Source organism: Pseudomonas benzopyrenica (assembly GCF_036884265.1).
Taxonomy (GTDB): Bacteria; Pseudomonadota; Gammaproteobacteria; order Pseudomonadales; family Pseudomonadaceae; genus Chryseomonas; species Chryseomonas benzopyrenica.
Map to the genome: position 1 here is coordinate 3,674,615 of NZ_CP145723.1, position 215,386 is coordinate 3,890,000.

General features: G+C 65.3%; 195 protein-coding genes, 2 tRNA genes, 2 rRNA genes and 1 pseudogene (1 of these 200 only partly in view). 72 read left to right on the forward strand and 128 right to left on the reverse strand.

Annotated features, from left to right (window positions below; all coding sequences use genetic code 11):
• Both V6W80_RS17525 and V6W80_RS17530 read left to right on the forward strand, forming a co-directional pair.
• Window positions 1–203, forward strand: partial view of a hypothetical protein gene (locus V6W80_RS17525; RefSeq protein WP_338544954.1) — the 3' portion only. 1,048 nt of this gene lie to the left of the window's left edge; the window shows 203 of its 1,251 coding nt (coding positions 1,049–1,251); its start codon lies beyond the left edge, outside the window; it ends in the stop codon at window positions 201–203.
• A gap of 146 nt (window positions 204–349) precedes the next feature.
• Window positions 350–1,027: a type 1 glutamine amidotransferase domain-containing protein gene (locus tag V6W80_RS17530; RefSeq protein WP_338544955.1), complete on the forward strand. Its 678-nt coding sequence runs from the start codon at window positions 350–352 to the stop codon at window positions 1,025–1,027.
• Window positions 1,028–1,406: 379 nt separating this feature from the next.
• Here the strand turns inward: V6W80_RS17530 and V6W80_RS17535 are convergent, their stop codons facing one another.
• Window positions 1,407–2,324 (reverse strand): NmrA/HSCARG family protein, encoded by a 918-nt coding sequence (locus V6W80_RS17535; RefSeq protein ID WP_338544956.1) that lies wholly within the window; start codon window positions 2,322–2,324, stop codon window positions 1,407–1,409.
• Between the two features lie 73 nt (window positions 2,325–2,397).
• On the opposite strand from V6W80_RS17535, the gene V6W80_RS17540 reads away from it, so the two are divergent.
• Both V6W80_RS17540 and V6W80_RS17545 read left to right on the forward strand, forming a co-directional pair.
• Window positions 2,398–3,432, forward strand: a complete 1,035-nt coding sequence (locus V6W80_RS17540; RefSeq protein WP_338544957.1) for a LysR family transcriptional regulator — start codon at window positions 2,398–2,400, stop codon at window positions 3,430–3,432.
• 243 nt (window positions 3,433–3,675) lie between these two features.
• Window positions 3,676–5,622, forward strand: a complete 1,947-nt coding sequence (locus tag V6W80_RS17545; RefSeq protein WP_338544958.1) for a putative bifunctional diguanylate cyclase/phosphodiesterase — start codon at window positions 3,676–3,678, stop codon at window positions 5,620–5,622.
• 557 nt (window positions 5,623–6,179) lie between these two features.
• On the opposite strand, the gene V6W80_RS17550 is transcribed toward V6W80_RS17545, so the two are convergent.
• The 7 genes from V6W80_RS17550 to V6W80_RS17580 form a co-directional block, all read right to left on the reverse strand.
• Entirely contained in the window at window positions 6,180–8,282 is a 2,103-nt protein-coding gene (locus tag V6W80_RS17550; protein ID WP_338544959.1) for a TonB-dependent siderophore receptor, read from the reverse strand.
• A gap of 176 nt (window positions 8,283–8,458) precedes the next feature.
• Window positions 8,459–9,238: an AraC family transcriptional regulator gene (locus V6W80_RS17555; protein WP_338544960.1), complete on the reverse strand. Its 780-nt coding sequence runs from the start codon at window positions 9,236–9,238 to the stop codon at window positions 8,459–8,461.
• Window positions 9,239–9,277: 39 nt separating this feature from the next.
• The gene (locus V6W80_RS17560) at window positions 9,278–10,483 is read right to left on the reverse strand and encodes an MFS transporter (protein WP_338544961.1); all 1,206 of its coding nucleotides are present in this window, start codon (window positions 10,481–10,483) and stop codon (window positions 9,278–9,280) included.
• 208 nt (window positions 10,484–10,691) lie between these two features.
• Window positions 10,692–11,843, reverse strand: coding sequence for a flavin monoamine oxidase family protein (locus V6W80_RS17565; RefSeq protein ID WP_338544962.1), 1,152 nt, complete (start codon window positions 11,841–11,843; stop codon window positions 10,692–10,694).
• Window positions 11,840–12,508 (reverse strand): cupin domain-containing protein, encoded by a 669-nt coding sequence (locus V6W80_RS17570; RefSeq protein ID WP_338544963.1) that lies wholly within the window; start codon window positions 12,506–12,508, stop codon window positions 11,840–11,842. The genes V6W80_RS17565 and V6W80_RS17570 overlap by 4 nt, the downstream gene beginning before the upstream one ends.
• 60 nt (window positions 12,509–12,568) lie before the next feature.
• Window positions 12,569–12,916, reverse strand: coding sequence for a carboxymuconolactone decarboxylase family protein (locus tag V6W80_RS17575; RefSeq protein ID WP_229779227.1), 348 nt, complete (start codon window positions 12,914–12,916; stop codon window positions 12,569–12,571).
• A 96-nt stretch (window positions 12,917–13,012) separates the two neighbouring features.
• On the reverse strand, window positions 13,013–13,786 hold the full coding sequence (locus V6W80_RS17580) for an SDR family NAD(P)-dependent oxidoreductase (RefSeq protein WP_338544964.1): 774 nt from the start codon (window positions 13,784–13,786) through the stop codon (window positions 13,013–13,015).
• Window positions 13,787–13,956: 170 nt separating this feature from the next.
• Here V6W80_RS17580 and gcvA point away from each other — a divergent pair, with 170 nt between their 5' ends.
• Window positions 13,957–14,868 carry a transcriptional regulator GcvA gene (gene gcvA / locus V6W80_RS17585; RefSeq protein ID WP_338544965.1) on the forward strand — a complete coding sequence of 304 codons (912 nt, stop codon included), beginning with the start codon at window positions 13,957–13,959 and terminating at the stop codon, window positions 14,866–14,868.
• 420 nt (window positions 14,869–15,288) lie between these two features.
• Window positions 15,289–16,359 (forward strand): MFS transporter, encoded by a 1,071-nt coding sequence (locus V6W80_RS17590; RefSeq protein ID WP_338547466.1) that lies wholly within the window; start codon window positions 15,289–15,291, stop codon window positions 16,357–16,359.
• A 109-nt stretch (window positions 16,360–16,468) separates the two neighbouring features.
• On the opposite strand, the gene V6W80_RS17595 is transcribed toward V6W80_RS17590, so the two are convergent.
• Entirely contained in the window at window positions 16,469–17,089 is a 621-nt protein-coding gene (locus V6W80_RS17595) for a tyrosine-type recombinase/integrase (protein WP_338544966.1), read from the reverse strand.
• A 455-nt stretch (window positions 17,090–17,544) separates the two neighbouring features.
• Window positions 17,545–18,558, reverse strand: a complete 1,014-nt coding sequence (locus V6W80_RS17600; RefSeq protein ID WP_338544967.1) for a zinc-dependent alcohol dehydrogenase family protein — start codon at window positions 18,556–18,558, stop codon at window positions 17,545–17,547.
• 171 nt (window positions 18,559–18,729) lie between these two features.
• Between V6W80_RS17600 and V6W80_RS17605 the strand changes: the two genes are divergently transcribed.
• Window positions 18,730–19,104 (forward strand): winged helix-turn-helix transcriptional regulator, encoded by a 375-nt coding sequence (locus V6W80_RS17605; protein WP_338544968.1) that lies wholly within the window; start codon window positions 18,730–18,732, stop codon window positions 19,102–19,104.
• A gap of 365 nt (window positions 19,105–19,469) precedes the next feature.
• Here the strand turns inward: V6W80_RS17605 and V6W80_RS17610 are convergent, their stop codons facing one another.
• Window positions 19,470–19,727: a glutathione S-transferase family protein gene (locus tag V6W80_RS17610; protein ID WP_338544969.1), complete on the reverse strand. Its 258-nt coding sequence runs from the start codon at window positions 19,725–19,727 to the stop codon at window positions 19,470–19,472.
• 81 nt (window positions 19,728–19,808) lie between these two features.
• Window positions 19,809–20,555 (reverse strand): SDR family oxidoreductase, encoded by a 747-nt coding sequence (locus tag V6W80_RS17615; RefSeq protein WP_338544970.1) that lies wholly within the window; start codon window positions 20,553–20,555, stop codon window positions 19,809–19,811.
• Window positions 20,556–20,691: 136 nt separating this feature from the next.
• Here V6W80_RS17615 and V6W80_RS17620 point away from each other — a divergent pair, with 136 nt between their 5' ends.
• Window positions 20,692–21,588, forward strand: a complete 897-nt coding sequence (locus V6W80_RS17620; protein WP_338544971.1) for a LysR family transcriptional regulator — start codon at window positions 20,692–20,694, stop codon at window positions 21,586–21,588.
• A gap of 498 nt (window positions 21,589–22,086) precedes the next feature.
• Here the strand turns inward: V6W80_RS17620 and V6W80_RS17625 are convergent, their stop codons facing one another.
• The 4 genes from V6W80_RS17625 to V6W80_RS17640 all read right to left on the reverse strand — a co-directional run bounded on the left by V6W80_RS17625 (window position 22,087) and on the right by V6W80_RS17640 (window position 26,455).
• Entirely contained in the window at window positions 22,087–22,263 is a 177-nt protein-coding gene (locus tag V6W80_RS17625; RefSeq protein ID WP_338544972.1) for a hypothetical protein, read from the reverse strand.
• Between the two features lie 125 nt (window positions 22,264–22,388).
• Window positions 22,389–23,732 carry an MFS transporter gene (locus V6W80_RS17630; protein ID WP_338544973.1) on the reverse strand — a complete coding sequence of 448 codons (1,344 nt, stop codon included), beginning with the start codon at window positions 23,730–23,732 and terminating at the stop codon, window positions 22,389–22,391.
• 57 nt (window positions 23,733–23,789) lie between these two features.
• Window positions 23,790–25,175 (reverse strand): four-carbon acid sugar kinase family protein, encoded by a 1,386-nt coding sequence (locus V6W80_RS17635; RefSeq protein ID WP_338544974.1) that lies wholly within the window; start codon window positions 25,173–25,175, stop codon window positions 23,790–23,792.
• Window positions 25,176–25,177: 2 nt separating this feature from the next.
• Entirely contained in the window at window positions 25,178–26,455 is a 1,278-nt protein-coding gene (locus tag V6W80_RS17640) for a ribulose-bisphosphate carboxylase large subunit family protein (protein ID WP_338544975.1), read from the reverse strand.
• 236 nt (window positions 26,456–26,691) lie between these two features.
• Here V6W80_RS17640 and V6W80_RS17645 point away from each other — a divergent pair, with 236 nt between their 5' ends.
• Window positions 26,692–27,522, forward strand: a complete 831-nt coding sequence (locus V6W80_RS17645) for a LysR substrate-binding domain-containing protein (RefSeq protein WP_017638605.1) — start codon at window positions 26,692–26,694, stop codon at window positions 27,520–27,522.
• A 39-nt stretch (window positions 27,523–27,561) separates the two neighbouring features.
• On the opposite strand, the gene V6W80_RS17650 is transcribed toward V6W80_RS17645, so the two are convergent.
• The 4 genes from V6W80_RS17650 to guaB form a co-directional block, all read right to left on the reverse strand.
• Window positions 27,562–28,329 (reverse strand): SDR family NAD(P)-dependent oxidoreductase, encoded by a 768-nt coding sequence (locus V6W80_RS17650; RefSeq protein WP_338544976.1) that lies wholly within the window; start codon window positions 28,327–28,329, stop codon window positions 27,562–27,564.
• A gap of 279 nt (window positions 28,330–28,608) precedes the next feature.
• On the reverse strand, window positions 28,609–28,944 hold the full coding sequence (locus tag V6W80_RS17655) for an OB-fold nucleic acid binding domain-containing protein (protein ID WP_338544977.1): 336 nt from the start codon (window positions 28,942–28,944) through the stop codon (window positions 28,609–28,611).
• A gap of 458 nt (window positions 28,945–29,402) precedes the next feature.
• Window positions 29,403–30,980 (reverse strand): glutamine-hydrolyzing GMP synthase, encoded by a 1,578-nt coding sequence (gene guaA / locus V6W80_RS17660; RefSeq protein WP_208692242.1) that lies wholly within the window; start codon window positions 30,978–30,980, stop codon window positions 29,403–29,405.
• A gap of 87 nt (window positions 30,981–31,067) precedes the next feature.
• Complete coding sequence (gene guaB / locus V6W80_RS17665; protein ID WP_017638609.1) at window positions 31,068–32,537, reverse strand: IMP dehydrogenase; 1,470 nt, start codon at window positions 32,535–32,537, stop codon at window positions 31,068–31,070.
• A gap of 276 nt (window positions 32,538–32,813) precedes the next feature.
• Here guaB and V6W80_RS17670 point away from each other — a divergent pair, with 276 nt between their 5' ends.
• From V6W80_RS17670 to V6W80_RS17695, 6 genes are all read left to right on the forward strand, one after another.
• Complete coding sequence (locus tag V6W80_RS17670) at window positions 32,814–34,829, forward strand: TonB-dependent siderophore receptor (RefSeq protein ID WP_430707818.1); 2,016 nt, start codon at window positions 32,814–32,816, stop codon at window positions 34,827–34,829.
• A 148-nt stretch (window positions 34,830–34,977) separates the two neighbouring features.
• Window positions 34,978–35,922 carry an iron-siderophore ABC transporter substrate-binding protein gene (locus V6W80_RS17675; protein ID WP_338544979.1) on the forward strand — a complete coding sequence of 315 codons (945 nt, stop codon included), beginning with the start codon at window positions 34,978–34,980 and terminating at the stop codon, window positions 35,920–35,922.
• A 59-nt stretch (window positions 35,923–35,981) separates the two neighbouring features.
• Entirely contained in the window at window positions 35,982–36,959 is a 978-nt protein-coding gene (locus tag V6W80_RS17680; RefSeq protein ID WP_430707819.1) for a FecCD family ABC transporter permease, read from the forward strand.
• A complete protein-coding gene (locus tag V6W80_RS17685; protein WP_338544981.1) occupies window positions 36,956–37,969 on the forward strand; it encodes a FecCD family ABC transporter permease in 1,014 nt (337 codons plus the stop codon). Before V6W80_RS17680 ends, V6W80_RS17685 begins: the two co-directional genes overlap by 4 nt.
• Entirely contained in the window at window positions 37,951–38,757 is an 807-nt protein-coding gene (locus tag V6W80_RS17690) for an ABC transporter ATP-binding protein (RefSeq protein ID WP_257705511.1), read from the forward strand. Before V6W80_RS17685 ends, V6W80_RS17690 begins: the two co-directional genes overlap by 19 nt.
• 122 nt (window positions 38,758–38,879) lie before the next feature.
• Window positions 38,880–39,851: a D-2-hydroxyacid dehydrogenase family protein gene (locus V6W80_RS17695; RefSeq protein WP_257705510.1), complete on the forward strand. Its 972-nt coding sequence runs from the start codon at window positions 38,880–38,882 to the stop codon at window positions 39,849–39,851.
• Window positions 39,852–39,943: 92 nt separating this feature from the next.
• Here V6W80_RS17695 and V6W80_RS17700 read toward each other — a convergent pair whose 3' ends face one another.
• From V6W80_RS17700 to V6W80_RS17710, 3 genes are all read right to left on the reverse strand, one after another.
• Window positions 39,944–40,831: an alpha/beta fold hydrolase gene (locus V6W80_RS17700; protein ID WP_160923318.1), complete on the reverse strand. Its 888-nt coding sequence runs from the start codon at window positions 40,829–40,831 to the stop codon at window positions 39,944–39,946.
• Window positions 40,832–41,203: 372 nt separating this feature from the next.
• Complete coding sequence (locus V6W80_RS17705) at window positions 41,204–41,974, reverse strand: sulfite exporter TauE/SafE family protein (protein WP_338544982.1); 771 nt, start codon at window positions 41,972–41,974, stop codon at window positions 41,204–41,206.
• 102 nt (window positions 41,975–42,076) lie between these two features.
• On the reverse strand, window positions 42,077–43,141 hold the full coding sequence (locus tag V6W80_RS17710) for an SDR family oxidoreductase (protein ID WP_160923316.1): 1,065 nt from the start codon (window positions 43,139–43,141) through the stop codon (window positions 42,077–42,079).
• 165 nt (window positions 43,142–43,306) lie between these two features.
• Here V6W80_RS17710 and V6W80_RS17715 point away from each other — a divergent pair, with 165 nt between their 5' ends.
• From V6W80_RS17715 to V6W80_RS17730, 4 genes are all read left to right on the forward strand, one after another.
• Window positions 43,307–44,239 carry a LysR substrate-binding domain-containing protein gene (locus V6W80_RS17715; RefSeq protein WP_184286034.1) on the forward strand — a complete coding sequence of 311 codons (933 nt, stop codon included), beginning with the start codon at window positions 43,307–43,309 and terminating at the stop codon, window positions 44,237–44,239.
• Between the two features lie 239 nt (window positions 44,240–44,478).
• Window positions 44,479–45,546 carry an NAD(P)-dependent alcohol dehydrogenase gene (locus V6W80_RS17720; RefSeq protein ID WP_338544983.1) on the forward strand — a complete coding sequence of 356 codons (1,068 nt, stop codon included), beginning with the start codon at window positions 44,479–44,481 and terminating at the stop codon, window positions 45,544–45,546.
• Window positions 45,547–45,664: 118 nt separating this feature from the next.
• The gene (gene ypfJ / locus V6W80_RS17725; protein WP_017638621.1) at window positions 45,665–46,525 is read left to right on the forward strand and encodes a KPN_02809 family neutral zinc metallopeptidase; all 861 of its coding nucleotides are present in this window, start codon (window positions 45,665–45,667) and stop codon (window positions 46,523–46,525) included.
• Window positions 46,526–46,543: 18 nt separating this feature from the next.
• Window positions 46,544–47,545 carry an alpha/beta hydrolase gene (locus V6W80_RS17730; RefSeq protein ID WP_184286027.1) on the forward strand — a complete coding sequence of 334 codons (1,002 nt, stop codon included), beginning with the start codon at window positions 46,544–46,546 and terminating at the stop codon, window positions 47,543–47,545.
• A 3-nt stretch (window positions 47,546–47,548) separates the two neighbouring features.
• Here V6W80_RS17730 and V6W80_RS17735 read toward each other — a convergent pair whose 3' ends face one another.
• Window positions 47,549–49,738 (reverse strand): hybrid sensor histidine kinase/response regulator, encoded by a 2,190-nt coding sequence (locus V6W80_RS17735; RefSeq protein ID WP_338544984.1) that lies wholly within the window; start codon window positions 49,736–49,738, stop codon window positions 47,549–47,551.
• Between the two features lie 92 nt (window positions 49,739–49,830).
• Window positions 49,831–50,418, reverse strand: coding sequence for an HAD family hydrolase (locus tag V6W80_RS17740; protein ID WP_160923312.1), 588 nt, complete (start codon window positions 50,416–50,418; stop codon window positions 49,831–49,833).
• A gap of 99 nt (window positions 50,419–50,517) precedes the next feature.
• Here V6W80_RS17740 and V6W80_RS17745 point away from each other — a divergent pair, with 99 nt between their 5' ends.
• From V6W80_RS17745 to V6W80_RS17770, 6 genes are all read left to right on the forward strand, one after another.
• Window positions 50,518–51,267: a haloacid dehalogenase type II gene (locus V6W80_RS17745; RefSeq protein WP_338544985.1), complete on the forward strand. Its 750-nt coding sequence runs from the start codon at window positions 50,518–50,520 to the stop codon at window positions 51,265–51,267.
• 54 nt (window positions 51,268–51,321) lie between these two features.
• Window positions 51,322–51,948, forward strand: coding sequence for a CatB-related O-acetyltransferase (locus tag V6W80_RS17750; protein ID WP_064309382.1), 627 nt, complete (start codon window positions 51,322–51,324; stop codon window positions 51,946–51,948).
• A gap of 69 nt (window positions 51,949–52,017) precedes the next feature.
• The gene (locus V6W80_RS17755; protein ID WP_231354604.1) at window positions 52,018–52,290 is read left to right on the forward strand and encodes a hypothetical protein; all 273 of its coding nucleotides are present in this window, start codon (window positions 52,018–52,020) and stop codon (window positions 52,288–52,290) included.
• Between the two features lie 31 nt (window positions 52,291–52,321).
• Window positions 52,322–53,017, forward strand: a complete 696-nt coding sequence (gene tsaA / locus V6W80_RS17760) for a tRNA (N6-threonylcarbamoyladenosine(37)-N6)-methyltransferase TrmO (RefSeq protein WP_173149510.1) — start codon at window positions 52,322–52,324, stop codon at window positions 53,015–53,017.
• A 119-nt stretch (window positions 53,018–53,136) separates the two neighbouring features.
• Window positions 53,137–54,513, forward strand: a complete 1,377-nt coding sequence (gene ppnN, locus V6W80_RS17765; protein ID WP_093254462.1) for a nucleotide 5'-monophosphate nucleosidase PpnN — start codon at window positions 53,137–53,139, stop codon at window positions 54,511–54,513.
• 349 nt (window positions 54,514–54,862) lie between these two features.
• A complete protein-coding gene (locus V6W80_RS17770) occupies window positions 54,863–57,088 on the forward strand; it encodes a putative bifunctional diguanylate cyclase/phosphodiesterase (protein ID WP_338544986.1) in 2,226 nt (741 codons plus the stop codon).
• Here V6W80_RS17770 and V6W80_RS17775 read toward each other — a convergent pair.
• Both V6W80_RS17775 and fpr read right to left on the reverse strand, forming a co-directional pair.
• Window positions 57,085–57,771, reverse strand: coding sequence for a dihydrofolate reductase family protein (locus tag V6W80_RS17775; protein ID WP_184286012.1), 687 nt, complete (start codon window positions 57,769–57,771; stop codon window positions 57,085–57,087). The two genes, V6W80_RS17770 and V6W80_RS17775, sit on opposite strands and share 4 nt — an antisense overlap.
• 137 nt (window positions 57,772–57,908) lie before the next feature.
• Complete coding sequence (gene fpr / locus V6W80_RS17780; protein WP_007160677.1) at window positions 57,909–58,688, reverse strand: ferredoxin-NADP reductase; 780 nt, start codon at window positions 58,686–58,688, stop codon at window positions 57,909–57,911.
• A 120-nt stretch (window positions 58,689–58,808) separates the two neighbouring features.
• On the opposite strand from fpr, the gene V6W80_RS17785 reads away from it, so the two are divergent.
• Window positions 58,809–59,738 (forward strand): LysR family transcriptional regulator, encoded by a 930-nt coding sequence (locus V6W80_RS17785; protein WP_160923308.1) that lies wholly within the window; start codon window positions 58,809–58,811, stop codon window positions 59,736–59,738.
• Here V6W80_RS17785 and V6W80_RS17790 read toward each other — a convergent pair whose 3' ends face one another.
• Window positions 59,739–60,176 (reverse strand): DUF4345 family protein, encoded by a 438-nt coding sequence (locus tag V6W80_RS17790; protein WP_160923307.1) that lies wholly within the window; start codon window positions 60,174–60,176, stop codon window positions 59,739–59,741.
• A gap of 198 nt (window positions 60,177–60,374) precedes the next feature.
• On the opposite strand from V6W80_RS17790, the gene pdxY reads away from it, so the two are divergent.
• Window positions 60,375–61,268, forward strand: coding sequence for a pyridoxal kinase PdxY (pdxY, locus tag V6W80_RS17795; RefSeq protein ID WP_338544987.1), 894 nt, complete (start codon window positions 60,375–60,377; stop codon window positions 61,266–61,268).
• A gap of 413 nt (window positions 61,269–61,681) precedes the next feature.
• On the opposite strand, the gene dksA is transcribed toward pdxY, so the two are convergent.
• Window positions 61,682–62,086 carry an RNA polymerase-binding protein DksA gene (dksA, locus tag V6W80_RS17800; protein WP_338544988.1) on the reverse strand — a complete coding sequence of 135 codons (405 nt, stop codon included), beginning with the start codon at window positions 62,084–62,086 and terminating at the stop codon, window positions 61,682–61,684.
• Between the two features lie 193 nt (window positions 62,087–62,279).
• Here dksA and V6W80_RS17805 point away from each other — a divergent pair, with 193 nt between their 5' ends.
• From V6W80_RS17805 to otnI, 6 genes are all read left to right on the forward strand, one after another.
• A complete protein-coding gene (locus tag V6W80_RS17805; protein WP_017638637.1) occupies window positions 62,280–62,984 on the forward strand; it encodes a FadR/GntR family transcriptional regulator in 705 nt (234 codons plus the stop codon).
• Between the two features lie 23 nt (window positions 62,985–63,007).
• Complete coding sequence (ltnD, locus tag V6W80_RS17810; RefSeq protein WP_093254444.1) at window positions 63,008–63,901, forward strand: L-threonate dehydrogenase; 894 nt, start codon at window positions 63,008–63,010, stop codon at window positions 63,899–63,901.
• 5 nt (window positions 63,902–63,906) lie between these two features.
• Complete coding sequence (gene otnK / locus V6W80_RS17815) at window positions 63,907–65,199, forward strand: 3-oxo-tetronate kinase (RefSeq protein WP_338544989.1); 1,293 nt, start codon at window positions 63,907–63,909, stop codon at window positions 65,197–65,199.
• Window positions 65,196–65,834 carry an aldolase gene (locus V6W80_RS17820; RefSeq protein ID WP_338544990.1) on the forward strand — a complete coding sequence of 213 codons (639 nt, stop codon included), beginning with the start codon at window positions 65,196–65,198 and terminating at the stop codon, window positions 65,832–65,834. The genes otnK and V6W80_RS17820 overlap by 4 nt, the downstream gene beginning before the upstream one ends.
• A 139-nt stretch (window positions 65,835–65,973) precedes the next feature.
• Window positions 65,974–67,434, forward strand: a complete 1,461-nt coding sequence (locus V6W80_RS17825; RefSeq protein ID WP_027601498.1) for an SLC13 family permease — start codon at window positions 65,974–65,976, stop codon at window positions 67,432–67,434.
• A gap of 15 nt (window positions 67,435–67,449) precedes the next feature.
• Window positions 67,450–68,229, forward strand: a complete 780-nt coding sequence (gene otnI / locus V6W80_RS17830; protein ID WP_338544991.1) for a 2-oxo-tetronate isomerase — start codon at window positions 67,450–67,452, stop codon at window positions 68,227–68,229.
• Between the two features lie 701 nt (window positions 68,230–68,930).
• Here otnI and V6W80_RS17835 read toward each other — a convergent pair.
• The gene (locus V6W80_RS17835) at window positions 68,931–69,482 is read right to left on the reverse strand and encodes a sugar ABC transporter ATPase (protein ID WP_093254435.1); all 552 of its coding nucleotides are present in this window, start codon (window positions 69,480–69,482) and stop codon (window positions 68,931–68,933) included.
• A 102-nt stretch (window positions 69,483–69,584) separates the two neighbouring features.
• On the opposite strand from V6W80_RS17835, the gene xseA reads away from it, so the two are divergent.
• On the forward strand, window positions 69,585–70,964 hold the full coding sequence (gene xseA / locus V6W80_RS17840) for an exodeoxyribonuclease VII large subunit (protein WP_338544992.1): 1,380 nt from the start codon (window positions 69,585–69,587) through the stop codon (window positions 70,962–70,964).
• 10 nt (window positions 70,965–70,974) lie between these two features.
• Here xseA and V6W80_RS17845 read toward each other — a convergent pair whose 3' ends face one another.
• Window positions 70,975–71,169, reverse strand: a complete 195-nt coding sequence (locus tag V6W80_RS17845) for a hypothetical protein (RefSeq protein WP_017640645.1) — start codon at window positions 71,167–71,169, stop codon at window positions 70,975–70,977.
• Between the two features lie 161 nt (window positions 71,170–71,330).
• On the opposite strand from V6W80_RS17845, the gene V6W80_RS17850 reads away from it, so the two are divergent.
• The 3 genes from V6W80_RS17850 (at window position 71,331) to V6W80_RS17860 (ending at window position 73,637) form a co-directional block, all read left to right on the forward strand.
• A complete protein-coding gene (locus tag V6W80_RS17850; RefSeq protein WP_338544993.1) occupies window positions 71,331–72,437 on the forward strand; it encodes an L-dopachrome tautomerase-related protein in 1,107 nt (368 codons plus the stop codon).
• Between the two features lie 76 nt (window positions 72,438–72,513).
• Window positions 72,514–73,335, forward strand: coding sequence for a M23 family metallopeptidase (locus V6W80_RS17855; protein ID WP_160923297.1), 822 nt, complete (start codon window positions 72,514–72,516; stop codon window positions 73,333–73,335).
• Between the two features lie 95 nt (window positions 73,336–73,430).
• A complete protein-coding gene (locus tag V6W80_RS17860) occupies window positions 73,431–73,637 on the forward strand; it encodes a hypothetical protein (protein WP_184285910.1) in 207 nt (68 codons plus the stop codon).
• Between the two features lie 5 nt (window positions 73,638–73,642).
• Here the strand turns inward: V6W80_RS17860 and V6W80_RS17865 are convergent, their stop codons facing one another.
• Together V6W80_RS17865 and V6W80_RS17870 are read right to left on the reverse strand one after the other, a co-directional pair.
• On the reverse strand, window positions 73,643–74,197 hold the full coding sequence (locus V6W80_RS17865) for a DUF488 family protein (protein WP_338544994.1): 555 nt from the start codon (window positions 74,195–74,197) through the stop codon (window positions 73,643–73,645).
• 6 nt (window positions 74,198–74,203) lie between these two features.
• Window positions 74,204–74,593 (reverse strand): DUF6491 family protein, encoded by a 390-nt coding sequence (locus V6W80_RS17870; protein WP_160923294.1) that lies wholly within the window; start codon window positions 74,591–74,593, stop codon window positions 74,204–74,206.
• 112 nt (window positions 74,594–74,705) lie between these two features.
• Between V6W80_RS17870 and V6W80_RS17875 the strand changes: the two genes are divergently transcribed.
• Together V6W80_RS17875 and V6W80_RS17880 are read left to right on the forward strand one after the other, a co-directional pair.
• Window positions 74,706–75,986: a mechanosensitive ion channel family protein gene (locus tag V6W80_RS17875; RefSeq protein WP_338544995.1), complete on the forward strand. Its 1,281-nt coding sequence runs from the start codon at window positions 74,706–74,708 to the stop codon at window positions 75,984–75,986.
• A 28-nt stretch (window positions 75,987–76,014) separates the two neighbouring features.
• A complete protein-coding gene (locus V6W80_RS17880; protein ID WP_338544996.1) occupies window positions 76,015–76,683 on the forward strand; it encodes a glutathione S-transferase family protein in 669 nt (222 codons plus the stop codon).
• A 186-nt stretch (window positions 76,684–76,869) separates the two neighbouring features.
• Here the strand turns inward: V6W80_RS17880 and V6W80_RS17885 are convergent, their stop codons facing one another.
• Window positions 76,870–77,301 (reverse strand): DUF4174 domain-containing protein, encoded by a 432-nt coding sequence (locus V6W80_RS17885; RefSeq protein WP_017642318.1) that lies wholly within the window; start codon window positions 77,299–77,301, stop codon window positions 76,870–76,872.
• A gap of 363 nt (window positions 77,302–77,664) precedes the next feature.
• Between V6W80_RS17885 and leuA the strand changes: the two genes are divergently transcribed.
• The 3 genes from leuA to V6W80_RS17900 all read left to right on the forward strand — a co-directional run bounded on the left by leuA (window position 77,665) and on the right by V6W80_RS17900 (window position 83,791).
• Window positions 77,665–79,335, forward strand: coding sequence for a 2-isopropylmalate synthase (leuA, locus tag V6W80_RS17890; protein ID WP_231354570.1), 1,671 nt, complete (start codon window positions 77,665–77,667; stop codon window positions 79,333–79,335).
• 140 nt (window positions 79,336–79,475) lie between these two features.
• On the forward strand, window positions 79,476–82,787 hold the full coding sequence (locus V6W80_RS17895; protein WP_338544997.1) for an EAL domain-containing protein: 3,312 nt from the start codon (window positions 79,476–79,478) through the stop codon (window positions 82,785–82,787).
• Between the two features lie 53 nt (window positions 82,788–82,840).
• The gene (locus tag V6W80_RS17900) at window positions 82,841–83,791 is read left to right on the forward strand and encodes an aldo/keto reductase (protein WP_064309405.1); all 951 of its coding nucleotides are present in this window, start codon (window positions 82,841–82,843) and stop codon (window positions 83,789–83,791) included.
• Between the two features lie 203 nt (window positions 83,792–83,994).
• On the opposite strand, the gene V6W80_RS17905 is transcribed toward V6W80_RS17900, so the two are convergent.
• Window positions 83,995–84,456: an Lrp/AsnC ligand binding domain-containing protein gene (locus V6W80_RS17905; protein WP_184285880.1), complete on the reverse strand. Its 462-nt coding sequence runs from the start codon at window positions 84,454–84,456 to the stop codon at window positions 83,995–83,997.
• 131 nt (window positions 84,457–84,587) lie between these two features.
• On the opposite strand from V6W80_RS17905, the gene V6W80_RS17910 reads away from it, so the two are divergent.
• A complete protein-coding gene (locus V6W80_RS17910) occupies window positions 84,588–85,736 on the forward strand; it encodes an aminotransferase class V-fold PLP-dependent enzyme (protein WP_338544998.1) in 1,149 nt (382 codons plus the stop codon).
• Here V6W80_RS17910 and V6W80_RS17915 read toward each other — a convergent pair whose 3' ends face one another.
• From V6W80_RS17915 to trmJ, 20 genes are all read right to left on the reverse strand, one after another.
• Complete coding sequence (locus V6W80_RS17915; RefSeq protein WP_338544999.1) at window positions 85,737–86,528, reverse strand: amidohydrolase; 792 nt, start codon at window positions 86,526–86,528, stop codon at window positions 85,737–85,739.
• Entirely contained in the window at window positions 86,516–87,664 is a 1,149-nt protein-coding gene (locus V6W80_RS17920) for a pyridoxal phosphate-dependent aminotransferase (RefSeq protein WP_338545000.1), read from the reverse strand. The genes V6W80_RS17915 and V6W80_RS17920 overlap by 13 nt, the downstream gene beginning before the upstream one ends.
• 233 nt (window positions 87,665–87,897) lie before the next feature.
• Entirely contained in the window at window positions 87,898–89,385 is a 1,488-nt protein-coding gene (gene der, locus V6W80_RS17925; RefSeq protein ID WP_093256019.1) for a ribosome biogenesis GTPase Der, read from the reverse strand.
• 78 nt (window positions 89,386–89,463) lie between these two features.
• Entirely contained in the window at window positions 89,464–90,606 is a 1,143-nt protein-coding gene (gene bamB, locus V6W80_RS17930) for an outer membrane protein assembly factor BamB (protein WP_338545001.1), read from the reverse strand.
• Complete coding sequence (locus V6W80_RS17935) at window positions 90,606–91,247, reverse strand: tetratricopeptide repeat protein (protein WP_064309412.1); 642 nt, start codon at window positions 91,245–91,247, stop codon at window positions 90,606–90,608. Before V6W80_RS17935 ends, bamB begins: the two co-directional genes overlap by 1 nt.
• An 11-nt stretch (window positions 91,248–91,258) precedes the next feature.
• On the reverse strand, window positions 91,259–92,566 hold the full coding sequence (gene hisS, locus V6W80_RS17940) for a histidine--tRNA ligase (RefSeq protein ID WP_338545002.1): 1,308 nt from the start codon (window positions 92,564–92,566) through the stop codon (window positions 91,259–91,261).
• Between the two features lie 24 nt (window positions 92,567–92,590).
• Window positions 92,591–93,703: a flavodoxin-dependent (E)-4-hydroxy-3-methylbut-2-enyl-diphosphate synthase gene (ispG, locus tag V6W80_RS17945; protein WP_017639746.1), complete on the reverse strand. Its 1,113-nt coding sequence runs from the start codon at window positions 93,701–93,703 to the stop codon at window positions 92,591–92,593.
• A gap of 27 nt (window positions 93,704–93,730) precedes the next feature.
• Entirely contained in the window at window positions 93,731–94,708 is a 978-nt protein-coding gene (locus V6W80_RS17950) for a RodZ domain-containing protein (protein WP_017639747.1), read from the reverse strand.
• Window positions 94,705–95,475, reverse strand: a complete 771-nt coding sequence (pilW, locus tag V6W80_RS17955) for a type IV pilus biogenesis/stability protein PilW (RefSeq protein ID WP_017639748.1) — start codon at window positions 95,473–95,475, stop codon at window positions 94,705–94,707. Before pilW ends, V6W80_RS17950 begins: the two co-directional genes overlap by 4 nt.
• Before the next feature lie 10 nt (window positions 95,476–95,485).
• Window positions 95,486–96,625, reverse strand: coding sequence for a 23S rRNA (adenine(2503)-C(2))-methyltransferase RlmN (gene rlmN, locus V6W80_RS17960; RefSeq protein WP_017639749.1), 1,140 nt, complete (start codon window positions 96,623–96,625; stop codon window positions 95,486–95,488).
• 93 nt (window positions 96,626–96,718) lie between these two features.
• Entirely contained in the window at window positions 96,719–97,150 is a 432-nt protein-coding gene (gene ndk, locus V6W80_RS17965; RefSeq protein ID WP_007162425.1) for a nucleoside-diphosphate kinase, read from the reverse strand.
• 91 nt (window positions 97,151–97,241) lie between these two features.
• Window positions 97,242–97,442, reverse strand: a complete 201-nt coding sequence (iscX, locus tag V6W80_RS17970; RefSeq protein WP_017639750.1) for a Fe-S cluster assembly protein IscX — start codon at window positions 97,440–97,442, stop codon at window positions 97,242–97,244.
• Between the two features lie 11 nt (window positions 97,443–97,453).
• On the reverse strand, window positions 97,454–97,792 hold the full coding sequence (fdx, locus tag V6W80_RS17975) for an ISC system 2Fe-2S type ferredoxin (protein ID WP_017639751.1): 339 nt from the start codon (window positions 97,790–97,792) through the stop codon (window positions 97,454–97,456).
• Between the two features lie 7 nt (window positions 97,793–97,799).
• Entirely contained in the window at window positions 97,800–99,659 is a 1,860-nt protein-coding gene (gene hscA, locus V6W80_RS17980; protein ID WP_064309414.1) for a Fe-S protein assembly chaperone HscA, read from the reverse strand.
• Between the two features lie 45 nt (window positions 99,660–99,704).
• Window positions 99,705–100,226: a co-chaperone HscB gene (gene hscB / locus V6W80_RS17985; protein WP_017639753.1), complete on the reverse strand. Its 522-nt coding sequence runs from the start codon at window positions 100,224–100,226 to the stop codon at window positions 99,705–99,707.
• Between the two features lie 8 nt (window positions 100,227–100,234).
• Window positions 100,235–100,558 carry an iron-sulfur cluster assembly protein IscA gene (gene iscA / locus V6W80_RS17990; protein ID WP_007162420.1) on the reverse strand — a complete coding sequence of 108 codons (324 nt, stop codon included), beginning with the start codon at window positions 100,556–100,558 and terminating at the stop codon, window positions 100,235–100,237.
• Window positions 100,559–100,567: 9 nt separating this feature from the next.
• Window positions 100,568–100,954, reverse strand: a complete 387-nt coding sequence (gene iscU, locus V6W80_RS17995; protein WP_007162419.1) for a Fe-S cluster assembly scaffold IscU — start codon at window positions 100,952–100,954, stop codon at window positions 100,568–100,570.
• 27 nt (window positions 100,955–100,981) lie between these two features.
• Window positions 100,982–102,196, reverse strand: coding sequence for an IscS subfamily cysteine desulfurase (locus tag V6W80_RS18000; protein WP_017639754.1), 1,215 nt, complete (start codon window positions 102,194–102,196; stop codon window positions 100,982–100,984).
• 31 nt (window positions 102,197–102,227) lie between these two features.
• On the reverse strand, window positions 102,228–102,725 hold the full coding sequence (gene iscR / locus V6W80_RS18005; protein WP_017639755.1) for a Fe-S cluster assembly transcriptional regulator IscR: 498 nt from the start codon (window positions 102,723–102,725) through the stop codon (window positions 102,228–102,230).
• A gap of 84 nt (window positions 102,726–102,809) precedes the next feature.
• Window positions 102,810–103,598 carry a tRNA (cytosine(32)/uridine(32)-2'-O)-methyltransferase TrmJ gene (trmJ, locus tag V6W80_RS18010; protein WP_017639756.1) on the reverse strand — a complete coding sequence of 263 codons (789 nt, stop codon included), beginning with the start codon at window positions 103,596–103,598 and terminating at the stop codon, window positions 102,810–102,812.
• A gap of 140 nt (window positions 103,599–103,738) precedes the next feature.
• Between trmJ and suhB the strand changes: the two genes are divergently transcribed.
• Window positions 103,739–104,554 carry a type III secretion system regulator SuhB gene (suhB, locus tag V6W80_RS18015; RefSeq protein ID WP_007162415.1) on the forward strand — a complete coding sequence of 272 codons (816 nt, stop codon included), beginning with the start codon at window positions 103,739–103,741 and terminating at the stop codon, window positions 104,552–104,554.
• A gap of 95 nt (window positions 104,555–104,649) precedes the next feature.
• Here the strand turns inward: suhB and V6W80_RS18020 are convergent, their stop codons facing one another.
• From V6W80_RS18020 to V6W80_RS18095, 16 genes are all read right to left on the reverse strand, one after another.
• Window positions 104,650–105,054, reverse strand: a complete 405-nt coding sequence (locus V6W80_RS18020) for a ClpXP protease specificity-enhancing factor (RefSeq protein ID WP_160923278.1) — start codon at window positions 105,052–105,054, stop codon at window positions 104,650–104,652.
• Window positions 105,055–105,065: 11 nt separating this feature from the next.
• Window positions 105,066–105,680 carry a glutathione S-transferase N-terminal domain-containing protein gene (locus tag V6W80_RS18025; protein WP_184285859.1) on the reverse strand — a complete coding sequence of 205 codons (615 nt, stop codon included), beginning with the start codon at window positions 105,678–105,680 and terminating at the stop codon, window positions 105,066–105,068.
• Window positions 105,681–105,751: 71 nt separating this feature from the next.
• On the reverse strand, window positions 105,752–106,417 hold the full coding sequence (locus V6W80_RS18030) for a cytochrome c1 (protein ID WP_338545003.1): 666 nt from the start codon (window positions 106,415–106,417) through the stop codon (window positions 105,752–105,754).
• Complete coding sequence (locus V6W80_RS18035; protein ID WP_338545004.1) at window positions 106,414–107,607, reverse strand: cytochrome b; 1,194 nt, start codon at window positions 107,605–107,607, stop codon at window positions 106,414–106,416. The genes V6W80_RS18030 and V6W80_RS18035 overlap by 4 nt, the downstream gene beginning before the upstream one ends.
• Window positions 107,604–108,182, reverse strand: a complete 579-nt coding sequence (gene petA, locus V6W80_RS18040) for a ubiquinol-cytochrome c reductase iron-sulfur subunit (RefSeq protein WP_184285854.1) — start codon at window positions 108,180–108,182, stop codon at window positions 107,604–107,606. Before petA ends, V6W80_RS18035 begins: the two co-directional genes overlap by 4 nt.
• Window positions 108,179–109,201, reverse strand: coding sequence for a UDP-N-acetylmuramate dehydrogenase (murB, locus tag V6W80_RS18045; RefSeq protein WP_338545005.1), 1,023 nt, complete (start codon window positions 109,199–109,201; stop codon window positions 108,179–108,181). Before murB ends, petA begins: the two co-directional genes overlap by 4 nt.
• Window positions 109,191–109,658, reverse strand: coding sequence for a low molecular weight protein-tyrosine-phosphatase (locus V6W80_RS18050; RefSeq protein ID WP_338547467.1), 468 nt, complete (start codon window positions 109,656–109,658; stop codon window positions 109,191–109,193). Before V6W80_RS18050 ends, murB begins: the two co-directional genes overlap by 11 nt.
• Window positions 109,659–109,664: 6 nt before the next feature.
• Window positions 109,665–110,429, reverse strand: coding sequence for a 3-deoxy-manno-octulosonate cytidylyltransferase (gene kdsB / locus V6W80_RS18055; protein ID WP_338545006.1), 765 nt, complete (start codon window positions 110,427–110,429; stop codon window positions 109,665–109,667).
• Entirely contained in the window at window positions 110,426–110,611 is a 186-nt protein-coding gene (locus V6W80_RS18060; RefSeq protein ID WP_007162406.1) for a Trm112 family protein, read from the reverse strand. Before V6W80_RS18060 ends, kdsB begins: the two co-directional genes overlap by 4 nt.
• Before the next feature lie 14 nt (window positions 110,612–110,625).
• Window positions 110,626–111,633: a tetraacyldisaccharide 4'-kinase gene (gene lpxK / locus V6W80_RS18065; protein WP_338545007.1), complete on the reverse strand. Its 1,008-nt coding sequence runs from the start codon at window positions 111,631–111,633 to the stop codon at window positions 110,626–110,628.
• Window positions 111,630–112,070, reverse strand: coding sequence for an ExbD/TolR family protein (locus tag V6W80_RS18070; RefSeq protein WP_017639766.1), 441 nt, complete (start codon window positions 112,068–112,070; stop codon window positions 111,630–111,632). Before V6W80_RS18070 ends, lpxK begins: the two co-directional genes overlap by 4 nt.
• Complete coding sequence (locus V6W80_RS18075) at window positions 112,067–112,702, reverse strand: MotA/TolQ/ExbB proton channel family protein (RefSeq protein ID WP_017639767.1); 636 nt, start codon at window positions 112,700–112,702, stop codon at window positions 112,067–112,069. The genes V6W80_RS18070 and V6W80_RS18075 overlap by 4 nt, the downstream gene beginning before the upstream one ends.
• Before the next feature lie 48 nt (window positions 112,703–112,750).
• The gene (locus V6W80_RS18080; protein ID WP_257705475.1) at window positions 112,751–114,991 is read right to left on the reverse strand and encodes a DNA internalization-related competence protein ComEC/Rec2; all 2,241 of its coding nucleotides are present in this window, start codon (window positions 114,989–114,991) and stop codon (window positions 112,751–112,753) included.
• A 105-nt stretch (window positions 114,992–115,096) separates the two neighbouring features.
• Window positions 115,097–116,338: a lipoprotein-releasing ABC transporter permease subunit gene (locus tag V6W80_RS18085; RefSeq protein ID WP_257705474.1), complete on the reverse strand. Its 1,242-nt coding sequence runs from the start codon at window positions 116,336–116,338 to the stop codon at window positions 115,097–115,099.
• Window positions 116,339–116,345: 7 nt separating this feature from the next.
• Window positions 116,346–117,047 (reverse strand): lipoprotein-releasing ABC transporter ATP-binding protein LolD, encoded by a 702-nt coding sequence (lolD, locus tag V6W80_RS18090; protein ID WP_257705473.1) that lies wholly within the window; start codon window positions 117,045–117,047, stop codon window positions 116,346–116,348.
• Window positions 117,040–118,290, reverse strand: coding sequence for a lipoprotein-releasing ABC transporter permease subunit (locus V6W80_RS18095; RefSeq protein WP_093256004.1), 1,251 nt, complete (start codon window positions 118,288–118,290; stop codon window positions 117,040–117,042). Before V6W80_RS18095 ends, lolD begins: the two co-directional genes overlap by 8 nt.
• A 107-nt stretch (window positions 118,291–118,397) precedes the next feature.
• On the opposite strand from V6W80_RS18095, the gene V6W80_RS18100 reads away from it, so the two are divergent.
• Genes V6W80_RS18100 through V6W80_RS18110 form a run of 3 tightly spaced genes read left to right on the forward strand, consistent with a single transcriptional unit; the run spans window position 118,398 to window position 119,968 of the window.
• The gene (locus V6W80_RS18100; RefSeq protein ID WP_017639771.1) at window positions 118,398–118,949 is read left to right on the forward strand and encodes a PilZ domain-containing protein; all 552 of its coding nucleotides are present in this window, start codon (window positions 118,398–118,400) and stop codon (window positions 118,947–118,949) included.
• Entirely contained in the window at window positions 118,946–119,236 is a 291-nt protein-coding gene (locus tag V6W80_RS18105) for a phosphodiesterase (protein ID WP_257705472.1), read from the forward strand. Before V6W80_RS18100 ends, V6W80_RS18105 begins: the two co-directional genes overlap by 4 nt.
• A 15-nt stretch (window positions 119,237–119,251) precedes the next feature.
• A complete protein-coding gene (locus V6W80_RS18110) occupies window positions 119,252–119,968 on the forward strand; it encodes a glycerophosphodiester phosphodiesterase (RefSeq protein WP_257705471.1) in 717 nt (238 codons plus the stop codon).
• Between the two features lie 269 nt (window positions 119,969–120,237).
• On the opposite strand, the gene sthA is transcribed toward V6W80_RS18110, so the two are convergent.
• Window positions 120,238–121,632 (reverse strand): Si-specific NAD(P)(+) transhydrogenase, encoded by a 1,395-nt coding sequence (gene sthA / locus V6W80_RS18115; protein WP_064309428.1) that lies wholly within the window; start codon window positions 121,630–121,632, stop codon window positions 120,238–120,240.
• Window positions 121,633–121,841: 209 nt separating this feature from the next.
• Entirely contained in the window at window positions 121,842–123,284 is a 1,443-nt protein-coding gene (locus V6W80_RS18120) for a glyceraldehyde-3-phosphate dehydrogenase (protein ID WP_017639775.1), read from the reverse strand.
• A gap of 154 nt (window positions 123,285–123,438) precedes the next feature.
• Here V6W80_RS18120 and mfd point away from each other — a divergent pair, with 154 nt between their 5' ends.
• The gene (mfd, locus tag V6W80_RS18125) at window positions 123,439–126,888 is read left to right on the forward strand and encodes a transcription-repair coupling factor (RefSeq protein WP_026083697.1); all 3,450 of its coding nucleotides are present in this window, start codon (window positions 123,439–123,441) and stop codon (window positions 126,886–126,888) included.
• Between the two features lie 45 nt (window positions 126,889–126,933).
• Here mfd and V6W80_RS18130 read toward each other — a convergent pair whose 3' ends face one another.
• The 3 genes from V6W80_RS18130 to V6W80_RS18140 form a co-directional block, all read right to left on the reverse strand.
• Complete coding sequence (locus tag V6W80_RS18130) at window positions 126,934–127,674, reverse strand: S-methyl-5'-thioinosine phosphorylase (protein ID WP_338545008.1); 741 nt, start codon at window positions 127,672–127,674, stop codon at window positions 126,934–126,936.
• Window positions 127,675–127,685: 11 nt separating this feature from the next.
• The gene (nagZ, locus tag V6W80_RS18135) at window positions 127,686–128,678 is read right to left on the reverse strand and encodes a beta-N-acetylhexosaminidase (RefSeq protein WP_257705470.1); all 993 of its coding nucleotides are present in this window, start codon (window positions 128,676–128,678) and stop codon (window positions 127,686–127,688) included.
• A gap of 80 nt (window positions 128,679–128,758) precedes the next feature.
• A complete protein-coding gene (locus tag V6W80_RS18140) occupies window positions 128,759–129,469 on the reverse strand; it encodes a TetR/AcrR family transcriptional regulator (RefSeq protein WP_338545009.1) in 711 nt (236 codons plus the stop codon).
• Window positions 129,470–129,705: 236 nt separating this feature from the next.
• Between V6W80_RS18140 and lexA the strand changes: the two genes are divergently transcribed.
• Complete coding sequence (gene lexA / locus V6W80_RS18145) at window positions 129,706–130,317, forward strand: transcriptional repressor LexA (RefSeq protein WP_026083698.1); 612 nt, start codon at window positions 129,706–129,708, stop codon at window positions 130,315–130,317.
• A gap of 184 nt (window positions 130,318–130,501) precedes the next feature.
• Window positions 130,502–131,002, forward strand: coding sequence for an SOS-induced cell division inhibitor SulA (gene sulA, locus V6W80_RS18150; RefSeq protein WP_017639780.1), 501 nt, complete (start codon window positions 130,502–130,504; stop codon window positions 131,000–131,002).
• Between the two features lie 63 nt (window positions 131,003–131,065).
• On the opposite strand, the gene V6W80_RS18155 is transcribed toward sulA, so the two are convergent.
• From V6W80_RS18155 to fadB, 6 genes are all read right to left on the reverse strand, one after another.
• Window positions 131,066–131,302: a hypothetical protein gene (locus V6W80_RS18155; protein WP_007162387.1), complete on the reverse strand. Its 237-nt coding sequence runs from the start codon at window positions 131,300–131,302 to the stop codon at window positions 131,066–131,068.
• 130 nt (window positions 131,303–131,432) lie between these two features.
• Window positions 131,433–131,951, reverse strand: coding sequence for a DUF6586 family protein (locus V6W80_RS18160; RefSeq protein ID WP_160923261.1), 519 nt, complete (start codon window positions 131,949–131,951; stop codon window positions 131,433–131,435).
• Between the two features lie 58 nt (window positions 131,952–132,009).
• A complete protein-coding gene (topA, locus tag V6W80_RS18165) occupies window positions 132,010–134,616 on the reverse strand; it encodes a type I DNA topoisomerase (RefSeq protein WP_338545010.1) in 2,607 nt (868 codons plus the stop codon).
• A gap of 149 nt (window positions 134,617–134,765) precedes the next feature.
• Window positions 134,766–135,017 carry a DUF1653 domain-containing protein gene (locus tag V6W80_RS18170; RefSeq protein WP_026083700.1) on the reverse strand — a complete coding sequence of 84 codons (252 nt, stop codon included), beginning with the start codon at window positions 135,015–135,017 and terminating at the stop codon, window positions 134,766–134,768.
• A 72-nt stretch (window positions 135,018–135,089) separates the two neighbouring features.
• Window positions 135,090–136,268 (reverse strand): acetyl-CoA C-acyltransferase FadA, encoded by a 1,179-nt coding sequence (gene fadA, locus V6W80_RS18175; protein WP_017639784.1) that lies wholly within the window; start codon window positions 136,266–136,268, stop codon window positions 135,090–135,092.
• A 15-nt stretch (window positions 136,269–136,283) separates the two neighbouring features.
• Entirely contained in the window at window positions 136,284–138,431 is a 2,148-nt protein-coding gene (gene fadB, locus V6W80_RS18180) for a fatty acid oxidation complex subunit alpha FadB (RefSeq protein ID WP_338545011.1), read from the reverse strand.
• 415 nt (window positions 138,432–138,846) lie between these two features.
• Here fadB and V6W80_RS18185 point away from each other — a divergent pair, with 415 nt between their 5' ends.
• Window positions 138,847–139,287 carry a universal stress protein gene (locus V6W80_RS18185; protein WP_017639786.1) on the forward strand — a complete coding sequence of 147 codons (441 nt, stop codon included), beginning with the start codon at window positions 138,847–138,849 and terminating at the stop codon, window positions 139,285–139,287.
• 18 nt (window positions 139,288–139,305) lie between these two features.
• Here V6W80_RS18185 and V6W80_RS18190 read toward each other — a convergent pair whose 3' ends face one another.
• Window positions 139,306–141,210 carry an ATP-binding cassette domain-containing protein gene (locus tag V6W80_RS18190; protein ID WP_338545012.1) on the reverse strand — a complete coding sequence of 635 codons (1,905 nt, stop codon included), beginning with the start codon at window positions 141,208–141,210 and terminating at the stop codon, window positions 139,306–139,308.
• 220 nt (window positions 141,211–141,430) lie between these two features.
• Between V6W80_RS18190 and V6W80_RS18195 the strand changes: the two genes are divergently transcribed.
• The 5 genes and pseudogenes from V6W80_RS18195 to phnE all read left to right on the forward strand — a co-directional run bounded on the left by V6W80_RS18195 (window position 141,431) and on the right by phnE (window position 146,799).
• Window positions 141,431–143,359 carry a transglycosylase SLT domain-containing protein gene (locus tag V6W80_RS18195; RefSeq protein ID WP_338545013.1) on the forward strand — a complete coding sequence of 643 codons (1,929 nt, stop codon included), beginning with the start codon at window positions 141,431–141,433 and terminating at the stop codon, window positions 143,357–143,359.
• A 196-nt stretch (window positions 143,360–143,555) separates the two neighbouring features.
• A complete protein-coding gene (locus V6W80_RS18200; RefSeq protein ID WP_160923257.1) occupies window positions 143,556–144,404 on the forward strand; it encodes a putative selenate ABC transporter substrate-binding protein in 849 nt (282 codons plus the stop codon).
• Complete coding sequence (locus tag V6W80_RS18205) at window positions 144,401–145,210, forward strand: phosphonate ABC transporter ATP-binding protein (RefSeq protein ID WP_338545014.1); 810 nt, start codon at window positions 144,401–144,403, stop codon at window positions 145,208–145,210. Before V6W80_RS18200 ends, V6W80_RS18205 begins: the two co-directional genes overlap by 4 nt.
• Window positions 145,204–146,016 (forward strand): annotated as a pseudogene (locus tag V6W80_RS18210) (PhnE/PtxC family ABC transporter permease); the annotation flags it as partial. The gene V6W80_RS18205 and the pseudogene V6W80_RS18210, both read left to right, overlap by 7 nt.
• 51 nt (window positions 146,017–146,067) lie before the next feature.
• Window positions 146,068–146,799 (forward strand): phosphonate ABC transporter, permease protein PhnE, encoded by a 732-nt coding sequence (gene phnE, locus V6W80_RS18215; RefSeq protein ID WP_338547468.1) that lies wholly within the window; start codon window positions 146,068–146,070, stop codon window positions 146,797–146,799.
• A gap of 8 nt (window positions 146,800–146,807) precedes the next feature.
• Here the strand turns inward: phnE and selA are convergent, their stop codons facing one another.
• Complete coding sequence (gene selA, locus V6W80_RS18220; protein WP_338545015.1) at window positions 146,808–148,217, reverse strand: L-seryl-tRNA(Sec) selenium transferase; 1,410 nt, start codon at window positions 148,215–148,217, stop codon at window positions 146,808–146,810.
• Between the two features lie 277 nt (window positions 148,218–148,494).
• Here selA and V6W80_RS18225 point away from each other — a divergent pair, with 277 nt between their 5' ends.
• Complete coding sequence (locus V6W80_RS18225; protein ID WP_338545016.1) at window positions 148,495–149,586, forward strand: hypothetical protein; 1,092 nt, start codon at window positions 148,495–148,497, stop codon at window positions 149,584–149,586.
• A 274-nt stretch (window positions 149,587–149,860) separates the two neighbouring features.
• Window positions 149,861–150,385 (forward strand): ankyrin repeat domain-containing protein, encoded by a 525-nt coding sequence (locus tag V6W80_RS18230; RefSeq protein WP_184285815.1) that lies wholly within the window; start codon window positions 149,861–149,863, stop codon window positions 150,383–150,385.
• On the opposite strand, the gene V6W80_RS18235 is transcribed toward V6W80_RS18230, so the two are convergent.
• From V6W80_RS18235 to V6W80_RS18270, 8 genes are all read right to left on the reverse strand, one after another.
• The gene (locus V6W80_RS18235; RefSeq protein ID WP_160923251.1) at window positions 150,386–151,309 is read right to left on the reverse strand and encodes an SdiA-regulated domain-containing protein; all 924 of its coding nucleotides are present in this window, start codon (window positions 151,307–151,309) and stop codon (window positions 150,386–150,388) included.
• A gap of 67 nt (window positions 151,310–151,376) precedes the next feature.
• Window positions 151,377–155,372, reverse strand: a complete 3,996-nt coding sequence (locus V6W80_RS18240) for a Pls/PosA family non-ribosomal peptide synthetase (protein ID WP_338545017.1) — start codon at window positions 155,370–155,372, stop codon at window positions 151,377–151,379.
• A gap of 234 nt (window positions 155,373–155,606) precedes the next feature.
• The gene (gene katG, locus V6W80_RS18245) at window positions 155,607–157,868 is read right to left on the reverse strand and encodes a catalase/peroxidase HPI (RefSeq protein WP_338545018.1); all 2,262 of its coding nucleotides are present in this window, start codon (window positions 157,866–157,868) and stop codon (window positions 155,607–155,609) included.
• Window positions 157,869–158,361: 493 nt separating this feature from the next.
• The gene (gene fdhE, locus V6W80_RS18250; RefSeq protein ID WP_338545019.1) at window positions 158,362–159,279 is read right to left on the reverse strand and encodes a formate dehydrogenase accessory protein FdhE; all 918 of its coding nucleotides are present in this window, start codon (window positions 159,277–159,279) and stop codon (window positions 158,362–158,364) included.
• 188 nt (window positions 159,280–159,467) lie between these two features.
• Entirely contained in the window at window positions 159,468–160,091 is a 624-nt protein-coding gene (locus V6W80_RS18255; RefSeq protein ID WP_059315878.1) for a formate dehydrogenase subunit gamma, read from the reverse strand.
• 45 nt (window positions 160,092–160,136) lie between these two features.
• The gene (fdxH, locus tag V6W80_RS18260; protein WP_064309443.1) at window positions 160,137–161,096 is read right to left on the reverse strand and encodes a formate dehydrogenase subunit beta; all 960 of its coding nucleotides are present in this window, start codon (window positions 161,094–161,096) and stop codon (window positions 160,137–160,139) included.
• Window positions 161,096–164,176, reverse strand: a complete 3,081-nt coding sequence (gene fdnG / locus V6W80_RS18265; protein ID WP_338545020.1) for a formate dehydrogenase-N subunit alpha — start codon at window positions 164,174–164,176, stop codon at window positions 161,096–161,098. Before fdnG ends, fdxH begins: the two co-directional genes overlap by 1 nt.
• A gap of 127 nt (window positions 164,177–164,303) precedes the next feature.
• The gene (locus tag V6W80_RS18270) at window positions 164,304–166,367 is read right to left on the reverse strand and encodes an acyltransferase family protein (protein WP_338545021.1); all 2,064 of its coding nucleotides are present in this window, start codon (window positions 166,365–166,367) and stop codon (window positions 164,304–164,306) included.
• A gap of 425 nt (window positions 166,368–166,792) precedes the next feature.
• Here V6W80_RS18270 and V6W80_RS18275 point away from each other — a divergent pair, with 425 nt between their 5' ends.
• Both V6W80_RS18275 and V6W80_RS18280 read left to right on the forward strand, forming a co-directional pair.
• The gene (locus V6W80_RS18275) at window positions 166,793–168,253 is read left to right on the forward strand and encodes a SulP family inorganic anion transporter (RefSeq protein WP_338545022.1); all 1,461 of its coding nucleotides are present in this window, start codon (window positions 166,793–166,795) and stop codon (window positions 168,251–168,253) included.
• A gap of 60 nt (window positions 168,254–168,313) precedes the next feature.
• Window positions 168,314–169,159, forward strand: a complete 846-nt coding sequence (locus tag V6W80_RS18280) for a universal stress protein (RefSeq protein ID WP_017639805.1) — start codon at window positions 168,314–168,316, stop codon at window positions 169,157–169,159.
• A gap of 17 nt (window positions 169,160–169,176) precedes the next feature.
• Here the strand turns inward: V6W80_RS18280 and arfB are convergent, their stop codons facing one another.
• From arfB to V6W80_RS18305, 5 genes are all read right to left on the reverse strand, one after another.
• Entirely contained in the window at window positions 169,177–169,587 is a 411-nt protein-coding gene (gene arfB / locus V6W80_RS18285) for an alternative ribosome rescue aminoacyl-tRNA hydrolase ArfB (protein WP_338547469.1), read from the reverse strand.
• A gap of 2 nt (window positions 169,588–169,589) precedes the next feature.
• The gene (locus tag V6W80_RS18290) at window positions 169,590–170,225 is read right to left on the reverse strand and encodes a DsbA family protein (RefSeq protein ID WP_160923243.1); all 636 of its coding nucleotides are present in this window, start codon (window positions 170,223–170,225) and stop codon (window positions 169,590–169,592) included.
• 1 nt (window position 170,226) lies between these two features.
• On the reverse strand, window positions 170,227–171,180 hold the full coding sequence (locus V6W80_RS18295; RefSeq protein ID WP_338545023.1) for a rhodanese-related sulfurtransferase: 954 nt from the start codon (window positions 171,178–171,180) through the stop codon (window positions 170,227–170,229).
• Between the two features lie 267 nt (window positions 171,181–171,447).
• Window positions 171,448–171,759 (reverse strand): BolA family protein, encoded by a 312-nt coding sequence (locus V6W80_RS18300; protein ID WP_338545024.1) that lies wholly within the window; start codon window positions 171,757–171,759, stop codon window positions 171,448–171,450.
• A 102-nt stretch (window positions 171,760–171,861) separates the two neighbouring features.
• Window positions 171,862–172,398 carry a DUF2059 domain-containing protein gene (locus V6W80_RS18305; protein WP_017639810.1) on the reverse strand — a complete coding sequence of 179 codons (537 nt, stop codon included), beginning with the start codon at window positions 172,396–172,398 and terminating at the stop codon, window positions 171,862–171,864.
• Window positions 172,399–172,567: 169 nt separating this feature from the next.
• Here V6W80_RS18305 and V6W80_RS18310 point away from each other — a divergent pair, with 169 nt between their 5' ends.
• The 3 genes from V6W80_RS18310 to V6W80_RS18320 all read left to right on the forward strand — a co-directional run bounded on the left by V6W80_RS18310 (window position 172,568) and on the right by V6W80_RS18320 (window position 175,374).
• Window positions 172,568–173,962: a class II fumarate hydratase gene (locus V6W80_RS18310; RefSeq protein ID WP_017639811.1), complete on the forward strand. Its 1,395-nt coding sequence runs from the start codon at window positions 172,568–172,570 to the stop codon at window positions 173,960–173,962.
• Window positions 173,949–174,569 carry an NAD(P)H-dependent oxidoreductase gene (locus V6W80_RS18315; protein WP_007162355.1) on the forward strand — a complete coding sequence of 207 codons (621 nt, stop codon included), beginning with the start codon at window positions 173,949–173,951 and terminating at the stop codon, window positions 174,567–174,569. The genes V6W80_RS18310 and V6W80_RS18315 overlap by 14 nt, the downstream gene beginning before the upstream one ends.
• Before the next feature lie 244 nt (window positions 174,570–174,813).
• On the forward strand, window positions 174,814–175,374 hold the full coding sequence (locus V6W80_RS18320; protein ID WP_338545025.1) for an RBBP9/YdeN family alpha/beta hydrolase: 561 nt from the start codon (window positions 174,814–174,816) through the stop codon (window positions 175,372–175,374).
• A gap of 14 nt (window positions 175,375–175,388) precedes the next feature.
• Here the strand turns inward: V6W80_RS18320 and V6W80_RS18325 are convergent, their stop codons facing one another.
• The 12 genes from V6W80_RS18325 to V6W80_RS18380 are packed head-to-tail and all read right to left on the reverse strand — an operon-like array spanning window position 175,389 to window position 186,652.
• Entirely contained in the window at window positions 175,389–176,081 is a 693-nt protein-coding gene (locus V6W80_RS18325) for a hypothetical protein (protein ID WP_257705453.1), read from the reverse strand.
• Window positions 176,078–176,500 carry a hypothetical protein gene (locus V6W80_RS18330; RefSeq protein WP_160924581.1) on the reverse strand — a complete coding sequence of 141 codons (423 nt, stop codon included), beginning with the start codon at window positions 176,498–176,500 and terminating at the stop codon, window positions 176,078–176,080. Before V6W80_RS18330 ends, V6W80_RS18325 begins: the two co-directional genes overlap by 4 nt.
• A complete protein-coding gene (locus V6W80_RS18335) occupies window positions 176,497–177,663 on the reverse strand; it encodes a type II secretion system protein GspL (protein WP_338545026.1) in 1,167 nt (388 codons plus the stop codon). Before V6W80_RS18335 ends, V6W80_RS18330 begins: the two co-directional genes overlap by 4 nt.
• 4 nt (window positions 177,664–177,667) lie before the next feature.
• On the reverse strand, window positions 177,668–178,255 hold the full coding sequence (locus tag V6W80_RS18340) for a prepilin-type N-terminal cleavage/methylation domain-containing protein (RefSeq protein WP_338545027.1): 588 nt from the start codon (window positions 178,253–178,255) through the stop codon (window positions 177,668–177,670).
• A complete protein-coding gene (locus tag V6W80_RS18345) occupies window positions 178,252–178,596 on the reverse strand; it encodes a type II secretion system protein (RefSeq protein ID WP_064309455.1) in 345 nt (114 codons plus the stop codon). The genes V6W80_RS18340 and V6W80_RS18345 overlap by 4 nt, the downstream gene beginning before the upstream one ends.
• Entirely contained in the window at window positions 178,593–179,051 is a 459-nt protein-coding gene (locus V6W80_RS18350) for a GspH/FimT family pseudopilin (protein ID WP_160924585.1), read from the reverse strand. Before V6W80_RS18350 ends, V6W80_RS18345 begins: the two co-directional genes overlap by 4 nt.
• A 6-nt stretch (window positions 179,052–179,057) precedes the next feature.
• Window positions 179,058–179,498 carry a type II secretion system major pseudopilin GspG gene (gene gspG, locus V6W80_RS18355; RefSeq protein ID WP_338545028.1) on the reverse strand — a complete coding sequence of 147 codons (441 nt, stop codon included), beginning with the start codon at window positions 179,496–179,498 and terminating at the stop codon, window positions 179,058–179,060.
• A 23-nt stretch (window positions 179,499–179,521) separates the two neighbouring features.
• Entirely contained in the window at window positions 179,522–180,727 is a 1,206-nt protein-coding gene (gene gspF, locus V6W80_RS18360; protein WP_338545029.1) for a type II secretion system inner membrane protein GspF, read from the reverse strand.
• Between the two features lie 24 nt (window positions 180,728–180,751).
• The gene (locus tag V6W80_RS18365; RefSeq protein WP_338545030.1) at window positions 180,752–182,209 is read right to left on the reverse strand and encodes a GspE/PulE family protein; all 1,458 of its coding nucleotides are present in this window, start codon (window positions 182,207–182,209) and stop codon (window positions 180,752–180,754) included.
• A complete protein-coding gene (gspD, locus tag V6W80_RS18370; RefSeq protein WP_338545031.1) occupies window positions 182,209–184,218 on the reverse strand; it encodes a type II secretion system secretin GspD in 2,010 nt (669 codons plus the stop codon). The genes V6W80_RS18365 and gspD overlap by 1 nt, the downstream gene beginning before the upstream one ends.
• A complete protein-coding gene (locus V6W80_RS18375; RefSeq protein ID WP_173149617.1) occupies window positions 184,215–184,982 on the reverse strand; it encodes a hypothetical protein in 768 nt (255 codons plus the stop codon). Before V6W80_RS18375 ends, gspD begins: the two co-directional genes overlap by 4 nt.
• On the reverse strand, window positions 184,982–186,652 hold the full coding sequence (locus V6W80_RS18380) for a lipoprotein UxpA (protein WP_338545032.1): 1,671 nt from the start codon (window positions 186,650–186,652) through the stop codon (window positions 184,982–184,984). Before V6W80_RS18380 ends, V6W80_RS18375 begins: the two co-directional genes overlap by 1 nt.
• A 196-nt stretch (window positions 186,653–186,848) precedes the next feature.
• Here V6W80_RS18380 and V6W80_RS18385 point away from each other — a divergent pair, with 196 nt between their 5' ends.
• Window positions 186,849–188,885 (forward strand): PhoX family protein, encoded by a 2,037-nt coding sequence (locus tag V6W80_RS18385; protein ID WP_338545033.1) that lies wholly within the window; start codon window positions 186,849–186,851, stop codon window positions 188,883–188,885.
• Between the two features lie 255 nt (window positions 188,886–189,140).
• On the opposite strand, the gene gspK is transcribed toward V6W80_RS18385, so the two are convergent.
• The 8 genes from gspK to V6W80_RS18425 all read right to left on the reverse strand — a co-directional run bounded on the left by gspK (window position 189,141) and on the right by V6W80_RS18425 (window position 195,759).
• A complete protein-coding gene (gene gspK / locus V6W80_RS18390; protein WP_338545034.1) occupies window positions 189,141–190,160 on the reverse strand; it encodes a type II secretion system minor pseudopilin GspK in 1,020 nt (339 codons plus the stop codon).
• A 212-nt stretch (window positions 190,161–190,372) separates the two neighbouring features.
• Window positions 190,373–190,588, reverse strand: a complete 216-nt coding sequence (locus tag V6W80_RS18395) for a TOBE domain-containing protein (RefSeq protein ID WP_010795839.1) — start codon at window positions 190,586–190,588, stop codon at window positions 190,373–190,375.
• A gap of 23 nt (window positions 190,589–190,611) precedes the next feature.
• Window positions 190,612–191,421 carry an aliphatic sulfonates ABC transporter ATP-binding protein gene (ssuB, locus tag V6W80_RS18400; RefSeq protein ID WP_093255926.1) on the reverse strand — a complete coding sequence of 270 codons (810 nt, stop codon included), beginning with the start codon at window positions 191,419–191,421 and terminating at the stop codon, window positions 190,612–190,614.
• A complete protein-coding gene (gene ssuC, locus V6W80_RS18405) occupies window positions 191,418–192,206 on the reverse strand; it encodes an aliphatic sulfonate ABC transporter permease SsuC (RefSeq protein ID WP_093255924.1) in 789 nt (262 codons plus the stop codon). The genes ssuB and ssuC overlap by 4 nt, the downstream gene beginning before the upstream one ends.
• A 10-nt stretch (window positions 192,207–192,216) precedes the next feature.
• Complete coding sequence (gene ssuD / locus V6W80_RS18410; RefSeq protein WP_184285753.1) at window positions 192,217–193,365, reverse strand: FMNH2-dependent alkanesulfonate monooxygenase; 1,149 nt, start codon at window positions 193,363–193,365, stop codon at window positions 192,217–192,219.
• Between the two features lie 23 nt (window positions 193,366–193,388).
• Complete coding sequence (locus tag V6W80_RS18415) at window positions 193,389–194,354, reverse strand: aliphatic sulfonate ABC transporter substrate-binding protein (protein WP_184285751.1); 966 nt, start codon at window positions 194,352–194,354, stop codon at window positions 193,389–193,391.
• Window positions 194,355–194,369: 15 nt separating this feature from the next.
• A complete protein-coding gene (gene ssuE / locus V6W80_RS18420; RefSeq protein ID WP_338545035.1) occupies window positions 194,370–194,957 on the reverse strand; it encodes an NADPH-dependent FMN reductase in 588 nt (195 codons plus the stop codon).
• 163 nt (window positions 194,958–195,120) lie between these two features.
• Window positions 195,121–195,759, reverse strand: a complete 639-nt coding sequence (locus tag V6W80_RS18425) for a peroxiredoxin (protein WP_338545036.1) — start codon at window positions 195,757–195,759, stop codon at window positions 195,121–195,123.
• A 297-nt stretch (window positions 195,760–196,056) separates the two neighbouring features.
• Between V6W80_RS18425 and V6W80_RS18430 the strand changes: the two genes are divergently transcribed.
• Entirely contained in the window at window positions 196,057–196,272 is a 216-nt protein-coding gene (locus tag V6W80_RS18430; protein WP_059315913.1) for a DUF6316 family protein, read from the forward strand.
• A gap of 55 nt (window positions 196,273–196,327) precedes the next feature.
• Window positions 196,328–198,265, forward strand: coding sequence for a bifunctional tRNA (5-methylaminomethyl-2-thiouridine)(34)-methyltransferase MnmD/FAD-dependent 5-carboxymethylaminomethyl-2-thiouridine(34) oxidoreductase MnmC (mnmC, locus tag V6W80_RS18435; RefSeq protein WP_338545037.1), 1,938 nt, complete (start codon window positions 196,328–196,330; stop codon window positions 198,263–198,265).
• Here mnmC and V6W80_RS18440 read toward each other — a convergent pair.
• On the reverse strand, window positions 198,262–199,095 hold the full coding sequence (locus V6W80_RS18440) for an aldo/keto reductase (RefSeq protein WP_093255913.1): 834 nt from the start codon (window positions 199,093–199,095) through the stop codon (window positions 198,262–198,264). The two genes, mnmC and V6W80_RS18440, sit on opposite strands and share 4 nt — an antisense overlap.
• 167 nt (window positions 199,096–199,262) lie before the next feature.
• Here V6W80_RS18440 and V6W80_RS18445 point away from each other — a divergent pair, with 167 nt between their 5' ends.
• The gene (locus V6W80_RS18445) at window positions 199,263–200,246 is read left to right on the forward strand and encodes a DctP family TRAP transporter solute-binding subunit (RefSeq protein WP_338545038.1); all 984 of its coding nucleotides are present in this window, start codon (window positions 199,263–199,265) and stop codon (window positions 200,244–200,246) included.
• Here V6W80_RS18445 and V6W80_RS18450 read toward each other — a convergent pair.
• Window positions 200,243–200,452, reverse strand: a complete 210-nt coding sequence (locus tag V6W80_RS18450) for a hypothetical protein (RefSeq protein WP_017639836.1) — start codon at window positions 200,450–200,452, stop codon at window positions 200,243–200,245. The two genes, V6W80_RS18445 and V6W80_RS18450, sit on opposite strands and share 4 nt — an antisense overlap.
• A 100-nt stretch (window positions 200,453–200,552) precedes the next feature.
• Between V6W80_RS18450 and V6W80_RS18455 the strand changes: the two genes are divergently transcribed.
• Window positions 200,553–201,659, forward strand: coding sequence for an alpha/beta hydrolase (locus V6W80_RS18455; protein WP_156522384.1), 1,107 nt, complete (start codon window positions 200,553–200,555; stop codon window positions 201,657–201,659).
• A gap of 51 nt (window positions 201,660–201,710) precedes the next feature.
• Here the strand turns inward: V6W80_RS18455 and V6W80_RS18460 are convergent, their stop codons facing one another.
• The 5 genes from V6W80_RS18460 to V6W80_RS18480 all read right to left on the reverse strand — a co-directional run bounded on the left by V6W80_RS18460 (window position 201,711) and on the right by V6W80_RS18480 (window position 206,467).
• On the reverse strand, window positions 201,711–202,148 hold the full coding sequence (locus V6W80_RS18460) for a DNA methylase (RefSeq protein ID WP_338545039.1): 438 nt from the start codon (window positions 202,146–202,148) through the stop codon (window positions 201,711–201,713).
• Between the two features lie 78 nt (window positions 202,149–202,226).
• Window positions 202,227–202,652, reverse strand: a complete 426-nt coding sequence (locus V6W80_RS18465) for a group I truncated hemoglobin (RefSeq protein WP_338545040.1) — start codon at window positions 202,650–202,652, stop codon at window positions 202,227–202,229.
• A complete protein-coding gene (locus V6W80_RS18470; RefSeq protein ID WP_338545041.1) occupies window positions 202,652–203,503 on the reverse strand; it encodes a DUF3034 family protein in 852 nt (283 codons plus the stop codon). The genes V6W80_RS18465 and V6W80_RS18470 overlap by 1 nt, the downstream gene beginning before the upstream one ends.
• A complete protein-coding gene (locus tag V6W80_RS18475) occupies window positions 203,500–205,818 on the reverse strand; it encodes an EAL domain-containing protein (RefSeq protein WP_184285730.1) in 2,319 nt (772 codons plus the stop codon). Before V6W80_RS18475 ends, V6W80_RS18470 begins: the two co-directional genes overlap by 4 nt.
• Entirely contained in the window at window positions 205,802–206,467 is a 666-nt protein-coding gene (locus V6W80_RS18480; RefSeq protein WP_338545042.1) for a methylamine utilization protein, read from the reverse strand. The genes V6W80_RS18475 and V6W80_RS18480 overlap by 17 nt, the downstream gene beginning before the upstream one ends.
• Before the next feature lie 228 nt (window positions 206,468–206,695).
• Here V6W80_RS18480 and lon point away from each other — a divergent pair, with 228 nt between their 5' ends.
• The 4 genes from lon to cmoB all read left to right on the forward strand — a co-directional run bounded on the left by lon (window position 206,696) and on the right by cmoB (window position 211,306).
• Window positions 206,696–209,086, forward strand: coding sequence for an endopeptidase La (gene lon, locus V6W80_RS18485; protein WP_160924602.1), 2,391 nt, complete (start codon window positions 206,696–206,698; stop codon window positions 209,084–209,086).
• A gap of 61 nt (window positions 209,087–209,147) precedes the next feature.
• Entirely contained in the window at window positions 209,148–209,540 is a 393-nt protein-coding gene (locus tag V6W80_RS18490) for a protease inhibitor I42 family protein (protein ID WP_160924603.1), read from the forward strand.
• A gap of 63 nt (window positions 209,541–209,603) precedes the next feature.
• Entirely contained in the window at window positions 209,604–210,341 is a 738-nt protein-coding gene (gene cmoA / locus V6W80_RS18495; RefSeq protein ID WP_160924604.1) for a carboxy-S-adenosyl-L-methionine synthase CmoA, read from the forward strand.
• A complete protein-coding gene (gene cmoB / locus V6W80_RS18500; RefSeq protein ID WP_338545043.1) occupies window positions 210,338–211,306 on the forward strand; it encodes a tRNA 5-methoxyuridine(34)/uridine 5-oxyacetic acid(34) synthase CmoB in 969 nt (322 codons plus the stop codon). The genes cmoA and cmoB overlap by 4 nt, the downstream gene beginning before the upstream one ends.
• Before the next feature lie 431 nt (window positions 211,307–211,737).
• Here the strand turns inward: cmoB and rrf are convergent.
• The 4 genes from rrf to V6W80_RS18520 all read right to left on the reverse strand — a co-directional run bounded on the left by rrf (window position 211,738) and on the right by V6W80_RS18520 (window position 215,369).
• A 5S ribosomal RNA gene (gene rrf / locus V6W80_RS18505) occupies window positions 211,738–211,853 on the reverse strand.
• A gap of 159 nt (window positions 211,854–212,012) precedes the next feature.
• A 23S ribosomal RNA gene (locus tag V6W80_RS18510) occupies window positions 212,013–214,905 on the reverse strand.
• Window positions 214,906–215,210: 305 nt separating this feature from the next.
• Window positions 215,211–215,286: transfer RNA gene (locus V6W80_RS18515), tRNA-Ala, on the reverse strand.
• 6 nt (window positions 215,287–215,292) lie between these two features.
• Window positions 215,293–215,369 (reverse strand) — tRNA-Ile (locus tag V6W80_RS18520).
• Window positions 215,370–215,386 lie beyond the last annotated feature (17 nt).

Consider the following 215,386-nt stretch of genomic DNA (forward strand, 5'->3'; position numbering starts at 1 on the left):
AGTCCACCACCGGCCTGGTTAATGCCGCCGTCTTCCACTACGGCCAGGACACCTATGTCTTCCGTGACGCAGGCTACGAAGGCCAGGTCGACAACCTGGACTCGCTGATCAAACTGGTAGGCGTTCATAACCTCGATGACGTCGCCAGCACCGTTTCCGCTCGTGAGCGCTATGAGCCGGGCGGTACCCTCGGCTGGGGTTGATAGCCCCTGAGTGGCACGGCCGCCCTAAGCGGGCGGCTCGCTGGCCACTTCTGTGAGGTACTCGTGGCTTACCGAAGAAGCCGGGCACTCACAGCGAGGACCCAGGGTCTGTCTAGCGATACCCTTCCGAACACGAGGAACGCGCGATGAAGATCCTGATGGTCCTGACCTCCCACGACCAGCTCGGCGACACCGGCAAGAAAACCGGCTTCTGGCTGGAAGAATTCGCTGCCCCCTACTACGTGTTCAAGGATGCCGGTGCCGAGATCACCCTGGCCTCCCCTGCCGGTGGCCAACCGCCGCTGGACCCCAAGAGTGACGCCCCCGACGCCCAGACCGAGTCCACCGAGCGTTTCAAGAGCGATCCCGAAGCGCAGCAGGCCCTGGCCAACACCGTCAAGCTTGCCGAGGTAGAGGCCGAGGACTACGACAGCGTCTTCTATCCTGGCGGCCATGGCCCGCTCTGGGATCTCGCCGAATCCCGTGACTCCATCGCCCTGCTCGAAGCCTTCGCGCACGCCAACAAGCCCTTCGGCCTGGTCTGCCACGCTCCCGGCGTGCTGCGCCACGTCAAGGCCGCAGACGGCACGCCCCTGGTCAAGGGCCGCACCGTCACCGGCTTCACCAACAGCGAAGAAGCCGGGGTGCAACTCACCGACGTGGTGCCCTTCCTGGTGGAAGACGAACTCAAGAAGCTGGGCGCCCGCTACGAGAAGGGCCCGGACTGGGGCGAGTTCGTGGTCGAGGACGGCAACCTGGTCACCGGCCAGAATCCGGCCAGCTCGGAAGCCGCGGCGGATGCCCTGCTGACCAAGCTGGGTTGAGCGGCCCGGACAGGCAAAAGCCCGCCTAATGGCGGGCTTTTTCGGGTGCGGCTCCAGGCTCCGTGGGAATCGCTCGTACCCCTGATCAATCTTCCACAAGGATCGATCAGCTGTATCGAACCGGCCAGAAGATTCCGGACGCTCAACACGCAGGCGCCGCTTCTGGTGCGGTCGAGAGGGCACGACGCCACTCGCGATAGGGACGACAGCCACTACCGCCGCGATACGCCAGTTCTCCTGATCGGCAAACGTCTGGCATAAGCCTTGGCACCATCGAGGCACCCTATCGCCCGGAGTCGTACGCTCTGGGCCAATAGCCAGCACCAGTTCGCGCGTCCAGCTATCGCCGTCCCCTGCCTCAGTCGAGAAACGCGAGGATTCAGGCCGAGGGCACGACGGCGAGGCGGAGCCTGTCCCGCGCCCAGACGGCAAAGGGCGTCGGTGTCTTACCCGCCACCCTGTTCGCCAGCGCGATCCCGGCGTCGTGGGAGCCCGGCCCGAGGTAGGTGTAGGTCTGATAGTAGGCCAGCGTCTCGCCCAGGGCGTCGGCTTCGGGAAAGAAGCCTGCATAGGCCTCGCGAGGAACCTGGGTGAAGGTCACCTTGAGCCCCAGGCCATTGAAGGTGTCGACCAAGTCGTTGAAGCTCATGAAGTCGCCCACCAGCGGAAGATAGGCACCGTCCCCCGTTTCTTCCGGACGCGCGAAGGCGCCCGCCACGAGGTCGCCCAGCTCGCCTATGTCACCCATGTGCAGGCAACGCACCGCTGGATCGATAGGCAGCGTCCAACCCAGGCTTCCGTCCGGCTGAGCTTGCGGCCCGTACGGCCCTACGAAGTTCTGGTAGTACGCCGGTGGAATGACGAAGGTATGCCGCGAAAACCCAGCCTGCCTGATGATCGAGTCAACCTTTGCCTTCCCGGTGAACTGAGGCACCTTGAATTCGCCGCCGCTGATGGCCTCGACGTCCGGCAGGGTGGACCAAATCAGATGCTGCACGTCGGCGGCTTTCGCTGCCTGGACCGCCGCCTCGGCCTGCTTGATTTCATCGGTGCCGGCTTGCCAGAAGTTGGTGACGAGAAAGACGCCATAGGCCCCTTCGAGCGCCGCGGCAAGCGTCTCGGGCCGCTCCAGATCCGCGGCGACCACTTCGTCAGCGGGTCCCTCGTACTTGGCCGGGTCACGCGAGAGCGAACGCACCCTGAACCGCCCGCCTTGGCTCAAGGCCCGCACGACCCCTCCACCTTGATTTCCGCTCGCACCGAATACGGCGATCAGCTGCTTTTCGCTAGACATCATTTACCTCGTTCGATCTTGATCAGGCGCCTAGCCGGATGCCAAGCGCGCTTGTCAGGGTGACTCGAACGCCATCTTGCGTTTGGCTGACCGATGCATCAATTCTCCAAAAAATGGCATCACTTGCTATGATTTGATCCATATGAGCGAGCCAATAGAAACAGCCGAACTCGTCGCCTTCACCAAGACGGTCGAGGCCACATCCCTTTCGCGCGCCGCGGCCGAATTGTGCATTCCGCGGGCCACCGTGAGCCGACGTCTCGCCCGCCTCGAGGAACGTCTTGGCGCTCGCCTGCTGCTTCGCACCACGCGCAGTCTGGTCCTTACCGAGGTGGGCGAGGTGTTCTATCGGGAGGCCTGCATCGCACTCGAAGCGGTGCGTCTTGCCGAGCAGAGCGTGCGCAGGACAGACGACGTAGTGCGTGGTGATCTGCGCGTCTCGACGCCACCCATCCCGGGTCTTGGCTTCCATGCCATGCTCTGCGAATTCGCGGCGCGCTATCCCGAGCTACGCGTCCATATCCACACGTCAAACCATCACGTCGACCTGCTTCGCGGTGACTACGATGTCGCGCTCAGGGCCAGCAGCCAGCTCGAGCCCGGCTTGATCGCCCGTACCCTCTTGCGCGACCGAATGATCGCCATTGCGGCGCCTGCTTACCTGGCCGCTCGCGGCGTACCGCGCACGCATCACGATCTCAAGCATCACCACTGCCTGCTCGGCTTCACGCGTGGCGAGCTCCCGGACACTCACTGGCCCATGACCTCCGGAAGCAAGCTTCATGTGGAAGGCACCTTCTTCTCGAACGACATCACCCTGCTGTGCGAGGCTGCCGTAGCCGGGCTTGGCATCGCGCTTCTTCCCCAAGACCTGGTAGCGCGAGACCTGGAGCGTGGCGCGCTCCAGCAGGTCCTCGCCGACGTCGTCGGCACTGAACTGCATATCGCGCTGGTCTATCCCGACCGTACCTTCCTGCCGCCTCAGGTGCGTGCCTTCATCGATGCGGTCGTCGCCTGGGTACCACGCAGACGTGCCGTGGAACCAGGCGCCCCAACATCCGGGCAATTGGCTGCGTCCAGGGGTTCGCGCAAGGAAGGTGCAGCTTCCTGACGGTAAGCGAAGACCGCGCAGGCGTGGAAAGCCAGCCTTCGCCAAAGGCTTCACAGCAATGTGTCGGCCTTGGAAAGGTAAAGGCCCGCAACTCCGGCCAAGTGCCATTAGTCGCGAAGACTGCAGAAAAGCAGGCGCCAGCCGACAGCCTCTCATGAGCGCAGCCTTAAGCCTGCGCCGCCCAGGCTGGAAAGGATATTCCGTGCAATCGATTACCTGGTCGTATTTTCAGAGCCTTGCCCGATGAAGAGACTCCTGCTCGGCGTGCGCGCCCTGATGTCCGTGGCCAAGGACAATCCTGGCCTGGTCAAGGCGCAATACCTTGCGCTGTCGCGCCAGCTGCCGATGATGTACTTCATCCTGCTGACCAACACCCTGATGCTGGCCGGCACCCACTATGCCGTCGCGCCACGCTGGCTGACGCTGTATTGCCCGTTGATCATGACCCTCTTCGGCGTGATCCGGGCGGCCGAATGGGTCCGCACGCGCAATCGGCCGCGCAGTCCGACGCAGATGCTCACGGCCTTGAAGCGCACCAACATGCTCGCGCCCATCGTGGCCTCGGCCTTCACCGCCTGGTCGCTGGCGCTGTTTCCCTATGGCGACAGCTATACCCAGGCGCATGTGGGCTTCTACATGGCGATCACCGTGATCGGCTGCATCTTCTGCATGATGCACCTGCTGCCCGCGGCCCTGGCCACCACCGCCGTGGTCAACACCGCCTTCGTGGTGTTCTTCGCCTCCACCACCATCAGCACCTTCGTGGCCACGGCGATCGACGTCCTGCTGGTGTCCATCGCCATGCTGGTCATCCTCAAGGCGCAGTACGGCGACTTCACCCGCCTGGTGAACATGCAGGCGCAGACGGCGAAACTCAGCGAGGAAAACCTCAAGCTCGCCAACCAGGACAGCCTGACCGGCCTGGCCAATCGGCGGCAGTTCTTCACCCGCCTCGATAGCCTGCTGGCCGATGCGCGCGCCCAGGGAACCCGTCTCGCCGTGGGCCTGATCGACCTGGACGGCTTCAAGCCGGTCAACGACATCTATGGCCATAGCGTGGGCGACCGGCTGCTCTATCAGGTCGGCCAGCGCCTGAGCGGACTGCTCGACGAGGACGTCCACCTGGCCCGCCTGGGCGGCGACGAATTCAGCCTGATCATCACCCGGGTCTTGAACGACGAGCAGCTGCGGACCTTTGGCGAAAAGGTCTGCGCCAGCCTGCGCGAGCCGTTCCTGCTGGTGGACATGCCCATCCAGATCAGTGGCTCGCTGGGCATCGCGACCTTTCCGGACCAGGCCTTTTCCGCCACGGACGTCTATGAGCATGCCGACTACGCCCTGTACCAGAGCAAGCGCCACCGCCCCGGCACAGCCTGCCTGTTCAGCACCGCCCATCGCCAGCAACTCAATCGCGAAGGCCTGACCGAACAGGCCCTGCGCCGGGCTGACCTGGAGCGCGAGTTCTACATGGTCTTCCAGCCCATCGTGGACATCCACAGCAAGCAGACCGTGGCCTTCGAGGCCCTGGCGCGCTGGGAAAGCCCGGAGCTGGGCAACGTGCCACCGGGCGATTTCATCGCCACCGCCGAGCGCGTCGGCATGGTCAATCGCCTCACCCTGCCCCTGCTGAGCAAGGCCCTGAACGCGGCCGTGCACTGGCCCACGGGCATCCGCCTGGCCTTCAACCTCTCCGCCCACGACTGCGGCTCGGAAGACGCCGCCCAGCAGATCGTCGAACTGATCAAGCGCAGCCCTTTCGACCCGGCCTGCCTCGACCTGGAAATCACCGAAACCGCATCCATCCAGGACCTGCCCCAGACCCAACGCGTCATCAGCCGCTTTCGCGAACTGGGCTGCGGCATCTCCCTCGACGACTTCGGCACCGGCTATTCCAGCCTGAGCCAGATCCACGCGCTACCCCTGACCAAACTCAAGGTGGACCGCACCTTCGTCACCAACCTCCACCTCGACCCGGCTAGCTTCAAGATCGTCAAATCCCTGATCGCCTTGTGCCAAGACATGCAGCTGGAATGCATCGTGGAGGGGGTGGAAACCGCGGCAGAACTGGGTGCGTTGAAGAATCTTGGCTGTACAAGGGCGCAGGGTTATCTGTTCGCCAAGCCGATGCGGGCGAGTGATATTAGGGGTTGGTTGGAAGGGGAGCATTTGGCTGAGGTGTTGGCGGTTTGACTCGTAGGGGGTATCAGGTGCGACGCGAGCTCTTGTCCAAGCAGCGACCTTTGGTTCAGCCAAGTCCGTTCACAACCGTAATCCTGCAACACCTTTTCGCCTTGGTTTACGTAGGCACTCATGCCACTTCATTTTGATCATTCCGTGGTCGCTGGCGGCAAGAAGCGCATGTCGACAAGCGACCGCTACCGACCCATAGCGGACGTTGCTAGAGAGCAGCAATCGTCCAGAAGCGGACGTCGACCAACGGCCGCTACCGACCAAAATCGCAAGATCAGCTGCAGCAGGAAAAGCAGCAGAAAGTTGTCCTCACCGACACCCTGTACATCCATACCAAGCGTATCGAGCGTGTCCAGGGCGGCGGGATGAAATATCAAAGTAGGTTTCGGATCGAATGGCACATCAAGACTGCCCTGCTTGTGCGTGATCTCAACCGCATGGGCGACAGCTATTTAGCGTGCTCCAAGTAGTACAGCGATCTGGGCAAATGCTTTAACGCCACATTTGCGGATCATCTCAATGCCTCTGTCAGGATTTTTAGCAAGACCCTGCCAGGGTCACAGCTTGTAGCTCAGCGAGAACAGCAGGTTGCGCGGAGCTCCGTACACGGCCTGGCTGTAGAAGCCGACCATCTGGTAGTACTCCTTGTCGAAAAGGTTGTTCACGTTCATCGACAAGGTCGTTTGCTCGGTCAAGTCGTAGCGCGCCATCAATGACGCCAAGGCATACGACTCCTGAGCCATCTTGACCGTGCCCAGGGGGCTGCTTCCTTCTTGATAGAACTGGCTTTGCCAATTCACACCGCCACCAACAGTCAGACGAGAGAGAGCGCCGGATAGCTGGTAGGTGGTGAAGAGCTTCGCTGTGGTTCTGGGAATTGCGGTGCTAAGGCGTGCTCCTTCTCCGTCGGTTGCGGTGAAGTGGGAGATGCCGGCGAACATGTTCCAGCTGGGGGTAATTTCCCCCTGCAGATCGAGATCGAAACCACGACTTTTTGTACCGCTTGCGGCTACATAAGCCGTTCCACCCTCTGGCGTCCGATTATCAGGATCCTGCTGCGCGACGTTGTCCTGCTTGGTTTCAAAGAACGCCAGCGAAGAGTTGAGCTTTCCGCCGAAGTACGCCGCCTTGATCCCTACCTCGTTGGTGGTTCCTTCGGTAGGTTGGAGTACGTCACCGTTAAGATCCCGCTGGGTTTGCGGATTGAAGATTCCCGTGTGGCTGGCATAAACCGAGTAGACCTTATCGAGGTCGTACACCAGACCGACGTAGGGGATGAATTTGTCGTTCTTCTTGATGGAAACGACCGAGGTGTCGCTCTCGTAGCTGTAGTCGTTGAGTCGACCACCAACAACCATCGTCAGGGGGTCAGCCAGACTGAAGCGGCTGGCTACGTATACTCCGCTTTGCTTAATCGTGTTGTTGGTGAGGCTGTCATACCCAGCAGCGTCGAAATCTGGTTTCGGGTAGTTGCCGTTGTAGTTGTACACATCGTCGATCGGGGCAAGCGTTGTCTTACGGATAAGATGGCTAGTGCTCTTCTCATCCGAAACGCGGCGAGACTCCATGGCGCCGACGACTAGTTCGTGATCACGCCCAAACAGTGCAAATGGGCCCGAAGCCATGACGTCGACGCTGTTCTGACGAGCCTGGGAGCGGCTAGCCAATGCGTTTACTTGCTGTATGCCGCTCGCTTTGTCGGGATAACCCTCGGGCCCGAACAACTCGCTTTCACTGTGTGTGCGGCCCTGGTTGAACACTCCACGGAGACTCCAGCCATTGTCGAAGCGATGCTCAAGGCTGGTAAAGGCGGTGCTCAATGTGTTGTCCCACTTGCTCCAGTCGGCAGCGAGGCTCTTTGAGCGGGACCAGTCGGTGCGACTACCGTCGCTGTAGAACATCGGCAGGCCACCCCAGAGCATTCCACGAGGCATGATCTCCTGGTAGTCGTAGCCAACTCCAAGCGTGGTGTCGTCGGTGAGATCCGCTTCGACAATCCCGTAGAAGGCGTTCTTGTCCTCAGTGAAACCGTCGACGTAGGAATGGGAGTCCTGACGAACGCCAACCACCCGGGCTCGTATGCGACCGTCTTCGGTCAGAGGTGTCGAAAGGTCTACGGTGCTGCGGTAGTTGTCCCAAGAGCCTGCATCTACGGATACCTCCCCTTGGAAGTCATAGGTGGGACGCTTGCGAACCATGTTGATCGACGCAGAAGGGTTCCCCGCACCAGTGAGCAGGCCCGTGCTCCCACGAACAACCTCCACTCGATCATAGAACGCCGTGTCTAGGTAATTGGCGCCATTCACGAAGGTTGTTGGAATGCCGTCGAACTGATAGCTGTCCACCGAGAACCCGCGTGCGTAATAGGTCGAGCGGTAATCCAGAGTGTTCGCTGACATCCCCGTTGTGTTCTCCAGAACGTCTTTCACTGACCGGAGTTTCTGGTCATCCATGTGCTGACGGGTCATCACGGTGACGGACTGGGGTGTGTCTCTCAGCGATAGCGGAAGCTTTGTAGCCGCGCTAGTTTTGCCAGTGGTGTAGGAGCCGGAGCCTTCCGTTTCAACAGAGGCTGAAGCCTCACCAGATATCGTCAGAGCATCGAGCTCTAGGGCTTCTGCTACTGCTTGCTCCTGGTTTTCCAGCGTCTGCGCTGCCATTACTGGCTCCAAACAGACAGCCGCCAAAACACCTCCACAAATCGCAATACGACGCATTACACCCACCTGGCCGAAGCTGCCCTCTAATGATCTGGCAATTATCCTCAGTGGGGATTGGGTCTAGTACCCAAAGAGCGCCAATGAATAATGGCGATCCGTCATTTCGAGAATGGGACTCATCTGCCGTTGTGTCGGAAGTAGTTTCCAGGCGTCATTCCAAACAGGGAGCGGAACGCGGCGATGAAGCTCGATGGATTGCTGTAACCGACTGCGCTGGCCACGCTGTTGACAGAAACATCATCGGCCAGCAGTTCAAGCGCCATCAGAAGGCGCAAGCGATGGCGCCACTCACTGAACGACATACCCGTATCGGCATGGAAGATACGTTCGAGCGTACGTGCACTGGCTGCTGATGCTGAAGCAAGCTCCTGCAACGAGTATCTGGTTGTAGGGTCTGCCCGAAGCATTGCGACCGCTCTCTTTGCCCTTGGATCTTCGGGCTCCGGCAAATTGACAGGTGCCTGTGGCAGATCGACCAATTGCTCAAGCAGTACCCTGGTAAGCCTTCCTGCAGGAGAGTTCGCCGGATAGTCCCAAGGAAGAGCAACGGTACTGGCGACCAGCTCTCTCACCAGGGGCGTGACATTCACCACGACGCAATCCTCCCACTTCGGCAGATCTGCCATGACGGGGTCGATGTAGAGCGCGTGTAGATCGACAGGTCGTTTAGCGATGAATGCGTGCTGTACCCCTCCAGATATCCAGATTGCTCTGGATGGAGGAAGTACCCACCGACCTGAAGGCGTAACGACGTTCATTACACCCTTGATCGAATACATCAGCTGATGGCGCGTATGGCAATGCAGGTCGAGGCTGCCAGGTTGCCAGTTCTCAGTAATGCCAACAATCTGAGCTTTAGCCTCATCCGGGTCATCATGTTTGAAAGTGACAGGCATTGGCTGAGGTCGGCTAGATGTTGGCATCTTTCGTTTCTCTTATTTGTGTTCGCTGGAGCGCTGGAAAGGCACGGCCGAAACTACAGCCATCGCAAGCACCATCAGTACCGCCAGTGTGAGGAACGCCAGAATCAGTCCAATGAAGTGGGCTACATAGCCCACCAACGCTGGACCAAGGAGCACGCCCATGTAGCCGAGGATGCTGGTGGCGGCGATGGCTTGAGAGGCTGGCATGCTGCGTTGCTGCCCTGCGATGGTGAACAGGACAGGTACCACGTTGCCTGCCGCCAGACCTGCTAGGGCGATGCTAGCCAGAATGATCGGAAGCGAATCGAAATAGGCCACCAGCGCGATTCCCAGGCCGGTCAGCAAAAAACCACCGAGCAACATCAGACGGTCGCCGATGCGCGCCACTACGCGATCACCGATCAGTCGGCTGATGGTCATGGCGAACGCAAACACTGCGTATGCCGATCCGGACAGAGCCACATCAACCTGCTTTTCCTTCGTCAGCAACAGAGCAGACCAGTCGAGCATCGCGCCCTCGCCCAGGAAGATAAGCAGAGTCAGCAATCCAATCAGCAGAACCTTGCCTTTGGGGATGACAAACATTGCATGGTTGTTGGCCGACCGAGTGGTGAAGAAGCCCGAAAATGCTGTGGCGATACAGGCGATGATGACCGCCGTGGCCACAAGCGCTGAAGTGGCCACATTCAGACCCGACGCAATGATCAGCGCCATTCCTCCTGCACCGACAAGCCCTCCGATGCTGTACATGCCATGGAAGCCGGACATGAGCGGCGCCTTAGCAACGTCCTGAACCTCAATTCCATGGATGTTGGCTGCCACATCGATAGCACCCAGGGAGGCACCAAACAGCAGGAGGCAAAGGCCAAGCGTGATTGGGGTGGAGAGGATGGCAAGCAGCGGCAGCGCAATGGCCAGGCCGATAGCCCCTGCAGTGATAACCGGCTTGGTTCCGATCCGGCCGGACAGCATGCCGGCCAGCGGCATACCAATCACAGCGCCAAGGCCTAGGCAAAGCAGGATTGTTCCCAGCATCGCCGAGTCAGCATTCATACGCTGTTGGGCAAAGGGGACAAGTGGCGCCCAGCAGGACAGGCCAAAACCGGCGATGAAGAAGGCCAGCCGGGTAGCGCGCTTTCCGCCGCTCAGATGAGCTGCCTGATTCGCCAACGTGCCTGGCTGGGTAGAAATATGGGTTTGTGGGGTGGAATGGCTCACGATATCTCCCGCTATTTGCTGAAAGAACTACTACACGCCGCCATTTTATCGGCTGAGTAACTATGTAAATTCAGCTACGATGCCGCCTAATAACGCCAATCTGACAATATGATAGTAATTTGCATTAGCGGCATTTCAGGCGTACGCAGAGATTGGTCTGCTTTCGACCAGATCAGCGGCAAAGCAGTCGTCGCGAGCCGTATTGGCCTCATATGACTAGAGGTCCGGCCCCTTGCTTCTGGAATGCTTTAACTCCAAAAGCGGCCGCCTCGATAGCACCTGCGAGGTACCCAGGGAATTGCCGTGACCACTCACTGGCGATACCGGTAATTTTGTTGGCCCAGAGACCTGACTTCAGCACTGCTATTGGTGCATCTGCATGCAAGGCGGGCCCGTTGATATCCAAAGCCGTAGCTGTATAGGCCTCTAGTGCCCAGTCCTTGTAGAATTCCTCCTGCGGCTTGATTGCCGTCTCGCCGAACATACGGCCGAGCTGCGCTCTACACAGCGCCCTCAATTGGCTTTCTGGGAGGTTTCTTCGGGTGGATGCTGGAACTCCCAGGAAGCCAAACAGCGCCCCCTTACCATCAGGTATTGAGGCGTCATGGATCTCACCCATTGGGCCGACCCGACTACGCGCCTGTCCTGATAACCCCTGTTCACGCCAGAACGGTGTGTCGTAGACGGCAAAGTATTTGGCATGGGGAGCCATCCAGGTGCTGGTCGCTCGCCATGAAGCACAGATATCTTCCGGCAACTCAGGGGTGAACGTAATGCTGGAAATAGCTAGCCGAGGCGGCAAAGCAAGGAGTACATGCTCAACGTTCCAGATGGTGGTTTGTCCTGAGGAGGCCTCGCAGGTCACCGCTACCTGATCCCCCTCAAAACTCAAGCGTTTAACCGTCTGGCCACTGTGCACTCTGTGGGCGTTTACATAGCTCCGTAGAGCTGTGATTAAGGCTGCCATCCCTCCCTCCAGCCTCATCGATGCAGGCGAGGATTCGTAGCCGGACATTGCAACGGATGGCTTAGCGGCATACTGCTCAAGCAGCATGCTGCCGCTTTCGTATTGTTGGTAGTAAGGAAGCCGCAACTCCTGGACCAATCGATGCAGCTGAGGCTGAAGGTCTGGCCAGAACCACGATGGTCCAAGATCAAATTTGTCCATAGCGGAATTGGAGCTGGGCGACTCCGAAATCTTGGTTTTGGCCGCCGGTATGGAAACGATTCGCCCCCCCAGAACAGACCGTGCCTCGAGTACCACATAATCGCTGATGCCTTGCGCTTCCAATGCATATGCGGCGTACAGCCCACTCAAGCCCCCGCCAACGATCGCTATGCGTGCGGTTTTCTGGGTCATGCTGGTTCATCCAGGCCCGCAGGGCGACCAATTCTAAGATAGATCTCGGCCCCCACAGTACCGGCCTTGAATTCGGGGTAGTAACCTTCCGGCAAGCGTATCCAGCTGCCGCGCTCGTAGGTGCTGTTTCTCTCGGTAAGGCAACCGGTGAGTACCAGAATCTCGGCCCCATCTACTGCCTCAGAAAACAATGGCTCTACCGAGGCTAATCGCTGCAAACACACCAGCTCGGTTCTGCTTCTGTGTAGTGGGCAAATCTCCCGGCCGGCTTGCTTCACCCATGTCGCTGGATCGCGCGTATTAATGCGGCCCCGAGTTTGTTCACCTGCCTCCATCTGCCAAAGCTTGACGAAGATGACGGCACCATTGCGACTGAACGGTTGGTGAGTGGAACCTGGCGGATTGCGCAGGTAGTAGCCTGCCGGGCAGTCCTCATCACCTTCGGAGAACGTTCCGGACACAACAAAAATTTCCTCTCCGCCGGGGTGTGCATGCTGGGGAAAGTAGGAATCAGATGCGTATCGCACGATGCTTGTCGCGCGAGCGCGCTCACCACCTAGCCTATCGAGTATTACACGCTCTACACCTGGCTGCGGTGAGGCTACCCACTGGTAGTCCTGGGGCAGGACTGTGACTTTGCGGGAGAAGTCAGCGTTGATAAGCATGATTGATTCCCTTGGAGAAAACGAAGAAAGGCCGGCTGTGAGTGGGCCTTCAATCTTGGATTACGAAGTAGCGAGTTGAGCGTGAGCTTCAATCACTCGGGCCGAATACGTCAGAGCCGCGCCCGCGTTGAGAGCAATCGCCACCCCCAGAGCCTCGGTGATCTCCGGCAGCGTTGCTCCGTGCTCGACCGCCTTCTTCGTATGGACGGATATGCACCCATCGCAGCGGGTGGTTACGGCGACCGCCAGCGCGATCAGCTCGTGAATTTTAGGCTCGAGATGCCCAGTCTTCGCAGCTGCACCATCGATTGTGGTGAGACCGCGGACTACGTCAGGACTTTGCTTGGCAAGGTCACCAACTCTGCCCAGCAGCGCTTCGCGATAGGCATTCCAGTCATTCATCATCATCTTGATTCCATGTGTGGGGGGGGGGGGTGGATGGCGCACACCCACGATGGGGGCGAGAAGTACGCCCCCATGTTCAGGTTGAGGTTGGTGCGAAACTTAGTTCCGGCCCGCCATCACGCCGCCGTCCACATCCCAAATGGCACCGGTGACCCAGCTAGCTTTCTCCGAAAGCAGGAAGGCAACGACCTCGGCGACATCTACCGGCGTGCCCACACGCCCGATTGGGTGGAAGCTGTTGAAACCCTGCAGGGCGCTATGGACCTCTGCTTTGGGAATGAAGCCTTCATAGATCGGGGTCTGCACTACCGCTGGAGAGACCGCGTTCACGCGAATATTCTTCGATGCCAGCTCCATCGCAAGGTGCTGAGTCAGCGAATGCAGCGCGGCCTTCGCCATCGAGTACGCAGAGGACGGAGTGGCGGCAATTGCTTGCTTAGCCCACATGGAGCCGATGTTCACGATGACGCCGGCACGGCCAGCCTCAACCAGATTGGCAGCAACCTTCTGAGTGATGAAGAAGGTTGCTTTGTTCAACTGCATGTACTGGTCGTAGTCTGCGTCCTGATGCTCCAGGAACGGTTTGGGGAAGAAGACGCCGGCAGCGTTAACCAGCAGATCTATATCTGCGTGCTGTTTGGCAATGGTCTCAACCAGTCCGGTCAGGCCTGCATCGGTAGTCAGGTCTGCGGTCAGGGCAGTAACTTGCCCGATAGCGGACAGCTCTTTGCGAGCTTCCTCAGTTTTCTCCTGGCGGCTGCCAACGATGACTACGCTTCCACCTTGCTGAAGGACCAGGCGAGCAGTTTCCAAGCCCATACCACTGGTACCACCGACGACGAGAAGCTTTTTGCCTTTGAACTCATTGCTCATTTGAAGACCCCTATGGGCACTCGCCCTGGGCGAGTGCCGGTTGCGGAAGAATTGCAGCAAGGGCGGAGTTCGGTTCTTGCCACCGTTGCCTTGAGCCAAATGTTCAGCTCTTCCGACACCGTCGACAAACGAGATAAAGTGTTCATAATCTAAAGAAAATCTTTACTGATATGACTACTCCAGTTCACTTGAACGCACTACGAGCGTTCGAAGCCAGCGCCAGGCACCAAAGCTTTTCTGCTGCAGCGGAAGAGCTGAATGTGACTCCGGCGGCAGTTGGACAGCTAGTTCGAACCTTGGAAGACTGGCTTGGTACGCCGCTGTTCCATCGAGCCCCTAGCGGTCGCATACGCCTGGTACCAACCGAAGCCGCAGAGCTGGCGCTACCAGATATACGTGCTGGTTTCGACCGGCTTACGCTCGGCCTAGAACGGCTGAAAGAAAGCTCCGCTAACGGAATGCTCACCGTCACTGTGAGTCCGGCATTTGCCGCCAAATGGCTGCTGCCCAGGATCGACAGCTTCCACAGCGCATGGCCGGACACCGACGTTCGCCTGGATACAAACCTGCGGCCTGTGGACTTCGTAACCCAGCGGGTCGATATCGGCGTGCGCTATGGGAACGGCAACTGGCCCGGCTTGCTTGCCGAGAAGCTGATGGAGGAAGAGGTATACCCGGTGTGCTCACCCAGCCTCTTGAGTGGATCCTCTCGCTTAACCACCTTGGAGAGCTTGAGGTCAGAAACGCTCATCCACGATCTGTCGATGGATAGGCACTCCGGATTCCCCACATGGGATACATGGCTTCAAAAAGCTGGCTTGGCCGATGTGGCCACTGCCCGAGGGATGAAGATCAACAACTCCGCGGCGGTGTTGCAGGCGGCAATCGATGGGCAAGGTGTAGCGCTTGCGCGCAGCGTTATGGCTCGTGACGATCTGGCAGCAGGCCGGCTTGTGCGGTTGTATCCCGATATCAGCTTTGAGTCTGACCTGGCCTATTACGTGGTGTATCGGGAGGAATGCTCGAGCCTCCCGAGGCTGAAGGCATTTCGCGACTGGCTATTCAGTGTTGTCGCAAGCTAAAGCTCTGGCACGTCCAACGCTGGCGTGATAGCTACACACAATGGCGCCGTGCAGTTACTCGGGCCTTGGGAGGTAGATATAATTCAGATCGACTTCATTCGAAGTTTCCCCTCGTAGTGGTGTTTTCCCCAAGCAGCAATTTTGTTGCTGGCTACCACTGCCGTTAAGGCCTGCGTTGTGATCCCCCATTGAGGCTGGATCTCCAACGCTTAAATCGTGCAGGTGAACTCTGAGTTTGGCACATCCCTAGTAGTGCTAGCGGTCGCGCTCGCATGAAGAAAAGAGGTCCCTGTGTCTATCTCATCGACTCAAGCTTCAAGATCTACCAAGCGAGGCGGGCTATTACTTTTAGCCAGCATTCTCCTTCTGGCTGCCACGCTAAGAGCACCTATCACCAGCCTCGGACCAGTGCTACTGGACGTGCAGCATGCACTTAGTCTCAACGCCAGTGCTGCCGGGCTACTCCATGCTCTACCCCTGATCTTCTTTGCTGTGATATCGCTCGTAGCGCCCGGCTTGGGACGCACGCTGGGTATTGCGCGAGGTATCGGGTTTGCTCTCGTGCTGATCTCCATAGGCACAATTTTTCGATCGCTGCCCATTCACGGCTCGATCTGGGTTGGTACAGCGCTTCTCAGCTCTGGCATTGCCATCTGCAACGTACTGCTGCCCGGCTATGTGAAACAGCGGTTTGGAGAAAGTGGGCCAAGTGTCATCGGGTTGTACGTCGCATCCATGGCGATTCTGGCTGGCCTAGCAACCGGCGTGTCCGTCCCGATCTCCCTCATCCCTGGTCTGGACTGGCGTTGGTCCATCGGCTGCTGGGCTCTGCCTGCTCTGGCCGCCTTGCTGCTCTGGCTGCCTCAGTTGCGAAATCGCCAACAGTCCAGCCAAGCTAAACCGAGCATCGGCTCGCCAGCGAAGTCACCATGGGTAAGCTTCAAGGGTTGGCAGGTTGCAGCCTTCTTCGCGCTGCACTCTGTCGTCTTCTACTGCGTCATTGACTGGTATACAGCCGCTACCGCCTCAAACGACTTCTCGCCTGCGATGGCTGGCCTGCTCCTGATGGTTTACCAAGCCGTTTCGACCTTCGCAAACATTGTTACGGGGCCGGCGCTTCGTCGGATGGCAGATCAGGCCTGGATGGGATTGGGCTGCGGGCTTGTGATGGTTGCAGGTGCGACTGGTCTGATCCTGAAGCCAGAATGGCCCCTTGTGTGGATCGTACTACTCGGCCTAGGGGCAGGCGTCTCGATGGTGATGAGTATTTCTCTGTTCGGGCTTCGCACCCGTACGCCGGACCAGGCTGCACGCCTCTCCGGCATGGCACAGTTTGTTGGTTACGCTGTGGCAGGCCTTGGCCAACTGGCAGTGGGCATGCTCCACATGGCAAGTGATAGCTGGGTAGGACTGCTAAGCCTGATGCTCGTCGCTAGCGCCGGCGTAATGATTTTCGCGTTCCTGGCCGGTCGTAAGGGCTACGTGGAATAGCTCCGTAAGTAGGCCCGGCTTCTGAGCAATAACCCAGCTTTAAGGCCGAGCCGATAGGCAGCTAATGGCCGGATAGCGACGGCCTCGCAGCCGTCGCCAGGTCATGCGGCTATACCTCTGTCTGTTCGGCCATCTCCAGCGCGTCGTCTACCTCGATGCCAAGGTACCTGACAGTGCTTTCCAGCTTCGTATGGCCCAGTAGGAGCTGTACGGCCCTGAGGTTCTTTGTCCTGCGGTAGATCAGCGACGCCTTGGTCCGCCGCAGGGTATGGGTTCCGTACAAAGCTGGATCTAAACCAATCGCTGTCACCCAGGCTTTGACGATCCGTGCGTACTGCCGGGTGGAAATATGCTCGGAGTGGGCAAGTCTACTTGGGAACAGGAAGTTCTCGCTTCGAAGCTTGGCATGGCGTATCCAAGCCTCCACCGCTGAGCGTGTCTGCTCTGTGATCTCAAACTGCACCGGACGATGAGTTTTTAGCTGCATCACGATAGCTCTCGGTGAGACGTGCTCCCCGTGGGCTATGTCTCGCACGCGCAGCCTGGTGAGGTCGCAGGCGCGCAGCTTGCTATCGATTGCCAGGTCAAAAAGAGCCAAGTCCCTGGTTTTATCCGCAAGCTGGAGTCTGACGCGGATGGCCCAGATATCCCTAATCCGGAGCGGGGCTTTCTGACCAACGAGCTTTCCCTTGTTCCAAGGCTCGTAGCTAACGACTGCTATCGCTTTCATGGCTTGTTCTCCTCAGTGAGGGAGTACAAGCATGGGCCAGACCATGGGACGGAGCTATCCGACCCATCATCCGGCCGCCGAGGCGGAAACGGCCAAAAGCGGAGATAGACAAGTGACTGCTACCGATCCTTCACATCCATCCAAATGCCAGCGACGTACGTTGGTAAGCTGCCCACCACTGCCCGAAGTCAGATAGCTGCGCTGCAGCAGTACGTGCGAGAGGTGTGCTTATCACCGGAGTTTGAGGCCAAAAAAAGCCCGCACCGTGGAGCTACGGGCGGGCAAGAGCATTTGCTAGGTAGCTATGCGAGCTACCGAATGAAGTTATCACACGGCTATCAAACGCTTTCGTGGATGTAAATAGAAATTCACGGCGGATTGTTTTCGCGGGATCTGAAGTGGATTAAACCGGATTGTTCGTCGCCCGGGCCCATATCTATTCACAAGGCGATCACTCAATTCGCCACGCCGATCACGACCTTGCCGACGTGGTTGCCGCTCTTTAGCCGCTGATAAGCTGCCTGGTAGTCCGCGAACGGGAAGGTCTGATCGAGGACCGGATGCACCTCGTGCAGTGCCATGGCCCGCAACAGTGCCTCGAAGTTCGCCCTCGGCCCGATCGCCGTTCCCGCCACATGAAGCCCGCGCGCGAGAATATCGATCGGCGGAAGGCCACCGCCGAAGCCGCTGGTGAAGCCAACCAGTGAGATGTCGCCGCCTTTGCGGGTTGCCGCCGCCGACTTCACGATCGTCTTCTCGCCTGCGATGTCGATGGTCTTGTCGACACCTCGACCGTCGGTGAGGGCGAGGATTTCCTTGTCCCAGTCGGGATGGGTCCGGTAGTTGACCACGGCCGCGGCTCCTAGCGCCTTGAGACGTTCCGCCTTCTCATCGGACGATGTGATCGCGAGGACTTTCGCGCCGAACATCGTGGCAACTTGGAGCGAGAAGAGCGCAACGCCCCCTGTGCCTTGAATCAGCACCGTCTCACCCGCTTGTAGAGGCGACGACAGGTTGAGCCCGGTCCAGGCGGTGACAGCGGCGCACGGTAGAGACGCTGCTTCGGCGTAGGACATGTAGTCCGGCAGGTGAACGATAGCGTTCTCGTGGACCAAGATCTGCTCGGCCAGCCAACCGTCGTTGGTCATGCCGAGGCTGTGGAGCTGATACTCCGGACGCGGGGGTCCGCCGATCCAGTGCGGGTGGCATGAGGCACTGACGCGATCGCCCACCTTCGTGCGCGTCACGGCTTCACCGATCGCGACGACCTCGCCCGCTCCATCCGACAAGGGCGTGCCGTTCGACTTGGTCGGCCCGCCATACTCGCCATCAAGGATGGCCTGGTCGCGGTAGTTGAGGGAGGCCGCCTTAACCTTAATCAGCACATCATAAGGTCCTGGCGTCGGCACGGTCTCGTCGTGCAGTTCCAGGCCCGGCTTGTCGCCGGATGTCCATCGAACAACTTTCATCGTCATCGTCCTCGCTGGTTCGGCTTAGCCATCCTCGGTCTGAGGGCAAAAAAGGGCATCAGCTCGTTCGGGCTATAGCCGCAAGATTGATTTAGGGGCAAAATTAGCGGTAGCTATAGGTACATGCAAGAACCTACCTATAGGTTTGTTACCCACCAAAAGGTAAGTTAAGTGAGGCGAGATTGGCGATGCGAAGACCCTCAGCAGCAGCTCGTATGGGCGGCAGCGACGAGTGAGACCCTACGGGTTCTTGAGGGCAAGTGGAAAATGGTCATCATCGTCCAGCTCTTCGCAGCCAAGGCGCCGGTGCGGTTCTCAGAACTGGAAAGGCGGGTTGAGGGCGTGAGCCAGAAGATGCTGATCCAGCAACTTAAGGAGCTCGAGAAAAACGGAATCATCACGCGGACGGTCTACCCGCAGGTTCCACCCAAGGTGGAGTATGCGCTAAGCGAGCTGGGGCTCGCGCTTGGGCCGTCCATCGAGGCGTTGATCGATTGGGCCTTCTTGAAGTGCGAAGCCAGTCGCGGAGTACCGCCGGAAGGATGATGCCGGCCTTTCGGCCCTTGCGTATGAAAGGCTGCTTACCAACGTTCGCACTGGGATTTGAATGGCTGTGAAGGATCGGTAGCAGTCGCTTGTTGACGTCCCCTTCTGGCAGATTGCAACCGGTGGCAACGAGCCACAATCGGCCAGAAGCCGCCCTTTGCAGTAGTCAAAATTGGCGAAGATTTCACAGTCGGATGAGTACCATCTTGAGGCTTAAAGGTTTCTGAAAACTGAGGGATTCACCTCGACCATTTAAGCAACCTCCGATATTCCATCAGACGACTCTGAGCTTAGAGAGAAGGAATGAGAGCAGGGCTTTTCGATAACACCGCGACAGAGGCCTGGGCTAAACCGAAATGCCCGCATTAGCTAACCAGGATGGCCTTGGCTTGCTGCAGGATGGCCATGCTCTCGAAGAGCACATTGGCTTTCTCGTCGCCTTTTTGCACCTTCAGGAGTGGGACTTTACCTGTTGGCGAGAGGGTTATAAACCAATCGGGCCTGACCTTTAAATCGACTTCGATGCGCTGAAATGGAACCCCTTTTTCAAGGAGCATAATTGCTACTCGCTGAACAAACGGGCAAAGCCCGTGGCTAACGAGCGTGAGCTGAGATTGCGACATTTGTATATCCACTATTACTTCGTCAGATTCCGCTTCCAGGCAGGAAGCGGGATGTACAGACGCAAAGATGTGCCTAGCTCGTCAAAGCGAGCGACCACCATCGACGATGATTTCTGTTCCCATCGTCCAACGAGACTCGTCCGACGCGAGGTACAGCACCGCCTTAGCTACTTCGTTAGGCGTGCCAAAACGTCCAAATGGGATGGTCGCAGCAATATCCTTATTGATCTGCTCGCGGTAGGCATCGGGAATACCCAACTTGTCGTATAGCGGCGTATCGATCGGCCCTGGGCTGACCGCATTTACTCGAACACCACGTGGCAGAAGCTCGCTCGAGAGCGTTTTCGACATGTTCAGAAAAGCAGCCTTCGTTGCCGCGTAAACTGATGAACGCGCTTCGCCCAGGTGCGCACTAACCGAGGTGTTAAGAACCACCGATGCGGGGTTGGAGAAGACCGGCAGCAGTGCTTGCAGGAGGAAGTATGGCCCTTTGACGTTGATGTCGAAGGAGCGGTTAAACATCTCCTCGCTCCAGTCTTCGATTGGCATCCAGACGGATACGCCGGCGTTAAGGAAGGCAACATCGAGTTGCCCGTAATGAGACTGAACAGCTCGGGCCAGCTCCTTCTGAGCTGTAATGCTGGCGGAGTCAGCTCGTAACACCAGAACTTCGCTACCTAAAACAGCTTGGGCATTTGCAATTGACTCAGGGTTGACACCAGTGACGATCACTCGCGCACCTTCTGCGAGAAACTGCGTTGCGGTCTCCAGACCAATGCCACTTGTGCCGCCAGTGATGAGCGTGCGCTTGCCTTGTAAACGGGACATGTAAATTGCCTCTCATTTGTGACGGCCAGTCGGACGACTGACCCTCTGAGAGCAATGATGGATTTATACTACAAGGCTGATAAGATGGCCTCAGCAAGTAGCTCTCATGCGAAATCCGCATGAAAGAGGATGTGTGATGGATCGGTTGTTACTGATGAGCTGTTTTGTACGCGCCGTCGAGACAGGCAGCCTCTCGGCTGCAGGACGTGATCTTGGGCTCGGGCAACCTAGCGTGAGCCGTTACGTCGCCGCCCTCGAAGATCATCTGCAAACCAGGTTGCTTCACCGGTCGACACGAAAGCTGACGCTCACTCCTGAAGGTGAGCGCTACTACGCAGACGCGCGGCGTATCTTAGACTCGGTGGAACAGTCCGAATCCTCACTGAAAGGCAACGTGGCGCCGTCTGGGTTACTGCGTATCGCATGCCCGACTGCATTGGCGCACACCTTTATCGTGCCCCATGTGGCTAGGTTTCTTGAGCTCTATCCAGAAGTGTCGCTCGATCTTCAAATCAACGATCGCTACGTCAATCTGGTTGACGAGGGAGCCGAGCTCGCGATTCGCATTGGCCACCTGGAGGACAGTTCAATGCATGCACGGCCACTAGCTTGGTTCGAGCGGGTGTGCGTAGCTAGCCGCGAGTACTTGGCGAAACGAGGCTCTCCCTCTTCGCCTGAAGATCTGAAGGAACACGACTGCCTTATTTATACCCTGCTATCTACCGGGACTAACTGGCGGTTTAAGGACATTGACGTACCGGTCTCCGGGCGCCTGCGGGTTAACTCTCCCGAGGCGATACGTGAGTATGTAAACGCAGGGCTGGGGATCGCACAGGGGCCTCAGTGGCTTTATGAGGAAGGGCTGAAAGCTGGTAACCTTGAACTGCTGCTTAAAGACTACGTAGCACCACAGGTGCCGATCCAAGTTATATATCTAGCGAATCGGCTGATGCCCAGGCGAGCCATTGTATTCATGGACTTCATGGCAGATGTGTTTGCAAAAAGCTCTGCATTCCGTGAGTGCCCAAAGTAGCCTCATCCCCATGAGCGGCGCGCGAACGGATAATCATAGCCGCGGTGCCCCTTGTTGTGAGACAGGATGCACGCTTACCACAGTTGCAATCAGCGGATCTGAATAGTCATCGAGAAGTAACACTTCTATCTCAGAGCTCTGATTCACCACCTGCCCTAAACCAATAAATTGCCCCTGATTTCGTAGACACCACAATGCATTTTCTAGAAGGGCTTATATTGGCTTTTAAAGCTGATGCAGGTGACAGGCTGCTTCTGGCTGAACGCCGTCCCACACGATGGTAGTGTTCGGGAGGGCCCCCATAGGTCTTCAATAGCAAGGCTTCACGCTTGATAGCCCCCATGGTAAGCAAGGTTTGCTTGCTATGGGGGCCACCCTACGCCAGTCGGGTATAGCGGAAATATCCGAGGAGGTTTACTTCCGCTCTTGAAGCATTTCTTGCGGCTATACGTCACTCGCTCAATTGCAAATCCGAGACTTGCCCACTCGAAGTTGCGCTTAATGAAACTCCCGACTTCGAGTATCGAGACCCTGCAGCAGCTCGTTGATGTCCTCCAGACGGTCGGCCACAACGTGCAGGGTCATCATGGTCCCGTAGCCCCATAAGAGCCATGACGTCACCAGCTCCCGCCGTTGGCACGCCGCCAGAATCTTCCGTTTGGTCACGATCATCATCCCGTCCTCATCCTCTAGGGTCGCGTCACTGGATGTACCTGACTACTGCCGGCCAACGACCCAGCCAGCAATCCGGGGCGGCTGGGCATGGCGCCTTCCTCGAGCTAATGCCGCACTCAGCTCGATCAGTCGTTCACGATATCGATATCCCTTGTCTCGGCAGATAGGTAGACGCAGGTTGCGGAGATCACTGCGAGACTTATGGTCAGTATCGAAATAGCGTAGGGGGAGCCGTAATGGTTCAGTAGGTACGCCCCGAGGATAGGCGCGGTTCCGCCGCCGATAATGCCCCCAACGTTGGTTGCCATTGCAAAGCCGGTAAACCGAGCACTAGGGCCGAATGCCTCACCGGTAAATGACGGTACGGCACCGTAGACCAGCCCGTATCCCGTCATGAACAGGCATGAGCCTAGGACCATTGGTAAAAACTGGCCCATGGAGAACAGGTACCAGAAGGGAAACGCGACCAGTGCTGTGAACGCGAAGCCGATGAGCATTGTGGTACGTCTGCCTATTCGATCAGCCAAGGCACCGGCGCAAGGCACCACCACCAAGTGGGTGCAGACAGCGACCATAGCGACCGACAGCACAAAGGCGTTGGATAGCCCTAATTCCCGCTGTCCATAACTCAGCGCGAATACGGTGAACAGGTAGAACGTGGAGAAGTGGCAAATGTTGGCGCCGGCGACTAGTAGCAGTTGCTTGGGATAGCGCTTGAAGAGGCGTATGGCCGGAGACTCGCTAGGCGCTGCGGTAGCGGAACGTTTCGCGGCGGTCTCCAAGAATACTGGAGATTCGGGCACCTTCGAGCGAACGAAGACCCCAACGATCAGCAATACGAGGCTGGCGACAAAAGGAATGCGCCATCCCCAGGAGTAGAAATCTTCTTTAGACAACACGCTGCTGACGATCAAGAGTAAACCAGCCGAGGCAATAAAGCCGAATACTGGGCCAATGTTGTTAATCGCGGCGTAGAGTCCACGTTTTCGCCTGGGCGCATGTTCGAGAAGCATGAGCACGGCGCCACTGTATTCGCCTGCGAAAGCAAAGCCTTGGATGAAGCGCAGGACACACAGCATGATCGGCGCCCAGATACCGACGCTTGCATAGGTCGGCAAAAGGCCGATACCTACGGTGCTCAACCCCATGACTATCAGCGTGAGGTAAAGCAACTTCTTCCGACCGATACGATCGCCGAAATGCCCGAGCACTAGGGAGCCTAGGGGTCTGGCGATAAAAGAAATGGCAAAGGACGCAAGGGAGGCCAGCCGCGAGACAGCCTCATCATGCCCAGGAAAAAACAGGGGAGCGAAGATCAGAGCCGCGGCAGTTCCATAGAGGTAAAGATCATAAGTTTCGAGCGCCGTACCGAAAAGGCTGCCGGCGACCACATTCTTCATGGACTTCTGCTTTTCCGCGTCCACGTGTTCAAGGGGGGTTTCACTTATGCTGGATATAGAGGTCTGCATGGTTTCACCTGTTGTTATTGTAGATGTGCCAGTGCTGTACTTGACGTTGCTCGATTACTAGCCTCTTAAAGCCCTGACGAAATAATCCCGGTCTCCCATTTGCCCGCCTTTCAGAGCGATTTCCAAGGACTTCAGATAGGGCTTTTCCGAATGCATCTGGCACAACGGTGCGCCGGGCGAGAGATAGGACTTGATAACCAATGCATCTGGATTTAGGACCTTGGTTATTTGGCTGGAGGTATCCCCTCCAGAAATCACGAGCCGCTTCAGCGGATAGGCTTCGAGAATGGCCAAGACCACATGACCCAACTCGAACGCCAGTCGTTTGCCGCCGTAAGTTCTTGCGTTGTCACGATTGAGGCCTTCGGCGACCATGGCTTCGATCATCTGCTCGATGCGTGGATCGGCCGTACCCTTGGCGGTATGCATGACGACAGATTTTCCCGCTGCGAGATAAGCGAGTGCAGCTGTCACCAGTTCCTGGAGTATGGCGCCACGCCGGGCGTCGCTTATGAGTCCTGTAGTGTCTACTGGCAACTCGACGAAGCCATCGGCGAGCGCTGTATCGATCTGAGCCTGGCTCAGCGGTGAGGCGCTACCCGACACCACGAGCACCTGTGCAACAGGATGCAACGGAGCGACTTGGGCTTGGTGGTTACACGTCCGGCCGCCTGCGTGCCAGTGTTGTGTCAGTCCGTACTCCACACCGGACGAGCCCACCACGAACACGGAAGTGCTGCCGATGGCGAGTTCGGTAAGGGCCCGACCCGCTGCGGTTAGGTGTTCGTCAGTGACGCCGTCGAACAATACTGCATCATGCTCACGACCCACCTCACGGGCCAGAGCGGCAAGATCCTCCGTTTCTTCAATATGCCGGATGGTTACCTTGGCAATGTCTAGGTTCGCCTGCTGGCCGATGTGCACACTGAGGTCGGCTTCCTGCATCGGCGTGATCGGATGAGCCCGCATGATCGGATGACGGTCGATCCGGTGAACCTGGTGATCCGTCTTGGACAGGGCGAACAGATTGCCGAAGGCACAGTACCGACCTAACTTGGGATTGCCAGCAATGATGGGAATGCCGGTGACGTCGAAGATCGCCGATGCCAGGCCGATCACGTGGCCGATGCTGCCAACGCTTGGCGCGCTGTCAAACGTCGAGCACACTTTGTAGTGCACCACTGACGGTGACAGCTGTTTGATCGCGTGGAACACCGCGGGTAGGGCGTCGTCCATTTCTGCGTTGGACATCGCACGGCTATCACCGGCGATGCCAATGGCATCAAAGCCGCCAAGCTCCGCGATCAGTTGTGGCGACGGTGGCTGGAGGAACAGCGCGCACTTGAGTCCGGCCCCGGTCAGCACTTCCAGAGCATCCGTCGAGCCAGTGAAGTCGTCGCCATAGAAGACAAGCGGAAGTTTCGAATTGGCATCCTCAGCCATCTTCAGGCCCCCCCGAATTTCTTTAGCGCGGCACTCAAGGCTGGACGGCCTTCGGCGTACTCATGCAAAGGCACATGCTGCACTGCAGCCTCCCAGCCCTCGCGCATGCTCTGCACGCCAGCCTCGATACCTTGCGGGTGACCGATGATGCCTCCGCCCGCCAGATGCATGAGGTCGACCGACTTGAGTGCGTTGTAAAGAATCGGGGCCTGCGCAGCCCACTGGCCGGAAGAAAACACGGGCAGCAACGGCTGTATGCCGGCGAAGGAGCGCAAACAACTCTGTGCCGATGAAATAACGGACTCGTCCGGCTCCCAGAACTTGCTCTGGACTCCGTTGACATGCAGATGGTCGATGCCCGCTAGGCGCCATACCTTTTGGTAGACGTCGAAGGAAAAACCCAGGTTAGGGCTTCGCGTGAAAGCGCCCCACCCATTTCGATGGCCATGGATAGGCAATTGGGAATGCTTGCGGATGTGTTCGACGGCAGAGTGGCCAACCCAGTTCAGGCACAGCATCACGCAGGTGCCACCCGCCTCACGCACGGCATCGTGCCGCCGCAGCATTTCGTCCACACCGCCTGAGATATTGATGGCATACATAGGCATCCTGCCTAGCCGATCAGCATGACGGTGTAGCACCTGCATGACAGCGCTGAGCCGGGCATCGAAAGACGCATAGGTCGGGTCAATTAACAGCTCATCATCCTTGAAGAACTCGATACCACCTGCGCAGAGGGCATCGACCGTCTCAGCAGTCTGCTCAGGGGTCAAGCCGATGCTGGGCTTGATGATCGTGCCGATGATGGGCCGATCGTGTACGCCACAGAGGGCACGCGTACCTTCGATGCCAAATTGAGGCCCGAGGAACGTAGAAGCGAAGCGCTCGGGCAGTTCCAGATCCAAGACCCTGAGAGCGCTCACTTCGCCTAGCTCGAAGAGGTTTCCCGCTATGGTTGTCAGCAGCGCGGGAATGTTGGTGCCAATGTTGGCGATAGGGAATGCAATCGTGACCTCGCCACGATGGAAGTGATTTGACGGGTTGTGCCTTGTGAGATAAGCGCTGTGCAAGGAGGCTGTATCTACAGCTGGCAGCGTCTTGATGGATACGACCCGCGCACGGGAGCGCTCTTTCAACTCCGCAGACTCACCTGGAACGGAGATGAAGGTGCCACTCGATTGTTCGCCGGCGATAATCTCCCCGACTTTCTCGATCGGAAAGTTACTTTCAACAAAGAAGCGAGCGCTGAACTCTTCCCTGCCTGATGGATAACCGGACATAAAGTATTCCTTGAGCTAATTATTGTTGTCGATCTTCAGCAAAAAGCGTCTGCAGATGTACTTTCAATATACATTGACCACTCACCTGGCCAATCGATATGATTTCCTAAGCGTGCGACAAAAACTCACACTCAGCGCGGGTTGCCGTTAAAAGCGGCGCGCCCAGTCGGCTAGCGAGGTACCAAGCGATGCCCTCTACCCCACGGCCATCCCTAAATGCTTTGAGAGCCTTCGAGATGACTGCTCGAAAGGGCACGTTCAGCGAGGCGGCCGAAGCCCTGTCGGTGACGCATGGCGCAATCAGTCGGCATATTCGGAGCCTGGAGGACTCACTTGGCGTGGTGTTGCTGACGCGCAATGCGCATGGCACCACGCTCACTTCAGAAGGCGCCAAGCTTGCAGCCGGCCTCAGGCGCGGATTCGCATTGATCCAGGAAAGTGTGGAGCAGGTGCGGCCTCAACCGCTGGAGCTTTCTTGCTCTGCCTCAATCATGATGCACTGGCTACTACCTCGGCTGGCAAAGTTGCACAGTCGCTTTCCCACGATGGAGCTTGGGCTCAAAACTGGACATGGTCCTATCGACTTCATTCAGGAAGGCGTCAGCGTCGCGATTCGACTAGATAGCATCCAGCCACCCGCAGGTACCGTTCCCATCCCGCTCACACGTGAATGGATAGGAGTGATCTGCTCGCCGGAGTATCAGGCTGCCTCTGGAGTGAACGACGTCGGCCAGCTAGGCCGGGAACGCTTGCTGGCCACCAAGACTCGGCCACACGCGTGGAGTGATTGGTATGCGGCGGTGGCGCGCCCACCGATAGAAACGCTCGGTATGGAGTACTTCGAGCATTTTTACCTGCTGATACAGGCGGCGAAGGTTGGACTCGGAATGGCCTGCGTTCCCAGAATGCTGGTGCAGTCCGAACTCGACAAAGGGGAACTTGTGGCGCCTTTTGGCTTTGCCGAGGGTCCAGCCCACTTGGTTCTCTGGGTATCTCCAAGCGCTATGCAGCGGCCTGATACCGCGAACCTCGCACAATGGCTTCGAGAAGAAATGGCAAGCAGTTGAGGCGCGATCTGAGTGTGATAGCGCCTCGGAACTAAGGGATTAGATATCACCTGCGCCCCAAGCCAGGAAGCCACCGTCCACAGGCAGGACGATGCCATTCACATAAGCTGCTACGTCAGATGCTAAATAGCTGACCGCTCCAGCCATCTCCTGAGTGGTGCCGTAGCGCTTAGCCGGAATGGCGTTGCTATAAGCCTTGCGGAAACTGTCGCTGTGGAGCTCTCGAGTCATGGGGGTATCAACTGGCCCAGGCGCGATCGCGTTAGCAGTGATGCCATAGTCAATCAATTCGACGGCCATTTGACGAGTCAGCGCGATCACCGCGCCTTTGGATGTGCCATAGGCCGTACGACCTTTGCCGACGGCACGCAGGCCGGCTACTGAAGCGATATTGATGATCCTGCCAAAGCTATGCTTGCGCATGAGGCGAGCGGCCATTTGGCAGCATAGGAAGGTGCCGGTGACGTTGATGAGCAAGGTCTTGTTGAAGACCTCGAGATCGAAGTCGAGAAACGGCATTGTCTTCGCGATCCCGGCAGAATTAACCAAGACGTCGCATCGGCCTAGTTCACGCTCGATCCAGTCGAAGCCCTCGGTTATGGATGACGGTGAGCTGACATCCACCTGGCAGGCGAAGGCAGAAAAGCCCTGGTCTTTGAGGTGGTCTGCGAAGCGCTCAGCCTCATCAATTTTGATATCACAGATGACGATCTGATGACCGTCTTTCGCAAGGGCCAGCGCAGCTGCAGCGCCGATACCCATGGCCCCACCTGTGACGACGGCAACTTTTTGATCGGTGGCTTGCATTGATTTTTTCTCTTGTTCTAAACGCCTGGGTGGCTGAGCTTTGGAGATTAGGAAATAGCCCGCTAGGGATGCAATCGATAAAATCTCCCGCTCAAGTGACGAAATTTCACAATCACAAAAGGACAGGCGAGTCCGTAAATACTGTCGGCAGAGCAAATGGGGAAGTCATTGACTCCGTAGGCCGATGTCCTATTTTTCTCATCTGGAAGTAGGTGCTTTTGAATCGGTATTGTGAGAGAGAGGGAGTGCTCCGAAAATAATCGTCCGACAGTCAATAGTTTAATCAACGAAAATCTCGACTCCGGGTATCTTGCCCTGCATCAGCTCGCTGATGTCCTCCAAGTGGCCGGCCACAATGTGCGGTACGCCATCGCGTGTTTTCCCTGTCCCATCCACCCGTAGCAAGTGTAATGTCACCAGCTCCCGCCGATGGCGCTCCGCCAAGGTACGCCACACCACCACGTTCACCATCCCAAACTCGTCCTCCAGCGTCACGAAGGTCATGTTGCTGACGGCGCCTGCGCGCTGCGTCCCGACAATCAGCCCGCCTATCCGGGCTGGCTGGCCGTGGCAGCGTTCCTTCAGGTCACGAGCGATTATCAGGCGGTGAGCCACGAACTAAGGTCGTAGTAACGTACGTGACAACGGCCTAAGGTGTTACCCAGCGAGGCACAGTCGTAATGAATGTCTACGCGCACTGTAGGTGCGACCAGTTCCTGGAACTCCTCTGCAACGACGAGGACCCTTAGCAATGAGCGGCGGCTTCGGTTCGTTAGCTGTCCTACGCCAACGGCAGCTTTGGGTCGATTCCTGCCGGTCAAGACCTACCCGTGCGCTAGTCACATCCGAGGCAAATGGCTGGCCACGTCAGCTGCAACTTTCTACGTAAGCGTCTAGGCACTCCTGCGGCGCGCTCGACGGATAATCGTCCTTTCCTTTTGGTGCTGACTAACCGCTAGCGGTCGGTCATGAATGACCGCCAGGATTCACCCTCATCAAAAAGCCAAAAGCCCGCAATTACGCGGGCTTTTGGTTTTTCCTGCTAGACGTACCGGTCTATGCCGGTCGCGGGATCACTCCCACTCAATCGTCGCCGGCGGCTTGCTCGAGACGTCGTAGGTGACGCGGGAGATGCCGTCGATTTCGTTGATGATGCGGTTGGAGACCTTTTCCAGCAGCTCGTAGGGCAGATGGGCCCAGCGGGCGGTCATGAAGTCGATGGTTTCCACCGCGCGCAGGGCGACGACCCAGGCGTAGCGGCGGCCGTCGCCGACCACGCCGACGGATTTGACCGGTTGGAAGACGACGAAGGCCTGGCTGACCTTGTGGTACCAGTCGGCCTTGCGCAGTTCGCTGATGAAGATGTCGTCGGCGCGACGCAGCAGGTCGGCGTATTCCTTCTTCACTTCGCCGAGGATGCGTACGCCCAGGCCCGGGCCCGGGAAGGGATGGCGGTAGACCATGTCGTAGGGCAGGCCCAGCTCCAGGCCGATCTTGCGCACCTCGTCCTTGAACAGTTCGCGCAGCGGCTCGACCAGTTTGAGGTTCATCTCCTCGGGCAGGCCGCCGACGTTGTGGTGGGACTTGATGACGTGGGCCTTGCCGGTCTTGGCGCCGGCCGATTCGATGACGTCGGGGTAGATGGTGCCCTGGGCCAGGAATTTGATGTTGTCGAGCTTGCTGGCTTCGGCGTCGAAGACGTCGATGAAGGTGCGGCCGATGATCTTGCGCTTCTTCTCCGGGTCGGCTTCGCCTTCCAGGTTGGTCAGGAAACGCTGCTCGGAGTTGGAGCGGATCACCTTGACGCCCATGTTCTCGGCGAACATGGCCATCACCTGGTCACCCTCGTGCAGGCGCAGCAGGCCGTTGTCGACGAAGACGCAGGTCAGCTGGTCGCCGATGGCCTTGTGCAGCAGCGCCGCGACCACGGAGGAGTCGACGCCGCCGGAGAGACCCAGCAGCACGTTGGCGCTGCCGACCTGGGCGCGCACCTGGGCGATAGCGTCCTCGACGATGTTGGCCGGGGTCCAGAGGGCTTCGCAGCCGCAGATGTCCTTCAAAAAGCGCGAGAGGATGCGCCCGCCCTGCTTGGTGTGGGTCACCTCGGGGTGGAACTGCACGCCGTACCAGCCGCGCTCGTCGTCGCCCATGGCGGCGATGGCGCAGCTGGGGGTGCTGGCGACGATGTGGAAGCCGTCCGGCAGCTTGCCGACCTTGTCGCCATGGCTCATCCAGACGTCCAGGCCGAGTACGCCGTCGTCGTCGAGGTGGTCCTGGATGCCTTCGAGCAGGCGGCTCTTACCGACCACGTCGACCTTGGCATAGCCGAATTCACGGATGTTGGAGCCTTCGACCTTGCCGCCGAGCTGCTCGGCCATGGTCTGCATGCCGTAGCAGATGCCGAACAGCGGTACGCCCAGATCGAACACCGCCTTGGGTGCGCGGGGGCTGCCGGCCTCATGGACCGACTCGGGACCACCGGCAAGGATGATGCCGCGCGGAGCGAAGGCGCGGATGTCGGCGTCGTCCATGTCGAAGGGATGCAGCTCGCAATAGACGCCCAGTTCGCGCACGCGGCGGGCGATGAGCTGGGTGTACTGGGAGCCGAAGTCGAGGATGAGGATGCGGTGGGCGTGGATGTCTTGGGACATGGCCAGGTCTCGATAGCGCTAGGTTCAGACGATTCGGGGCTGTCTAGACAGCCCCGAATCGCAACGATAAGAACGACAGATCAGGAATCAGCTAACGCGGTAGTTAGGCGCTTCCTTGGTGATCTGCACGTCGTGGACGTGGGATTCGGCCATGCCGGCGCCGGTGATGCGCACGAACTGCGGCTTGGTGCGCATCTGCTCGACGGTGGCGCAACCGGTGTAGCCCATGGAGGCACGCAGGCCGCCCATCAGCTGGTGGATGATCGCCGCCAGCGGGCCCTTGTAGGGGACGCGGCCTTCGATGCCCTCGGGTACCAGCTTCTCGGCGCCGGAGGCGGAGTCCTGGAAGTAGCGGTCGCTGGAGCCCTGGGTCTGGGACATGGCGCCCAGGGAGCCCATGCCGCGATAGGACTTGTAGGAGCGGCCCTGGAACAGCTCGACCTCGCCCGGAGCCTCTTCGGTACCGGCGAACATGGAGCCCATCATCACGCAGTAGCCACCGGCGACGATGGCCTTGGACAGGTCACCGGAGAAGCGGATGCCGCCGTCGGCGATCAGCGGCACGCCGGTGCCTTCGAGGGCGGCGGCGACGTTGGCGATGGCGGAGATCTGCGGCACGCCGACACCGGCGACGATGCGGGTGGTGCAGATGGAGCCCGGGCCGATGCCGACCTTGACCGCGTCAGCGCCGGCGTCAGCCAGGGCCTTGGCGGCTTCGGCGGTGGCGATGTTGCCGCCGATCACCTGCACCTGCGGATAGGTCTGTTTGACCCAGCGCACGCGCTCGATCACGCCCTTGGAGTGACCGTGGGCGGTGTCGACCACGATGACGTCGACGCCGGCGGCGACCAGGGCGGCCACGCGCTCGGGAGTCTCGGCACCGGTACCGACGGCGGCGCCGACGCGCAGGCTACCGGCGTCGTCCTTGCTGGCGTTGGGGTAGGCCTTGGCCTTCTCGATGTCCTTGACGGTCATCATGCCCTTGAGGGCGAAGGCTTCGTCGACGATCAGCACCTTCTCGATGCGGTGCTTGTGCAGCAGCTCGCGGACTTCCTGCTTGTCGGCACCTTCGCGCACGGTGACCAGGCGATCCTTGGGGGTCATGACTTCGCGCACCGGCACGTCGAGACGGGTCTCGAAGCGCACGTCGCGGGAGGTGACGATACCGACCAGGTCACGGCCGGAGATCACCGGGACGCCGGAGATGTTGTGCAGGCGGGTCAGGTCGAACAGATCGCGCACGCTGGCGTCGGCGTCGATGGTGATGGGGTCCTTCACCACACCGGCCTCGAAGCGCTTGACCTTGCGGACTTCCGCGGCCTGCTGCTCGACGGTCATGTTCTTGTGGATGATGCCGATGCCGCCTTCCTGGGCCATGGCGATGGCCAGACGGGACTCGGTCACGGTGTCCATGGCGGCGGACACCAGGGGAATGTTCAGCTCGATGCCACGGGTCAGGCGGGTCTTGAGACTGACGTCTTTCGGCAGGACATCCGAATAGCCGGGGATGAGGAGAACATCGTCGAACGTCAGGGCTTCTTGGCTGATGCGCAGCATGGCGGGCGCTCCCGGGCGGGAAAATTTAGGAGCGCGACATTATACCTGTGCTTGGGGATGGGCGGCAACGCACCCGAGCATCAACGGTATAAGGATTCGATTTACGTGAGAATGACTATCAACATAGAATCGCCGCCACCTTTTCCGCCCCTCCCGAGACCGCCCTTGAACACGCCGCCCAGAGCCCTTCGCCGTTTCGCTCCCTTCGCCTTCAGCACCCTGGCCCTGGCGACCAGTTCGGGCCTGCTGGCGGCGGAGAACACCACCCTCGCCCCCATGGACATCTCCACCACGGCCAGCGAGGCCGACCAGGGCTATCGCGCGACCCGTGCCTCGACCGCGAGCAAGAGCGACGTGCCAATCAAGGAAGAGGCGCAGTCGGTGCAGACCGTGACTCCGCAACTGATCCAGGACTACGAGGTGCGGACCCTGGACGACGCCGCTAAATTCGTCAGCGGCGTGACCCAGAGCAACACCCTGGCCGGGACCAAGGATGCCTTCGTCAAACGCGGCTTCGGCAGCAACGCCGATGGCTCCATCTTTCGCGATGGGGTGCGCTCGAATCTGTCGCACAACTTCGATGCCACCGCCGAGCGTGTGGAGGTTTTGAAAGGTCCCGCCTCTCTGCTCTATGGCGCCCTGGAGCCCGGTGGCCTGATCAACGTGGTCAGCAAGCAGCCGCAGTATCAACAGCGCACCACCCTGAGCGGCTCGGCCTACAGCGAAGGCGGCGGCAATCTCGGCGTCGACACCACCGGCCCCCTGGGTGACAGTGGCTTCGCCTATCGGCTGATCGCCGAGCGCCAGAGCGAGGACTACTGGCGCAACTACGGGGTGGATCAGCACAGTCTGGTGGCGCCGTCGCTGTCCTGGACCGGCGAGCGCGCCAGCCTGACCCTGGCCTATTCCTATAACGACTACAGCGGCCCGGTGGATCGCGGCACCGTGTTCGTCAATGGGCATCCCAGCAGCGCCAGCTACGACAAGCGCCTCGACGAGAAATGGTCCGAGAGCAAAGGCATCACCGAGACGGCTAGCGCTCGCTACGAGTACCAGCTCAGTGATGACTGGAAGACGCGGCTGATCTATGCCTGGAACAATGACAGGTACAGCCTGGACTTCGCCCAGCCGGTCTCCTTGGCCGCGAATGGCAATCTGCTGCGGACGGCCAATGGCGCCCATTACGACTACGAGACGACGTACGCCAGTTGGGACTTCATCGGCCGGCAGGACCTGCTGGGCCAACGCCATGATCTGCTGGTGGGCCTCGATCACGAGGATAACGACCAGTACCGTGGCAACACCTACCGCAACAACAATGCCTCGCGCCGCAACATCAATATCAATGCGCCGGTGTACGGCGGCCTGGCAGCACCCAGCCTCCTGAGCACGACCCAGAGCGATCAGGACAGCAGCCTGGAATCCACTTCGCTGTACTTCAAGGACAACTGGCACCTGAACGATCGCTGGATCCTGGTGCTGGGCGGCCGCTACCAGAGTTTCAAGCAGTACAGCGATCAAGGCCTGGGCCGGGATTATGTCGTCAATCTGGACAAGCGCGATCAGGCGGCCCTGCCGCTGGCCGGTGTGGTGTTCCAGGCCACCGATACCCTGTCGCTATATGGTAACTACAGTCGATCCTTCGTGCCGAACACCACCGTCGACGACCGCGGCAACACCTTCGATCCCGAAGAAGGCCGCAGCTTCGAGGTGGGTGCCAAATACGACCTGACGCCTGGTCTGAATCTGAACGTGGCGCTGTACGACATCCAGAAGAAGAATGTGGTGACCACCAGCAACGTGGCGGGTTTGAGCGTGAGCGAAGCCGCCGGTAAAGTCGGCTCGCGGGGCCTCGAAGTGGACCTCACCGGCCATCTGGCCGAGCGCTGGGACATGATTGCCACCTATGCCTACGATCACACCGAGGTGCTCGATGATCCCAGCAACGAGGGCAAGCGCCTGCCCCAGGCGCCCAAGCACAGCGGCAGTCTCTATCTGACCCACCACCTGCTGGTCCCCTCCAACCTCGGTGGCTGGCACCTCGGTGGCGGCGCGCGCTACGTCGGCGAGCGGGCCGGCGATGCGGCCAACAGCTTCTACATGAGCAGCTACACCGTGGCCGACGCCTTTTTGCGCTGGGACCTGCCGGTGACCGGCTACCAGACCCGGCTGCAGCTGAACGTCGACAACCTGTTCGACAAGGAATACTACCCGTCGAGCGCCAACAGCCCGCTGCAGGTGGCGGTGGGCGAGCCGCGGACGGCGCGGCTGAGTGCCACGGTGAGCTTCTAAGCCAGCGGCCTGCCCTCACCCCAGCCCTCTTCCAGGGGGAGAGGGGGTAAAGAATGCCAGCCCCGTGTTGATGCTCTATCCTAGCCGCCCCGCCGTGGGGCCTCGGCCCGCCTGGCGGGCCTCTTTCCGTCTTCAGCCAGTCCCCGTCATGCTCGATCGCCGCGCCCTTCTGCAATTCGCCGCCGGTACCGCCCTGCTCGCCGGGCTGCCGGGTCGGGTATGCGCACGTGCGTCGGCGGCGGATGGTGAATTCCCGCGGCAGGTGGCGCATGTGGTGGGCAGCACCCTTATCCCACGCCAACCCCAGCGGGTGGCCGTGATCTCCACCGGTCAGCTGGACGCCGCTCTGAGCCTGGGCGTGATCCCGGCCGGCACCACCCGGGTGGACAATCGCGACCTGGCGCCCGGCTATCTGCGCACCGCCCTCGCCAGCCGCGCCAGCGAGCTGGACGCCATGGTCGACCTGGGCAGTCGTCAGGCGCCGGATCTGGAAGCCCTGGCGCGCCTGGCGCCGGATCTGATCGTGCTCAACCGCACCGTGCTCAAGGCTGGAGGCCTGGAGCTGTTTTCGCGCATCGCCCCCACGGTGGTGGCGCGCGGCACCGGTGGCAACTGGCGGCCGGACTTCCTCGTGCTGGCCGATGCCCTGGGGCGGCGCCAACAGGCCGAGCGCCTCCTGGGGGACCTGGATCGGGATCTCGCCGGCATGACGCAGCGCCTGGGAACTCAGCCGCCCTCCGCCTCCCTGCTGTTTTCCAGCGGCGCCCGGCTGCGCCTGATGGGCGTGGATTCCTTTGCCGGCGGCTTGCTGCAGGCCATGGGCGTGACCCGCACGGCGGCGCAGCGCTTCAAGGGCACCTCGCGGGATGTCAGCGCCGAGTTGTTGGATCTGGCCGACGCCGACTGGCTGTTCTACGCCGAGCAGGGCACCGCCCTGGCCAGCCTGGCGCGGCAACCGCTGTGGCCGCGGCTGACTGCGGTGCGTCAGTCCCGGGCCGTTCGCGTGGATACCGACGCCTTCTATCTCAACGCCGGGCCCCTCGCCGCCCGCCAGGTGATCGGCACGGTCGCCGGCGCCCTGGGGATGACATGACCCCGCCGGCCCGCCCCGCGCCTCTTGCACAACGGGCATCCGCCGCCCGCGGTGGCCTGGTGCTGGTCCTGCTGCTGATCGTCCTGGCACTGGCGGTGGTGGCGAGTCTGGGCATAGGCGCACGGTCGCTGTCGGCGGCGCAGATCCTGCACCTGCTGGTTGCGCCCGATGACTCCACCGAGGCCGTGGTGCTCTGGCAGCTGCGTCTGCCGCGCACCCTGCTCGGGCTGCTGGTGGGTGCGGCCCTGGGCCTGGCCGGTGCCCTGATGCAGGCGCTGACGCGCAATCCGCTGGCCGACCCCGGACTGCTGGGGATCAATGCCGGGGCGGCCTTCGCCGTGGTGACCGGGCTGTCGCTGGCAGGGCTGGACGATGCCCCGACGCGCCTGGCCTGTGCCCTGCTGGGGGCGGCCCTGGCCGCCGGCCTGGTCTATCTGCTCGGTGGCAGCGCCCCGGCCCGTGGCCAGCCGCTGCGACTGATCCTGGCCGGTATCGCCCTCAGCGCCAGCCTCAACGCCTGCACCGGCATCATCACCCTGTTCGACAGCGCGGTGTTCGACAGTTATCGCTTCTGGGCGGTAGGCGCCCTGAGCGGCCAGACTCCCGGTGGTGTCCTCGGCATCCTGCCGCTGCTGCTGATCGGCCTGGCGCTGGGCCTGCCCCTGGGCAGCCGCCTCAATGCCCTGGCCCTGGGCGACGACCTGGGTCGTGCCCTCGGCGCCCGCCCCGGGCAACTGCGGCTGTTGGCCTTCGTCGCCATCGTGCTGCTGTGCGGCGCCGCCACTGCGGTGGCCGGACCCATCGGCTTTCTCGGCCTGATGGTGCCCCACGCCTTGCGCCTGCTGGTGGGCGCCGACTGGCGCTGGATCCTGGCGCTGGCGCCCCTGGCCGGAGCCAATCTGCTGTTGCTGGCCGATACCCTGGGCCGCCGCGTGGCCCTGCCGGGCGAACTGGAGGCGGGAATCGTCTGCGCCCTGCTCGGCACCCCGGTGCTCCTCGCGCTGATCATCCGTTCCGCCCGGCGGGTGCGCCCTTGAGTCGCCATCGCTTCGCCCCCCGCCGCTCGGCGCGCTTCAAGGCCTGCCTGTTGCTGCTCCTGCTGGCGGCCATCGGTATCTGTGCCCTGACCCTCAGCGGCGGCGCCTTCGCTCCGGCGCCGCACCGGGTGGCGGCCACCCTGCTCGGTCGGGGCGACGCCCTGGCCAGTCTGATCCTGCTGGAGCTGCGCCTGCCGCGACTACTGGCGGCCTTTGGCGTCGGCGCGGCCCTGGGTGCCAGCGGAGCCATCTTCCAGCGGCTGGCGCGCAATCCCCTGGCCAGTCCGGATCTGGTGGGCTTCACCGTCGGCTCGGCCAGCGGTGCGCTGATCACCCTGCTCTGGCTGCAACTGGGCGGCGCGGCGCTGATGCTGGGCGCCCTCAGCGGCGGGCTGCTGGCCGCGGCACTGGTCGCCGGCCTGGCGGCTCTGGCGGGTATCCGTGGCGAGCGGATGATCCTGCTCGGCATCGCCGTCAGCGCCCTGCTCGCCTCGCTCAACGAATACCTGCTGACCCGCGCCGACCTGGACGAAGCCCAGGAGGCCCGGCTCTGGCTGTTCGGCAGCCTCGACATGCTGACCTGGAGTCGCACCCTGACCCTGCTCGCCGGCTGCCTGCTGCTCCTGCCGCTGGCCGCCTGGCTGGCGCGGCGGCTGCGCCTGCTGGAGCTGGGCGACGACCTGGCCCGCGCCCTAGGCCTGGCCGTACTGCCCAGCCAGAATCTGCTGTTGGCCGTCGCCGTGGCCCTGGCCGCCCTGGCCATCGCCACCGCCGGCCCCATCGGCTTCGTCGCCCTGGCGGCGCCCCAACTGGCCCGTCGCCTAACCCGCAGCGCCGATCTGGGTATCCTCGCCCCCGCCCTGCTCGGCGCCTGCCTCACCGCCCTGGCCGATCTGCTGGCCCAGCGGTTGCTGGCGCCCTTCCAGATTCCGGTCGGGTTGCTCACCGGCGCCCTGGGCGGCCTCTATCTGATCTTCCTGCTGAGCCGCGAATGGCGGCGGACCTCATGAGCCAAGACGCCCCCTCCAGCCGCCTCGCCGCTCACGGCCTTACCGTGGGCTACGGCGGCCAGCCGATCTGCGCCGACCTCGATGTGCGGCTGCCCGATGGCCGCTTCACCGTCATCATCGGTCCCAATGGCTGCGGCAAGTCGACCCTGCTGCGCAGCCTGGCGCGGCTGATCCGCCCCAGTGCCGGCGAGGTACGCCTGGACGGCCGGCTGATCCAGGACCTGCCGACCCGCGAGGTGGCCCGTCGCATCGGCCTGCTGCCGCAGAGCGCCGTGGCGCCGGACGACATCCTGGTCAGCGATCTGGTGGCGCGTGGGCGCCATCCCCATCGCCAGGCCTTCGCCGGCTGGACGGATGCCGACGAGCGCGCGGTGCAGCACGCCCTGGAAGCCACCAATACCCTGGAACTGGCCGAGCGGGCGGTGGACAGCCTGTCCGGCGGCCAGCGCCAGCGCGTCTGGATCGCCCTGGCACTGGCCCAGGAGACCCCGTTGCTGCTGCTCGACGAGCCCACCACCTACCTGGACATCGCTCACCAGGTGGAGCTGATGGAGTTGCTCTGCCGGCTCAATCGCGAGGGTGGTCGCACCCTGGTGGCGGTGCTGCACGACCTCAATCAGGCCTGTCGCTACGCCGACCACATCATCGCCCTGCGCGCCGGGCGCATCCTCGCCGAGGGGCCACCGGCGGAAATCGTCACGCCCGAGCTGATCGAGGCGCTGTACGGCCTCAAATGCGCGGTGATCGAGAATCCCCTGGCGGGCACGCCGCTGGTGATTCCTTACTAGGCCTGGCCGTTGGGCTTCGACGGTGAAGCCGTATCAGCCCAACCTACGAGAGCGATGCCGGATCTTGTCGGACGACCTTGCAGGTGCTCCACTGGCGGTTCAGAACAACAACGGAGCCCGCCATGCATATCGTCATCCCCGACGACTACCAGCACGTCGTCGAAACCCTGGATTGCTATCCCTTGCTCCAGCGCGCCGGGCACCAGGTGACGCTCTATCACGACGCCGAGCGCGATCCCCAGGTGCTGGTGGAGCGCTTCCGCGATGCCGATGCCCTGGTGCTGACCCGCGAGCGCACCCGTATCGACGCCGAGCTGCTGGCGCACCTGCCGCGGCTCAAGCTGATCAGCCAGACCGGCAAGGCCACCGCCCATCTCGACGTGGCCGCCTGCACTCACCAGGGCGTGGCGGTCTGCGAAGGCAGCGGCTCGCCGGTCTCCACCGCCGAGTTGACCTGGACCCTGATCCTCATGGCCCGCCGCCGGCTCAAGCCGGCCATCGACGCCCTCTATGCCGGGCGCTGGCAGGTCAACCTGGGCGAACGGCTGGATGGACAGATCCTCGGCATTTGGGGCTACGGCAAGATCGGTCAGCGCCTGGCGCGCTACGGCCAGGCCTTCGGCATGCCGGTGCTGGTCTGGGGCAGCGAGGCCTCGCGCGCCCGCGCCGAAGCCGACGGCCACCGCGCGGCCGCCAGCCAGGAGGCTTTCTTCGCCGAGGCCGATGTCATCAGCCTGCACCTCAGATACAGCGAGCGCAGCCGCGGCTGCGTGCGCGCCGAGGACCTGGCGCGGATGAAGAAGAGCGCCCTGCTGGTCAACACCGCCCGCGCCGGCCTGATCGAACCCGGCGCCCTGCTCACGGCGCTGGAACGGGGGCATCCCGGCCAGGCGGCGCTGGATGTCTTCGAGCAGGAACCCGTGGCACCGGATGACCCCTTGCTCGCCCACCCCAAGGTGCTCTGCACGCCGCATCTGGGCTATGTGGAAAAGCACAGTTACGAGCTCTATTTCGGCGAGGCCTTCGCCAACCTGGTGGGCTTCTTCGCGGGTGAACCGACGGGTGTCGCCAACCCGGAGGTATTGGGGCGGTAGCTTCGATACACACGCCAAGGCGGCAGCGTTTTCACCACCTTGGCTTAGTTGTATCCGGTAGGTTTCGACGATGGAGCCGTCTCAGCACCAACCTACGGCAGCCGTTCCCTTACCGCGGCGGCGAAGGCGGCCGGGGCTTCCTGGGGGATGTTGTGGCCGCAGCGTGGCAGCATCTCGTAGCGGAAAGGTCCATGGAAATGCCGCGCCACGGCAGCCTCGCCCTGCACCGGGGTCACCCCGTCGTCGGCGCCGGCCAAGACCGTAGTGGGCACGCTGATGGGTGGCTGCGCGGCGAGCCGGCGCTCGGTCTCGGCATAGGCCGGATCGTCCGGTGCCAGGCCGTAGCGGTGGCGATAGGAGTGGATCACGGTGTCGACGAAATCGGGATTGTCGAAGGCCGCGGCGGTAAGCGCGTAGGTGGCGTCGCTGAAGCGCCAGCTGGGCGACCACAGTGACCAAAGCAGTCGACAGAAGTCGCGGCGATGTTCCGCCAGGCCGGCGCGCCCCCGTTCACCGTGGAAATAGTACTGGTACCAATAGCGCAGCTCCGCCGCCGGCTCGGCCGGCTGGGTCGCCGCGGCGGCGATGTCCTGGATCGGATAGCCGTCGCCCAGCACCAGCCCCGCGACCCGTTCCGGCCAGAGCGCGGCGACGATGCCAGCGGCGCGACCGCCCCAGTCATAGCCAGCCAGGGTCGCCCGCTCCAGGCCCAGGGCATCGAGCAGCGCCAGGACGTCATGGGCCAGGGCCGCCTGCTGACCGGAGCGCGGGGTGTCGGCGCTCAGATAGCGTGTCGCGCCATAGCCACGTAGATAGGGCACATAGATCCGGCAGCCCTCAGCGGCCAGAGCGGCGGCCACCTCGTCGTAGGCATGGATGTCGTAGGGAAAGCCGTGCAGCAACAGGACCGGCGGGCCATTTTCCGGTCCTTGGACCTGATAGGCGACGTCCAAGACGCCTGCCTGAAGGGACGTCAGCATGGAGGGTTCTCCGCTGTTGGTGTTCTAGAGCGGAGAACCATGAGGGGTGGGGAGTTCCCGCCGTTGAAGCATCGCGTGGAAAACGCCGGCGGTTTTCCACGCTACGACGTTCAAGCGCATCGCAGCCATGGCCGCGATCAGCGACGTAGGTTGGCGCTGAGCACAGCGAAGCCCAACAGTCCATGGTGCGGTCTGACGTTGGGCTTCGACGATGGAGCCGTCTCAGCGCCAACCTACGGCACCCTGGCAAGCCGACGTAGGTTGGCGCTGAGCGCAGCGAAGCCCGACAGCTCAGGGTTTGGTCTAACGTTGGGCTTCGACGATAGAGCTGTCTCAGCCCAACCTACGAGTCTTCCGCCCAGGATGATTTGACTACCCCGCCAGATACCGTCCGATCAGGGTCACGCCGGAGACCAGCACCAGCCAGGTCACCAGGCGGGTGAAGCGTTCGCGGGACAGGCGCCGCTGCAGGTGGCGGCCGATCCAGCCACCAAGCAGCATGGCGGGCAGCAGGCAGACCGCCAAGAGCAGCAGGCTGCCGTCGCTGTATGCACCGGCGATCAGCAGCAGGACGATGCGAATGGAAGCGCTGCAGCCGATGAGAAAGCTCTGGGTGCCGCGGATGGCGTTCTTGTCTTCCAGGCGGCCATTGAGATAGAGCGCATAGAGAAAACCGCCGCTGCCGAACAGGGCACCGCAGAGGCCTCCGACGCCACCTGCGGGGATCGACCAGGCCGGCGCCAGTTGGCGAAAGCCCTTGGGCGTGAGCAGGCTGTAGGTGGAATAGGCGACCACGAAGAGGCCCAGCCAGAGCATCAGCAACCGGGCATCGGTGCGCATCAAGAGATAGGTGCCCAGAGCGGCGCCGAGCAGCAGTATGGGCAGCAATCGCTTGAGCTCGCGCCCGGCGATGGCACGGCGATCCGGTAGCCAGTTGTGGAAGGAGGCGAGGAAATCCAGCATCACCAGCAAGGGCACGATGCGCGATAGCGGCATCCAGCTGGTGAGCAAGGGACCGGCGACCAGGGCACTGCCGAAACCGGCCACGCCGAAGATCAGATAGGCCAGGACCATGATGGCTTCGATGAACAGCCAGTCGAGAGGGCTAAAGGCGGGAACGAGGGCAGCGAGGGTTTCGAGCATGGGAGCGCATCCTGCGACAGGAAATCGCATTCTGCGCCCCGGGAACGGCCTATGAAAACCGCCGGCTGCCCGCGTTCATGGGAACCGGCGATCCAGAGCGACTCAGGGAATCAGGCGCTGGGCTCTGAGGCGGGTGAAGAGGTCGAGAAAGCTCGCGCGGGTGTCGCGATAGCCGAAGAAGCCCAGGTCGCGGCTCTTGGTCATGTCGTTGAGGCACTCAATCTCGCGACCGAGGTCGGCGTCGCTGTGCCACCAGGAAGCGAGCTTGTCGACATCGGCCTCCACCAGGTCGTGCTCCTCGGCCAGCTTGCGCCACTGCGCCGGGGCCGTGTCCTTCATCCGCGCTTCCAGCGGCATGGGCTGCTCGGGATAGGGCGCCGGCTCCAAGTCGAAGAAGGCAGCGATCTCGCTCCACAGCCAGCGCCAGCGGAAGACATCGCCATTGACGGTGTTGAAGGCCTGGTTGCGCGCCGCCGGCGCCAGGGCTGCCCACTCCAGCTGCTCGGCGAGCAGGCCGGCGTCGGTAACGTCGGTCAGGCTGTCCCACTGGGTACGGGAGCCGGGAAAGACGAAGGGTTGGCCGGTGGCCTTGCACAGCGAGGCGTAGACCGCCAGGGTCAGGCCCATGTTCATGGCGTTGGTGCCCTTGGCCTGGCCGATCATGCTGTGGGAGCGGTGCACGCTCCAGCCGAAGCCGTGCCGCTCGGCGGCGGCGAAGAGGATGTCTTCCAGGGTGTAGTAGAAGTTGGCACCGGGCTGGCGCGGCTCGCTTTCGCGGAAGGGCGTCTCGGCCTTGCCGCTGCCGTATTCCTCGAAGGAGCCCAAGTAATGCTTGGTACCGGTGACCAGCGCCAGATGCTGCAGCGGCGCGCCGTCCAGGGCCTGGCAGAGGTTGTTCATCATGGCGCCATTGGCCTCGACGTTTTCCTTCTCGGTGTCACGGCGGGTCCAGGTGCAGAAGAACACGTGGCTGATCGGCAGGCCGGCCAAGGCCTGGCGGGTGGACTCGGCGTCGAGCAGGTCGGCGGCCACCGGGATGACGCCTTCCTGGGCCACGGGTTTGCGGGCCAGACCATAGACGGTCCAACCCGAGGCCACCAGGGTATGAGCCAGGTTGTAGCCGGAAATGCCGGTGACGCCGACGATAAGAGCGGTGCCCTTGCGCATGAAACCTCCAGATAGGGAAGAAAAGGGGCCTGCGGCAGTGCAGGCGCTGTAGATAAGGGAGTGCCTTGTCTCAGGGTTGATTCCAGCCTATTGGAGAATTAACGGCGTATCCTGGGTATAAATTCCTATTTAATAGGAATCAGATTCCATAATAGGAAGCCAGCCTTGTATTCCTCTGAACGCCTCAAGGGCCTCGACGTCTTCGTCACCGTGGCCGATCTCGGCAGCTTCACCGCGGCCGGCGAGCGCCTCAACCTCACCGGTTCGGCCATCGGCAAGAGCGTGGCGCGACTGGAAAGCCGACTGGGCGTGCGGCTGTTCCAGCGCACCACCCGCCGTCTGCGCCTGACCGAGGCCGGCGCCAGTTTCTATCGCACCTGCACCGGGGTGCTGGCCGAGCTGGAACAGGCCGAGCTGGGGCTGACCGCGCAGGACGGCGAGCCCCATGGCCGGGTGCGCATCGACCTGCCCGCCTCCTATGGCCGCCTGCACGTACTGCCGCTGATCCTGGAGCTGCTGCATCGTTACCCCCTGCTGCAACCGGATCTGTCGCTGTCGGATCGCTTCGTCGATCCGGTCCACGAGGGCATCGACATCCTGGTGCGCATCGGCGGCTCCGATGCCTGGCCAGCCAGCCTGGGGCATCGCTTCCTGGGCACCCAGCGCCAGGTCTTTTGCGCCGCCCCGGCCTATCTCGCCCAGCATGGCCGACCCCAGACCCCAGCCGACCTGGTCGAGCACCAGTGCATCGGCTTTCGCCAGGCCGACGGCCTGATCAGCCCCTGGCAGTTGCGCGGCGAGCAGCCGGGCGACAGCGAACGCTGGATCTTCCAGCCACGCCTGGTGGTAGGCGATGGCGAAGGCGAGGTGCTGGCCGCCCTGGCCGGCCATGGCATCGCCCAGTTGCCGACCTGGCTGATCGGCACGCACCTGGCCAGTGGCGCCCTGGTCGATGTGCTGCCCGAACATGGCGTCGAGGGCTCGCCGATCAACCTGGTATGGCCACGCAGTCGCGAGACCCTGCCACGGGTCCGGCTGCTGCTCGATCACCTGGCCACCCGGCTGTTGCCCACCGTGGCGCCCAGGCTGTCCCGCTAGGCACGACCGGTCGACGGCGGGCCGTGGCAAGGGCGGGAACATCTGCTCTGGCACCCCGGTCGTAAGACCTCGTGCCCTGCCCGCCCATGAGTTCCATCGATGGGCGGCATGACCGATATCGAGACGATCGATTGGTGCCGCCGTGCCTGGCTGCGCAGGATCGACGGTTTGCTAGCTGGCCAGGCCCGCCTGGCCGCCCCGCTCCACCCTGCAGTTCCACCATCTAGATGAGGTATCTCATGAGCCAAGCCCAAGGCTACGCTGCCCAGTCCGCCGACCAGCCCCTGGCGCCCTTCTCCTTCGAGCGGCGCGAACCCGGCGCCCACGACGTGCAGATCGACATCCTCTTCTGCGGCGTCTGCCATTCCGACCTGCACACCGCGCGCAACGAGTGGAACAACACCCTCTATCCGTCCGTGCCCGGCCACGAGATCGTCGGTACCGTCACCGCGGTCGGTGCCCACGTGAAGAACTTCAAGGTCGGCGACAGCGTCGGCGTCGGCTGCATGGTCGACAGCTGCCAGCACTGCGCGCCCTGTGATGCCGGCGAAGAGTCCTATTGCGAGAACGGCTTCACCGGCACCTACAACGGCAACCTCTACGGCGGCAGCGAAAACACCCAGGGCGGCTACTCCGACCACATCGTGGTCAACGAGAAGTTCGTGCTCAAGGTGAGCCACACCGAGAACCTGGCCGCCGTGGCGCCGCTGCTCTGCGCCGGCATCACCACCTACTCGCCGCTGGCCCACTGGAAGGTCGGTCCGGGCAAGAAGGTCGGCATCGTCGGTCTGGGTGGCCTCGGCCACATGGGCGTGAAGATCGCCCACGCCATGGGTGCCCACGTGGTGCTCTTCACCACCAGCGCCAACAAGAAGGACGACGCCTTGCGTCTGGGCGCCGACGAGGTGGTGGTGTCGAAGAACGAAGACGAGATGGCCGCGCACGCCAACAGCTTCGACTTCATCCTCAACACCGTGGCCGCGCCGCACAACCTGGACGCCTTCCTCACCCTGCTCAAGTGGGACGGCACCATGACCCTGGTCGGCGTACCCGCCGAGCCGCACCCGGCGCCCAGCGTCTTCAACCTGGTGATGAAGCGCCGCCAGCTGGCCGGCTCGCTCATCGGCGGCATCCGCGAGACCCAGGAGATGCTGGACTTCTGCGCCAAGCACGGCATCGTTTCGGACATCGAGCAGATCGCCATCCAGAACATCAACGACGCCTACGAGCGCATGCTCAAGAGCGATGTGAAGTATCGCTTCGTGATCGACATGCAGAGCCTCAAGCAGGGCCAGACCGCGGCCTGATCCCGCGCTCCGCTCCGCTGACAACGCCCGCGCCCGTCGCGGGCGTTGTCATTTCCGGTAACGCATTTTTGCTGTGACCTGCGGTCTTAGCGATAGCAAAGATCAGGAGGCAAGCGCCATGCAGTGGGACAAGGGACAACGTAGCGACAACGTGCAACAGGCCAGCGGCGGACGCGGCATGAAGATCGGCGGCGGCCTGGGCCTGGGTGGCGTGGCCCTGGTGGTGGTGTTCGGCCTGCTCAGCGGCCAGAGTCCGACGCAGATCCTCGGCAACCTGATCAGCCTCAGCGGCCAGAGCGCGCCCAGCCAGCAGGAGACCACCGCCCCGGCCGACAATCGCCAGGTGGACTTCGTCCGCGTGGTGCTGGGCGAGACCGAAAACACCTGGACGCGCATCTTCCAGGCCCATGGCGAGCAGTACCAGCCGCCCAAGCTGGTGCTGTTCAACGGCCAGGTGCAATCCGGTTGCGGTGGTGCCACCGCGGCCAGCGGCCCCTTCTATTGCCCGGTGGACAGCAAGGTCTACCTGGACCTGACCTTCTTCCAGGAACTGCAGCAGCGCTTCGGCGCCGACGGCGACTTCGCCCGCGCCTACGTCATCGCCCACGAGGTCGGCCACCACGTGCAGAACCTCACCGGCACCACCAACAAGATGGAAGCAGCGCGCCGTCGCGGTATCCCCACCGAAGGCGCCACCGGGTTGTCGGTGCGGTTGGAGTTGCAGGCCGACTGCTATGCCGGGGTCTGGGCCAACGACGCCCAGAAGCGCTTGAACTGGCTGGAGCCGGGTGACCTGGAGAAGGCGCTGAACGCCGCCAACGCCATTGGCGATGACCGCCTGCAACGCCAGTCCCAGGGTCGCGTGGTACCGGATTCCTTCACCCACGGCAGCTCCGCGCAGCGGGTCAAATGGTTCCGCACCGGCTTCGACAGTGGCAAGGTGGAGAGCTGCGACACCTTCGCCGCCAAGGCGCTCTGATCCCCCGGGAGAATCCGCATGCGTCGCCTGCTCGCGCTGTGCCTGGCCTTGGCCTGGGGCTCCGCCCTGGCGGCGCCTCTTGAGGGGGTCGCCCGCATCGTCGGCGACCGCTTGCCACTCGGTCAGGCGCAGGCCGCGTTGCAGCTATCCGCCGACTGGAATCAGCCGCACCCGGAAATTCGCCGCGCGCTGGTGATCGTCCATGGTCGCCTGCGCAACGCCGCCACCTATTTCCGTTCCGGCGAGACGGCCACGGCGGCGGCCGGCGCCGCGGCGGACACCCTGGTGATCGCTCCGCAGTTCCTCAACGAAAAGGACGTCCAGCGGCATCGGCTGCCGGACGACCTGCTGCGCTGGCAGGGCAATGCCTGGATGGGCGGCGAGCCCGCCCTGGGCCCGCAACCCTTGAGCAGTTTCGCGGTGTTCGACGCCCTGCTCGCCCGCCTGGCGGACCGCCAGCGCCTGCCCAATCTGCAGGAGGTGGTGATCGCCGGGCATTCCGGCGGTGGCCAGGTGGTGCAGCGCTACGCCGTGCTCGGCCAGGGCGAGCGCGCCCTCGCCGCCATGGGCATCCGCCTGAGATACGTGGTGGCCAATCCCTCGTCCTATGCCTATTTCGATGCCCGCCGTCCGGATGCCCAGGGCCAACCCGTGCCCTTCGCCGGCGCGGCCAGTTGCCCGGATTTCGACACCTGGAAATACGGCATGCAGGGTCTACCGGCCTATGCCGAGGGACGGACCGCCACCCGTCTGGAACAGCACTATGCAGGGCTGGACATCACCTACCTGCTCGGCGCCGAGGACACCGACCCCAACCATCCGGCGCTGGACAAGGGTTGCGCCGCCGAGGCCCAGGGCCCCTATCGTCTAGCCCGCGGACTGAACTACTACCGTTACCTGCAGGGCCGTCATCCGGAGCTGCGCCAGCAGCTGGTGGAGGTGCCGGGCGTCGGTCACAACGGCGATGCCCTTTTCACCTCGCCCGAGGGTCGTCGGGCGCTGTTCGGCGCTGGCGGCTAGCGCTCAACCTTCCAGGGTTTCGGGCTTGCCCAGCAGCTCCTGTACCCGGTCGACCAGGACCTCCAGGGTGAAGGGCTTGCCCAGCACGGCCATCCGCTCGCCGACCAGGGGCACGGGTGGCGCGTTGCCCGCCGCATAACCGGTGATGAAGAGGATCGGCAACTGCGGTCTGAGAGTACGGGTCGCGTTGGCCAGCAAGCGGCCGTTAAGCCCCGGCAGCCCGACATCGGTGATCAATAGGTCGAAGCCTTCGCCTTCGCGCAGCGCTGCCAGGGCCGCTTCGGCATCGACGGCGTCGCGATACCGCCAGCCCAGTTCGACGAACAGCTGCACCAGCAACGCGCGGATGACCGCGTCGTCTTCCACCAGCAGCACCCGGACGCTGGGTAGCGCACGGTCGGTCGTGGCGCTGGAGAGCGCAAGCGGCGCGCGGATCGGCGGGGCCGGATGACGCGGCAGCAGCAGGCTCACCCGGCAGCCCTGTCCTGGCGCACTGGTCACGCTCACCTGGCCCCGGGACTGGCGGACGAAGCCATAGATCATGGACAGCCCCAGGCCCGAGCCCTGGCCCACCGGCTTGGTGGTGAAGAAGGGCTCGAAGACTCGTTCCAGCACCTCCGGCGCCATGCCCACGCCATCGTCGTCGACCTCGATCAGCAGATAGTCGCCTGCTGGCAGCGCCGGGTTGGCATCAGGTTGCACCCAGTTGCGCGCACCTATGGTCAGGGTGCCCCCCGCCGGCATGGCATCGCGGCTGTTGATGGCCAGATTGAGCAGGGCGTTTTCCAGCTGGTGCGGATCGGCGTCGACCGGCCAGAGCCCGGCGTCCAGCTCGAGCTGGCAGCGGATCTGCGGCCCCAGGCTGTGCCGCAACAACTCCTGGAAGTCGCCGATCAGCCGGGCAACGTCGACCGCCTGGGGATTGAGCGTCTGGCGCCGGGAAAAGGCCAGCAGCCGATGGGTGAGACTGGCACCCCGCCCTACCGACTGGGTGGCGGTGTCGAGCAGGTTGCCGACCCCGGCCAGGACCTCCGGCGCCAGGCGGCGGCGCAGGAGATCCAGGCTGGCCTGGATGCCGGCCAGTAAGTTGTTGAAGTCATGGGCGATGCCGCCGGTGAGCTGCCCCACGGCTTCCATCTTCTGCGCCTGGCGCAGTAGCTCCTCGGCCTGGGCGCGATTCTGCATCTCTTCGCGCAGCTGGCGATTGGTCTCTTCCAGCTCGGCGGTACGCGCCTGCACCTGGACCTCCAGGGTGGCGCGCTCGCGGCGCAAAGCCTCCTCGGCCTCGCGACGGTCATCGATGTCTTCGCTGGTGCCGTACCAGCGGATCACGGCGCCCGCCGCATCGCGGCGCGGATAGGCACGGGTACGCAGCCAGCAATGGCTGCCATCCGCCACCCGCACCCGGTGTTCGCGGTCGTAGGCCTGACCGGCGCTGCACGCCACGTCCCAGGCCTGCCGGGTCGCCTGGCGATCGTCCGGATGCACCACCGTCCAAAAGCTATCGGCTTCCAGCATCGGCTGGCCGGTCAGCTGCTGCCAGCGCGGCGAAAAGACCATGTGCTGACCGCTGGGATCGCAGGTCCAGGTGTACTGGGGATTGAGTTCCACCAGGTGCCGATAGTGGTCTTCGCTCTCGCGCAGCTGCAGATCCGCCTGTTGGCGCTCGATGGCCAGGGCGGCGGTCTCGGTGACCAGGCGGAAGGCGTCGCGCTCGGCGGCCAGCGGGCGCCGCGGCTCGAGGAAATAGTTGGCGAAGGTGCCCAGCAACCGACCGTCCAGGGCCAACAGCGGCATCGACCAGCAGGCCCGCAGGCCATAGCGCAGCGCCAGGTCGCGCGCGCCGGCCCACAGCGGATCGCCGGCGATGTCCTCGACATAGACGGCTTCGCGGCGGTAGGCGGCGGTGCCACAGGAACCCGCCAGCGGGCCGATCTCCAGCCGCCCGAGATCGCGGCTGTAGGCGCCCGGCAGACTCGGCGCGATGCCGTCCTGCAGATAACGGCCATCCTCGCTGAGCAACAGGATGCAGGCGTGCAGGCGGACCTGGGCCAGGACCTCCACCCGTTGCAGCAGCGTGTGCAGCACCTGGGTCAGGGGCAGGCCGGTGGCAAGGCTTTCCAGCGTCTGACGCTCGTACTGGCGCAGATCGCCGGAGGCTGGCTGATCGCTCGAAGGCGTGTGGAGGCTCATACGGCTGGCCCGACCTGAATCCGAAGCCGGCATCTTAGCCAGCGGCCAGGCAAACAACAGACTATTTACGCCTAACGGACAAATTTCCAGCGTCAGAGCGCCGCCAGGATCTCCGCACAGGTCTCGAAGCGCTGGTCACGCGCCGCGGGCCAGGGATCGCCGGGCTGATTGACCTGCAAGGTGCGACACCCCACCGCCCGCCCACACTCCAGGTCGTAGCGGTGATCACCGACCATCACCAGGCTGGCGGGCGCCACCCGCCAGCGTTCGGCCAGCCGCAGCAGACCACCCGGATCGGGTTTGGGCGCCGCTTCGTCGCGGCCCAGTACGGCAGGCGGATCGAAGCAGTCCTCCAGGCCAATGGCGGCCAGGGTCAGCAGTGCCAGGTCGCGAGCATTGCGGGTCAGGATGCCCAGGTGGCAGCCGCGCTCATGCAGCGCGCGCACCAGCTCCACCGCGCCCGGCGCCGGGCGGGCGGCCACCGCCAGTTCACGCTCGTGCTCGAACAGCCAGGCGTGCTTGGCCTCGCGCTCGGTGGCGGGCAGCTCGGCCAGGTGGTGGAGGATGTCGGCCTGCTCGGGAATGCCCAGGTGCCGGCGAATGGCGGCGAAGTCGTGTACCGCCAGGGTCAGGGTGCCGTCCATATCGAACACCCAGTGGCTGAGGTGGCGCAGCGTCATGCAGAGATCCTTTGGCGAGGGTGACCTTCGGGCACTCCGGGGGAACCCCCGTCACCCGTGATCCGTCTGGTGGAGACAACCTTCTGCAGGAGTCTACCCATGACGACGACCGTTCGGGCGCTACTTTTCGATGTCTTCGGCACCGTGGTGGATTGGCGCGGCAGTCTGGTCACCGGTCTGCAGGGACTGTCCGCCAAGCACGGCGTCCAGGGCGACTGGGAGCGGCTGGCCGATGCCTGGCGCGCCGAAGCCTATGAGGCCATCCTGCCGCAGATCGCCGCCCGCAGCCTGCCCTGGTTGCCCCTCGACGAGGTCCATCGTCTGGCGTTGGACGAATTGCTGCCACGCCACGGCCTGGTCGGCCTGACCACCGCCGAGGTGGCCTGGATCAATCGCCTCTGGCACCAGCTGACGCCCTGGCCCGATGCCGTACCGGGTCTCACGCGGCTGCGCCAGGGTTATCCGGTCTGCGCCCTGTCCAATGGCAATGTCAGCCTGCTGCTGGACATGGCCCGCCACGCCGGGCTGCCCTGGGACATGCTGTTCGGCGCCGATCTTTTCAAGCGCTACAAACCGGCCGCGGAGGTCTACCTGGGCGCCTGCGCCCTGCTCGACCTGCAACCGGAACAGGTGATGCTCTGCGCCGCCCACAACGGCGACCTGCAGGCGGCCAAGGAGCTGGGCCTGGCCACCGCCTTCATCCAGCGCCCATGGGAAAAGGGCCCAGCCGGTGGCGAGGTGTCCAGCGGCGGCTGGGATCTAGAGGCGAGCGACTTGCAGGACCTCGCCGACCAGTTGGGCATGGCGGCCATCGAGCGAGATCCGGCGGAGCCCGAGCCCGGCGATTGAGCGCGGCCCGGGCGCTTCGGTATCCTGCCGGATACCTTTCGCCAGGGCATCGCCATGGGTTTTCTCGACAAGCTGCGCAAGAAACGTGAACGCCAGGCGCTGGCCGCCCTGCCCCGCCTGCACCAGCGCACGGCGCGCCTGCGCCGCGAGCTGCCCGACTACGAGATCGGTGCCGGCACCTACGGCGCGCCCAGGGTGTTCGATCTCAAGGAAGGCGCCACCCTGCGCCTGGGACGCTACACCTCCATCGCCGAGGGCGTGCGCATCCTGCTCGGCGGCCTCCACCGGCTGGACTGGGTGACCACCTACCCCTTCCCTGCCTTCGTCGACGATCTGGCCCATATCACCGACTACGGCGGTACGCGCGGCGACGTGGTGATCGGCAGCGACTGCTGGATCTGCACCGATGCGCTGATCCTCTCCGGCGTCACCATCGGCCATGGCGCCGTGGTCGCCGCCGGCGCCGTGGTCACCCGCGACGTACCGCCCTATGCGGTGGTGGGCGGCAATCCGGCGCGCTTCATCCGCTGGCGCTTTCCCGAAGCCACCTGCCAGGCGCTGCTCGACATCGCCTGGTGGGACTGGCCCGAAGCGGAGATCCTGGCTGCCGGCGAACACCTGTGCAGTGCCGATATCGAGGGCTTCATCGCCTACGCGCGGGCGCGCCATCCGGCGCCCTGAAGCCGTCACCTGGAACTCGGAACCGCTCCCAGGGTTCACCTTCATTAGTCACTCCGTTGAAGGTTCTCCATGGAAGCGCTCGATCTGTTGCAATGGCCGGCCATGGCCATCACCCTGCTCGCCGCCTGGCTGGTAGCCTCTCAGCGTCAGGGCCGGCGCAACCTGGGCTTCTGGGTGTTCCTGCTCAGCAACGGCCTGTGGATCGCCTGGGGCCTGCAGGCCGAGGCCTATGCCCTGATCGTGCTGCAGCTGGGCCTGGCGGCGATGAATCTGCGCGGGGTGCGCCGCAACGCCAGCGAAGCGCCGGCTGCTGCGGTCGCGGAGGCCTCGGGCAGGGCATAATGCCCGGCCCTGCGTCAGACGGCCCCCGCCCATGCAGTACAGCGTCACCCCCATCGGCCACGTCCGCTCCTGCTTCAAGGAGAAATTCGCCATTCCCCGGCAACCCGCGCTGGCCCCGGCCGCCCGTGGCGTGCTGGAGCTGCTGCCGCCCTTCGACCGGCCCGAAGCGGTCGCGGGCCTGGAAGGCGTCAGCCATGTCTGGCTGCTGTTCCTGTTCCACCAGGCGCTGGAAAGCCAGCCGCGGCTGCGGGTGCGGCCACCCCGCCTGGGCGGCAATCGCTACCTGGGCGTCTTCGCCACCCGCGCCACCCACAGACCCAATGGCATCGGCCAGTCGGTGGTGCGCCTCGACGGCCTGGAACCGGGACGGCTGCTGCTCTCGGGGATCGATCTGCTCGACGGCACCCCGGTACTGGACATCAAGCCCTATGTGCCCTATGCCGACAGCCCCCCGGGCGCCCACAACGCCATCGCCGAGGCGCCCCCGCCGGCCCTCGCGGTCAGTTGGGCGGACGCGGCGCGGGTCCAGGCCGAGGCCCATGGCCAGCGCCTGGGCGAGCCCCTGGCCGAACTGATCGAGCAGTGCCTGGCCCAGGATCCACGCCCGGCCTACCAGACGCCGACGCCCGAGCGGCGCTACGGGGTGCGGCTGTGGGATGTGGAGGTGCACTGGCACTATCCAACCGCGACCTCCATCCAGGTGCTGGACGTCACCGCCGCGGTCTGACACGGCCCCGTTTGCATTCCGGCGCCCGCGCCCCCAACAATGACAGTGCCGGATCGCATGAAGTGGTCCGCACCCGGCTACGGCCGCCGTTCGGCCGTATCACCGATAGGGAAGCATCTATGGCTCCAAGCAGACAGGTCATCAACGCTCAGGTCAGCCCCAAGGGCAGCCTGGAGACCCTTTCCCAGCGCGAGGTCCAGCAACTCAGCGCCGCCGGCTCGGGCAACCTCTACCAGCTCTTTCGCCAGTGCGCCCTGGCCATCCTCAATACCGGCGCCCACAGCGACAACGCCAAGACCATTCTCGAGGCCTACCAGGACTTCGAGATCCGCATCCATCAGCAGGACCGCGGCGTGCGCCTGGAACTGGTCAACGCCCCGGCCGATGCCTTCGTCGACGGCGAGATGATCGCCAGCACCCGCGAGATGCTGTTCAGCGCCCTGCGCGACATCGTCTACACCGAGAGCGAGCAGAGCAGCCTGCGCATCGATCTGGAGAGCTCCGAGGGCATCACCGACTACGTCTTCCACCTCCTGCGCAATGCCCGCACCCTGCGCGCCGGCGTGGAGCCGAAGATGGTGGTCTGCTGGGGCGGTCACTCCATCAGCACCGAGGAATACAAGTACACCAAGAAGGTCGGCCACGAACTCGGCCTGCGCAACCTGGACATCTGCACCGGCTGCGGTCCGGGCGTGATGAAGGGCCCGATGAAGGGCGCCACCATCGCCCACGCCAAGCAGCGCCTCCAGGGCGGTCGCTACCTGGGCCTCACCGAGCCGGGCATCATCGCCGCCGAGGCACCCAATCCCATCGTCAACGAACTGGTGATCCTGCCCGACATCGAGAAGCGCCTGGAAGCCTTCGTCCGCGTCGGTCACGGTATCATCATCTTCCCGGGCGGCGCCGGCACGGCAGAGGAATTCCTCTATCTGCTGGGCATTCTCATGCATCCGGACAACAGGGACATTCCCTTCCCGGTGGTGCTCACCGGACCGCAGAGCGCCGCGCCCTATCTGGAGCAATTGCACGCCTTCATCGGCGCGACCCTGGGCGAAGCCGCACAACGCCACTACCAGATCGTGGTCAACGATCCGGTCGAGGTGGCCCGGCAGATGGCCCAGGGCCTCAAGGCGGTCAAGCAATTCCGCCGCGACCGCCACGATGCCTTCCACTTCAACTGGCTGCTGCGCATCGAAGAAGGCTTCCAGCGGCCCTTCGATCCCACCCACGAGAACATGGCCGCGCTGCAGCTGACCCATGCCGTGCCGCCCCATGAACTGGCCGCCAACCTGCGCCGCGCCTTTTCCGGCATCGTCGCTGGCAACGTCAAGGCCAAGGGCATTCAGCTGATCGAGGAACGCGGGCCCTACGAGATCCATGGCGATCCCGACATCATGCGGCCACTGGATCGGCTGCTACAGGCCTTCGTCGAGCAGCACCGCATGAAGCTACCCGGCGGCGCGGCCTACGAGCCCTGCTACCGCGTGGTGAGCTGATCCGTTCGACCGGCCGTTCTGGCCGGTCTTCCCTCTCATGGGACCGTTCATCCCTCCTCCTATCGACGAACGGTCGCATTACTGGCGATATGCTATCGATAAGTCGCTAGCCAGCTATCTAGAGCGCTTCTTCTGGCGATTTTCCGCTGCGTTTCCAGATGCGCTCGTCTGAGGAAAAAATCTCGCGCACTAACTGTCGAGGCGCCTGCTAAAGCCCCTCTTCACCACGCCGATAGGGCAAGGCAAGCTAAACTCAACGCGCAGGCTGCCGCTGTGAAATCCCCCGGACCGGAGATCCCGCCGGGCCGTCTTCACCCAGTCGCGCCAGACTTCCTGCCGAGGCCATGGAATGAACAACTGGCTGGGACTCGACTTTCTCGTCGCTCCTCTCGACCACACCCAGATCCACCTTCACGGTCAGCACGACGGCTGGCTGGTCGCCCTCGCCTATCTGGTCGCGGTCAGTGCCTGCTACGTGACCCTGGTATTCGCCGAGCGCATCGGCCAGACCCGCACCCTGGCGCGGCGGCGGGCCTGGAGTCTGATGGGCGCCCTTAGCTTCGGCTTCGGCGTCTGGGGCATGCACTTCATCGCCATGCTCGCCTTCACCGTGCCCACCCGGGTGCACTACGACCTCTTCATCACCATCGCCTCGCTGCTGATCGTGGTGCTGGCCGGACTCATGGCCATGCCCGCCCTCAGCCAGCCCGACCTCACCCTGGGGCAGCGACTCAAAGCCGGTACGGTACTGAGCGTGGGCATCGTGCTCATGCACTACACCGGCATGGCGGCGGTGCATACCGAGGCCGTGGTGCTCTATCGACCACTGCCCTTCCTGCTGTCGATCGGCATCGCCGTAGGGGCCAGCTTCGCCGCGCTGCAACTGATTCAGATCTTCCGTCGCCACTACACCGGCATCTATCGCTGGCTGCGCATGGCCACCGCCTTGGTGATGGGACTGGCCATCGCCGCCATGCACTTCACCGGCATGTGGTCCATGGTGCTGATCGCACCGGCCCAGACCGAAAGCACCCTGCAAGGCGCCAGCAATTCCTGGCAGCTGGGGGTGGGCATCGCCATCATCGCCCTGCTGCTGGGGGTGGGCGGCCTGGGCGCGGCCTGGGCGGATCGCCAGCTGCAGCGCAAGGAAAACGACCTGGAGCGGGTCAACTCCCTGGTTGGCCAGCTCGACGAGGCCCGCGCCTCGCTGCAGCAGGCGGCGCACTACGACCCCCTCACCGACCTGCACAATCGCCGCGCCTTCAACCAGGCCTTCGCCGAGATCCTCGAACGCCACGCCCAGCAGGGGCGCAACCTGGGAGTGATGTTTCTCGACATCGATCACTTCAAGCGCATCAACGACAGCCTCGGCCACGATGCCGGCGACCAGCTGCTGGTGGCCATGGCCAAGATCATTCGCGACGCGGTACGCGAAGGCGATCTGGTGGCGCGCTTCGGCGGTGACGAATTCTGCATCCTGGCCAGCCTCGCCGGGCCCGAAGAGGCCAGGCAGCTGGCCCAGCGCATCCTGGAACGCCTGCGCAACCCCGTCACCATCGGCAACCGCACCCTGGTGATGACCACCAGCATCGGCATCAGTCTCTATCCCCGCGACGGCGGCTGCTGCGAGGAATTGCTCAAGAGCGCGGATCTCGCGCTCTATCTGTCCAAGGGTAATGGCCGCAACACTTACAGCTTCTTCGACGAGACCCTGCGCGAGAAGATCTCGCTGCAACTGGAGCTGGAAGCCGAACTGCGCGAAGCCCTGGTCGAGGAACGCGGGCTGCAGCTCTACTATCAGCCGATCCTGGATGTCGCCAGCGGCCAGCTGGACAAGGCCGAAGCCCTGATCCGCTGGGATCACCCCCGCCTCGGCATGCTGGCGCCGAACTGCTTTCTCGGCGTGGCAGAGGCCAATGGCTTCATCGAGGACCTGGACGCCTGGGTGCTCAGACGTGCCTGCCAGGACCTCGCCGAGCTGACCGCCGCCGGTCTCACGGAGTTGCGCCTAGCGGTCAACTGCTCGGCCTTGAGCCTGAGCAATGACGCCCTGCCCGGACAGATCGCCTGGCGGCTGGACGACCATCGGCTGTCGCCGCGGCGCCTGGAACTGGAGGTGACCGAGAACGCCCTGGTCAAGAACGTGCAGCCTACCGCCGAATTGCTGCAGCGCATCCGCGACCTGGGCGTGACGGTGTCCATCGACGACTTCGGCACCGGCTATTCGTCGCTGGCCTATCTCAAGCGCCTGCCGATCGACACCGTGAAGATCGACCGCTCCTTCGTCACCGGGTTGGCCGAGGGCAATGCCGACCACCAGATCGTTCAGGCCATCATCGGCATGGCCCGGCCGCTGAAGCTCAAGGTCACCGCCGAGGGCGTTGAGCACCTGGAGCAGCTGCGCCTGCTCTGCGCCCTGGGCTGCGACTTCATTCAGGGCTACCACATCAGCCGCCCGGTCCCCCTGGCCCAGGTGCCCGAGGTGATCGCCCGCTATGCCAGCGGGGTCTGTCCGCTGCAGGCCCAGGCGGAAGCGGACGCCGACGCCCTGGCCCTGGCCAAGGCGCTCGGCTAGCCGCGCCGATAGCGCAGCCAGACGCTGCCGTCGTTCTGGGCTTCGGCCGCGTCCAGTTTGAGGTACAGCGGCTGCTGCCAGACCCGCTCGGCGATCTCGAAGGAGGCCGGATGGGCACCGCGGCCATCCACCAGCGGGATGATCAGCACACTGATCTCATCCACCAGGCCGGCGGCGACAAAGGAGCCGCTGACGTGGGGACCGCCCTCCACCACCAGGCGCTCGATGCCCAGCTCGGCATTGAGCAATTCCAGCACCGCCGCCAGATCCAGTTCGTCCTTGCCGCCAAAGACATAGGAGGCGCCGATGTTCTGCAGGTGCGTCAGGTAGTCGTCGCTGACGCCTTCGGTCAGCACCGCCACCACGTGGGAATCCAGCGCCTCGTTCTTTTTCCAGGCGACCTTGCCCTGGGGATCGATGGCGATGGCGTACTTGCTGGCGTCACGCTTGGCGAAATGGTGAGTACGCGGGATGGGCGCCTGGGCGACGCCGGTGGGATAACCCTCGCCGTGGGCGATCTCTTCCATCGTCACCCGGCCACAGGCCCAGGCGTCGAATTCAAAGCGCTCGGCCAGGCGCTCGTAGGTGGCATCGGCCTGCTTCTTGACGGCGCGGTCCCAGCCATCGGTGAGGGCGTGACCGTCGACCGACGACATCATATGGCAGATCACATAGGGCTTCATGGGGACTCCCGGCAATGGCGTGTCGCCATGACACGCCTTGCAGCAACCGACCGGCCCGGCGCCGGGGGAGTTCAGCCCGCCGGGTCGTGGAAACGAAAAACCCGCCGGAGGGCGGGTTTTCGGGAAGCCGGATCGCGTTACTTCTCGACGAAGGCACGCTCGATCAGGTAATCGCCCGGATCGCCCATGCGCGGCGAGATGGTCAGACCGAATTCGTTCAGCACGGCGCTGGTCTCGTCCAGCATGCTCGGGCTACCGCAAATCATGGCGCGGTCGTCCTGCGGATTGATCGGCGGCAGGCCGATGTCCGCGAACAGCTTGCCGCTGCGCATCAGGTCGGTCTGACGACCCTGGTTGCGGAATTCCTCGCGGGTGACCAGGGGGTAGTAGATCAGCTTCTCGCGGACCAGATCGCCGATGAACTCGTGCTCCGGCAGGGTCTTGGTGATGAAGTCGGCATAGGCCAGCTCGTTCACGTAGCGCACGCCGTGGACCAGGATCACCTTCTCGAAGCGCTCGTAGGTCTCCGGATCCTGGATGGTGCTCAGGAAGGGCGCCATGCCGGTGCCGGTGCTCAGCAGATAGAGGTGCTTGGCGGGCTTCAAGTCACTGAGGATCAGGGTGCCGGTGGGCTTGCGGCTGACCATCAGGTTGTCGCCTTCCTTGAGGTGCTGCAGGCGCGAGGTCAGGGGGCCGTCCGGCACCTTGATGCTGAAGAACTCCAGGTGCTCTTCGTAGTTGGGGCTGGCGATGCTGTAGGCGCGCATCAGCGGACGACCGCCCTCGGTTTCCAGACCGATCATCACGAACTGACCGTTCTCGAAACGCAGGCCCGCATTGCGGGTGGTCTTGAAGCTGAACAGGGTGTCGTTCCAGTGATGAACGCTCAGGACGCGCTCGGTGTACAGGTTGCTCATCGATGACTCCAGGAAAAATCGGTACAGCCCGGGGCTGGATAGAAATTGCGCGACAGTTTATAGAGGGGGAAAATATCCGTGAAATGAATAATTCGAATATAGGTTATCCAAAAGGCAGATATGAGATTCACGTTGCGTCAACTCGAGGTCTTCGTCGCCGTGGCCCGCCAGGAAAGCGTTTCCCGCGCGGCCGAGGCGCTCAGTCTGTCGCAGTCGGCCACCAGTACCGCCCTGGGCGAACTGGAACGGCAATTCGACTGCCGGGTGTTCGACCGCGCCGGCAAGCGTTTGACGCTCAACGCCCTGGGCCGTCAGCTGCTGCCCAAGGCGGTGGCCCTGCTCGACCGCAGCGCCGAGGTGGAAAACCTGCTGCGCGGCAAGACCGGCTTCGGCTCCCTGGAGGTCGGCGCGACCCTCACCATCGGCAACTACCTGGCCACCCTGCTGCTGGGCGACTTCATGCAGCGCCATCCCGATTGCCGGGTGCGGCTGCACGTGCACAACACCGCCAGCGTGGTGCAGCGCATCGCCAACCATGACATCGACCTCGGTCTGATCGAAGGCGACTGCCAGCATCCGGATCTGGAGGTGCAGCCCTGGATCGAAGACGAATTGGTGGTGTTCTGCGCGCCTGGACACGCCCTGGCCGGGAAGCAGGCCACCCAGGCCGAGCTGGAAGCCCAGGCCTGGATCCTCCGTGAACAGGGCTCCGGCACCCGCCTGACCTTCGACCAGGCCATGCGGCATCACGCCCAGCCGCTGGACGTGCGCCTGGAGCTGGAGCACACCGAGGCCATCCTGCGGGCGGTGGAGTCGGGGCTGGGTATCGGTTGCCTGTCGCGGTTGGCGCTAAGAGACGCCTTCGCCCGCGGCACCCTGGTGCCCATCGCGACGCCGACCCTGGATCTGCGTCGCCAGTTCTGCTTCATCTGGCACAAGCAGAAGTACCAGACCGGGGCCATGGTCGAATTCCTCGACCTCTGCCGCCAGCTCACCCAGGGCCTGAGCCGCAGCGATCAGATCGACACCGCGCGGCCCCGATCCCACTGATCACTGGCCCTGGTAGATCCGCCGATTCTCCAGCTCCCGCTGCTCGTGGCGGCGGTGGGCGCGCAGCGCCAACAGGGCCAGGATGCCGATGATCAGGCGATAGCCCTGGGAATAGAGATCCAGCTCGGCGGTGGCCGATTCGCCCAGCACGCCGCTGATCAGCCGTACCACGAACAGCGTCAGCTGCACGAAGGCCACCAGCAGCAGGCCGGCCGACAGCCATTCCGCCCGGCGAAAGGCCAGCACGGCGAACAGCGCCAGGGCGAACTGCATGCCGCCATACCAGACCCGCGCCTCGGCCACCGACGCCGAATCCATCAGCACCATGCCGCGGGCATTGGCCATCTCGTAGGGGTAGAACCAGTGCGCCAGGGCGAGTCCAAACCAGACCAGGGCCTGCAGACCCAACACCAGACGTGCGAAGCGAAGCTCGGACATTCCCCGTTTCTCCTTGGGGCCAGAGATGGATGACAGCCGCTCCAGTGTAGCCAGCCAAACGACCTGGCGCAGGTAGCGATCCGCACTGCCGATGCAGACCGCCGCAGGCGGGTTAGGGTTCGCCGGAAGGGCTGGGGTAAGCTGCAGAGACCTTTCGTTTTCGGCTCGGATCGCGAGCCCGCTGCCCAGGTGACCGCCATGCCCGCCACCCTGCCCGCCCAGCCGCCGCTGGTGCTGTCCATCCAGTCCCATGTCGCCTATGGCCACGTCGGCAACGCCGCCGCCACCCTGCCGCTGCAACTGCTCGGCCTGCAGCCGGTGGTGGTCAACACGGTGCAGTTCTCCAATCACACCGGCTACGGCGAATTCAAGGGCCAGGTCTTTCCGCCCGAACACATCCACGACGTGCTCGACGGCCTGCGCGCCCGCGGCGTGCTGGAGCGCTGCGTGGCGGTGCTCTCCGGCTACCTGGGCGACGCCGCCATCGGCGAGGTGATCCTTGGCGTGGTCCAGGAGATCCGTCGCCAGCGCAGCGATCTGCACTACCTCTGCGATCCGGTGATGGGCGATGTCGGTCGCGGCATCTTCGTGCGTCCGGGCATCCCCGACTTCCTGCGCCGCCGCGCCATCGAACAGGCCAGCCTGATCACCCCCAACCAGTACGAATTCGAATTGCTGCACGGGCAGCCGCTGGCGGATACCGCCGACGCCGTGAGCGCCGCCCGCCTGCTGCTGGGGCGCCCGGGCCAACCAGGGCCGGCGACCATCGTCATCACCAGCCTACGCACCCCGGACCTGCCCGCCGACGTCCTCAGTACCCTGGTGGTGGAAAGCCAGGATGCCTGGCTGGTGCAGACGCCCTACCTGGACCTGCAACCGCTGCCCAATGGCATGGGCGATGTCTTCTCGGCGGTGCTGCTCGGCCAGTTGCTGAACGGCCAGTCGACCCCCGCGGCAGCCTCCCACGCGGTCAGTGCCCTCTACGCCCTGGTCGCCCGCACCGGCGCCGGTAGCCGTGACCTGCCCCTGATCGCCGCCCGCGAGCAGATCGTGCGACCAGGCGAGCTGTTCGAGGCGCAACGGCTTTCGTAGGTTGGGCTGAGCGTTAGCGAAGCCCAAGGGCGTCACGTTCGAGCCTGCCTGTTGGGCTTCGACGATGGAGCCGTCTCAGCCCAACCTACGGGCCAGGGTTCAAGGTGCAGCGGTTTGCGTAGGTTGGGTTGAGCATCAGCGAAGCCCAACGGTGCCTATTACGAGTCTGCCTGTTGGGCTTCGACGATGGAGCCGTCTCAGCCCAACCTACGGGCCAGGGTTCGAGGCACAGCGGCTCGCGTAGGTTGGGTTGAGCGTCAGCGAAGCACAACGGTGCCAGGCTCGACCTTGCTCTGTTGGGCTTCGACGGAAGAGCCGTCTCAGCCAACCTACGGGTGTCCCCTTCCTGCACCATACCGCCCCCTCTCCCCCTGGGAGAGGGTTGGGGTGAGGGATGCCCACCCGCGAAGCCCTCACGACGACTGCATATGCCGCTCGCGCTGCTCCTGGCGTTCCTTGGCTTCCACGCTGAGGGTGGCGGTGGGTCTCAGCAGCAATCGCGCCAGGCCGATGGGTTCGCCGGTTTCCTCGCACCACCCATACTCATCACGGGCCAGACGCTCCAGGGCCTCGTCGATCTTGTCCAGCAGCTTCTTCTCTCGTTCCAGCTGGCGCAGTTGCCATTGCCGCTGCTGCTCGGCGTTACCGACATCGGCGGGATCGCCATGGGCGTCCATGCTGCGCAGATCCTCCACCTGCTCGTCGATCAGCCGCTGCAGCTCGCCACGCTGACCGAGCAGCAACTGGCGGAAGAAATCACGCTGGGCCTCGTTCATATAGGCCGATTCGGGTTGGGCCAAGAGTTCTTCAGGGGTCATGCGACAGCGCTCCTCAGCACAAACGTTATATTATAACACTAAGAGAGCCCTCTAGCTTGGGCCTTGTACCTCACGACGCCATCACAAAAATTCCGTAGTGCCTCAGCCAAAACCACTACACAAGGGCAAAAGCCTGTGAGAAAGTAGCTTCACAACCTGTATGACAACCTTACAACCACAACAGCAGGTCTCCATGTTCGCCAAGGTCCCCGCCAATGTCCTGAGCGATAATGTCGCTCAGCAACTGCTGGACAAGATCGAAGCCGGTGTCTTCGCCCCCGGCAGCAAGATCCCCAGCGAAGCCCTGCTCTCCGAAGCCTTCGGCGTCAGCCGTACTGTAGTGCGCGAAGCCATTTCGCGGCTGAAGAACGAAGGGGTGCTGCAGCCCCAGCAAGGGCGCGGCATCTTCGTCACCACCCACGCCAGCATCCGTCCGCTGCGCATCGACGCCGACGAAGCCAGCCTGCCCGGCAGCGTCTTCCACCTGCTGGCCCTGCGCCGCGCCGTCGAGGCGGAAATCGCCTCCGAGGCCGCCATCAACCGCAGCGAAGCCGATCTGGTGGCCATCGACGAGGCCCTCGCGGCCATCGACGAAGACGTCGCCGACGGCCATGACGGAGTACGCGCCGACGTGGCCTTCCATCGCACCATCGCCCAGGCCGCCGGCAACCCCTACTTCATCAAGACCCTGGAATTCGTCAGCCAGTACCTGGAGACGGCCACGCGCATCACCCGCACCAACGAGGCGCGGCGCGAGGATTTCTCCCGTCAGGTGCACGAAGAACACCAGGCCATCGTCGCCGCCATCCGCCTCGGCGATCCCCTGGCCGCCGCCAACGCCGCCCGCCAGCACATCTACAACGCCGCCCGCCGCCTGCGGCAGGCCGGCTTCGCCTGACCTTTTTTACGGAGAACAACAAGATGCAAGACAACGTCGGTGTCATCGGCCTCGGGGCCATGGGTCTGGGCGTCGCCCGTTCGCTGCTGCGCGCGGGTTTCGCCGTGCATGCTTGTGACGTGCGCGCCAGCGTGCTGGAAAGCTTCGCCAGTGAAGGCGGCGTGGCCTGCACCTCGCCTGCGGCCCTGGCCGACAGCTGCGACATCCTGATCACCGTGGTGGTCAATGCCGAGCAGACCGAGGCGGTGCTGTTCGGTGAAGGCGGCGCCGCCTCTGCCCTGCGGCCGGGCAGCCTGGTGATCGCCTGCGCCACCGTGGCTCCGGCCTACGCCGTCGAGCTGGGCGAGCGCCTGGCCCAGCGCGGCATCCTGTTCTTAGACGCCCCGCTCTCCGGTGGCGCGGCCAAGGCCGCCAGCGGCGAGATGACCATGATGACCTCCGGCACCGCGGAGGCCTATGCCAAGGGCGAGGCGGTCCTGGCCGCCATGGCCGGCAAGGTCTATCGCCTGGGCGATGCGCCCGGCCAGGGCTCCAAGGTCAAGATCATCAACCAGCTGCTGGCCGGGGTGCACATCGCCGCCTCCGCCGAGGCCATGGCCCTGGGCCTGCGCGAAGGCGTCGATCCGGACGCCCTCTACGAGGTCATCACCCACAGCGCCGGCAATTCCTGGATGTTCGAGAATCGCGTGCCGCACATCCTCAAGGCCGACTACACCCCGCTGTCCGCCGTGGACATCTTCGTCAAGGACCTGGGCCTGGTGCTGGATACCGCGCGCACCTCGAAATTCCCGCTGCCGCTGTCGGCCACCGCCCACCAGATGTTCATGCAGGCCTCCACCGCAGGCTTCGGTCGTGAAGACGACTCGGCGGTAATCAAGATCTTCCCGGGCATCGAGTTGCCCAAGGCCGCGGAGTGACACCCATGAGCCAGACCGAGACCCGCCCGCTGCTGGGCTGCATCGCCGACGACTTCACCGGCGCCACCGATCTCGCCAACATGCTGGTGCGTGGCGGCATGCGCACCGTGCAGGTGATCGGCGTGCCCGCGGCCGATGCCGAACTGGACGCCGCCGACGCCGTGGTAGTGGCGCTGAAATCCCGCACCACGCCGGCCGCCGAGGCGGTGAGCGAATCCCTGGCCGCCCTTGCCTGGCTGCGCCAGCGTGGCTGCCGGCAATTCTTCTTCAAGTATTGCTCGACCTTCGACTCCACCGCGGAAGGCAACATCGGCCCGGTGGCCGAGGCGCTGCAAGAGGCGCTGGACTGCGACTTCACCCTGGCCTGCCCGGCCTTCCCGGAGACCGGGCGTACCCTGTTCCGCGCTCACCTGTTCGTGCAGGACCAGCTGCTCAGCGAGTCCGGCATGCAGCACCATCCGCTGACGCCCATGGGCGACGCCAACCTGGTGCGGGTGCTGCAGGCGCAGAGCCGCGGCAAGGTAGGGCTGCTGCGCTACGATCAGGTCGCCAAGGGCCCCGAGGCCGTGCGCGCGGCCATCGCCGAACTGCGTACTTCGGGTCATCGCCTGGCCATCGCCGATGCCCTGTCCGACGCCGACCTGCATACCCTGGGCGCGGCCTGTGCCGAGTTGCCCCTGGTCACCGGCGGCTCGGGCATCGCCCAGGGCCTGCCGGAGAATTTCCGCCGCGCTGGCCTGCTCCAGGCGCACGATGCCGCCGCCCTGGCGCTGCCCGCCGGTGGCGAGGCGGTGCTGGCCGGCAGCGCCTCCCAGGCCACCAATGGCCAGGTCGCCGCCTGGCTGGAAGCCGGTCGCCCGGCCCTGCGTCTGGACCCGCTGGCCCTCGCCCAGGGTGACGACAGTATCGACGCCGCCCTCGCCTGGGCGCGTGAGCAGGGCCAGGCCGTGCTCATCTATGCCACCAGTCCCGCCGACGAGGTCAAGGCCTTCCAGCGCGAGCTGGGCGTGGCGCGCGCCGGTGAACTGGTGGAACGCGCCCTCGGCCTGATCGCCCGCGGCCTGTTCGACCAAGGCGTACGCCGTCTGGTGGTGGCCGGTGGCGAGACCTCCGGCGCCGTGGTCCAGGCCCTGGGCGTGCAAAGCCTGCGCATCGGCGCCCAGATCGATCCGGGCGTGCCGGCCACCCTCGGCCAGGTCGCGGGCGAACCCCTGGCCCTGGCGCTCAAGTCCGGCAACTTCGGCAGCCGCGACTTCTTCGCCAAGGCCCTGCGCCAGCTGGCAGGAGAGCAGGCATGAGCGTCGAAGCCCGTCTGCGCGAAGAGATCTGCACCGTCGGCGCCAGCCTCTATGCCCGCGGCTACACCGTGGGCAGCGCCGGCAACATCAGCGCCCGCCTGGAAGACGGCTGGCTGATCACCCCCACCGACGCCTGCCTGGGTCGCCTGGATCCGGCGGCCATCGCCAAGGTCGGCCTGGATGGCGACTGGGTCTCCGGCGACAAGCCATCCAAGACCCTGGCCCTGCATCGCCAGGTCTACGACCGCAATCCCGGCGTGGGCGGCGTGGTGCACACCCACTCCACCCACCTGGTGGCCCTGACCCTGGCCGGGGTCTGGCGCCCGGACGACATCCTGCCGCCGATCACCCCCTACCAGGTGATGAAGGTCGGCCATATCCCGCTGATCCCCTATGCCCGTCCCGGCGCCGCCAGCGTCGCCGAGCAGGTGGCGCAACTGGCCAACCGGGTTCGCGGCGTGATGCTCGAACGCCTCGGCCCGGTGGTCTGGGAGAGCAGCGTGAGCAAGGCCAGCTTCGCCCTGGAGGAGTTGGAAGAAACCGCGCGGCTGTGGCTGCTCAGCGAGCCGCGCCCGGCGCCGCTCGATGCCGCCGCCCTGGCCGAACTGGCGGAGACCTTCGGCACCGTCTGGTGACCTGAAGCCCGCGCTACCGCAACACCCCCACGATGGCCCTCGCCGGCCGTCGCGGGACCGGCTTGCCCTGGAAAAACAACAATAGCGAGGAAAGTGCCATGTCCCACGTCGTCAGCCTCACCTGCCCGGAGTCCCGCTCATGAGTCCGTTGCTGCTGGTCCTCATCGCCGCGGCGGGCATCGCCCTGCTGCTGTTCCTGGTTCTCAAGTACAAATTCCAGCCCTTCGTGGCGCTGATGCTGGTGAGCATCCTGGTGGCCCTGGCCGCTGGCGTGGAACCGTCCAAGCTGGTCGCCACCATCGAAGGCGGCATGGGCAAGATCCTCGGCCACATCGCCATCATCATCGCCCTGGGCGCCATGATCGGCCGCATCATCGAACTCTCCGGCGGCGCCGAGGCCCTGGCCAAGACGCTGATCGAGCGCTTCGGCAACAGACGCACGCCGCTGGCCCTGACCCTGGCCGGCTTCCTGGTCGGCATCCCGGTGTTCTTCGAAGTCGGCGTGATCGTGCTGATGCCGCTGGCCTATGGCATCGCCCGCACCGCGCGCAAGCCGCTGATCGTCTTCGCCCTGCCGATGTGCGCCACCATGCTCACCGTGCACGCCATGCTGCCGCCCCACCCGGGCGCCGTGGCCGCCGCCGGCCAGCTGGGCGCCGACCTGGGTCGGGTGCTGCTGTTCGGCCTGCCGATCACGGCCGTGCTGGCCCTGATCGGCTGGTGGGTGGCCGGGCGCATGACCCGCCGTCACTACCCCATGACCGATGACATCCGCAGCGACGTCTATGGCCCGCAGATCACCGACACCCATCTGCAGCAGTGGGGCCGCGGCCAGGACATGGCCCCTGGCCTGCCCAGCCTCGGCGCCGCCGCGGTCAAGGTCGACGAGACCCCGGCCGGCCTCGCCGCCGGTCTGCCGCCCGCACCAGCCCCCGGCTTCGGCCTGGTGGTGACCCTGATCCTGTTGCCCATCGTGCTGATCCTGCTGGGCACCCTGGCGACCAGTTGGCTGCCCGCCGGCAACCTGCTGCGGGACATCCTCACCGTGGTCGGCGCGCCCCTGGTGGCCCTGCTGATCGACACCCTGCTGTGCGCCTATGTGCTGGGCTTCCGCCGCGGCTGGTCGCGCGAGCAGGTCTCGGACGTCATCGGCTCGGCGCTGCCCGGCGTGGCCATGGTCATTCTCATCGCCGGCGCCGGCGGCGTCTTCGGCAAGGTGCTGGTGGACACCGGCATCGGCGCGGTGGTCTCGGAGCTGCTGCGCGCCACCGGCCTGCCGGTGCTAGCGCTGGGCTTCGTGCTGACCCTGCTGCTGCGCGCGGTCCAGGGTTCCACCACCGTGGCCCTGGTCACCACCGCTGGCATCCTCGGTCCGCTGATCGCTACCCTGGACCTCTCGGCCAACCACATGGCCCTGCTCTGCCTGGCCATGGGCGCCGGTGGTCTGGCCGTGTCGCACATCAACGACGCCGGCTACTGGATCTTCACCAAGCTGGTCGGCCTGAGCGTCGCCGACGGCTTGCGTACCTGGACCGTCCTGACCACCCTGCTGGGGTGTCTGGGCTTCGCCATTACCCTGCTGCTCTGGCCCTTCGTCTGATCTGGGAGACAAGCCATGCCCCGCTTCGCCGCCAACCTCAGCATGCTCTACCCCGAGCATGCCTTCCTCGACCGCTTCGCCGCCGCCGCGGCGGATGGCTTCCAGGCCGTGGAATACCTCTTTCCCTATGAGCACTCCGCCGCCGAGATCAGGACCCGGCTGGATGCCGCCGGCCTGACCCAGGTGCTGTTCAACGCCCCGCCCGGCGACTGGGCCGCCGGCGAACGCGGCCTGGCCGCCCTGCCCGGTCGCGAGGCCGAATGCCGCGCCGGCATCGACCGCGCCCTGGAATACGCCGCCGTGCTGGGCAATCGCCTGGTACACGTGATGGCCGGGCTGCTGCCCACCGGGGTCGACGGCGCCCGCGCCCGCGACACCTACCTGGGCAACCTGGCCCATGCCGCCGAGCAGGCGGCCAAGGCCGGGGTGACGATCCTCATCGAGCCGATCAACCCGCGCGACATGCCCGGCTATTTCCTCAATCGCCAGGACGACGCCCAGGCCATCCGCCAGGCCATAGGCGCCAGCAATCTCAAGGTGCAGTTCGACTGCTACCACTGCCAGATCGTCGAGGGCGACGTCAGCAAGACCTTCGAACGCGACTTCGCCGGCATCGGCCATGTGCAGATCGCCGGCGTGCCCGATCGCCACGAACCGGACCTGGGCGAGTTGCACTATCCCTACCTGTTCGAGCGCTTCGACGCCCTCGGCTACGACGGCTGGATCGGCTGCGAATACCGTCCGCGGGGCGACACCTCGGCCGGGCTGGAGTGGCTGCGCAAACTGAAGGCTTGAAAGCCGTAGGTTGGGCTGAGCACAGCGAAGCCCAACACCTCGCAACGCCGGTCGCGTGCCCTTGTTGGGCTTCGACGAAAGAGCCGTCTCAGCCCAACCTACGATCAGGCACCGTGCCCGGCGAGGCTGGAGTGGCTGCGCCAGTTGCAGGCGTAAACCCGTAGGTTGGGCTGAGCACAGCGAAGCCCAACACCTCGCAACGCCAGTCGCGTGCCCTTGTTGGGCTTCGACGAAAGAGCCGTCTCAACCCAACCTACGTCAGGCACCGTGCCCGGTGCCGATACCTCGGCGAGGCTGGAGTGGCTGCGCCAGTTGCAGGCGTGAACCCGTAGGTTGGGCTGAGCACAGCGAAGCCCAACACCTCGCAACGCCAGTCGCGCGCCCTTGTTGGGCTTCGACGAAAGAGCCGTCTCAACCCAACCTACGTCAGGCACCGTGCCCGGTGCCGATACCTCGGCGAGGTTGGAGTGGCTGCGCCAATTGCAGGCGTGAACCCGTAGGTTGGGCTGAGCACAGCGAAGCCCAACACCTCGCAACGCCAGTCGCGCGCCCTTGTTGGGCTTCGACGAAAGAGCTGTCTCAGCCCGACCTACGGTTGAGCCCTATTCACCGCCATGTACCGATGCCTAGGCGCGGCCGCCGATGCGGCCGCGGGGCAACCGTAGGAGCGGCCCATGGCCGCGATGAAGCTTCCCGTCCCCCTACACCTCCACCACCGCCAACGGCTGCCCCAGCCGCCGCCGGAATTCCTCTAGAAAGGCCGGGGCGAAGGCCCGCGCCGGCCAGTGGTTGAAGATGAAGCCCAGGTCGGAAAAGGCGCAGGGTTGGGGAAAGTCGAATCCGTTGATGTCGTCTTCGTGGTCGCATTCCGGGCAGGCGAAGTTGTCGCTTTCCGCCGGCATCCAGACTTCCAGGTGCTCGAACAGCGCCTCGCCGATCTCGCGACGGCAGGCAGGGCAGCGCGCGCGACCCTCGAAGCCGTCCAGCGGAGTGAAGATGCAGCGCTCGGTGACGATCTCCAGGCCACCATCGGGATAGTCGCGCGGATCGTCCATGCCCGGCGTCAGGTGCAATACCTCGGTCAGTCGCGGTCCCGGCGCATGGCCGCGCCGTCCGCGGCTGGGCAGGCAGGGCGAGGCCTCGGCCCTGACCACACCGCTGGCGGCGAGCCAGCCAAGGATCTCCACGGCGGTACGCTCCACTCGCGGATGGCTGGAAATGCGGGGAGCGAGGATGGTCTGGCGCAGGGTCATGGAACGCGGGTCTCGGCAAAGGGGGCGCGCAGCTTAATCCCCTGCTCGCCCCACGCCCAGAGCTGCTAAGGTGAGGCCGACGAAAGCCACAGAAAGCGCCCCATGTTCAAGGATCCCTTCGCCCGCCTCGGTCTAGACCGCGAGGTGCTCAGCGTCAGCCAGCTCAACAGCCGCGCCCGGGTGCTGCTGGAAGATGTCTTCGCCCAGGTCTGGGTCGAGGGCGAGATCTCCAACCTGGCCAAGCCTGCCTCGGGCCATCTGTACTTCACCCTCAAGGACGGCCAGGCCCAGGTGCGTTGCGCGCTGTTCCGCCAGCACGCCGGTCGGGTACGGCAAGCCCTGCGCGACGGCCTGGCGGTCAAGGTACGCGGCAAGGTCTCGCTGTTCGAGGGCCGCGGCGACTACCAGCTGATCCTCGACAGCGTCGAGCCGGCCGGCGACGGCGCCCTGCGCCTGGCCTTCGAGGCCCTCAAGGAGCGCCTGGCCACCGAAGGGCTGTTCGCCGCCGAGCGCAAGCGCCCGCTGCCCGCTCATCCCCAGCGCATCGGTATCGTCTCCTCGCCCACCGGCGCGGTGATCCGCGACATCGTCAGCGTCTTCAAGAGACGCGCGCCCCAGGTCGAGCTGACGCTGATTCCCACCGCGGTGCAGGGCCGCGAGGCCACCGGCCAGATCGTCCGCGCCCTGCAACTGGCCGACCGCCAGGGCTTCGACGCCCTGATCCTGGCCCGCGGTGGTGGCTCCCTGGAAGACCTCTGGTGCTTCAACGAAGAACCCGTGGCCCGCGCCCTGGCGGCCTGCCAGACCCCGGTGGTGAGCGCCGTGGGTCACGAGACGGACGTTTCCATCGCCGACTTCGTCGCCGATGTCCGCGCCCCTACCCCTTCGGCGGCGGCGGAATTGCTCGCCCCCCATAGCGCCGACCTGCGCCAGCGCCTGGACGGTCTGCACCGCCAGTTGCTCCTGCGCATGCGCGAGCGCCTGGCACGCGAGCGCCTGCGCCTGGACGCCTGCAGCCGGCGCCTGCGTCATCCTGGCGAGCGCCTGCGCCAGCAGGCCCAACGCCTGGATGATCTGGATCTGCGTCTGCGACGCGCCTATGTCATCGCCCAGAATCGCCGCCGCGATCGCCTGGCCCACCTGGATACCCGCCTGGCCGGCCAGCATCCAGGGCGTCATTTGGCGTTGCTGCGCCAGCGCCTGGAGCAGCTAGCCGAACAACTGCCCCGGGTCATGCAACGACAGCTGAAGGAACGTCAGCAACGCCTGGCTGGCACCGTCCAGACCCTGCAGATCGTCAGCCCCCTGGCCACCCTGGGCCGTGGCTACAGCATCCTCCTCGACGAACGCGGCCAGGCCGTGCGTGCGGCCGGCCAGGTACAGCCGGGTCAGAAGCTCCAGGCCCGCCTGGCCGAGGGCGAGCTGGAGGTGCGGGTGCTGGACAATCACCAGGCGCCGGTCACCCTGTCGCTGCTGGACTGACGCCGGCGCCTCAGGGCGCCTTGGTCCCTGGGTTGCCATGCTCCACGGTGCGATCAGGCGACTGAGTGGCCGGATCGCTGCCAGGCGCGCTCTTCTGCACCACCTCGCTGCGCTGGGGCGGCGGGGTTTCCGGTGGCTTGTCGCAACCGGCGAGTAGCGCACTCAGGGTAAGCAGGGCCAGGCTGCTGGCGATGGGACGGACCATGGTCTTCTCCTCTGGGTTTCAGGGAGGACCTCGGGATTTCCCGGTGCGTTCCCACGCTGGCCAACGGCCAGCCGGTCGTCGGCCCCGGCGACTTTCTCTACGGCCAAGGCAGTCGTACCTGTAGCACCGGACCGTCCGGTCACCCCTACAAGGACCCTGCCATGCCCAGACCCGCCCTCTCCCGCCTCGCCCTGGCCACCCTGCTGACCGCCCTGCCTCTGGCCCCCGTCGCCCTGGCCGCCGACTCCAGCGCCAAGCTGGAAAAGGTCGCCAGCTTCGATCACCAGGTCACCGGCGTCACCGTCAGCGAGAGCGGCCGGATCTTCGTCAACTTCCCGCGCTGGACCGAAGACAGCGAGGTCTCGGTAGCTGAACTCAAGCCCGACGGCAGCCTGGTACCCTATCCGGACCCGGCCTGGAATGGCTGGCGCAACGCCAAGCGCGATGAGCTGACGCCAGGCAATCACTGGGTCTGCGTGCAATCCGTGGTGGCCGACGGCCGAGGCAATCTCTGGGTCATCGACCCGGGCGCCCCAGCCCAGGCTCTGGTGGTGCCAGGGGCACCCAAGCTGGTCAAGATCGATCTGGCCAGCAACCAGGTGAGCAAGGTCTATGCGCTGGACGAGAGCGTGGCGCCCCAGGGCAGCTATCTCAACGACATGAGATTCAGCCCGGACGGTCGCCATGCCTACATCACCGACTCCGGCGCCCGTGGCGCCCTGGTGGTGCTGGACCTGGAGAGCGGCAAGGCCCGCCGCGCCCTGGATGGCGACCCCAGCACCCAGGCCGAGAAGGGCGTCAAGGTCAAGGCCGACGGCGAGCCGCTGATGCGCCCCGATGGCCGCGGCGTGGAATTCTCCGCCGACGGCATCGCCCTTTCCCCGGCCGGTGACTACCTCTACTGGCAAGCGGTCAAGGGCAACACCCTCTATCGCATCGCCACCGCCAGCCTGCAGAGCGACGACCTCGCCAGCCTGCCGGCCAAGGTGGAAAAGGTCGGTGAGAACGGTCCGGCCGATGGTCTGCTGATGGATCCGCAAGGGCGCCTCTATGTCAGCGCTGTGGAAGAACATGCGGTGAAGATCCGCGAGAACGGCCAGCTCACCACCCTGTTACAGGACAAGAAATTGATCTGGCCGGACACCTTTGGTCGCGGTCCGGATGGCACCGTCTATGTCACGGACTCGCGCATCCCCGAGATGAATTTCTTCGATCCCAAGCAGGAGCCGGCGCTGGAAACCGTGCTCTACAAGATCGTCCCCAACTGACGAACAGAGCCGCAGGTGCCTTGCCCTGCGGCCCTCGCCTGCTCCAGCATGGGCGTTTTCGCTGTTGGAAAACCCCATGCCCCGCCTGCTGCCGCTGCTCTGCTGCCTGTTCCTCGCTCTGCCCGCCCACGCCGGCACCTACCTGCAACGTCTGCTGGACAAGCCGGTGCCGGGCGGCGTCGCCGTGGTCCCCATCCCCGGTGACGCCGCGCCGCGGGTGCGCTACCAGGGCAAGCCGGTGCTGGTGGTCAAGGACGGCAATGGCTGGGTGGCCATCGTCGGTATCCCCCTGGGCACGGCCACAGGCCGCCAGCCATTGGAGGTCGCCGGCGCCGCGCCCCAGGCCTTCACGGTTGGCAGCCGTCACTACGCCGAGCAGCGCATCACCCTGAAGAACCAGCGCCAGGTCACGCCCAATCCCGAGGATTTGAAGCGTTTCGAGCGCGAACTGGCCGAGCAGCAGGCCGCCTACCGACTGTTCTCCCCCAACCAGCCCAGCAATCTGCTGCTGGACAAACCCGTAGACGGCCCGCTCTCTAGCCCCTTCGGTCTGCGCCGCTTCTTCAACGGCCAGGAGCGCAATCCGCATTCGGGGCTGGACTTCGCGGTACCCGCCGGCACCCCGGTCAAGGCCCCGGCCGCCGGCAAGGTGGTGCTGGTGGGCGACTACTTCTTCAACGGCAAGACGGTGTTCGTCGACCACGGCCAGGGGCTGATCAGCATGTTCTGCCACCTGTCCCGCGTCGACGTCCAGGTCGGCCAGGAGATGCCCCGCGGTGGCGTGGTCGGTCGCGTCGGCAGCACCGGGCGCGCCACCGGTCCGCATCTGCACTGGAACGTCAGCCTCAACGACGTGCGGGTCGACCCGAGCATCTTCATCGGGGCCTTCAAGCCCTGATCGACAACAAACAATTGGTTGCAGTCAGGGGCATTGCCAGGCGTCCGGCACTGGCTTAAAAGAGACGCCCTCCTCTGCCCAGACCTGGAACCGCCATGACCCCAAGACCCCGCTTCGGCAGCGCCCTCGGCAGCATTCTGCTGGTCGCCGCCGCCTGCTACCTGCTCGTGGGCTTCTCCCAGGGCTTCGTACTGTCGGCCTGGTCCTGGCGCACCTGGGTGGTCTACGCCGTGCTGGTCAGCGTCTATCCCATCGGCCTCTACGCCGGCTGGTGGAAGAAGCGCGAGCCGGTGGAGCGCTAGGCGGGCTACCGCCAACCGTGGCGGGCATAGGCCCGTTTCAACCGCTCCTCGCGCGAGCTGAACAGATCGCCATCCGCCAGGCCGCTCGCGGCCAGTAGCCGATCTTCCAGCTCGGTCTGGCTTTCGAGCCGACCGTCCGGGTGGATATGCGTCACCGCCAGGCCCCGCTGCACCAGACAGGGCGCCACCAGCAGGCCACGATGACAGGTCAGGGGATCGCGCTCGGCGCACAGCAGGGCGATCCGCCAGCGTGCCTGGCCTTGTTCCAGGCGCAGCAGCCCCTGCTGAAACAGCGCGCTGGCGGCCAGGCGGTCATAACGTACCTGCCCATCCTCGTAGTGCACCGGATCCGGACTGCGCGCACCCAGCTCCCGCCCCAGGAACACATAGGCGATCCCGGCCACGGCCAGCCCCTCGCGCAAGGCCTCCCGGCGATACTGGGGCACATGACGGCTATAGGGTTGCGAGCGCACATCGGCCACCGCGGTCACCCCGTGCGCCTGCAGCAGTTCGATATAGCGCGCCAGCGGATGATTGGAATGGCCGAGGGTCAGGATCATGGCCGCTCAACGCCGGGAGTCGAGGCGATACAGCCCGCCGATGGGGCACTCCAGGCGGTTGCCCCGGGCATCGGTGGAGACCAGGAAGTCGCCCGGACGCAGGCCGGCGGCCCGCGAGCGATAGCCCAGCCGATTGCCGGCAGCCAGGTTGCGGCAGGGCACGGCGAAGTCCACCAGATAGGCGCGGCCAAGCCCGGTCCCCAGCGCCAAGTGGCGGGTGTCCAGGTAGTGCCAGCCGGAGAGATCGAAGCCCAGGATGGTGTCCACGGCAGCGCCCTGCCGATAGCCCAGATCGGCCAGGCGATCATCCAGGGGCGGTGGAGCGAAGGGGCGCCCGACGCACCCGGCGAGCAGCAATGTCGCGGCGACGGTAAGAACAGCAGCTAAGGGACGCATGGATATCTTCCTGAAAGGGCTGAACCTAGGACCGACCGCAGATGACGAATACGGCAAGCAGGGCGCAGCTTTGCTAACGTGGCGTCCGTAGTATCCCGTCAAGAGACCCCCTATGCCCACGGCCCTGACCCGACTGATCGACGACCTCGAAAAACACCCCCAGCTGCTCACCCTGGTCGCCTGCCTCGGCCTCCTGCTGGCCGCCTGGGTCCTCAACTGGATCGTCAAGCGCATCCTGGTGCGCGGCTTCTATCGCCTGCTGCGTAGCACCTCCTTCGGCCAGGATCACGAACTCAATCACCACAGAGTCATCGGCCGGCTGGCCAACATCGTCCCGGCCCTGGTGCTCTCGATCGGCATCGAGCTGGTGCCGGGTCGCCCCGATGCCCTGGTCACCGTGGTGCAGAACGTCTGCAGCGCCTTCATCGTGCTGACCATCGCCCTGGCCCTGGGCAGCGCCCTGAACATGGTCAACGTGCTCTATTCGCGGCGCCCTTCGGCGCGGCTCAAGCCGATCAAGGGCTACGTCCAGGTCAGCAAGATCGTCATCTACGCCATCGCGGTCATCCTGATGATCGCCACCCTGATCGACCGCTCGCCGCTGATCCTGCTCTCCGGCCTCGGCGCCATGGCCGCGGTGCTGCTGTTGATCTTCCAGGACACCCTGCTCTCCCTGGTGGCCAGCGTGCAGATCTCCAGCAACGACATCATCCGCGTCGGCGACTGGATCGAGATGCCCCAGCTCAACGCCGATGGCGACGTCATCGACATCGCCCTGCACACGGTCAAGGTGCAGAACTTCGACAAGACCATCACCACCATCCCCACCAAGAGATTCATCACCGATTCCTTCCGCAACTACCGCGGCATGCAGGAGGCCGGTGGCCGGCGCATCAAGCGGGCGCTCAACATCGACCAGAACAGCGTGCACTTCCTCAGCGACGCCGAGCGCGAGCACCTGCACCGCTTCAACCTGCTGGACGACTACCTCACCGCCAAGGAACAGGAACTGGCGGACTGGAATCGCAAGCTGGAAAAGCGCGGCCAGGAACCGGTCAACACCCGCCGGGTCACCAACCTGGGCACCTTTCGCGCCTATGTCGAACGCTATCTGCGCGCCCATCCCGGGGTCCACCAAGGCATGACCCTGCTGGTGCGCCAGATGCCGCTCTCCAGCGAGGGTCTGCCGGTGGAGATCTACTGCTTCACCAACACCACGGTGTGGGCGCAATATGAGGGTATCCAGGGGGACATCTTCGATCACCTACTCTCCATCCTCCCGGAATTCGGCCTCCATGTATTCCAGCACCCGAGCGGACGCGACTTTCGCGGACGCCTGGAACCACGCGAGGCCATGACCTCCCTGGGCGAACCGGGCACCCCGGCGCCCTGATCGCCCGCCCCAGGCCTAAGGAAAGACCATGATCGTCGTCCACCACCTGAACAACTCCCGCTCCCAGCGGGTGCTCTGGCTGCTCGAAGAACTCGGCATCGAGTATCGGGTACAGCGCTACGAACGGGCCGCCGGCGGGCTGTTCGCGCCGCCGGAATTGCGCAAGGTGCACCCGCTGGGCAAGTCGCCGGTGATCGTCGACGGCGACCTGACCCTAGCCGAATCCGGTGCCATCGTCGACTACCTGGCACGGCGCTACGGGCCGCAACTGCTGCCGGCCCAGGACAGTCCCGAGTTCGTGCGCTACACCTACTGGCTGCACTATGCCGAGGGCTCGGCCATGACGCCGCTGCTGCTCAAGCTGGTGTTCGACCGTATCGCCACCTCGCCCATGCCCTTCTTCGCGAGACCCATCGCCAAGGGCATCGCCGCCAAGGCCACGGCCAGCTTCATCCAGCCGCAACTGGACCTGCACCTGGACTACCTGGAAAGCCAGCTGGGCGCCAGCGGCTGGTTCGTCGGCGACAGCTTCACCGCGGCCGACATCCAGCTCAGCTTCCCCCTGGAAGCCGCCGCCGCCCGCGCCGGCCTCGACAACGGCAAGCGCCCCAGGCTGGTGGACTTCCTCAAGCGCATCCATGCCCGCCCGGCCTATCAGCGCGCGCTGGAACAGGGCGGCCCCTACGTCTACGCCTGAGACTCGAACGCCGATACCGGCACCCCGTAGGTTGGGCTGAGGCAGCTCCATCGCCGAAGCCCAACAGGCGCAGGGTGCCATGGGTGTTGGGCTTCGCTGACGCTCAACCCAACCTACGCTGCATCCGGCTGCCTCGACAGGCCACCTCTCCCCCTGGGCGAGGGTTGGGGTGAGGGTCCCCCTCCCTCACTGCCGCATCGGCATCCGGTCGACCGTGCCGAACAAGGCCTTGAGCGACCACCCCTGCTCTTCGCGCACCTTGATCCCACCATCCTTACCTACCAGATAAAGCGTCGCCGGCTGCACGGCGCGGGCGTCCAGCGCCTTGAGCAGCGCCCGGGTCTGCTCCGGACGCAATGGCTGGTCGTTGCGGCTGGCGGCGCCGGCCACCACGGTATAGAGCACCATGTCCCGTTCGACGAAGGCTTCGCGATTGGCCGGTTGCGCCAGCTCCTCGCGCAGCTTCACCACCTGGGGATCGTTCGCCGTCGGCGCGACCAGGATCAGCGGTCGGGTCTTCCAGCGTTCCGCCTCCAGGGGGTTGTCGGCCGCCTGGGCCGTCGAGGCCAGACCGGCGATCAGGGTGGTCGCCAGGCCTACCAGTGCGAGGGTCTTCATGGACGCCTTCCTTCCGTTCGGTTGCCAAGAGTCGTCCAGCATTGACCTCGGTCCGGCGTCAGGGATCGCCCTGGCGATTTCGGGTTACACAAAAACCGCCAGGCCCACTGTTCATAAATCACCAATAGGGAGCCCTACATAGCAATAAATCGTCGGCTGTAAAGTCTAGACGACCATTCCTGCCAATTTTAAAAAGAAGATTGCGAGCCCTACCCTGAGCGGACTACCGTTAGCGCCATGCACAACGCCCATACCCTCATCCTCCTCCGGCAGCACCGCTGCCTGCGACTGGTCAGTCCACGACTGCGAAGCTCGACCGCGCTCGCTTCGTAAGTCCCGACCACGCCCAAGGAAAGAATCGCCATGACCATGCTTAAAGATCCCTCGCAGAAGTACCGTCCCTTCACGCCCGTCGCCCTGCCCGACCGCACCTGGCCGGACAAGGTCATCGACAAGGCGCCGATCTGGCTGTCCACCGACCTGCGCGACGGTAACCAGTCGCTGATCGAGCCGATGGATGCCGAGAAGAAGATGGCCTTCTTCAAGTGCCTGGTCGCCGTGGGCCTGAAGGAGATCGAGGTGGGCTTCCCCTCCGCCTCCCAGACCGACTTCGATTTCGTCCGCGAGCTGATCGAGGGCGGGCACATCCCCGATGACGTCACCATCCAGGTGCTGACCCAGGCCCGCGACGACCTCATCGAGCGCACCTTCGAGTCGCTCAAGGGCGCCAAGCGCGCCATCGTCCACTACTACAACGCCTGCGCACCGAGCTTCCGCCGCATCGTCTTCAACCAGGACCAGGCGGGCGTCAAGGCCATCGCCGTGGCCGCCGGCCAGACCATCGTGCGCCTGGCCGCCGAGCGCCCGGAGACCCAGTGGGGCTTCGAGTATTCCCCCGAGGTGTTCAGCTCCACCGAGACCGACTTCGCCGTCGAGGTGTGCAACGCGGTGATCGCGGTGTTCGCGCCGACCCCGGCCAACAAGCTGATTCTCAACCTGCCGGCCACCATCGAGTGCGCCACGCCCAACAACTACGCCGACCAGATCGAGTGGTTCGGCCGCCACATCGATCGCCGCGACAGCGTGCTGATCAGCGTCCACACCCATAACGACCGCGGCACCGGCGTCGCCGCCTCGGAACTGGCGGTGATGGCCGGCGCCGATCGCGTCGAAGGCTGCCTGTTCGGCAACGGCGAGCGCACCGGCAACGTCTGCCTGGTGACCCTGGCGCTCAACCTCTACACCCAGGGCGTCGATCCCGAGCTGGACTTCTCCGACATCGACGCCGTGCGCAAGACCGTCGAGGAGTGCAACCAGCTGCCGGTGCACCCGCGTCATCCCTATGTCGGCGACCTGGTCCATACCGCCTTCTCTGGCTCTCACCAGGACGCCATCCGCAAGGGTTTCGCCCAGCAGAAGCCGGATGCGCTCTGGGAAGTGCCCTACCTGCCCATCGACCCGGCCGACATCGGGCGCGACTACGAGGCGGTCATCCGCGTCAACAGCCAGTCGGGCAAGGGTGGCATCGCCTTCCTGCTGGAACAGGAATACGGCATCAGCCTGCCGCGCCGCATGCAGATCGAATTCAGCCAGGTGGTGCAGCGCGAGACCGATCGCCTGGGCCTGGAGATGACCGCGGCGCAGATCCACGGCCTGCTCGAACAGGAATACCTGCAGGCCAAGAGCCCCTATGCGCTGGTCAGCCATAAGCTGCGCGAGGAAGACGGCACCTCCACCGTCGACATCAAGGTCGCCGTCGAAGGTCGTACCGAGCACTGGCACGGTACCGCCAAGGGGCCGCTGGAAGCCCTGGTCGCCTGCCTGCCCCAGGCGGTGGAGATCATGGACTACCACGAGCACTCCATCGGCGCCGGCGCCAACGCCAAGGCCGCCTCCTACATCGAGGTTCGCCTGGAGGGCCAGCGCCCGCTGCATGGCATCGGCATTGACGAGAACATCACCACCGCCAGCTTCCGTGCCCTGCTCAGCGCCCTGAATCGCGCGGTCACCCAGGCCCAGGCCAAGGCTGCCTGAAACTGACATTCGTCAAACTTAAGGGAATGCCCGTCGGCGTTCCCTTTTTTTATGGCGAACCAGCGGAGATACTCCCCGCTTCCTAGGGATCGTCTCGTCTGCCTGGCACCTGCCGGCCGAGCAGCTTGTCTGGATAGGCAATGACTTCCATTCTGTCGCGAAACACCAGCCTGCGGCGTGACATCGCCGCGCTGTCCCTACTGTTCCTGATCAGTTCGGTCCTGTGCATTCTCTTCACCCGCCAGGCCTCCAGCACCGTGGCCACCCTCTGGCTGCCCAATGGGCTGGCGATCGCCTGGCTGCTGCACTCGGCCCGGCGTCGCTGGCCGCTGCAGCTGCTGGCGATCTGGGTGGCTGGCGCCCTGGCCGAATTGCCCTTCAGTGGTGACCCAGCCATTGGAGCGCTCTATTCCCTACCCAACCTGGCGGAGATCCTGTTCGGCGCCTGGCTGCTGCATGGCCGCATCCTCCACCCCGAACGCAACATCGCGGCCATGGGGCGACTGCTGTTCTACGGGGTGCTGATGTCCCCGCTGGCGGGTACCGCCCTGGGGACCCTGATCGCCGCGCAGCAGGGCAATCCCGAGCTGCTGAGGGTGGCCATGCACTGGTACCTGGGCGACGCCCTTGGCCTGCTGGTGGTGATGCCCCTCGCCTTTCTTCGCCGCCCCTTGCAGTGGCAGCAATTCAGCCGCCAGGGTGCCCGCGAATTCCTCGCCCTGCTGCTGATCAGCCCTGTGCTGGTGCTCGGACTGCTGGCCTATGTGCCCTATCCCTTCGTCTATGTCTCCACCCTGCTGCTGCTGATGACCCTGAGGCTCACCGCCCTGGGTACCGCGGTGGTGGGCGGCCTGAACATCCTGATCTTCACCTACTTGGTGGCTCACGGCTACCTGCTTGGCGCCCCTGCCGTCTCACTGATGCAGGAGGCCCTGACCTACATCCCGGTGGCGCTGATGCAGATTCCACCGCTGCTGCTGGCCGCCGCCGTGGAGCAGAGCCGTCATCACAACCAGCGCCTGGCGCGCAACGAGGCACGCTTCCGTCATGCCCTGAGCACCGCGCCCTATGGCATGGCGCTGCTGTCGGTGGATGGGCGTCTGAGCCAGGTGAACGCGGCCCTGGAAGCCATGCTCGGCTATCCGCGCCACAGTCTCGACGGCCGGCTGCTCAAGGAGTTGATCGCCGATCCCGAAGAACAGCTGACGGTCCAGGAAGGTGAACAGACCCGGCGCCTGCTGCACCGTGATGGCCAGGGCTTGTGGATGCAACTGGCGCTGTCGCCCGACCACGACGACGGCGACCTGCTCAGCGGCTACCTGTTGCAGGCGCGCGACATCGATGCCCAGCGCCGTGCCGAGGCGACCAACGCCCGGCTCCGGGAGCGCCTGCAACTGGCCATTCGCGCCAGCAACGTGGGCATCTGGGAGTGGGATACCCGCAGTCCGGGCTTCAATGCCGATGCCCGCCTGCGTGACCTGTATGGCATCGCCCCAGACAATCTCAGCCGGGACATGGACTTCTGGCTCACCTTCATCCATCCGGATGACAAGGCACTCTCGCTGGAGGTGTTCGAGAAGGTCGTCAGCGCCTCGATGTCCTACACCTTCAACTTCCGCATCAATCGCGGCGGCCCTGGGGGCGAGGTGCGGCACATCCGCTCCGAGTTGATCTCGGTGGTCGAGGCCGATGGCCACGTCCGCCTGGTCGGCAGCAACAGCGACGTCACCGAGCACCATCAGCTGACCACGGCCCTCTACGAGGAAAAGGAACGGCTGCAAGTCACCCTGGCCTCCATCGCCGACGCCGTCCTGACCACCGACGTGGACGGTCGCATCCTCTTTCTCAATCCGGTCGCCGAGCAGCTCACCGGCTGGTCGCTGGCGGATGCCCAGGGGCGCCCCCACGAGGAGGTGTTCCTCATCCACGACAGCCAGAGCGATGAGGTGCTGCCCAGCCCGGTGGCCCGTTGCCTGCGCGACCAGACCATCACCTCGCTGGACGAAGGCGCCGTGCTGCTCAGCCGGCACGGTGAGCGACACGAGGTACAGGATTCCGCAGCACCGGTACGCACGGTGGATGGCCACATCATCGGCGCGGTACTGGTGTTCCAGAACGTCACCCATGCCCGCAACCTGCAGCGCGAACTGAGCTACAACGCCTCCCACGACGCCCTGACCGGCCTCTTCAACCGCCTGAAGTTCGAGCAGGAGCTGGAAGCCGCCTGGCAACAGGCCCAGGCCGGCACCACCCAGCATGCGCTGTGCTTCATCGACCTGGATCGCTTCAAGGTGGTCAACGATTCCGCCGGCCATGCCGCGGGCGATCTGCTGCTGCGCGAGCTGGGCACCCTGCTGCGCGATTCCCTGCGCGGCTCCGACGCCGTGGCGCGTATCGGGGGTGACGAATTCGCCTTGCTGCTGCGTGATTGCGATCTGGTGCAGGCCGAGGCCGTCGCCGAAAAGCTCATCGCCAGCATTGGCGCCGTGCGCTTCAACTGGCAAAGCCGGATCTACGACGTCGGTGCCAGCGCCGGCATCGTCGCCATCACCGCCGAGACCCGCAGTCCGGCCGAATTGATGAGCCAGGCCGATGTGGCCTGCTACACCGCCAAGCATGCCGGGCGCAATCGTGCGGCGCTCTATCGCGCCGGCAGCGAAGACGTGGAGCGCCAACACCGCGAGATCCTCATGGCCAGCGGCCTGCGCGAGGCCCTGGAGCAGCACCGCTTCGAATTGCACGCCCAGACCATCGTCCCCACCCGTAGCCGCGGCAGCACGGCACAGCATGTCGAGTTGCTGCTGCGCCTGCGCGATGTCCAGGGCCAACTGATCTCGCCGGCCACCTTCATCCCGGCCGCCGAACGCTTCGGCCTGATGAGCAGCATCGACCGCTGGGTGGTACGTCAGGTGCTGGTCGAACTGGTGCCCTGGCTGCAGGAGCGACCCGAGTTGCACGTGGGCATCAATCTCTCGGGCAACAGCCTGAGCGATCCCGACTTCCTGCCCGAATTGCTGGAGCTGATTGCCGCCTCGCCGCTGGATCCGCAGCGCCTGCTCTTCGAGCTGACCGAGACTGCGGTGATCAACAAGCTCTCGGTGGCCTCCGAACTCATCAGCCAGGTCCGCGGACGCGGCTGCCGCATCGCCCTGGACGACTTCGGCGCCGGCCTCAGCTCCTTCGCCTACCTCAAGCATTTCCGCGTCGACTACGTGAAGATCGACGGCAGCTTCATCCGCACCCTCGATCAGGATCCGCTGGATCGCGCCATCGTCGAGTCCATCAACCAGGTCGCCCACCACTTGGGCGCCGAGACCATCGCCGAATTCGTCGAATCCCAGGCTACCTTCGAGTTGCTCGGCACCATCGGCGTGGACTACGCCCAGGGCTATGCCCTCGGCAAACCCCTTCCTCTGCGCGAGTGGCCGGGGCCGTCGCGCCTCGAACCTTGAGCCCAGGCCATCGGTCGTAACCTGCATGACTTCCCCAACCCGATGAGGATCCCATGCAAACACGTACCCTTGGCCATTCAGACCTCCAGGTGCCGCCGCTCTGCTTTGGTGGCAATGTCTTCGGCTGGACGCTGGACGAGGCCCAGTCCTTTCGCATGCTGGACGCCCTGCTCGAAGCGGGTCTGAATTTCATCGACACCGCCGACGTCTATTCGCGCTGGGCACCGGGCAACAGCGGGGGCGAATCCGAGACCTTGCTGGGCAAGTGGTTCGCCCGCAGTGGCAAGCGTGATCAGGTGATCCTGGCCACCAAGCTGGGCATGGATATGGGTGAGGGCCGCAAAGGTCTCAAGGCCAGCTATGTGCAGCAGGCGGTGGAAGCCTCGCTCAAGCGTCTGCAGACCGATCGCATCGATCTCTATCAGGCGCATTGCGATGACGAGGACACGCCGCTGGAGGAAACCCTGGGCGCCTTCGCCCGGCTGGTGGAACAGGGCAAGGTGCGGGTGATCGGCGCCTCCAACTACGGTGGCCAGCGCCTGCGCGAAGCGGCCCAGGTCGCCGAACGCCTGGGCGTGCCGGCGTACCAGAGCCTGCAGCCTCACTACAACCTGCATGCCCGTCAGGATTACGAGACCGACCTGGAACCGGTGGTCGAGGAACTCGGCCTGGGCGTGATCAGCTACTTCTCCCTGGCCAGCGGCTTCCTGACCGGCAAGTACCGCACCAAGGACGATCTCCAGGGTTCACGCGCGGACATGGTCAAGGGCTACCTGGACGAACGCGGCATGGCCATCCTGGCCGGCCTCGACGAGATCGCCGAAAAGCACGACGCCACCCCGGCCCAGGTCGCCCTCGCCTGGCTGATCGCCCGCCCCAGCATCACCGCCCCCATCGCCAGCGCCACCTCCCAGGCCCAGCTCGACGACCTGGTGGCCGCCACCCGGCTGCAGCTACCGGCCGACGACATCACCCTGCTGAATCAGGTCAGCGCCTATCGCTGAGACTTGGCGCCACCCAACCCACTTCATCGCGGTCATGACGGGCCGCCGTAGGTTGGGCTGAGCGTAGCGAAGCCCAACAGGCCTTGCCTCGAGGCGCCGCCAGTGTTGGGTAGCGATCATAGGATTTAATCGCGGCCATGGGCCGCTCCTACACGCTCCGGTTTAGCCGTAGGAGCGGCCCATGGCCGCGATAGACCGCCCCCTCAACGCACATAATCCAGCGGCAAGGCCGTGCTGTACTTGATCTGCTCCATGGCGAAGCTGGAGCTGACATCGAGCAACCCCGGTACCTGGATCAGCCGTTTGTACACACCATCATAGGCGGCGATGTCCGGTACCACGATGCGCATCAAGTAATCCGTGTCGCCGGCCATGCGATAGAGCTCCACCACCTCCGGAATGGCCGCCACCGCCGCGTGGAAGCGCTGCAGCCAGTCCATGGCGTGCTGGTTGGTGCGCACCGAGACGAAGACGGTAACCCCCACGTTGAGCTGGCGGGGATCGAGCAGCGCCACCCGGGCGCGAATGACCCCCTGCTCCTCCAGCTTCTGGATGCGCCGCCAACAGGCGGTGGTGCCCAGGCCGATGCGCTCGGCGATATCGGCTACCGGTCGGGTGCTGTCCTGCTGGAGGATGTCGAGAATGGCGCGATCGAAGCGATCCATGAAATGCTTTTCCCCAAAAAGGCTTTACAGAGGAATTCTATTCGCATAGACCCCACAGTTAGCGATCGAAAAGCAAATTCCTTTCGAGATGAAGACGCTAGCCTATTCTCATCTGATCGCTCGAGGCCGCCATGGACGCTTATCCCCTGTATTTCGATTACGCCGCCACCACCCCTGTCGACGATGTCGTCATCGAGGCCATGCTGGGTTGCCTGGGGCGCCAGGGCGTCTTCGGCAATCCCGCCTCGCGCGGCCATGCCTTCGGCAACGACGCCCAGCAGGCTGTGGATAGCGCTCGCCAGCAGGTAGCCGCCCTGGTCGGCGCCCAGCCCGCGCAGCTGGTCTGGACCTCCGGCGCCACCGAATCCAACAACCTCGCCCTGCTCGGCGTGGCCCGTCGTCGCGGGCGCGGCCACCTGATCACCAGTTGTCTGGAACACCGGGCGGTGCTCGATACCGCGGCCCAGCTGGAAGCCGAAGGCTTCGCCGTCACCTACCTGGCGCCGAACGCGGCAGGTCTCATCACCCCCGATGCCGTCGCCGAAGCCTGGCAGGAGGACACCTGCCTGGTCTCGCTGATGCTGGTGAACAACGAGCTGGGCACCCTGACCGACATCGACGCCATCGGCCGGCTGGTCCGCGCCCGTGGCGCCCTCTTCCATGTGGACGCCGCCCAGGCCACCGGCAAGGTCGCCATCGACCTGACCGGCCTGGAGGTCGATCTGATGTCCTTTTCCGCGCACAAGACCTACGGTCCCAAGGGCATCGGCGCCCTCTACGTCGGCCCGCGGGCGGAGGGCGCCCTGCAGGCGCAGATCCACGGCGGCGGCCATGAGCGCGGGCTGCGCTCCGGCACCCTGGCCACTCACCAGATCGTCGGCATGGGCACTGCCTTCGCCCTCGCCGGCCAGGCCATGACGCGGGAAAACGAGCGTCTTGGTCAATTGCGCGAGCGGTTCCTGGCAGGGGTGCAGACGTTGAACGGCATGCAGCTCAATGGCTGCGCCCGGCAGCGCATTCCCCATACCCTGAACCTGACCTTCGCCACGCCACTGGACACCGTGGCGCTGCAGCGTCAGTTAGCCTTCTCGACGACCTCGGCCTGCAGTTCGGCCAAGGCGGCGCCCTCCCATGTACTGCTGGGTCTGGGCCTCACCCCTGAACAGGCCGCACGCAGCTACAGATTCAGCCTGGGCCGCTACACCACCGCGGCGGACGTGGACCGGGCCGTCACCCTGATCCACCAGCATGCCGCCCAGCCCGCGCCCTTCTGGGCCTGATCAGTCCAGGCGGAAGGCGTCGGCATCGCGCTGCGCCGGGAAGCGCTCGCGATAGCTGACCAGCTCCGCGGCCGACAGGGTCGTGTGGAAGACGCCGGCCGCCGCGCCGGCCTCGACCAGGGGCTCACCCTGGAAGTCCAGCACCTGGCTGTCACCGGCGTAGGGATGACCGTTGCCGTCGCTGCCAACACGATTCACCGCCGCGACATAGCAGAGATTCTCGATGGCCCGCGCCGGCAGCAGGCGATTCCAGTGGCCGCGGCGCGGCGCCGGCCAGTTGGCGACATAGAGCAGCAGATCGGTATCGTCCTGGGCGCGACTCCAGACCGGGAATCTCAGGTCATAGCAGATCAGCGGGCGGATTCGCCAACCCTTGAGCGTCACCACCAGGCGCTGCTCGCCAGGCGCGTAATGCTCGTGCTCGCCGGCCATGCGAAACAGATGACGCTTGTCGTAGTGCAGCAACTCGCCTTCGGGCGTCGCCCACAGCAGCCGGTTGCGATGCTGTCCAGCTTCGTCCTGCACGATCAGGCTGCCCGTCACCACGGCGCCGATACGTCGGGCCTGTTCTCGTAGCCAGACGGCGGTCGGCCCATCAGCGGGTTCGGCGAGGGCCACCGATTCCATGGAAAAGCCGGTGGTGAACATCTCCGGCAGGATGACCAGGTCGGTCTCGCCCACGGCTGTCAGCAGACGCTCGAAATGGGCGCGATTGGCGGCCGGGTCATGCCAGGCCAGTTCGCTCTGCACCAGCGCCAGGCGCAGGTCTGCGGTAGGAGTCAGATCGCGCATAGCCGCTCCGCCGCCTGCCGCAGGGTGTCTTCGCGCTTGGCGAAGCAGAAGCGCACCAGGCGCAGGTCAGCGGGCGGTGTCTGGTAGAACACCGAGAGCGGAATGGCGGCGACGCCGTGCTCGCGGGTCAGCCATTCGGCCATGGCCACGTCGTCCAGCTCCGGGCGGATGGCGGAATAGTCCACCACCTGGAAATAGGTGCCGGCGGCGCGCTGGAAGGTGAAGCGCGAGTTGCCCAGGAGGTCGCAGAAGAGATCGCGCTTGGCCTGGTAGAAGGCCGGCAGCTCGCTGAGGTGCTCGGGATGGGCGGCCATGAAGTCGGCCAGGGCGGCCTGGATCGGCGTCACCCCGCAGAAGCTCACGTACTGGTGCACCTTGCGCAATTCGGCGGTCAACGCCGGTGGCGCCACCACGTAGCCGGTCTTCCAGCCGGTGACGTGATAGGTCTTGCCGAAGGAACTGACCACGAAGGCGCGGGCATAGAGTTCGTCGTGGGCGATGACGCTGGCATGGCGCTCGCCGTCGTAGACCAGGTGCTCATAGACCTCGTCGCTGACCAGATAGAGATCGCGCCCGCGGATCAGTGCGGCCAGGCGATCCAACTCGGCGGCGCTGACCAGAGCGCCACTGGGGTTGTGCGGGGTATTGAGCACGATGGCGCGGGTACGCGGACTCAGGGCCGCTTCCAGCGCCGTCCAGTCGATACCGAAGCTCGGCAGCGCCAGAGGCACGTGCACGCAGCGCCCGCCGGCCAGTTGCACCGAGGGTTCGTAGCTGTCGTAGCAGGGGTCGAAGACGATCACCTCGTCGCCTGGCCGCACCAGGGTCTGCAGGGCGCAGAACAGGCCCTGGGTGGCCCCCGGCACGATGGTGACCTCGGCCTCGGCATCCACCTCGCGGCCATAGAAATGGGCGACCTTGGCCGCCACCTGCTGGCGCAGCGCCGGCAATCCGGTCATGGGCGCGTACTGGTTGTGGCCCGCCGCGACATGGCGACCGACCGCCGCGAGCAACTCGGCGGGGCCGTCGAAGTCGGGAAAGCCCTGGGACAGATTCAGCGCACCGGTCTGGGCGGCGAGCTGGGACATGCGGGTAAAGATGGTGACGGCGAGGTCGGGAAGCTTGCTCTGGATCATCGCGCGGGCACGGGTCTGGCTGAGAAGACCAGCAGCCTGCGATTTTTTCCGCGCCAGGGCAAGGGAGGGGTTTGGAAAAGGGAGCGGTTCGGTCCACGCGTCCAGCTAGAGGCTCGACCCAAAGCTGATCGCGGCCATGGGCCGCTCCTACAGAAGCTCGCACTCGGTAGGAGCGGCCCATGGCCGCGATTATGGCCGCGAGCAGATGCCGGACCGCCTGGTTGATAGAGAGCCTACCGGCGCTTGTCCTTGCGCTTCTTCTCGGCCTTCTTGTGGTGGCTCATCAGCCGGCGCTTCTTGTTGACCTGGCGCTCGGTGAGGGTGTTCTTCTTGCCCTCGAAGGGGTTCTCGCCACCGCGGTATTCGATGCGGATCGGCGTACCCACCAGCTTGAGCACCCGGCGATAGGTCTTTTCCAGGTAGCGGGTATAGGACTTGGGCACCGCTTCCGTCTGGTTGCCGTGGATGACGATCAGCGGCGGGTTGGCGCCGCCCAGGTGGGCATAGCGCAGCTTGATGCGCCGGCCGCTGACCATCGGCGGCTGGTGCTCCTGTACCGCATCCTCGAGGATCTGGGTCAGGCGACTGGTCGGCCAGCGGGTGGTGGCCGAGGCGAAGGACTGCTGCACCGACTTGTACAGGTGACCCACGCCGGTGCCATGCAGCGCCGAGATGAAGTGGATGTCGGCGAAGTCGACGAACAGCAGGCGGCGTTCCAGTTCGGTCTTGACGTAGTCGCGCTCGCCGGACTCCATGCCGTCCCACTTGTTGAGGGCGATCACCAGGGCACGCCCGGTCTCCAGCACGAAGCCGAGCAGGTTGAGGTCGTGCTCGACCACGCCTTCGCGGGCGTCCATGACGAAGATCACCACGTTGGCGTCCTGGATCGCCTGCAGCGTCTTGACCACCGAGAACTTCTCGACCGCCTCGAAGACCTTGCCGCGGCGGCGCACGCCGGCGGTGTCGATCAGGGTGTAGCGTTCTTCGTTGCGCTCGAAGGGGATATAGATGCTGTCGCGCGTGGTGCCGGCCTGGTCATAGACGATCACCCGCTCTTCGCCGAGCATGCGGTTGACCAGCGTCGACTTGCCGACGTTGGGCCGGCCGATCACGGCGATCTTGATGCCGGTGGTCTCGTCGATGCCCTGCACGCGACGGAAGACGTCACCGCCCTCCTCCGCGGCCGCGCGCACCTGCTCCTCGGTGAGCTCCTCGACCTCGACCTCATCCTTCGGAAAGACGCCCAGGGCGTCTTCCAGCAGGTTGTTCACGCCGCGCCCGTGAGCCGCCGCGATGGGATAGGCGTCGCCGATGGCCAGCGGGCTGAATTCCGCCCGGGCGATATCCGGGTCGACGGTATCGACCTTGTTGGCCACCAGGAAGGTGCGCTTGTTTCGCTTGCGCAGGTGCTCGGCGATCATCTGATCGGCGACGGTCATGCCGTCGCGGGAATCCACCAGGAACAGCACCGCATCGGATTCTTCGATGGCCTGCAGCGACTGCTCGGCCATCTTCAGGTCGATGCCTTCCTCGTCACCGGAGATACCGCCGGTGTCGACCACGATGTAGGTGCGTCCCTGCCACTTGGCTTCGCCGTACTTGCGATCGCGGGTCAGGCCGGCGAAGTCGGCGACGATGGCGTCCCGAGTCTTGGTCAGGCGGTTGAAAAGCGTGGATTTGCCGACGTTCGGCCGCCCCACCAGGGCAATTACGGGAACCATGCGGCTCTCCCAGAGCAGAAAACACGATGGCCGCTACCGAACTTCACGGTAGCGGCCATCGGTTGAGGATAAAGGGTTCTAGCGCAGACGATAGGCGACGAGTTTACCGCCATTGCCGTAAACGTAGAGCATGTCGCCGACGACCAGTGGTCGTACCCGGACGCCGTCACCGTCGACCTTGGTCCGACCGACGAAACGACCGTCGACCTGGCTCAGCAGATGGATGTAGCCGGCGTAGTCGCCCACCACCACGTTGCTCGACCACACCACCGGACCGGTGAGCTGGCGACGGGCCAGATCGGCATTGGTCCAGAGCGCAGAGGTGGAGGATTCCTCGACGGCTTCCACGGTGCCGTTGTCCAGGCTCAGGTAGACGTTGCCGAAACCTTCGGCCACGCCGTCGTAGCTGGAGGCGTCACGCTGCCAGAGGATCTGGCCGTTGGCCGGATTGAGCGCGACCACGCGGCCGTTGTAGCTGACCACATAGAGGGTGTCGCCGGACAGCGACAGGCCGCCGTCCACGTCGACGATCCGCTCCAGTTCGGAACGACCCTTGGGCACGGCGATCTGCTGTTCCCACAGCGGCAGGCCGCGCTGCACGTCCAGGGCGACCACCTTGCCGCTGGCGAAACCGGCCATGACCACCTGGTTGGTGACCAGGGGCGCACCGGTGCCTCTCAGACTCAGCACCGGCTGGGTGTCTTCGTAGATCCAGCGACGGGTACCACTGCCCAGCTCGAAGGCCTGCAGCTTGTCGTCCTGGGACTGCACCACCACCACGTCGTTGTTGACCACCGGGGCGGACAGCACTTCGCTGGACGCCTGGGCGCGCCACTTCTCGTCGCCACTGGCACTGTCGAGGGCGATCACCTGGCCACGCAGGGTGCCGACCAGCACCAGGCTGGAGCCCACGCCGACGCCGCCGGACACCGGCAGGTCCAGGTCCTTCTTCCACAGCACCTGGCCGGTCTCGCGATTCATCGCCATGACCCGGCCGTCGGCATCAGCGGCAAAGATCGTCTGGCCGTCGACGGCCGGTACCAGGCGGTTGTATTCCTTGCCCTGGCCGTCGCCCACCGAGCGACTCCAGACTTCATCCAGGCGAACTTCAGCCTTGATGTCCTTCAGCTCGGCCGGCGGCAATTCCTTCTTGCCGGTGCTGCTGCACCCGACGACCGCAAGGGCGAGACCCAGTACCGCGATAGACTTCCAGCGCAACATCAGGCGTCTCCTTTGGCGAGATCATCGAGTTTCATCTGCAGCACGCCTTCGGCTGCGTCATTGGGCAGCGCGGCGCGGGCTTTTTCATAGGCGGCGCGGGCCTCGGCCGGCTTCTTCAGCGCCACCAGCAGGTCGCCACGCAATTCTTCGCGATTGGCGACATAGGCCTTGGGCGCCTCGCCATCCAGCAGCTTGAGACCCTCTTCGGCCTTGCCCTGGGCCGCCAGCACCCGGGCCAGGCGCTGACGCGCCAACTCGCCGAGTTCGGCGTCATGGGGCTTGTCCACCACGGCCTTGAGTTCGGCGGCGGCGTCGTCCAGGCGATTGTTCTCTACCGCCACCTTGGCGACGAAGAGGCTCCCGTACTGGGCGTAGGCGGTACCGGAATAATCCTGCTTGAGCTTGCCGTAGGTGTCCGTCACCCGGGCGGTGTCGACCTTGCCACCGGGCGCCAGGGCGGCTTCCACCAGTTGCTGATAGAGCACCGAGGCGCCCTGCGCCTGGTTGTTCTGATAGCGCTGCCAGCCCTGCCAGCCCAGTACCGCCACCAGGGCGATGACGCCACCAGCCACCAGCGGCTTGCCGTTACGCTGCCACCAGGCCTTGGCGACCACCAGATTGTCGTCGTCGATGGAACTCAAATCCGTTCTCCTCAATTCCCGCGACCGAAACCGGCCGGGGGCAAAATCTCGTCCAGACGGGCGGCCAGGGCCGCGAAATCGACCTTTTCCTGGGGCGCATCGCCACGCAGCGGCTTGAGCGCCACCTGTTGCGCGGCCAGTTCGTCTTCACCCAGGATCATGGCCCAGAGCGCGCCGCTCTTGTCGGCCTTCTTGAACTGGCTCTTGAAGCTGCCGGCACCGGCATTGACCAGCAGACGCAGGTCGGGACGGGCATCGCGCAACTGCTCGGCCAGCTTGAGGCCGGCCAGTTCGGCCGCCTCGCCAAAGGCGCAGAGATAGAGATCGGCGGGACGCTGCAGATCGCCCGGCAGGCACGCCAGGGTTTCCAGCAGCAGCACCAGGCGCTCGACGCCCATGGCGAAGCCGACGCCCGGGGTGGGCTTGCCGCCGAACTGGGTGATCAGGCCGTCGTAGCGGCCACCGGCGCAGACGGTGCCCTGGGCACCCAGCTTATCGGTGACCCACTCGAAGACGGTACGACCGTAGTAGTCCAGGCCACGCACCAGCTTGGGATTGATCTGGTAGCGAATGCCGGCGGCGTCCAGACGGGCCTTGAGGCCGTCGAAGTGGGCGCGGGATTCGTCGTCCAGATAGTCGGCCAGGGTCGGGGCGTCCTGCAGCAGCGCCTGGGTCTGGGCGTTCTTGCTGTCGAGGATGCGCAGCGGATTGGTGGTCAGCCGACGCTGGCTGTCTTCGTCGAGTTGCTCGAAGCGTTCCTGCAGATAGGCTACCAGGGCCTCGCGATAGCGGCCGCGATCGGCGCTGGAACCCAGGCTGTTGAGCTGCAGGGTCACGGCGTCGGTCAGGCCCAGGCGCTGCCAGAGACGTGCAGTGAGCACGATCAGTTCGGCATCGATGTCCGGACCGGGCAGGTTGAACACCTCGACGCCGATCTGGTGGAACTGGCGATAGCGACCCTTCTGCGGCTTCTCGTAACGGAACATAGGCCCGGCGTACCAGAGCTTCTGCACCTGGCCACCGCCGGTCATGCCATGTTCGAGCACGGCCCGCACGCAACCCGCGGTGCCTTCCGGCCTCAGGGTCAGGGACTCCTCGTTGCGGTCGAGGAAGGTGTACATCTCCTTGTCCACCACGTCGGTGCCCTCGCCGATGCCGCGGGCGAAGAGTTCGGTGAACTCCATGATGGGCAGACGGATCTCGTGGTAGCCATAGCCGTCGAGCAGCGTCGCGAAGGTACGTTCCAGGTAGCGCCAGGCCGGAGTCTGCTCCGGCAGGATATCGTTCATGCCACGGATGGCTTGCAGGGACTTGCTCACGAAAGGGCCTTATTCCTTGATCTTTCAGCTGCGCGCGATGAGCGCGGCATCCGCTTCGGCCTTTTCGGCCGCCTTGCGGCGGATGAGCCCTTCCAGCTCGTCCACCAGATTGTCGTTGTTCAGCTTGGAGGCCGGCTTGCCATCGATGTACACCAGATTGTTGGGCGTACCCCCGGTCAGGCCGACGTGGGCTTCCTTGGCTTCGCCGGGACCGTTGACCACGCAACCGATCACCGCGACGTCCAGGGGCACCAGCAGGTCCTCCAGGCGCCCTTCCAGTTCGTTCATGGTCTTGACCACATCGAAGTTCTGCCGCGAGCAACTCGGGCAGGCGATGAAGTTGATGCCACGCGAACGCAGGCGCAGGGACTTGAGGATGTCGAAACCGACCTTGATCTCCTCGACCGGATCGGCCGCGAGCGAGATGCGGATGGTGTCGCCGATGCCTTCGGCCAGCAGCATGCCCAGGCCCACGGCGGACTTCACCGTGCCCGAGCGCAGGCCGCCGGCTTCGGTGATGCCCAGGTGCAGCGGCTGCTCGATGCGGGTGGCCAGCTGACGGTAGGCCGCCACGGCCATGAAGACGTCACTGGCCTTCACGCTGACCTTGAAGTCCGGGTAGTCCAGCTTCTCCAGATGGTCGACGTGGCGCATGGCCGACTCCACCAGGGCCTCCGGGGTGGGCTCGCCATACTTCTTCTGCAGGTCCTTTTCCAGCGAACCGGCGTTGACGCCGATGCGGATCGGGATGCCGCGCTCGCGGGCCGCGTCGACCACCGCCTTGACCCGGTCTTCGCGACCGATGTTGCCAGGGTTGATGCGCAGGCAGTCCACGCCCAGCTCGGCCACGCGCAGGGCGATCTTGTAATCGAAGTGAATGTCGGCCACCAGCGGCAGGCTGACCCGCTGCTTGATGCGGCCGAAGGCTTCGGCGGCGTCCATGTCGGGCACGGAGATGCGCACGATGTCGGCACCGGCGTCCTGCAGGCGCTGAACCTGGGCCACGGTGGCGTCGACGTCGCAGGTTTCGGTGTTGGTCATGCTCTGCACGGCGATGGGAGCATCGCCGCCGACCGGCACCGAGCCGACCCAGATCTTGCGGGACAACCGACGTTTGATGGGCGATTCGCTATGCATGCTGGTTTCCCATGGGGTCGCCGGACGTCATTGTCCGGCCTGACCGAGTTTGATGCGGGCGGTCTCGCCCTTGGTGTAAGGCGCGAGGTCGACGACCTGGCCGTTGTAGGTGATCTGGGCACCACGAGCGAAGCCGAGACGGATGTTGACCGGCGCCTTGATCGAGGCGTAGTCGAGGCTCTCGCCGCCCTTTTTCACGCCGCTGAAAAGGATCTTGCCGGTACCGTCGCTGACCTGCGTCCAGCAGTTGGCGGTGAAGCGGATGTTGAGGCTGTCGCTGCCGGCGACAGGCGCTGCGGCAGGCGCGGTGGCCGAGGCGGCAGGCGCCGTTGCAGCCGGCGCCGGAGGGGTAGACGTGCTCGAACCGCTGGCCGGGGCCGGAGTCGGCGCGGCGGTCGGGGTGGTCATGGCGGCCACGGCATTGGCATCCGGCGTCGGCGTGCCTACCGGAGACGGCAGGGTGACGGCGGGCTGCTGAGCAGTGACCGGGGGCTGTTCTTCCGGCTCGTCGATGGGATGGATCTCGGTCTTGCCGTCGGCACCCTCGACCTCGACATGCTCCATGCTCACGGCGCTGCTGCTGGAAGTCTGACGACTGCGCTCCTGCCACCAGAACAGACCCATGGCGATGATCAGCACCACCAGGACGAAACTGACGAATCTGAGGACATTGCGCGACAACCGCACCGGCTCGTCGAGGCGGCCCAGGCTGTGCACGGTGCTGCCCTTGGCATCGGTGCCGGTGTAGCTGTCGAAGGTACGCACCAGTTCGACCTGGTCCAGGCCCAGCAGCTTGCCATAGGCCTTGGTGTAGCCACGGGCGAAGGTGTGCCCCGGCATCTGCTGATAGTTGCCGGACTCGAGCTGCTCGATGATGCGCTCGCTGAGATTGAGATTCTGGGCGACCTGGGCCTGGCTCCAGCCAAGCGCCAGTCGCTTCTGACGCAAGATCTCACCGGGATTGCCCCGTCCGGCGTGTACCGCTTCGGATTGCACTGCGGTCATTTCTGCTCCGACTGAAGTTGACGATATTCAGGTGAGTTCGGGTAGAGGCGCTTCAGCTGCAGGGCATAGCTCGCGGCGGTGTTGCGATCGTTGAACACCTCGGCGAGGCGGATCCCGAGCAACAGGCTGCGGGCATCCTGGGGGCTGAGCTGGCTGAAGGCCTGGTAATAGCTGCGAGACGGCACGTAGTCGCGCGTCTGATAGGCCAATTGAGCCAATTCGAACAGGGCCCTGGGCTGATTGCGATCCAGCCGCAGGGATTTTTCCAGATTTTCCTTGCCCAAGTCGACCTGATTGAGTCGCAAGGCCGTCAGGCCGAGATTCTCGAACACCCGCGCGCGCTCGGGGTAGAGGCTGTCTTCGGCGGCCTGGGTGAAGCGTTCGTAGGCATCCTTGTAGCGCCCCTGCTCATAGAGGAAGCTGCCATAGTTGTTGAGGATGCGGGCATCGCGGGGCCGCTCGCGCAGGGCCAGGCGATACTCCTGATCGGCCAGTTCGGTCTCGCCCTGGGCCTGGAACACCAGCCCGAGGGCGGCATGGGCGTCGGCGCTGGAGGAATCCAGTTCCAAGGCCTTCTTCAACGGCACCTTGGCTTGTTCGGTGTTGCCCTGCTGGACATAGCCGAGGCCAAGCTGGATGTAGGCATCACGGGCCTGCATCCGTCCCTGGCGGGTATCCATGGGGTTGCGGTCACCCTCGGTCACGCAGCCGGCCAGGCTACCGACCACCAGGGCGAGCGCGACAGCCGCAAAGCGCGTGATCGCCATGATCGCGCCCTCAGCCCTGGAGCGGCGTCACGGTTTCGGCACCGTCGAGCTGGCGAACGGCGATGTAACGCTGGCTGCGACGGGTACGGTCCATGACCTGCCCCACCAGCTGGCCGCAGGCGGCATCGATGTCGTCACCGCGGGTGGTCCGCACCGTGACATTGAAACCGGCCTGCACCAGCAGCTCCTGGAACCGGCGGGTGGCGTTCTTGCTCGGCCGCTCGTAGCCGGAGTGCGGGAAGGGATTGAAAGGGATCAGGTTGATCTTGCAGGGCACGTTGCGCAGCAGCTCGATCAGCTGCAGGGCGTGCTCGGGCAGGTCGTTGACGTCCTTGAGCAGGGTGTACTCGATGGTCAGGACGCGCTTCTCGCCCAGTTGCCGGATGTATCTCTGGCAGGCATCGAGCAGCATGGCCAAGGGATACTTGCGGTTGATCGGGACCAGCTCGTTGCGCAACTCGTCGTTGGGTGCATGCAGCGACAACGCCAGGGAGACGTCGATGTGCTTGGCCAGCTCTTCGATCATCGGCACCACGCCCGAGGTGGACAGAGTGACCTTGCGCTTGGAGATGCCGTAGCCCAGGTCGTCCATCATGATGCGCATGGCGGCGACGACGTTGTCGAAGTTCAGCAGCGGTTCGCCCATGCCCATCATCACCACGTTGGTGATGGCGCGGTCGATCTTGGCCGGTACGCTGCCAAAGGACTTGTTGGCGATCCACACCTGACCGATCACTTCGGCGGCGGTGAGGTTGCTGTTGAAGCCCTGCTTGCCGGTGGAGCAGAAGCTGCAGTCCAAGGCGCAACCGGCCTGGGACGACACGCACAGGGTGCCACGGCCGTTCTGCGGAATGTAGACGGTCTCGACGCAGCTGCCGGAGGCGACGCGGATCACCCACTTGCGGGTGCCGTCGCGGGAGATGTCCTCGCTGACGATCTCGGGGCCACGGATCTCCGCGGCGGCCTTGAGCTTTTCCTTGAGCGCCTTGCCCAGGTTGCTCATGGCGTCGAAATCATCGATGCCGAAGTGATGGATCCACTTCATGACCTGGCCGGCGCGAAAGCGCTTCTCCCCGATGGACTCGAAGAACGACTCGAGTTGCGGCTGGGTCAGGCCCAGCAGATTGACCTTATCGGTGGCTGTGGTCATGGGATCACCTCGACGAAATCTGTTTGAAGCCCGCGCAGGACGCGGGCGATGCCAGGAAGGCGGGCTGGCCGCTTCCCTGGCCGGCGCTCATCCTTAGCGGATGCGCTCGCAGACTTCGGTGGCTGCGAAGAAGTAGGAGATCTCGCGCGCGGCGGACGCTTCGGAATCCGAACCATGGACGGCGTTTTCGTCGATGGAGACAGCGAAGTCGGCACGGATGGTACCGGCGTCGGCTTTCTTGGGATCGGTGGCGCCCATCAGCTCACGGTTCTTGGCGATGGCGTTGTCGCCTTCCAGCACCTGGACCACGACCGGACCGGAGGTCATGAAGGAGACCAGATCCTTGAAGAAGGGACGCTCTTTGTGTTCGGCGTAGAAGCCACCGGCTTCGCGCTCGGACAGCTGGACCATCTTGGCAGCGACGACGCGCAGGCCAGCCTTCTCGAAGCGGGTGACGATCTCACCGACGACATTCTTGGATACGGCATCGGGCTTGATGATCGACAGGGTACGTTGAACAGACATGTGAACTCCGAATGTGAGAATAGAGCAAAAACGAAACCCGCGGATTATACGCGGGTCCCGGTGAAAAGCGTAGCGCGGTACGGGCGATGCGTCAGGCGGACTCGTCGATCCAGGCGGCTTGGATGGCCTCCAGTACCTTCTCGCCACCGCGCTGCGGATCGTCGTCGAACTCCGGCAGGTCCACGACCCAGTTACGCAGCTTGACGAAGTTCACGTAGCGCGGATCCACGTCGGGATGGGCGTCGTTGAGTTCGATGGCGATATCCAGCACATCGGTCCATTTCAGTGCCATGACAGCTGTCCTCAGTGACCTTCGGAAACCTGGTTGATGGTGTAGCGCGGAATCTCCACCACCAGGTCTTCGCTGCCAACTACCGCCTGGCAGGACAGGCGCGAACGCATTTCCAGGCCCCAGGCCTTGTCCAGCATGTCGTCTTCGAGCTCATCGGAAGGCTCGAGGGAATCGAAGCCTTCCTGGACGACTACGTGACAGGTGGTGCAGGCACAGGACATCTCGCAGGCGTGCTCGATGTCGATGCCGTTGCGCATGGCCGCGGCGATGATGGTTTCGCCTTCGCTGGCTTCGAAGACTGCGCCCTCGGGGCAGTGCTCGGCGTGGGGCAGCAGGGTGATCTGCGGCATGATGGAACTACTCCTCGATATCGTTGAGACGACGACCCGCCAGGGCCGCCTTGACCGAGGCGTTCATCCGCCGGGCGGCGAAGGCATCGGTTACGTGAGAAAGACGCTTGGTCTGGTCTTCGAGCGCCTGGAGGTCGGTGGCGTCCAGCAGCTCGGCCAACTGGCCGATTTCCAGCTCGATCACCTGACGCTCCTCGGCGTCCAGCAGGCGCTCGCCGTCGGCGGCCAGCGCGGCGGTGACCGCCTCAATCAGCCGCCGCGCTTCGACCTGCTGCTCGCGCAGCGCGCGGGCCTGCATGTCGTCACCGGCATGACGGAAGGAGTCCTGCAGCATGTTGGCGATCTCGCCGTCGGTCAGACCGTAGGACGGCTTGACCTGGACGCTGGCTTCCACGCCGCTGGACAGCTCGCGGGCGCTGACGCCGAGCAGGCCGTCGGCATCGACCTGGAAGGTGACGCGGATCTTGGCGGCACCGGCGACCATGGGCGGGAAGCCGCGCAATTCGAAACGGGCCAGGGAGCGGGCGTCCTTGACCAGTTCGCGCTCGCCTTGTAGCACATGCACCAGCATGGCGGTCTGGCCGTCGCGATAGGTGGTGAAGTCCTGCCCCCGCGCCACCGGAATGGTGGTGTTGCGCGGAATGATCTTCTCCATCAGGCCGCCCATGGTCTCGAGTCCCAGGGACAGCGGGATGACGTCCAGCAGCAGCAGTTCTTCGCCGGCACGATTGCCGGCCAGGGAATCGGCCTGCAGGGCCGCGCCGATGGCGACCACGCGATCCGGATCGATGTCGGTGAGCGGGGTGCACTCGAACAGTTCGCCCACGGCTTCGCGCACATAGGGCACGCGGGTGGAGCCACCGACCATGACCACGGCAGCGATTTCTGCCGGCTCCACTTCCGCATCACGCAGGGCGCGGCGGCAGGCCTTGAGGCTGCGCGCCACCAGCGGGGCGATGAGCTCTTGGAAGGTGCTGCGCTCCAGCACGCCCGACCAGTCGCCATGGCTGACCTCTACGCGCTCGGCAGCCGACAGGGCTTCCTTGGCAGCGCAGGCGCTCTGCAGCAGGCGCCGCTGAGTGCCCGGATCCAGATCGCTGGACAACCCGGCCTGCTGGACGATCCAGCCGGCGATGGCATGATCGAAGTCATCACCACCCAGGGCGCTGTCGCCACCGGTGGCCATGACTTCGAAGACACCGCGGGTCAGGCGCAGGATGGAGATGTCGAAGGTGCCGCCCCCCAGGTCGTAGATGGCGACCACACCCTCCTCGCCCCGGTCCAGGCCATAGGCCACGGCGGCCGCGGTAGGCTCGTTGAGCAGGCGCAGGACGTTCAGTCCGGCGAAGCGGGCAGCGTCCTTGGTGGCCTGGCGCTGGGCATCGTCGAAGTAGGCCGGCACGGTGATGACCGCGCCGACCAGTTCGCCACCCAGGGTGGCTTCGGCCCGCTCGCGCAGCACCCGCAGGATGTCGGCGGAGACCTCCACCGGACTCTTGCGCCCGGCAGCGGTATCGATGAAGGGCATTTCCGATTCACCGGCGACGAAGCGATAGGGCAACTGCTCGCCCAGCTGCTTGACGTCGGCAATGCCACGCCCCATGAGGCGCTTGACGGAGAGAATGGTATTGAAGGGATCCTGGGCGGCAGCGGCCTTGGCGCCTGCCCCCACGTCCACCCCATCGGCGGCATAGCGCACGGCGGAGGGCAGGATCACCTCGCCCTGCAGATCGGGCAGGGTCTCGGCCACGCCACTGCGGACGGCAGCCACGAGGGAATTGGTGGTGCCCAAATCGATGCCCACCGCCAGCTTGCGCTGGTGCGGCTTGGGCGCCATTCCGGGTTCGGCTATCTGCAATAGAGCCATTGGCTAGTCGGCTTATGGTTGTCGGTGCCTGAGCGACACCTGTGATTAATCGTCCAGACGCTCTTCGAGCTGGCGGATCTCGCTGGCCAGCTTGTCGAGAAACTGCATGCGACGGACCAGGCGTTCGGCAGACTCGCGCTGGGCGGGATCCTGCCAGATCGCGGCGAAGGCCTGCTCGATGTCGCGCTGCGCCTCCTTGAGGCGCTGGCGGAAGGCGGGAATGCCCGCGCTGTCGCCGGCGTCCTGCAGGTCTTCCAACTCCTCGCGCCACTGCAATTGCTGCATGAGGAAATCGGTGTCCTGGATGGTCGCCTCGAGCGGCATCTCGTGGCCTTCGAGCTCCAGCAGATAACGCGCGCGGCGCGACGGCGCGCGCAGCACGTGATAGGCCTCGTTGAGCTCGGCCGACCGCTCCAGCGCCTGGCGCCGCTCGCGTTCCGGCGCATCGGCGAACCGATCCGGATGGACCGTGCGGGCCAGGTCGCGATAGCGTGCGGCCAGACCCGCCTGGTCGATCTCGAAGGCGGGCTTGATCTCGAACAGCGCGAAGTGACAGGGCTTACCCATGGCGGGCCTCAGATGTTGAAGCTTTCGCCGCAGCCACACTCGCCACGCACGTTGGGATTGTTGAACTTGAAGCCCTCGTTGAGGCCTTCACGCACGAAATCCAGCTCGGTGCCGTCCAGGTAGACCAGGCTCTTGGGGTCGATGATGACCTTGACGCCATGGCTTTCGAACACCTGGTCCTCGGCCGCGAATTCATCGACGAACTCGAGTACGTAGGCCAGCCCCGAGCAACCCGTGGTACGAACGCCCAGGCGGATGCCCTCCCCCTTGCCGCGTCCATCGAGGGAACGCTGCACGTGGCGGGCGGCGGACTCGGTCATGCTGATCGCCATGGTTCCTCCTTAGAGCAGGCCTTTCTTCTGTTTGTAGTCGCTGACCGCCGCCTTGATGGCGTCTTCGGCGAGTACCGAGCAGTGGATCTTCACCGGCGGCAGGGCCAGTTCTTCGGCGATCATGCTGTTCTTGATCGACGCCGCTTCCTCGATGCTCTTGCCCTTCATCCACTCGGTGGCCAGGGAGCTGGAGGCGATGGCGGAGCCACAGCCGTAGGTCTTGAACTTGGCATCTTCGATGATGCCCTGCTCGTTGACCTTGATCTGCAGACGCATCACGTCGCCACAGGCCGGAGCGCCGACCATGCCGGTGCCGACATCGGGATCGGCCGCATCGAACTTGCCGACGTTGCGCGGGTTTTCGTAGTGGTCGATGACCTTTTCACTGTATGCCATGGTTCAATCCTCGCTTATCAGGGTGGGTCAGTGGGCTTGCCACTCGACCTGACTCAGGTCTACGCCTTCTTTGAACATGTCCCACAGCGGAGACAATTCGCGCAACTTGTTGACGGCTTCGGTGACCTTGCTCGCGGCGTAGTCAACGTCTTCTTCGGTGGTGAAGCGGCCGAAGGTGAAGCGGATGGAGCTGTGTGCCAGCTCGTCGTTGCGGCCCAGGGCACGCAGGACGTAGGACGGCTCCAGGGACGCCGAGGTACAGGCCGAACCGGACGAGACCGCCAGGTCCTTGAGCGCCATGATCAGCGACTCGCCTTCGACGTAGTTGAAGCTCAGGTTCAGGTTGTGCGGCACACGATGGATCAGGCTGCCGTTCAGGTAGACCTCTTCCAGGCCTTCGAACTGACGGTAGAAGCGATCGCTCAGGGCCTTGATGCGGGCATTTTCCTGGACCATCTCTTCCTTGGCGATGCGGAAGGCCTCGCCCATGCCGACGATCTGGTGGGTCGCCAGGGTACCCGAACGCATGCCACGCTCATGGCCACCGCCGTGGGTCTGGGCTTCGATACGCACGCGCGGCTTGCGGCGGACGTAGAGGGCGCCAATGCCCTTGGGACCATAGGTCTTGTGCGCCGAGAAGGACATCATGTCGACCTTGAGCTTTTCCAGATCGATCTCGACCTTGCCGGTGGACTGGGCGGCGTCGACGTGGAAGAGCACGCCACGGGAGCGGGTCAGCTCGCCGATGGCGGCGATGTCGTTGACGGTACCGATCTCGTTGTTGACGTGCATGATGGACACCAGGGTGGTGTCGTCACGCAGGGCCGCCTCGACCATGTCGGGGGTGATCAGGCCGTCTTCGCCCGGCTCGAGATAGGTGACCTCGAAGCCTTCGCGCTCGAGCTGGCGGGTGGTATCCAACACCGCCTTGTGCTCGATCTTGGAGGTGATCAGGTGCTTGCCCTTGTTCTGGTAGAAGTGCGCGGCGCCCTTGATGGCCAGGTTGTCGGACTCGGTGGCACCGGAGGTCCAGACGATCTCGCGCGGGTCGGCGTTGACCAGTTCGGCCACCTGACGACGGGCGTTTTCCACAGCTTCCTCGGCCTTCCAGCCGAACAGGTGGGAGCGCGATGCGGGGTTGCCAAAGTTGCCGTCCACCAGCAGGCACTCGCTCATCTTCTGAGCGACGCGCGGATCGACGGGCGTGGTGGCGGAATAGTCTAGGTAGATCGGCAATTTCATCGGTTACTCCTAATCAGACGGGCGTCTCTGCTCAGTCGATGGTGGACGCTTCGATTTTTTCGACCGCTAAGGGCGATTGCTTACTGGCACAGGCCTTGGTGTCCTGACGCTTGGCCACCTGCTGGATCTCGTTGCGGGCGACCAAGTCGGCCAGGGTGATGCCACTCAAAAAGGTGTGGATCTGATCGCTCAGATCGCACCAGAGGTGGTGGGTCAGGCAGGTATCGCCCTGGTGACAGCCCCCACCGCCCTGGCAACGGGTGGCATCCACGGATTCGTTGACGGCATCGATCACCTGGGCCACATGGATACCGCCCATGTCGCGCGCCAGCTGATAACCGCCGCCGGGACCGCGTACGCTGTTGACCAGCGCGCCGCGGCGCAGCCGGGCAAACAGCTGCTCCAGATAGGACAGCGAAATGCCCTGCCGCTCGGAAATGTCGGCCAGCGACACCGGCCCCCGCTGGGCGTGCAGCGCCAGGTCGAGCATGGCGGTTACGGCATAGCGGCCTTTGGTGGTCAGTCTCATGATGAACTCGAGCGGGTTGCATCGGATGACCCTGATTATCGGATTCCCGACAAAAAAGGTCAACTTTAAAACCGACCAAATCACTCAGGCATTATCTATCGGGGGGATAGTCCGCGGGTGGGATTCGCCGCGGGCGGCCTTCTGGGTTTCGGTGAGGATGCCGCGCAGGATGTTCATTTCCAGCTTGCTGATGCCGGCACGACCGTAGAGCCGCCGCAGCCGACTCATCAGGTGGCGCGGCTTGGCCGGATCGAGGAAGCCAATCTCCACCAGGGTCTGCTCCAGGTGCTCGTAGTAGAGCTCCAGCTCCTCCACCGTCACCGGCTGGGTGTTGAGCATGGCGGTGGCTTCGACCTTGTTCATCTTGGTCGGCTGGTTCTGCGCCGCGAGCCAGGCCATGCGCACCTCGTACACCAGCACCTGGACCGCCGCGGCGAGATTGAGCGAGCCGAAGGCCGGATCCGAGGGGATGTGCACATGGTAGTGGCAGCGCTGCAACTCTTCGTTGGTCAGGCCGGCGTATTCGCGACCGAAGACCAGGGCCACCTCGCCGCCCTGCTCCACCTGGGCCAGGGAGGTGGTGGCGCATTCGCGCGGATCCAGCAGCGGCCAGGGGATGCGGCGGTCGCGGGCGCTGGTGCCCAGCACCAGGCTGCAGCCGGTCAGGGCCTCTTCCAGGGTGTCGACCACGATGGCGGCGTCGAGCACGTCATTGGCCCCGGACGCGCGGGCATTGGCCTCGCCGCTGGGAAAGTCCTCGGGATCGACCAGATAGAGGCGCGACAGGCCCATGTTCTTCATTGCCCGGGCGGCACCGCCGATATTGCCGGGATGGCTGGTATTGACCAGAACGACGCGGATGTTGTGCAGCACGTGGCTATCCTCGAACGGACGCGGGAAATCGGCGCCGTATACTACGCCCACACGCGCCCGCTGGCCACGAATACCCCTTCCAGCGCCGCGAAGTCTGCTATCATTGCCGGCTTTCCTTATACAACCCAGGTGATTTATCCATGCAGCCCATGCTGAACATCGCACTGCGCGCGGCCCGCAGCGCCGGTGAACTGATTTTCCGTTCGATTGAGCGCCTGGACGTGATCGCCGTCGACGAAAAAGGCGCCAACGACTTCGTCTCCGAAGTCGACCGTGCCGCCGAGCAGACCATCCTCGCCACCCTGCGCAAGGCCTATCCCACCCATGGTTTCTACGGTGAGGAATCCGGCTACCTGGCGGGCGAAGGCGAAGGCGCCGATTATGTCTGGATCGTCGACCCGCTGGACGGCACCACCAACTTCATTCGTGGCGTCCCGCACTTCTCGGTGAGCATCGCCTGCAAGTACAAGGGTCGCCTGGAACATGCCGTGGTCCTGGATCCGGTGCGTCAGGAAGAATTCACCGCCAGCCGTGGCCGCGGTGCCGCCCTGAACGGCCGGCGCATCCGCGTCACCAACCGTCGCAGCCTGGAAGGCGCTCTGCTGGGTACCGGCTTCCCCTTCCGTGCCAATGACGTCGACCACCTGGACAACTACCTGGGCATGTTCCGCAGCCTGATCGGCCAGACCGCCGGCATCCGCCGCGCCGGCTCCGCCGCCCTGGACCTGGCCTATGTCGCCGCCGGTCGCTTCGACGCCTTCTGGGAAATGGGCCTGTCGGAGTGGGACATGGCGGCAGGCGCCCTGCTGGTGCAGGAAGCCGGTGGTCTGATCGGCGACTTCAATGGCGGCCACGACTTCCTCGAGAAGGGCCACATCGTCGCCGGCAATCCCAAGTGCTTCCGCGGTCTGCTGACCCAGATCCAGCCGCACCTGCCGGCCTCGCTCAAGCGCTGAGTTTGCAAGGCTAACGAAAAAGCCCCTGTCGGCAGTGCCGACAGGGGCTTTTTCATGCCTGCTGCAGAAGGCCCTGCAGCAGGTGTCGGCCAGGCTTACTTGACGACTTTCAGACTCGGCCGCGTCGGTGCCGGCTTGGGCGCCTCGGGCTTGCTGCCGCCGTTGTCGGGCCCCTGGTCATCCGGCGGGCTGGGTTCGCTGTCGAAGACCATGCCCTGGCCGTTCTCCCGGGCGTAGATGGCTAGGATGGCACCGATCGGGACATAGAGGTTGTAGGCGACGCCACCGAAACGGCCGTTGAAGCTCACCGCTTCGTTGTCCATGTGCAGGTCACGCACGGCACTGGGCGAGGCGTTCAGCACGATCTGGCCGTCGTTGGCATAGCCCGGCGGCACGCGCACCTCGGCGTAGTCGGCGTTGACCAGCAGATGGGGCGTGCAGTCGTTGTCCACGATCCACTCGTAGAGCGCGCGGACCAGGTAGGGGCGACTGGAATTCATGGGGTTCTCCTCTAGCGCATCTCACGCTCGGTGACCGAAAGACTGGATCGGAAACTGTCGCGTGCGAACATGCGATCCATGTAGTCCTGCAGCGGCTTGGCGGCCCGGGGCAATTCGACGCCCAGGCGCGGCAATCGCCACAGGATGGGGAGCAGGCAACAGTCCACCAGGGAAAAGTCGTCGCTCAGGAAAAAGGCTTTTTCCGCGAAGATGGGCGCCACGCCGGTCAGGCTTTCCCGCAGCTCCTTGCGCGCGGCGCCGAGGTCGGCGCCCGGCGCGGCCTGCAGGATGCTGTCCACCAGGGTGCACCAGTCACGGCCGATACGGTGCATCAGCAGTCGCGACTGACCCCGGGTGACCGGATAGGCCGGCAGCAGCGGCGGATGCGGATAGCGTTCCTCGAGGTACTCCATGAGTACCTCGGTGCCATAGAGCACCAGGTCGCGATCCATCAACGTCGGCACGGTGCCATAGGGATTGTGCTCGGCCAGCTGCCGCGGGCACTCGCCACGGCGCACGGCGATCAGCTCGCACTCGACGTTCTTTTCCGCCAGGATCAGACGGATCCGATGGCTGTAGTGATCCTCGGGATCATGGAAACAGGTCAGGCGGGTTATGGCGCCCATGGGTCCCTCCCCCGTCAGGGGCGAAGCTGCAAAGGGGGATTATCTCGCACCTTGCCGCCTGCTACCTAGTCTCATCGCTCACTGTCGGGCAATCGCCGCCAGAATTCGCGCTTGAGCCAGAAGGCCAGGATGGCGAACAGCACCAGATAGCCCAGCACCCAGGGTGCGAGCCGCCAGGCGAGGCTACGTTCGGGTGCGGCGGAATAGCGCAGGTAGGCGACCAGATCGTCGACGGTATGGGCGAACTGCTCGGGGGTCTGGGCGCCACTGCCCGCCTCCAGGCGCAGCACGCAGCGCCCTTCGTGGCAGTCGCGCAGCTGGCGACCGCGCAGGGCGGCCAGGACGTCGGGCATGCGGGTGCCGGGCGCTGCGAGATTGTCGACCCCGAGCGGACGTCCGGGCGCCACATAGAATTCCTGCAGGAAGGCGCGCAACCAGGCTTCGCCGCGCACCGCGGCGATCAGGGTGAGGTCCGGCGGTACGCTGCCGAAGGCGCGGCGGGCATCCTCGGGTTTGAGCAGGCCGAGCATGGACGCACTAGCGGTGCGCCCGGGCGCCCAGCTGGCGAGGTCCAGGTGAAGATCGGCGGCGACGCGATCGAAGCGCTGGTACTCCTGGCCGTGGCAGGCCAGGCAATAGCGACCGAAGGTGAGGGCACCGGCCTGGGGATCGCCTTCGGCACCGATGGCCAGACCGCTGCACAGCAACAGCAGACCCAGGAACAGGCAACGCATCATGAGCCGAGCTCCGGCAGCGTTCGCGGACGCCCCAGCCTGCTGTACCAGGGCATGCCCAGCAGACTGGCGAAATAGACGCCAGCCGCCAGGCGCGCCAGCAGCAGGCGCTGTTCGGTAAGCGCGACCACGCCCAGCACGCCCAGAGCGGCAAAGGCCAGACAGCCCAGATACAGCCCCAGCCGCGCCGGCCAGGCCTTGTGGCGCACCGAGCGGACCGTGCTGCGATCCAGCCAGGGCAGCACGAACAGCAGGGCGATGGCCAGGGCCGCCAGGCCGAGACCGCCGGCCTTGCTCGGCACCGCCCGCAACAGCGCATAGAAGGGCGCCAGGTACCAGGGCGGCGCGATGTGCGCGGGGGTCACCAAGGGATCGGCCGGCTGCTGGTTGGCCGGCTCCAGCACCAGCCCACCCAGGTCCGGCGCCAGCAGTACCACGCCCAGGAACACCAGCAGGAAAACCGCCAGTCCGCAGAGGTCCTTGAGGGTCAGGTAGGGGTGGAAAGGTACCCCCGCCGCACCGCTGACATCGCGCTCATCACCTTCGGGATTGTTCGAGCCGGTCTGGCGCAGGGCGACGACGTGCAGCGTCACCAGCGCGAGGATCAGCAGCGGCAGCCCGACCACATGCAGGGCCTGGAAGCGCCGCAGGGTGGCATCGGACAGCACCACCCCGCCCCGCAGCAGGTCGGCCAGAGTCGGGCCTACCAGGGGCAGCGCCTCGACCGCGCTCAGGGACACCTGGGCGCCCCAGTAGGACAGTTGGCCCCAGGGCAGCAGATAGCCGAAGAAGGCCTGGGCCAGCAGCAGCACATAGAGCAGCACGCCAAAGCTCCAGACCAGCTCCCGCGGCGCGCGATAGGAGCCATAGAGCAGGCCGCGCAGCATGTGCAGATAGAGACAGACGAACAGCGCCGAGGCGCCCACCGCGTGCAGATAGCGGATCAACCAGCCAAAGGGCACCTCGCGCATGAACAGCTGGACCGAGGCGAAGGCGCCCTTCACCGTCGGTTCGTAGCCGAACAACAGCCAGAGCCCCGTCAGCACCTGCAGCGCCAGGATGAAGACCAGCAGCGAACCGAACAGATAGAAGACGTTGAGGTTGCGCGGCACCCGGTAGTCGCTGAGGTGCCGTCGCCAGAGGGCGCCCAGGGGCAGCCGTCGCTCCAGCCAGCCGGGCTCGTCGCTCTTCATGTCGCCCCCTCCTCGTCGCTGCCGATCACCAGCAGGGTGTCGCCGCGGAAATGATAGGGGGGCACGGCCAGATTCAGCGGTGCCGGCTGGTCGCGAAAGACGCGCCCGGCCAGGTCGAAATGGGAGCCATGGCAGGGACAGAGATAGCCGCCGTCCCGGTCCGCCGCGCCGGGTGCCAGGGAGGGGATGCAGCCCAGGTGGGTGCAGATGGCGGTGACGACGAAGATGTCCGGCCGCCGCGATCTCAGACGCGGATCGACATAGGGTGGCTGGCTGGATTCCCGGGAGTCCGGGTCGGCCAGCCCCGCCTCGTCGGCCAGGAGTCGGGCCTGATCCGCGGCGCTGCGATGCAGGACGCAGACCGGCTGGCCGCGCCACTGCACGGTGAGTTGTTCGCCTTCGCGCAAGGCCTTGAGGTCCACCTCGACCGGCGCCGCCGCCACCTCTGCCGACCGACTGGGCCGCAGGGCGCAGACGAAGGGCACGCTGCCCGCCACCAGCCCCAGGCCGCCGACGGCGGAGGTGGTGGCGATCAGCAAGCGGCGGCGCTGGGCATCGGGCGCGTCATCGGTCACGTCAGGCTTCCCGGCTCCATCTCCAGCGTCACCCCGAAGCGCTCGCGCACCGAGGCGCGGATGCGCTCGGCGAGGGCCAGGACATCGCGACTACGGGCGCCGCCGAAGTTGACCAGCACCAGCGCCTGGGCGGCATGCACCCCCACGGCGCCGTCGCGATGGCCGCGCCAGCCGGCCTGGTCGATCAGCCAGCCGGCGGCCAGCTTGACCGTGCCATCGGCCTGGGGATAGGTCGGCAGGGACGGATAGCGTTGCTGCAACGCGGCGGCTACGGCGGCGGTCACCACCGGATTCTTGAAGAAACTGCCGGCATTGCCCAGCACCGCCGGGTCGGGCAGTTTGCTCTGGCGGATGCTGCAGATGGCCGCACTGACGGCTTCGGGCGTGGGCTGGGTGACACCCGCTTCGGCCAGGGCCTGACGCACGGGACCGTAGTCCAGCACCAGCTGCGGCTGGCGACTGAGGTGAAAACGTACCCGCAGCACGATCCAGCGCCCGGCCTCGGTCTTGAAGCGACTCTCGCGATAGGCGAAGGCGCAGTCGGCCGGACTGAGGTCGTGGAGTTCGCCGCTGTGGCGATCGAGCGCCGTGACCCCGGCGCATCTGTCCTTCAATTCGACGCCATAAGCGCCGATGTTCTGGATCGGCGAGGCGCCGACGGTGCCGGGAATCAGGCTGAGATTTTCCAGGCCGTACCAGCCGTTGGCCAAGGTGGCCATGACGAAGGGGTGCCAGGGTTCGCCGGCTTCGGCTTCCACCAGCAGGGCATCGCCCTCCTCCGCCAGCAGGCGGATACCGCGGGACGTCAGCCGCAGCACCAGGCCCTCGACCCGCTCGGGCAGGACCAGGTTGCTGCCACCGCCCAGCACCCGTAGCGGCACGCCGAGTTGCTGCGCCAGGGCCAGGGCCGCGCGGACCTCGGCATCGCTCGCGGCTTCCAGATAGCGGTCGGCTTGCGCCACCAGGCCGAAGGTGTTGAGCCCCTGCAAGGGGACCTGCCGTTGCAACTCAGCGACCATGACGGGCAGCCACCTCGGCGACCAGGCCATCGCAGGCGCTTTCCAGCAGGTCGAGGACGCGCTCGAAGCCGGCCGCGCCGCCGTAGTAGGGATCCGGCACTTCATCCACCGCCAGTCCCTGACGAGCCAGGAACAGCTCGGGTACTGCACCCTGGTCGGGCCGCAGCTGCTCCAGCCAGGCGAGGTTGTCCTGATCCATGGCCAGGATCAGGTCGAAGCGTTGGAAATCGCCCGCGGTTACCTGGCGCCCACGCAGGGCGCCGAGGTCATAGCCGCGACCCGCCGCGGCCTGGATGGCGCGGGCATCCGGGGCTTTGCCGACATGCCAGTCGCCAGTGCCAGCCGAGTCCAGCTCCACCGCCTCGGCCAGGCCGGCGGCGTCCAGCTTGGCCCTGAGGATGCCTTCAGCGGTGGGCGAGCGGCAGATGTTGCCCATGCAGACGAACAGGATGCGCAGGGTCATCTAGGCTCCCAGCAGGCGTCTGACGCGCTCGAGGTCTTCCAGGGTATCCACCCCGGCCTGGGGCGCTTCCAGGGCATCGGCAACATGGATGCGGACGCCGTGCCAGAGGGCACGCAGCTGCTCCAGGGCTTCGGTCTCTTCCAGGGCGCAGGGACCCCAGCTGACGAAGTCGGCGAGAAAACCGGCGCGATAGGCATAGATGCCGATATGCCGGCGGTAGGGAAAACCCTGGGGCAACTGTGCGCGATCACTGGCGAAGGCATTGCGTGCCCAGGGCAGCGGCGCCCGGCTGAAGGTCAGCGCCAGGCCGTTCAGGTCGGTGCTCACCTTGACCACATTGGGATTGAACAGGCTGTCGACGTCCGCGATTGGCTCGGCGAGGGTGGCCACGCCGGCTTCGGGATGGGCGGCGAGATTGCCCGCCACCTGGTCGATCACCGCCGGCGGAATCAGCGGCTCGTCGCCCTGGACGTTGACCACCAGGGCGTCGTCGGCCAGGCCGAGCAGCTCGGCCACCTCGGCCAGGCGATCGGTGCCCGAGGCATGATCGGCGCGGGTCAGCAGGACCCGGGCGCCAAAGCCTTCGCAGGCGCGCAGGATGTCGTCGTGGTCGGTCGCCACCACCACCTGCTCGGCGCCACTGCGCCGCGCCTGCTCCCAGACGTGCTGGATCATCGGCTTGCCGGCGATGTCGAGCAGCGGCTTGTTGGGTAGCCGGGTGCTGGCGAGTCGCGCCGGAATGACGACGGTGAAGGCGGTGCTCATTTATCCAGACGCTCGTCCGTGGTGATGATGCGCGCCTCGCTTTCCAGCATCACCGGGATGCCGTCGCGAATCGGGAAGGCCAGGCCGGCGGCCTTGCTGATGAGTTCGGTCTTGTCGTCGCTCAGGATCAGCGGACTCTTGGTCAGGGGGCAGGCGAGGATATCCAGCAGCTTGAGATCCATGGGCAGAGGTTCCGTCAGTGAAAGTGTTCGGGCAGGAGCCGGTCGAGACGCCCATCCAGCCAGGCGACGAAGGCGGCCGAGGGCTGGGCGTCCACCGCCAGGTACCACCAGTCGGCGGCGGCGAAGGACCGGCACTTGACCGCGTCCTTCTCGGTCATCACCAGCGGCAGCTCGGGCGTGAAGGCCAGGTCTGCGGCGCTGTAAGTGGCGTGATCGGCGAAGGCATGGGGCAACGGCTGCCAGTGTAGTCCTTCGAGGGTGGCGAAGAAACGCCCGGGGTTGCCGATGCCGGCCAGGGCATGCAGGCGCTGCCCTGGCGGAAAGAAATCCAGCGGCCGGGTCTCGCCGCTGCGCAGATTGACCAGGGCACTGGGCTGCAGGGTCAGGCCGTAGCCGTCGGCAGGATCGACGGCGGCGCCGTTGTGGATCACGGCGTCCACCTCGGCCAGGCGCTCCAGGGGTTCGCGCAGCGGCCCCGCCGGCAGGCAGCGGCCGTTGCCGAACCCCCGCGCCGCATCGACCATCACCAGTTCCAGATCCCGCGCCAGGCGATAGTGCTGCAGGCCGTCGTCGCTGAGGATGACATCGAGCGACTCTTCGGCGAGCAGGCGCTCGACGGCACGACCGCGGTCGGGATCCGTGACCAGCGCCACCCCGGTGCGCTGCACGATCAGCAGCGGCTCGTCGCCGGCGACGGCAGCGGTGTCGGTCGCCCGCACGCGCCAGGGCAGGCTCGGCGGCGTGGCGCCATAACCGCGACTGACCACGCCGACCCTGAGGCCGCGCGCGCGCAGATGATCGATCAGCCAGAGGATCATGGGCGTCTTGCCGGTCCCGCCGACGGTGAGATTGCCCACCACGATGACCGGGACCGGCGCCCGATGGATGCTGCCCTGCCCCGCCAGGAAGCGCTGGCGCTTGCGCCGGGCGACCTGGCGATAGAGGACTTCGAGCGGCGTCAGCAGGCCCAGGGCCGGATGGCCTGCGTACCAGGCGCGGACCAGGCGCTCGCCCAGGCTCACGGACGTTTCGCCTGAGCCTCGAGGGTGGTGATGCGCAGCTGGCTGAAGCCCAGCTTGCCGGCGGCATCCATGGCCATGACCACCGCCTGGTGGGTGGCGCGGCCATCGGCGGTGATCACCAGCGGCAGGCTGTTGTCGCCGCCGGATTCACGCTGCAGCGCGGTGGTCAGGCCGGTCAGGTCGTTGCGTGCCAGGGTCTGGCCGTTGAGCGCCATCTGGCCTTCGGCGGTGATGCTGATTTCCAGGGTCTTGGCCTGGTTGGCGGCTGCCGCGGCGCTGTCGGCCTCGGGCAGCTCGATCTTCAGCTGGCTGGGCCGGCTGAAGGTCGCGGTCACCACGAAGAACAGCAGCAGGACGAAGATGACGTCGATGAAGGAGGCCAGGTTGATATAGACCTCTTCGCGAGCGGCGCCCCCGGCGCGACGACGGAATTTCACGCCAGGGCTCCTTCGCGGACGTCCACCTCGCGATCACCGTGGAGGATGTCCACCAGCTTGACCGCTTCCTGCTCCATGCCCACCACCAGCTCGTCCACCCGACGCAGCAGATAGCGATGAAAGAACACCGCGGGAATCGCCACCAGCAGACCGGCGGCGGTGGTGACCAGGGCCTTGGAGATGCCGCCGGCGAGAATGGGCGCATTGGCCATGCCGTCGTTCATGAAGGCACTGAAGATATCGATCATGCCGAACACCGTGCCGAGCAGACCCATCAGCGGCGCCAGGGCGGCGATGCTGCCGAGGGTGTTGAGATAGCGCTCGAGGTCGTGCACCACGCGGCTGCCGGCTTCCTCGATGGCTTCCTTCATGATGTCGCGACCATGACGGGAATTGGTCAGGCCTGCGGCGAGGATGTCGCCCAGGGGCGAACCGGCGCGCAACTCGCGCAGGCGTTCATTGTTGAGCTGTTTGTCCTGGATCCAGCGCCAGACCTGGGCGAGCAGCGTGGGCGGGGCGACCCGGCCGCGCCTCAGGGTCCACAGCCGCTCGGCGATGATGGCCGTGGCCAGAATGGAACTGAGGATGATCGGCAGCATCATCCAGCCGCCAGCTTTGACCATTTCGAACACGAGACCGTTACCCCTGCCGCAAAATGCGGCCACTCTAGCACGAACGCCTTAGGGTGTCGGCGGGGGTATTCGCCACCAGTGACGCTCCTGGCGCTGACCACGCGGTACCTCCCAGCGACCGAGGGTCCAGGTCAGGGCGCCTAGCGCGGCGGTGTCGTAGGGCAGCACGCCGCGCTCTCGATAGCGCGCCAGCACCTGGGGATGGGGATGGCCATAGCGATTGTTCAGCCCGCGGGAGATCAGCACGCCGCGTGGCTGGACGGCGTCGATGAAACCGGCGCTGGAGCCACTGCGACTGCCATGGTGCGGGGCGACGAGCCACTCCGCCGCCAGGGGCTTGCCACTGGCCACCAACTCCGCCTCGCGGCGAGCATCGATATCGCCGGTCAGCAGCAGGCGCTCGCCCCTGGCCTCGACGCGGAGTACACAGGAGGCGGCATTGGAATCCGCATCGGGACGCCACCAGGTGGTGAAGCCGACCCCGTTCCACTCCCAGCGGGCGCCGTCTTCACAATCCCGGGCGCGCAATTGCGGCTGCAGGCGACCCACCTCACCACTGAGCACCCGGCCCGGCGGCAGCCCCCTGGCCACGGCCAGCGCACCGCCGGCATGGTCGGCATCGGCATGACTGAGCAGCATGACATCCAGGGTATCGATGCCGGTGCCTTTCAGGTTGGGCAGGACGACCCGGGCGCCGCTGTCATAGCTGCCCTGGCGCGGACCGGCGTCGTAGAGCAGGGCATGGTCACGGGTGCGCACCAGCACGGCCAGTCCCTGCCCCACGTCCAATACGGTGATCCGCGCCAGCCCTTCCCCGGGCGCAGGCACCGGGGGAAACAGCCCGGGCAGCATCAGCAGCGCGCCAAGGCCGCGCAGCGGCACGCCCGCGGGCAGCAGGGCCAGCAACGCCCCCAGTCCTGCCAGCCACAGCGTCCAGGCAGGCGCCAATACGGGCTGCCAGGCGGCGGCCAGATGCGCCAACCCGGTCAGCACCCAGAGCAGTCCCTGCAACAGCCCACCGGCCAGCCACAACGCGGGCTCGCCCAGCGGCGACCAGAGCAGCGACAGCAGGGTACCCACCAGCGCCAGGGGCACGATGGCCAGGTCCATCAGCGGCACGGCCAGGGCGTTGGCCAGCGGACCGCTCAGACTCAGGGGCAGGCCCAGCGCCAGGAGCAGCGGCGCCAGCCCCACGGCCATGCACCACTGGGCCCGCCCGAGGGTAGCCCACCAGGGCAATCGGCCCAGACGGCCGGCGAAGCTCCAGAGCAGCAACAGCACGGCGCCAAAGGAGAGCCAGAAACCCGTCAGCAGACTGACCAGGGGATTGGCCGCCAGCACCAGTACCAGGGCCAGCAGGACGGCGTCCGCCAGGCGAACCTGCTGGCGGCCCAGTTGCCAGAGCAGCCCCAGGGTGACCATGACGCAGGCGCGCTGTACCGGCACCTCGAAGCCGGCTAGCAGTCCGTAGCCCAACGCGGTGGCGATCGTCAGCACCGCGGCCGACAGGCGCCAGGGCAACCGGCTTGGCCAGAGACCACGGCGCGCCAGGAGGACCACCCCGGCATAGACGCTGAGGGCGACCAGGCTGATGTGCTGCCCGGAGATCACCATCAGGTGCACGGTGCCGGTATCCTGGAACAGCTGCCACTGGGCATCGGTGATGCCCGAGCCATCGCCCACCACCAGGGCGGCCAGCAACCCGCCCTGTCCGGCCGGATTGCGGGTCTGCAGGTATTGCCGGATACCGTCGCGCCAGGTCGCCAGGCCACTGGCCGCCGCCAGGCGCTGGCCATCCTTGACGCTGCCGGTGGCGCCGATGCCCTGGGCCAGCAGCCAGGCTTCGCGATCCTGGCCCAGGGGGTTGACCAGGCCCGCGGGGCCGCGCAACTCCGCCGCCAGGCGCCAGCGTTCGCCGGCCAGCGGACGGGGACCACCGTGCCAGTTCAGGCGGATCCGCGCCGGTAGCTTCAGGTCGCGGCGGCTGGTAGCCCCGGCGAGCACGAAGACCACCGCGTCGGCGTCCACCGCGGGCAGGCCGCTGATCTGGCCTTCGATCCACAGCACCCGCTGCTCCAGCGCCGGAGCCAGACGATCGTCCAGGGCCCAGTGGGCATTGAGCAACGCCCAGGCCAGGCCCAGGCCGCAGGCGCCAAGGGCCAGGAAGCGGGTCAGCAGCAGCCCCAGGGCCATCGCCGCGAGGGCCGCCAGCAGCGGCAACGACGGCAGCGAGGCGAAGGCGCGCAGGAACAGCACGCCGAGGGCGAAGGACAGCAGAGCGGCGCGCATCAGGACTCCATCCTTGGAGAGCCGAAAGGGCTTTAGAAGCGCGAATTAGAGCAGTTCGGACGCCAGAGGGCCAGGGGCAAGCCGCCACCGGGCCCGGCAGGGAGATCAGTCGTAGCGCAGTGCTTCGGCCGGTGAGGTGCGGGAGGCGCGCCAGGCGGGATAGAGGGTCGCCAGGAAACTCATGCTCAGGGCGGCCACGGCGATCAGCACTACGTCTTCCAACTCCAGCCGCGACGGCAGGTTGCTGATGAAGTACATGTCGCCGCCGAACAGCTTGTGGCCGACCAGGCGCTCCAGGGCGGCGATCCAACTGCTGACGTTGAGCGCCGCGATGACGCCCAGCACGCCGCCGATCAGGGTGCCGACCAGGCCGATCACCGTGCCCTGGACCATGAACACCGCCATGATCTGCCCGGGCGTGGCGCCCAGGGTGCGCAGGATGGCGATGTCGGCCTTCTTGTCGGCCACCACCATGATCAGGGTGGCGATGATGTTGAAGGCGGCCACGGCGACGATCAGCAGGAGCAGCAGGCCGATCATGGTCTTTTCCATCTGCATGGCCTGGAACAGGCTGCCCTGGGAGATCGTCCAGTCACGCGCCTGGTAGCCGTCGCCCAAGGCCTTGGCCACGTCGTGGGAGATGCGCGGCGCCTGGAACAGATCGTCCAGCGCCAGGCGGATGCTCTCTACCTGCCCCGGCTGCCAGCCCTTGAGCGGCGCGGCATCGGCGACGTTGATCAGCGCCAGGGAGGCATCCAGCTCGGCGCCGACCTTGAAGGTGCCGACCACGGTGAAGCGCCGCAGCCGTGGAGTGATGCTGCCGGTGGCACCGACCTCGGGGATGATCACCGTGACTTGGCTGCCCAGCTCCAGTTGGAAGCGTCGCGCGGCGATCTCGCCCAGCACGATGCCGAATTCACCGGGCTTGAGGGCGTCGAGACTGCCCTGGGTCATGCGTTCGCCGACGATGGACACGCGCTTTTCCTGGGCCGGATCGATGCCGTCCACCAGCAGCGGCTGCATGCGGCCACGCACCGAGAGCATGCCCTGCAACTGGGTGTAGGGCACCGCCGCCTGCACATGGGGCTGCTGCTCGGCCTTGGCCGCCAGCGGGCGCCAGTCGTCCAGCGGCTGGGCGCCGCTGATGAAGGCATGGGGCACCATGCCGAGGATGCGGCCACGCATTTCCTCCTGGAAGCCGTTCATCACCGACAGCACCAGGATCATGGCCAGCACGCCCAAGGCCAGGCCGAACATGGAGACCAGCGAGAAGAAGGAGATGAACGACTTGCGCCGCTTGGCGCGGGTGTATCTCAGGCCGATGAACAGCGAAAGAGGTCTGAACATGACGACCTCAGACCTGCCGGGCCGGCGTGGCGTCGACCAGATGGCCTTCGTCCAGGCGCAGCATCCGGTCCATCTGGCCGGCCAGCACCTGGTCGTGGGTCACCACCAGGAAGGCCGTGCGCAGCGACGTGGACAGCTCCAGCATCAGGTCCTGGATACCGTGGGCGGTGTGCTGGTCGAGGTTGCCGGTGGGTTCGTCGAGCAGCACCAGCTTGGGCTGGTTGACCAGGGCTCGGGCGATGGCTACGCGCTGGCGCTCGCCGCCGGACAGCTCGGCCGGCTTGTGGCCCAGGCGATGACCGAGGCCGACCCGCTCCAAGAGCTTGGCCGCGCGCTCACGGGCTTCGCCGATGGAGGACTTGCCGATCAGCAGTGGCATGCAGACGTTTTCCAGGGCGCTGAATTCGGGCAGCAGGTGGTGGAACTGGTAGACGAAGCCCATGGCACGATTGCGCAAGAGGCCGCGGGCCTTCTCGTTCAGCGCCGACAGCTCCTCGCCGTCGAGCCAGACACTGCCGCTGCTGGGGGTATCGAGGCCGCCGAGCAGGTTGAGCAGGGTGGTCTTGCCCGACCCCGAGCTGCCGACGATGGACACCCGCTCGCCCGGTTGCAGGGTCAGCTGGACGTTGCTCAGCACCTCGACGGTCTGGGGGCCTTCCTCGTAGCGCTTGCCCAGGTCCTGGCAACGCAAAACGGCTCGATCATTCATAACGCAGGGCCTCGGCGGGTTGGGTACGGGCGGCGCTCCAGGAGGGATAGAGCGTGGCCAGGAAGCTCAGGGCGAAGGACGCGCCGCAGACCAGCAGAACGTCGTGCAACTGCAGCTGCGCCGGCAGGTAGTCGATGAAATACACCTCGGCGTTGAGGAACTGGTGCCCGGTGACCCGCTGCACCCAGGCCAGCGCGGCGCTGACGTTGAGCGCGGCGAGCACGCCCAGCAGGCAGCCGATGGCGGTGCCGATGACGCCGATGAAGGTCCCCTGGACCATGAACACCGCCATGATCTGCCGGGGCGTGGCGCCCAGGGTGCGCAGGATGGCGATGTCGGACTTCTTGTCGGTCACCACCATCACCAGGGTGGAGACGATGTTGAAGGCGGCCACGGCGACGATCAGCAGCAGGAGCAGGCCGATCATGGTCTTTTCCATGCCGATGGCCTGGTAGAGATTGCCGTGGGTGCGGGTCCAGTCGCGGGCGTACCAGTCGTTGCCGGGCAGCTGGCGGGCGATGTTCCAGGACACGTCCGGCGCCTGGAACAGGTCGTGCAGCTTGAGGCGCACACCCTGCACCGCGTTCGCCGGCCAGCGCTGCAGGCGCGCGGCGTCCTCGATGTCGATCAGGCCCACCGAGCCGTCCAGTTCGCCGGCGCCGACGCTGAAGATGCCCACCACGGTGAATCTCTTCATGCGCGGAAACATGCCGGCGGGGGTCACGGCCACTTCCGGAGCGATGTAGGTGAGCTTGTCGCCGATCTTGACGCCCAGTTTTTCGGCGGCCAGGGAGCCGATGATGATGCCGAATTCGCCCGGCTTGAGGTCGTCGAGCCTCCCCTCGCGCATGAAGCTGGCGATGATCGAGACCTTGGATTCCTCGGCCGGGTCTATAGCGTTGAGCAGTACCGTCTGCACCGCCTTGTCGTGGGCCAGCATGCCCTGCAACTGGGTGAAGGGCGCCACCGCGGCCACCTGGCTGTTCTGCAGGGCCAACTCGCGCACGCTGCGCCAGTCGGTGACCGGCTGGTAGGACTCCACCGTCGCATGGGGAATCATGCCGAGGACGCGATCGCGCATCTCGCGGTCGAAGCCGTTCATGACCGACAGCACCACGATCATGACGACCACGCCGAGGGCCAGGCCGATCATGGAGGTGAGCGAGATGAAGGAAACGAAATGATTGCGGCGCTTGGCGCGGACGTAACGCAGGCCAAGGTAGATCGGCAGGGGTCTGAACATAGGCTCGCTTGCACGGCGGAAAGACGTAGGCGCCCTGCGGGTTGGACGGCGACACCGTGCCGGCTCGCCGGCTACACTCGGGGCCATCACCCACGGAGCGGCCCGACATGACCACCCCAGACGCGCGTGAACGGCGGGAATACTATCGCATCACCGACCGTATCGCACTGCAAATCAGCCCTGCCGACGGGGTCCCCGGCGAGACCGCGCCGCTGTTCGCACTCCTGAGCGAACTGCATCAGCTGGAATTCGAATCCCGTCACCTGCTGCGCAATCTGGACGAGCGCGATCGCGCCGTCACCGCCTGCCTGCGCCTGGTGCACAAGCGCCTCGACCTGCTTGGCCAGGCCTTTACCTGGAATCTCTTGCACGACAGCGGCGCCACCCGCGACGTGGTGCTGTCCGAAGGGGGCCTGGCCTTCGTCGATGCCGAGCCCTATGCCCTGGGCACCCGGCTCGACCTGCGCATGGCGCTGCCACCCCAGGGCCTCGGCCTGCAGGTGCTGGCCGAGGTGACCGGTTGCCAGGCCGTCAGTGGCGGATACGAGATCGGCACCAGCTTCATCGACCTGGAAGACGCCCAGCGTCAGCTGCTGGCGCGCCATGTCCTGCGCCAGCAGGCCCGGGTGCGCCGCGCCGACCGCGGAGAGGAGGCGTGAAACGTCCCTGGCTGGCCGCCTTGCTGCTCGGCATCGCCCTGCCCAGCTGGGCCGAGACCCTGCAGATCCCGCTGGGCCAGCAGGGCCAGGCCGGCACGCCGCTGCCCCAGCGCGGCGACAGCCGCGGCCAGGTGCTGGAACGCTTCGGCCTGCCCGACCAGGAGCATCCTCCGGTCGGCCGCCCGCCCATTCGCCGCTGGGACTATCGCGATTTCAGCGTCTATTTCGAAAACGATCGGGTGCTGGATGCGGTTCGTGAACCGCGTCGCCCCGCCCCTTCACCCTAGCGCCTAGGAGCCTTCATGACCCTTATCTATGGACACCGCGGGGCCCGCGGCGAAGCCCCGGAAAACACCCTGGCCGGTTTCGAGCTGTGCCTGGAACTGGGTGTCAGGCGTTGCGAGCTGGACCTGCACCTCTCCCGTGACGGCGAACTGGTGGTGATCCACGACCCGACCCTGAAACGCACCACCGGCCGGGGCGGCAAGGTCAGCGAAAAGGCCGTCGCCGATCTGGTCGCCCTGGATGCCCGCCAGGGTGGCCCGGTCTGGCCACGCCCCAGCCCCATCCCGACCCTGCGCGGGCTGTTCGAGAAGTGCCCCTTCGAACACTGGCAACTGGAAGTGAAGAGCGCCTCGCGGGTGCGAGCGGCGCAGACCGTGAAGGCCATCGCCCAGCTGGTCGAGGAATTCGGCCTGCAGGAGAAGATCACCGTGACCAGTGCCTCGCGTGAGGTCCTGGGCGCCCTGCAGCGCGATACCCCCCATCTGGCCCGCGGTCTGGTGGCGGAATACGCCTGGCTGGATCCGCTCAAGGTGGCCGCCCACTACGATTGCCACCTGCTGGCGCTGAACTGGACGCTGTGCACCCCGGAGCGGCTGCTCAAAGCCCAGCGGCAGGGACTGCACGTCTCGGTCTGGACGGTGAACGACGCCAGCCTGATGCGCCGTCTGGCCGATTTCGGCGCGGACAGCCTGATCACCGACTTCCCGAGCCTGGCGCGACGGACCCTGGGGTAGGACCTGACGAATCGAATCCGGGCATCGTTGGGCTTCGCTGCGCTCAGCCCAACCTACGGGTGCCGCATGGGATCGTAGTTTGGGCTGAGACGGCTCCATCGTCGAAGCCCAACAGCCCGAGTGAACCCAGGCATCGTTGGGCTTCGCTGTGCTCAGCCCAACCTACGGCTACTCGCATTATCGCGGCCATGGGCCGCTCCTACAGAAGCATTACACCCTGTAGGAGCGGCCCATGGCCGCGATTGTGTCGGAGAGTAAAGCCGTCTCGGTCAAAACAACCGATTCAAGCCATCGAAAGCCGCCACCCGATAGGCTTCGGCCATGGTCGGGTAGTTGAAGGTGGTGTTGACGAAATAGCGGATGCTGTTCGCCTCGCCTTGCTGGTTCATGATCGCCTGGCCGATGTGCAGAATCTCCGAGGCCTGGTCGCCGAAGCAGTGCACGCCAAGCACCTGCAGGGTCTCGCGGTGGAAGAGGATCTTCAGCATGCCCACTGGTTCGCCGGAGATCTGCGCCCGCGCCATACTCTTGAAGAAGGCCTTGCCGACCTCGTAGGGCACCCGCTCCTGGGTCAGCTCACGCTCGGTCTTGCCCAGCGAACTGATCTCGGGAATGGTGTAGATGCCGGTGGGGATGTCGTTGACCACCCGCCCATTGTTGTCGTGCAGGATATTGTCCGAGGCCGAACGCCCTTGGTCGTAGGCGGCACTGGCCAGGCTCGGCCAGCCGATGACGTCGCCCGCCGCATAGATGTTGGCGACCGAAGTCCGGTAATTCTCGTCCACGGTGACCTGGCCACGGCTGTTCACCGAGATGCCGACGTTCTGCAGCCCGAGCTGGTCGGTGTTGCCGGTCCGGCCGTTGCACCACAGCAAGGCATCGGCGCGCAGCTTCTTGCCGGACTTCAGGTGCAGGACGACGCCGTTTTCCTGGCCTTCGATGCGCTCGTATTCCTCGTTGTGACGAATGAGCACATTGTTGTTCTGCAGGTGATAGCTCAGGGCGTCGGAGATTTCGTCGTCGAGGAAGCTGAGCAGCTGGTCGCGGTTGTCGATCAGGTCGACCAGCACGCCGAGGCCGCTGAAGATGGAGGCGTATTCGCTGCCGATCACCCCGGCGCCGTAGATGATCAGCCGGCGCGGCGTGTGGGTCAGCGACAGGATGGTGTCGCTGTCATAGATGCGCGGATGGCTGAAGTCCACGTCCACCGGGCGATAGGGCCGCGAGCCGGTGGCGATGACGACCTGCTTGGCCACCAGGCGCTCCAGATCGCCACGCAGGTTGACGATCTCGATGGTGTTCTCGTCGGCGAAGCTGGCGGTACCGAAGAACAGGTCGACCCGGTTGCGCGCGTAGTAGCCGGTACGAGACGACACCTGCCGGGCGATCACCCGCTCGGCGCTGCGCAGGACATCGGGAAAGGAGAACCAGCGTGGCTCGCCGATGGAGCGGAACATCTCGTTGGTGTTGAACTGGATGATCTGCTTGACCGAATGGCGCAGGGCCTTGGAGGGAATGGTACCCAGATGGGTGCAGTTGCCGCCGACCACCTGGCGATTGTCCACCACCGCCACGCGGCGGCCATTCTTGGCGGCGTTCATCGCCGCGCCCTCGCCTGCCGGTCCCGAACCCAGTACCACCACGTCGTAGCTATAGACCGCCATGCTTTCTCCTCAGAAGGTTAGCCGTCCGCAGGCGACGGCTGGAGCCGGACCGCCTCGCGAGAGGCCAGATCCGGCGCGAGATCGCCCCAGGGGGCTGCGACCTCTTGTCACGGGTCGCTATTGTGGCGCAAAACCCGACCAAAACGAAAACGGGAGCCGCCTGGGCTCCCGTTTTTTCTTGCAAGTCAGCCTTGCCTAGGACGCAAGACTCAGGCCGGGAAGGCCGGCGGATTGACCCCCGCCATCTCTTCCAGCACCCGCACGACCTGGCAGCTGTAGCCGAACTCGTTGTCGTACCAGACGTAGAGGACGACGCGGTTGTCGCTGACGATGGTGGCACCGGCATCGACCACGCCCGCATGGCGAGAGCCGACGAAGTCGCTGGAGACCACTTCCGGCGAGTTCACGAAGTCGATCTGCTTGTGCAGCGGCGAGTGCAGCGCCATTTCACGCAGGTACTCGTTGATCTCGTCCTTGCTGGTGCCGTTCTCCAGGTTTAGGTTGAGGATCGCCATGGAGACGTTGGGCGTCGGCACGCGGATGGCGTTGCCAGTCAGCTTGCCAGCCAGTTCCGGCAGTGCCTTGGCCACGGCCTTGGCGGCGCCGGTCTCGGTGATGACCATGTTCAGCGCGGCGCTGCGACCACGGCGATCGCCCTTGTGGAAGTTGTCGATCAGGTTCTGGTCGTTGGTGTACGAATGTACGGTCTCGACGTGACCGTTGACGATGCCGTACTTGTCATTGACCGCTTTCAGGATCGGCACGATGGCGTTGGTGGTGCAGGACGCCGCGGTAACGATGGTGTCTTCGGCGGTGATGGTGTCATGGTTGATGCCATGCACGATGTTCTTCAGGCTGCCCTTGCCCGGTGCGGTCAGCACCACGCGGGAGACGCCCTTGCACTTGAGGTGCTGGCCCAGGCCTTCGGCATCGCGCCATCTGCCGGTGTTGTCGACCACGATGGCATCCTGGATGCCGTAGGCGGTGTAGTCGACGGTGGTGGGATCGTTGGAGTAGATCACCTTGATCAGGGTGCCGTTGGCGCACAGGGTGCTGTTGGCTTCGTCGACGGTGATGGTGCCGTCGAAGGAACCGTGCACGGAATCGCGACGCAGCAGGCTGGCACGCTTGACCAGGTCGTTGTCGGCGCCCTTGCGCACGACGATGGCGCGCAGGCGCAGGCCGTCGCCGCTACCCTGGTGCTCGATGAGGATGCGCGCCAGCAGGCGGCCGATGCGACCGAAGCCGTAGAGTACGACGTCCTTGCCCTTGCGCTGCTCGACGCCCTGCTTGCCGACCACGGCGGACAGCTCGCTGCGCAGGAAGTCCTTGAGGTCGCGACCGGCACCCTCGGCCTTGAACTTCAGGCTCAGGCGGGCCAGGTCGATGGAGGCGGCGCCCAGTTCCAGCTCGCTCAGGGCCTTCACCAGCGGGTAGGTGTCCTGCACGGACAGCTCGACGTTGTCGATCTGGCGGGCGAACCGGTGGGCCTTGAGAATGGAGATCACCGAACGGTTGACCAAACCGCGACCGTAAATCGAGGTCACAACATTGTTGTTACGGTACAGCTGACCAATCAGGGGAATCATGGCCTCGGCGAGCGCTTCGCGATCGATCCATTCTTCAAGGCACTGCTCAGGCTTCTGACTCACGACAAATCCTTCCCTATGTAGGAGCTGAAAAAAGGAACTACATTATGACCGCGCTGCCTGTCCCAGGCAATCGACGCGCGTCGCTGCACTGACAGCGCGAAAGCCCGGTCGTTACAATCCCAACCCTCCCAAAATCCACCGGAGTTCCGCCCGCGTGTCAGTTTTGCGTACCCCGTCAATTCCTGAAACCGCCGGCCGCCAGCAGTGGGGCAATCTGCCCGGCGCCGCGCTAGCCCTCGCCATCGCTGAAGCCGCCAAGGCCGCGACCCGCCGCTTCACCCTGCTGATCACCCAGGACAGCCAGACCGCTGATCGCCTGGAGCAGGAACTGCGCTTCTTCGCCCCTGAATTGCCGGTGCTGAATTTCCCCGATTGGGAGACGCTGCCCTACGATGTCTTCTCGCCACACCAGGACATCATCTCCCAGCGCGTCGCCACCCTTTATCGGCTGCCGGAGCTCTCCCACGGTATTTTGGTAGTCCCTCTGGCGACCGCCCTACACCGCCTGGCACCCACGCGCTTCCTGCTCGGCAGCAGCCTGGTGCTGGACGTCGGCCAGCGGCTGGACGTGGAAGCCACCCGCGCGCGCCTGGAAGCAGCCGGCTATAGATATGTGGATACGGTGTACGAACATGGCGAGTTCGCCGTGCGCGGCGCCTTGATCGATCTCTTTCCCATGGGCAGCAACCTGCCCTACCGGATCGACCTGTTCGACGACGAGATCGAGACGCTGCGCACCTTCGATCCGGAGACGCAGCGTTCCATCGACAAGGTCGACAGTATCCGCCTGTTGCCGGCACGGGAATTCCCACTGCATAAGGAAGCCGTGACCGGCTTTCGCGCGCGATTCCGCGAGCGCTTCGACGTCGACTACCGTCGTTGCCCCATCTATCAGGATCTCGCCAGCGGCATCACCCCGGCGGGCATCGAGTACTACCTGCCGCTGTTCTTCGACGAGACCTCGACGCTCTTCGACTATCTGCCGGCCAACACCCAGGTGTTTTCCCTGCCGGGCATCGAACAGGCCGCCGAGCAATTCTGGACCGACGTCCGCAATCGCTACGAAGACCGCCGAGTCGATCCGGAGCGACCCTTGCTGCCGCCGGCCGATGTCTTCCTGCCGGTGGAAGACTGTTTCGCCCGGCTGAAGGCCTGGCCGCGGGTGGTCATCGGTGCGGACGATCTGGAATCCGGTGTGGGCCGCGAACGTTTTACCGCGCGGGCGCTGCCGGATCTGGCCATCGATGCCAAGGCCAGCCAGCCCCTGGCGGCGCTGGAGCACTTCATCACCGACTTCCCCGGTCGCGTGCTGTTCACCGCGGAAAGCGCCGGACGCCGCGAGGTGCTGCTGGAATTGCTGGCCCGGTTGAATCTGCGCCCTGGCCAGGTCGAAGGCTGGGCAGCCTTCCAGGCCAGTGCCGAGCGCATCGCCATCGCCCTGGCGCCGCTGGACGAGGGTCTGGTGCTGGATGACGCCGGCGTCGCCCTGATTCCGGAGAATCCGCTGTTCGGCCAGCGCATCATGCAGCGCCGCCGCCGCGAGAAGGGTCGTGACGCCGGCGAGAACGTCATCAAGAACCTCACCGAGCTGCGCGAAGGCGCGCCGGTGGTGCACATCGACCACGGCGTGGGCCGCTACATGGGTTTGATCACCCTGGAGCTGGACGATCAGCCCCAGGAATTCCTGCTGCTCGAATACGCCGACGACGCCAAGCTCTATGTGCCGGTGGCCAACCTGCACCTGATCGCCCGCTACTCGGGCACCGACGATGCCCTGGCGCCGCTGCACAAGCTGGGTTCCGAAACCTGGCAAAAGGCCAAGCGCAAGGCCGCCGAACAGGTGCGCGATGTGGCCGCCGAGCTGCTCGACATCTATGCCCGCCGCGCCGCGCGCAAGGGCTATGCCTTCAAGGACCCGGCGGCGGACTACGCCACCTTCTCCGCCGGCTTCCCCTTCGAGGAGACGCCGGACCAGCAGGCCGCCATCGAGGCCGTGCACAAGGACATGCTGGCGGGCACGCCCATGGATCGCCTGGTCTGCGGCGACGTGGGCTTCGGCAAGACCGAGGTGGCCATGCGCGCGGCCTTCATCGCCGTGCACGGTGGACGCCAGGTGGCGGTGCTGGTCCCCACCACCCTCCTCGCCCAGCAGCACTACAACAGCTTCCGCGACCGCTTCGCCGACTGGCCGGTACGGGTCGAGGTGATGAGCCGCTTCAAATCGGCCCAGGAGGTCGCCGCCGCGGCGCGCGAACTGGCCGACGGCAAGATCGACATCATCATCGGTACCCACAAGCTGCTGCAAGGCGATGTGAAGTTCAAGGACCTGGGCCTGGCCATCATCGATGAGGAACACCGCTTCGGGGTACGCCAGAAGGAACAGCTCAAATCGCTGCGCAGCGAGGTGGACATCCTCACCCTTACCGCCACGCCGATTCCGCGCACCCTGAACATGGCCGTGGCCGGCATGCGCGACCTGTCCATCATCGCCACCCCGCCCGCACGGCGCCTCTCGGTGCGCACCTTCGTCATGGAGGAGCAGAACGCGGTGATCAAGGAAGCCCTGCTGCGCGAGCTCCTGCGCGGCGGCCAGGTGTACTTCCTGCACAACGAGGTCAAGACCATCGAGAAGCGGGCCCGCGAACTGGCCGAATTGGTGCCCGAAGCACGGGTCGGCATCGGCCACGGGCAGATGCGCGAACGCGATCTCGAACAGGTGATGAGCGATTTCTACCACAAGAGATTCAACGTGCTGGTGGCCTCGACCATCATCGAGACCGGTATCGACGTCCCCAACGCCAACACCATCATCATCGAGCGCGCCGACAAGTTCGGCCTGGCCCAGCTGCACCAGCTACGCGGCCGGGTTGGTCGTAGTCACCACCAGGCCTATGCCTACCTGCTCACCCCACCGCGCAAGGGCATGACCCCGGACGCCGAAAAGCGCCTGGAAGCCATCGCCGGTGCCCAGGACCTGGGGGCCGGTTTCATCCTGGCGACCCACGACCTGGAGATCCGTGGTGCCGGCGAATTGCTCGGCGAAGGCCAGAGCGGCCAGATCCAGGCGGTGGGCTTCACCCTCTACATGGAAATGCTGGAGCGCGCGGTCAAGGCCATCCGCAAGGGCGAGCAACCCAACCTCGAAAAACCCCTGGGCGGCGGTCCGGACATCAACATGCGCGTCCCCGCGCTGATCCCGGAAGACTACCTGCCCGATGTCCATGCCCGGTTGATCCTCTACAAGCGCATCGCCTCGGCGGCGGACGAAGACGCCCTCAAGGAATTGCAGGTGGAGATGATCGACCGCTTCGGGCTCCTGCCGGAACCGACCAAGAACCTGGTACGCCTGACGCTGCTAAAGCTGCGTGCGGAGGGCCTGGGCATCGTCAAGGTGGATGCGGGGCCTCAGGGCGGACGGCTGGAATTCGCCGCCGATACCCAGGTGGATCCGCTGGTGCTGGTGAAGATGATCCAGGCGCAGCCGAAGAAGTATCGACTGGAAGGCGCGACTCTGTTCAAATTCCAGGTGCCGATGGAGCGGGCGGAAGAACGCTTCAACGTCCTGGAAGCCCTCTTCGATCGCCTGACGCCCGCCGCCAGCTGAGCGAAGAGCCGCTCCCGGGGCATCCTGGGAGCGGCTCGGGTGCTATCAGCCCGTCAGCACCTCGGCCAGCACCTGCCGGACCTCATCGATGCCGCTGGCGAGGACGGCTTCGATCTCAGCCATGGTGATTTCCCGCTGCACCTTGCCGGCGGCCGGATTCACCACCAGCGCCAGGCAGGCATAGGGCAGACCCAGTTCCCGGGCCAGGGCCGCTTCCGGCATCCCGGTCATGCCGACGATGTCGCAGCCGTCGCGCTCCAGGCGGACGATCTCCCCTGCAGTCTCCAACCGCGGCCCCTGGGTCGCGGCGTAGACGCCGTGGTCGCTGTGCGCCAGTTGCAGCGTGCGCAGTGCGCTCAGCAGCCGCTGACGCAAGGGCTCGTCGTAGGGAAAGCTGAAGTCGATGTGGGTGACCTGCTCCAGGTCCGCGCCTTCGAAGAAGGTATGGCCGCGCCCCCAGGTATAGTCCACCAGTTGATGGGGCACGCACAGATGGCCGCTGCCCATGGCGGCGTGAATGCCGCCCACGGCATTCACCGCGAGGATGGCCTCGGCACCGGCCTCCTTGAGCGCCCAGAGGTTGGCGCGGTAGTTGACCTGGTGCGGTGGAAGGCGATGGGGATGGCCATGGCGCGCCAGGAACAGCACCTCGCGGCCAGCATAGCGACCGCGCTGCACGGGGGCCGACGGCACTCCCCAGGGCGTTTCGAAGGTCTGGGCCTGGTCCAGCTCCAGGCCGGCGAGCGCGGTGAGGCCGGTGCCTCCGATGATGGCGTAGGTAGTCATGGATACGTCCTCTAGATGAGTTCAGCCTGGCGCAGCCGCTGCAGGGCAAGACTCCACTGCGGTTGTTGCCGATAATCGAGATCGACGTGGCGACGGGCCCTCATGCTGGCCAGCCGTGGCGCGGGCGAGACGCCCAGCTGCTGTACCCGGGTCAGGGCCAGCTCGGCCGCCGCGCGATCGTTGCAGACCAGTCCCATGTCGCAACCAGCGCTGAGGGCCGCTTCGACGCGCTGACCGGCATCGCCGGCCACATGGGCACCGGCCATGGACAGGTCGTCGCTGAAGATCACCCCCTGGTAATCCAGTTCGCCGCGCAGGATGTCCTGCAGCCAGCGTCGGGAAAAGCCGGCCGGCTGGGGATCCACGGCAGGATAGATGACATGGGCGGGCATGACGCCACCCAGCGCTGGCAGCAGCGCCTGGAACGGGCGCAGGTCGGTGCGCAGCAGGGTGTCCAGATCGCGCTCGTCGGTGGGAATGGCATAGTGGGAATCGGCTTCGGCCCAGCCATGCCCGGGGAAATGCTTGCCCGTGGCGGCCATGCCGGCGTCACCCATGCCGGCGATGAAGGCACCGCCCAGCCTGATCACCTGCTCGGCATCGCCGAAGGAGCGCAGGCCTATGACCTGACTGCGCCCATGGTCGACGTCCAGCACCGGAGCGAAGCTGAAGTCCAGCCCCACCGCCAGGATCTCGGTCGCCATGATCCAGCCACAGAGCCGGGCTAATTCCAGGCTGTCCGCGCGACCGCCCAGCTGCCCCATGGCCGGCAGTCGTACCACGTCGCGGCGCAGGCGCTGCACGCGACCGCCTTCCTGGTCCACGGCCAGCAACAGCTCCGGGCGCACCGCGCGGATCGCGCGGCACAGTTCGCGGACCTGCCCCGGGGTTTCGATGTTGCGGGCGAACAGGATCAGTCCGCCCACCTCTGGCTGGCGCAGCAGCTGACGATCCTCGGCGGTGAGCCAGGTGCCAGCGATATCGACCATCAGGGAGCCTTGCATGGGTACCTCGTCCGAATGCTCCGGCGCATGGCGCCGTGAAAGGGACGCAAGCTTACCCCAGCCACCCTCGATGCCGCAGCCTAGTAGGTCTCGGCTGTCTCCACCGCCACTGGCCGCCGCGGCCGATACTGGGCCTGGGCCAGCTCCGGTGCGTGCATCGCCGTCGGCGCCCGCATGCCGGTGGCGAGGAAGGGGACCATCAGCCGCAGCACCTGGTCGGTGTGGGTATCGACGCCGAAATCGTTCTCGCCGATCGCCCGCAGTGCCTTGATGCCGGACATGCTGAACACCGCCGCGCCCAGCATGAAGTGGGCGCGCCAGAACAGCTCCAGGGGCGGAATCTCGGGCACGGCGCGGTTCACCAGCAGCAGGAAGCGGCGGAAGGCACGCCCATAGGTCTGTTCCAGGTATTTGCGCAGGTGGCCTTGGCTCTGGCTGAACGCCAGACCCAGCAGACGCATGAACACCGAGAGGTCATTGCCATGCCGTGGCTTGATGGCCAGGGAGTGGTCCACCAGCAGATTCAGCAGCGCCTCCAGGCTCACCTCTTCCCTGCTCTTCGGCTGCCACTGATCCAGATCCCGCTCCAGGTTGAAGCAGAAGGGATCGAGAAAGCGCGAAAACACCGCCTGGATCAGGGCCTTCTTGGAGCCGAAGTGATAGTTGACGGCCGCCAGATTGACCCCGGCGCGGGTGGTGATGAGTCGCAGCGAGGTTTCGGCAAAGCCGCGCTCGGCGAACAGTTGCTCGGCCGCATCCAGAATGCGCTCCACGGTATCCGACTGCGCCATGACCTTCCTCGATAGATGAATTTCCGTTTGAAACATATGTTTCAAACGCTATCCAAGTCAATCGCAGTTCGGGCGGTGAGCCTGACCTGAAAGCGCTGGAGCACTCGTCCTTCTGCTGTTTGCGGGCTATTTGCCACCAATCCGGCCTGTCGTCCGAAGCCGGGCCAGGTGCCCTTGCCTACCACCTGGAGTTACTGTATATAATCACAGCATCATTAGACGACGCGACGTGCATCATGCTGAAACTGACACCGCGACAAGCCGAGATCCTGGCCTTCATCAAGCGTTGCCTCGAAGCCAATGGCTTTCCGCCTACCCGCGCGGAGATCGCGCAGGAGCTTGGTTTCAAATCGCCGAATGCGGCCGAGGAGCACCTCAAGGCCCTGGCCCGCAAGGGCGCCATCGAGATGACGCCGGGCGCCTCTCGTGGCATCCGCATCCCGGGGCTGGATACTACGCGCAAGGCCGACGAGAGCCTGCCAGTCATCGGTCGGGTCGCCGCGGGCGCCCCCATCCTGGCCGAGCAGAACGTCGAGGAAAACTGCGCCATCAACCCGGCCTTCTTCCAGCCCCGTGCCGACTACCTGCTCAAGGTCAAGGGCATGAGCATGAGAGACGTCGGCATCCTCGATGGCGACCTCTTGGCCGTCCATGTGACCCGTGAGGTGCACAATGGCCAGATCGTCGTGGCCCGGGTGGGCGACGAAGTCACCGTGAAGAGATTCAAGCGCTCGGGCAACCAGGTCACCCTGCTGGCGGAAAATCCCGAGTTCGCCCCTATCGAAGTCGATCTTTCCACCCAGGAATTCGCCATCGAAGGGTTAAGCGTTGGCGTCATCCGCCGCTAACGTCTAGGGCTGGCCTGCGGGCCAGCCTCTTGTCACCGCTATTTGCCTTACGCCGAAGTCTTGATCGGGGGTATAGGTTCGCGCTCCGAAAAAGCGCTCAAGACCAGGCTGAGCACAGTGACGTCATGTATCCGTGGTACATGATCTCAAGTGGATTTGATCGAGTCGCCTCCAGGAGGTAGCCATGCAATTTCCCCTGATGTTCGATGCCCCGCGTTCGTTGGTTCAAGAGCTGGACCTGGCACCTGAGCTCCTGCTGCAGGAGCTGACCGCCTTTCTGCCCAAGGCCGGCAAGCCGGCCCGGGAGCTGCCGGCCGCCCCGCTGCCGGACACCTTCAGCGAGATGTCCCTGCACGGTAGCCAGGAACAATGCCTGCAGTTGCTGGCGCCCATCCTGCGCCAGCTGAGCGACAAAGACGATGCTCGCTGGCTGACCCTGGTCACGCCGCCGTCGCTGCTCAGCAACGCCTGGTTGCGCAGTACCCATCTGAATCCGGAACGGGTGCTCCTGCTGCAGACGCCGAGCGCGGCCAAGACGCTGCAACTGGCCTGCGAGGTGCTGCGCAAGGGGCAGAGTCATACGGTGATCAGCTGGCTGCACGACCTCAGCGATGCGGGCAAGCAGCAACTGGCACGCGCCGCGGCCCAGGGCAACAGCCAGAGTCTGAACGTCAGATTCGCCTAGGCAGCGGGCAGGAAGGGATGTAGCAGCGGCATTCCCGCACGGAATGCCGGATCAGGCGGAGAGTCAGTGCAGGACGCGGGGTTGATCGTCACGCTGAAGGCTGTCGCCTTCGGCCAAGCGACCCGCCATCTGCACGCCCAGGTTGAACATGGCCTTGGCCACCTCTATCTGCTGTCCATGCAGGAAATCCTTGGCATCGCTGGAAAACTCAAGGGTCACGAGGGCTTCCTCGTCGTCCGCACGGCGCAACACGATGCGACCATCGGAGAGTTCAACGATTTCCAGGTAGGCAGTAGTCATTCAGTATCTCCACAGCTAAGCGGATAGTGTAACAGCGTGGGGTCTGGGAGGCTGACTTGCCTGAGCCTTTTTCGACGGTCTGCAAGGCCATCGTCCTGACGGCCTCTGCGGCATGCTAGCTGGACGGCTCCTACCACTCGGTCATGGCACCGCGGAATCTGAGCGCCGTCTGCTTGAGACTTTCGCGCCAGGCTTCCACTTCTTCAAGACCCAGTTCCGGTTCGGCCGGTTCCAGGCTGACCGCTTCGATGAGGGCCAAGGTCGGGTCCTGCTTGGGCCGCCGTGGCGCCTGGGGCGGTTGCAGCAGCCGCTGGTATTCGGCGATCAACCGCGCCAGCCAAGTCTCCGAATTGCCAGCCAGCTCCACCAGTTCACCCATTTCCGGACTGGGCGCCTCGTTCAAGGCGTCGGGTGAGAGCAGGACGGCGAGCGACGTGGCTTCCATGGTGGGATGACGGTAGAAGCCTGCCACCTCCTGACAGAGCCCCAGCAGGGCGCCATGCAGGTGAAACAGGCAAGCCTCGCGCTCGGCCATGATGCGGCCCTGGCTTTGGGCGGAGGGTGCCGCCTGAGCCGAGCGCCAGCTGTCCAGCGCTAGACCGGCGAAATAGAGCTTCTGGTTGGTGCGGGTGTAACGCTCGTTGGCCATGCCCTTCTCCTCAGGCCGGCTCACGCCGACCACCTGTCTCGCGCCGGAGCCAAAGGCCCTAGCGCTTCTCTTCCACCTGCCACTTCTTGCCGTCGTAGAAGGCCTTCCAGCCGGTGGGCTTGCCCTCGACCTCGGTCTGCACGTACTGCTCCTTGGTCTTGCGGCTGAAGCGGATCACCGCCGGGCGGCCTTCGGCATCCTTCACCGGAGCACTCAGCAGATAATGGTACTTGGGATCGATCTCGTCGCGATGGGGCAGCAGTTCACTGACCAACGGCGCACGGGTCTCGCGATTCTTCGGGAAGCCACTGGCGGCCAGGAACAAGCCCGAGGCCCCGTCGCGCAACACATAGGTGTCGTCGACCTTCTCGCAGCGCAGCTCAGGCATGGGCACGGCATCCATCTTCGGCGGAGCCGGCTCGCCGTTCTTGAGCAACTTGCGGGTGTTCTTGCAGGCCGGATTGGTACAGCCGAAGAATTTGCCGAAACGGCCGGTCTTGAGCTGCATCTCGCTGCCGCACTTGTCGCATTCCAGCGACGGGCCTTCGTAGCCCTTGATGCGATAGCTGCCCTCTTCGATCTCGTAGCCCGGGCAGTCCGGATTGTTGCCGCAGACGTGAAGCTTGCGATGCTCGTCGATCAGATAGGCGTCCATCGCGGTGCTGCAGATGGGGCAGCGGTGCTTGCCACGCAGGACAAGAGACTCGGATTCGCCCTCGTCGTCATCGGCGATCTCGTCGCCCGGAACCAGGTTGATGGTGGCCTTGCAGCGTTCCTTGGGCGGCAGGGCGTAGCCGGAGCAGCCCAGGAAGACGCCGGTGGAGGCGGTACGGATCATCATCGGCCGACCGCAGAGCTGGCAGGGAATGTCCGTCAGGGTCGGCTGATTGGCTCGCATGCCCTTCTCGCCCGCTTCGGCGTATTCCAGCTTCTGCTTGAAATCTCCATAGAATTCGTCGAGCAGATTCTTCCAGTCCCGTTCGCCCTGGGCGACGTTGTCCAGATTGCCTTCCATGTTGGCGGTGAAGCTGAAGTCCATCAGGTTGGCGAAGCTTTCGTTCAACCGGTCGGTGACGATGTCGCCCATCTTCTCGGCATAGAACCGGCGATTGTGCACCGTTACGTAGCCGCGATCCTGGATGGTGGAAATGATGGCGGCATAGGTCGACGGCCGGCCGATGCCGCGCTTCTCCAGCTCCTTGACCAGGCTGGCTTCGGAGAAGCGGGCTGGCGGCTTGGTGAAGTGCTGACTCGGGTCGAGCTTGACCAGGCCGAGGTCCTCGCCCTGCTTCATCTCCGGCAGGACGTCGTCGTCACCCGGCTTGCTCTGCTGCGGCAGGACGCGGGTGTAACCATCGAACTTGAGGATGCGACCGCGGGCACGCAGCTCGAAGTCGCCCGCCGCGGCGGTCACCGTGGTGGACAGGTATTCGGCCGGCGGCATCTGGCAGGCCAGGAACTGGCGCCAGATCAGTTCGTACAGGCGCTCGGCGTCACGCTCCATGCCCGACAGGCTGTTGGGCTTGACGTTGACGTCGGACGGGCGGATGGCCTCGTGCGCTTCCTGGGCGCCTTCGCGACTGCCGTAGACGTTGGCCTTTTCCGGCAGGTACTGCTTGCCGAATTCACTCTCGATGTAGCCACGGGCCATGGCGATGGCATCGCCCGACAGGTTGGTCGAGTCGGTACGCATGTAGGTGATGTAGCCGGCCTCATAGAGACGCTGGGCCATCATCATGGTCTTCTTCACCCCGAAGCCCAGGCGATTGCTCGCCGCCTGCTGTAGGGTGGAGGTGATGAAGGGCGCGGAGGGCCTGCTGCTGGTCGGCTTGTCTTCGCGCTTGGCGATGCGATAGGCGGCCTTTTCCAGCTTTGTCAGGGCGGCCTTGGCCTGGGCTTCGTTCAGCGGCTTGAAGGCTTCGCCCTTCTCGCGCACCACTTCGAAACGCACCTGGGCCTTTTTCGGCGTGGCCAGGTCGGCGTGGATCTCCCAGTATTCCTCGGGGACGAAGGCACGGATCTCGCGCTCGCGCTCCACCACCAGCTTGACCGCCACCGACTGAACTCGACCGGCGGACAGGCCACGGGCGATCTTCGACCACAGCAGCGGCGAGACCATGTAGCCGACCACGCGGTCAAGAAAACGCCGCGCCTGCTGGGCGTTGACGCGATTGATGTCCAGTTCGCCGGGCTGGGAGAAGGCCTCTTGGATGGCCTTCTTGGTGATCTCGTTGAAGACCACGCGCTTGTAGCGCGAGTCGTCGCCGCCGATGGCTTCCCGCAGGTGCCAGGCGATGGCCTCCCCTTCGCGGTCCAAGTCGGTCGCGAGATAGACGGTGTCGGCGTCCTTGGCCAGGCGGCGCAGCTCCTCGATCACCTTTTCCTTGCCGGGTAGGATCTCGTAGTGCGCCTTCCAGCCGTGCTCGGGATCGACACCCATGCGGGCGAACAGCTGACGCCGGGCCTTTTCCTTGGGTGACAGCGCGGGCGCCTCGGCGGCGGTCTTGCGCGTCTTGGCGGCGGGCTCCTTGGCGGTGCCAGCGCCGCTGGTGGGAAGGTCGCGGATGTGGCCGATGCTCGACTTCACCACGTACTGGTTACCCAGATACTTGTTGATGGTCTTGGCCTTGGCCGGGGATTCCACGATGACCAGCGATTTACCCATGGGAGAGTCAGATTCCTGCTTGAAAGCGATGAGCGAGCGAAAGGCGAGCGCCAATACGGCGGATGGAGGACCAGAACGACTTCAGTCTGATGCGCCGGGGGCGGTCGGCCAACGCGGCACCGCTATATATAGTGGCGATGTCGGCAAGGTCAAGGCTGCGGCGTGGCATCCAGACCCAAGGGATCGGCTTCGACGCTGATCAGCGCGAAGCGCGGCACCTGCTCGCCATCGACCTGGACGCTCTCGCGAAACATGCTCAAGGGGCGGGCCCAGAGACCATATTCGCCATACAACGCCTGATAGATGACCAGCTCTTCCTCGGTCTCCGAATGCCGGGCCAGACCCAGCACCCGATACTGCTGACCCTTGTAGTGCCGGTAGAGTCCCGTCTGCAATGCCATGTTCCACCTCGAAAAAAGAAAACCGGGGCAGCCCTGGGGGCGCCCCGGTCGGATGACGCACGCTGCGGCGGATCAGCGCAGGCGTTCGAACACCGTGGTGATGCCCTGGCCGAGCCCCACGCACATGGTGGCCAGGCCGAAGGTGCCGTCATTCTGTTTCATGACATTTAACAGCGTGCCTGAAATTCTGGCGCCAGAGCAACCGAAGGGGTGACCCAGGGCGATGGCGCCCCCGTGCAGATTGACCTTTTCCTCCATCTTGTCGAGCACCTTGAGGTCCTTGAGCACCGGCAGGGCCTGGGCGGCGAAGGCTTCGTTGAGCTCGATGAAATCGATGTCGGCGATGGTCAGGCCGGCACGCTTGAGCGCCTTCTGCGAGGCCGGCACCGGACCGTAGCCCATGATCGCCGGATCCACGCCGGCCACGGCCATGGAGCGGATCTTGGCCAGCGGTTGTAGGCCCAGGTCCTGGGCGCGCTGGGCGGACATGACCAGCATGCAGGAGGCGCCATCAGTGATCTGCGAGGAGGTGCCGGCGGTCACGGTCCCGCCCTTCGGGTTGAAGGCCGGCTTCAGGGCCGCCAGCCCTTCGAGGGTGGTCTCCGGACGGATGGTCTCGTCCTGGCTGAAGACCTTGAGGAAGCCGTTCTCGTCGTGACCTTCCAGGGGAATGATCTCGTCCTTGAACTTGCCTTCCTGGGTGGCCTTCCAGGCCAGCTGGTGCGAGCGGTAGCCGAACTGGTCCTGGGCCTCGCGGGTGATGCCGTGCATCTTGCCCAGCATTTCGGCGGTCAGGCCCATCATGCCGGAGGCCTTGGCGGCGTGCAGCGACAGCTGGGGGTTCGGGTCGACGCCGTGCATCATGCCGACATGGCCCATGTGCTCCACGCCGCCGACGACGAAGACGTCTCCGTTGCCGGTCTGGATTGCCTGGGCGGCAGTGTGCAGGGCGCTCATGGAAGAGCCGCACAGGCGGCTCACCGTCTGGGCGCCGCTGGTGTGGGGAATGCGGGTCAGCAACGACGCCATGCGGGCGATGTTCCAGCCCTGCTCCAGGGTCTGGTTGACGCAGCCCCAGATCACGTCTTCCACCTCGGCCGGATTGACCTGGGGATTGCGGTCGAGGACCGCGTCGATCAGCCGCGCGGACAGGGTCTCGGCGCGGGTGTTGCGGTGCATGCCGCCCTTGGAACGGCCCATGGGCGTGCGGGCGAAGTCGACGATGACGACGTCTCTCGGATTCAGACTCATTTCTTTACTCCAGGCTCAACCGAAGAAGCGTTGGCCAGCGGCGGCCATTTCGCGGAGTTTGGGGGTCGGGTGATACAGCGGCCCGAGGTCGGCGTACTGGTCGGCCATGGCGACGAATTCGGCCACGCCCAGGCTGTCGATGTAGCGCAGCGCACCGCCCCGGAAGGGGGGGAAGCCGATGCCGTAGATCAGGCCCATGTCAGCCTCGGCGGCGCTGTCGACGATACCGTCTTCCAGGCAGCGCACGGCTTCCAGACACAGCGGCACCATCATCCGCTCGACGATCTGCTCGTCGGTGAATTCACGCTGCTCGTAGGTGACCGGTGCCAGTACCTCGGCCACGGCCGGGTCGGCGACCTTCTTCGGCTTGCCCTTCTTGTCGGTCTCGTAGACATAGAAGCCCTTGCCGTTCTTCTGGCCGAAGCGCTGGGCTTCGTAAAGGGCGTCCACCGCGGTCTTGCGGCTTTCCTTCATGCGCTCGGGGAAGCCCTCGGCCATGACGTCGCGGGCGTGGTGGGCGGTGTCCATGCCGACCACGTCCATCAGGTAGGCCGGGCCCATGGGCCAGCCGAATTTTTCCATCAGCCGATCGACGCGCTGGAAATCGGCCCCCTGGGCCAGCAGCGCGGCGAAGCCGCCGAAGTACGGGAAGAGAATGCGGTTGACCAGGAAGCCGGGGCAGTCATTGACCACGATGGGGTTCTTGCCCATCTGGCGAGCGTAGGCCACGGTGGTGGCGATGGCCCTTTCGCTGGTCTTCTCGCCACGGATCACCTCGACGAGGGGCATCATGTGCACCGGGTTGAAGAAGTGCATGCCGCAGAAGTTTTCCGGACGCTTGAGCGCCTGGGCCAGGAGACTGATGGAGATGGTGGAGGTGTTGGAGGTGAGGATGGCGTCCTCGCGTACCTGGCCTTCCACTTCGGCCAGCACGGCCTGCTTGACCTTGGGGTTCTCGACCACCGCCTCGACCACCAGGTCGACGCTCTTGAAGTCGCCATAGGACAGGGTCGGGCGGATGCGATTGAGCGCCTCGGCCATCTTCACCGGCTCCAGGCGGCCCTTCTCGACGCGCTTGTTGAGCAGCTTGCTGGCTTCGTTCAGGCCCAGTTCCAGGGCTTCGTCACGAATGTCCTTCATCAGGATCGGCGTGCCCTTGAGCGCGGACTGGTAGGCGATGCCGCCACCCATGATGCCGGCACCCAGGACGCTGGTCAGCTTGACCGGCGCAGCCTGCTTTTCCAGCACCTTGGCCTTGCGCTTGAGCGCCTGGTCATTGAGGAACAGCCCGACCAGGCTGGCGGAGACCGAGGTCTGGGCCATCTTGGCGAAACCGGCGCCTTCGACTTCCAGGGCCTTGTCACGACCGTAGTTGGCGGACTTCTGGATGGCCTTGATGGCTTCCAGCGGCGCCGGATAGTGCGGACCGGCCTGGCTGGCGACGAAACCCTTTGCCGATTCGAAGGCCATCATGGCCTCGATGGCATTGAGCTGCAGCTTTTCCAGCTTGGGCTTGCGCTTGGCCTGGTAGTCCAGCTCGCCGGCGGCGGCGCGACGAACCAGGTCCAGGGCGGCATCGAACAGGTGCTCGGGGGCGACCACGGCATCGGCCACGCCGACCTTGAGAGCGGTGGCGGCGTCGTTTTCCTTGCCGGAGGCGATCCACTCGATGGCGTTGTCGCTGCCGATCAGGCGCGGCAGGCGAACGGTGCCGCCCCAGCCGGGATAGATGCCCAGCTTGACTTCCGGCAAGCCGATGCGCGCGGCGGTGCTCAGCACCCGGTAGTCGGCGGCCAGGGTCATCTCGCAACCACCACCCAGGGCGATGCCGCCCACGGCGGCCACGGTGGGCACCGGCAGGTCTTCGAAGTCGCTGAAGATGCGGTTGATCTCGGCGATGCCGGCCTGCAGCTCTTCGGTCGGCCGGCCGAACATCTCGACGAATTCGGTGATGTCGGCGCCGACGATGAAGACGTCCTTGCCGCTGGTGACGATGACGCCGCGCAGGCCGGCGTGGGCTTTCAGGGCATCCACGGCCTGGCGGAATTCGCGCAGGGTGATGGCGCTGAACTTGTTGACCGATTCGCCTTGGAGGTCGAAGCGAAGTTCGGCGATGCCGTCCTCCACGTCGCGCACCGAAAGGGCTTTGCCTTCGAAAATCATCAGCGGGTCTCCCTTGAGTCCTGGTCGCGAGGCGGGCGGCAGCTTCGGGTGGAAGCCGAAAATCGCCAGCCCCGATATTGTTCTGTGGAGGGCACCGGCCGGGCCGGGGCGAAAATTCATACAACCGTTTGAACGGCTCGCACAACCTTCTGGCAAAAGCGGGCGCTTGTCAATTGGGACACGCGGGGAAAGCGCAACCGGGGGTTCGCGTGGTGGGCGCTTGAGCTTGGCGCGCTTCTGTGCAAGATAGCCGTGGAGCTATCCCCGACTCCTGGAGTCGAAACTACAAGTGGGCGAGCCTCTGCCTGAACAGCTGCCGAGCGACAGCCGGTTCTTTCCAGGCAGAACCTGAAGCCTGCGAATCGAGCGCCAGCCACGGTACGGCCTGGCGCCCCATCATGAAGGAGAGATGTGTATGGCCTACCAACACATATTGGTTGCCGTCGACCTGACCGACGATTGCCAGCCGGTGATCCGCCGCGCCGTGGCCCTGGGTCAGTGCTGTGGCAGCAAGGTGTCCCTGGTGCACGTGGTCGAGCCCATGGCCATGGCCTTTGGCGGTGATGTGCCCATGGATCTGTCGTCGCTGCAGCAGCAGCAGATCGAGCAGGCCCGCGAGCGGCTGGATGGTTTCACCACCCAGTACGCCGAGTTGGCTGGCAACTGCGTGCTGGCCTATGGGCAGCCGCGCCAGGAGATCCACCGCATGGCCAAGGAGCAGGGCTGCGACCTGATCGTGGTCGGCAGCCATGGTCGTCACGGTCTGGCCTTGCTGCTGGGCTCGACGTCCAACGACCTGCTGCACGGCGCGCCTTGCGATACCCTCGCGGTGGCCCTGAACAAGGACAAGACCTGATCCCGCGGCCGGGTTGGATCACTCCAACTCGGCCCAGCGCTCGATGAGGCGATCCAGTTCGGCCTGCAGCGCGTCCATGCGGGCCAGCTTGGCCTGAGTGACCTCGCCCGGCAGCTGGTAGAAGCCGGGATCGGCAATCGCGGTCTGCAGGGCTTCCAGTTCGATCTCCGCGGTTTCGATGGCGCCTGGCAGGGCGTCCAGCTCACGCTGCTCCTTGTAGCTGAGCTTGCGCTTGGCCGGCGCGGCTGCGGGTGCCGCCACAGGAGCAGGCTCGGCCTTGGCGGCCGGCTGTACCGGCTTGTCTTCGCGGGTTTGTACGCCCAGCAGGCGCGGTGAGCCACCCTGGCGCAGCCAATCCTGGTAGCCACCGACGTACTCCCGTACCCGCCCTTCCCCTTCGAACACCAGGGTGCTGGTCACCACGTTGTCGAGGAAAGCCCGGTCGTGGCTGACCATCAGCACGGTGCCCTCGAAACTCAGCAGCACCTCTTCGAGCAGTTCCAGGGTCTCGACGTCGAGGTCGTTGGTGGGTTCGTCCAGCACCAGCAGGTTGGCCGGCTTGCTGAACAGCTTGGCCAGCAGCAGGCGCGCGCGCTCGCCACCGGACAGTGCCTTGACCGGGGTACGAGCACGCTGGGGGCTGAACAGGAAATCGCCCAGGTAGCTCAGCACATGGCGATCCTGGCCGTTGATGGTGATGAATTCGCGACCCTCGGCGAGGTTGTCGATCACCGTCTTCTCCGGCTCCAGTTGCAGGCGCAGCTGGTCGAAGTAGGCGATCTCCAGCTTGGTGCCGTACTGGATCTTGCCGGTGGTGGGCTGCAGGTCACCCAGCAGCAGCTTGAGCAGGGTGGTCTTGCCCGAGCCATTGGGGCCGAGCAGGCCGATGCGATCGCCACGCTGGATCAGCAGGGTCAGGTCGCGGATGAGCGGCTCGCCGCCGGGGTGGGCATAGCTCATGTGCTCGGCGAGGATGACCTGCTTGCCGGACTTGTCGGCCGTTTCCAGCAATAGATTGGCCTTGCCCTGGCGCTCGCGGCGCTCGCTGCGTTCGTTGCGCATGGCCTTAAGGGCACGGACCCGGCCTTCGTTGCGGGTCCGCCGAGCCTTGATGCCCTGGCGGATCCAGACCTCTTCCTGGGCCAGGCGCTTGTCGAACAGGGCATTGGCGGTCTCTTCGGCCGCCAGCTGCTGCTCCTTGTGCACCAGGAAGCTGGCGTAGTCGCCCTGCCAATCGATCAGGTTGCCGCGGTCCAGTTCGAGGATGCGGGTGGCCAGCGCCTGAAGGAAGGCCCGGTCGTGGGTGATGAACAGCACGGCGCCGGGATAGCCGCGCAGGGCTTCTTCCAGCCAGGCGATGGCACCGATGTCCAGGTGGTTGGTGGGCTCGTCGAGCAGCAGCAGATCGGGCTCGGCCACCAGGGCCTGAGCCAGCAGCACGCGCCGCCGCCAGCCACCGGACAGTTCGGCGAGGGTCTTTTCCGCCGGCAGCTGCAGCCGGCTCAGGGTGCTCTCCACCAGTTGTTGCAGGCGCCAGCCATCGCGGGCCTCCAGCTCCTGCTGGACGTGCATGAGGCGGTCCATGTCCAGCTCGCCACTGGTGTCCTGGGTCAGGTGGTGGTATTCGGCAAGCAGTTCGCCGACGCCCGCCAGGCCGGCGGCCACCACGTCGAACACCGAGCGGTCGTCGGCGCGCGGCAATTCCTGCGGCAGCTCGCCGATCTTCAGCGCCGGCGCGCGCCAGACCTCGCCATCGTCGGCCTGCTGCTCACCCTTGACGATGCGCAAGAGGCTGGATTTGCCGGTGCCGTTGCGGCCGATGATGCATACCCGCTCGCCCCGTTCGATCTGCCAGGACACCCCGTCCAGCAAGGGGGTGACGCCAAAGGCCAGGGATACGTTGGTGAACTTGAGCAGCGCCATGGGTTTCTCCGCGAAAAAGGCCAGCCAGTCTAGCAGAGACGCCTACCCTGGCGCCGGTCGACGCGACCCGGCGAAACGCCCGGACCGCCCGACGGCAGGCCATGGTCGACGCTTTCGCCGCCTGGCGCCGGCACGTAAGCTAGACTGCCCCGTGACGGTCGGCCGTTGGCCCTGAGCCTGGCGCGCCGCCTCCTCCGCATTCAGCTTTTACGGAATTCCCATGCGCGGTCGCCTGTTCGTCATCCTGCCCCTGCTCCTCGCTCCCCTGATCGGCTCCACCACCTCGCAAGCCGCTCCCCTGGAGCAGCAGCGGCAACTCTACGACCAGGCCAAGGCGGCGCTGGACCGCGGCGACGCCAGCGTTTACCTGGCCAATCGCGGCGAACTGCGCACCTATCCGCTGGAGCCCTACCTGGCCTACGACGAGCTGATCAAGCGCGTCCCCGGCGCCAGCGACGCCGAGATCGAGACCTTTCTCGCCGAGCACGGCGATCTGCCGCAGTCCAACTGGCTGCGTCTGCGCTGGCTGCGCAGCCTGGCCGATCGCGGCGACTGGAATCGCTTCGAGAAATACTATTCGCCCGACTACAACTTCACCGAACTGGATTGCCTGCACGGCCAGTACCTGATCGCCCAGGGCAATGCCAGCGAGGGCTTCAAGCTGGCGGAGAAGTACTGGCTGGTGGGCAAAGCCCAGCCGACCAGCTGCGACGGCCTGTTCCAGGCCTGGGCGGCGCGCGGCCAGCTCACCGAGGAGCGGGTCTGGGAGCGCGCCAAGCTGGCCGCCGACAAGGGCGAATACGGCCTGGTGCGCACCCTCTCCGCCCAGTTGCCGACGCTGTCCGGCCAGGCCCAGCGGCTGATCGACGTGGCGCAGAAGCCGCAGCAGATCGCCAATGTCCAGGCCTTCGCGCCGGCCAGCGAGAGCCTCGCCGACGTGGTCGGCCTGGGCCTGCGCAAGCTGGCGCGCCAGGATCCGGAACAGGCCATGGGTCTGCTGGATGTCTACAGCCAGCGCATGCCCTTCACCCGCGACGAAAAGGTCGCCATCGCCCGCCAGATCGGCCTGACCCTGGCGAAGAACTTCGATCCGCGCGCCCTGCCGTTGATGGAGCGTTACGATCCCGAGCTGCGTGACGATGACGTCAGCGAATGGCGCGCCCGATTGCTCCTGCGCCTGGGTCGCTGGAGCGATGCCCATGCCCTGATCGAGCGCTTTCCGCCCACCCTGGCCAAGGCCAATCGCTGGGAATACTGGCGCGCCCGCACCCTGGAGCTGATGCAGCCGCAGAGTCCGGCGGTGCTGCGCGAGTACGCCGAAGTCAGTCGCGAGCGTGACTATTACGGCTTTCTCGCCGCCGACCGCAGCAAGGCGCCCTATCAGCTCAACAACAAGCCGCTGGTGCTCAGCGACGCCCTCAAGCGCAAGGTACGCAACACCCCGGGCGTGCAGCGGGCCCTGGAATTCATCGCTCGCGGCGAGCCGATCAATGCCCGCCGCGAGTGGTTCTACGTCAGCCGTCACTTCAACCGTGACGAACTGGTGGCCCAGGCGCGCATGGCCTACGACATGCAGTGGTACTTCCCGGCGATTCGCACCATCAGCCTGGCCAAGTACTGGGACGACCTGGATATCCGCTTCCCCATCGCCTATCGCGAGAGCTTCGTGCGCGAGGCCCAGACCCGCGGCCTGCACAGCAGCTGGGTGTTCGCCATCACCCGCCAGGAGAGCGGTTTCATGGCCGATGCGCGCTCCGGCGTGGGCGCCATGGGGCTGATGCAGCTGATGCCGGCCACCGCCAGCCATACCGCCAGCAAGTTCGCCATTCCCCTGGCCTCGCCGCAGCAGGCGCTGACCCCGGAAAAGAACATCCAGCTGGGCACCGCCTATCTGTCCATGGTCCATGCCCAGTTCAACGGCAACCGGGTGCTGGCCTCGGCCGCCTACAACGCCGGCCCGGGCCGGGTGAAGCGCTGGCTGAACGGCGCCCGCCACCTGGCCTTCGATGTCTGGGTGGAGACCATTCCCTTCGACGAGACGCGGCAATACGTGCAGAACGTACTGGCCTACGCGGTGATCTACGGCCAGAAGCTCAATTCGCCACAACCCCTGGTGGACTGGAACGAGCGCTTCTTCGACGAGACCTGAGCGCCTGCCGGCTAATCTCCCCCTCCCTGGCGGACTCGAACGCTGCTTCGAGTCCGCCGCGCAGTCGCCGTCCAGAGCGTTTCCGTCGCTGCGCCGCACGTTCCGGCAAGGCCTCCGGCCCCGTGACGGCTGCGCAATCGAGCGTCACCCCCTATACTGCAGCCCCTTTTTTTCCGCTATTGAACCGGAGAAACCCATGCTCAAGCGTTCGCTGGCCCTGGCAGCAGGCCTGGCCCTGTCCCTGACGTCCCTGCTTTCCCATGCCGCCGACGAACTGCGCGTCTCGGCCATTCCCGACGAGGCGCCCACCGAGCTGATCCGCAAGTTCAAGCCGCTGGGCGAGTACCTGGAGCAACGCCTGGGCATGCCGGTCAAGTTCGTGCCGGTGTCCGACTATGCCGGCGTGGTGGAAGCCATGGCGTCGGATCGACTGGACCTGGCCTGGTTCGGTGGCTTCACCTTCGTCCAGGCGCAGCGCAAGGCGCCGATGAATCCCCTGGTACAGCGTGAGGAAGATCAGCAGTTCACCAGCAAATTCATCACCGCCGATCCGGCCGTGAAGAGCCTGCAGGACCTTAAGGGCAAGACCTTCGCCTTTGGTTCGGTCTCCTCCACCTCGGGCAGCCTGATGCCGCGCTACTTCATGCAGCAGGAAGGCATCGTCCCCGAGCAGTTCTTCTCGCGGGTGGCCTACTCGGGCGCCCATGACGCCACCGTCGCCTGGGTCGCCGCGGGCAAGGCCGATGCCGGCGTGCTCAACGCCTCGGTGTGGAAGAAGCTGGTCGACGCCGGCAAGGTCGATACCAGCAAGGTTCGGGTGATATCCACCACCCCGCCCTACTACGACTACAACTGGACGGTGCGCGGCAGTCTGGATCCGCAACTGGCGGCCAAGATCAAGCAGGCCTTCCTCGACCTGGATCCGGCCAAGCCGGCGGACAAGGCGATCCTCGACCTGCAGGCGGCCAGCCGCTTCGTGCCGACCTCGCCGGACAACTACAAGAGCATCGAGGCTTCCGCCCTGGCAGCCGGCCTGCTCAAGTGAGTCTCGCCCTCAGGGGCGTGACGCTGGTACACGCCGATGGCTCGCCCGCCCTGGCCGATCTCGACCTCCACCTGGAACAGGGTGAGCAGGTCGCCCTGATCGGCCCGTCCGGGGCGGGCAAGACCAGCCTGCTGCGGCTGCTGGCGACCGGGCTGCGGCCCGTGACGGGTCAGCTGGAGCTACTCGGGGAAGATCCCTGGACGCTGGGCAACCGCGCGCGGCGCCAGCTGCGCGCCCGCATCAGCCTCATCCATCAGGCGCCGCCCTTGCCGGCGCGCCAGCGCGTGATCACCGCAGTACTGGCCGGACGCCTCGGCCAGTGGTCGCTGGCGCGCAGCCTGGTCAGCCTGGTGCATCCGCTGGATCGTGACGGCGCCGCCGCCGCCCTGGCGCCGCTGGATCTCGCCGATCGCCTCTATTCCTCCTGCGATCAGCTCTCCGGTGGCCAGCTGCAGCGCATCGGCATCGCCCGGGCGCTCTACCAGCAACCGCAGCTGCTGCTCGCCGACGAACCCGTGTCGGCCATGGACCCGGTGCTGGCCGGCCATACCCTGGAGGTGCTGAGCGACGCCGCGGCGCGCCAGGGCACCACCCTGGTCACCAGCCTGCACAACGTCGAACTGGCGTTGCAGCGCTTTCCGCGCATCCTCGGTCTGCGTGGCGGTCGGCTGCTGTGGGACAAGCCCGCCAGCGCCGTCACCCCGGCCGATCTCGCCGCGCTCTATGCCAACGAAGGCCTGAGCACCACCCTCCAGCCTGCCACCCCCGCCCCGGCGGAGACGCCGCTCGACCTGCCACGATGCTGACCTCGCCCCGCCCGGACCCGGCCGCCCGGCCCCGCCTGCTGCTCACCCTGCTGGCCCTGGTGCTGGCCTGGCCGACGCTGCGCCTGGCGGAATTCGATCTGCTGGGCCTCTTCACCGGCGACAATGCCCGCACCATGGGCAACTTTCTCGCCGGCTTCTGGCCACCGGCCCATGACGCCGACTTTCTCGCCGTGCTGGGGCGCGCCACCCTGGAAACCCTGGCCATCGCCACCTTGGGCATGGCCCTGGCGGCACTGATCGCCCTGCCCGCTGCCCTGCTCGCCACCCGCGCGCTGTCGATCTCCGCCCTGCCCCGCGCCGGTCGCCCCGGTCGGTTGCCGCGCCTGCTCCGCGGGCTGGTCCGCGGGGTACTGATCGTCCTGCGCAGCGTGCCGGAGATCGTCTGGGCGCTGCTGTTCGTCCGCGCCGTCGGCCTGGGCCCCACGGCGGGGGTGCTGGCCATCGCCATCACCTACGGCGGCATGTTGGGCAAGGTCTATGCGGAGATCTTCGAATCGGTCGATCCACGCCCAGCGCGGGCCTTGCTGCTGCAGGGCGCCGGGCGCCTGCAGGCCTTCGTCTATGGCGTGCTGCCCAATGCCGCGGGCGAGATGATTTCCTACAGCGTCTACCGCTGGGAGTGCGCCATCCGCGCTTCGGTGGTGATGGGCTTCGTCGGCGCTGGCGGCCTCGGCCAGCAGGTCGACCTGTCGCTACGCATGTTCGCCGGTGGCGAGGTGGCCAGCCTGCTGCTGACCTTCCTGATACTGGTGCTGCTGGCCGATGTGCTGAGCCGGCTGCTGCGCCAGGTGGAACGCAGCCGGGCCGGTGGCCGCGGGCTGTTGACGGTGTTGGCGATGGGCACCGCCCTGCTGGCGTCCATCAGCTACCTGGGCACCGCCTTCGGTGAATTGCTGAGCACCCGCGCCCTGGGTCAGATGGGTAGCTTCCTGGCAGATTTCCTCAAGCCGGATTTCTCCCTCGCCCAGCTATCGGCCGTGGCCCACGGCGCGGTGGAAACCCTGGCCATGTCGGCCCTGGGCACCCTGCTCGCCGGGCTGCTCGGCATCCTGCTAGCGCTGCCGGCGGCCGGTCGCCTTGGCCTGGCCGCCCTGGCGCTGGCGCGGCTGTTGCTCAACGCCCTGCGCGCCGTGCCCGAACTGGTCTGGGCGGCGCTGATGGTGCTGGCCGCCGGCCTGGGACCCAACGCCGGGACCCTGGCCCTGGCCCTGCATACCGCCGGGGTACTCGGCCGGCTGTTCGCCGAAGCCCTGGAAAACACCCCCAAGGCGCCTGCCGAAGCCATTCGCCTGGCCGGCGGTGGCGCGCTGGCGGCCTTTCTCTACGGCACCCTGCCGGCGGTCTGGCCGCAGTTGCTGGCCTATCTGCTCTATCGCTGGGAAAACAACATCCGCATGGCCAGCATCCTCGGCTTCGTCGGCGCCGGCGGCCTGGGGCAGCAGCTGTACTTCAGCCTGAGCCTGTTCCAGCAGGCCCAGGCCGCCACCGTGATCCTCGGCATGCTGGTGCTGGTGCTGGGCGTGGATCTGCTGAGCAACTGGGCCCGGCAGCGCTGGGTGGTGCGCTAAGCCAAGCCCTAGCGAATCTCCGGCAGCAGCAACGCCGGCAGTTGGGCGAGAAAGGCGGTTTCGTCGTCGAGCTGGCGCAGGTCCAGCCAGAGGGCGTCGGCGTCGATGCGTCCCACCACCGGGATGGGGAGCTGACGCAACCCCTCTTCCAGCTGCCGCAGGGCGCGGCCGCGCAGGCGCTTGCTGACCTGGGGGCGACAGCACAGCGCAGCCCCGGGCAAGCGTGCCACCGGCTGGGCGCCGCTGCCGATCATGCCCAGCGCCGGCTCCACGCTGACCGCATAGGTCGTGCCCAGCACGGCGACGAAGGCCGGCAGCAGGCGCTCGGCCTGGGTGGTGATGGCCTCGGCCGGGCGTGACAGCAGCCTGAGGCTGGGCAGCCGCTCGGCCAGTCGATCCGGATCGCGATAGAGCGCCAGGGTCGCTTCCAGGGCGGCCAGGGTCAGCTTGTCCACCCGCAGGGCGCGCTTGAGCGGATTCTTCTTGATGCGTTCGATGAGGTCGCGCCGGCCGACGATGAGGCCACACTGGGGGCCGCCCAGCAGCTTGTCGCCACTGAAGGTCACTAGGTCCGCACCATCGCGCAGCGCCTGCTGCACCGTGGGTTCGGCGGGCAGGCCCCAGCGCGTCAGGTCCACCAGGGTGCCGCTACCCAGGTCTTCCAGCAGCGGCACGTTATGGGCGCGGGCGATGGCGGCCAGCTCCGCCGTGGCCACGCTGGCGGTAAAGCCCTGGACGCTGTAGTTGCTGGTGTGCACCCGCATCAGCAGCGCGGTGCGCGGGCCGATGGCGGCCTCGTAGTCGCGGGCATGGGTGCGATTGGTGGTGCCCACCTCCACCAGCTTGACCCCGGCCCGGGCCATGATGTCGGGGATGCGAAAGGCACCACCGATCTCGATCAGCTCGCCACGGGACAGCACCCCTTCCTTGCGCGCGCCTAGGGCATGCAAGGCCAGCAGGACTGCCGCGGCGTTATTGTTGACCACGGTCACCGCCTCGGCGCCGGTCAGTTCGCGTACCAGGTCGGCCACCAGGTCGTCGCGATCGCCGCGCTTGCCGGTGGCCAGGTCGAATTCCAGATTCATCGGCTGACGCGCGGCCTCGGTCACCGCGGCGATGGCCTCTTCCGCCAGCAGGGCCCGCCCCAGGTTGGTGTGCAACACCGTGCCGGTGAGGTTGAACACCCGCCGCACCCGCGGCTGACTGCTCAGCGCCAGGCGCTCGCCCAGGCGTCCGGCCAGGACGCCCTCCTCCACCTCCACGGCGGTCAGCGTGCCGGCCTTCAGGGCGCCGCGCAGATCGTCCAGCAGCGACCGATAGCCGCCCAGGACCTGCTCGCGACCGTGGCGCTCCTCCAGCGGACGCGACGCGGGATGGCGCAGCAGGCGGTCGATGGACGGCAGGCGAATGGCGGTCATGGGAACCTCTGGGGTCGAGTCGATCCCCAGTGTAGCCCGAACCCAGGGCGGGTCGACCAGAGCGTGCCGCGCTGCTGCAGACCTAGCCCGCCGTTGCATGGGGTGGCCCGAACCCGGACCTCGGTCGTCTGGAAATGACCCCTGGGTTCCCGGTTTGCCGCGTGCCAGAGCCCGTCCTAGGATGGAGGGCGAGGGCTTTCCCGAGCATCGACGCCTGCCGTGGAGCGGAAAGCCCTGGCCACCACGTCCACCTCACGACAATAACAAAGGTGCCGTCATGTCCAAGAAAACCTCCCCCTGGGCCAGCGATGGCCTGTTCGACCACAGCGACATCGTCAGCCTCGGCAACTTCACCTATCTGCACACGCTGAAGAGCGCTGCGGCCACGCCGCTGGCGCAGACCAGTTCGGCCAGCACCCCCACCGTCAGCGAATTCCTCAACGGCGCCATCAGCGAGTATGTGCTGGGTGGCACGCCCGACGGCATGCGGCCCTTCCTGGTCGATGGCCAGCAGCTGACGCTGCACAACTCGCTCAATGGCGCCACGGCCCACACCTGGATCACCGCCGAGAACCAGGTGCTCATCAGCTATGCCGGCACTACCAGAGGCGAGAATCTGCTGATCGACCCCCTGTCCACCGCCGGTGGCCTGCTGAGCGATCTGCAGATCCTCGGCCAGCAGGTCTCCAGCGCCCAGCACCAGTCGCTGGACTTCGCCCACCAGGCGATCGAGGCGGCGGCCAAGCAGGGCTATGGCACCCAGGACATCTTCGTCACCGGCCACTCCCTGGGCGGCATTTCGGCGGCCTACGTCGCCCAGCAGACCGGTCTGGGCGGCATCAGCTTCGAAGCCTCGGGGATTCCGCGTGACCTGCACGCGGTGGGCCAGGGAGGCAACTTCGTCAATGTGGTCACCCTTGGCGATCCGGTGGCCAACTACAGCTCCGACATCCGCGGCGAGCAGCCCTTCGCGCCCAGCTTCGTCAGTCAGGCCGAGGGCGGCGGCAGCCTGCCGCACTATGGCTCGCTGTTCCTGATCGGCGCCCAGGCGGATCAGCAGGACCTGGCCGAGGCGGCGGCCAAGGTGGGCCACCTGTTCAATGGCGACAACGGTGGCCAGGTCAATCCGCTGGGGGTGGCCCTGCATCCGGTCAGCGTGGCCGCCGGGATCGCCGAAGCGGCGCGCCTGATCGCCGAATTCCATCTGCCGGCCGCCGAGTATACCAACCTGGGGGTGACCCCTACCGGTGGCTTTCTCGACACCCTGCCGGCACAGATCGGCACGGCCCATGGTCCGGTGCTGATGGTCGGCAACTACAGCGTGGCGGAGCTGCAGGCCTTTGCCGAGACCCACGCGACCTTCGGCTGAGAGCCGCTTATAAAACTACTGCGCGTCCGCCATACAGGCACGTGCGGTGCTCGGAATCCTCATGTACTACTCGTACACTCGTACGCGAGCCCGGTCCGGTTCCTGCGCGCCGCACACACCTGTCTGATAACCGCTCGCGACGTTTTATAACCGACTCACGCCTTTGCGGCGGGCTTCTTTCGCCGTCGCGAGAGAACTCCCCCTTGCCGTTCGGGTCTGCCCTCCTATCGCCCGGGACCCTAGGGTCCCGTCCGCCTTAGACCAGGAGAGCACCATGACCGCAGACGGTCCCCAGCGCATGACCGATGAAGAAGCCCAGGAATTCGCCACCGAGGTGTTCAACCTCGCCCGCACCGGCAATGCCGAGGTGCTGGCCCTGGTACTGGAAAAGGGGCTGACGCCCAATTTGCGCAATCACAAGGGCGACAGCCTGCTGATGCTGGCCAGCTACCACGGCCACCTGGAGGCCAGTCGCGTGCTGCTGGAGCACCGGGCCGACCCGAATCTGGCCAACGACATGGGCCAGTCGCCCCTGGCCGGCGCGGCCTTCAAGAACAATCTGCCCATGGCCGAGCTGCTGCTGGAGCACGGCGCCGCCGTGGAAGGCGCCATGCCCGACGGCAAGACCGCGCTGATGATGGCGGCCATGTTCAATCATGTGCAGATGGTGGAATTGCTGGTCGCCCGCGGCGCCGACCCGCAGGCGCAGGACGCTGCCGGCAACACCGCGCTGAGCGTGGCCCGCGCCATGGGTGCCCAGGACACCCCCGCCGTGCTGGAGCGGCTGGGCGGCCGCTGATCAGTCCTTCTGGTAGCGATAGAACAGATTGGGTTCGCTGACCACATAGAGGTTGCCGGCCGTATCCAGGGTGACGCCTTCCGGCTGGCGGATCCGCCGTGACAGGCCGCCGAAGGGCGCCACCAGGGAACGGGTATCCAGGGTATGGCCCTGGTCGTCGAGTTCGATCAGCACCCGTGACTCGTCGCTGAGCAGCAGCAGGTGACCGGTACGGCGATCGACGTGGACCGCGGAGAGATCGCCGGTACTGGGCGCCTGGTCCAGCCAGGCCTGGCGATCAATGATGCGCAGGGCGAAGTCGCCGTCGAAGCTCTTGAGCAGGCCGCGGATTTCATAGAGCTTGCGCGGTGAGTGCTCCTTGACCACGAACAGCCGATCGCGGGCGGCGTCGTAGTCCAGGCCTTCGAAGCCCTGGTTGGCGCGGGGAAAGAGATCCAGGGTCAGGCTGCGATAGTCCTTGTGTCTGAGTACGTCGTCACCCTCGGGAATGTCCACCAGGGTCAAGGCGTTGGCGCCCTCTTCCGCCAGCAGCAGGCGGTCGTTGCCCAGATAGGTCACGCCTTCGACGTCGTCGAAGCCCTCCAGGCGATGGCGTTGCAGCAGCTCGCCGTCCCGGCTCAGGGCCAGCAACTCCGGCGGATTGTTGACCACCGCCCAGAGGCGATCCCGCTCCGGGTCATAGCTGAGGTCGGACAGATTCTCGGTGACGCCGGCCACCGGCTTGGCTTCCACCGCCACCCGGTAGCGACCGAGTTCCAGGGAGGTTCGGGGTTCGCTCTGCCACTGCTGGCCGAGCCAGAACAGCAATTGACTATCCAGATGGCTGCTGCGCAGGCCCTGGGTCACCCCTAGTGCCAGCAGCAGCGCCAGGGCCAGCAGCCAGCCGGTCCGTCCAATCCTGATCCGTCGTACCCACGCCGTCATCGCCTTGCCCCGTCATTGTTGTACGGGGCGGAGTATCCGGGGCTGTCTTTATGGTTGTGTGACAGTCCTAGCGCCGGGGCTGAACGGGGTTACCCTCCCAGCGCGAGCGACCCGGCAGGGTTTCGCCCTTCATCACCAGCGACAGCGGACCCAGTTCCACGTTGTCACCGACACGGGCGCCATAGAGCACCACGCTGCGCGGCCCCAGGTTGACCCCGGCCCCCAACTCGACTTCGCCCACCTTCATCACCCGATCTTCGAACAGGTGGGTCTGGGGCCCGGCCAATGCATTGAGTTCGCCATGGTCACCGAGGCGCACGCAGTCGAATTCGGTGAGGTCGGTGGTATCCAGGTAGGTGCCCCGGCCCAGTCGGGCGCCGAGCAGGCGCAGTGCCAGCGGCAGCCAGGGCGTGCCGCGCAGGGTGCCGAGCAGATTGGGCACCGCCAGGGTTTCGTAGAGGCTGGTGATGGCCTCGCTGCGCCAGACGAAAAAGGTCCACATGGGCGCCGAACGTGGGCGATAACGGCCCACCACCAGCCACTTGAGCCCCAGTACGACCAGGAAGCTGGCCAGGGCGAAGGCGCTGCCGGCCAGCAGGGTCTCGCCCAGCAGCTGCAGCCAGGCGCCCTGCTGCCACAGCGGCACCAGGGCTTCGGCGATGGCGCAGCCGGCGGCCACGGTGAAACCGGTGGGCAGCACGATGCGCAGGGCCTCGATCAGACCACGCGCCACCCGGCGCCAGGGTGCCGGGCGGAAGGTCAGGCTTTCCGGGTAGCCGGTGAGAGTTTCCCGCGCCGGCAACCGCACCGCCGGCGAGCCTAGCCAGGTTTCGCCCTGGCGCAGGGGCACGCCTTCGTCGAGCCGACCGAGGACACCGATCAGGGCGTCTTCGGGGATATGGCAGCCGTCGGCGACATAGGCGCCGTTGCCGACGAAACTGCGGCGGGCGATGGAGGTGCGCTTGAGGGTCATCCAGCCCTGGGCCACCTGTTCGTCGCCGAGCATCACGGCATCGGCGATAAAGGTCTCGGCGCCCAGTTCCAGCAGCGAGGAGACTGGGCCCTGGGCGGTTGAAATCTCCGCATCGCGACCGACCCGAGCACCCAGCAGGCGATACCAGAGCGCCGAATAAACGGTGGCATAGAGGCCCTGCAGGCTTTGCAGTGCCGACTCCTGGATCAGGTTGGCCAGCCATTTGCGCCAGTAGAAGAGGCTGTCGACCGACCACTGACCTTCGTCCAGCCGCGGCAGGATCAGCCGGCGCGCCAGGGCGCAGCCGAGCAGGGTCAGGGCGACGCTGACCACGCCCAGCGGCAGTGCCAGTACGCCGTATTGCAGGGCATCGAGCAGCAGCGAAGAGGTGTGCCACCAGGGCAGTCCACCAAAGCTTTCCAGTTCGTCGATCAGCAGCGCCAGGGGAAACAGCGGCATGAAGAACAGCACCGAGACCACCAGACCGCTGAGGGCATAGAGCCCTTTCAGTACGGCACGCTGGGCACGGGACACCGGGGTCGGCGGCAGGACGCGGGCACCGGCGGCGCCCTGGTCATGGGCCGGCGCGCCGCCCCAGTGGCGTCCGGCCGGGACGCGCTGCCCGCTGCGCAGGGCGGATTGGGCCTGCAGGCGTGCGCCGTCTCCGAGGGCGGTGTCGCCTTCGAGGATGGCATAGGAGCCGACCTGGGCTTCGCGACCCAGGGTCACGGCGCCGAGCAGCAGTTCGCCGCGCAGTACCCGGGCGTTTTCGAAGTTGACGCCGTTGCCCAGGCTGGCGCCCTGCCCCAGGGTCAGCAACTCGGGGACGCGCAGGGTCAGGGTGCCGACGAAGGCCTCGGCACCGACCTGGGCGCCCAGCAGCCGTAGCCAGCCACGGGCCAACGGCGAGCCACTGAGCAGATAGGTCGGCGCCAGGGCGAGAAAGCGCTCACCCAGCCACCAGCGGTAGTAGGTCAGGCCCCACAGCGGATAACGACCGGGCTGCAGGCGTCCGGTCAGGCGCTTGCCCAGCAGCGCCACGGCGAATTCCAGGGCGATGGCCAGGACGAACAGACCGAGTGCGGTGAGCATGGCCAGGGGCAGCGCGGTGCCGGAATGGATCAGCAGCGGGAAGGCCAGAAAGGGTGCCAACCAGCGTCCCAGGCGCAGGGTCAGCAGCGGCGGCAGGGCCACCGCCTGGGCCAGGCCGCAACGCCAGCGCCGCCAACGGCTGGGCGGTGCCCAGGCCTCGGTGGCCGTCGCCGCGCCTGCCTCGGCGGCGTCGGCCTCCAGGGCCTCGGCGATGGCGCCCAGGGTGCGGCCGGCATAGACCGCCTTGACCGTGGCGCTGGCATAGCGCGGCTCCTGGCGCAGGCGCGAGACCAGGCGGGCGGCGAACAGTGAGTGCCCGCCCAGGTCGTCGAAGAAATCCATCTCGGCGTGCAGGGGCTGACCAGGGAAGAGTTCGGCGGTGGCCGCCAGCAGCGCACCCAGGGCGCCATTGGCCGGGGCGATCGGCGCCACGGCAGCGATGGCCAGGGGGCGGGCCCGCAGTTGCTTGCGGTCGATCTTGCCGGAGTTCAGCCGCGGCATTTCGCCGAGCCACTCGAAGCGGCTGGGCACCATGTACAGCGGCAGGCAGCCGGCCAGCTCGGTCCGCAGCAGGTCGCTGCGCGGCAGCGGACCGCCATCGCCGACCAGGAAGGCCACCAACTGCTCCACGCCGCCTTCTTCGCGCAGCACCACGGCCACGGTCCCGACGCCGGGTTGCCGCGCCAGAGTGGCTTCGATCTCGCCCAGCTCGACCCGATAGCCGCGGATCTTCACCTGGTCATCGACCCGGCCCAGGCAATGCACCTGACCGTGTTCGTCGACCCGTGCCAGATCGCCGGTGCGATAGAGCTTGAGGTCGTGGCTGCCGGTGCTCCAGGGATTGGGCAGGAATTTCTCGGCGGTCAGTTCGGGACGCCCCAGGTAGCCATCGGCCACGCCGGGACCGGTGATGCAGAGTTCGCCCACCTGATCGCGTGGCAGCAGCGCCAGCGGCAGGCTGGCATCGGCGTGCACCACCAGCAGGCTGTAGTTGGGCAGCGGCCGGCCAATGGTCACCGGCTCGCCCGGTTGCAGTTGCGCCAGGCTCGCCGAGACAGTGGCCTCACTCGGGCCATAGGTGTTGAACAGCCGCCGCTGCGGCCGACTCCAGCGCGCCACCAGGGGCTCGGGGCACATCTCGCCGCCGAGGTTGATCAGGCGCAGGCTGGGGACGTCTTCCGGCAACAGCGCCAGCAGGGTCGGCACCACGTGCAACACGCTGATGCGATTGGCGGTCAGGGCGCGGGCCAGGGCCTCGGGGTCGGCGGTGATCTCCCGCGGCGCCAGCCAGAGGGTGGCGCCCACCAGGTAGCTGATCCAGATCTCTTCGAAGGACATGTCGAAGGCCACCGAGAAACCCTGGTAGACCCGGTCGCCGGCCTCGATGCCGAGCAGCGAATTCTCGCTGCGCAGGAAGTGGCAGATGCTGTCCTGGCGGATGCCGATGCCTTTGGGCTTGCCGGTGGAGCCGGAGGTGTAGATCAGGTAGGCCAGGTGGTCCGGGGAGACTTGGCCACGCCGGCGCAGAATCTCGCCCTGGGCCAGGGCGACGCTCAGCTCGTCGGGGGTCCAGCAGCCGAGCCCGGGACGCGCCAGCAGATCGGCGAAGGGTGCCCCGGTGATCACGCCCACCGCCTGGGCATCTTCCAGGCACAGGGCCACGCGATCGGCCGGGGTTTCGGCGTCGCAGGGCAACCAGGCGGCGCCGGTCTTGGCGATGGCCAGCTGCATCACCAGCAGCTCGATACCGCGCGGCAGCCAGAGGCCGACCACGCGGCCAGGCCCGGCACCGGCGGCCAGCAGCCGCGAGGCGGCGCGATCGGCCCAGGCGTTCAGTTCGCCATAGCTCAGGCTGCGCTCGCCTTCGAGCAGGGCGGGCCGCTCGGGCGCCCGCGCCGCGGTGGCCTCGAACAGATCGGCGAGGACTTCATCGCGGCACAGATCGGGGCGGATGGGGCCTTCGACCAGACTGAGGGAGAGTTCGGCAAGCGCTTCCATGGGGGACAGCCTCTGGGTGTTTAGCGCAGTGTGTATCTCCCGGGTTACGCGCTCCTTAAGGCGCGCTTAGGGTTTGCTTAAGGCTGGCCTGACTTGGCGACCCCGAAGCCTGAGCACCTCTAAGATGAGCCTTTCAACTGGCCTTCCATTGATCGGCGATGAATGGAAGTTCGGTTGCACGGGCCCCAAAAAAAACGCCTCCCGGAGGAGGCGTTTTCAGTTATCGCTTGGGGATTAACGCAGATCGAAACGGTCCAGCTCCATCACCTTGGTCCATACCTTGACGAAGTCCTTGACGAACTTCTCCTGGGCGTCGGCACTGCCGTAGACCTCGCTCAGGGCGCGCAGCTGGGCGTGGGAGCCGAACACCAGATCGACCCGGGTACCAGTCCACTTCACGGCGCCGGTCTTGCGATCGCGACCTTCGAAGGTGGCTTTGTCCGGACCGGTGGCCTTCCATTCGGTGGCCATGTCCAGCAGGTTGACGAAGAAGTCGTTGGTCAGGGTCTGCGGCCGCTGGGTGAAGACGCCATGCTTGGCCCCGTTCACGTTGATGTCCAGCACGCGCAGGCCGCCCAGCAGCACCGTCAGTTCCGGCGCGGTCAGATTCAGCAGGTGCGCCTTGTCCACCAGCAGGAATTCCGGCTTGACCTTGAACTCCCCGCCCACATAGTTGCGAAAGCCGTCAGCCCAGGGCTCCAGGTGCCCGAAGGATTGCACATCGGTCTGCTCCTGGGAGGCATCCACGCGACCCGGGGTAAAGGGCACGCTGATCGAATGACCCGCCGCCTGGGCGGCCTTTTCCACCCCGACGCTACCGGCCAGCACGATCAGATCGGCGATGGAGACCTGCTTGCCCTGCCCCTGGACGTCACGCTGGATGCCTTCCAGCACGCCCAGCACCTTGGCCAGTTGCGCCGGCTGGTTGACGGCCCAGTCCTTTTGCGGCGCCAGGCGCAGCCGGCCACCGTTGGCCCCGCCGCGCTTGTCGGAACCGCGGAAGGTGGACGCCGCCGCCCAGGCGGTGCCGACCAGTTCGGACACGCTCAGGCCGGACGCGGCCAGCTTGTCCTTGAGCGCCTTGACCTCGGCTTCGCCCAGGGGCGCGCCTGCGGCCTTGGGCAGCGGGTCCTGCCAGAGCAGCTCTTCGGCCGGGGTTTCCGGGCCCAGGTAGCGGGCCAGCGGCCCCATGTCCCTGTGGGTCAGCTTGAACCAGGCACGGGCGAAGGCATCGGCCAGCTGGTCGGGATTTTCCAGGAAGCGGCGGGAAATCTTCTCGTAAGCCGGATCGAAGCGCAGCGCCAGGTCCGAGGTCAGCATGGTCGGCTGATGACGCTTGCTGGGATCGTGGGCATCGGGCACGGCATTGGCACCGGCGCCGTCCTTGGGCCGCCACTGGTGGGCACCGGCCGGACTCTTGAACAGCTCCCACTCGAACTTGAACATGTTCTCGAAGTATTCGTTGCTCCAGCGGGTGGGCGTGGAGGTCCAGGTCACCTCGAGGCCGCTGGTGATGGTGTCGGCGCCCTTGCCGGTGCCGTAGCTGTTGTGCCAGCCGAAGCCCTGCTGTTCCAGGTCGGCCGCTTCCGGCTCGGCGCCGACGCTGGTGGCCGGGCCCGCACCGTGGGTCTTGCCGAAGGCGTGGCCGCCGGCGATCAGGGCGACGGTCTCCTCGTCGTTCATGGCCATGCGGCCAAAGGTCTCGCGAATGTCATGGGCTGAAGCCACCGGATCGGGATTGCCCTCCGGGCCTTCCGGGTTCACGTAGATCAGGCCCATCTGCACCGCGCCCAGGGGATTTTCCAGGGTGCGCTGCGGATTATCGTTGCGACTGTGCTCCACCGGATGCTGCTCGGGCTGGGCGGTCAGCACACCGTCACCGGGCTGTTCCATCTTCTTGTGGGCGCCATAGCGGACGTCACCACCCAGCCAGACGGTTTCCGACCCCCAGAACACCGCATCGTCCGGTTCCCAGACGTCCTGGCGACCGCCGGAGAAGCCGAAGGTCTTGAAGCCCATGGATTCCAGGGCGACGTTGCCGGTGAGGACGATGAGGTCGGCCCAGGAGATCTTGCGGCCATACTTCTGCTTGACCGGCCAGATCAGCCGGCGCGCCTTGTCCAGGCTGACGTTGTCCGGCCAGCTGTTCAGGGGCGCGAAGCGCTGCTGGCCCTGACCGGCGCCGCCGCGGCCGTCACCGACCCGATAGGTACCGGCGCTGTGCCAGGCCATGCGCACGAACAGCGGACCGTAGTGACCGAAATCGGCCGGCCACCAGTCCTGGGAATCGGTCATCACGGCGCGCAGGTCAGCCTTCACCGCTTCCAGATCGAGGCTCTTGAATTCGGCGGCGTAGTCGAAGTCCTCGCCCATGGGGTCGGACAGCGAGGAATGCTGGTGCAGGAAGTTGAGATTGAGCTGATTCGGCCACCAATCCTTGTTGGTGGTACCACCGCCGGCGGCGTGATTGAACGGGCACTTGGATTCGGTCGACATCTTCTTGGCACCTCAGGGTCTTGTTCATCCGGTTGTCAGCCGCGACGGCAGCACGGCCTTCAGAAGGCAGGGTTCCGCTCGTGTCGGCCCTAGGGGCTAGACAGGCACAGCTGCCGGCGTCGAGCCGGCGCCGGGGGAAGCCCCACCCTGGGCAAAACGGACGTTGCGGTCATTGTTATCCCCTCATCAGATGGGCACACCGACGAAGCGGCGTAAGATCCATACTAGATGGCTTCGCCGCCTGGCGTGATAGAAGGTTTTGTGTCCCTCGATAGACTGGCTCTGCAAGATGACCCCGGAGTGACAGGGTGCTGCCAGCCGACTCTTGTCGCGATAAGCAACGTTGGCGACCGCTTCGCCGAGGTTCGCGCGGCTTGGCTTCAGAAAGTGAAATCGAAGGCGCGTTTGGGCACTGGCCAGGCGAGGCAGCCCGCCATATGCGGAAACAGAAGGAACGGCGACCACCCTGCCCCGGGCGGTCGCCCAGCCCGGTCTAGCCCGGGGCGAACAGCAGGTTGGGCGCGTGGCGTTCGTAGCCCTCTTCCGCCAGGCGCACGTCCAGCGCCAGGCTGGCGAGGTCGGCGGACAGGGGTTCGCTGCGGGTGTCGTGGTCGCGATAGAGGTGCTTGAGGTAGGTCTTGCAGTGGGCGCAGGTCTCGGCGCGTAGCGGTGCTTTCTGGGCGTTGGCGTCGTCGGTGCTCAGGGAGTAGTAGCCCAGGCCCTTGCCGGTCTCGCAGTGGCTGCACTTGACCCGCACGAAGTGCCACTCGCAGGCGCACAGCGAGCAGGTGAGATACCTCAGGCCATTGGCCTTGCCCAGGTGATGGATGATGCCGGCCATGGGCGGCGCACCGCAGCACGGGCAGAGGGTCTGGCTGCCCTGTTCGCGCAGGGCGCTGAAGTCACTGCGCTGCAGCCAGTGGGTCCAGGCTACCTGCAGGGCGGCGCCCAAAAAGGGCACCACGCCGGCGGGCACCAGCTCATAGCTGCCGGCCAGCAGGGCGATGGCCCAGGCCTTGCGCTGGCCGGCATCGGCCTGGCGCAGTTCGTCCAGGGCGGCCTGCACTGGCGCCTGCGCGAGCTTGAGGTTCTCCAGTAGGGCATCCAGCGCGGGCAACCAGTCGCCTTCGCGGACCAGGGTGTCGTAGCCCAGCGGCGGTAGGCCGTGCTGCATACTCTGGGCGCTGCGGGCCTCGTCCAGTGGCAGGGGCGCGAGACAGTCGAAGACCCCTTGCTGGGCTTCGCACAGGTCGGCCATCAGCAGCAGGTAGTCACTCAGCGCATTGTCGGTGGCCAGCAAGCGCAGGCGGTCGGCGCGATAGCCGAACAGCTCGCCACCGGGCAGCAGGATGAAATCGGGATTGACGGCCGCGGCTTCGATTTCGCCGGGCTCGAGGATCTGGCCTGCCATGGCAGGGCTCCTTAGGAAAACGGTGGAAGATGGAGGATTCAGGATAGCGGGCGGGTTTGGATGTCGGACTCCGCTGCCCTCACCCCAACCCTCTCCCGGAGGGAGAGGGAGTCAGATCGGTGCGCAGGAGAAATCCCGCGCTCCCGATCCGTAGGTTGGGTTGAGCGCAGCAAAGCCCAACAACAGCCTTACTTCTTCTCGCGGGTGACCTTCTCGTACCACAGCGAATGGTGCTTCTTGGCCCAGGCGCGACTGACCCAACCGGTCATCATCGCGGTCACCGAGCCCTTGATCCAGATCCCCGCATAGATGTGCACGATAATCGACAGCACCAGCACGAAGGCGGCGACGGCGTGGGCCAAGGCGCCCAGGCGGATCACCGGGATGGGGAACAGGTGGGCGAAGTACTGCCGCCAGATGACCACGCCGCTGACCAGCAGGATCAGCATGCAGGCCAGCAGCACCCAGAACAGGATCTTCTGCCCGGGGTTGTACTTGTCGATCGGCGGCAGCTTCTCCTCGCGGTTGTTCAGTACGTCGTTGATCTGCTTGAGCCACTGGGCGTCTTCGCGGCCGATCTTGTTGTGCCGCCAGAAGCGGATCACCAGAAAGGCGAAGAACAGGAACATCGCCACACCCATGAAGGGATGCAGGATGCGCGTCCAGGTGCCGCCGCCGAACAGGCTCGACAACGGAAACAGCGCCGGGTGGAACAGCGCCAGTCCCGACAGCCCGGCCATGAAGAACAGGATCGCCACGATCCAGTGGTTGGTCCGCTCGTTGGCGTTGTAACGCTGGATTTCAGGTTTCATCTCGATCTCCCAGGACGCCCCCGGCTAACCGGGGGCGTACCCCTGCTAGGGCTGCTTGTCGTGCGGATCGAAGATCTGCACGGACGGACTCAGCTGCTTGACCTCGCCCTTGGGCGCATCGCCCTCGTGACGGGGCGGCGCCTCGACCACTTCGTCGTCGTCATCGGTCCGGTTGGGACCGACGCGCACGTAGTGGAAGAAACCGGCCAGCACCGCCGCGCCCATGGCGAACAGTGCCAGTGGTTTGGTGAAGCCCTTCCACAGGCCCACGGTGGGGCTGATGGTCGGATCCTTGGGCAGGTGGTTGTACAGCTGCGGCTGGTCGGCATGGTGCAGCACGTACATGACGTGGGTGCCCCCAACCCCCACCGGGTCGTACAGACCGGCGTTCTCGTAGCCGCGGCTCTTGAGATCGACGATGCGCTCGGCGGCGTGCTCCTTCATGGCGTCCTTGGTGCCGAACACGATGGCGCCGGTCGGACAGGTCTTGACGCAGGCGGGCTCCAGGCCGACCCCGACCCGGTCCGAACACAGGGAGCACTTGTAGGCCTTGTTGTCCTTCTTCGAGATCCTCGGGATGTCGAAGGGGCAACCGGCGATGCAGTAGCCGCACCCGATGCAGTGGTCCTGGTTGAAGTCGACGATACCGTTGGCGTACTTGACGATGGCCCCCGGACTCGGACAGGCCTTCAGGCAGCCCGGCTCGGCGCAGTGCATGCAGCCGTCCTTGCGGATCAGCCACTCCAGCTTGCCGGCCTCGTCCTCGTGCTCGGTGAAACGCATCAGCGTCCAGGAGTCCGCGGTGAGGTCCGCCGGGTTGTCGTAGGTGCCGTGGGTATGGCCCACCTCGTCGCGCAGCTCGTTCCATTCCGAACAGGCGACCTGGCAGGCCTTGCAGCCGATGCACTTGGACACATCGATCAGCTTGGCCACTTCCGCCTGATTGCGCACGGACGGATAAGCCGTAGTCGTCGCGGAGCGGGCGTAGATATCTTGGCTTGCCATCACGCTTTCTCCACGTTGACCAGGAACGACTTGAACTCGGGCGTCTGGGTGTTCCCGTCACCCACGAAGGGAGTCAGGGTATTGGCCAGGTAACCCATCCGCGCCACGCCGGAGAAGCCCCAGTGGATGGGGATGCCGACATGGTGCACCGTTTCGCCATTGACCTGCAGCGGACGGATCCGCTTGGTCACCACCGCCTTGCAGACGATGTGGCCGCGCTTGGAGCTGACGCGTACGAGATCACCCGCGGCGATGCCCTTCTGCTTGGCCAGCACCTCGCCGATCTCGACGAACTGCTCGGGCTGGATGATGGCGTTGAGGCGGCAGTGCTTGCTCCAGTAGTGGAAGTGCTCGGTCAGGCGGTAGGTGGTGGCCGCATAGGGGAAGTCCTTGCGATCGCCGAAGTCCGCCCAGTCGTCCTTGAGCACCCGCGCCGCCGGGCTGTTCAGCGCCTTGCGGTTGTTGGGGTGCAGCGGGTTGACGCCGATGGGCGTTTCGAACGGCTCGTAGTGCTCCGGGAAGGGCCCCTCGGCCATCTTGTCCAGCGAGAAGAAGCGCGCTACCCCTTCCGGGTTCATGATGAACGGACTCATCCCGTCGCCAGGCTTGCCGTCGATCTTGAAGTCCGGCACGTCGGTACCGCCCCACTTCTGCGCCTTGTCGTTCCACCAGACCAGCTTCTTGCTCGGGTCCCACGGCTTGCCGCTAAGATCCGAGGAGGCACGGTTGTAGAGGATGCGGCGGTTGTTCGGCCACGACCAGGCCCAGCCCAGGGTCTGCCCCATGTGGAACGGATCGCTGTTGTCGCGCCGCGCCATCTGGTTGCCCTGCTCGGTCCAGGCGCCGCAATAGATCCAGCAGCCCGAGGCGGTACTGCCGTCGTCCATTAACTGGCCGAAACCGGCAAGTTGCTGGCCGGCCTTGGCCGAAACGGCGCCCTTGGCATCGAGCACGTCGGTCACAGCGTAGCCGTTGAACTCCTTGGCCAACTCCTCCGCCGAAGGCTCTCCTGGTTTGGCATAGGGCCAGGAAAGGCCCAGGATCGGATCAGGAAAGGCACCGCCGTCCTGGCGATAGGCCTCACGCAATCTGAGGAACAGTTCGGACATGATGACGATGTCGCTTCGGCCCTCGGCAGGCGCTTCGGCACCCTTGAAGTGCCACTGCAGCCAGCGACTGGAGTTCACCAGGGAGCCGTCTTCCTCGGCGAAGCAGGTGGTGGGCAGGCGGAACACCTCGGTCTGGATTTCCGCGGTATTCACATCATTGTGATCGCCGTGGTTGCGCCAGAATTCGGAGGTCTCGGTAGCCAGCGGATCCATGATCACCAGCCACTTGAGCTTGGACAGCCCGCGCATCACCTTGCCCTTATTGGGGAAGGCGGCGATGGGGTTGAAACCCTGGCAGAAATAGCCGTTGACCTGACCCTTGTCCATCATGTCGAAGTAGCGCAGCACATCGTAGCCAGCACCCGTGACATCGACCTTGGGCAACCAGTGGTAGCACCAGTCGTTATCCTTGGTGGCATTGTCGCCGTACCACGCCTTCATCAGGCTGACGTGAAACTTGCCGTAGTTCTGCCAGTAGCTCATCTGTCCCGGGCGCAGCGGCTTGCTGGCGCGTCGGTCGATGAAGGCGTGGTAGTCCTGCTCGCCGTCGGCGCCGATGGTCAGGTAGCCCGGCAGCTGGATCGACAGGAGACCCAGGTCGGTAAGGCCTTGGATGTTGGAGTGACCGCGCAGGGCGTTCATCCCGCCACCGGGCATACCGATATTGCCAAGCAGCAGCTGCACCATGGCACCGGCACGAATGATCTGGGCGCCAATGGAGTGCTGAGTCCAACCTAGGGCATAGAGGATGGTCATCGTGCGACCAGGCGCCGACGTCTCGGCAATCTCGGCCCAGACCTTCTCGATCGCCTCAACGGGCGTACCACATACCTGACTGGCCACTTCCAGGGTGTAGCGGCTGTAATGCTGCTTCATCAACTGGAAGACGCAACGCGGGTGCTCAAGCGTTGCATCGATCTTGACGAAGCCGTCGTCGCCGATCTCGTAGCCCCATTGAGTCTTGTCGGTATAGGTACGTTTTTCAGCGTCGTAGCCGGTATACAGGCCGTCTTCGAAGGAGAAGCCTTCCTTCACGATAAAGCCTACGTCGGTGTAGTTACGGACGTATTCGTGCTGGATCTTGTCGTGGGTGATCAGGTAATTGATCAACCCGCCCAGGAAGGCAATGTCGCTGCCGGTCCGGATGGGGGCGTAGTAGTCCGCAACCGAGGCAGAACGGGTATAACGCGGATCGACCACGATCAGCCGGGCGTTGTTGTGCGCCTTGGCCTCGGTGACCCACTTGAAACCACACGGGTGCGCTTCAGCGGCATTGCCGCCCATGATCAAGACGAGGTTAGCGTTCTTGATGTCGCTCCAGTGATTTGTCATGGCGCCACGGCCAAACGTCGGGGCAAGACCTGCCACCGTCGGGCCGTGTCAGACGCGCGCTTGGTTATCGAAGGCCAACAGGCCCAGATTCCGCGCGATCTTGTGCGTCAAATAACCGGTTTCATTGGAGGACGCCGAGGCGGCCAGGAAGCCCGTGGTCAGCCAGCGATTGACCGTCTGGCCCTTGTCGTTGGTGGCGATGAAGTTGGCATCGCGGTCTTCCTTCATCAGGGTAGCGATGCGGTCAAGGGCCTCGTCCCAGCTGATGCGGGTCCACTCGTTGCTGCCAGGCTTGCGCACCTCGGGATACTTGAGGCGATTGGGGCTGTGGATGAAATCCAGCAGGCCGGCGCCTTTCGGGCAGAGGGTGCCACGATTGACCGGATGGTCGGCGTCGCCCTCGATGTGAATGATGTTCTGGGCCACGTTCTTGGCCCGGTCACCCATGCTGTACATGATCAGGCCGCAGCCGACCGAGCAGTAGGGACAGGTGTTGCGGGTTTCCACGGTGTGCGCCAGTTTGAAATGGCGCACCTGGTCGGCAAAGGCGGCTGTGGGAGCCATGCCTAACGCCGCCAGGCTGGATCCCGCAAGGCCGACTCCAGCGACCTTGAAGAATTGCCGACGGTTCATATCCACGTTTTCTTGTCCTCGTTCAGGCTGGGCCTGGTGCATAGCCAGGCCCTGAGGCAAGAGTAACCCAATCGTTTGGCTTATCGAGCGCTTCGCCCTTGTCGCCGATCAATGGAAGTCGGCCTTCCCTCCTCTAGTCCGATGCGACCTGACGAATGGCCTGAGCATCCAGCTCGGTCGTCGCCCCTTCCACCTGCAGCGGATTGTCGCCCCGCGCCACCAGTCGTTCGCCGATCAGCCGTGAACCCCTGACGTTGAGGTGGTTGCCATCCTGGTACAGCGGCGTGCCGTCGAGTGCCGAATGGCAGCGCTGGGCATCGCAGGTGACGGCCTTGGGATCCAGGGTCAGCAGCTGCGGGTAGCGCTGCTTGAGGTCGTCGAGGATCAGGATGAAGGGTTCCTGGCGCCGCGCCACGTCGCCCAATTCGACGGAACAGTCGTTGGCGGTGTGGAACAGCCGGTTCTTGACCTGACAGGTGTCGCGCCCGGCACCGATCTCGGGGATGCCGGCCAGGATCACCGGGGTGGCGCCGCTTTGGACGATGATGCGCAGGGCGTTGTCCAGGCCCTCCCGCAACAGCTCGGCGGGCGTCGCGCCGCCCCCCGGGCGCTGCAGCACGTTGTAGGCCGAAAGGCCCGCTTCGCTCATGCCTTCCAGGTACATCGGCCAGCGTCCGCCCAGCACCACATAGCGATAGCCGCCGGTACGGATGGCCTGGGTCACCACCGGTGCGGTGAGCTGGATCGACGGATCCAGGCGATTGCCCGGACGGGTGATGTGGACGTCGTCGAGACCGGGCAGGTAGAGGGTACCACTGCGGGTCATGTCATAGCCGCGCAGGCCGGCGTCCTTGAGCAGGACATCGAGCATGCCGGTGCTGGCGGCGGCGTGGCTATCGCCCACCAGCAGCACCTCCGCCCGTGGCCGGTCGACGGCGCCCAGGCGGCAGCGGTCCGGCGACCACTGGGTCGCCATGGTGCCGAACTCCTCGATGAAGCAGCTGCCCCGTGCCTTGGCGAAGGTGCTGTCCAGCGCCTCGACCATGACGGCGGTGTTGGCTTCGTAACGCTGCGGAAAACCCTGGAACTTGAGCGTCAGCCCGACCGCCAGCGCACCCACCAGCAGCGGCGCGGCATAGAAGCCAGCGAAGATCAGTCGTGGCGAATGGCGCGGCCGACCGCGGAAGGGTTGCTCGACGAAGCGCCACGACAGTGCGCCCAGCACCACCGAGGCCGCCACCAGGGCCAGTTGCAGCCCCAGCTCCTTGGGCACTTCCATGTAGTTCGTGAAGGCCATCAGCGGCCAGTGCCAGAGATACAGCGAATAGGAGATCAGGCCAATGAACACCAGGGGCCGTTGGGCCAGCAGCCAGCGCGCCGGGCCCCGACCGTTTTCTCCGGTCCAGATCAGCAGGGCAGCGCCCAGGCAGGGCCAGAGAGCATTCACCCCTGGGAAGCGACTGTGGTGATCGAGGGTGAAGGCCGGTACCAGGATCAACGCCAAGGCCACCAGCCCAAGCACCCTGGCCTGCCCGGCGCTGGCGCGCGGCAGGCGCTCCCAGTACAGCGCCAGCAGGCTGCCCACCAGCAGTTCGAAGGCGCGGGCATGCAGCAGGTAGTAGGCGGCATTGGGTTGCGCCCGTGCGGCCCACTCCGACAGCGCCAGGCCCGCGAGCGCCAGCAACACCGCGACCTGGCCGCAACGGCGCACGCCCAGCAGGCGATAGCCCAGCAGGAGCAGCACCGGCCAGAACAGGTAGTACTGCTCCTCTACCGCCAGCGACCAGGTATGCAGCAGCGGCAGCTCATCCGCCGTGGGCGAGAAATAGCCATTGCTGGCGCGCCAGAAGAAGACGTTGGCGATGGACAGCAGCGCGGCCATCAAGCTCTTGCTGTAGCTGGCGAGATCCCGCGGCAGCAGGATGCAGGCAGCCGCCACACTCGTGACCACGGCCATGGCCACGAAGGCCGGTAGCAGCCGCCGCACGCGGCGCAGATAGAAGTCGGCGAAGCTGAAGTGCCCCAGCGCGAGGTCCGGTGCGGTCTTGCGGGTGATCAGATAGCCGGAGATGACAAAGAAGACATCGACGCCGATATAGCCGCCACCAAAGGCGCTGAAGCCGACGTGATTGAGAACGACCAGCAACACGGCGATGGCGCGCAGGCCATCGATGTCCCGACGATAGTTAAGCTCCATGGTACAGACTCCTGCTAGGCCTCGACGATCCAGCGAGGGCCTCTGCCAGGAATCATGCCGACCCCGGAGACGCCATCGCTGCAAGGACGCTGCGCATCCCTTTGCGCAACCCGCCTGCGACCGGTGGTCGCTCCAGAGGTTCAGCACTAGGCGCAACCGAAACACCCAAACGAGAAGTGGATCACTCTAGCGCGGGCATCTGCCACCGATCCCGGCGATTCGGCAGCGCCGGAAAGTCATGCTAAGCTCGCTAACTTTCCTCGCGATGCCTTCGGACCCTTCCACCATGTCCAAGCACCTGCCGACGCCGCCATAGCACTACCCCTCCTCCGGTAACCGCCCCTGCGGCGTGTGCCCGCATCGTCCTGCCCCGTCGTCTATCCGCGATCGTGCCCCGCCGTACCATCGCCCGTTCTGGATACGCCATGAAAAGTGTCTCTCCCCGTGCCGACATCCTGGCCGGTCTCACCACGTCCTTCGCCCTGGTGCCCGAGTGCATCGCCTTTGCCCTGGTCGCCCATCTCAATCCGCTGATGGGACTCTATGGCGCCTTCTTCATCTGTACCCTCACCGCCCTCTTCGGCGGTCGGCCCGGCATGATCTCCGGCGCAGCCGGCTCCATGGCGGTGGTGATCGTCGCCCTGGTGGTGCAGCACGGCGTGCAGTACCTGCTGGCCACGGTGGTGCTGGGCGGCCTGCTGATGATCGCCTTCGGCCTCCTGCGCCTGGGCAAGCTGATCCGCATGGTGCCGCACCCGGTCATGCTGGGCTTCGTCAACGGCCTGGCCATCGTCATCGCCCTGGCCCAGCTGGAACACTTCAAGCAGGGCGACACCTGGCTCAGCGGCGCCCCGCTGTATCTGATGATCGGCTTGACCCTGGCGACCATGGCCATCATCTGGCTCCTGCCCCGCCTGACCCGTGCCGTACCGCCAGCGCTGGCGGCCATCCTTGGCGTGGGGCTGGCGGTGTATTTCCTTGACCTGCCGACCCGCACCCTGGGCGACATGGCTCACATCGCCGGCGGATTGCCGCAGCTGGCCCTGCCCCACATCCCCTGGACGCTCGAAACGCTGCAGATCATCCTGCCCTATGCGGTGCTGATGGCCTTAGTCGGCCTGCTAGAGACCCTGCTGACGCTGAATCTCACCGACGAGATCACCGAGAGCCGCGGCCGGCCCAATCGCGAGTGCGTGGCCCTCGGCGCGGCCAATATGGCGTCCGGCCTGTTCGGCGGCATGGGCGGTTGCGCCATGATCGGCCAGACCATGATCAACCTGAGTTCGGGTGGGCGTGGCCGACTGTCGGGGATAGTCGCCGGGATCCTGATGCTGCTCTTCGTGCTGTTCCTGTCGCCGCTGATCGAGCGCATTCCGCTGGCGGCACTGGTCGGCACCATGTTCGTGGTCGCCCAGCAGACCTTCGCCTGGGCCTCGCTGCGGGTGCTGCACCGGGTGCCGCGCAGCGACATGCTGATGATCATTGCCGTCACCGTGATCACCGTCTTCGCCGACCTCGCCACCGCGGTGCTCTGCGGCATCGTCCTGGCGGCACTCAACTTCGCCTGGCAGCACGCCCGCCGCCTCTATGCCGACAGCCACTTGGAAGCCGACGGCAGCAAGAGATACCAGGTGCACGGCACCCTGTTCTTCGCCTCCACCGCCACCTTTCTCAACCAGTTCGATCCGGTCGGTGATCCGCCGAAGGTGGTGGTGGACTGCCGCCACCTGAGTTTCGTCGACTACTCCGCCGTGGCGGCACTGCGCACCCTGCACGAGCGCTATGCCAAGGCCGGCAAGCGGGTGCGGGTGCTGCACCTGTCCGCCCGCTGCAAGCAGCTGCTGCGGCGTGGCGGCGTGACGGACGACCTCGCCCTCGGCGATTGAACCCGAAACGGCGCCGCCGGGTCTCTCCCAGCAATATCCTGTTCCCGGAGACCCGCGGCCATGTCCAAGATCCTCGCCTGCCTCGACGGCTCGGCCGTGAGCGCCGCCGTCTGTGACTTCGCCGCCTGGGCCGGCACCGCCCTGGATGCCCCTCTCACCCTGCTGCATGTGCTGGATCACCGACGCTTCCCCCGACCAGGCCAGGCCACCTCGCCGCTGCTGGTCAATCGGGAACAGCTGCTCACCGAGCTGGCCGCCCTGGATGCCCAGCGCGGCACGCTCGCCGAAGACCAGGGCCGGCTACTGCTCGATGCGGCCCAGCTACGGGTGGAAGAGCAGCAGGCGCGCTGCGCCGGCGCCGTGCTGCAACACGGCGATCTGATGAGCTCGCTGGAGAGCCTGCAGGAGGATTTCGACCTCATCGTGCTGGGGCGCCAGGGTGAGGACAGCCCGCCCAAGCGGCTGATCGGTCGCCACCTGGAAAGCGCCATCCGCCTCCTGCACCGCCCGCTGCTGGTGGCCGGCCACCTGTTCGTCAAACCCAGCGGCGTGCTGCTGGCCTATGACGACAGCAGTAGCGCGCGCAAGGCGGTAACCTGGGTGGCCAACTGCCGGCTGTTCGACGGCCTCGCCTGCCACCTGGTGACCGTCGGCCGCGACCGCGAAGAACGCCGCGCCGCCCTCACCCGTGCCGCCACCGAACTCAGGGCGCAGGGCCGCACGGTCACCACCGCCATCACCGACGGCGACGTGGAATTGGGCCTGGAGCGCTATCGCAAGCAACATGGCCTGGAGCTGGTGGTCATGGGTGCCTTCGGCCACTCCCGCCTGCGCCACTTCTTCATGGGCAGCAACACCCGCAACATGCTGGAAGCGGCCGGCAGTGCGCTGATCGTGGTGCGCTAAAGGGGCCTGAGCTCAGCCTAGAAATCCACCCGCCCACGACTGGCCTTGAGGCCGCTGCGGCGCGACTTGCCTTCCAGGCGGCGCTGCTTGGAACCGTAGGTGGGCTTGGTCGGGCGCCGCGGCTTTTCCTCGACGTTGGCCGCCGCGATCAACGTGGCCAGGCGTTCCAGGGCGTCGGCGCGATTCTGTTCCTGGGTGCGGTATTGCTGGGCCTTGATCACCACCACGCCGTCGCGGCTGATGCGCCCGTCGCGCAGCGCCAGCAGCCGCTCCTTGAGCGCTTCCGGCAGCGACGAGGCCTGGATGTCGAATCTCAGGTGGACGGCGCTGGAAACCTTGTTGACGTTCTGCCCACCCGCACCCTGGGCGCGAACCGCGGTGAGCTGGACTTCCTGCTCGGGCAGCGTCAGACGCTCGTCGATGACCAGACTCACGCCAGGTGCGCGCCGCGGCTGAGCCAGGCGTCCAGCAGCGGTTCCAGCTCCTCCAGCGGCTGGTAGCCGTTGGTGACCAGCGCCAGCTGACCATCACGCTCGGCCAACAGCGTGGGGAAACCGGCGATGCCCAGATTCAGCGCCCAGTCGAAGTCGGCCTGGGTGGCCTGGTGCGCCGGCTCGCCATCGAACAGCGGGGCGAATTCGATACGCGGCAGGCCACAGGCTTCGGCCAGTTCCACCAGCAGCGCCGGCTGAGTGACGTCGCGGGCTTCGACATAGAAGGCCCGCTGGATACGCTTTGCCAGTGGCCAGACGGCCTCTTCATCGAGCTGACGCGCGGCGACCAGGGCGCGGCAGGCCGGCTCGGTGTCGTACACCAGGCCTTCCGGCGGGCCCTGGTCCAGGGCGAAGGGCTGGCCGGTGGTCTCCTGCACCGCCTGCCAGTAGGCCAGGGTGCGTACTCGGCTGGCGGTGTCCTGGGCCACCCGCTCGCGACGCAGGCCGCCCACCACCAGGCGCAGCGGAATGCCCTGGGCGGCCGCCCGCTCGGCCAGGCGCTCGACCACCGGCGCGAAGCCCCAGCACCAGGAGCACATGGGGTCCATCACATAGAGCAGGCGACCGGGCATCCTAGACCTCCTCGGGGTTGGGCATGGCGTTCAGCCGCGGATCGCGGCCGATGGGATGGGGTTCGTTGCGCAGGCGCGCCAGTTCGATCTGCTTCTGCCGCTCGCGGGCGCCGGCGCGGGTCTTTTCCGACAGCGAATCCCAGCAGTGCGGGCAGCTGATGCCGGGGCTGTAATGCGCTGACTGCATGTCTTCCGGCGAGACCGGCGTGCGGCAGGCATGGCACTGGTCGTAGACCCCTTCGGCGAGATCATGGGTCACGGTCACGCGGTTGTCGAAGACGAAGCACTCGCCTTCCCAGCGCGACTCGGCAGCGGGCACCTCTTCGAGGTACTTGAGGATGCCGCCCTTGAGGTGGAAGACCTCGGGAAAGCCTTCCTGCAGCATGAAGCTCGACGCCTTCTCGCAGCGGATGCCGCCGGTGCAGAACATGGCGACCTTCTTGTGCTGTTGGGGATCGAAGTGCTCGCGGATATAGGCCGGGAAATCGCGAAAGCTCTTGGTCTGGGGATCGATGGCACCCTTGAAGCTGCCGATGCCCACCTCGTAGTCGTTGCGGGTGTCGATCACCAGCACCTCGGGATCGTCGACCAGGGCATTCCAGTCCCGGGGTTCGACATAGGTGCCCACGCGGCGGTTGGGATCGACGCCGGGCACGCCCAGGGTGACGATCTCCTTCTTCAGCTTGACCTTGGTGCGATAGAAGGGCTGCTCGGCGCAGTAGGATTCCTTGTGGTCGATGTCGACCAGGCGCGGATCGGCGCGCAGCCAGGCCAGTACCGCATCGATGCCTTCGCGGCTGCCGGAAACGGTACCGTTGATGCCTTCCTCGGCCAGCAGCAGGGTGCCCTTGACGTCATGGGTCAGCAGAGTCTGCAGCAGGGGTTCACGCAATTGGACGTAGTCGTCCAGGGTGACGAACTTGTACAAGGCCGCCACGACAATCTTGTCGGTCATCTTCGGGTTCCCAGGGGTCGCCCTCGCAAAGGGCGGACCGGTTAGAACCTGTTCATGACCTGCTGCGCGTCGGCCAAACTGCGTTGAAAAGGTCTTCGGAATGCTCATTTACCACTCGTAAACTCCGCTTCCTCAGCCCTTTTCGCCTCGTTTGTCTCTAGCTCGCTAGGTCGTGAAACAGGTTCTTTGACGAAAACGCCGGCAAGAATGCCGGCGCCGGTCAAATTTTAACCAATTAGCAGGGCGCCGAACAATGGCGCCTTGAGATCAACCCACCGGGTCGTGCTTGCTGCCGCCGCGGCAGGTGGGCGAATCCGGTGCCTGGCCCTGGGCCGCCCACTCTTCGGGGGTATAGGTGTGCAGCGCCAGGGCATGGAACTGGCCCATGAGTTCGCCCAGGGTGCCGTAGACCTTCTGGTGACGCTTCACCGCGTTGAGCCCGGCGAAGTGTTCGCTCACCACCACCGCCTTGTAGTGGGTCTCCTGGCCGCGGCTGTGCATGTGGCTTTCGTCCAGCACCTCCAGGTGCTCGGGTTGCAACAGGCCCAGGCTGGACTGGATACGTTCGCGCATGCTCATGGGGATACCTCGACTGTGAGAAACGTCATTCTAGCGAGCCTGGGCCCGGCCTGGAAACGACGAAGCCCGGAACGGGTCCGGGCTTCGTGGCAAAGGCTCGACTCAGCGCTTGGCGGGCGGCGGCGCGTTCTCGGCACCGGCCGGCGGCTTCACGCCCAGCTCCTTGTCCATCTCGGCGAGGATGCCGTTGACCTTGGGTACCGCCTGCTCCAGCTTGGCCTGGGTCAGCTGCGCGGACTGGGCCGACAGCCGCGGCAGGGTGGCGATCATCTTCTTGCCCAGATCGGACTGGTAGAACTTGATCAGGCCTTCCAGCTCGTCTTCGGTGAAGTTGTCGGTGTACAGCTTGACCATCTCGGGCTTGATCTTTTCCCAGCCGATGGTGCTGTCCAGCGCCTGGTTGGCACGGGCGGTATAGCTTTCCAGCACGGCTTTCTTGGCCGGCGCCTTGGCCTGCTCGAAGTGCTGGGCGAACAGTTGCTGGACCTGGGCGTAGACCGGGGTGGTCAGCTTGTCGGCATTGGCCAGCTTGAGAAAGCGCTCCGCGTCGGCCGCGTGGCTCTTGGCGTCGGCCAGGGCGAAGCTGCTGGCGCTGGCGAGCAGCACTACGGCGCCAAGCGTACGGAGAGTCTTTTTCATGGACGTCCTTGGGGATGCGAAAAATGGACGGGAAGTCTGGCAGAGATGGGCTGAATGCCAGCTGAACTGCCCACGGCCCTCACAATTGAGAATACTTCCCATTTGGGAACCCTGGCGCTAAGCTGCTGCCCAAACTAGCTGGACCCACACTCTATAAGCGGAGAGCGCCATGAGCCGTACTGAAACCGATAGCATCGGCCCCATCGAAGTAGCCGACGACGTCTACTGGGGCGCCCAGACCCAGCGATCGCTGGAGAACTTCGCCATCGGCAACCAGCAGATGCCGCTGGCGGTAGTGCATGCCCTGGCGACGGTGAAGAAGGCGGCCGCGCGGGTCAATCTGCGCCTTGGCGAACTGCCGGAAGATGTCGCCACCCTGATCGAAAAGGCCAGCAGCGAGATCCTCGACGGCTTCCACGATGACCAGTTCCCCCTGGTGGTCTGGCAGACCGGTAGCGGCACCCAGAGCAACATGAACGTCAACGAGGTCATCGCCGGGCGCAGCAACGAACTGGCCGGCAACGGCATGGGCGGCAAGAAGCCGGTCCATCCCAATGACCACGTCAATCGCGGCCAGAGCTCCAACGACTGCTTCCCCACCGCCATGCACATCGCCACCGCCCTGGCGGTGCAGAACGACCTGCTGCCGGCCATCGCCGAGCTGTCCGGCGGCCTGGCGCTGCAATCGGCGCGCTACCAGAACCTGGTCAAGACCGGCCGCACCCACATGATGGATGCGACGCCAGTGACCTTCGGCCAGGAGCTGTCGGCCTTCGTCGCCCAGCTGGATCTGGCCGAGCGGGCCATCCGCAACGCCCTGCCGGCGGTCCTGGAACTGGCCCAGGGGGGTACCGCGGTCGGCACCGGCCTAAATGCGCCCAAGGGCTTCGACGAAGCCATCGCCAAGGAAATCGCCGAACTCACCGGCCTGCCCTTCGTCACCGCGCCGAACAAGTTCGCCGCCCTCGCCGGCCATGAGCCGCTGGTGGCCCTGCACGGCGGCCTCAAGACCCTGGCCGTGGCGCTGATGAAGATCGCCAACGACCTGCGCCTGCTGGGCTCCGGTCCGCGCGCCGGCTTCGCCGAGGTGAAGCTGCCGGCCAACGAACCGGGCAGTTCCATCATGCCGGGCAAGGTCAACCCGACCCAGTGCGAGGCCCTGTCGATGCTGGCCTGCCAGGTGATCGGCAATGACGTCACCGTGGGTTTCGCCGCGAGCCAAGGCCATCTGCAGCTCAACGTCTACAAGCCGGTGATCGCCCACAACGTGCTGGAATCCATCCGCCTGCTGGCCGATGGTAGCCGCAACTTCAACACCCATTGCGTCACCGGTATGGAGCCGGACGAGCACAAGATGGCCGAGCACCTGGAACAGGGATTGATGCTGGTGACGGCGCTCAATCCGCACATCGGCTACGACAAGGCCGCCGAGATCGCCAAGAAGGCCTATGCCGAGAACAAGACCCTGCGCGCCGCCGCGCTGGAGCTTGGCTATCTGACCGACGAGCAGTTCGATCAGTGGGTACGCCCGGAGACCATGCTGGAAGCCGGTGGCCGTGGCTGAGGCCCGCGGCGCCACGCCGCTGGAGGGGGATGGCCGGCGCCTGCTGGTCATCCAGGGCAATCCCAAGCGCACCAGTTTCTGCCAGTCGCTGGCCGACGCCTATGTCCAGGGCGCCCAGGCCAGCGGCCAGGTGGTGCGCCAGCTCAAGTTGGCCGATGCCCAGTTCGACCCGGTGCTGCGCGAAGGCTATGACCTCTCCCAGACCCTGGAGCCGGATCTGCTGGAAGCCCAGCGGCAGATCCACTGGGCCGAGCACCTGGTGTTCATCTATCCGGTGTGGTGGAACGGCTTGCCGGCGGTATTGGCGGGCTTTCTTGAACGGGTGCTGCAACCGGGCTTCGCCTTTGCCCAGCGCGACCAGACCTGGGGCGGCGAACCCCTGTTGACCGGCCGCAGCGCTGAGTTGCTGGTGACCTCCGACACCCCGCCCTCCCCCTGGCAGCGCCTGCGCAACCAGGCGCCCCATCGCCAGGGCATCCAGGAGGGCCTCGAGGCCTGCGGTATCCAGGTGCTGCAGGTCCACGAGTATTCGCCAGTGCGGGCAGCCGACGAGGAGCAGCGGTTGCGTTGGTTGCAGGAAGTGGAGCGGTTGGGGCGGAACGAGTAGTTGGACGTTTTCTATTGCGGCCATGGGCCGCTCCTACACCTTGGACAATCCGTAGGAGCGGCCCATGGCCGCGATCAGCAAGACGCCTGAGTTCCGTAGGAGCGGCCGTATCGGCGGACCGGCATGGCCGCGATTTCGTCGCTGCAAACCGAAGCCTGGCATAACCAAAGCGCCTTTTATTCTTTCTCCTGCGGATCATCCATCGGCACTATCGGCTCTCCTCTTTCGTCCGCGGAGATCCGCCATGACCCGCTATCTCATCCTTCCCGGTTGGCAGGGCTCTGGCCCTGAACATTGGCAGACCCACTGGCAACGCCTGCTGCCGGACGCCCGTCGTGTCGAACAAGACGACTGGCAACGCCCCGATCCGCAACGGTGGGTGGATGCCCTCGACCAGGCCATCGCCAGCTCGCCCTTACCTGTGGTGCTGATCGCCCATAGCCTGGGCTGCGTGACCGTCGCGCGCTGGGCCGCCAGCGCTCCGGTAGCGCGTCGGCAGCGGGTGCTAGCCGCCTTGCTGGTGGCGCCGGCCGACGTCGAGCGCCCGGGTTGCCCGGCTGAGCTGGTGGGTTTCGCGCCCTTGCCCCGCCAGCCGTTGCCCTTTCCCTCGCGGGTGGTGACCTCGGACAACGACCATGCCATCAGCCTGGCGCGGGCCGATGCCCTGGCGCAGGCCTGGGGCAGCGAGCTGGACATCCTGCCCGGCGCCGGCCATATCAATACCCGCTCGGGGCATCGGCAGTGGGAAGAGGGTCTGCTGCAGCTGGCGAAGCTCGGATCGGCCCAGGGCCTGCGGGTCGCCTGAGCCGCGTTCAGCGCTCAGAAACGCCCCATGACCTGGCTCTGGCCGGCCCTGAGCCAGCCGATGCTCTGCAGCACCGGGGCGATGTCGCTGCCGGGCTGCGCCGTACCCTGCACCTGCCCCCGCCAATTGGCCAGACTCAGGCGCAAGTCCAGACGATGCTGGCCGGGGCGCTCGAAGACGCCCTGCAGCCAGGGTGCGGTCTGGCAATCCACCTGCAGCCGAACGTCGCCCAGGCTGAGTCGCCGGGGCACCAGGATCTGCAGGCCATCGCCCTGCCAGGCGCCACCGGCCGCCAGGCAACGGCGCCAGCTGCCCCCGAGGCGGACGTCGCCGACCAGCCGACCGGCGAGCAGTGCGCTCCCCGGTGTTTGCACCCAGCGCAGATCGCCACCGGCGAGATCGGCCCGCCACTGCCAGGGCCAGCCGCTCAGGATCAGCCCCCAGGGCGCACCTTCGGGCTCGCCTACCGTGACCTGCAGCCTGCCCGGCCAGCGCAGATGCCACTGCCAGGGCCCGGCGCCACCACCGGGCCAGGCGAGGCGCTGCATGCCGCCGCCGAGCAAGGAGCCCTGCAAGCCGACCGGGGTGACCTGGGGCGGCAGCAGGCGTGGCAGCCAGTCCGCGGCCGGCCAGTAGAGCAGGCAGCCCAGGGCGAAGATCAGGCAGGCGAACAGGGTGAACGCCAGGCGCACGAGCCAGCGAGTCATGGCGCGCGCTCCACCAGCACCGCCAGGACTTCCAGTTCAAAAGCCACGCCCGTCGGCTGGCTGCGGATCCTAAGGGTCTTGGGCAACCAGCCACGCGCACGCGCCCAGGCCTGCAGCCGCTCCACGGCGGCCACATCCACCGCGTCTCCGCGCAGGTGCCAGACCGGCTCGCCCAGGGTCAGGGCGCTGAAGGTCACCCCGTCAACCGCACCGCGCCAGTCCGCCTCCTGTAACGGCTGGGCGACGGGCAGCGCCCGAGCCTCTTCGGCGAGGCGGACCCAGTCCACCGAGACGGGTCGACTGCCTGGCGCAGGGCGCAGCAACAGGATGGCGGCCAGCAACAGGATGACCAGGCCGCCGAGGGCCAGTCGCTGGCGCTCGGCAGGCAGCCGCTGCCAGCGCTGCAAAAGGGTGCTCATGGTCGCTTCTCCGTCGGGGCCGCCAGGCGCAGGGTCAAGCGCCCGGCCTGCCGTTGCCACTGCAGGGTAGCGAATTCCTCGTCGAGTCGGGTGCGCAAGGCCTTGTCCAGGCTGGCCGGCCCGTCCAGCACCACCTGGATGCCCTGCTCGTCCAGCGACCACTCCACCAGGCGCAGGCCGGGCTGAGTATTCAAGGCGGCGCCGAGCGGCCCCCCGAGCCGCTGCCAGAGGCGCCACTGACCCTCCAGCTGCCGTTGGGTCCGGCTGGCCAGCTGGAGTTCGCGCGCGGCGCGGCCGGCATCGAGCCGGTCGCTAGGCAAGCCCAGACGCTGGGCGACATAGGCCCGGTCCGTCTGGGCCTGGCGCCAATGCTGCACCTGTTGCAGCCCCAGGTGCACCGCGGCCAGCACCGCAGCGGCGGCCATGCCCAGTACCAGGGGCCTTGGCAGCCCCAAGGACGCTCGACGGCGGCGCTGGCCTTGCCGTGGCCAGAGATCCTGGGGCGCCACGCCGGCGGCGGGCTGGGGCCAGAGGGGTGCGACGGTGGCCTCGGGATCGGCGTCGAGCAGAGTGGCCAAGGCTGGCGGCAGATTCGCCTGGAGCGCGCTGGGCCAGGTCAGCCAAACGTCGCGATCCGCCACGCGGGTCTTGAATCTCAGGCTGTCGCCCAGGCGCACGCCGATCCCACCCTCGGCGGTGGGCTCGGGCAAGAACTGGAAGTCGACCCAGCAGCCGGCCACCGTCCAGCCGCAGGCGGCGCAGTGCTCACGCCAGGCCTCCAGCAGCGCCCGGTCGAGGGCCAGCAGGCGCAACCGGCCAGGAGCGCGACCCAGGCAGACCAGGTGCTGGCCGCTGGCGTCCGCCAGCAACTGGTCTTCCAGCAGCAGGCCCCACTCGTGGGGACGCAGTCCCTTGGGCGCGGCGACGTCGAACAGGCTGCAGTCCTCACCGTGCAGCAGCAGGGTCACCGGCTGGGCGGCCTCTGGCAGCGCCGCCGCGGCTTGCAGCCGGTCGCCCTGGAGGCGCGCGGCCACCAGCGGATTGTCCGGGCCCGGCGGACCGGGTCGCCGCGTGCGCAGGAGCAGGCGCGCGGAACTCTGGGCCGGGCTGAGGTCGCGGCGCAACAGGGGCAGCAGGTACCCGAACGGGAGGGAGGCGAGCATGGGGTCAACCTGTCTGAGGCAGGGCGAAGGTGCAGACATAGCCGGCACCCTGCACGGTAAAGGTCAGCCGTACCCCATTGGCGGGTTCGGCCTGGGGCGGATAGGCGAGCCAGCGCCCGCCGCCGTGGAATTCCAGTTGCAGGCGCTCGATGCCAGGTTGGTCGAGCACCGGTTGCCAGACCGGGGCCTCCACCGCATCCAACTCGGCGCTGCGCCACAGTCGCAGCCGCTCCTGGTCGGCATCCCATTCCAGGCGCTGGCGGCGCAGGCGACCGGCGCCCTGTCCCGCACTCAGCGGCAAGGCATCCAGGGCGACCCAGTCCAGCCGGTGCTCGTCGGGGTGCCAGTCCAGCAGGGCGTTGTGCAGCGGCAGACGGTGCTCCTGCAGCGGGCGCAGGACCAGGCCACCCAGGCGGCGATCCAGCAGGCCGCAGAGGTCCAGTACCCGCGCATCGGTCGACTCCCGCGCAGCCAGGCGGCCGCGGGCGTCGAGCCAGAGATTGACCAGCCCACCCAGCAGCACGGCGAGCAGCGCCGTGAGGGCGATGGCCAGCAGCACCTCGATCAGGGTCATGCCCGCCTGGCCCCTCATGGTTGGGCTCCGGCATGGATCGGCCAGTCGCCCAGGGCCCGACCGAGGGCGGCATCGGCATAGAGCGCCAGGCGTTGCCCGCCCAGGGGCCCGCCCGCGCCCTCCAGACGCCAGTAGCAGCGCTCGCCGCCCTGGCTCAGTTCGCCCTGACTGGCGGTCAGGCCTTCCACCTGCCAGCGGGCCTGGAGTTCGCGGGCGCAGAGCTGGGCCCGTTCGCGGGCCTGGGCGACGCCGGCGATGTCCAGCCGCTGGCCGATCACCTGGCTGACGCCCACCGCCATGAAGGCGACGATGGCCAGGGCCACCAACACCTCCAGCAGGGTGAAACCACGCTGGTTCATGGACGCTCCACCGCGGCACGACCCCGCGCATCGACCACCAGCAGCCATTGCCGCTCTTCTTCGGCGAAGGCCAGGCGCTGGCCTTGGGTATCGCCGTTCGGCCACCAGACCAGCCGCGGCTGCGCACTCACCGGCTCGGCCAATTGCAAACCGCTGGGCCAGCGCCCGTCGGGTAGATCGGCGCTGGCCAGGGGTTGCCAGCGCGGGCCCTGGGCATCGGCCACCAGCTGCAGATAGCGAAAGCCGCTGGCGTCGGCCTGCCAGCCGAGGATGCGCCCGCTGTGACGGGCGGTGTCCCGCGCCAGCTGGAAGTCGCCCGCGAGGCTTTCCAGCCGCCACTGCCCAGCCGGACTGCCGCCGCCCAGGCGCGCCACGCCCACGGTGGTCAGCAGCCCGACGATCAAGAGCACGACCATCAGCTCCAGCAGGGTGAAACCGCCCTGGCGCCCCGGCATGGCAGCTCAGAGGGTCCAGTTGCCGATGTCGGCATCGCTGCCCTCGCCGCCTTCGCGGCCGTCGGCGCCGAGGCTGTAGAGATCCACCCGGCCATGTTCGCCGGGGATGCGATAGCGATAGGCGGCGCCCCAGGGGTCCTCCGGCAGGCGGCGGATATAGCCGTCGGCGCGATAGTTGCGCGGCTCGGGGGCCTGGGTCGGCTTGCTCACCAGGGCGGCGAGGCCCTGCTCGGCGGTGGGATAGCGCAGGTTGTCCAGGCGGTACATGTCCAGCGCCTGCTCCAGGCTGGCGAGATCGGCGCGGACCTTCTGCTGCATGGCCTTGTCCTGGTTGTCCAGCACATTGGGCGCGACGATGGCCACCAGCAGGCCGATGATGAAGATCACCACCATGATCTCGATGAGGGTGAAGCCGGCCTGGCGGGCGGGTACGGCATGGGAAGGCATCGCGAAAGTCTCCTTGGGGTGCATCAGAGGTTGAGCGCCTGGTTGAGCTGCATGATGGGCAGCAGGATGGCGAGCACGATGGCCAGCACCACCCCACCGAGCACGAGGATCAGCACCGGCTCGAACAGCGCCAGGGCCAGGTCCACCTGCTGGTTGAAGTCGCGCTCCTGGGCATCGGCGACCCGTTCCAGCATGGCGTCCAGGGTGCCGCTGGCCTCGCCGCTGGCGACCATGTTCACCAGCAAGGGGGGAAAGACGCCGCTGCGATCCAGCGCCCGGCCAAGGCCGGTGCCGGCGGTGACCTGCTCGATGGCGGCTTCCAGGGCATCGCGCAGCACCTGGTTGCCCAGGGTGGCGCGGCTGACCTGCAGGCCTTCGAGCACCGGGATGCCGCTGCCGACCAGGATCGCCAGGCTGCGGGTCAGGCGGGCGCTGTCGAGGGTGCGCAGCAACTCGCCCAGGCGCGGCAGGCGCAGCAGCTGGCGATGCCAGCGTCGCCGCCACTCGACCTGGCGCAACAGGCGCTGCACACCTAAGCCGACCAGCAGTACCAGGCCCAGCAACCAGGGCCCGAAGACCAGCAGACCGTCGCTGACGGCCACCAGGGCGCGGGTGATCCAGGGCAGTTGCAGGCCGCTGTGGATGAATTGCTCGGTGAGCTTGGGCACCACGAAGGTCATCAGCCCCGCCACCACGGCGACCGACACCAGGGCCAGCGCCAGCGGATAGATGAGCGCGGTGCGCGCCTTGTGGCGCTGGCGCTGCACCCGTTCGAGATAGTCGGCCAGGCGTTCCAGCACCGGGCCCAGGCGTCCGGCCCGTTCGCCAGCGGCCACCAGGGTCAGGTACAGCGGATCGAAGGTGCCCGGATGGCGCCCCAGGCTGTCGGCCAGGGTATAGCCCTCGCGCACCTGGCCCAGCAGATCCAGCAGCAGCGCCTTGAGCGCCGCCTGGCGACTCTGGCGCTCCAGCATCTGCAGGGCCTCGGCCAGCGGAATGGCGGCGCCCACCAGGGTCGCCAGCTGGCGGGTGAAATCGGTGCGGCTGTTGGCGTCCAGCCGCCCGGCACGGTTGCGGGTCCCCCGTGCCGGACCGGTCGCCTGCACCTCGCGGGGAAAGAGGCCACGCTCGCGCAGCAACTGACGGGCATGGCGCTCGCTCTCGGCCTGGATGACATCGCGCTGGCGACGCCCGTCGCCGTCCAGCGCCAGGTAGCGGTAGGCCGGCATCAGCGCAGCGCTCCGCCGAGGGCGTTACTGGTGCACCGCACGCAGCACCTCCGCCAGGCTGGTCTCGCCCGCCGCCAGGCGCTCCAGGGCGCTCTCGGCCAGGCTGGCGCGGCGGCCCTCCAGCAGCCGGGCCATCTCGCCTTCACCGGCGCCGCGATAGATGAGCTCGGCCAGTTCGGCGTCCAGGGCGACGAATTCGTAGAGACCCAGGCGACCGCGATAGCCACTGCCATTACAGCTTGGACAACCCTGGGGCTCGCGCAGCCGTTCGAGTCCGGCCAGCCCTGGCAAGAGCGCTTGCTCGGCTGCTCGCAGTGGACGCCAGGCCGCGCAGCTGCACAACCGTCGTACCAGCCGTTGGGCCAGCACGCCCTTGAGACTCGACGCCAGCAGGAAGGGCTCCACGCCCATGTCACGCAGGCGGGTGATGGCGCCCAGGGCGCTGTTGGTATGCAGGGTGGAGAGCACCAGGTGACCGGTGAGACTGGCCTGCACGGCGATGCCGGCGGTCTCCACGTCGCGGATCTCGCCGATCATGATGACGTCCGGGTCCTGGCGCAGGATGGCCCTCAGGCCACTGGCGAAGGTCAGGCCGGCACGGGGGTTGACCGGCGTCTGGCCGATGCCCGGCAAGGCGTATTCCACCGGGTCTTCCACGGTGAGGATGCTGCGACTGCCTTCGTTGAGCAGCCCCAGGCTGGCATAGAGGGTGGTGGTCTTGCCCGACCCGGTGGGGCCGGTGACCAGCAGGATGCCGTTGGGCTGCGCCAGGGCGCCGCGCAGGCCGGCATCGATGGCCGGCGGCAGGCCGAGGCGTGAGAGCTCCAGCAGGCTGGCCTGCTTGTCGAGGATGCGCATGACCACCCGCTCGCCATGCACGCCGGGCAGAGTCGAGACGCGGATGTCGACGTCGCGACCGCTGGCCCTCAGGGTGATGCGGCCGTCCTGGGGCTGGCGCTTCTCGGCGATGTCCAGCCGCGCCATGACCTTGATCCGCGACACCAGCATGGCCGACAAGGCCCGCGGCGGGCGCAGCAGCTCGCGCAGCACCCCATCCACCCGCACCCGCACCACCAGTGCCTGCTCGAAGGTTTCCACGTGCAGGTCGGAGGCGTCCAGGCGCAGGGCCTCGGCGAACAGGGCGTTGATCAGGCGGATCACCGGCGCCTCGCCAGCGCTGTCGAGCAAGTCCTCCACTCGTGGCAGCTCCTCCATCAGCCCGGCCAGGTCGACGGTCTCGCCGAGGCCTTCCACCAAGGCCTCGGTGCTGGCCTGGCCGGCTTCGTAGAGCGGCCCCAGGCGCTGTTCGAAGACCTCGCGGGCGAGCCATTCGCAGCCCTGCGGCGGTCCGTGGCGGCGCTGCACCTCCTGCAGCAGCGCCAGGTCCGCATCCGTACGGCACAGCAGCCGATAGCCCTCGGGTGCGGCGGCCAGGGCGATGCCGGCCTGGCGCGCCAGACGATAGGGCAGCGTCGGCGTCATCAGAGGCCGTCCAGGCGCGCCCGCGCCGAGGGATAGAGACTCTGCAGGGTGGGCGCACCGCGCGTGCCCGGTGGCGTGGCCGGCAAGGCCGCGGCCGGGGCGGCGGCGCGCATGCCGCGGTACTTGTCCTCGCTGATCTGCTGCACCAGCGCCGGATCCCGGAGGATGCGCGGGCGGATGAACACCACCAGATTCTGCTTGGTGCTGGAGCGGGTACGCGACTTGAAGAGATTGCCCAGCACCGGCACGTCGCCCAGCAGCGGCACCCGCTGGTCGCTGTCGTTGCCCTCGTTGCTGATCAGGCCGCCCAGGACGATGAGGCCATTGTCCTCCACCATCACCGTGGTCTTGATCTCGCGCTTGTTGGTGACCACGTCGCTGGCACGCACGTTGTCGGCCAGGGACGAGACCTCCTGGACGATCTCCATGCGCACCGTGTCGCCCTCGTTGATCTGCGGCTTGAGACGGAGCTTGACCCCCACCTCGCGGCGCTCGATGGTCTGGTAGGGATTGGCGTTGTTGCTGGTGACCGAACCGGTGACGAAGGGCACCTCCTGGCCGACCATGATGGAGGCTTCGGCGTTGTCCAGGGTCAGCAGGGTCGGTGTCGACAGCAGGTTGAAGCCGCTCTCGCTGCGCATGGCCTGCAGCAGGGTGACGAAATTCAATCCGCTGCCGCCGATGCGCCCGACCCCGGCGGAGATGCCTTGCATGCCCGACAGTAGACTGCCCAGGGCACTGGTGTCCTGGTTGGCCGCGGCGGCGGCGATGCCGTTGATGGGCGTGCCGTTGGTGAAGTTGACGCTGCCTGCCGGCAGGTTGCCGTTGCGGTCGAGGAACAGCCACTGGACGCCCAGCTGGTTGGCCTTGGTGTCGGTGATCTCGGCGATTATGGCTTCCACCACCACCTGGGCGCGGCGGATATCCAGCTGGCTGATGATGCGTTTGTAGCCGGCCAGCTCCCGCGGCGGGCCGATCAGCACGATGGAATTGGTGCCCATGTCCGCTTCCAGGCGAATACCGGGCGCTCCCGGGGCCAACGCCCCGCCGCTGCCCTTGGGCAGAGGAGCCTCCCCCTCTCCACCACTTTCAACAGGGGTGGTATTACTAACAGAGGCGGCCACAGGGATCTCCACCCGCGCCTCCTGGGTGACCTCGCCGCTCAGGCCGCGCAGTACCTTGACCACCTCGCCGGCCTTGGCATGGTGCAGATAGACCACCTCGGTGTCGCTGGCGGCATCGCGAGAGACGTCCAGTTCGGCCACCAGCCGACGTACCTGACGCCGCACGCTTTCGTCGCCACGCACCATGAGAGCATTGCTGCGGGCGTCGGCCAGCACCTGGACGCCACCACCGGCCTGGCCGCGGCTGGCCAGCAGGCGCTCCACCAGCGGCGCGGTGTCGCGCGCCTGGGCATGGCGCAGGCTGATCATCTCCACCGGTTCGTCGCGCCCGCGATCCAGCCGCGTCAGCAGCTGGCCGATGCGGCTGAGGTTGCTGCGCCAGTCGGTCACCACCAGCAGGTTGCTGGCCGGATAGGGCGTGGCCACTCCGACCCGGGCGTCCATCAGCGGGCGGACGATGCCCAGCAGCTGTTCGAGATTGCCGCCGCGCACCGCGAATACCCGGGTGGCCACGGTATCCCCGGCGCCGGGCTTGGCCGGGGCGCCGTCGTCCACCTCCACCGGCAGCGGCTCGGTGCGCGCGGCCTGGTCCGGCAGGATCTTCACGCTGCCGTCGTCCAGCTCCACCGCGGCGTAGCCATTGGCGCGCAGCTGGGCCAGGGCCAGGGCATAGACGTCATCGGCGGCCAGGGGCTGGGCGCTGCGTACCGTCAGGGTGCCGCGCACCCGGGGATCGATGACGAAGTTGGTGCCGGTGATGCGCCCCACGCTTTCGATGAACAGATCGATCTCGGTGTTCTCGAAATTGACCTCGAAGCGTTGTTCGGCCTGGGCGCCGAGCAGCCAGAAGGCGAGGAGCAGGCCGCAATAGCTGCGTTTCTTCACAGGGACAGTCTCACGGGTAGGGCCAGGGCGCGGCCCCGACGTTCCAGTTCCAGGGTCAGGGCGCCGGTGGCGCGCCAATGCGGCAGGCGTTGCAGCAGCGTCCGGGTATCGGCCACGGGGACGGCGTCCACCCGGCGCAGCACGTCGCCGGGCTCAAGTCCGAGGCCGCTGAAAAAGGCCGGCTCGGCGCCGGGTTGCAGGCGGTAGCCGGTCAACTCGCCGTGTTCGCGCACGGGGGTGGCGCGAATGCGTCTGAGCAGACTGGCGAGGTCACCCTCCTCCGCCGCTGGCGTAGACGGCGCCTTGACTGTGGCCGGCTTGGCCGTATCGCTGGCGGCCAGGCCCACCAGCGCTCGCGGCGCCGGCCAGGGCAGCCGCTCTTCGCGGCCGGCGCGGCTGAAGACCAGGCCCTGGGCATCGATGGCGGTCAGCACCAGCCCAGGCGCCAGGCTGTCGCCCAGGACCAGCGACCGCTGGCGATCGCCGTGGCGCAGGACCACCACGGAGCCGTCGATGGGCACCGCCTTGATCGCCCCAACCCATTGGATCGGCAGGGTGCTGGGCGCCGCCTGGCTGGCGGCGCGCCAATGGCCGGCGAGCAGATCGGTGGCGGGAGACGCCTCGACCTGGACACTGGGTACGGGCGTCGGCAGCCATAGCAGGCGCAGATCGCAGACCACCCGCGCCGCCAGCCAGGCGGCGATGCCCAGCCATAGCAGGGTCAGCAGCCGCAACGCCAGGGGATGGATGAGCAGGCGCGCCATCAGGCCAGAGACTCCAGACGGCGGTGCAAGGAGGCCAGCGGATGCCAGCCCGGATGGCCTTCGACGAACTCCAGGCGTGGCACGGGTAGCGGCGCCAGGCCCCAGTCGGCGGGCCGGGCGCGCAGAAAGGCTTCGAGGCGTTGCCAGAGCGCCTCACCGGCGCCGAGCTCGCGCCCCAGGGCGAAGGTGCGACAGGTAAAGGAGGCGCCCAGGGGCGCCTGCACCGGTCCGATGCGCTGGCCACGCGGCGCGCCGTAGCGGCAGGTCCACTGGACGCCCGTCAGCCGCGGCAGATCCTGGCTGTTGTCCAGCAGCAGGGGTTCGCCGAAGCGATTGTCCGCGGCTTCCTCCAACAGCGTGTGCAGGCCGTCGGCCGAGGTGGGCAGATCCAGCACAGTGGCCTCGTGGCCGCCACAGAGGGCGATCAGGTGCTCGCGGGTGATCCAGTCGCCCCGGCGCAGCGGCTGGTCGTATCTCAACCCCGGCAGGAGCACCGGCTGCGCATCGCCAGCGCCCAGGGCCGCGGCGATCAGGGCGTCCCAGCTGCCGCCGAGCAGGTCACGGCGCCAGAGGTCCACCGGCGCCCGTGCCAGACGCTGGTCGAGCCACCCGGCATGGGGCGCGCGGGCGACGGCCAACTGACGCTGGTGGCTTTCCAGCAGGGCCCGGTCGAGCACCCGCTCGGCCTGCACCGGATGGAAGACGGCGTCCAGGCGCCAGCCGTCGCGACCACCCCGGCAGCGGATCTCGAAGATACCGACGCCGCGGCAACCCGGCAGGCACACCGGCAGCGGCCGACCGCTGCCGCGCATCACCGGGATCAGCTCCGGCCAGAGATCCTGGCCGCGGGCGCAGAGCAGCAGGTCCGCTTCCTCCAACCGCTCGGCCAGCCACAGGCCCGGCCCACTGCCGACATCGGCCAGCACCACCAGCAGATCGGCCTTGCCCCGTGCCTCGGCCAGCACCGGGCGCAGCCGGGCATACCAATCGGCCAGGGGCGCCTGCTGATCGCTGGCATAGGGATCGGTCACGCCGACCAGGGCGATGCGCACCCCGTCGCGCTCGATCAGGGTGAAGGGGGCGACACCCAGGGCGCTGCGCTGTTCCTCGGTGAGGGTGGCGCCCAGTACCGGACGACCATAACGGCGATAGAGGGCGGCGCTACGCTCGGGCCAGAGCAGGCGTTCGTCACTGCTGACCCGGACCTCGCTGCCCAGCAACTGGCTGCCATCCACCCCGGCTTCGCCGCGGGTGAGCTGGGTCAGGCCGCTACCGTTCCAGCACTGGCCATTTTCCAGGGTCAGGCTGCGGGTCGTGCCCTGGCGGGTGCGCAGCTGGGTCAGCTGGCAGGCCAGGGCGGCATAGCCACCGTAGCGCTGGCCATCGCCACGCCCGGCATCCAGCAGGGGCGCCAGCGTCGGGGCCAGGCGCGCGGCATCGGCACCGGTGCGCCAGGGCGCGGCGCCGATGCGCCCGGCCGGGCCGAGGCGTACCCGTGGCACCACCGGCCAGCCGGGTTCGCGGGCGTCCAGGGTGTCGGCCACATAGAGCAGTTGCAGATCGGCATCCCCCGAGCGATTCGAGAGGCCCTGGGCACAGCCGCCCAGCAGCGGCACCGTGGCGCCCGCCGCGAGCCAACCCAAGACCTGGCGTCGTGCCCAGTTGCTCATCCGATGTCTGCCCTGCGCGCTAGAGAGGGCGGCATCCTAGGCGGCGAAAAGCTACAAATTCATGACAAAACAGCAAGTTACAAACTGTTACAGATGGTCTGCCGGGAAATGACCGGCTGTAACCTTTCAGTCACCAGACCATCACAGAGGCTTCCTACAGTCGCCGCTCCCGTGATTAATCAAGGAAGCTTTGCGCATGAGCACTTTCACGAGCGACGACCGTAACCGTAATGAAAGCGGCAACGAACCGCTGGACGCCGTCGTCGACCGTTACCTGTCGCGCCGCAGCGTCATGAAGGGCGGCCTGGGCGCTGCGATCGCCATGATCGCCGGCGGCGGGCTGACCGCCTGCTTCGACGGCGGTGGCGGCTCGAACGACGATCCGGCTCCCAGCCAGCCGACCCCGGCGCCGCAGCTCAAGCTTGGCTTCGAATCCATCCGCGGCGCGCGCCTCGACGCCATCGTCCTGGCCGCCGGCTACAGCGCCCGCACCCTGGCGCCCTGGGGCACCCCGCTGAACAACCTGGCCAACGCCTGGCGCAGCGATGGCAGCAATACCTCCACCGACCAGGCCAATGCGGCTGGCATGCACCACGACGGCATGCACTTCTTCCCGCTGAACAACTCCAGCAGCGATGGCCTGCTGGCCATCAACTACGAATACATCGACCAGAAGGTGCTGCACCCCAACGGCCCGACCACCACCAACGGCAAGCGGCCCGCCGAGGAAGTGCGCAAGGAGATCAACGCCCACGGGGCGGCGGTGATCCGCATCCGCAAGGTCGACGGCATCTGGCAGGTGGTGACCAACGACGCCCTGAACCGCCGTTTCACCAGCGCCACGCCGATGGAAATCGCCGGCCCGCTGCGCGGCAACGCCAACCTGATCACCCCCTACTCCCCGGACGGCACCCGTACCCGCGGTACCAACAACAACTGCGGCAACGGCTTCACCCCCTGGGGCACCTACCTCACCTGCGAGGAAAACTGGCCGGGCATCTTCGTCAACAAGGGCACCCTGCCGGTCGACCAGAAGCGCATCGGCATCGGCAGCAAGAGCAACTACGGCTGGGAGACGCCGGCGGGTGACGCCAGCGAGGTGGACAACGAATTCCGTCGCTTCGACCTAACCCCCACCGGCGCCAGCGCGACTCAGGACTTCCGCAACGAAGCCAGCGGCTACGGCTACATCGTCGAGATCGATCCCTACAACAGCGCCGCGCCCGCCACCAAGCGCACCGCCATGGGTCGCTTCCGCCACGAGGGCTCGGCCTACGGCATTCCGGTCGCCGGCCAGCCGCTGGCGTTCTACATGGGCGACGACTCGCGCAACGAATACATCTACAAGTTCGTCTCCGCCGCCGCCTGGGATCCGGCCGACGCCAACTCGGCCAACCGCCTGGCCATCGGCGCCAAGTACCTGGACAACGGCACCCTCTACGTCGCCCGCTTCGACGACGGCGGCAACGGCAAGTGGCTGCCGCTGACGGTCAATGCGCCGACCAAGGACGGCCGTACCCTGGGCGCCCTCTATGGCGACCTGGCCGGCATCATCCTCAACACCCGCGGCGCCGCCGATGCGGTGGGCGCGACCCCCATGGACCGCCCGGAGTGGACCACCGTCAACCCCTTCACCGGCGAGGTCTACGTCACCCTCACCAACAACTCGGCGCGCACCGCCGCCAACGCCGCCAATCCGCGGGTGCCCAACGTCAACGGTCACATCGTGCGCTGGAAGGACAACAGCAACCAGACCGACTTCACCTGGGACATCTTCGTCTTCGGCGCGGACGGCGGTGCGGCCCCCGACATCAACCGCTCGGGCCTGACCGAACTCAATCAGTTCGCCAGCCCCGACGGCCTGGCCTTCGACAGCCGCGGCATCCTCTGGATCGAGACCGACAACAGCGACAACGCCGTGGCCGAGTACACCAACGACCAGTTGCTGGCGGTCATCCCGGCCCAGGTGGTGGATGGCAGCGGCAAGCAGGTCGCCATTTCCGCCACCAACCAGACCGCGCTGCGCCGCTTCCTGGTCGGTCCCAATGGCTGCGAGATCACCGGCATCACCTGGACCCCGGACCTGACGACCATGTTCATCAACGTCCAGCACCCGGACAACTGGCCGTTCAGCGAAGTCGCCACCGACGCCACCCCGGCCGGCACCAAGGTGCGTTCCCGCGCCTCCACCGTGGTGATCCAGAAGCTCGACGGCGGCCCCATCGGCGTCTGATTGCGTCGGCGATAGCCAGGCTCCCCGGTCGGCAACGACCGCGGGAGCCTTTTGTTTTGCGGCGGACTCGATATTCGTCCTGTGACGTTTTCACCTCCTAACGCCAGATTGACCGTAGGTTGGGCTGAGACTGCTCCATCGTCGAAGCCCAACATTGCCGGACCCAAGCCCCGCTACGTTGGGCTTCGCTACGCTCAACCCAACCTACGACGAGCGGTGACAACGGCCGCTTCCGCGCGCGCTGGCCGCGATTAGCTACTGCAACACCTCCGCCCCACCGGGCCCAGGGACCCACAGGGTGGTGTCACGCGTCGCCAGCCAGCGCACCCGTTGCGCCGGCACCGCCGCGTGCCAGCGACTCACGCCCTGGGCCGCCAGCTGCCGCACCTGGCGAAAGACCTGGCCATCGCGACGCACCTCGACCCCGAGCAGGAAGTCGCCGCTGTTGAGGATCAGTCTTTGGGTCAACAGGCTGAAGGTCTCCTCCCCTACCCCCGGCAAGGCCTGGCGCAGGGCCTCGACAGTGGCGTAGCCCTGGGCCGGCCGCGCGGTGATCAGCAGTTGCAGCGTCTCCCGCGGCACCTCACCGAGAAACAGCGCCTCCAGCAGCGGCAGGTGGCTCATCCCCAGGGCATTGGCATTGAGGCGCCAGCCTGAGGTTTCCGGCAGCGCGCAGAGTTCGCGCAAGTGCAGATGCCGACCGGGTCGCGCCGGCACGATCAGATCCAGCTCACCTATCTCGGCCAAGGGCAGATTGGGCACCAGCACCGGTGGCGCCAGGCGCAGGGCATCGGGGGTCTCCAGACCGAATTCACGGGTCTCGCCATCGGCATCGACCCAGTCGGCGAGGCGTTCGGCGAAGCCCTCGGCCGTCAGTCCCGGCTCACCCAGCCCACCAGGACGCTGCGCCAGCAGCCGCTTCAGCTGGCGCAAGGCCAGGTCTCGCTCCGGACCGGCCAGGGCGTTGACGTTGAAGCAGCCATGCAGATCGCGCAGCTGGGCACGGACCTGGGCGCCTTCCACCTCATAGGCCAGCACCTCGCCGCTCAGGCTCCGCCAGAACTCGGGGCGCTGCCGCGCGCCAGCTTGCACCAGCCCCTGCGTGACCACCTGCTCGGCGCCAGCCGCCAGCGCCCGCGCCAGGATCTCGTGCTCCAGCAACCGCGCCCGCTGCAGCTCGGCACGCCCTTCGGCCAGCAGCACCGGCAACAGCGCCGCCACCAGCGCCAGCGCCCAGAGCGCCATCAGCAGGGCCACGCCCCTTTGTCGCCGCACCCCTGTTCCTCCAGGCAAAAGCGGCATTGGAACCGACTCAGGTTGCAGAATCGTGGCAGTGACGCAGATGCCTGTTGGGCTTCGACGATAGATCCGTCTCAACCCAACCTACAAAGCCTAGGTAGGTTGGGTTGAGCGCCAGCGAAGCCCAACAATCCAACGCCCAACAAAAAACCCGCCACCAGGGCGGGTTCCTCACCACTAAGGCCTTATCACAGTTTGGCGATGGACACCTCGGTGGATTTGACGAAGGCGATCACCTCGCTACCCACCACCAGTTCCAGCTCCTTGACCGAGCGGGTGGTGATGACGGAGGTGACGATGCCGGCGGCGGTCTGGACGTCGATTTCGGAGAGCACCGAGCCTTCGATGATTTCCTTGATGGTGCCCTTGAACTGGTTGCGAACGTTGATGGCCTTGATGGTCATGGCAAAACTCCTCGGATGAGCGATCAGTAGGCCCAGCGCAGTTGCGTGGGCAGGGGTTGCACGATTTCCGGTAGATCGGGATTGAGCGGTTGCTGCAGCACCCGGGCCAGCACCTCGGCTTCCAGGCGGGCCAGCTGGGCATCGCCGGCGGCCCGGGGGCGCGCCAGGGTGACGTCGAGATCCAGGCCGACATGGCCGTCTTCGATGAGCACCACGCGGTCGGCCAGGGCCACCGCCTCGCCCACGTCGTGGGTCACCAGCAGCACGGTGAAGCCGTGGCGTTGCCAGAGACCTTCGATGAGCTGCTGCATCTCGATGCGGGTCAGGGCATCCAGGGCGCCGAGCGGCTCGTCCAGGAGGAGCAGGCGCGGCTGGTGGATCAGGGCGCGGGCCAGGGCCACGCGCTGCTTCTGGCCGCCGGATAGCGCCGAGGGCCACTCCTGGGCACGATCGGCCAGGCCGACCGCCGCCAGGGCTTCCAGGGCGCGCGGCTTCCAGTCGCCCTTGAGGCCCAGGCCAACGTTGTCGATGATGCGTTTCCACGGCAGCAGGCGTGCGTCCTGGAACATCAGCCGGGTGTCTTCGCGATGCTCCGCCAGGGGTTCGTCCTGCCCCAGCAGGGTGCCGCCACTGGCGCGGTCGAGTCCCGCCACCAGGCGCAGCAGGGTGCTCTTACCGCAGCCACTGCGACCCACCACGGCAACGAACTGGCCGGCCGGGATTTCCAGATCGATCCCATGGAGCACGGTGCGCTCGCCAAAGGTCTTCACCACCTGTTGCAGCTTCAGGGCGATGCCCCGCGCCAGCGGCGGAACGGCTTGCAGACTGGTCATGCGTGGGCTCCTTTCTGATAGGCCGGGTGCCAGCGCAGCCAGGCACGTTCCAGGCCGCGGGCGGCCAGATCCGCCAGCTTGCCCAGTACGGCATAGAGCAGGATGGCCAGCACCACGATGTCGGTTTGCAGGAATTCCCGGGCGTTCATCGCCAGGTAGCCAATGCCGGAGCTGGCGGAAATGGTCTCGGCGACGATCAGCGTCAGCCACATCAGGCCGAGGGCGAAGCGCACCCCCACCAGGATGGCCGGCAAGGCGCCCGGCAGCACCACGTGCCAGAACAGCCGCGCCCCGGAGAGGCCGTAGCTGCGGGCCATCTCCACCAGCGCCGGATCGACGTTGCGGATGCCGTGGTAGGTGTTGAGGTAGATGGGGAAGAACACCCCCAGGGCCACCAGGAACAACTTGGCCGACTCATCGATGCCGAACCAGAGGATCACCAACGGGATCAGCGCCAGGTGCGGCACGTTGCGCACCATCTGCAAGGTGCTGTCGAGGAGGCGCTCGCCCCACTTCGACAGCCCGGTGATGAAGCCCAGCGCCAGGCCGATGCTGCCGCCGATAGCGAAGCCGATGCCGGCGCGCCAGCCGCTGATGGCCAGGTGTTGCCAGAGCTCGCCGCTCTTGACCAGGCTCCAGCCCGCCTCCAGCACCGCCGCTGGCGACGGCAGGATGCGACTGGACAGCAGGCCGCTGCTCACCGACAGCTGCCAGGCGGCGAGCAGGGCCACGGGCACCAGCCAGGGCGCCAGGCGCTGCAATTGACGTTCGGTCGTGCTGCTCATGCCGCCTTCCTCAACTCTGCGCCGCTTTTTGCGGCAGGATGTCGTTGGCCACCATCTCGCCAAAGGGACTCACGTAGTTGGCGCCTTCCACCTGGGTCGGGCGCTTGACCGGCAGGTGCGGGAACAGCAGCTCGGCCACCCGGTAGGATTCCTCCAGGTGCGGATAACCGGAAAAGATGAAGGTATCGATGCCCAGGGCGGCGTATTCCTTGACCCGCGCGGCCACGGTGGGACCGTCACCGACCAGGGCCGTCCCGGCGCCGCCCCGTACCAGGCCGACACCGGCCCAGAGGTTGGGTGCGATCTCCAGGTTGTCGCGACGGCCCTTGTGCAGGGCGGCCATGCGCTGCTGGCCGACCGAGTCGAAGCGGGCGAAGGCCGCCTGGGCCTTTTCGATGGTGGCATCGTCCAGGTTAGCGATCAGCCGGTCGGCGGCCTTCCAGGCCTCTTCATTGGTCTCGCGGACGATCACGTGCAGGCGGATGCCGAAGCGCACCGTGCGGCCCTGGGCGGCCGCCTTGGCCTTGACCGCCTCGATCTTCTCGCGCACCGCGTCCAGGGGTTCGCCCCAGGTCAGGTACAGCTCCACCTGCTCGGCGGCCAAGTCCTGGGCGGCATCGGAGGAGCCGCCGAAATACAGCGGTGGGCGCGGTTGCTGCAGCGGCGGATAGAGCAGCTTGGCGCCCTTCACCTGGATGTGCTTGCCTTCATAGTCCACCGTCTCGCCTTCCAGCACGCGACGCCAGATGCGGGTGAACTCCACCGAGGCTTCGTATCTTTCGCTGTGGGACAGGTGCAGGCCGTCACCGGCCAGTTCGTCCGGATCGCCGCCGGTGACCAGGTTGAACAGCGCCCGGCCGCCGGACAGGCGATCCAGGGTGGCCGCCTGCCGCGCCGCCACCGTGGGCGAGATGATCCCGGGGCGCAGGGCCACCAGGAACTTGAGTTTCTGAGTGACCGGAATCAGCGAAGCGGCCACCAGCCAGGAATCCTCGCAACTGCGTCCGGTGGGGATCAGCACCCCGCCGAAGCCCAGGCGATCGGCGGCCTGGGCGACCTGGGTCAGGTAGCCGTGGTCGACCGCGCGGGCGCCTTCGGCGGTACCCAGGTAGTGGCCATCGCCGTGGGTCGGCAGAAACCAGAAGATATCGAGACTCATGGGGCGTTCTCCAGCAGGCGAAATCAGGGTTGGGCGGCGGCGGTCTGCAGACTGGCGGGCGGGGTCCACACCACGTCGCGGATGACCAGCGGCTTGGGAATCAACTTGAGGGCGGTGAAGGCATCGGCGATCTTCTGCTGTTGCGCGGCGACCTCGGGACTGATGAACCGGGCGCCATAGCCCTGCCGCTTGACCACCCGCTCGGCGGTGTCCAGCGGCAGGTTCAGCAGCGGCGCCACCTGGGCGGCGACTTGGTCGGGGTGGGCCTTGGCCCACTCGCCCACCGAGCGCACCTCGTCGACGATGGCGCCGACCTGTTCGGGATGGGCCTTGGCGAAGCTGCGGGTGGCCAGATAGAACTGGTGGTTGTCGGCAAGGCCGGTGGCATCGGTCAGGGTACGTGCCTGCAACTGGGTCTCGGCGGCGGCCTGGTAGGGATCCCAGATCACCCAGGCATCCACCGCGCCGCGCTCGAAGGCGGCCCGGGCATCGGCGGGCGGCAGGTACACCGGCTGGATGTCCTGGTAGGGGATGCCGGCCTTGGCCAGTGCCTGCACCAGCAGATAGTGGACGTTGGAACCCTTGTTCAGGGCGATCTTCTTGCCCTTGAGATCGGCCAGCGACTGGATGGCCGAATCCTTGGGCACCAGGATGGCTTCGCTGGTGGGCGCCGGCGGTTCGTGGGCCACATAGACCAGATCGGCGCCGGCGGCCTGGGCGAACACCGGCGGGGTCTCTCCGGTCACGCCGAAATCGATGCTGCCGACGTTGAGGCCTTCCAGCAGCTGCGGGCCGCCGGGGAATTCGGTCCACTGCACCTTGACGCCGTCCTTGGCCAGACGCTGCTCCAGGGTGCCGCGGGCCTTGAGGGTGATCAGGGTGCCGTACTTCTGGTAGCCGATGCGCACCGTCTCTTCCGCCTGCGCCAAGCCGGCGGCCAGGGTCAGCAGGGAAACGGCGAGCAGCGAACGGGTGAAGGAGAACTGCATGACTAAGGCTCCGGGTCAGATGCCCCAGCGCGCCTGGCCGATACGATCGGCCAGCAGCTCGGGAGTCAGGGGTTGGGGACGCCGCACCAGGGCCGCGTGGAATTGTTCGAGGGATTCGTGGAGGCGCTGCTCCAGCGCCGGGGTCAGGGCGACGCCGGTCTCGGTGTAGCTGACCTGGCTGTCGTCGGCGAAGACGCCATTGAGGATTTCCTGGGCCTTGAGCGCCGAGAGCACCGGCTTCAGTGCATAGTCGATGGCCAGCAGGTGACCGCTGGAACCGGCGGTGGCCAGGGGCAGCACCACCTTGTGGGTCAGGGCCCGCTCGGGCAGCAGGTCCAGCAGGGTCTTGAGGGCGCCGGCCAGGGAGGCCTTGTACACCGGGGTGGCGATCACCAGGCCATCGGCGGCCTGCAGCTGGGCGATCAGTTCCACCACCGGCGGGCTGTCGAAGCGGGCGCCGATGAGGTCGGCGGCGGGAAAGTCCCGGATACGCCAGCGCGACAACTCCACGCCACGCGTCTGCAGCCAGTTCGCCGCCAGATCCAGCACACCGGTAGAACGCGAACGCGCTCCCGGACTGCCCGCCAAAGTCACCACCTGCATCGCCGCCTCCAGGATAAAAAGGAGCGGTGTCGCGCCGCTCGAAAAGGATTGAGCGGACCTTAGCAAGGGGCACTTATTCCCTAAAAATACCCTTTAGGCACTTGGTTATAACCAGAAAACAAAAACCCCGGCCAGGGCCGGGGTTTTCTTGTCACCAGAGGTGTCAGCGATTGGGCTGCGGGGTCAGGCGCAGATAGGGCTTCACTGCGGTGTAACCCTTGGGGAAACGCCGCTTGAGCTCTTCTTCGTCCTTGAGTGACGGCACGATGACCACGTCATCGCCATCCTTCCAGTTGCCCGGGGTCGCCACCTTGTGATTGTCGGTAAGTTGCAGGGAATCGATCACCCGCAGGATCTCGTCGAAGTTGCGTCCGGTACTGGCCGGATAGGTGATCGACAGCCGCACCTTCTTTTGCGGATCGATGATGAACAGCGAGCGCACCGTGAGGGTGTCGTTGGCATTGGGATGGATCATGTCGTAAAGGGTCGACACGCTGCGATCGGCGTCGGCCAGGATTGGAAAGCCCACGGCAGTGGCCTGGGTTTCCTCGATGTCCTTGATCCAGCCCTGGTGCGATTCCAGACCGTCCACCGAGAGGGCGATCACCTTGACGTCGCGCTTGGCGAATTCGTCCTTGAGCTTGGCGGTGAGGCCCAGTTCGGTGGTGCAGACCGGGGTGAAGTCGGCCGGGTGGGAGAAGAGCACGCCCCAGCTGTCGCCCAGCCAGTCGTGGAAGCGGATGCGACCCAGGCTGGAATCCTGTTCGAAATCGGGGGCGATATCGCCCAGACGGATGGTCATTGGCAGTTCTCCTGATGCAGGTAGGGATAGCGGCACTATGCCGCCCATCAGCATGGGCGGGAAAGATCGGATCACGCTGTGGTTATAACGCGAAAGATGGCCCATCCAGGGCCATCCATTAGCGGCTACACCCTGTGCCGCGTGATCATCCTCACAATTTCGTCGCGCTTTTTCCACCCAAGCGCAGCGGCCGCTAGGGTGCTACACCTAAGGAAGATCGACGGACCGCAATTCGGCCGAACGGGGCAACCCGCAGCGCTCGGCATGGTCTGTTGGCAAGACGAGGAGGAGATTCTCATGTTCGGCAAACGCAATGACGACCCCGGTGCCAGCACCCATTTCCGTAGCGAGCGCGTCAGCGTGGTCAACGGCCAATTCTTCTTCACCACCCGCGAGGGCACCCTGGAAGGCCCCTTCTTCAGCCGCGAAGAAGCCCTCAACCAGATCGATCGCTATGTCGAGCGGCTGCAGACCGCCCAGGGCCTGATGCGCCAATCCGTCAGCAACGTCTGACCGCCTGCCCTCGATCCTTTAGACTGCGCGCCCTGAACTCCAGGCCGCGCCGCTCATGACCGATTTCCAGCACGCCCAGCTCGACTGGGACGCCTCCGGGCAACCCCTCTCCCGCGCCTATGGCGATGTCTACTTTTCCCGTGCCAGCGGCCTGGAAGAAACGCGCTACGTCTTCCTGCAGCAGAATCGCCTGGGCGAGCGCTTCGCCGCGTTGACGGCAGGAGAGGTCTTCACCATCGGCGAAACGGGCTTTGGCACCGGCCTCAACTTCCTCTGCGCCTGGCAACTGTTCGAGGCCGTGGCGCCCAAGGATGCGCGCCTGCATTTCGTCAGCGTCGAGCGCTTTCCGCTGACCGCCGCCGATCTCGCCCAGGCACTGAACCTCTGGCCGGAACTGGCCGCCTACAGCGCGGCGCTGCAGCGGCAGTACCAGGCTATCCATCCGGGCTTCCAGCGGCTGGTCCTGGGAGACGGGCGCATCACCCTCACCCTGCTGATCGGCGATGTGCTGGAGCGCCTGCCCGAGCTGGATGCCCGTTGCGACGCCTGGTTCCTAGATGGCTTCGCCCCGGCCAAGAATCCCGAGATGTGGACGCCCGCGCTGTTCGCCGAGCTGGCACGGCTGTCCCATGCCGGTACCACCCTGGCCACCTTCACCTGCGCCGGCTTCGTCCGTCGCGGGCTGAACGAGGCCGGCTTCGCCATGGCCAAGGTGCCTGGTTTCGGTCACAAGCGGGAGATGCTGGCCGGCGTGCTGGAACGTCCCAATACCCTATCCCAGGTGCCCTGGTATGCCCGGCCACCGCGCCCCCAGGGACCGCGCACGGCACTGGTCATAGGCGCTGGTCTCGCCGGATGCGCCACCGCCGCCAGTCTTGCCCGCCGCGGCTGGCAGGTCAGGGTCGTCGAACGCCATGGCGCCCCAGCCCAGGAAGCCTCGGGCAATCCCCAGGGCGTGCTCTACCTCAAGCTGTCCGCTCACGATACCCCGCTGAGCCGACTGATCCTCGACGGCTTCGGCCTGACCCTGCGCGAGCTCCAGGCCCTGCCTCCGGGCGCTGCCTGGTCCCCCTGCGGGGTGCTGCAACTGGCGCTGACGGCCAAGGATGCCCAACGCCAGGCGCAACTGGCGGCGCACTTCCCCACCGATCTACTGCAGCCGCTGGATAGGGAAGCCGCCAGTAACAGGGCGGGAATCGATCTGACGGCGGGCGGCCTGTTCTTTCCGGAAGGGGGCTGGGTGCATCCGCCCGCTCTGTGCCAGCACTGGCTGGCCCATCCAAATATCGAGCTGGTCACCCATACCGAGGTGACTGCGCTGCGGCAAACCAAGCACGGCTGGCAGGTCAGCACCCGAGGGGCAACGCTGGAAGCGACGGTGGTCGTGGTGGCCAGCGCCGCCCAGGCCAGGACGCTGCTGCCTGACCTGCCGCTCAAGGCCATTCGTGGACAATTGTCCACGCTGCCGGAAACGCCAGCCAGCCAGCCACTGGCAACCGTGGTCTGCGGCGAAGGCTATCTCGCGCCGGCGCGTGACGGTCAGCATTGCCTGGGCGCCAGCTTCGTCTTCGACCGGGACGATACCGAGCCCAGTCAGGCGGAACACCAGAGCAATCTGCAGCTGCTCGCCGAGCTGTCACCCGAGCTGGCCGCCGGCTATCAGGCCGAGGCCCTGGACGGCCGGGTGGCCTTTCGCTGCACCTCGCCTGACTACCTGCCCCTGGTCGGCCCGGTCGTGGATCAGGACCGTTTCGCCCAGCATTACCAGGCGCTGACCTATGACGCCCGCCAGGTGCCCGAGCAGGCAGCACCTTGGCGTACCGGGCTCTATGTGAATCTGGCCCACGGCTCACGCGGGCTGGTCACCACCCCATTGGCCGCCGAACTGCTGGCGGCCTGGCTGGAAGACGAACCCCTGCCAGTGGCACGACGGGTGGCCGACGCCTGCCATCCCAGTCGCTTTCCCCTGCGCCGGCTGATTCGCGGCGGCTAGATGATCGCCAGCGGACTCTTGGCTTGGGGCGGTGGGAAGGCGCCATCGAGCAGGGCGAAGTCTTCATCGCCCAGACGCAGATCCAGGGCCCGCGCATTCTCTTCCAGATGTCCGGCGTCGCCGGCCTTGGGAATGGCGATCACGCCCGGCTGACGCAGTACCCAGGCCAGGGCGATTTGCGCCGGGGTGGCCTGATGCCGTTCGGCCAGGGTAGCCAGGGTAGGGTGTCGCAGCAGATCGCCACCCTGCCCCAGCGGACAATAGGCCATCAGCGGCATCTGCTGACGCTGGCACCAGGGCAGCAGGTCGTGCTCGATGCCGCGCTGCTCCAGGTTGTAGAGCACCTGATTGGCGCTGCAGCGGTCGTCGTTCAGCTCCAGCATGTCGCTGGTGTCGAGGTTGGACACGCCCCAGTGACGGATCTTGCCTTCGTCGCGCAGCTTCTCCAGCGCCATGACCGTCTCGATCAGCGGCACCTGGCCGCGCCAGTGCAGCAGATAGAGGTCGATGACCTCGGTGCCCAGGCGCTTCAGGCTACGTTCGCAGGCCAGGGGTACGCCCGCTTCGGTGGCGTTCTTCGGATAGAACTTGCTCACCAGGAAGACCTCGTCACGCCGTCCGGCGATAGCCTCACCTACCAGCTCCTCGGCGCGGCCTTCGCCATACATCTCGGCGGTGTCGATCAGGGTGAGTCCCAGGTCCAGCCCCTGGCGCAGGGCACTGACCTCCTGGCGGTGCAGGTCGGCGTTTTCGCCCATGCGCCAGGTACCCTGTCCCAGCGCCGGAACGGTAGTGCCATCGGGCAAGCGAACGGTTTGAGCGGTATTCATGGACGCATCCTTCTCATGGGGTGTTGCCGTTAGAACGCCAGCGCGACGCCGATTCTCCCGGTCATCCGCCAAACGGCAGCCAACGCCTTCCCACAGGCCCTGTGACCTGACGTCGCACTGGTAAAGTACGCCTATAAGGATTCCAAGAATAACCACCAGGACCTGCCATGAAACCGTCGATCCTGGGCCTCTGCGCCCTGCTCTCCGCTGCCCTGCCCATGACGTCCAGCTACGCTGACGTCATTACTCTGAGGTTTTCCCATGTGGTGGCACCGGAGACCCCCAAGGGCAAGGGGGCTCAGCTGTTCCAACAACTGGTGGCGCAACGCCTCGCCGGTCAGGTCCAGCTGGAGGTGATGCCCAGCGGCACGGCCTTCGACGACGCCAGCGAACTGCAAGCCCTGCAGGACGGCAAGGTCGATATCCTGGCACCGGCGATCAGCAAGCTCACCGACCTCAGCCCCAAGCTCAAGCTGTTCGACCTGCCCTTCCTCTTCGAGAGTCGCGCGGCCCTCGATCACTTCCAGGCCCGCCCCAGTGGTCGCCAGCTGCTGCAGAGCCTGGAACCGGCCGGCATCATCGGCCTGGCCTACTGGCCCAACGGTCTCAAGCAACTGTCGGCGCGCAAGCCCTTGCGCGAACCCATCGATGCCAAGGGGCTGGTGTTCCGCATCCAGAATTCCGAGGTCTTGCAACGCCAGTTCGAGGCCCTCGGCGCCACGGCGGTCAAGCTGCCCTTCAACCAGACCCTGCAGGCGCTCACCAGCGGCACCGTCAATGCCACCGAGAACACCTGGTCCAACTACTGGAGCCAGCGCCTCGACCAGCAGCAACGCTATTTCACCGAAAGCAATCACGGCGCCCTGGACTACCTGCTGATCGTCAAGGCCGACCGTTGGCGTACCCTACCCTTCGCCGTGCGCAGCACCCTGGAGGAGATCATCGACCAGGTGACCTTCGAGGTGAAGAAGCAATCCGAGGCGGAAAACCAGCGTGATCGCGCGCGTATCGCCGCCGCGGGCGGTAGCGAGATCATCACCCTCACCCCCGAGCAACGGACGCACTGGCGTGAGGCCATGCGTCCGGTGTGGCAGCGCTACGAAGGCGAACTCGGCGCCTCCCTGCTCAAGGCCGCCGAGAACTCGAACTAGAACCGTTGCTGCGGCGGCTCGGCCCAGCGGCGCAGGGGCAGGCTACCCGGCTCACGGCACTGCAGATCGCGAAAGGGGCCGGCGACTCGGACCCAGCCCGGCCCTGGCGGCGTCTGGGTACAGAATTCCTGACCGTCCGCGTTGCTCCGCCAGCGCCAATAGGCCGCTGGCTCGGCGAAGGCCTCGGTGCCCAGCAGACCCAGCACAATGATCGCCAGACGCCTGCCAGCGGCCCGTCGGAACCTCTCGTGCGATAACCGTGTCGATTTCAGGGTAAGCCTCCCGAATTCGCACAGGATCTCTGCCATGTCGCTGTCCCTCTTGCGTAGCAAACCTACCCTCCTCGCCCTGGCTCTGGTGGGTGCCGGCCTTGCCCTGACCGGCTGTGCCCGCGATCCGGAAAAACGTTCACTGGGCGCCGAGGCCGTCAGCAATGCCAAGAGCATGGCGCGCACCGATGCCGACATGCAGAAGGTGCTGAACAAGTACGCCAGCTTCGATCCCAAGGCTGTGGAGAAACTCACTGCCCAGGAGGCACGCAAACAGCCTACCATCGCCGATGCGGTCAAGGGTGTCCTGCAGGACCAAGGTCGTCCCACCCAACCCGAGGCGCTGGTGCCTGGCGTGACCAGCGTCGACCGCGCCGTGGACGGTGCTGCCGGGGTCCTGCCGGCGCGCATCTATACCCCCGAGGGCCAGGGTCCTTTCCCAGTCATCCTCTACTTCCACGGCGGCGGCTGGGTGTTCGCCGATCGCAACGTCTACGACGGTGGTGCCCGGGGCCTGGCCAAGCAGGCCAATGCCATCGTGGTCTCGGTGGATTATCGTCAAGCGCCAGAATACAAATTTCCAGCGGCCCACGACGACGCCCTGGCCGCCTACCGTTGGGTGACCACCCATGCCGGCTCGCTCAATGGCGATCCCCAGCGTCTGGCCCTGGCCGGTGAAAGCGCGGGTGGCAACCTGGCGGTAGCGACCGCGGTCGCCGCGCACAAGGCCGGTCTCACCGCACCCAAGCACGTACTGTCGGTCTATCCGGTGGCCCAGACCAACACCCACACCCCATCCTATGAGCAGTACGACGACGCCAAGCCGCTCAATCGACCCATGATGCTGTGGTTCGTCGAGCAGGTGACCCGTTCGCCCGCGGACCTCAAGGATCCACGCCTGGATCTGACCAAGGCCGATCTAGCCGGCCTGCCGCCGGTGACCATCGTCAATGCCGAGATCGATCCCCTGCGTGACGACGGTGGCTTCCTGGAGACCGCCCTGCGCCAGGCTGGCGTCCAGGTGGAGCGCAAGGTCTATCCAGGCGTCACCCATGAGTTCTTCGGCACCGCTGCCGTGGTGCAAAAAGCCAAGGACGCCCAGGCCTATGCCGGCAGCCGCCTCAAGGCCGACCTGGGCAAATAATCGCAGCTCGCTCGTCCTGACCACCGCCGGCCCCGTGCCGGCGGTGTGCATTCAGTCAGGAAATAATAGCGGCCCTGCTTCGCGCATGAAGATCTCACAGGTCTTGGGCCCTACCCCCTTCAGCCGCTGCAGACGTGACTCGAAATCCACACGGTCCGTACTGGCGTCACGCAATCTCACGAAGCTGCCGCCATACTCCTCCTGCAGTTGGTGACAGACGTCCAGCAGGCGCGTCGCCGTGCTCTCGTCATAACGCCGGTAATGCCCTTCGCCGAGATAGCCGACCAGTTGCCGCCAGCTGAGATCGAGCAGCTTGCGCGGCGTGTCGCGACCGTACTGGCGATAGAGCACCGTCCAGGCCTGGGCGGCGATGCCTTGGGAGATGCGCTTGCCGAACAGGTAGCTCGCCAGGAACCAGCCAAATAGCGCCGGTTCGTCGTCCACCGCCAGCGTCAGGCCGAGATCGGCCGCTGAAGTCGTCTTGCTCAAGCCGTATCCCTCGCGTAGGCGTCTTGCCTAGGGAGGATCTCGCACGGCTGAGGTTCGAAAACAGCGACAGCCGGCAGGCTACTGGCGAATCACCTGGCCGCGTTGCGGCGCGAGGCGCGCCAGCAGGGCATTCTGTGTCCGCTCCGGGATGCCCTCACGCTGCATGGCCAGTTGCAGGTCTTCTACCAGCGCATTGAAGTCGGCGGGTTGCAGGTTCAGACCGCGATGACTTTCGGCCATGCTTGCCCCTTCATAGCGACAGGGACCGCCCGCATCAGCGCAGAATTTCTGGATGAGCAGACTGCGCAGGCGCGCGATATCGACATTGGCGAAGTAGTGCCGGATCCGCCCGTCACGCGCTACATTGAGCAGCATGCCCTCGACGATCCGGGTGATGCCGGGCTGGCCACCCAGCTCCTGATAGAGCCGATCACTCGCCGGCGGCTGGGCCGTGCACCCCAGCATCAGCAGCAGCGCAACCAGTACCAGCGTTTTCCCCTGCATCAGTAGCTCCCCTGCAACGACAGGTATAGACCCTGCTGATCGTCCAGGGTGGCGATCTCGCCCAGCCAGGCATAGGCCAGCACCAGCGACAGGTGTTTGTTGGGGAAATAGCCGACGAAGGTATCCACCCAGTCACTCTCCCGGGTGAAGGACAGATTCTGCGGCTTCTCGCGATACTCCATGCCCACCGCCCAGCGAGGATTGAAGAACACCGCGGCCGAGCCCTCCTTGAGCCATTGACGGCTGTCGTTGCGATCGCCGCCGAAGCCCAGCAGCCCCATCTCGTTGGCGCGGCTGTACCTGAGACCGACGTTGATCAGGAGGTTGTAGCCGAAGGCGCCACCCAGCAACAGCCGACTGGCGCCCAGGTAGCCCTCGACATCGCTGTCGCGCCGCGCGCCCACGGCAGCAGGAATGCCGAAATCCCGTTGATGCTTGTACTGCACGCCCAGGGCGATCTGCGGTAGCCGGTCGTAGATCAGGTCACCCGCCAGGCGCACCTTGGCGCCGACGATGTCCTGGCTGAGGCTGTCTTCGGTAAGATTCAGCCGTCGGCGCAGGGTCGGCATATCCAGCCGCTGCCGCGCATAGGAAACCTCCAATCGATTGTCGTAGGCAACCGCCAGGCCGGCCGCATCGAGCCGGTAGTCACCCGTCCACACCCGGCTGGCGAAGGCGGTCGCGCCGGGCTGGCCGCTTTCGCCATAGCCACCGATCACCGCCCAGGGCGTGATGCCACCGCCCGCGGCGCCTTCCAGACTGCTGGCTCCCCCAGTAGCCAACAGCTTGCCGCCATCTGCCTGGACGCCGGTCGCCAGCAGCAGCCCGGCCAGTAGCCAGCCGCGGCTCATGACAGCGCTTCCAGCACCGGCATGCTCTGCCGTTCCATCCAGGCTTCGAATTCAGCGGCCGGCACGGGACGGCTGATGTAGTACCCCTGGATCACATCGCACCCCCAACTGCGCAGCAGGGCCAGCGCCCGGGCCTCCTCGACGCCCTCGGCGACCACCTCCAGGCCCAGGTTGTGGCCCATCTCGATGGTCGAACGCACGATGACGGCGTCATCGTTGCCCGGCGCCAGCTCCTTCACGAAGGACTGGTCGATCTTCAATTCGTCCACCGGCAGCCGCTTGAGGTGCGCCAGCGACGCCTGGCCGGTGCCGTAGTCGTCCACCGATAGCCGGATGCCGAGGATGGACAGCCGCGTCAGCAGCGCGATGGCGGCTTCGGGATCGGCCATGATGGCGCTCTCGGTGATCTCGAAGGTGAGCTGCCGCGCCGAGACGCCGGCGTCATCGAGCCAACCCATCACCCGCTCGGGCAGCTGGGTATCGGCAAGATCCACCGCCGAGACGTTCAGCGACACCTTTACCTCGCGGCCCTGGGTCTGCCAGAGCGCCAGCTGCCGGATCGTCGCCTGGATCACCCAACGGGTGAGTCCGGCCATGCTGCCGCTGCGTTCGGCCAGAGGAATGAATTCGCCCGGCGAGACCATGCCCAGCTCGGCATGGCGCCAGCGCAGCAAGACTTCGGCCTGGTGCGGTCCGCTGCCCTGCAGGGCCACCTTGGGTTGGAACACCAGCATCAATTCACCCCGCTCGCCCGCCAGCGGCAGATCCTGGACCAGTTGCAGACGCCGCTGCTGGGCCGCATCGCGCCCTTCATCATAGACACGCAGGCGATCCGGCAACTGCCCGGCGTCGAGCATGGCACTGCGCGCCCGCTCGATCAGCTGGTTAGGGTCGTCGCCGTGGCGCGGATACTCGACGACGCCGATCCGGCAACTGAGGCGGAACAACTGCCCTTCCCACTCGATCGGCTCGGCCAGCGACAGGCGCAGCTGCTCGGCGAGTCCCACCGCGCCCTCCAGGCCCATGCGACAGGCCTGGACGAGAAATTCGTCACCTACCGGGCGCGAGACGCAGCCCCGGCCGGCCAGCAGCACCTGGGCGCGCTCGGCCACCATCCTAAGGATGCGATCGCCCCCGGCGACCCCGGCGCTCTCATTGATCGCCTGGAAACCATCCAGCCCCAGGTACAGCAGCGACACCTGGGACTGGGTGGCGATAAAGACCCGCAGCCGCTCCTCGGCCAGCAAGCGATTGGGCAGACCGGTCAGGGCATCGTGCAGGGCATTGTGATTGAGGCGCTGCTCACGCTCGGCGATTCCCTGGCGCATCTCCTCGAGCACCTGCGCCAGCCGACCGAATTCGTCCTGCCGCGGCACCTCCACCTTGACCGCGTAATCGCCCTGGCCGATCCGCCAGGACATGACCGACAGCTGCCGCAGCGGCTGGGCCAGGTTGCGCGCCAGCCATAACGCCCCCAGCAGCGCCGCCAGCAGCGCCCCTCCGGCGATCAGCGCCAGCTGCCTGAGCAAGGGCTCGAACTCCGCCAGGGCGACGTCGAGCGCGCGCAGCAGATAGACGTACACCGGATGGTCCTGGGTCCCCAGGGTCAATCGCTTGACCTGATAGAGCCGGCCACCCAGGGTCAGCTGCCAACCGTCGCCGGTCCCTGGTGCCCGCGCGAGTTCCTGCACCAGCTGCCGCCCCTGCTCGTCCGGCAGGGTACTGGCCATGAGCGCGGCTTCGCCAAGGAAGACCACGTCCAGGTTGATCAGCGAGCGAAACTCCTGGGCCATGGCCTGATCCATGGCAAAGCTCATCACCACCTGGGCGATGGGCAAGGGCGCGCGGACCGGAACGGTGACCCGCAACTGTGGCAGGCCGGTGCCCGCCAGCACACAGCTGCCGTCATTGACCGCCCCCACCGCGCCGGGGAGGCGCTCGCCTTCGCTGTGCGCGGCCACGGTGCTGGCGATCAACCGACCGTCCATATCCAACAGATAGGTATCGCCCGCGCCGACCCGGGCGCCATGATTGGCCAGCACCGAGCGCAGCGTCGGTACATCGCCACTGGCCACGGCGTCGCGAAAGCCGAAATCGGCGGCGAGCACGCGCACGGCGTCGTTCAGCCGCCGGCAGCGGCCGTCCAGTACCTGGCGGAACACCCGCGCCCCGGTATCGAGCTGGTCATAGGACTGCCGTACGGCACTGGCCTCGGTGGCGGCCTTGACCGTCAGATAGACCAAGGTGATGACCACCAGCATCAGCAGGAAGAGACTGCCGGCGATGCGGGTCTGGAAACTATGGATGAGTTTCATCGTGCGTGGCCTTGTGGAAGGCATCCTCGAAAGCCGAGCTCGCCGGTTCCGCCGGCTGCGGCTTCGGCTGAATCGCCAGCTGGAGTTTCAGGGTCACCGGCTTGCCCGCCACGTCCAGTGCGGGCTGGGCAACTTCCTGCTTGTCGCTGAGGTCGGGATGCCAGAGCGCCAGCTGATAATGACCGTCCGGCGCCTCCAGGCGGGCGCGGCCCTGGCTGTCGGTCACGGCGGAGCGCCCGGCAGCGGTCACATAGACGTAGCCCACCATCCAGTCGTGGATGTTGCAGCCCACCACCACCACGCCCGGCTGGTCGAACACCACCGGGGTGCTGGGAATCCCGTGATAGAGCGGCAACTCGAAGCGCTTCGGGCTGGAAAAGGAATAGACCTGGTGGCGGATATCATCGGTATTGGGAAAGCTCACCGCCGTCCCGGTGGCGACTGCCAGGACATGGGGGACGAACCGCCGATTCTGCTGGTCGATGGCCGCCGGCTGCCGCTCGGGCACCAGCCCCTGGCCCGACAGCATCACCACGGCATCGGCCAGGGGAGCGCCCTGGCTGTCGACCACCTGTACCGCGACCTCAGCCGCCTGTGCCGTCCCCAGGCCCAAGGCCAGCCATCCCGCTACCACCCAATGCTTGTTCACCCGCTGCTCTCCACCGCGCGCCTTTCGGATCTCTCGCCGGCTTTGCGGCGTGACCTCAGCTTTAGCGGCAGTGCCGGGGGAATCTTTATCGTGGCAGCGACCACTCGTTGCGCCGACCGTCGCACTTCGAGCGGTACCCGGCGGTCAAGAAGGACAGATCTTTGCCTGCGTTGAAAAACCAGCGCCCTCGCCCCATGTTGGCCCTACATCCAAGCCCAAGGTACGCCAATGAGCGATCAGGATAACCAAGCGGACATTCTCAGCGAAGAAGCCGGCCAGACCGGCCTGGTGCTGCCCGGCCAGAATCTTCCCGACAAGCTCTACGTCATTCCCATCCACAACCGGCCCTTCTTCCCGGCCCAGGTCCTGCCCGTCATCGTCAATGAAGAGCCCTGGGCGGAAACCCTGGAACTGGTGGCCAAGACCGACCACCACTGCCTGGCGCTGTTCTACATGGAGCAGCAGCCCGGCGATGCCGAGGGCTTCGATCCCGACCAGCTGCCGCAGCACGGCACCCTGGTGCGCATCCACCATGCCACCCGTCAGGACGGCAAGCTGCAGTTCGTCGCCCAGGGGCTGTCCCGGGTGCGTATCCGCGGCTGGCTGCGTCGGCAGCGCCCACCCTATCTGGTGGAAGTCGAACACCTGCGCCCCAGCCCCGATCCCAGCGACGAGGTGAAGGCCTACGGCATGGCGCTGATCAACGCCATCAAGGAGCTCTTGCCGCTCAATCCGCTCTACAGCGAAGAGCTGAAAAACTATCTCAATCGCTTCAGCCCCAACGATCCCTCGCCGCTGACCGACTTCGCCGCCGCCCTCACCACGGCGCCGGGCGACGAATTGCAGCAGGTGCTCGATACCGTGCCCATGCTGCAACGCATGGAAAAGGTCCTGCCGCTGCTGCGCAAGGAGGTCGAGGTCGCGCGCCTGCAGAAGGAGCTGTCCGCCGAGGTCAATCGCAAGATCAACGAACGCCAGCGCGAATTCTTCCTCAAGGAACAGCTCAAGCTGATCCAGCAGGAGCTGGGCATCACCAAGGACGATCGCAGCAGCGATATCGAAAGCTTCCGCCAGCGCCTGGAGGGCAAGATCCTGCCCGAGGCGGCGCAGAAGCGCATCGACGACGAGCTGAACAAGCTGTCCATCCTCGAGACCGGCTCGCCGGAATACGGCGTCACCCGCAACTACCTGGACTGGGCCACCGACCTGCCCTGGGGCGTTCATGGGCAGGACAAGCTCGATCTCAAGCACGCGCGCAAGGTGCTCGACCGCCACCACGCCGGGCTCGACGACATCAAGAATCGCATCCTTGAATTTCTTGCCGTGGGCGCCTTCAAGGGCGAAGTGACCGGCTCCATCGTGCTGCTGGTGGGTCCGCCCGGGGTGGGCAAGACCAGCATCGGCAAATCCATCGCCGAATCCCTCGGCCGGCCCTTCTATCGCTTCAGCGTCGGCGGCATGAGGGACGAAGCCGAGATCAAGGGCCACCGCCGCACCTATATCGGCGCCATGCCCGGCAAGCTCGTCCAGGCGCTGCGCGACGTCAAGGTGATGAATCCGGTCATCATGCTCGACGAGATCGACAAGATGGGCCAGAGCTATCAGGGTGATCCCGCCTCGGCGCTGCTGGAGACCCTGGACCCGGAACAGAACGTCGACTTCCTCGACCACTACCTGGATCTGCGCCTGGACCTGTCCAAGGTGCTGTTCGTCTGTACCGCCAACACCCTGGACTCCATCCCCGGCCCCCTGCTGGACCGCATGGAGGTCATCCGCCTCTCCGGCTATATCGCCGAAGAGAAGCAGGCCATCGCCAAGCGCCACCTCTGGCCCAAGCAGCTGGACAAGGCCGGGGTGCCCAAGGATCGCCTGACGCTCACCGACAGCGCCCTCAAGGCCCTGGTGGAAGGCTATGCCCGCGAAGCCGGCGTGCGCCAGCTGGAGAAGCAACTGGGCAAGCTGGTGCGCAAGGCGGTGGTCAAGCTCATCGAAGAGCCCAAGCTCAAGGTCAAGATCGGTGCCTCGGATCTCGAGGACTATCTGGGCATGCCGCCCTTCCGCAAGGAGCAGGTGCTGTCCGGGGTGGGCATCATCACCGGCCTGGCCTGGACCAGCATGGGCGGCGCCACCCTGCCCATCGAGGCGACGCGCATCCATACCCTGAACCGGGGCTTCAAGCTCACTGGCAAGCTGGGTGACGTCATGAAGGAATCCGCCGAGATCGCCTACAGCTACGTCACCGCGCACCTCAAGGACTTCAAGGGCGATCCGAATTTCTTCGATCAGGCCTTCGTTCACCTGCACGTGCCCGAAGGCGCCACGCCCAAGGACGGTCCCAGCGCCGGTGTCACCATGGCCTCCGCGCTGCTGTCGCTGGCCCGCAACCAGGCGCCGAAGAAGAACGTGGCCATGACCGGCGAGCTGACCCTCACCGGTCAGGTACTGCCCATCGGCGGGGTCCGGGAAAAGGTCATCGCCGCGCGACGGCAGAAGATCAGCGAACTGATCCTGCCGGAGCCCAATCGTGGTGACTTCGAAGAGCTGCCGGCCTATCTCAAGGAAGGCCTGACCGTTCACTTCGCCAAGCGATTCGCCGACGTGGCCAAGGTGCTCTTCTAGTCTGATCGCTCGACCTCTTGGGGTATGCTCTGCGTTTTGCCGTCATACCCCGGAGGTTTTCATGTCCAACCGTCTTCTGTTCTGCGGCTGTCTGCTCATGGCCGGCTGCAGCAGTACCCAGCCGAGTGGCAACCTCATCCTAGGGGACGACAGCGACTGCACCCCGCTGGTCATGCACACCGGCCAGGAACTTACCCTGACCCTGCCCAGCGATCCCACCAGTGGCTACCGCTGGACCATCCTCCAGCGCAGCGACAACCTCAAGCAACTTGGTCCGGAAGTCTTTCGCGAAAGGCGCCAGGATCAGGGCGGCATCGGCAGCGCCGGTCAGTCCCTCTGGCGCTTCCGCGCCCAGAGCGCCGGCAGCGCCCAGCTCGAACTCCAGGCGCGCCAGCCCTGGGATGCCGAAGCCGAAGCCCAGGCCCGCTTCGACTGCCGCATCGAAATCCGCTGACGCCACGTCCTGCAACGCCTGCCGGGGGTACAATGCCCCCTTTCGATTTTCCAGGTACCGCCCATGAGCGAAGCCGACCGTCTGTTCGCGTCGCCGCAGCCTCCTGCCGACTTCACCTTCAACGAAGACGTGGTGCGCGTCTTTCCCGACATGATCAAGAGATCCGTGCCGGGCTATCCCACCATCGTCGAGAATCTCGGCGTCATCGCCGCACGGTTCGCCCAGCCCCATAGCCGTCTCTATGACCTCGGCTGTTCCCTGGGCGCCGTGACCCAGGCCCTGCGCCGCCATGTCCGCGCCGAGGGTACCCGGGTGGTGGCCATCGACAACTCCACCGCCATGGTCACCCGCTGCCGCGAATACCTCAGCGCTCAGGACTCCATGCACGAGGAGTTGCTGCCGGTAGAAGTGGTGGAAGCCGATATCCTCGACGTCCCGCTCGAATCAGCCTCGGTGATCGCCCTCAACTTCACCCTGCAATTCATCGCCCCGAAACAGCGCCTGGACTTGCTCAGTCGGCTGCGCGCCAACCTGCTACCCGGTGGCGCCCTGCTGCTGTCGGAAAAGATCCGCTTTTCAGAGTCCCAGACCCAAGAGCTGCTCAACGGCCTGCACCTGGACTTCAAGAGAGCCAACGGCTACAGCGAACTGGAAATCGCCCAGAAACGTACCGCGCTGGAAAACGTCATGCTGACCGACACCCTGGACGAACACCGGGCGCGCCTGCAGGGTGCCGGTTTCACCACCGTCGTGCCCTGGTTCCAATGCCTCAACTTCACCTCCCTGATCGCCCTGCCATGACACCACCTGCCTACCTCGCAACCCTGCAACAAACGCTGGCGGACACCTCGCTGGCCGGCTGGTACCAGGGGCTCGAAAGCGTTCTGGCCGCCAAGTACGCCCGCGGCCATGGTGACCTGCAACGCTGGCAAGCTGGCGTCGACGCCCTGCCCGAGATCGCGGTGGAAGGTATCGAGCTGCGTGAGGCCGTGCGCCTCGCCGGTTTTCCTTCCGCGGAGCAGCACCAGGCCCTGCGCGAAGCGCTGCTGCAACTGCGACCTTGGCGCAAAGGCCCCTTCCAGCTGTTCGATCTTCATCTGGACACCGAATGGCGCTCCGACTGGAAATGGGACCGGGTCGCCCCCCATCTGGATCTGCAGGGCAAGCGCGTTCTGGATGTCGGCAGCGGCAACGGCTACTACCAGTGGCGCATGCTCGGCGCGGGGGCCAGCCTGGTCCTGGGCGTCGATCCCAATTGGCTGTTCCACTGCCAGTTCCAGGCCCTGCGGCGCTATCTCCCCGACCTGCCCACCTGGCACCTGCCGCTGACCCTGGAAGAGTTGCCTGCCTTGGACGGCGGCTTCGACACCGTCTTTTCCATGGGCGTGCTCTACCATCGCCGCTCGCCCATCGATCACCTGCTGGACCTGAAGAACTGCCTCGACAGCGGCGGTGAGCTGGTCCTGGAAACCCTGGTCGTCGAAGGCGATGCCACCACCGTCCTAGTCCCCGAAGACCGTTATGCCCAGATGCGCAACGTCTGGTTCCTGCCCTCCGCCGCCGCCCTGCAACTCTGGCTGCAACGCGCCGGCTATCGTGACATCCGCCTGGTGGATTTGACCCCTACAACGGTAGACGAACAGCGCTCCACCGAGTGGATGGGCTTCCAGTCGCTACCGGACTTCCTCCACCCCGAGGACCCCAGCCGTACCGTCGAAGGGCTTCCCGCCCCCTTGCGCGCCACCCTGATCGCCCGCAAACCCTGAACGCAAAAAGCCCGGCACATGCCGGGCTTTTTCTTGCTCTGTCTTTGTAGGTTGGGCTGAGCACAGCGAAGCCCAACATCCGGAAGCCAACCTCGCCCCCTCAACGCCCCGTCGCAGCTCGCTTGATCCCTGCAGCAGACCTGATCGTTGGGCTTCGCTGGACTCAGCACCAACCTACGCCGGTCCCTTGCCGCGCTTTAAACACGACAGCCCGGCACAGCCGGGCTGTCGGTGCTCTTACAGACCTCAAGCCGCAACCTGGCGGTCAGGTAGCCCTAAAGCGCCCAGCCGCACCGCCCCCGTCCCCTCTCCCCCGGGAGAGGGCTAGGGTGAGGGCAATCCCAAGCACCCTGGCGTCCGACCAAACTTTTCCCGCCCCAAAGACAACACCCCCGCCAGAATGAACTGAGCGGGGGTGCTGGGTGTTAGGCGCTTGACGATGACCTACTCTCACATGGGGAAACCCCACACTACCATCGGCGATGCATCGTTTCACTTCTGAGTTCGGGAAGGGATCAGGTGGTTCCAATGCTCTATGTTCGTCAAGCAATTCGGTTGGCTGGCCAGGCGTTGGAGCTGCCTGGCTGGCCTAATTGGGTCGGTGATCGAAGTAGACAACTCGTCTTGGGTCTTGCGAACCCACGCGCCGGTTTTCGGCGTCGTCTTCCTCACGCTCTGACCTGCGGTCAGATTGTTTGGGTGTTATATGGTCAAGCCTCACGGGCAATTAGTATCGGTTAGCTCAACGCCTCACAGCGCTTACACACCCGACCTATCAACGTCGTAGTCTTCGACGGCCCTTCAGGAAGCTCAAGGCTCCAGTGAGATCTCATCTTGAGGCAAGTTTCCCGCTTAGATGCTTTCAGCGGTTATCTCTTCCGAACATAGCTACCCGGCAATGCCACTGGCGTGACAACCGGAACACCAGAGGTTCGTCCACTCCGGTCCTCTCGTACTAGGAGCAGCCCCTCTCAAATCTCAAACGTCCACGGCAGATAGGGACCGAACTGTCTCACGACGTTCTAAACCCAGCTCGCGTACCACTTTAAATGGCGAACAGCCATACCCTTGGGACCGGCTTCAGCCCCAGGATGTGATGAGCCGACATCGAGGTGCCAAACACCGCCGTCGATATGAACTCTTGGGCGGTATCAGCCTGTTATCCCCGGAGTACCTTTTATCCGTTGAGCGATGGCCCTTCCATACAGAACCACCGGATCACTAAGACCTACTTTCGTACCTGCTCGACGTGTCTGTCTCGCAGTCAAGCGCGCTTTTGCCTTTATACTCTACGACCGATTTCCGACCGGTCTGAGCGCACCTTCGTACTCCTCCGTTACTCTTTAGGAGGAGACCGCCCCAGTCAAACTGCCCACCATACACTGTCCTCGATCCGGATAACGGACCAGAGTTAGAACCTCAAGGTTGCCAGGGTGGTATTTCAAGGATGGCTCCACGCAGACTGGCGTCCACGCTTCAAAGCCTCCCACCTATCCTACACAAGCAAGCTCAAAGTCCAGTGCAAAGCTACAGTAAAGGTTCACGGGGTCTTTCCGTCTAGCCGCGGATACACTGCATCTTCACAGCGATTTCAATTTCACTGAGTCTCGGGTGGAGACAGCGCCGCCATCGTTACGCCATTCGTGCAGGTCGGAACTTACCCGACAAGGAATTTCGCTACCTTAGGACCGTTATAGTTACGGCCGCCGTTTACCGGGGCTTCGATCAAGAGCTTCGCTTGCGCTAACCCCATCAATTAACCTTCCGGCACCGGGCAGGCGTCACACCCTATACGTCCACTTTCGTGTTTGCAGAGTGCTGTGTTTTTAATAAACAGTCGCAGCGGCCTGGTATCTTCGACCGGCATGAGCTTACGGGGTAAACCCTTCACCCTCACCGGCGCACCTTCTCCCGAAGTTACGGTGCCATTTTGCCTAGTTCCTTCACCCGAGTTCTCTCAAGCGCCTTGGTATTCTCTACCCGACCACCTGTGTCGGTTTGGGGTACGGTTCCTAGTTACCTGAAGCTTAGAGGCTTTTCCTGGAAGCATGGCATCAACCACTTCTCCTTCTAAAAGAAGGATCGTCATCAGCTCTCGGCCTTGACCGTCCGGATTTACCTAAACAGTCAGCCTACCACCTTAAACTTGGACAACCAACGCCAAGCTGGCCTAGCCTTCTCCGTCCCCCCATCGCAGTAACTAGAAGTACGGGAATATTAACCCGTTTCCCATCGACTACGCCTTTCAGCCTCGCCTTAGGGACCGACTCACCCTGCGTCGATTAACGTTGCGCAGGAACCCTTGGTCTTTCGGCGTGCGAGTTTTTCACTCGCATTGTCGTTACTCATGTCAGCATTCGCACTTCTGATACCTCCAGCAAGCTTCTCAACTCACCTTCACAGGCTTACAGAACGCTCCTCTACCGCATCACCAGAGGTGATACCCGTAGCTTCGGTGCCTGGTTTGAGCCCCGTTACATCTTCCGCGCAGGCCGACTCGACTAGTGAGCTATTACGCTTTCTTTAAAGGGTGGCTGCTTCTAAGCCAACCTCCTAGCTGTCTAAGCCTTCCCACATCGTTTACCACTTAACCAGGACTTTGGGACCTTAGCTGACGGTCTGGGTTGTTTCCCTTTTCACGACGGACGTTAGCACCCGCCGTGTGTCTCCCATGCTCGGCACTTCTGGGTATTCGGAGTTTGCATCGGTTTGGTAAGTCGGGATGACCCCCTAGCCGAAACAGTGCTCTACCCCCCAGAGTGATACATGAGGCGCTACCTAAATAGCTTTCGAGGAGAACCAGCTATCTCCGAGCTTGATTAGCCTTTCACTCCGATCCACAAGTCATCCCCTGCCTTTTCAACGGAAGTGGGTTCGGTCCTCCAGTCAGTGTTACCTAACCTTCAACCTGCTCATGGATAGATCGCCCGGTTTCGGGTCTATTCCCAGCGACTAAACGCCCTATTAAGACTCGCTTTCGCTACGCCTCCCCTATTCGGTTAAGCTCGCCACTGAAAATAAGTCGCTGACCCATTATACAAAAGGTACGCAGTCACCCAACAAAGTGGGCTCCCACTGCTTGTACGCATACGGTTTCAGGTTCTATTTCACTCCCCTCTCCGGGGTTCTTTTCGCCTTTCCCTCACGGTACTGGTTCACTATCGGTCAGTCAGGAGTATTTAGCCTTGGAGGATGGTCCCCCCATATTCAGACAGGGTTTCTCGTGCCCCGTCCTACTCGATTTCATTGATAAGAGCGTTTCGCGTACAGGGCTATCACCCACTATGGCCGCACTTTCCAGAGCGTTCCGCTACTCTCAAATCAACTTAAGGGCTGGTCCCCGTTCGCTCGCCACTACTAAGGGAATCTCGGTTGATTTCTTTTCCTCAGGGTACTTAGATGTTTCAGTTCCCCTGGTTCGCCTCTTAACCCTATGGATTCAGGTTAAGATACCTAGCTTATGCTAGGTGGGTTCCCCCATTCAGAGATCTCCGGGTCACAGGTCATTTGCCACCTCACCGAAGCTTATCGCAGGCTATCACGTCTTTCATCGCCTCTGACTGCCAAGGCATCCACCGTATGCGCTTCTTCACTTGACCATATAACCCCAAGCAATCTCGCCGGCGTCACAAGGACGCTACCGATCTGCAGGGCGTTAAATGAGTGAAGACGACATTTCGCCGAAAACTTGCGCTTGAGTTCGCAAGATTTTACCTTGACGACACTAACTGCCAGTGAAAACAGTTAATGCAGTCTACTTCTATCACTTTCCCAATTTTTTAAAGAACAGTTCTGATCAAAGACCAGAAGTCAGCATTTGCATCCTTCTCATTACCTGACGGTAGGGAGAAGTCAAAGACTCACTTCTGAGCTTTCAAGCAATCGCGTTAGCGGTAGGTGGAGATGGTGGAGCCAAGGAGGATCGAACTCCTGACCTCCTGCGTGCAAGGCAGGCGCTCTCCCAGCTGAGCTATGGCCCCATCGATTGGTGGGTCTGGGCAGATTCGAACTGCCGACCTCACCCTTATCAGGGGTGCGCTCTAACCAACTGAGCTACAGACCCAATCGTCTTACCTTGAG

Excerpts from the sequence above, each read along its gene's own strand:
- V6W80_RS17710 (WP_160923316.1), bottom strand. The coding sequence starts at position 43,141 with ATGCGCAAGGGCACCGCTCTTATCGTCGGCGTCACCGGCATTTCCGGC.
- V6W80_RS18170 (WP_026083700.1), bottom strand. The coding sequence starts at position 135,017 with ATGGCATTGCAGACGGGACTCTACCGGCACTACAAGGGTCAGCAGTAT.
- V6W80_RS18345 (WP_064309455.1), bottom strand. The coding sequence starts at position 178,596 with ATGAACCAGCGTGGTTTCACCCTGCTGGAGGTGTTGGTGGCCCTGGCC.
- lolD (WP_257705473.1), bottom strand. The coding sequence starts at position 117,047 with ATGAATGATCGAGCCGTTTTGCGTTGCCAGGACCTGGGCAAGCGCTAC.
- V6W80_RS18365 (WP_338545030.1), bottom strand. The coding sequence starts at position 182,209 with ATGACGCCGACGCTGCCCTATCGTCTGGCGCGCCAGGCCGGCATCGCC.
- V6W80_RS18270 (WP_338545021.1), bottom strand. The coding sequence starts at position 166,367 with ATGGAGCTTAACTATCGTCGGGACATCGATGGCCTGCGCGCCATCGCC.
- fdx (WP_017639751.1), bottom strand. The coding sequence starts at position 97,792 with ATGCCGCAGATCACCCTGCTGCCCCACGCCGAGCACTGCCCCGAGGGC.
- V6W80_RS17775 (WP_184286012.1), bottom strand. The coding sequence starts at position 57,771 with ATGAAGCCCTATGTGATCTGCCATATGATGTCGTCGGTCGACGGTCAC.
- otnK (WP_338544989.1), top strand. The coding sequence starts at position 63,907 with ATGAGCCAGACCGAGACCCGCCCGCTGCTGGGCTGCATCGCCGACGAC.
- V6W80_RS17880 (WP_338544996.1), top strand. The coding sequence starts at position 76,015 with ATGATCGTCGTCCACCACCTGAACAACTCCCGCTCCCAGCGGGTGCTC.
- V6W80_RS18230 (WP_184285815.1), top strand. The coding sequence starts at position 149,861 with ATGACCGCAGACGGTCCCCAGCGCATGACCGATGAAGAAGCCCAGGAA.
- V6W80_RS17835 (WP_093254435.1), bottom strand. The coding sequence starts at position 69,482 with ATGACCCTGCGCCAGACCATCCTCGCTCCCCGCATTTCCAGCCATCCG.
- V6W80_RS17730 (WP_184286027.1), top strand. The coding sequence starts at position 46,544 with ATGCGTCGCCTGCTCGCGCTGTGCCTGGCCTTGGCCTGGGGCTCCGCC.
- V6W80_RS18335 (WP_338545026.1), bottom strand. The coding sequence starts at position 177,663 with ATGCTCGCCTCCCTCCCGTTCGGGTACCTGCTGCCCCTGTTGCGCCGC.
- V6W80_RS18195 (WP_338545013.1), top strand. The coding sequence starts at position 141,431 with ATGCGCGGTCGCCTGTTCGTCATCCTGCCCCTGCTCCTCGCTCCCCTG.
- V6W80_RS18290 (WP_160923243.1), bottom strand. The coding sequence starts at position 170,225 with ATGCCCGGTCGCCTGCTCTATGTGATGGACCCCATGTGCTCCTGGTGC.
- V6W80_RS18080 (WP_257705475.1), bottom strand. The coding sequence starts at position 114,991 with ATGCGCGCCGCTCTGCTGTCCTTCGCCCTCGGCGTGCTGTTCCTGCGC.
- V6W80_RS18225 (WP_338545016.1), top strand. The coding sequence starts at position 148,495 with ATGTCCAAGAAAACCTCCCCCTGGGCCAGCGATGGCCTGTTCGACCAC.
- V6W80_RS18190 (WP_338545012.1), bottom strand. The coding sequence starts at position 141,210 with ATGGCGCTGCTCAAGTTCACCAACGTATCCCTGGCCTTTGGCGTCACC.
- pilW (WP_017639748.1), bottom strand. The coding sequence starts at position 95,475 with ATGGCGATCACGCGCTTTGCGGCTGTCGCGCTCGCCCTGGTGGTCGGT.
- V6W80_RS18000 (WP_017639754.1), bottom strand. The coding sequence starts at position 102,196 with ATGAAATTGCCGATCTACCTAGACTATTCCGCCACCACGCCCGTCGAT.
- V6W80_RS17755 (WP_231354604.1), top strand. The coding sequence starts at position 52,018 with ATGGAAGCGCTCGATCTGTTGCAATGGCCGGCCATGGCCATCACCCTG.
- ndk (WP_007162425.1), bottom strand. The coding sequence starts at position 97,150 with ATGTCTGTTCAACGTACCCTGTCGATCATCAAGCCCGATGCCGTATCC.
- V6W80_RS17790 (WP_160923307.1), bottom strand. The coding sequence starts at position 60,176 with ATGTCCGAGCTTCGCTTCGCACGTCTGGTGTTGGGTCTGCAGGCCCTG.
- lexA (WP_026083698.1), top strand. The coding sequence starts at position 129,706 with ATGCTGAAACTGACACCGCGACAAGCCGAGATCCTGGCCTTCATCAAG.
- V6W80_RS18085 (WP_257705474.1), bottom strand. The coding sequence starts at position 116,338 with ATGTTCAGACCTCTTTCGCTGTTCATCGGCCTGAGATACACCCGCGCC.
- V6W80_RS18340 (WP_338545027.1), bottom strand. The coding sequence starts at position 178,255 with ATGAGGGGCCAGGCGGGCATGACCCTGATCGAGGTGCTGCTGGCCATC.
- V6W80_RS18470 (WP_338545041.1), bottom strand. The coding sequence starts at position 203,503 with ATGAGCCGCGGCTGGCTACTGGCCGGGCTGCTGCTGGCGACCGGCGTC.
- V6W80_RS17875 (WP_338544995.1), top strand. The coding sequence starts at position 74,706 with ATGCCCACGGCCCTGACCCGACTGATCGACGACCTCGAAAAACACCCC.
- V6W80_RS18235 (WP_160923251.1), bottom strand. The coding sequence starts at position 151,309 with ATGACGGCGTGGGTACGACGGATCAGGATTGGACGGACCGGCTGGCTG.
- tsaA (WP_173149510.1), top strand. The coding sequence starts at position 52,322 with ATGCAGTACAGCGTCACCCCCATCGGCCACGTCCGCTCCTGCTTCAAG.
- gspF (WP_338545029.1), bottom strand. The coding sequence starts at position 180,727 with ATGCCGGCCTACCGCTACCTGGCGCTGGACGGCGACGGGCGTCGCCAG.
- V6W80_RS17650 (WP_338544976.1), bottom strand. The coding sequence starts at position 28,329 with ATGCAAGCCACCGATCAAAAAGTTGCCGTCGTCACAGGTGGGGCCATG.
- V6W80_RS17950 (WP_017639747.1), bottom strand. The coding sequence starts at position 94,708 with ATGACCGCAGTGCAATCCGAAGCGGTACACGCCGGACGGGGCAATCCC.
- V6W80_RS17720 (WP_338544983.1), top strand. The coding sequence starts at position 44,479 with ATGAGCCAAGCCCAAGGCTACGCTGCCCAGTCCGCCGACCAGCCCCTG.
- V6W80_RS18455 (WP_156522384.1), top strand. The coding sequence starts at position 200,553 with ATGTCGCTGTCCCTCTTGCGTAGCAAACCTACCCTCCTCGCCCTGGCT.
- V6W80_RS18275 (WP_338545022.1), top strand. The coding sequence starts at position 166,793 with ATGAAAAGTGTCTCTCCCCGTGCCGACATCCTGGCCGGTCTCACCACG.
- sulA (WP_017639780.1), top strand. The coding sequence starts at position 130,502 with ATGCAATTTCCCCTGATGTTCGATGCCCCGCGTTCGTTGGTTCAAGAG.
- xseA (WP_338544992.1), top strand. The coding sequence starts at position 69,585 with ATGTTCAAGGATCCCTTCGCCCGCCTCGGTCTAGACCGCGAGGTGCTC.
- V6W80_RS18095 (WP_093256004.1), bottom strand. The coding sequence starts at position 118,290 with ATGTTCAGACCCCTGCCGATCTACCTTGGCCTGCGTTACGTCCGCGCC.
- V6W80_RS18100 (WP_017639771.1), top strand. The coding sequence starts at position 118,398 with ATGACCACCCCAGACGCGCGTGAACGGCGGGAATACTATCGCATCACC.
- ssuC (WP_093255924.1), bottom strand. The coding sequence starts at position 192,206 with ATGAGCAGCACGACCGAACGTCAATTGCAGCGCCTGGCGCCCTGGCTG.
- bamB (WP_338545001.1), bottom strand. The coding sequence starts at position 90,606 with ATGTTGCGCTGGAAGTCTATCGCGGTACTGGGTCTCGCCCTTGCGGTC.
- V6W80_RS17610 (WP_338544969.1), bottom strand. The coding sequence starts at position 19,727 with ATGTCGCAATCTCAGCTCACGCTCGTTAGCCACGGGCTTTGCCCGTTT.
- pdxY (WP_338544987.1), top strand. The coding sequence starts at position 60,375 with ATGCCCGCCACCCTGCCCGCCCAGCCGCCGCTGGTGCTGTCCATCCAG.
- V6W80_RS17820 (WP_338544990.1), top strand. The coding sequence starts at position 65,196 with ATGAGCGTCGAAGCCCGTCTGCGCGAAGAGATCTGCACCGTCGGCGCC.
- V6W80_RS18385 (WP_338545033.1), top strand. The coding sequence starts at position 186,849 with ATGAGCACTTTCACGAGCGACGACCGTAACCGTAATGAAAGCGGCAAC.
- V6W80_RS17860 (WP_184285910.1), top strand. The coding sequence starts at position 73,431 with ATGACCCCAAGACCCCGCTTCGGCAGCGCCCTCGGCAGCATTCTGCTG.
- V6W80_RS18305 (WP_017639810.1), bottom strand. The coding sequence starts at position 172,398 with ATGAAAAAGACTCTCCGTACGCTTGGCGCCGTAGTGCTGCTCGCCAGC.
- V6W80_RS18490 (WP_160924603.1), top strand. The coding sequence starts at position 209,148 with ATGTCCAACCGTCTTCTGTTCTGCGGCTGTCTGCTCATGGCCGGCTGC.
- V6W80_RS18310 (WP_017639811.1), top strand. The coding sequence starts at position 172,568 with ATGAGCCGTACTGAAACCGATAGCATCGGCCCCATCGAAGTAGCCGAC.
- guaB (WP_017638609.1), bottom strand. The coding sequence starts at position 32,537 with ATGCTGCGCATCAGCCAAGAAGCCCTGACGTTCGACGATGTTCTCCTC.
- V6W80_RS17580 (WP_338544964.1), bottom strand. The coding sequence starts at position 13,786 with ATGAGCAATGAGTTCAAAGGCAAAAAGCTTCTCGTCGTCGGTGGTACC.
- fadB (WP_338545011.1), bottom strand. The coding sequence starts at position 138,431 with ATGATTTTCGAAGGCAAAGCCCTTTCGGTGCGCGACGTGGAGGACGGC.
- V6W80_RS17705 (WP_338544982.1), bottom strand. The coding sequence starts at position 41,974 with ATGCTCGAAACCCTCGCTGCCCTCGTTCCCGCCTTTAGCCCTCTCGAC.
- V6W80_RS17750 (WP_064309382.1), top strand. The coding sequence starts at position 51,322 with ATGGGTTTTCTCGACAAGCTGCGCAAGAAACGTGAACGCCAGGCGCTG.
- V6W80_RS17620 (WP_338544971.1), top strand. The coding sequence starts at position 20,692 with ATGGATCGGTTGTTACTGATGAGCTGTTTTGTACGCGCCGTCGAGACA.
- V6W80_RS17640 (WP_338544975.1), bottom strand. The coding sequence starts at position 26,455 with ATGTCCGGTTATCCATCAGGCAGGGAAGAGTTCAGCGCTCGCTTCTTT.
- V6W80_RS17595 (WP_338544966.1), bottom strand. The coding sequence starts at position 17,089 with ATGAAAGCGATAGCAGTCGTTAGCTACGAGCCTTGGAACAAGGGAAAG.
- V6W80_RS17895 (WP_338544997.1), top strand. The coding sequence starts at position 79,476 with ATGACTTCCATTCTGTCGCGAAACACCAGCCTGCGGCGTGACATCGCC.
- ltnD (WP_093254444.1), top strand. The coding sequence starts at position 63,008 with ATGCAAGACAACGTCGGTGTCATCGGCCTCGGGGCCATGGGTCTGGGC.
- V6W80_RS18425 (WP_338545036.1), bottom strand. The coding sequence starts at position 195,759 with ATGACCATCCGTCTGGGCGATATCGCCCCCGATTTCGAACAGGATTCC.
- iscX (WP_017639750.1), bottom strand. The coding sequence starts at position 97,442 with ATGGCACTGAAATGGACCGATGTGCTGGATATCGCCATCGAACTCAAC.
- V6W80_RS17545 (WP_338544958.1), top strand. The coding sequence starts at position 3,676 with ATGAAGAGACTCCTGCTCGGCGTGCGCGCCCTGATGTCCGTGGCCAAG.
- suhB (WP_007162415.1), top strand. The coding sequence starts at position 103,739 with ATGCAGCCCATGCTGAACATCGCACTGCGCGCGGCCCGCAGCGCCGGT.
- V6W80_RS18035 (WP_338545004.1), bottom strand. The coding sequence starts at position 107,607 with ATGAAGAGCGACGAGCCCGGCTGGCTGGAGCGACGGCTGCCCCTGGGC.
- der (WP_093256019.1), bottom strand. The coding sequence starts at position 89,385 with ATGGTTCCCGTAATTGCCCTGGTGGGGCGGCCGAACGTCGGCAAATCC.
- V6W80_RS18375 (WP_173149617.1), bottom strand. The coding sequence starts at position 184,982 with ATGGCGCGCCTGCTCATCCATCCCCTGGCGTTGCGGCTGCTGACCCTG.
- V6W80_RS18440 (WP_093255913.1), bottom strand. The coding sequence starts at position 199,095 with ATGAATACCGCTCAAACCGTTCGCTTGCCCGATGGCACTACCGTTCCG.
- V6W80_RS17575 (WP_229779227.1), bottom strand. The coding sequence starts at position 12,916 with ATGATGATGAATGACTGGAATGCCTATCGCGAAGCGCTGCTGGGCAGA.
- guaA (WP_208692242.1), bottom strand. The coding sequence starts at position 30,980 with ATGTCCCAAGACATCCACGCCCACCGCATCCTCATCCTCGACTTCGGC.
- V6W80_RS17850 (WP_338544993.1), top strand. The coding sequence starts at position 71,331 with ATGCCCAGACCCGCCCTCTCCCGCCTCGCCCTGGCCACCCTGCTGACC.
- V6W80_RS18330 (WP_160924581.1), bottom strand. The coding sequence starts at position 176,500 with ATGAGCACCCTTTTGCAGCGCTGGCAGCGGCTGCCTGCCGAGCGCCAG.
- V6W80_RS18185 (WP_017639786.1), top strand. The coding sequence starts at position 138,847 with ATGGCCTACCAACACATATTGGTTGCCGTCGACCTGACCGACGATTGC.
- V6W80_RS17735 (WP_338544984.1), bottom strand. The coding sequence starts at position 49,738 with ATGAGCCTCCACACGCCTTCGAGCGATCAGCCAGCCTCCGGCGATCTG.
- V6W80_RS17745 (WP_338544985.1), top strand. The coding sequence starts at position 50,518 with ATGACGACGACCGTTCGGGCGCTACTTTTCGATGTCTTCGGCACCGTG.
- V6W80_RS18030 (WP_338545003.1), bottom strand. The coding sequence starts at position 106,417 with ATGATGCGTTGCCTGTTCCTGGGTCTGCTGTTGCTGTGCAGCGGTCTG.
- V6W80_RS17805 (WP_017638637.1), top strand. The coding sequence starts at position 62,280 with ATGTTCGCCAAGGTCCCCGCCAATGTCCTGAGCGATAATGTCGCTCAG.
- V6W80_RS18160 (WP_160923261.1), bottom strand. The coding sequence starts at position 131,951 with ATGGCCAACGAGCGTTACACCCGCACCAACCAGAAGCTCTATTTCGCC.
- V6W80_RS17600 (WP_338544967.1), bottom strand. The coding sequence starts at position 18,558 with ATGAAAGTTGTTCGATGGACATCCGGCGACAAGCCGGGCCTGGAACTG.
- hscA (WP_064309414.1), bottom strand. The coding sequence starts at position 99,659 with ATGGCTCTATTGCAGATAGCCGAACCCGGAATGGCGCCCAAGCCGCAC.
- ypfJ (WP_017638621.1), top strand. The coding sequence starts at position 45,665 with ATGCAGTGGGACAAGGGACAACGTAGCGACAACGTGCAACAGGCCAGC.
- V6W80_RS18200 (WP_160923257.1), top strand. The coding sequence starts at position 143,556 with ATGCTCAAGCGTTCGCTGGCCCTGGCAGCAGGCCTGGCCCTGTCCCTG.
- V6W80_RS17700 (WP_160923318.1), bottom strand. The coding sequence starts at position 40,831 with ATGCTGACGTCCCTTCAGGCAGGCGTCTTGGACGTCGCCTATCAGGTC.
- mnmC (WP_338545037.1), top strand. The coding sequence starts at position 196,328 with ATGACCGATTTCCAGCACGCCCAGCTCGACTGGGACGCCTCCGGGCAA.
- V6W80_RS17825 (WP_027601498.1), top strand. The coding sequence starts at position 65,974 with ATGAGTCCGTTGCTGCTGGTCCTCATCGCCGCGGCGGGCATCGCCCTG.
- phnE (WP_338547468.1), top strand. The coding sequence starts at position 146,068 with ATGGGCACCGCCCTGCTGGCGTCCATCAGCTACCTGGGCACCGCCTTC.
- V6W80_RS18255 (WP_059315878.1), bottom strand. The coding sequence starts at position 160,091 with ATGAAACCTGAAATCCAGCGTTACAACGCCAACGAGCGGACCAACCAC.
- V6W80_RS17555 (WP_338544960.1), bottom strand. The coding sequence starts at position 9,238 with ATGCCTGTCACTTTCAAACATGATGACCCGGATGAGGCTAAAGCTCAG.
- V6W80_RS17565 (WP_338544962.1), bottom strand. The coding sequence starts at position 11,843 with ATGACCCAGAAAACCGCACGCATAGCGATCGTTGGCGGGGGCTTGAGT.
- kdsB (WP_338545006.1), bottom strand. The coding sequence starts at position 110,429 with ATGAGCACCGCCTTCACCGTCGTCATTCCGGCGCGACTCGCCAGCACC.
- V6W80_RS17920 (WP_338545000.1), bottom strand. The coding sequence starts at position 87,664 with ATGATCCAGAGCAAGCTTCCCGACCTCGCCGTCACCATCTTTACCCGC.
- fdhE (WP_338545019.1), bottom strand. The coding sequence starts at position 159,279 with ATGGCAGGCCAGATCCTCGAGCCCGGCGAAATCGAAGCCGCGGCCGTC.
- nagZ (WP_257705470.1), bottom strand. The coding sequence starts at position 128,678 with ATGCAAGGCTCCCTGATGGTCGATATCGCTGGCACCTGGCTCACCGCC.
- V6W80_RS18025 (WP_184285859.1), bottom strand. The coding sequence starts at position 105,680 with ATGGGCGCCATAACCCGCCTGACCTGTTTCCATGATCCCGAGGATCAC.
- V6W80_RS17535 (WP_338544956.1), bottom strand. The coding sequence starts at position 2,324 with ATGATGTCTAGCGAAAAGCAGCTGATCGCCGTATTCGGTGCGAGCGGA.
- leuA (WP_231354570.1), top strand. The coding sequence starts at position 77,665 with ATGACCATGCTTAAAGATCCCTCGCAGAAGTACCGTCCCTTCACGCCC.
- ssuB (WP_093255926.1), bottom strand. The coding sequence starts at position 191,421 with ATGACCAGTCTGCAAGCCGTTCCGCCGCTGGCGCGGGGCATCGCCCTG.
- V6W80_RS17675 (WP_338544979.1), top strand. The coding sequence starts at position 34,978 with ATGCTCGATCGCCGCGCCCTTCTGCAATTCGCCGCCGGTACCGCCCTG.
- V6W80_RS17915 (WP_338544999.1), bottom strand. The coding sequence starts at position 86,528 with ATGCGCGATCTGACTCCTACCGCAGACCTGCGCCTGGCGCTGGTGCAG.
- gcvA (WP_338544965.1), top strand. The coding sequence starts at position 13,957 with ATGACTACTCCAGTTCACTTGAACGCACTACGAGCGTTCGAAGCCAGC.
- V6W80_RS17910 (WP_338544998.1), top strand. The coding sequence starts at position 84,588 with ATGGACGCTTATCCCCTGTATTTCGATTACGCCGCCACCACCCCTGTC.
- iscA (WP_007162420.1), bottom strand. The coding sequence starts at position 100,558 with ATGGCGATCAGCATGACCGAGTCCGCCGCCCGCCACGTGCAGCGTTCC.
- V6W80_RS18140 (WP_338545009.1), bottom strand. The coding sequence starts at position 129,469 with ATGGCGCAGTCGGATACCGTGGAGCGCATTCTGGATGCGGCCGAGCAA.
- V6W80_RS17635 (WP_338544974.1), bottom strand. The coding sequence starts at position 25,175 with ATGGCTGAGGATGCCAATTCGAAACTTCCGCTTGTCTTCTATGGCGAC.
- V6W80_RS17770 (WP_338544986.1), top strand. The coding sequence starts at position 54,863 with ATGAACAACTGGCTGGGACTCGACTTTCTCGTCGCTCCTCTCGACCAC.
- V6W80_RS17845 (WP_017640645.1), bottom strand. The coding sequence starts at position 71,169 with ATGGTCCGTCCCATCGCCAGCAGCCTGGCCCTGCTTACCCTGAGTGCG.
- V6W80_RS17550 (WP_338544959.1), bottom strand. The coding sequence starts at position 8,282 with ATGGCAGCGCAGACGCTGGAAAACCAGGAGCAAGCAGTAGCAGAAGCC.
- lon (WP_160924602.1), top strand. The coding sequence starts at position 206,696 with ATGAGCGATCAGGATAACCAAGCGGACATTCTCAGCGAAGAAGCCGGC.
- fpr (WP_007160677.1), bottom strand. The coding sequence starts at position 58,688 with ATGAGCAACCTGTACACCGAGCGCGTCCTGAGCGTTCATCACTGGAAC.
- V6W80_RS18350 (WP_160924585.1), bottom strand. The coding sequence starts at position 179,051 with ATGCCGGGGCGCCAGGGCGGTTTCACCCTGCTGGAGCTGATGGTCGTG.
- sthA (WP_064309428.1), bottom strand. The coding sequence starts at position 121,632 with ATGGCGGTCTATAGCTACGACGTGGTGGTACTGGGTTCGGGACCGGCA.
- V6W80_RS18020 (WP_160923278.1), bottom strand. The coding sequence starts at position 105,054 with ATGAATTCCAGTCGCCCCTACCTGGTCCGCGCGCTCTACGAGTGGATC.
- V6W80_RS18110 (WP_257705471.1), top strand. The coding sequence starts at position 119,252 with ATGACCCTTATCTATGGACACCGCGGGGCCCGCGGCGAAGCCCCGGAA.
- cmoB (WP_338545043.1), top strand. The coding sequence starts at position 210,338 with ATGACACCACCTGCCTACCTCGCAACCCTGCAACAAACGCTGGCGGAC.
- ssuE (WP_338545035.1), bottom strand. The coding sequence starts at position 194,957 with ATGCAGGTGGTGACTTTGGCGGGCAGTCCGGGAGCGCGTTCGCGTTCT.
- V6W80_RS17630 (WP_338544973.1), bottom strand. The coding sequence starts at position 23,732 with ATGCAGACCTCTATATCCAGCATAAGTGAAACCCCCCTTGAACACGTG.
- V6W80_RS17870 (WP_160923294.1), bottom strand. The coding sequence starts at position 74,593 with ATGCGTCCCTTAGCTGCTGTTCTTACCGTCGCCGCGACATTGCTGCTC.
- V6W80_RS18465 (WP_338545040.1), bottom strand. The coding sequence starts at position 202,652 with ATGCAGGGGAAAACGCTGGTACTGGTTGCGCTGCTGCTGATGCTGGGG.
- V6W80_RS18430 (WP_059315913.1), top strand. The coding sequence starts at position 196,057 with ATGTTCGGCAAACGCAATGACGACCCCGGTGCCAGCACCCATTTCCGT.
- katG (WP_338545018.1), bottom strand. The coding sequence starts at position 157,868 with ATGTCGACCGAATCCAAGTGCCCGTTCAATCACGCCGCCGGCGGTGGT.
- V6W80_RS17625 (WP_338544972.1), bottom strand. The coding sequence starts at position 22,263 with ATGATGATCGTGACCAAACGGAAGATTCTGGCGGCGTGCCAACGGCGG.
- gspG (WP_338545028.1), bottom strand. The coding sequence starts at position 179,498 with ATGCCTTCCCATGCCGTACCCGCCCGCCAGGCCGGCTTCACCCTCATC.
- selA (WP_338545015.1), bottom strand. The coding sequence starts at position 148,217 with ATGACCGCCATTCGCCTGCCGTCCATCGACCGCCTGCTGCGCCATCCC.
- V6W80_RS17885 (WP_017642318.1), bottom strand. The coding sequence starts at position 77,301 with ATGAAGACCCTCGCACTGGTAGGCCTGGCGACCACCCTGATCGCCGGT.
- V6W80_RS18325 (WP_257705453.1), bottom strand. The coding sequence starts at position 176,081 with ATGACTCGCTGGCTCGTGCGCCTGGCGTTCACCCTGTTCGCCTGCCTG.
- V6W80_RS18240 (WP_338545017.1), bottom strand. The coding sequence starts at position 155,372 with ATGGAAGCGCTTGCCGAACTCTCCCTCAGTCTGGTCGAAGGCCCCATC.
- V6W80_RS17740 (WP_160923312.1), bottom strand. The coding sequence starts at position 50,418 with ATGACGCTGCGCCACCTCAGCCACTGGGTGTTCGATATGGACGGCACC.
- V6W80_RS18475 (WP_184285730.1), bottom strand. The coding sequence starts at position 205,818 with ATGAAACTCATCCATAGTTTCCAGACCCGCATCGCCGGCAGTCTCTTC.
- V6W80_RS18280 (WP_017639805.1), top strand. The coding sequence starts at position 168,314 with ATGTCCAAGATCCTCGCCTGCCTCGACGGCTCGGCCGTGAGCGCCGCC.
- V6W80_RS17690 (WP_257705511.1), top strand. The coding sequence starts at position 37,951 with ATGGCGGCGGACCTCATGAGCCAAGACGCCCCCTCCAGCCGCCTCGCC.
- hscB (WP_017639753.1), bottom strand. The coding sequence starts at position 100,226 with ATGGGTAAGCCCTGTCACTTCGCGCTGTTCGAGATCAAGCCCGCCTTC.
- V6W80_RS18130 (WP_338545008.1), bottom strand. The coding sequence starts at position 127,674 with ATGACTACCTACGCCATCATCGGAGGCACCGGCCTCACCGCGCTCGCC.
- V6W80_RS17785 (WP_160923308.1), top strand. The coding sequence starts at position 58,809 with ATGAGATTCACGTTGCGTCAACTCGAGGTCTTCGTCGCCGTGGCCCGC.
- V6W80_RS18395 (WP_010795839.1), bottom strand. The coding sequence starts at position 190,588 with ATGACCATCAAGGCCATCAACGTTCGCAACCAGTTCAAGGGCACCATC.
- rlmN (WP_017639749.1), bottom strand. The coding sequence starts at position 96,625 with ATGACCACAGCCACCGATAAGGTCAATCTGCTGGGCCTGACCCAGCCG.
- V6W80_RS17615 (WP_338544970.1), bottom strand. The coding sequence starts at position 20,555 with ATGTCCCGTTTACAAGGCAAGCGCACGCTCATCACTGGCGGCACAAGT.
- iscU (WP_007162419.1), bottom strand. The coding sequence starts at position 100,954 with ATGGCATACAGTGAAAAGGTCATCGACCACTACGAAAACCCGCGCAAC.
- ppnN (WP_093254462.1), top strand. The coding sequence starts at position 53,137 with ATGGCTCCAAGCAGACAGGTCATCAACGCTCAGGTCAGCCCCAAGGGC.
- fdxH (WP_064309443.1), bottom strand. The coding sequence starts at position 161,096 with ATGGCAAGCCAAGATATCTACGCCCGCTCCGCGACGACTACGGCTTAT.
- V6W80_RS17570 (WP_338544963.1), bottom strand. The coding sequence starts at position 12,508 with ATGCTTATCAACGCTGACTTCTCCCGCAAAGTCACAGTCCTGCCCCAG.
- topA (WP_338545010.1), bottom strand. The coding sequence starts at position 134,616 with ATGGGTAAATCGCTGGTCATCGTGGAATCCCCGGCCAAGGCCAAGACC.
- V6W80_RS17855 (WP_160923297.1), top strand. The coding sequence starts at position 72,514 with ATGCCCCGCCTGCTGCCGCTGCTCTGCTGCCTGTTCCTCGCTCTGCCC.
- V6W80_RS18320 (WP_338545025.1), top strand. The coding sequence starts at position 174,814 with ATGACCCGCTATCTCATCCTTCCCGGTTGGCAGGGCTCTGGCCCTGAA.
- V6W80_RS17905 (WP_184285880.1), bottom strand. The coding sequence starts at position 84,456 with ATGGATCGCTTCGATCGCGCCATTCTCGACATCCTCCAGCAGGACAGC.
- V6W80_RS18445 (WP_338545038.1), top strand. The coding sequence starts at position 199,263 with ATGAAACCGTCGATCCTGGGCCTCTGCGCCCTGCTCTCCGCTGCCCTG.
- fadA (WP_017639784.1), bottom strand. The coding sequence starts at position 136,268 with ATGAGTCTGAATCCGAGAGACGTCGTCATCGTCGACTTCGCCCGCACG.
- V6W80_RS17645 (WP_017638605.1), top strand. The coding sequence starts at position 26,692 with ATGACTGCTCGAAAGGGCACGTTCAGCGAGGCGGCCGAAGCCCTGTCG.
- murB (WP_338545005.1), bottom strand. The coding sequence starts at position 109,201 with ATGGTCGCTGAGTTGCAACGGCAGGTCCCCTTGCAGGGGCTCAACACC.
- V6W80_RS17695 (WP_257705510.1), top strand. The coding sequence starts at position 38,880 with ATGCATATCGTCATCCCCGACGACTACCAGCACGTCGTCGAAACCCTG.
- V6W80_RS18060 (WP_007162406.1), bottom strand. The coding sequence starts at position 110,611 with ATGGATCTCAAGCTGCTGGATATCCTCGCCTGCCCCCTGACCAAGAGT.
- V6W80_RS18295 (WP_338545023.1), bottom strand. The coding sequence starts at position 171,180 with ATGACCGACAAGATTGTCGTGGCGGCCTTGTACAAGTTCGTCACCCTG.
- dksA (WP_338544988.1), bottom strand. The coding sequence starts at position 62,086 with ATGACCCCTGAAGAACTCTTGGCCCAACCCGAATCGGCCTATATGAAC.
- V6W80_RS18155 (WP_007162387.1), bottom strand. The coding sequence starts at position 131,302 with ATGACTACTGCCTACCTGGAAATCGTTGAACTCTCCGATGGTCGCATC.
- V6W80_RS17670 (WP_430707818.1), top strand. The coding sequence starts at position 32,814 with ATGGACATCTCCACCACGGCCAGCGAGGCCGACCAGGGCTATCGCGCG.
- cmoA (WP_160924604.1), top strand. The coding sequence starts at position 209,604 with ATGAGCGAAGCCGACCGTCTGTTCGCGTCGCCGCAGCCTCCTGCCGAC.
- V6W80_RS17530 (WP_338544955.1), top strand. The coding sequence starts at position 350 with ATGAAGATCCTGATGGTCCTGACCTCCCACGACCAGCTCGGCGACACC.
- iscR (WP_017639755.1), bottom strand. The coding sequence starts at position 102,725 with ATGAGACTGACCACCAAAGGCCGCTATGCCGTAACCGCCATGCTCGAC.
- V6W80_RS17865 (WP_338544994.1), bottom strand. The coding sequence starts at position 74,197 with ATGATCCTGACCCTCGGCCATTCCAATCATCCGCTGGCGCGCTATATC.
- otnI (WP_338544991.1), top strand. The coding sequence starts at position 67,450 with ATGCCCCGCTTCGCCGCCAACCTCAGCATGCTCTACCCCGAGCATGCC.
- V6W80_RS18380 (WP_338545032.1), bottom strand. The coding sequence starts at position 186,652 with ATGAGCAACTGGGCACGACGCCAGGTCTTGGGTTGGCTCGCGGCGGGC.
- V6W80_RS18415 (WP_184285751.1), bottom strand. The coding sequence starts at position 194,354 with ATGCAGTTCTCCTTCACCCGTTCGCTGCTCGCCGTTTCCCTGCTGACC.
- ispG (WP_017639746.1), bottom strand. The coding sequence starts at position 93,703 with ATGCATAGCGAATCGCCCATCAAACGTCGGTTGTCCCGCAAGATCTGG.
- ssuD (WP_184285753.1), bottom strand. The coding sequence starts at position 193,365 with ATGAGTCTCGATATCTTCTGGTTTCTGCCGACCCACGGCGATGGCCAC.
- V6W80_RS17900 (WP_064309405.1), top strand. The coding sequence starts at position 82,841 with ATGCAAACACGTACCCTTGGCCATTCAGACCTCCAGGTGCCGCCGCTC.
- V6W80_RS18300 (WP_338545024.1), bottom strand. The coding sequence starts at position 171,759 with ATGAGCATGCGCGAACGTATCCAGTCCAGCCTGGGCCTGTTGCAACCC.